A 167435-nucleotide genomic window follows, 5' to 3' on the forward strand; every position below is an offset into this window, starting at 1 on the left:
CCCGCGGTGGGTTTCCGGCGCGCTGCCCCCCACGCGCCGCCCCCGGGGGGGGGGGGGGGGGGGGGGGGGGGCCGGGGGGGGGGGGGGGCCCCCCGGGGGGGGGGGGGGGGGGGCGGCCCCCCCCCCCCACCCCTCCCAACCAATCGGAACTAGGCCTGGTAGGCGCCGAGCTTCTTGGCCTGTCGGTAAGCCTTCTTCCGGGTGAAGTACTCGCCGGACGGCTTCATGTACAGCAGGACGACGGCGGCCAAGGTGGCCACCAGGCTCACCAGCGTCAGGACGCCAACCACCGGCCCGGTGGTAAAAAGGCCGATCAAGCCGATCAGGGAGAGCACCGCTAGGATCGTCAGGACGATTCGTGCCCAGTTGAAGCCGGCACGGACCAGCAGGGCAAGCCCAACCCTTACGGCTGTCCCGAGGATCACGCCCAACACCGTGGAAATCGTGCTGCCTGCCACGCTGTCGGCGAGTGCCTGCGAATCAACCTGTAGGCCCAGATCCCGCGAAACGGTCTCCAAGTACTCGAGGTACTCCGGCGAGTTCATGTAGGAAATGGTGAAGGGCAGCGAGATCAACCCGAGGACCGCGGTGCCAATCAGGAGCCAGAACGCCATGTTCACCTGTTGGGGACGGGCCGGGTCCTCGGCGGGTGGCGTCTGTCCGTAGGGATTTCCCGGGTACGCGTAGCCGCCCTGCGCCGGCGAGGCCTGCCCCGGATAGTTGTAGCCGCCGGGGGCACCGGGGTTGGGCTGCCCGCCCTGGTGCGGCCCCTGCTGCCCCGGCTGGCCTTGCTGCCCGGAATTCCACGGCCCGGGATTGGATCCTGATTGGTTGTTTGGCTGCGTCGGTTCACTCACGCGTTATTCCCCCTGTAGATATGTCGCCGTGACGGCGCTTGCGGTGTGCCGCCCTAAAACGGGCGTATCGGTACTTCAGCGCCAGCCTAGCCGCGATCGATGCAGGAGTGGAGGAACCCCGGGGCATGGTGCTCCACTTTTTTACTTGAGACTGCCAAGCGAGAGCCCGCTCTGCCAGGACTGGTGTAGCCGAAAAGCAGCAGCACCGTTACAACCGTGGGACGCATCGGTAGTAGCAGATAGGGCGTGGGCGGGACCTTGGGAGGGCGGAGTGTTCGGGCAGGGTTGGCCTGGCTGCTACTCCGAATTCACCGCGGATTAACCTCGGCTGGGTGAACTCTAAGAGTCCTACCAAGCACGACCCAGAGGTTCCATGAATACCGATTTGCCCTCCAGTCCGCAGGTGCCCGCAGACGTTCCGCCCTCAGCTGGCGGATTGTTCAATTTCCGTGACGCGGCAGCAGGAACCGGAACTCCGGGACTGCGCCGGGGACTGCTGTTCCGGTCCGGAGCCCTGAACGGCCTTGACGCTGCCGGTCTCGCTGAACTGGCTGCACACCGGATCACCATGGTGGTGGACCTGCGCGAACCGGCTGAGGCTGCCGCGGCTCCTGATCATGTTCCCGCTGGGACGCAGGTGCTGAATGTTCCCCTTTACCGCGGAAGCATCCCCGTCTCCGAGCCGATCGAATCCGTTTACCGGCATCTGTTGCAGAACTGCGCCCCGGCGCTCACCAGCGCCGTGAGCGAGGTGATCCGGAACCTTGACGGCCGGGTCCTGGTGCACTGCGCGGCGGGGAAAGACCGCACCGGGCTGGTGATCGCGCTGGTGCTTGACGCCGCGGGGTCCTCCCGCCGTGCCATTGTGGAGGACTACGCGCGCACCGAGGAGGCCCTTCCCCGTTCCTTCCGGCAGGCGGTGCTGGCCAGGCTTGGCGGCCTAGTCACTGATTCTGCGGAAATGGCCACCGCTGTCCGACTGCACCTGGCCAGTCCGCCCGAGGTCCTGGACGGCGCACTGCAGGAGCTGGCTGCGGAGTCCTTCGACGGCGAGACAGGTTCCGCCGCCTATCTGCTGCGGCACGGTTTGGGCCGGGATCTGCTGGCCCGGGCCCGCGTCCTGCTGCACGGCACCGGAATTCCCGCTGCATGAACGGGCACGGGTACACCCTGATCCACCTCACGGACACACATTTGCGTCACCCGGGTGAGCTGCTCTTTGGTGCCCTGGACACCTGGGCACGCACCGCCGAGGCCCTGCGCGCTGCCGCCCGCTACCGGCCCGACGCCGTGGTGGTGACCGGTGACATCGCGGATTGCGGCCGGGACATCTACGCCGGTGCCGCAGGGCTTTTCGCCCGGGCCGGCCGGGAGCTGGGCTGCCCGGTGATCGTGCTGCCCGGTAACCATGATGTTCCCGGCACCCGGGCGTGGACGGCAGAAGAGTTCACGGGTTCGCGGACCGACACGGGGCCCGGGCCGGGCGACGATGTGCATTTTGTGGGGGGTCTGCGCCTCATCACGCTGGATTCGGACGACCCCGGCCAGCCCGCAGGCCGGCTCACGGGAGAACAGCTGCACTGGCTGGACACTGTCCTGGCCGAGCCTGCACCCGACGGCACCGTCCTGGCCCTGCATCATCCACCCGTCGATTCTCTGCTGCCGCAGCTGGCCGGCCGCGGGCTGGCCCGGCCAGCAGAACTCGCCGGGGTGCTGGCCGGCACGGACGTCCGCGCCGTCCTGTGCGGGCACTATCACCATGCGGTGTCCGGCCGGCTGGGCGCTGTTCCGGTCTGGGCCGGCCCGGCGGTGTCCTACGGCCAGGATCTTTTGGCCCCGCCGGGAACCGTGCAGGGCGTGGACAGCAGCTGGCTCTCGGTCATCCGGCTGGGCGAAGGCAGTTTCAGTGCCGTACCGGTGCCGCTGCAGCCCGCCGGAGCCGTGGTGTTCAGCAGGAACGCCGTTCACCCACAAACCACAGCGCACCCCGGGGCCGTCCCGGCCGCTGGCACGATCCGTTCCGACCGTCCCCTCCCGGAGCCCATACGGGCACCGGGCCACCCTTACCGGCAGCAGCCGCTGCTGCCGGTCGCCGAAGGAGAACCCGTTGCTGCACCGTAAGTACCCCGCCCTCGCCGTCGTCTCTGTTGCTTCGCTTGCTCTCCTGACCGCCTGCGGCGGCAGCGCCGACGGCGCCGAGAACTCGCCGGCAGCCGGAGCGTCAGGCGCCGCTTCCGGCGCCGCCGGCACGCTCACGGTGTACACCTCCGAGCCGCAGGCCAAGATCGATGAGGTGGTCGCCGCCTACAACGAGGTCAATCCGGAGGTTCGCGTTGAGGTCTTCCGCGCCGGCACCGGCGAGCTGAAGACCCGGATCGCCACCGAGAAGGAGACCGGAGGCATCCAGGCCGACGTGATCCTCGCCGCCGACGTCCCCACGTTCGAGGCCTACGCCGCCGAGGGCGACCTGCAGGTCCTGGACATCGACAACGCCGGAGAACTGAGCCATGACCTCTTTGACGACCTGGTCGACGCCGAGGGCTACTACGTGGGCACCCGCATCATTCCCACCGTCATCGCCTACAACACCACGCTGGTGGACAGCGCCCCGGATTCCTGGGCCGAACTGACCGACGAAGAATACAAGGGCATGATCGCCATGCCGAACCCGGACGTCTCCGGTGCCGCTGCCTTCAACACCACGGTCTGGCTCGAAACCCCGGACCTGGGGGAGGACTGGCTGAAGAACCTGATCAAGAACGAACCCACCGTGCTGGAAAGCAACGGTCCGGTGGGTCAGGCCGTGGCCGCCGGCACCTCGGGGATCGGGATTGTGGTGGACTACGTGGCCCGCGAATTGGCGGCGAAGGGCTCGCCCATCGCCCTGTCCTACCCGACCGACGGCGTTCCGTACGTCTCCCAGCCGGCCGGCGTCTTCGCTGATGCGAAGAATCCGGACGCCGCCAATCAGTTCGTTCAGTTCCTGGTTTCGAAGGAAGGCCAGGAACTGGCCGTGGCGCAGTCCTACCTCCCGGTGCGGAACGACGCCGGTGTCCCGGAGGGTGCGCCTGCCCTCGCCGACCTTGAGCTGCTGAACCCGGACCTCACGGTGATTGCCGAGAAGCAGGCCGGCGCCGTCGCGAAGTTCAATGATCTCCTCAAGTAATACCGTGTCCCTGCCGGCGGGGCGGGTCAGCCCCACCGCCCGGGGATCCCGGGGTGACGGATCCCGTGGCGATGGACTGCACTGGCTTCGGCTGGCCGTTTGGGCGGTGCTGGCGCTGCTGGTGCTCCTGCCACTGGGCGTCATTGTGTTCCGCGGGGCCCAGCCGGCCAACGCCGACGTGCTCACGGACCCGGCCGTGCTGGCGGCGGCGTGGAACTCGGTTTCCTCGGCCGCCGGATCAGCCGCGCTGGCCACCGCGTGTGGTGCGCTGCTCGCCGTCGTCCTGGACCGGACCGATCTGCCGGGCCGGACGGTGCTGCGCTGGATCTTCCTGCTGCCGTTCCTGATTCCGCCGTTCATTGGGGCGATGTCCTGGATGGCGCTGCTCGCTCCGGCCGGCACCGTGAACAAGGCGCTGATGGCGCTGACCGGATCCGCGGGCCCGGTTCTGGATATTTACGGCGGCAATGGTGTGGTGTTCCTGCTCGCCGTGCACTCCTATCCGCTGGCCTACCTGGTGATCAGTGCAGCGCTGCGCCGGGTTCCCGGCAGCCTCGAAGAAGCCGCCCGGATCAGCGGTGCGGGCGGGCTGCGCACGTTCTGCCAGGTGACCCTGCCGCTGGTGCGCCCGGCCGTGGTGGCCGCGTTTGTGCTCACGCTGGTGGCTAACCTCTCCGACTTCGGCATTCCAGCACTGATTGGCCTGCCCGAGCGGTACACCACGCTCACCACCCTGGTGTACCGCTATCTGGCCTCCGGCACGGTGACCAATCCGCTGCCCGCCGTGGCCGCGATCGGCGTCGTGCTGCTGGTCCTGGGCCTGGCCGCCGTACTGCTGCAGCGCCGACTGCCCGCCGGCAGCGAACTGGGAGGCTCCGGAGCGGCCGCACTGCCGCTGCAGCTGGGGTCCGCCCGCTGGCTGGTGACGGCGCTGCTGTGGTGCACCGCCGCCGTCGTCTGCGTCCTGCCGCTGCTGGCGCTGACCGAGCAGGCGCTGCTGCCCGCGCCCGGAGTGCCGCTGACCTGGGAGAACCTGACCCTGGCGAACATTACCCGCGCTGTCACCAGCGGCGGAGCGCTGACCGGCATCGCCAACTCGGTGCTGCTCGCGCTCGGTGCCGCGCTGGCGTGCGGTGTGCTGGGACTCGGTGTTGGTGCGCTCCTGACCCGGACCAAACACCGCTCCAACGCCGCGCTGGACGTCACCGCCATGCTGCCGCAGGCGCTGCCGGGCCTGGTCCTGGCCGTCGCGTGGCTGCTGATTGCTCCGGCGCTGGGCATCTTCAACACGCCGTGGGTGATCCTTGGCGCCTACGTCATGGCGTTCCTGGCCCTGGTGGTCCAATCCGTGCGGGCACCGCTGGAATCCGTGCCGGTGTCCCTGGACGAGGCCGCGCGGATCTCCGGTGCAGGCCCGCTGCGGGCCCTGGGCGACGTTGCGCTGCGGCTGAGCGTGCCCGCGGCGGTGAGCGGCGCCGTCGTCGTGGCGCTGACCGCCGTGCGCGAACTGACCATTTCCATCCTCCTGGTGGCGCCCGGCTCCCAGACGCTGGGCGTGGTCATCTTCAACCTTCAGCAGGCCGGAGACTATAACTCGGCGTCCGCCTTGGCGCTGCTGGTCACGATTGTCGGCGTCGCGGGGCTCTCCGCGACCGCCGCCCTGGGTGCCCGCCGCACAGCGCGCACCCGCTTCCGGAAGGGAAAGTAAATGTCTTCGATCAGCCTTCAAGGCCTGCGCCACGTCTATGCCAACGGCCATGTTGGCCTCGCGAATGTGGACCTGGAGGTGCACGACGGCGAGTTCCTGGCTTTGCTGGGCCCGTCGGGTTCCGGCAAGACCACGCTGCTGCGCAGCATCGCCGGGTTTGTTCAACCGGAGGGCGGCACCCTGCGCCTCGGTGGCACGCCGGTGGCGGGGCCGGGCGCCTGGGTGCCGCCGGAGAAGCGGAACCTGGGCATGGTGTTCCAGGATCACGCGATCTGGCCGCACTGGTCAGTGGCCCGGAACGTGGGGTATCCGCTGCGCCTGGCGGGGGTGCCCCGCAAAGCTGCGGATGCCCGGGTGCGCAGTGTGCTGGGGCTGGTGGGGCTGGACGGGCTGGGGGAGCGGCCGCCCGCTGCACTCTCCGGCGGGCAGCGGCAGCGCGTGGCCCTGGCGCGGGCGATCGTTGGCGCTCCGCAGGCCCTGCTCCTGGACGAAGCGTTGTCTTCCCTGGACGAACCGCTGCGGGCTCGGCTCCGGCTGGACTTGAAGGCGCTGACGAGCGAGCAGGGACTGACCTCGGTGCACGTCACGCACGACCGTGCGGAGGCCCTGGCCCTGGCCGACCGGGTGGCGGTGCTGCGGGCCGGGCGGATTGAGCAGATCGGCACCCCGGAGGAGCTGGTAAGGAAGCCGGCGTCGGCGTTTGTGGCGTCTTTCGTCAGCGATGCCGTGCTGCTGGACGGGACTTGGGCAGAGGGACAGCTTCAGGTCGCGGAGGGCATCAGCATCCCCGGCGCACGGCTCGACGCCGGACCGTGCCTGGGCGCAGCCGGTCTGGGGCACGGTGCGCTGGCGGTGACCGCCGCGGTGTCTCCGCTGGACCTGGTGCTGCACCCGGTGCAGCCGCCCCTGCACCCGGTGCAGCCGCCCCTGCAGCCGAACCTTGTCGGGGACGAAGGCTGGGACACCGGTTGGGACGTTGGCCGGGCACGGACCGGTGTGGTGACCTCCGCGCTTTACGGGCCGCACGGGTTTGACGTCTCCGCGGATTGGCAGGGCAAGACGCTGCGGGCGCATGTCACCGGATGGGTACCCAAGCCGGGGGACCGGGTGTTGCCGGAGGTGCTGAGGGCTCATGTGTTCGCTTCCGAGGCTGCACGCCAGCAGTCGGAAGCAGCTCCCCGCACACTGGTGCCGGCGTGAGCGCGGCCCGGAGGCCAACTCAGCGGCTGGTCCTGGTCCGGCACGGCGAAACGGACTGGAACCAGGAGCGACGGCTGCAGGGCCGCACCGATAATCCGCTGAACGGCGTGGGCCGGGCCCAGGCGCGCAAAGCCGGGCGGCTGCTCGCCGCCGATCCGTGGAATGTGGTGGTGTCATCGCCGCTGCTGCGTGCCGTGCAGACGGCTCACCTTATTGCTGACGCGGCCGGACTGCAGCCGGCCGGCACCGTCCCGGAGCTGATTGAGAGGGACTATGGGCCCGCAGAAGGGCTGCCCCTGAACGGGCTGACCGAACCGCAGCTCACAGCTGCCCTTGGCGTCGGCGAACCGGAACAAGCAGTGGCGCGTCGCGGGCTCGCTGCCCTGCGCGATTTGGCCCTGCAGTTCCCCGGCCAGCGGATCATCGCCGTGGCGCACGGCACCCTGATCCGGCTCACCCTCTCTGAGTTCACCGGCCAGCCGTATCCCCGGGTGCTGAACGGCGAGGTGGTGGAGGTTCCGCTGGCCGCGCTGCTCGCGGAGTCTGCGGTGTGAGCCGGGTAGTCGGGTCGGGTAGACCGCTGGGCTGGACGCAGTTTTCCTCCGATTTGGGATTTTCCTGCCGTTGTGGAATTTCCCTCCGCTGTGCTGTGGCAGGGAAATCCCAAACCGGTCGATTTCACCCAGAACGGAGGGGTTTCCCGACCGGCCCCGGGCACCTGACGAGCGACACCTCGCTCAAGTCGGCATCCAGCGCCACATTTCACTCAACTCCGTCAGGGCCGCTGTAGGATTGTAGACAAGTTATCCGCGTCAAGCGGACTTCTACACGGCCCGGATTCAGCACCCGGAGCCCCGACCGGAATGTGGTTCCTGATGGCAATATTTGATCCCCTGGAGCGCGAGTCAACGCCGTCGATCATCGCCGGGAAACTACGTACCGCCATTGGCTACGGACAGATCGCGCCGGGCAGCCAGCTGGTCGAGACCGAGTTGGCCAAGGAACTGGGTGTGAGCCGCGGTCCCCTGCGCGAGGCCATGCAGCGCCTCACCCAGGAAGGCCTGCTGATCAGCATCCGAAACCGTGGGCTGTTTGTCATCACCATGACCGACGCAGAGGTGCGGGACATGTACGTGGCGCGCACCGCCGTCGAGCGGGCCGCCTCCGAACTCATCCTGCAGCGGGGCGGCCAGGACGTTGCGGCCAAGCTGCTGCAGACTGTGCAGTCCATGAAACAGGCTGCCGACAAGGGAGACATGGACGCGATGTCCGAAGCAGACATGGAATACCACTCCACCCTTGTCACCGCCGCGGAAAGCCCCCGGCTCACGCGCATGCACAACACTCTGCTCACCGAGACCCGGATGTGTCTCACCGCGTTGGAACGCCGTTATCCGGATCCGCATGCACGGGTGGGTGAGCATCAGGCCATCGCAGAAGCCCTGGCCGCGGGGGACGAGGACCTCGTCGGCCGGCTCCTGATCACCCACATGGACGATGCCCTGGAGCGGCTCACCGGCGGCGGAAACGTAGAAGCGGCAACGGCGTAACGCCTGGACGGCCCGCGGCGGCAGGACAGCGCGCAGTTTCCCACTGCTCGTTACTGGAGTGACCGGTGGGGTCACACTAGTAGACAGCTCTAACAGAGGCTGGGAATCCGTGCGCGGGCCCGCTCACCGATGACTCCCTTAACCGACGACGACGGCGGACGCCTGGGTCCCAGCGCAGCCCAACCCCGCTACGCCACGTGGCGCAGACACATCAGGGCATAGGCCCCCGACGCCGCGATCAGCTCGGCGATACTGACCGACTCATTGACCTGATGTGCCTGGTCGTTGAGCCCGCCGGGGCCCATCACGATCACCGGCAGGCCGAGATCCCGGGAAATGAAGCCGCCGTCGCACGCCGCGGACCAGGCATTCACAACGCTGGCCACGCCGACGTCGGCAAGCGCCTTCACTGCGTTCGTTACCAAGGGATGCGACGGCGGGGTGCGGAAGCCAGGCATCTCCATGGTTACGGAGGCCTCCACCGAGATACCGTCGGAATCGATTCCGGCCTTGTGAATCCGGGCCAGTAACTTCTCCAGGATCAGTTGGGGGTCCTCATCGGGCAGCAGCCGCCGATCCAACGACACTGTGCACTCCGCTGCCACCATGGAAATGCCGGTGCCGCCGCGGATGAGCCCGATATTCCAGGTCCCCGAGCCCAGTAGGTCATCCGCCTCGGACTGCAGATGGGCGTGGTCTGCGCGGACCAGATCCAGGATTTTCGCCGCAGCGTCGATGGCGTTGCGGCCATCCGCGGGCCGGCCGGAGTGCGCCGACTTCCCGGTGACGGTCAGCTCCAGGTAACTGTCCCCGCGGCAGGCGATAACCGTCTCCAGATCGGTGGGCTCAGCCACCACGCACGCCGAATAGGGGAAGGCCGGGGCGAGCGGGGAAACCGGAACAGCTGCCAGCGCGGCAGCGGTGTACGCGCGGATACCAATGCCCAGATCCTCCTCATCCACAGTGCAGACCAAGGCGGCGCTGCCTGACAGTTCGACGCCGGCAGCTCGGAGCGCCTTAAACGCAATAAGCACCGCCGCCAGTCCACCCTTCATGTCCGTGGCACCCCGGCCAAACAGCCGGCCGTTCCGGACGGTGGGCTCAAACGGCGGACGGTCCCAGCCGACCCCGGCGGGCACGACGTCGGAGTGCCCCAGAAAGAGCAGACCCGGCTGGGTGCCACCCGGCAGAACGGCGGTGAGGTTTGGTCGGCCTGGGTTCACCAGCTCTGTGGATACCTCCAGGCCCGAGCCGCGGCAGAAATCCGCCAGAACATCCACGGTGGCCTCCTCGGTCCCGCCAGGATTCTCACCCCCGGCGGCGACCAGCGCGGAGGTCAGCTCAACGAGGTCCGCCTCGCTGATCAGGCTCAGCACCTTGGCCTCCAGGTCGTTGACTTCCTGATGCCCGGCGCGTCCTACCAAGCTGGACTGGGCACTCACCGCGTCCCGCCTCCGCGCATTCCGCCACCCAGCCCGCCGTCATCCAATGCCGCCAGCTCCCGGTCCATCGCCCGGCGCAGCCGGATAATGCCTTCCTCGGCCCGCTCCGGAGTGGTGGAGGCGAAGCAGAGCCGCAGGGCGTCGTCGAACTTTCCGCTCGCCGACAGTGCGGGGCCGGGGATAAAAGCGACCCCTTCGGCGAGAGCCGTCTCGAACAGTTTCTGCGTGGAGATGTGCGCGTCCTCGCCCTGCAGGGTGAGCCAGAGGAAGAAGCCGCCCTCGGGGTCGGTGGTGGTGATCCGGTTGCCCATGTGCCGGTGCAGGCTCTCCTGCATGGCGTCCTTGCGGTGCTTGTATTCGGTGCGCAGGCCGGCCAGGTGCTGGTCCAGGCCGCCGCGGCGGATGAACTCGGCCACGATGTGCTGGGCGGGCACGTTGGTGCAGGTGTCCATGGCCTGCTTGGCGTTGATGACCAGCTGGCGCACGGCGGGATCGGTGTCCACCCAGCCCACCCGCAGACCGGGGGCCAGGATCTTAGAGAAGGTGCGGACGGAGAAGAGCAGCGGATCGTTCGGGCTCAGGGTCTGCAGGGAGGGCAGGTCCTCGCCTTCGAAGCGCAGCAGCCCGTACGGATCGTCGTCGATGATCACGGCGTTCCACTCGTGCGCGAGTTCCAGCAGCCGCTGCCGGCGCGGCAGGGAGAGCGTGACGCCGGACGGGTTCTGGAAGTTGGGAATGGTGTAGATGGCCTTGGGAATGCGGCCGGTGGCTGCGACCAGCTCCGGCAGGGCCTCCACGATCAGGCCGTCCTCGTCCACCGGGGCCTCCAACAAATCCGCGCCGTAGCTCAGGGCGGTGGCGCTGCCATTGGTGTAGGTGGGGCTTTCGACGATCACCAGGTCACCGGGGTTGATGAAGATCTTGCAGGCCAGGTCCAGGCCCTGCATGCCCCCGGCGGTGATGGTGATACGGTCGGGATCCGCGGGCTCCGAGGTGCCGGCCAAGTAGCCCACCAGGGCCTCGAGCAGCCCGGGTTCACCCTCGGTGGCGCCGTAGGTCATGGAGCTGTGGTCCAGGACCTTGGCAGCGATGTCGCGGAATTCCTCCACCGGCACCGCTTCGTCGGCGGGGGAGCCCATGGCGAAGCGGACAATGTCATGGGTCTGCGAGGCCAGCAGCGAGGTGCTGGAATCGATCACGGAACCGACCAGGCCGGCGGCACGGTCCGCCAGTGGGAGAGCGGTCCGGACGTCAGTGGTCCGAGGCTGGGCGGCAAAGGAGTTCACGGTCATGGGCTAGCTGCCTTTCTGGAGCAGTTCCCGCGGGAAGCTGGTGAGGGGTTCCACGCCGTCGGGGCCGACGCGGATTGATTCGGAGAGTTCGTAGCCGTAGTTATCCATCCACATACCGCCGATCAGATGGAAGGTCATGTTTTCCGCCAGGACGGTTTCGTCCTCGGAGCGGAGCGAGATGGTGCGTTCGCCCCAGTCCGGCGGATAGCCGATGCCGATCGAGTACCCGATCCGGGAGGGCTTTTCCAGACCGTACTTGGCCAGCGTCCGGTTCCAGGTGCGGGCGAGCTCGTGCACCGGCACGCCCGGCTGGACTTCGGTAAGGACCGCGTCCAGCCCGTCGGCGACGGCGTCGGCCAGTTTCGCGAGCCGGTCCGACGGCGGCCCCAGCACCACCGTGCGGGCCAGCGGCGCGTGATAGCGGTGGTACGCACCGGCGAGTTCCACCACCACGGCCTGCCCGGCCTCAAATCGGTCCTCGCTCCAGGTCAGGTGCGGGGTGTCCGCCGCCTCGCCGGTGGGCAGCATCGGCACGATCGCCGGGTAGTCCCCGCCGATGCCGTCCACCCCGGCAATCTGCGCGGAGCTGATGGCGGCGGCGGCGTCGCACTGGCGGACGCCGACGGCGATGCTGGCGACGGCGGCTTCCATGGCCCCGGTGCAGATCCGTGCCGCCTTGCGCATCAGCTCAAGCTCGGCGGGGGATTTGACCGCACGGACCCAATTCACCAGTTCGAAGCAGTCCACCAGCGTCCATTCCGGCACGGCGTTGACCAGGGAGCGGTAGGCCTTGGGGGAGAAGAAATGCGAGTCCATTTCCAGGCCCACACAGCCCGCAGCCGCCGGGGCGATCAGGTGGCGCTCGCGGAGGGCGAAAGACACCCAATCGAAGGGGTGCAGGTGCGGGCGGTGGACATACCGCTCCGGGTAGCCCACAACATTTTCCGGAGGAAGCCACGTGGTGCGGGTCGCGCCGCCGGCGTCCATGGCCCTGGTGAACAGCAGCATCGGCCCGTCCGCGGGAACAAAGAGCACCTGGGGTGTGTAGAAGGACCAGGCGTTGTATCCGGTGAGGTAGTAGAGATTCGCGGGGTCGGTCACCAGCAGGGCGGAAAGCCCCTGCCGCGCCATCCGCGCGCGGACCCCGGCGAGCCGGGCATCGTATTCCTCTTGGCTGAACAGCAAGCGGGCACCTCCATATATCGGGTTGATGTGGGGTTGGAGCTTGAAACGCGGTTAGGGCAAGGAGCTCACGTAGCCGCGCTGCTTGTCCACCACGTTGGCCAGGTCCGCGCCGGCCGTCCAGCGTTCCAAGTTGTCCTGGAACTGCCGGGCGAGCGCGTCGCGCCAGCCGACGACGTCGCCGCACATGTGCGCGGACAGGTGGACGTTTTCCAGGCCCCAGAACGGATGGGAAACCGGCAGCGGCTCTTCGCGGAACACATCCAGTGACGCGGCGGCGAGCTGTCCCCGGCGCAGCGCCTGGAGCAGAGCATCTTCGTCCACCAGAGCGCCGCGGCCGACGTTAATAAGGTGCGCGCTGGGCTGCATAGCGGCCAGGACGACGTCGTCCACCAGATCGCGGGTCTGTTCGGTCAGCGGGGCGGCCAGGACCACGTGGTCTGCCCAGCCCGCGTGCGCGGCGAGCTCCGTGCTGGCGACCACCGTGCCGAAATTCGGATCCTGCTCCCGCGGGGTCCGGCCGACGCCGCGCACCTCCAGGCCCACGGCCCGCAGAAGCCGTGCCGTGGCGCGGCCGATTCCACCGGTGCCCACCACCAGCGCCCGGGACCCTGCGGTGCGGGTCAGCTCGCGGTGCTTCCAGACCGAGTCCTGCTGCAGCCGTTTGCTCAGGTGCAGCTGCTTGTTGTGCGCGAGGATTGAGGCCAGCACAAACTCGGCGATCGGCTGGTCGAACGTGCCGTGCGCGTTGGTGACCACTACGCCGGAGGTCCGCAGCTCCTCGAACAGCATGGCGTCCACGCCGGCCGCCGCCACGTGCACCCATTTCAGGGCGTCGGCATGCGGCCAGGCGTCGCGGAGTGCGGAGGAGAAGAAGTCCCAGAGGAACAGGACATCAGCGCCGGCAACTGCCCCAGGGAGTCCCTCGGCGTCGGTCACGGTCACGTCCGCCAAAGCCTCGAGGGCGTCCAGATTGAAGGGAAGGGCCACGCCCTGGGCGGAAAGTAGAACCACCCGCGGTTTGCTCACAGTGTTACTCACGCCACAACCGTATCCCTATTGCAGGATTGTTGACAATAGACAGATGTGACCTGCATCATAACGGCATGACTTCCCTCAGCCCCGCCCTCAAGCAAGCAACCCCGGTGATGGTGGACCATGCCCTTGGCAGCTGGATCCACGGGACCGACGGCAAGGCCTACCTGGACTTCACCACCGGGATCGGTGTCACCAGCACCGGGCACTGCCACCCGAAGGTAGTGGCCGCCGCCCGCGAGCAGGTCGGCAAGATCATCCACGCGCAGTACACCACGGTGATGCACAAGCCGCTGCTGGAACTGACCGAGAAGCTGGGCGAGGTGCTTCCGGCCGGCCTCGATTCCGTTTTCTACGCCAATTCCGGCTCCGAAGCCGTCGAGGCCGCTGTCCGGCTGGCACGGATGGCCACCGGCCGGCCGAACATCGTGGTGTTCCAGGGCGGCTTCCACGGCCGCACCGTCGCCGCCGCCTCGCTGACCACGGCCGGCACCAAGTTTTCCGCCGGCTTCGCGCCGCTGATGGCCGGCGTGCACATGTCCGCCTTCCCCTACGCCTACCGCTATGGCTGGGACGAGGACACCGCCGTCGTTTTTGCGCTGCAGGAACTCGACTACCTGCTCCAGACCCGCACCGATCCCAAGGACACCGCAGCCTTCCTCATCGAGCCCGCCCTGGGCGACGGCGGCTATCTGCCCACCCCGCCCGCGTTTATGGAGGGCCTGCGGGAGCGTGCGGATAAATACGGTATCCAGCTGATTTTCGACGAGGTCCAGGCCGGGGTGGGACGCACCGGAAAGTTCTGGGGCCATCAGTACTCCAGTGCCACGCCGGACATCATCATCACGGCTAAGGGCATCGCCTCCGGCTTCCCGATTTCCGCCATCGCGGCGTCCACCGAGACCATGTCCAAGGCCTGGCCCGGTTCCCAGGGCGGCACCTACGGCGGCAACGCCGTGTCCGCTGCCGCCGGCGTCGCCACCCTGGAAGTGGTGCAGGAGGAGGCCCTGGTGGAGAATTCCCGCGTCCGCGGCGAGCAGCTCCAGGCGGGCCTGCGGGACATCCGGGAACGCTTCCCGGTGATCGGCGACGTCCGCGGCCGCGGCCTGATGCAGGGCATCGAGTTCACCGCCGACGACGGCACCCCGGACGCCGGGACCGCCGCAGCCGTGCAGCAGGCCACCACTGAACAGGGCCTGCTGACCCTGACCTGCGGTCCCGCCGGCAACGTGGTCCGGCTGATCCCGGCGCTGGTGGTCACCTCCGAGGAAATCGCCACGGGACTAGAGCGTTTCGAGGCCGCCCTGGCCACCGTCACTGATGCCGTTCCGGCCGGCGTGGCGGGCTGAGCTTCCGATGACTGATACGGACGTCGCTGCCGAAAATGGCGGCCGATCCAGCCGCAGCCCGGCCGACGGCCGGCGCGACGGCGCGAGGAGCGGCGCGGGCCCCAGCACAGAGGATGCGGCCCAGCGCCGCGTTCTGGCGGCGCTGGCGGCGGCAGGCGTCCCGGCCGATTCGTCACCGCGCCGGCTGGCCGAGTACTCCTACGATGCGTCCAACTACCGGGTCCCGCCGCTGGCCGTGGTGTTCCCGCGGTCGGTGGACGACGTCGTCGCCGTCTTGGCCGTGTGCCGGGACACCGGTACGCCGTTGGTGAGCCGGGGCGGTGGCACCTCAATGGCCGGTAACGCGATCGGTCCCGGCGTCATCCTGGACTTCTCCCGGCACCTGAACCGTATCCAGGCCATCGATGAGGCCACCGGCACCGTGGCCGTGGACCCCGGCGTCGTCCTCGCTGTCCTGTCCCGCGAGGTGGAGCAGGCCACCGGCAACCGGTTCACGTTCGCCCCGGATCCGTCGTCGAAGAACCGCGCCACTGTGGGCGGTGCCCTGGGCAACGACGCCTGCGGGAACCACTCCGTGCGCTACGGCCGCACCTCGGATCATGTGGCGGAGATCGACGTCGTCACGGCCGACGGCGCCCGGCTCACCGCCACGGCCACCGGCCTGCACGCGACCCATCCGGCGGACACCTTTTCTGAACGGCGCGCCGCCGCCCTATCTGCGGGCCTGCGGGAACTCACGCAGGCCAACCTGGCGGACTTCAGGGTGGCACTGGGCCGGATCCAGCGGCAGGTCTCCGGCTATCATCTGGCCAACCTGCTGCCCGAACACGGCTTCAACGTGGCCCGCGCCCTTGTGGGCTCCGAAGGCACTTGCGTCGTGATCGTGGGCGCGCGGATGAAGCTGGTGCCCAAACCGGCCAGCGCGCTGCTGGTCTGCCTGGGCTACCCGGACGTGGTGGAGGCCGCCCGGGACATCGAAACCATCCTCGAATTCTCCCCGGCCGCGGTGGAGGGGATCGACGAAGCCATTGTGGACACCATGCGCTTTCGCCGAGGCGCCGGGTCGGTGACAGGCCTGCCCGCGGGCAAGGCCTGGTTGTACGTGGACCTCGACGGCGACGACCCCGCCTCCGTACAGGCCGACGCTGACCGGCTGCTGGCCCGGCTGACGGAAAACGGCCGGCTGATCGAAGGCCGCCCGGTGCCCGACGCCGTTGAGCGGGCCTCGTTGTGGCGCGTCCGGGAAGACGGCGCCGGACTATCTTCTCGTTTGTCCACCGGCGGTGAGTCCTGGCCCGGGTGGGAGGATTCCGCCGTCGCACCGGAAAAACTGGCCGACTACCTGGCCGATTTCCGCGACCTGCTGCACCACTACGGGCTGCAGGGTGTGATGTACGGGCACTTCGGGGCCGGCTGTATGCACATCCGCATCACCTACGATCTGCGGACCGTGGCCGGACGGGAGGTGTTCCGTGCGTTCTCCGCCGACGCCGCCCGGCTGGTGGTGCAGCACGGCGGCTCGCTCTCCGGGGAACACGGCGACGGTCGGGCCCGGTCCGAGCTGCTGCCGTTGATGTATTCGCCGCGTCTGCTCGCGGCCTTCGCTGCCTACCGCAAGCTGTGGGACCCGGCCGGCATCCTGAACCCGGGATCGCTGACCGATCCGGATCCGATCGACGCGCATCTGGCACTGGACGGGGTGCCCGCGCGGGAATGGCGCACCAGCTTCGACCTGCGGCCGCTGCACGCAGGCGGCGGGTCGTCGGTGGAGACTGACGATGCGGCTTCTTCTGCTGCCGGATCTGGCGCGGGAAGCGGCGGGGGACACAGTATTGACCCGTTCGTCCATGCGGTGCAGAGCTGCATCGGGGTGGGCCGCTGCCGCACCGATGCCGGCGGGGTGATGTGCCCCAGCTACCGGGCCACCCGGGATGAGAAGGACTCCACCCGGGGCCGGGCGCGCGTGCTGCAGGACATGGTCCGCGGCGCCCGCACCGTGCAGGAGGGCTGGAAATCCGAGGAGGTCCGCGAGGCCCTGGACCTCTGCTTGTCCTGCAAGGCCTGCTCCAGCGACTGTCCCACCGGCGTGGACATGGCGACGTACAAGTCGGAGTTTTTCGACCACTATTACCGCGGCCGGCTACGCCCGCTCTCGCACTTCTCCCTGGGCTGGCTGCCGCGCTGGCTGAAGCTCACCGGCAGGGTGGCGCCGCTGGTCAACGCCGTCCTGGCAACGCCGCTCGGCAAGCTGGCCGCGAAGCTGGGCGGGCTCACGACCGAACGCTCCCTGCCCCGGTTCGCCGGCGCGGGGGAGTGGCGGGCAGAGCTGGCGGCTGCCGGGGTGCAGATGCCGGGTAGTGTAGCCGGGCAAAAAACCGGCGTGGTGCTCTTCGTCGACACCTTCACCCGCGGTTTCCGCCCCGAAGTCGCCGGTGCCGCCGCCCGCGTGCTGACCGGCGCGGGGGAGCGGACCGAATGCTCCGCGGACGCCTGCTGCGGCCTGACCTGGATCTCCACCGGCCAGCTCGACACTGCCAAGAAGCTCCTGGCCAACGCCGCTGAGGTGCTGGATGACGGGACCGAGAGGCCCATCGTCGTCGTCGAGCCCAGCTGTGCCGCCGCCCTGCGGAAGGACCTGCCGGAGCTGGTCCCCACCGAGCAGGCCCGCCGGGTCGCCGCCCGGGTCCGCAGCTTCGCCGCACACGTGGGCGAGCTGTCCGCGGCGGGCTGGACGCCGTCGCCCGCGGTGCCGCTGCCGGAGCAGGTGGTGCTGCAGACGCACTGCCATGAATACGCCGTGTTTGGGGCGGGCACGCAGAAGGCCCTGCTGGCCGCCGTCGGGGTTCCCTGCGTGGTGGACGCCACCGGCTGCTGCGGTGTGGCCGGGAACTTCGGCTTTGAAAAAGAGCACTACGAGGTGAGTATGCAGGTGGCCGAACAGGCCCTGGCCCCGGCGCTGCGCGGCACCACCCCGGACGCCGTGGTCCTCACCGATGGGTTCTCCTGCGCCATGCAGGTGAACCAGCTGGACCCCGGGCGGCCCGCAACCCACCTGGCCCAGATTCTCGACCCGGGGCCGGCCACAGACAGAACGTCCACAGACAGAGAAAGAGAAACCGCATGACAATCCAAACGAGCACCCGCACCTCGCAGCAGGCCCGCGATGCCATCGCCACGGTCAGCACCGGCCTGTTCATCGACGGGCAGTGGGCCGACGCCGCCTCCGGAGCCCGGTTTGACGTCGTGAATCCCGCCACCGAAGAGGTCATCGCCACGGTGGCCGACGGCGGTCCGGAGGACGCCCGGCGGGCGATCGAAACGGCCGGCCGGGTGCAGAAGGAATGGGCTGCCACCGCGCCCCGGGAGCGCAGCGAGATCCTGCGCCGCGCCTATGACCTGATCATGGCCCGGCAGGACGAGCTGGCGCTGATCATGACCACCGAAATGGGGAAACCACTCGCCGAGGCCAAGGGCGAGGTGGCGTACGCCGCCGAGTTCTTCCGCTGGTTCTCCGAGGAAGCCGTGCGCATCGGCGGGGACGCCACCACCACCGGCGACGGCAAGACCCGGATCATCGTCTCGAAGGAACCGGTGGGACCGTGTGTGCTGGTCACGCCGTGGAACTTCCCGCTGGCGATGGGCACCCGCAAGATCGGCCCGGCCATCGCCGCCGGCTGCACCATGGTGTTCAAGCCCGCCAACCTGACCCCGCTGTCCTCGCTGGCGCTGGTGGACATTCTGGTGGAGGCCGGGCTGCCCGCCGGGGTGCTGAACGTGGTGCCCACGTCGAAGGCCTCGGCGGTCGTGTCGCCGTGGATGTCCAGCGGCATCGCCCGCAAGGTCAGCTTCACCGGCTCCACTGAGGTGGGGGTACGGCTGCTGGAACAGGCTGCACAGCACGTAATGCGCTCCTCGATGGAACTGGGCGGGAACGCGCCGTTCATCGTGTTTGAGGATGCCGACCTGGACCGCGCCGTGGACGGGGCCGTCGCCGCGAAGATGCGCAACATGGGCGAGGCCTGCACCGCCGCGAACCGGATGTTTGTGCAGCGGCCGGTGGCGGACGATTTCGCCCGCCGGCTCGCCGCCCGCCTGAGCACACTATCGGTGGGCAACGGCGCGGAGCCGGGCACCGACGTCGGGCCCCTGGTGGAGGAGAAGGCACTCACCAAGGTGCAGGAACTGGTGGACGACGCCGTCGCCAAGGGCGCCGAAGTGGTCTGCGGCGGTTCGCGGCCGGACCGGCCCGGCTACTTCTACACTCCCACCGTGCTCTCCGGGGTGAGCCCCGACTCGGATTTGATGAGCCAGGAAATCTTCGGTCCGGTGGCCCCCGTGGTCCCGTTCGACACCGAGGAGGAAGTCACCCGGCTGGCCAATGACACCCCGTGGGGGCTGGTCGGCTACCTGTTCACGCAGGACGTGGACCGCGGCTTCCGGATGGGCGACGCACTGGAGGTCGGCATGGTGGGGCTCAACACCGGCATCGTCTCCAATCCGGCGGCACCGTTCGGCGGGATCAAGGCCTCCGGGCTGGGCCGTGAAGGAGGGCGCGTGGGGATCGAGGAGTTCCTTGAAACAAAGTACCTGGCCGTGCCCCGGTAGCCCGGTTTCCCGGGCTGCTGTTGCGGGACTGATTTGAGCGTGATGGGGAGCGGCACACCGGCCGGATTCCCGAACTTGGCACCACCCTTGCTAGCCAAACCACTCACTAAAGGACAAACCGATGACCACCAGTTCACAGCCCACGCAAGGCAGGCACCCGGAACCGCAGACAGTGCCGGGCTCCGAGCCCCGCACCGCCGAAGGCAAACGCTCGCTCCACCGGTCCATCCTGGGTGCGGCGCTGGGCAACGCCGTCGAGTGGTTCGACTACGGCGTCTATGGATATTTGACGATCTACATGGCGGTGAATTTCTTCGGCTCCACGGAGGGCGACGGCGGTCTGGGGGTCACGCTGACACTCGCCACCCTGGCGCTGTCCTTCCTGGTCCGGCCGCTGGGCGGCCTGATCCTCGGGCCGCTGGGGGACCGGGTGGGCCGGCAAAAGGTTATGGTGCTCACCGTGACCATGATGACGCTGGCCACCGGTGCGATCGGGCTGCTGCCTACGCTGGAGACCGTGGGCCTGCTGGCTCCGGTGCTGCTGCTGATCTGCCGCCTGGTGCAGGGCTTCTCCGCCGGCGGCGAGTACGGCGGAGCTGCGGTGTATATGGCGGAGTCCGCGCCGGATAAGCGCCGTGGTTTCTTCGGTTCGTTCCTGGAGTTCGGCACCACCGTTGGGTTTATCCTGGCCGCGATTGTCTGCACCACGCTGATTGCCATTGTGGGGGACGCCGGGATGGAGGCCGGCTGGTGGCGGCTGCCGTTTCTGCTGACCATTCCGCTGGGCCTGACCGCCCTGTGGATCAGGACCCGGCTGACCGAGGCTGCTGTCTACACAGAGGCTTCGGCGCACAAGGAGACCACAAAGTCCCCGCTGCGGCATGTGCTGGCGAATAACTGGCGGCAGATGCTGATCCTCGCCGGGTTTGTGGTGCTCCTGAACGTCGCGTTCTACCTGATCCTCGGGTACATGCCGACCTACCTGAGCGGCCAGCTGGGCCACAGCACCGCGCAGGGCAACTGGATGCTGGTGGCCGTGATGGCCCTGATGCTGGTGGCTATTCCTCCGGTCGGCGCATTGTCCGATCGGATTGGCCGCAAGCCGCTGCTGCTCGCTGCTGCGATCGGTTACACCGTGCTCTCCGTTCCCGCGATTGCGCTGCTGGGCATGGAGAACCTGGTCCTGCAGTTCATTGGACTGGGTGTGCTGGGCTTCCTGCTGGTGATCCTGGTGTCTTCGGTGTCCTCGACCCTTCCGGCACTGTTCCCGACCGCGGTCCGCTACACGGGCTTCGCCATCGCCTACAACTTCTCCACCGCGTTCTTCGCCGGGCCGTCGCAGACGATCGCCAACCAGCTGATCGAGACCACAGGCAACCAGCTGGTGCCCGGCTGGTACATGGCGATTGCCGGTGTGATCGGTCTGATCAGCGTCCTGTGCATGCGGGAGACGGCCCAGGCCACGCTGCGCGGCGAGGAGCTTCCCGGTGTTCCGGCGTCTGTGGGGCTGCCGAAGCGCGAGTATGTGGAGCTGAACCGGGAGAATGCTGAGGAGCGGCGGGTTTCGTTCTAGGGACGGCCTGTTCGGCCCTATAGCCAGCGTGCCGTCGTCGTGTGGCGGCATGCTGGCTAGCAGCTTTTAGGAACATCTGAACATTCAGTCGACAGGGAACATCGATTTCGCGGTTTTGCCGATAAATCCGGTCATGGTTCCATCCACGGCGCCGCCGACCACACCGCCGACAAGGGGAATTCCCTTTGCCAGGGTAACGACGGAACGCTTTGTGCCGTATTTGGCAAGAAGCATAAATCCGGCTTTTTTATTGATCTCGCGAATGACCACAATCGGGATTTTCTTAATCGCCTGCATCGCGACTTTCTCACCGACTTTGATCCCGATGGCCTTAGCGATCTGTTGTGTGTTCGATCCCACGGCGACGAGTGTGGCCACCGTGCGGACGTGAGGATCCTGAGGGTCGTACCCACGCAGGTAGGCGATCGCTCCAGCTAGACGTGCGTTGATCACCAGGGCGCCCGCCATATTCGCGGGCACCGTTACTGGCATCGCGATAAACCCGCCAAGCTCTGTGGCGAATCCGTTGACGCTGGCGGCTTCAACAGACTCGACGATGAGTCGCTTGATGGCCTTATCAATATCGTCCTGTTCGTACGGTCGGACTTTCCTGATCGGGTCGGTATTCGGCTCGTAGCGGGGTCCCTGGACGCGGGCCAGCCTATCCTCAGCCCAGGTGACCGAGCCCGTGAGTGGACCGACTCCCGTGTCGATCACTTTTCCCACCAGCTTTAAGAGCTGCCCGGATGCTTTCTCTGCGGTGGTTGTCGGAGCCTCGTCGGTTTCGGGCGCTGTCGGGTCGGACATGGATACCTCTCTGAGTTCTTGTGTGAGTGATCCGCAGGGAAAGTGCGGTGGACGTGCGGGGTGATGACTGTCGAAGTCGCAAATGAGACCGATGGAATTCGCTGGCGTCGGACTTGAGGAACAGTATTCCAACATCAGCCTGCAATTCCCGGTTCACATGCCGGGTGAGCAGGTGCAAGCTCCGACGAGAGCTCCCAAGCTCTTCCAAAACCACATCCTGTGAGGAACGAACCACGGTCGTTGCAACACCCAAAGTGAGGGGGTTGCAACGACCGTGAGGGGCCGCCGGTCAGCGCCCTTTAGCGTCCCTGTTCTAGCAGGGCCGCCAGGTCTTACCGCCGGGCGCATAGCACCGTGGCCCCGTGTAGCCCGAGGGGTTGCCCTGGGCAGGCGGAGCGTACTGCTGCTGGGGCGGAGCGACGTACTGCTGCTGTTGAGCCCGGCGGTTCGCCTCGGCCTGCGCAGCGGCGATACGCTCTGCCTCTGCCTCTGCCTCTGCCTTTGCTGCTGCGATCCTGTCGGCTTCAGCCTGGGCGGCTTCAGCAACCTTCCGGGCTTCCTCCTCAGCTGCCACCCTTTCGGCCTCGGCTTTGGCTTCCGCTTCCAGACGCTTGGCCTCGTCCTCGGCGGCCTGCCGCTCCTCCTGGAGGCTGGTGAGTTCGCCATGACGCTCGGCGATGGTGCCCTTGGCGGTTGCCGCCCGGGCCAGTAGGGCTGACCGGTCGGCTTCGGACAACACCTTCCAGATCAGTGAGTTGCCGGCTTTCGCCCCGGCCTCCAGCGCATCAAAGCCCTCGTTGACGACTTTGGCTGCGGCGAAGACGGCTGCCGCCGCGGCAGCCGCCGATGCTGCCGACGTCCCCGTACCTTGTGCGGCTGCTTCCTGAGCCGCGGACTCCAGTGCGGCGACCGTGCACTCGACGTCGTCGTCGAACAGTCCATTCTTCTGTTCTTCGGCCTCTTGGTAGGCCGCATCAACCGGGGGCCGGAACTTCGAGTTCTTGCCGTAGGTGACGGGAATGCCAAAACCCTGGCGGGCTACTTCGGCATTGATCAGACGGTCCTGGGCGTCATAGACGGCCGCTAGTGTGCGGCCGTAGCGGTCTTCCAATTCGACGTCGAAGGCCAGCGTGACCTTGCTGCCCTGGGGCAGTGCCTCTTTCAGGAAATCGGTGGCCTCAGGTCCGAGGCATTCAACAGGTTCGTTTGGGTCTTTAGTTTCCGGTGTATCCACATTCAGAAGCCGGACGGTTAGTTCCTCATTCTTGAAGTCCACGACGAGCGTGTCTCCGTCGATGACGCGGACCACCCTGGCTTTGTCGGAATTAACCGCGGTTGCGACCCCGACCGATGTGACGGTGATGGCCACGGCTGCTGTGGCAGCGATGGCTACCTTTTTCGCGAGGATCATGCCGCGGACTCCGGGAACCGGCTGACGGAACGAAAACTGATGCTTCTCGGAGCGATTTCAGGCGCGGAGCAGTGAACTCCACTTGTAGTGCGGTGCAAGGATTCCCCCAGATTGTTGAATTAACAGGGATGAGAATATCCGGCAGCCGGGACTTATCAGGAAACCGTGTGGGTGGGTGCGCCGTTTACTCTCGATTGTTATCTTGTGCCTTAACGGAAATGGTTCGTATTTTAGATGTCACGTTCGAAGGCCCAGATGGCGTGATCGAGTTCCGTCGGGGTTGATTCAAGCACGGTTGCTGCTTCTACTAGCAGAGCCCTGGCTTCTGAAGCCGTTACGTCACGTCGGAGAGCCCGCCCCACGAATCGGACTATCCACCGGTCTGCCTTGATGCCGGGCTTGCCGAGCAACATCCCGAAGTACTCCCACGTCACCCACCCGAGTCCATGCACCGATGTGTAGGCCTTCTTGTGTTCCGGGTTATGCGGATCCAGGTCAGCAGCAGACTTGACCCCCGCAGCCAGCAGATTTCCGGCGGCTTCGACGACAGCCGACGCCTTGGTGCGTCCGCTAACCATCTGGTCGTTGAGGACTGTCTGCAGCTGCGCAGGATCTTGGTTGGCGAGCCGCGCCAGGTCATCCGGGCGCTCAGATCCCACGGCCGTCCGATAGCGAGTGACCGCGCCCCGGACCCCGTTGCCTTCGGAGCCGTACTTCGCGCTGATACTCATGACTGCATCGATGAGCGCTGCTTCGACCTGTTCCGGCCATCCGCCCGGCCAAGCCGTCCAAGTGTCGCGGGGAAGCTCGGTGTTGATGAAGGCAACAAGCCGTTGGAGATCGGTCTGAGTAGTCATCGCTGTCTTTCGATAGGAGAAATAGAATCTGAAACGTATCAGGCAAAGGGAACGGAATAGCTACCGGCGTAGATTTGCGAAAGGAAGCATAGAATGCGCCTGGAAGAACTCTTCAAGTAGCTCTGATTCGACATCCGTTGCTGACTTGCCGATAACTGGAAGCCAGGCGATACGCAGGTCCTGGGAGTTCGACAACTGCCAGATATAACGCCCGCCCCAGTGGCCGACGGGTTCTCCGTTGCCGAACCTCACGAATTCGCCGATCCGTTTGCGGAGTCCACGAGTGCCACGGCTACCAGCGTCTGCCTTCCCCAGGTACAGGGTCGCGGCGTCACAAGTGAGAAGTGACCGCAGGATTGACGGGTCACCGGTCGGGGTCTTTTGCTTGAACCACCCGCCGACGCTCGAATCCAGTACCCCGTGGAAGCTATTGCTGTCGCGAAACACGGCATAGACCCCGGGACTGCGCGGAACTTCTGAGAGGTCTAGTTCGGCGAAACGTCTAAAGCCCTCGAAGCCACGGCCTTTCAAATCTGCCTCGCTGAAGAGATCAGGCACTGTCTGCTCCCAAATGTTGCGGCCGTGGTATCAACTCTGGCCATGGATGGATATCTATCGACTTATTTCGGTCTTTGTTTCTCATCGGCTCACTGCGCAGAGCCCTATGAATGCACCTAGTTCTTCCAGCGTCCCAGGCCGTGACGACATATATTGCGTCAGATGTCGCGAACGGACAACAACCGCCCTGCATTGCCCGCGCGAAAGAGCGACGTTGATGCGGTTGCGGTTTAGAAGGAATCCCATGCCGCGCGGAGCTTCGGCCGGGGCAGAACAGGCCATGGAAACAATAACGACGGCGGCTTCCTGATCTTAGAACGGGTCCACTGTCGAGCTTTCGCAGGATCTGGAACTCGCACGTCGCTGCTGTGACGAGGTCGCTGGCTGAGTACACCCAGGTCCCTAGGTGTGGAGGGTTCATTCGCGTCGATCAAAAACATGTTTCCCCCATGCTTATATCTGACCTCAAAGCAGCAGTGCCCTGTGGCAGATTTGATGTGGTGCAGCACCTGTCGACAACACTAAGTGTTAGGTGTGACATTGCCCGTGTGTTGCTCGGCTGAGCCCTTCGGGATGATGCATGGCGGAACCAGAGCTACTCGCCGCGACTGTAGACGAAAGTTAATGTGTGAGCCGGTTCCGGTCCGGCGGGCTTCGGCGATGAAGGCTGGATCTCCTTTCCAGTCCCAAAAGGAATCGAGACCTTGACGGGTTGTAGAGGGTTTATTCGGACAGCAGGATGCTGGATTTCCTCCGCCAGGTTTGTCCGCTGCTCGCAATTGAAATGGACCTCGTCTGAGCTCCGATAATTTGGTGCAGAGGCCGGTGGAGTCTTTGGGCGGTGCTGATCGAGGAATGTCAGGACTGCACCCAAAGTCTGAAGGACCGGCGTCCTGCTGCAGCTGGGTGGCCGCCAGTGGAGTTCCCTAAAACATTGGAACAACGGGGCACACTCTGATTTCATGAAAGCAACGACCGACGATCCCACTACTTTGATCGGATACTTATTATGACACCTACAGAATATGAGTCTCTCATTGCTGCCCATTTTGCCGGGCTCGGGTACCTCACCCGGCAAACAGCCATGTCTGGTGACTATGGCGTAGATGTTTTTGCCGAAAATTCTGATGAACGATTGGCCATCCAGATTAAGATGTACGGGCACACCACCCGACGAGTGAACCGGCAAATGATGATGGAGCTTCACGGCGCCAAAGACTATTTCGACTGTCACAAGGCAGTCTTAGTCACTGACGGGGAATTCCTTCCGGATGCTCTCGAAGTCGCTGAAAAGCTCGGCATTCAGGTCCTATCGATACCAGCTGTCGCCATGTCAGACTGTTCGGCAGCTGAAACAAATTATTTCAGCATCGGAACCGGGCCTGCCGAACCTGTCTCGGTGACTACCAGCCTGAACAGCGACGAAGTACGCTCTTTTGATCAAATATGGGCAGATCATGTGATGCCCCTAACGGGACAGGTTCTTCGAGGTAAAGGAGCCAGAGAGAACACCATTGAGAAGGTCGATTGGGCAGGCGTGCAGCGAACAACTTCCACTGGAGGGAGGAGTCGAATTGACATAGAAATTTTCCGACTTGCTATTAACCACATATTGAGGAACGGAAGCATCACGCGCGACGAGATCAACCAGAACTACGCAAAACGTGCCTCGTCCGGTGTTGTCCTCATTCTCGCGCAGGTGCCACTATTCGAGCTCACGGATCGGCCGCTCACTCTCCACCTCCGGTCCAATGATTTGCCTTGACCCCCGGAGGATGGACACCTCACAAGAGGGAAGGTTCACTTCCGCAAGAGTAGATCGGGAGTTCGGTCCTGAATAGAAGACCGAGGCAGTGAAACTAGCTGTATTGACCACCAGAGACATTGGGCCGTGTGACGTAACCTGAATGGGTGAAACACATGGGGGATAACAGCGGCGTTGCACCGGGGCTGTACGAGGAGTTGCATACTGGACGCCTCACGAGGCAACTAGAGAATTACCCGGAGCTAAATCCGGTATTCGAGTCAATCCCTTCCCATGAATCTCCGGATGTCCTCGCAGCACACATCGCAGAAAAAGTTCGTGATGTCTTGACCAGCACTGACCCAAAGGACCGGGTCGAAGTAGCGAACAGAATCCTTGCGGGCTTCTCAGCAGAGAAGATCGAACCTGGCCCTGCCCACTTGCTGTCTTTGTTTCCGTCTGAGTCCCTTCGACGCCGCCAGCTCCGCCGACCCACAACACCGCTCAGCAAGCCAGCGCTCCTGACCAACGGCAAAGACGATCCCAACCTGGCCGCCGAACTCCGTGCCGAAATGGGATCGGCCAACAGCGTTGATCTGCTCTGTGCTTTCATCCGCTGGACCGGCCTCCGGCTCCTTGAACCGGCCTTGGAAGACCTCCGCGACCGAGGCATCCGAATCAGGGTCATTACCAGCACCTACATGGGAGCCACCGAGCGGCGGGCCATCGACGAACTGGTGCTCAAATACGGCGCCGAAGTCCGGATCAACTACGAAACTCACGCCACCCGGCTCCACGCGAAGGCATGGCTTTTCCGCCGCGACACCGGGTTCGACACGGCCTACGTCGGCAGCTCGAACCTCAGCGCACCGGCCATGCTGGACGGACTCGAATGGAACGTGAAGCTCTCCTCCGTGGGAACCCCGGATCTGCTGCGCAAGTTTGAGGTCACCTTCGACAGCTACTGGGAACAACCAGCCTTCCAGCCCTACAACCCGGAGACCGACGGCGACCGGCTGGACGCGGCACTGGCCCGCAATGGCGGCCGCACTACTGCCCGCCCGGACAGCACCACAGGACTGGAGATCCAGCCGTACCTGCACCAGCAGGAAATGCTGGAGAACCTCGAAGCGGCACGCACGGTCAATGATCAGCACCGGAACCTGCTCGTGGCTGCAACCGGGACCGGCAAGACCGTCATCGCGGCGCTGGATTACAAACGGCTCTGCGAACGCGAAGGCCGCGACCTGACACTGCTCTTCGTTGCCCACCGCCAGGAAATCCTTAAGCAGTCGCTGCGGACCTATCGGGATGTTCTGCAGAAGGGCTCTTTCGGCGAACTGTGGGTTGGCGCCCACAAACCCGCCCAGTTCAAACACGTCTTTGCGAGCGTTCAGTCACTCTCGGCGCTGGGAATGGAGAATATCGCGCCGGACCAGTTCGACGTCGTCGTCATTGACGAGTTCCACCATGCCGAAGCCCAGACCTATCGCAGGCTCCTGGATCGGCTGCGTCCCCAGGAACTGCTGGGCCTGACGGCCACCCCTGAGCGCGGCGACGGTGTGAACGTTGCCGACCAGTTCTTCGACGGCCGTATCGCCGGTGAGCTGCGGCTGTGGGACGCGCTCGACGCCGATCTGCTGGTGCCGTTCCACTACTTTGGCGTGGCTGACAACGTCGATCTGAGTCAGGTCGAATGGAAGCGCGGCGCCTATGACACCACCCAGCTGGACGCGCTTTACACCGGCAACGACGTCCGTGCCGCCAAGGTCATCAGCGAACTCCGGGACAAGGTCACGTCTACCAGTGACATGCGTGCCCTGGGCTTCTGCGTCTCCGTGCAGCACGCCCGCTACATGTCGGAGGTTTTCAACCGTGCCGGCATCGCTTCCCAAGCGGTCTCCGGTGACACACTTGAGGCGGAGCGTGCGGAGGCGCTGCAGCGGCTGCGCGCCCGCGAGCTGAACTGCCTGTTCGCCGTCGACCTCTTTAACGAGGGCCTGGACCTGCCCGAGATCGACACGATTATGCTGCTGCGGCCCACGCAGAGCGCGACGGTGTTCCTGCAGCAGCTCGGCCGGGGACTCCTGCGGGCGAAGGACAAGGCTGTGCTGACGGTGCTGGACTACATTGGCCAGCAGCGCCGCGAGTTCCGGTTCGATGCCAAGCTGCGGGCGCTGACCGGTCTGCGCCGGAAGGCACTGGAGAAAGCGGTAGAGGAGGGCTTCCCGTTCCTGCCTTCGGGGTCGCAGATCATTCTGGACCGGGTGGCGCAGCAGACCGTGCTGGAGAACATCCGTGAGCAGCTGCGGGTCAACCGGAAGCAGCTGGTGGCTGAGGTCCGGTCCTACGGAGAGTCGGTGCTGGAGGACTATCTCCGTGAGTCCGGGCGGGATCTGCCGGATGTGTACCGGCGGACGGGGGATTCGTGGACGTCCCTAATCCGGGAGGCCGGGCTGGTGGATATCGGCTATACCGACGACGCCGTGTTGGCATCTGACCGGGGTGAGTCGCCGGTGGAGGAGGATCTGCTGCGGCGGATGACGGCGATGCTCTGCATCGATGATCCTGAACGCGCGGAGACCTACTCGCGGCTCGTGTCCGACGGCGCGCCACGGTATAAAGAGCTCAGCGGCCGCGAGCAGACTCTCGCGCGGATGCTGTTCTTCGCGCTTTGGCCCAGCGGGGGAGGGCTCGCGTCGTACGACGAGGGACTGGATATTCTGCGGAGCTATCCGCTGGTCTGCGCCGAGATCCGGCAGCTGGCTGCTCTGGGGGTGCAGCGCTCACGCTACGCACCGAAGGGTCTTGGTCTGGGGCTGCAGCAGGTTCCCTTGTACTCGCACGCCACGTACCGGCGGGAGGAAGTTCTGGCTGCGCTCGGGTACTTCCAGCTGGGCGGGAAGACGAGCCACCGCGAAGGCGTCGCGTGGTGTGAGGAGACCAGGACGGACGCGTTCTTCGTGACTCTGGAGAAGGATGAGAAGGAACGCGCGGCGTCCATCATGTACAAGGACTACGCGATGAGCCCGGAGGTCTTCCACTGGGAATCCCAGAACGCGACGTCTCCGGAGAACACGACCGGCCAGCGGTACATCAACCACAGATCTCTGGGATCGAAGGTGCTGCTCTTCACTCGGCCGCGGCAGCGGGATGAGAACGGGATGACCATGCCGTACACCTGCCTTGGACAGCTGGAATATATGTCGCACTCCGGGTCGAAGCCTGTGGCCATCGTGTGGAAGCTACACCGGGCGATGCCTGCGGATGTTTATGTTGAGGCTAGTGCTGTGGCGCAGTGAGAACCGATCCTGCTACTCGTTCCGGCGGTGCTAAAGGACCAACGTTTGACCACGGCGTGGGATCCAAGACCACCTAACGCTTTTGGCGCGTGTGTGGCTGGTGTGTGGGAACAGGGGCTTTGGGCCAAGTTTGACCGTTGCCATCGGCTTGCTGAGTTGAAAGGTCCAAGAAATTCGGCAGCGTTATCGATTCCAGGCTCGGCCAATCCGTCTAACCGGCGGGTTCTCCGCTTAGACGCTAGGATTGCCGAATGTCGTTTCAGACCCCGCAGTACAGCCTCGAAGATTTGCTGACGAAGACTCGGACGGGCGCTCTGCAGCTGCCTGATTTCCAGCGCCCCTATCGGTGGAATGATGAGCGAATTCGTTCGCTGATCGTGACTATCCTGCGTGGACACCCCATGGGCGTGCTGATGACGTTAAGGACCGGCGGCACGGAAGTCCGCTTCAAGCCACGCCCCGTAGAAGGATCGCCAGCAACTGGGGTGGAGCCAGATCTCCTTCTGCTCGATGGGCAGCAACGAACGACTTCTATGTTCCAGGCTTTGACCGGGACGGGAGTGGTGGATACAGAGGACGACCGCCACAAGCGGATGCGCCGAAGGTACTTTGTAGATGTGCGCCAAGCCCTTGGCAGTCCGCGGGAACAGGACGCCGCGGTTCGCTCCCTGTCCGAGGACGGGATCGTGCGAAGCGATTTCGGGCGCAAGGTCGACATGGATGTCTCGACGGAAGCCGGGCAGGTTGCCCACGGTTTGATGCCTGTGTCTACTCTCTTTAACCGGGATGCTGCGATGCAATGGCTTTTCGCTTACATGAGCGCAGACCCGAACGAGCATGCCGCCCGAATGCAGGTGTTCAAGGACTTCACCACAAAGGTACTCTCGCCAGTGTCCAACTACGCTGTCCCAGCCATCGAGCTGGGCAACGACACCACACGCGAGGCTGTGGCGACTGTCTTCGAGAAGGTCAACGTCGGCGGCATGCCCCTTGACGTATTTGAACTGCTCACGGCTACTTTTGCCGGTGACAACCACTACTACGAGGAACGAGGGGAAGATTTCCGGCTGGGTGAAGACTGGAAGAGAACGCAGGACATCATCGCCGCGCATCCCGTGCTGAAAGACTTCAGAACAACCGACTTTTTGATGGGCGTCTCCGTGCTAGTCACCTTGGAATATCGCGATGCCGCGCTGAGGCGACAGGATCCAAAGCCGCCGGCAACCAGCGCTCGGCGGGAGGACATACTCTCGATGAGTCTTGCCGACTACCTCCGGTGGGCAGAGAGGCTTCGAAAAGCGCTGCCCTCCGTGGCCAGGCACCTGCATTCTCTGCACATCCATACGGCCAACGACATCCCGTACAAAAGCCAGGTTGTATCCCTAGCGATCATTCACGTCCTGCTTGGTACTGAAGCCGAGGAGTATGGCGTCCGTGCTCGCATCAATCAATGGTTCTGGTGCGGTGTTCTGGGAGAGCAATACGGTTCGACCATCGAAGGCAAGCTTGCCCGCGACGCCGAACAGGTGCCCGGCTGGGCCAAGAGCGGCCCCTTGGGTGAGCGACTGGCCCAGCCTGACATTGTGGCTAGAGCACAGTTTGCTGAGACCCGTCTTGGGTCACTTCGGACACGAAACGCCGCGGCCTATAAAGGCATCTATGCGCTGCTCATGGCCCAAGACGTTCCATGTCGGGACTGGAAGATGGATCAGATCATCGATCACAGCAGCTATCAGGACCTGAAAATCGACATTCACCATGTTTTTCCAAAACAATGGTGTATCGAAAACGAGATACCTGTTCCGTGGCGGGAAAGCATCATAAATAAAACCCCTTTGTCACGGAGAACGAACATTCAGATAGGCGGCGTCTCACCAGCAACGTACATGCAGAAGCTGGAAGCGGGACTGCCTCCGGGGCATCTCGATGCCTTGGTTCGCACTCATGCCATAGACCCCAACACTCTCCGCTACGGCGACTTCGACAGATTCTTCCTTGCCCGGATGAAATCCCTGGTCGCTCTGATTGAAAAGGCAACTGGTAAGGCTGTGAACCGGGATTGGAACGACGAGGCCGAAGCAGAGATCTCCCAGTTCGACGACCTTGAAGGGGCCAACCTTGAAGGGACCGAGGCCGAAGACCTGGATGAGGTAGCTACGTAGGAGCACCGCCCAGCTGCTTCTCGCTGGACCAACGGCGGGCTGACTCTGAACCCGCTGCACTGGCCGGCCCTCCACGATGAGGCCCTGCTGATGCAGACCTTCGACCGCTTCCATCCGGACTACGCCAGCTCGAAGATCTGGTTGGGCACGCCAAACTGGACTGGGGCGGTTTAACTCCTGACCAACAAACCGCTCGGTTTCACGAACCTCGAGCCCGAGCGGGAACCTGTGGCAGAGAATGTCAACGCATTGCCGATCCGTCTCTGAACGTGGATGACCATACGTGGCTGGAGGAGAGCCGGCCGAGGCAGCTGATCGTGGGGCGGTGATCTAACCGGCATCCGACGCTCTCGATTTCCTGGTTCGCGGCGCGGACGACACCACGGCGGCCGGCGGGAGGCCGGCTATGAACCTTGTGATCACATCGATACGACCCGCCAGACGATGAAGGCAATCTGCCTCAAAAAAATGGGGAAAGATGGTTACATGGTCTCTTCTTCGTTTGGTCAGGTCTTGGATCAGCTGTACTTCTCCGCCACTGATGAGCGGGATAAGGGCACTAAGTTTGAACGGCTGATGAAGCGGTATCTGGAGCTGGAGCCAAAGTACTCCGATCAGTTCTCCGAAGTTTGGCTGTGGAGCGACTGGCCGGAACGTGGCAAGCAGGTAGACACCGGGATCGATCTGGTGGCACGGGACCGTTACACCGGGGAGCTGACTGCGATCCAGTGCAAGTTCTACGACCCGCAGCGCCGGTTGGAGAAGAAGCAGATCGATTCGTTCTTCACTGCCATGGGCAAGACAGACTTCTCCTACGGGATGGTGGTTTCCACCACCGATAACTGGTCCAAACACGCTGAGGAAGCCCTGGAAGGCCAGTCCAAGCCCACCACCAGGCTGCGTCTGCAGGACCTGGCGGCTTCCACCATTGATTGGGAACAGTTCGATCTCTCCCAGCCTGACCAGATGGTGCGTTCCAATCTGAAGGAACCGCGCAAATACCAGCGCGAGGCGATCAACGATGTGATCACCGGTTTCCAGGGCTCTGACCGGGGCAAACTGATCATGGCCTGCGGAACGGGCAAGACCTACACATCGCTGAAGATCGTCGAAGAACTGGTCCCGGCTGGCGGCAGTGCCCTGTTCATGGTTCCCTCCATCGCCTTGCTGCAGCAGACCCTGAATGAATTTACCGCCCAGGCCACGGTTAACCTGCGTCCTCTGGCGGTGTGCTCGGATGCGAAAGTGGGCCGCCGCGAGGATGAGGACGTTTCCGTCCATGACCTGGCGTTTCCGGCGACGACGGATCCGCAGAAGCTTTTCTACCGGGCGAGGATCAGCACGGGTCAGGACGCTGTAACCGTGGTGTTCTCCACCTACCAGTCCATCGACGTCATCGCACAGGCACAGGCCCTGGGCCTGCCGGACTTTGACCTGATTCTGTGCGACGAAGCCCACCGCACCACCGGCATCACTGAACCCGACCATGACGATTCAGCGTTCGTCCGGGTCCATGACCAGCAGTATCTGCGCGCCGCTAAACGCCTGTATATGACGGCTACCCCGCGGATCTACGTGCAGGAGTCCAAGACCAAGGCCGCGGAGAACGAGGTAGCTGTCTACTCCATGGACGATCAGGACATATTCGGGCCCGAGTTCCACCACCTCGGGTTCGGCAAGGCCGTGGAAATGGGCCACCTTTCCGATTACAAGGTCTTGGTCCTGGCTGTGAACGAGGACGCTGTGTCCCGGTCCTTCCAAGGCTTGTTTGAGGAGAACGGGGACCTGTCCCTGGATGATGCTGCCCGTATCGTGGGCTGCTGGAACGGGCTCTCCAAACGCGGGGTCAACGGTGAGCGTCTGTCCATCGGGGACACGGCACCGATGAACCGGGCGGTGGCGTTCGCCCGGAATATCAAGGAATCCAAGAAACTGGCCGAGCAGTTTGAGCTCATCAGCAGGCAACTGCAGGTCGACGATGAAGAGGCCTTGAAGCTGGAGGCTGGGCACGTGGACGGTACGTTCAACGTCCTGGAACGCTCAGCGAAACTGGAATGGCTGCAGGATACAGACCGAAAGGGCAATGTCTGCCGAATCCTGTCCAATGCTAAATGCCTCACTGAGGGCGTGGATGTTCCTTCCCTGGATGCGGTGCTGTTCCTGAATCCGCGTAATTCCCAGGTCGATGTGGTGCAGGCGGTTGGACGTGTCATGCGTAAATCCGAGGGCAAAGAGTACGGGTACATCATCCTGCCCATTGCTGTGCCCTCAACCTCGGACCCGGAAACCGCGTTGAACGATAACAAGAAGTACAAAGTCGTCTGGGACGTGCTGCAGGCATTGCGTGCCCACGACGACCGGTTCGAAGCGATGATAAACAAGTTGGATTTGAACGGGAACTCCAACGATAAGATCGACGTCATTACCGTCGCCGGTCCCTTCATCAACGACGACAGCAAACCCGGGAATAATGAGAAGCCCGGGGCGCAGGTCCCTGAAGCACTGTTCCACATGGCAAAGGCGGATGAATGGCGAAACGCGATTTTCGCCCGCATGGTCCGCAAGGTTGGGGACCGCCGCTATTGGGAGCAGTGGGCCGAAGACGTCAAGGGCATCGCTGACCGGCACATCATTCGTATCCGGGCCATCCTGGATGGACCTGATACCCGGGTCCGGGACGAGTTCGCCGTCTTCCTCGAAGGACTCCGCGGAAACCTCAACGCGTCAATCTCGGAGAATGACGCGATCGACATGCTCTCCCAGCACTTGATCACCAAGCCCGTGTTCGAAGCTTTGTTCCAGGACTATTCCTTCGCCGCCCATAACCCTGTCTCCCGGGTCATGGACTCCATGGTCCAGGTCCTCGAGCAGTACAACCTTGAATCCGAGGTGCAGAACCTTGAAGAGTTCTACCGGTCGGTGCGGATCCGGGCCGAAGGCGTTGAGACCGCCGAAGGCAAACAGAAGATCATTACCGAACTCTACGAACGATTCTTCAAACTCGCGTTCCCCCGCACCGCTGAATCCCTCGGCATCGTCTACACCCCGGTGGAGGTCGTGGACTTCATCCTGCGTGCGGTGAACGACGTCCTGCACAAGGAATTCGGCGTCTCGATCTCCGACGAAGGCGTGCACGTCTTGGATCCCTTCACCGGAACCGGAACATTCATTGTGCGGTTGTTGCAATCCGGGCTCATCAAACCCGAGGACCTGCTGCGCAAATACACGCAGGAATTGCACGCCAACGAGCTCCTGCTCATGGCGTACTACATTGCCGCGATCAACATCGAAGCAACCGTCCACGGACTCCTGCGCGATCAAGCGACCGTGGCAGGGACAAGTTCTGACGCTGTCGGCTACGAGCCCTTCGATGGAATCGTCCTGACAGATACGTTCCAGATGACCGAGGACGGCGACACCCTCGATGAGCACGTGTTCACAACCAACAACGACCGGGTGATCAAGCAGAACGCCCTGGATATCCGTGTGATCATCGGCAACCCGCCTTATTCCGTGGGCCAGACCAGCGGCAACGACAACAATGCGAACCTAAAATACCCGACCTTGGATGAATCCATCCGGCGAACGTATGTGAAACGCTCCACAGCGACGAACAAGAACTCGCTTTACGACTCCTACATCCGTGCCATCCGCTGGGCCTCGAACCGGGTTCTGAACTCGGAGAACGGGGGAGTGGTCTGCTACGTCTCCAACGGCGGATACATCGATGGCAACACCGCGGACGGGCTCCGCAAAACCCTCACCGAAGAATTCCACGAAATCTACGTCTACAACCTGCGCGGAAATCAGCGCACAGCGGGGGAGCAAAGCCGCAAGGAGGGAGGGAAGATTTTCGATGCCGGAAGCCGGGCCACTGTTGCTGTGCTGCTCCTTGTGAAGCGCCCCGGACCTGTGATCGAATGCCGGCTGAACTACCGGGATATCGGGGACTACCTCGACCGCAAGCAAAAGCTCGCGATCATCGACGATTCCACCGTCGAGAACGTTCCCTGGCAGCAGATCCTCCCCAACGTTGATGGGGACTGGATCAACCAGCGCAACGACCTCTTTGAGACCTTCACACCGCTCGGATCAAAGGAACTAGCCAAGCCAGGAATCTTCCGAATCCATTCGCGTGGACTGGCAACAGCCCGCGATGCTTGGGTCTACAACACATCGGAGACGAAGCTGCGGTCCAATGTGGAGTCGATGGTGAACTTTTACAACAGTGAAGTTGACCGCTACGTCCGTGAGGGCAGCGGCCAACAGATGGATACGTTCATCAACTCTGATCCAACGAAAATGAGTTGGAACCGGGCCGATAAAGTTCAAATAAAGAGGGGCAGAAAATACACGGCCGCTGAGGAAGGTTACCGAACCTCCCTATATCGCCCCTTCAACCGGCAACATGTCCAGTTCAACCGAAAACTCAATGACATGGTGTACAAGTTGCAGGAGATATTCCCGACCGCGGAAACGGAGAACTTCGGCTTCTACGTCGTCGGTGGAGGCAACGACAAACCCTTCTCGTCTCTGATGGTCTCCGAACTCCCTGACCTGTCCTTCTGGGGCTCCGGGCAGGGGCAGTTTTTCGCCCGCTACACCTATGTCACTCCGGTGCCGGGTGACGACTTGTTCGCTGAACTAGCCACCAGCCCAAAGGACTCAGGGCCTCAGCGCATCGATAACATCACCAACGAGGCCCTCGCCGACTACAGCGAGGCCTACGGTCCGGCGGTCACCAAGGACGATATTTTTTACTACGTCTACGGGGTGTTGCACTCACCCGAATATCGGGAACAGTTTGCCTCCGACCTCAAGAAGATGCTCCCGCGCGTCCCCAAGGTGCCGGACACAGACCGCTTCCGCTCCTTCGTGGAAGCCGGTCGGGGGCTGGCTGACCTTCACCTTGGGTACGAAGACCTGGCGCCCTATTCGCTCACCGAGCGTGAGCCCTCCCTGGTTGGTGCCAATGATGAGTATGCCAAGTACGCCGTCACGAAGATGAAGTACGGCGGCAAGACGGGTGCCTGGGACAAGACCCGGATCATTTACAACAGCTTCGTCATTGTTGAGGGAATTCCCATCGAAGCGCATGAGTACATGCTCGGTTCTCGCTCTGCCATTGACTGGATCCTGGAGCGATACCAGATCAAGACCGATAAAGCTTCGGGCATCGTCAACGACCCGAACGATTGGTCACGGGAACATCGGCAGCCTCGCTACATCATCGATTTGCTGGGAAGAATCGTGACACTGAGCCTGGGAACCATGCGGATTGTGAAGGATTTGCCGGATTTGGGTATTTAGTTCGTCTGTGCGGACCTAAGCCTGGAACCACTGCTGGACACCAAGCCAGGCAATCTATGCATCTGAGGTCCCGGCCAGCCACATAATCTCTATGCCGCCTTCATTCGCCTAGAGCCACAGCCAGTAAACCTAACGGCACAACAGCACCGGCCGGCGTGCCTCACTGCACCACGGCTGGCAGCACGCTAATCCATCAATACCTTTGTCACCGTTCCGTGCTGCGCGGCCTCTTCGCATGGTTCTTTGTTGGGTTGCGCGGCTGCGTCAGCGATTTTGCATTGGTACGGCACACCTCGCCGGCCGGCGATCCGCACGAGGGGCAGTCATGGGAAAGATCCATTGTCGCCAGCAGGTCGCGCTCGTGCCCTTCGTAGAATTCATCCGGTGCGATCGCCATCGCACGTTCAATAGCAGCCTCTACCTGTGCGCGGTTCTTAACCAGTGCCCGGTGAAATTTAGTGGCATCTCCGATGGCACTCATCACCTGCGGAGCTTCGTCCCACAGGATCAGCTGAAATGTCGGGAATGGTCGTGGGCCGCCGAAGTCGCCGTTGAGAAGAACCGATCCGGCAGCGCGTGCCTCCGCTATCTGAAGCATCTCCAGATAATGTAGTTCCAGTTCGCTCGTTGCGGTCGCCACCACGCTCTTTCTGAGGCTTCCCGGACCATTCTGGGCGAGGGCTTCTATAACGTTGACCCCGCTGCCGTAGTAACTGCTCACGTGTTCTGTGTCCAGGCGGGTGCTCTGCCCAATATACAACCAGCCGTCTTTATCGTTTTCGGTCCGGAAGATATAGCCGACCGGGCCCGGTTCAATAGAAGCCTTTTTATTCATTGGTTTCCCCATTCCCGCAGTGCCAGAAACTCCCATTCTACGGAAAAGGCACCAACCTGCCTAAGTCATGTCGCACGGCAGTCCAGCCGTTGTAAGCATCCGGCCCGTACTCCACCCAAAAAACATATATTCAAGATGGGCCCACAGGCTCCGTCCACCGTGCCAAAACCGTTTGTGGACGCTGGGTCGGTCGCAGCAGCCAGTGTCCGGCTTCGTACACTGCCTTCCTCAGAGCCATGATTTCTGACCTGCGCTGCGAGATCTGCCCGTCCTGCCAACGAGCGATACGAGAACCCCCATATCGCAATATGTTGCTCGGATCAGGTGCCGCACTCTCGTAGGCTTCTGGCATAGAAGCCAAGAGGCTGTGAAGTGCAGCTTCGAAGGCAAACAAGTCAATAAATTCACTGCCAAAATAGAGCACTCCCAACTCTGGTGCGAACTGTCGCATGGTTACGTGACGAAGGCCCTCTCCGTTCTCTGAGGGCTGGGGTCCTGGAACATCGAGGAACTGTCCCCCAAGCGCAATGTGAAAGTCACTCACGGAGGCAACGTCTCCTGATAGAACGAGAGAGTCGATTCGTTCGTCAAAGTGTTCGAGTGCATCTCGTACTCGACGTATTTGAAGCAACGCAGAATTTTCATCTACGTTGAGCAGCTCACGAAGTTTTTGTGCTCGTCCCTGGGCGTATACCCGCTTTTTTTCCTGTTGGGCACGCTGTCCCGAGCTAGCTTTGGAACTTATATTGGGCAAATGTGGGTCAAACATCCGAGCGAGAGTAATTCCTGCGAACAGCGCTCCTTGAAGATGGGACCATACCTGTTGCTCATCAACTCCACTATCCCGTTTCCAGACGCCTATATCAGGAGGATCGCCCTCCAATTCCCATACCGCCAAGAGTTGCCTCAGGGAAATCTGAGCTTGTTCACCTACAACCGTTAGATAAAAGATCCAGGGAACAGAGGAGTCCGTACCTCCATGGGTACTTGATATTGAAGTCATGGGAAGTGTGATTGAGGTTTGGTGCTCTGCTTGTTGATCCACAGTGACTAGTGAAGCAGAAAATGGTGGACATTTAACAGAATGGTTCGCAGGAGGAGACGAGCTGTCCTGCATCCCATGGGACAAGAGGCATACCGGCGAGACGGCTGGCGCCCCCTGATTTCCGGAGGGATGAGCGTCTTGCCACCATGTCTTTCAACCCGCTGCCTAGGCTGCTGACATACAAATTGGTTGTGAGTGTTTTCTGGCTTTTGTTGAAAGAGCGATCGAATACGCTCGGGTATCGATCTAAGGCAAGATGCTAACTGTCAGCTCAAACATTTGCTAGCCAGTGAGCATCTGCTGCGGCGACAGGGTTCACTGCCCGCAGAGGCCCCCGGATCATGGGTGACTGGTGGCAAAAACCATGCCGGAACCGGCCGGCCACACACTCATATCCTGGATCAGGAACGGGATGTGAAAAAGGTATCGAGGGCTTCCCTACCGGGAATCGACCATCTTCTGGCAGTCGTGCATGGGGGATCACCCTCACAGTTTCCATCACTGTGGGCCGGTCGGGCCCCGTAAAGCATGGACCGATCAACGGGCCTCTGTCCTGCGGGTGGTTTGCTGGACGTGGGTGACCTCCGGCGTCACAGCTGGGCGGGTGCGGACAGCCAGAGGTGGCTTCCGAGTCGAAGGCGATGTTCTGGCGATGTCGTTTTGCCTTCATTGAAGCCTGCCACCGCTGTCGCCCAGGCCGGCGCGGCGTATGTGCAGATACCAGTACCTCCTCGCAAGGCAGCTGTGATCGACTTCGTCACAGCGCAGCACGACGACTCTTGTATCCCTGAGATATATCTGTAGCATCTCTGTAATGCAGGTCACATCATGACGCCAGTCGACAATGTCCTTCCACTGCCCACAGGCTGCACCGGCACTACCAAAGACGCAGCCACCCAGTCCCAACCCGAACGGATCCGCGGAATGATCCGGCGGCAGATCATCCGCGCCGAACTGCGGCCGGGGCAGATCTTTACTGAGCCCGACCTCGCCCGCGAGTATGGGGTCTCCAAGACCCCGGTCCGCGAAGCGCTGCAGATGCTCACCGTTGAGGGCCTGGTCAACGTGCTGCCGCGCAAGGGCTACATGGTGCGCAGCCTCAGCTTCCACGACGTCCGCGAAGTCATGGACCTGCGCCTGGTCCTCGAACCCCCGCTGGCCGCGGCAGCCGCCCGCAACGTCACCGCCGACCTCGTCACCGACCTGCGCACCCAGATCGAGAACCAGTTCCGCGACGGCAACACTCTGGAAGACCGGCTCGCCGCCGCCCGCGACTTCCACGTCACCTGCTCCCAGGCCTCCCGCAACACTAGGGCCGCAGCCGTGGACCGCAGCCTGACCGACGAGGTCATGCGGTTCTACCACCTCATGCCGACCGCCCGCGACCACTTCGCCTCCGCAGAAGAACAAGCCGCACACGAAGCCATCTTCGACGCCGTCGCCACCGGCAACGCCGAAGCCGCGCAGGAACTCATGCATGACCACCTGCTCGAATCCAACGCCGCCATGATCCGCACCTTCTACAACGCCGGACCGCTCTAACCCGCCGCTCCCAAACAGCACCGAAACCCGAAAGGCAACGCAATGAAGCGTCCACTCAAAACCCTCGGTACCGCCACGCTGCTCACCTCCGCTCTGTTCCTCGCCGGCTGCGGCGGCGAAGGAGGGGCCAACGACGGCGGCGCCGGGGGAGACGGACCGATCAAGGTCGGCATCTCCCAGCTCATGGACATTGACGCCCTCAACGCCACCCGCGAAGGTTTCATCAAGGGCATGACCGAAAACGGGTACGTCGAGGGCGAGGACATCGAGTACGACTACCAGAACGCGCAGGGCGACCAGGCCACCGCCACCCAGATCGCCGCTGGCTTCGCGACGTCGGACTTTGACCTCGTCTTCGCTATCGCCACCCCGGCCGCCCAGACCGTGGCCCAGGCCGTCGGCAACATTCCGGTAGTCTTCTCCGCCGTCACCGAACCCGTGGAAGCCGGCATCGTGGAGTCCTGGGACGCCCCCGGCGCCAATGTCACCGGCACCAGCAACCTCGGCCCGGTGGAGGACCAGATTGGGCTGATCAAGGAACTCGCGCCCGACGCCAAGACCATCGGCGTCGTTTACTCCTCCGGCGAGGTCAACTCCCAGGTGCAGGTGGACCTGGCCCGCGAGGCCGCGGAAAAGCTCGGTATGGAGGTGAAGGAAGCCTCCGTCGCCAGCACCGCAGAGGTGCAGCAGGCCGCCCAGTCCCTCGATGTCGACGCGTTCTACGTCCCCACCGACTCACACGTGGTCTCCGCGATCGACAGCGTGGTGGAAGCCGCCGAATCCCAGCAGGTGCCACTCGTCGTCGGCGACAGCGCCACAGTGAAAGCCGGCGGGGCCGCCACCTATGGCCTGGATTACGAACAGCTCGGGTACCAGACCGCCGCGCTGATGGCGATCAAGATCCTCGAGGGCGAAGATCCGGCCACCATGCCGGTGGAAAAGCAGACCGAATCGCTGCTGGTCGGGTCTGCCCAAGAGCATTTATGAAGCGCCGACTTCCCCAGTACTCCGAACTCCGCGAACTTGTGCAGTTCAAAGCCTTCGACCCGGACCGGCGCCGCGCCCGGCTGGCCAAAGCCAACACCGTCTGGGACCTGCGGGATATCGCCAGACGGCGGATCCCGACGGCCGCCTTCGAGTCTGTGGACGGCGGCAGCTTTTTCGAGCACTCGCTGCGGCGGAACCGGGCGGCGTTCGACGACGTCGAATTCAACCCCCGCGTGCTCCGCGACGTCTCCACGGTGGACCTGCGCGCCAAGATCGCCGGCGTGGACGCCGCCCTGCCGGTGGGCATCGCGCCCACCGGTCTGACCCGGCTGATGCACTCCGAGGGTGAGGTGACCGGCGCACAGGCCGCCGCCTTCGGCATTCCGTGCCTCAAGCGTGGCGCAGATGCTCCGGCCCCAGCTCCGCCAGGCTGGTCACACCGATCAGCTGCATCAACAGGGTCATCTCGGTCCGCAGGATCTCCAGCGCACGGTCGACGCCCTGCCGGCCGCCGGCCATCATCCCGTACAGGTAGGTCCGGCCGATTAGGGTGAAGTCCGCACCGGCCGCAATCGCCGCGACAATGTCTCCCCCGGACATAATCCCGGAGTCCAGGATGAGCTCGGCTTCCAGTCCGACGGCTGCCCGGATTTCGGGCAGCACCTTCATCGGAACCGGGGCGCGGTCCAGCTGCCGGCCGCCGTGGTTGGAGACCACAAGGGTGCCCGCGCCGCGGGCCAGGACGTCAATCTGCCGGCCCGCAGTCCCCACGTCCCGTCGCTACCGCGCCGTGAGTAGGAGAACCCCACCCGCAACACTGGCCAAGGCACGCGCGGAGTTCGCGGCGCCCCACTGGCGGCGGTACACGGACCACGACGCATCGAGGGTCCCAGCAGCCAGCTTGCGGTTCAGCGGGACATTCACGGCGAGGGTGAGAGCGAACGCTGCCAGGCTGAGCCCCACCCCAGCCCACACCTGGCTGGGACGCGGCAGCTGTCCGGCCAGTACGGCGGTCCCCGCTGCTACCACAGCTGATCCGAAGAAGAGCAGTAGGAACGGCGGGCGCTCCGCGGCGTCGTTAATGCTGCGCATAGCCTCCGCCGCCCGGCCCGGCCCCAGGCGTTCCAGCCGGTCCAGCGCCGGAAGGACCATCACCGGGAACGCCGCATAGATGCCCCCGGTGACCAGTGCACCCGCACCCGCCAGCGCACTGAGCAGAACGGCGGGCTCGAGTGCAGTGGCCAGTTCGGCGAAGTCGGCCGCGCCGGTCATGACACACCCGCCGCCGAATTGCCCGCCACCTGTGCTTGCGGCTGCGACGCCCGCGGTGTCAGCTCATCCCAGATGCCTTGGGCTGCCGTCCGGACAATGTACTCCCGGATCGGCCGGGCAGGCCTGCCCAGCAAACGCTCCAAGTCACCGGTGGTGTGGCTGGCAGATCCGTCCATCGCCTCCGCAAACAGCCAAGCGATGCCCTCCGCTTCCTCGGGGCTCATCCCGGAATCCGCGGCTCCGGCAATAAAGTCCTCCGGCGTCGTCGGCACGTGTTCGACGGTTCGGCCAAGGACTGCGGAAAGAGCCGAGGCAACCTCGCCAAACGTCACCGAATCCGGCCCGGTGAACTCAAGAATTCCCGCCGCCGCCGCCTGATAGGCCTCCGCATCGGTCAGCAGGCACGCCAGGGCCTCGACCGAGTCTTCAAGGTCCACAAACGGTTCGAAAACTCCAGTCACGGGGACCCGCAGCTGGCCCCCGACCACCTGCGGGTAGAGGAAATGCTCGGAGAAGTCCTGCTGGAACCACGCAGAGCGGGCGACGACGGCGGCAGGGAAGTTCGCCAGCACCGCCTCCTCGCTGGGGTGGGCGGCTGTGCCGCCGCGACCGGACAAGAGGATCAGCCGACTGAGCCCGTGGTGGCTGGCAGCGGAAGCGAACTCGCTGAGGATTTCCGGTGCGCCGGGGTCGGCGACGTCGGGGGCGTAGCAAAGGAAGGCGGCATCAGCTCCGGACAGCTGGGCCTGCCAGGTGTCCGGCTGGCCCCATGCGAAGGACGGGTCGCCCTGCCGGGAAGCCGTCCGCACGGAAAGCCCGGCGACGCCGGAGAGTGCAGAAACGAGCCGGCGGCCGGTACGGCCTGTGGCTCCGGTAATCAGGATGGTGTGTGTTGTTTTCATGTCTTTCATCTCAGCGGCGATTGGCTGGATGCTCCATAATGAATCCACCGCAGATGTTTCGAATTCGTCCAGCAGGCAGGGTTCAGCATTCAGGGACCAGCAGGCAGAGTTCGGCTTTTCAGATCCCAGCGTCGGGAGACCCCACATGGCTAATTTGGAAGCGCTCGTAGAAGGGCCGCGGGCCCGGGGAGCGTTTGTGTTGCGCCTGGAACTGGACGGGGACTGGGCGATCAAGGTGGCCGACGAATCCATGCTCACCGTTATGGCGGTCCTCGCAGGGGACTGCGTGGTGACCACAGCGTCCGGCGAGGCCACGGCGCAGCAGGGGAACGTCGTCGTCGTCCGCGGTCCCGGACCATTCTCCGTGGCTTCGGAGCCTGGCCGGCCGCCGGACTTCATCATTCCGCCCGACCAGACGTGCGTGGACGTAAACGGCAACCGGCTGGTCGAGTCCATGAGCCGCGGCATCCGCACCTGGGGGACCACAGCGCGGGGTGAAGACCGGATCCTGGTCGGGACCTATGCGAACCCACTGGAAGTCGGCCGTCTCTCCGCCCAGCTGTTGCCGGAGCTGATGGTCGAACGCACTGATGCGACCACCCAAGCCTTCGCAGAGCTGCTCGCCGACCAGGCAGCCACGGATGCTCTGGGACAGGCCGTGGTCCTGGACCGACTGCTGGACGTGCTGCTCGTCGCGGCCGTTCGCGCTGCCGAAGACAAACCTGCCCGACGTGCTGATCCGCCGATCGACCGGATCCTCGACCGCCTGCACAAAAACCCACAGTCCCCGCTGTCGGTCGAAGCCATGGCCCACATGGAGGCGATGTCACGGGCAGCCTTCTCGCAGCGATTCAGCCAGCGGACTGGAATGGGACCCGGCGCCTACCTGCGGCGCCTGCGCTTGGCCTGGGCCGCCGACGCGCTGCTGGCAGGAACCCGGACCGTCGCGGCGATTGCCGAGCAGGCTGGCTACGGGAGCCCGGCCTCCTTTTCCACCGCCTTCAAGCAGGAGTACGGGCAGAGCCCCCGCGACTGGCGGCTACAGCGGGGAGGCAAGACGTGAAACAGCTGGGGCCGCTGGACGTGGTGGACGTCTTCGCTTACACCTGGTGCTGGGCTTGTTCGTGCAGTTCTTTCCCGCGGTGATCACCGAGTCATTCCTGATCATCCTTCTGACGGCGGCCCTGCTCAAGCTGGTGCTCGAAGGAGTTGTCTTGAACGGCGTGGCGAAAATCCTGGTCCCGAACATCGCCGAATCCCGCAGGGAAGCCGGCCGCTGGGAAGCCCACGCCGCCCACGCCGGCGGCTTCGAGGAGGCGGCGACGACAACCATCCCAACTTCCTCTACGGACTGTCCGCGTTCTGGATCATTGGAGCCGGCGCGGGAGCATATTCAGCCACCGCGCACGACGACTACAGCCGAACCCAGTACACGTCGGAACTGGACTGGCAGCTGGGCAGCCCGCTCGCTGAGCTGCAGGGGAGCGGGCACACCTGGTGACAGGAATTCGACGGCGGTTTCGCGGCAGTGAACCTCAACAGTGATGGAAGGCGCCGCCGCGCCGCGGAGTCCTCTCTGCTCACTGGTGACTGCTACTCCTTGACCTGCCGGATTCGGACGCCGTCCCACCTTCTGCCAAGATGTTTATAAGGCTACTTATAAAGGAGGATCCCATGCAGGAAGAAATGCAGGAACATCCCGCTGACAAGAACGCACCGTCCATCCGGCGGACGGTCCCGCTGATGAACATTCCAGCGGCAGACATCGTGAGTGGCGGAGCATCAGCCGCCAAGCCGAGGGACGTGGACCCCACGGAGGTGGCCATCCTCGGGGAAGCGGAGGATCCCGGAACCTCCCACCTGCGGCTGCAGGAACTGGCCACAGACCAGCCGATGGCGCGTCCCGCCGTCGCTGCAAACCCGGCTGCCGGGCCCGAGCTGCTCACCTGGCTGCGTGCCTTGGCCGATCCCGCCGTTAACGAAGCGCTCCGCCTCCGCGCACAGGCTGAGCGCGCACACTAGGTTCACGACACAAGGAGAATCCCATGCTTTCCTCGACCGCCACCGGCAAGGCCGCGTCCTACGGGGTCCACTCGGAGGTCGGCAAGCTGCGCAAGGTCCTGGTCTGCGCTCCGGGCCTGGCCCACGAACGCCTCACGCCCACCAACCGCGAAGACCTGCTGTTCGACGACGTGATGTGGGTGGAGAACGCCCAGCGCGACCATGCCGACTTCGTCGCAAAGATGACCAGCCGGGGCGTCGACGTCGTCGAACTGCACGACCTGCTGGGCTCCACCATGGACCTCCCCGAGGCCCGCGCCTGGCTGCTGGACCGCAAGATTATCGCTAACCGCGTCGGCCTGGGCCTGGTCGCCGGCACCCGTGCCTTCCTGGACTCGCTGAGTGGCGCGGAACTGGCGCGGATCCTCATCGGCGGGCTCACGACGTCGGACCTTCCGGACGACTATCTCTCGGGATACGTCGGCCTGGTCCGGGAATCGACGGGCCGGCCCGAGTATCTGCTGCCGCCGCTGCCCAACACTCTCTACACCCGGGACACCACCTGCTGGATCGGCGGCGGGCTGACCCTGAACCCGCTGTACTGGCCGGCCCGGCACGATGAAACCCTGCTGATGCAGGCCATCTACCGGTTCCATCCGGACTACACCGGCTCGAAGATCTGGTGGGGCGACGCGGAGAACGACTGGAGCCAGGCCTACCTGGAGGGCGGCGACGTCATGCCCGTGGGCAACGGCACCGTGCTGCTGGGCATGGGGGAGCGCACCTCGCGGCAGGCCATCACCCAGCTGGCGCAGGCGCTGTTTCAGGCCGAATCCGCGGAGCGGATTGTGGTGGCCGGCATGCCCAAACTGCGCTCCGCCATGCATTTGGACACCGTGTTCACCTTCGCGGACCGGGACCTGGCCACCATCCATCCGGCCATCGTGGACGGCATCCACCCGTTCACCATCCATCCCTCGGACAAACCCCTCGGCTTCGAGGTGCGGGACCATCGCGACCGGCGCTTCGTGGACATGGTCGCCGAAGCCATGGGCCACAAGAAGCTGCGCCTGGTCGAGACCGCCGGGGACTACCACGCCACCGAACGCCAGCAGTGGGACAGCGCGAACAACGCCGTCGCCCTGGAACCGGGCGTGGTGTTCACCTATGACCGGAACACGCAGACCAACGCGGCGCTGCGCAACGCCGGCGTGGAAGTGATCCCGATTGTTGGGGCCGAGCTGGGCCGCGGACGCGGCGGCGGGCACTGCATGACCTGCCCGATCATCCGCGACGGCATCGACTAACGGCGACGGCAAGGACACCTTCGGCAACGGCCGCGAGGCGCCGGCCGCCGATTCGGACCCCGCCGTCTCCTTCTGAGACGATAGTGCCGAGGCTTTTGACAGAGGAAGATCCCAGACAGGAAGCGGTCCGCCCCTCCACTGTTGTCTAACCCGTGTTGCCTCAGCGGCCGCCACACCCGATTGGAAAAGAACCATGTCTGCTCCTGCTTCCGGGGAGAAGGCTCCAGCGGCCAAGCTCTCCCTGCTGACCCTCACCACTGTGGTGGTCGGTTCCATGGTCGGGGCCGGGGTGTTTTCCCTGCCCCAGCGCTTCGCCCAGGAAACCGGGGTGTTGGGTGCGCTGGTCGCCTGGCTGATTGCGGGTTCGGGCATGCTGATGCTGGCCTTCGTCTTCCAGCGGCTGTCCATGCGAAAGCCAGCGCTTGATGCGGGGATCTTCGCCTACGCCAAGGCCGGCTTCGGAAATTATGTGGGGTTCTTCTCCGCAGCGGGGTACTGGGCCAGTGCCTGCGTTGGCAACGTCACCTACTGGGTGCTCACCATGTCCACGCTGGGAGCCCTGTTTCCGCAGCTGGGCGCAGGGGACACCCTCCCCGCCGTCGTGCTCTCCTCGGCCGGGCTGTGGGGATTCTTCTTCCTGATCAGACGCGGCATCAGGGAAGCCACGGCCATTAACCGGATAGTCACGATCGCCAAGGTTGTTCCCATCCTGGTCTTCGTGCTGTTTGCTGTCTTCCTGTTCGACCCCGCGGTCTTCGCCGGAAACCTCACCGGGGCGGGCTATACGGGGCCGCTGTTCGAGCAGGTCAGCAACACGATGCTGGTGACCGTCTTCGTTTTTCTCGGGGTTGAAGGTGCCAGCGTGTATTCGCGCCATGCCCGACGACGGGAGGACGTTGGCAGGGCGACCATCCTCGGCTTTCTGAGCGTCTTTGCCATCTTTGCCTCGGTCACGATCGTTTCCTACGGGGTACTGCCGATGGAACAGCTCGCCGAGCTGCGCCAACCGTCCATGGCGGGTGTCCTAGAAGCGGGAGTGGGGACCTGGGGACTGGTGTTCGTCAGCGCAGGCCTGATCATTTCGGTGATGGGGGCTTACCTGGCCTGGAGCCTGATGGCAGCGGAGGTCCTGTACGTGGCCGCCACGGAGAAGGACATGCCGCGGTTCCTGTCCCGGGTCAGTGATGACGATGTCCCGGTCAACGCCCTGCTGCTGAGCACCGTGCTCAGCCAGCTGGTCATGGTCATCACCTACTTCTCCGAGGACGCCTTCGACTTCGCTCTGGACATGACCGCGGTCCTGACGTTGTTTTCGCTCCTTTTCGCGGCCCTCTACGCCCTCAAGCTCGGCTGGAGCGGCGAAACGTATGAAAGAGCCCCGAGCCGCATCCGGCGGGGTGACCTGACCATTGCCGTCATTGCCACCATTTACTCAGTGTTCCTGGTCTACGCCGCCGGTCTGCCTCTGGTGCTGATTTCGATGATCTTCTACGCCCCCGCCACCGTCCTGTTTGTGATCGCGCGCCGTGAACAAGGGCAGCGCGTCTTCCGGGGAGTGGAGCTGTTCCTTTTCTTCATCACGCTGGCAGGAGCCGTTGCAGGTGTGCTCGCCCTGACCCGGGGCTGGATAGAGCTCTGAGCAGGGGCCGAAGGCTGGCCGCGTCCTGCGGCGTGCACTCGGAGGTGGGCCGGCTGCGTAATGTCCTGGTCTGAGACCCGGGCCTGGCCAGGGCCGCGATTGGCTCACGCCCAACCGTGAAGATCTGCTGTTCGACATCCGGGACGGGATCGAGTAACCGACGACGACGACGGCGGGCCGGGGCCGGCGGGGCCTGCTCGGCACGCGCTCAATGGCGTCGCCCCTGACGTTACCCGGCCGGCGCGCCCATCGCGGTACCGGGAGCGCGGGCAACATGCGTTCTCCCCGCCGTCTTCCGGGCCGAGATGTTCCGCCAGTGAAGGAATACCGCAACAACGATGAGCGGGACGTGGATGGCAGGGAGATTCCTGGCGAGCCATTGCGGGAGATAGATGTCGGTGACAGACCCGGTACTGTCTCCGAGCTCTCGTGCCACCGCGGTCAGCGGGCAGTGGAAGCCGTTGCCGGCGAAGACCAGGGTTTCCGCGGTGACCACCGCGGCCGCGATCCCTACCCTCCGGTCAGACCGCTTCCGGATGCCAGCGTATAGAACATAAAGCATGCACCCCTCGATGGTGACCCATGCGAATGTGTGAAAGGCCTTCACCGCTCTAAGTAGCCCGCCGCGTTCATCCATGCTTCATTGTCGTGCTCGCTGTCGGGAAAGTGTTCCTGATTCCCTCCTTTGACGAAATGCTTCGGACGTCCGTTCAAATGTGAGTTCCGTAGACACAGCTCCCAACAAACGCCTTGCTAGTCGCTTGGACCAAAGAAAATGGGTGCGGGAGTGCTTACTTACCTTCCGCTTGCCGCTCGTATGGGCCTAGCTTGTTAGATAAGGGCATCGTCTGTTGGGGACGCCGGTCCAGCTTCCTCGTCAATGGAAAACACGCCTCGCAGAGGGAAGCGAAGGTCGACTTCGCCGGAGAAACCGGCAGCAATGCTTCATCGGGGTCGGGCCGCCTGCCGCGGCAGGCGGCCGGGCCAGTCCCAGTGAGGTAAAAACCATGGCGCACGAACCCGACTCTCTACATCCCCATCCTTCTGATCCCGATCCCAAGCAACCAAGATCAACATGGATCGTCCTCGCAGCCGCAGCGCTTTTTCTGGTGATTTTCGCCGTCACTGGTTTACCTGGTGTAGCGGTGTGGCTCGTATTGGCCGGGATTGTGGTACTTCTGACGGCCGCCTACGCACTGATCCGTCGGCGGCAAACATGGGCTCGCGCGTCAGATGCCAAGAAACGACGCCAACTACTGGCAGTGGGCGGAGGCCTCCTCGTTGTGGGCTTCGTGGCTGCCGCCGTGGCAGGTCCACCCGATCAGGGGCAGAGGCCTGCCGATGACCAGTCATCTGGCCCCAGTCCGGCTTCCTCTCCTGCTTCGCCGACTCCCACGGAAGAGCCGCTGGCTAATCAAGAGTGCGCTGCGGAAGCCGATACGAGGTCGCAGGGGACTGTTCAGTACGTGTGCACTCCGAACGGCAACGGCAAACTCGTCTGGATGGACAAGGAGTCCTCGGAAAAGCTGACGGAGGCACGAAAGCAGGCGGAGGAGACACAACGCCAGGTGGAAGAAGCTGCAGCTGCTGAAGAGGCGCAGCGTCAAGCGGAGGCCGCCCGGAAGCAGGCTGAGGAGGCCCAGCGTCAGGCAGACGAAGCTGCAGCTGCTGCAGAGGCACAACAACGAGCGGAGGAGGCTGCGGCTGCTGAAGAGGCCCAGCGACAGGCGGACGAGGCTGCGGCAGCTGAAGCGCAACGTTTGGCGGACGAACAGGCTCGCGAAAGGCAGCGACAAGAAGAGCAACCGCCGGCGGATAACTTCACCTACGCGAACTGTACTGCTGTACAGGAAGCCGGGGCCGCGCCTATTCATCGCGGTGATTACGGTTGGCAAGAAGGGCTGGACCGAGATAAAGACGGGGTGGCCTGCGCCGGAAACTGATGCCTAGTTTCCACCTGCACCGAGATGACGACGGTGACGCAGCTGCGTGGCGTCACCTGCATCGCGGAACGCCTCGGAACACGTGCGCACCGTTCAGGGCAGCCGGGGTCCGGCCGCGAACTGGACGCGAACACGGCCGGACTTCATGAGCCGGGAATCGCACGGGCGTCAAGGCGGTCCTCGCCTGGGTAGGCCGCCCGTAGCAGCGGCGCCGTCTTGGCACCGGAGTCGCGGCCGGGTGGTCCCCTTCGCTCACATCGGCACTAAGTAGTAGCGGATGTACGCGATTAAGCGGGTGTTTTTTGTCATTCCCAGCCCTGTGAACCCCCTTCTAGACTCCGGTTACGCACATTCACACTCGCAACCGTTGGGCAATCACCGTAAACCTCAGCACAAGTGGCTTAGGCCTACTGCGGTGTTTGCACTTCCCTCGTTTCGGCATGGCACCACTGCGGCCGGCGCGCTTTAACCCTGCATACGGTGATGCGCGAATGGACTCGCACCGCCGAAGAACTGAGGAGCTTGTATGTTCACACTCAAACGGCGCTTGGCGCGCCGGTACGGATTGATGGCCTTTTTGGGGCTATTTGCCGCGACCGGATTCCTTCCCTCGGCGGTGGGTGCCGGCGACGTGACACCGCTGCAGGCGAATCCCGCCTATACGGTTCAACCGCCGCCCTTTAGCGATATTGCGGGGGATCCGTTTGAGGCGGAAATCCTGTTTATTGCCGCCAACGGAATCACCACCGGTTATCCTGACGGCACGTTCCGTCCGCTGGCACCTGTGGCCCGCGATGCTATGGCGGCGTTTATTTACCGGCTGGCAGGACAGCCCTACTTTGAACCCCCGGCCACCTCTCCTTTCACGGATATCACCCCCGGCACGCAGTTCTACAAAGAGATCACTTGGCTTGCCTCCACGGATATCACCACCGGTTACCCCGACGGGACCTTCCGTCCGCTGGTCCCGGTTGCCAGGGACGCCATGGCTGCGTTCATGAACCGGTTCAGCGGCACCTACTGCGGGATTGAGGCGGCAGCAGATTTCCCGGCGCCGACCGCCGCTCCGTTTACCGATGTTCCGGTAAATCTGCAGTTCTCCCGGGATATTGCCTGGATGAAGGACTCTGGCATCAGCACCGGCTGGCCGGACGGGACGTATCGTCCGTTCCTGCCAGTGGCACGTGATGCCATGTCCGCTTTTATGAAGCGGCTGGATTCCTACAACGGACGTCAAGGTGGCTGCACTCCGCCGGTTCCGGCCGGCAATCCCTGGCTGGGCAGCGACGAGGATCCGCTGACGCGTGCGTATTGGGCTACTGCCGCTATGAATCTGGACCAGAAGGTCACCTACCTCATCCAGTCCGGAGGGCCCGGGCTTCCCGATTTCGGGTTGCCGCCCATCCGAGGCAAGGACGGCTGCTGCGGCCTGGCGCTGGAGACCAGCCCATCCACCGGCCTGCCGGTGGGTGTTAGCTTGGCCTCGACATTCGACTCCACCCTCGCCCGCGCCTACGGTTCCGTCAGCGGAGAGGAAGCACGAGCCACCGGGTTCAACGCGATCGCAGGGCCCACCAAGGACCTGGTGAGGACTCCCTACAACGGACGCATGTGGGAGGACCTGGGGGAGGACCCGATGCTCGCCGGCGAAACAGGAGCCGCCCAGGTGATCGGTGAGCAGGGAGCGTCCATTTCCTCGCTGGTCAAGCACTATAACCTGAACAACTTCGAGTCCCGCCGCGGCAACGTCAACGTGATCGTCGGTGAACGCCCGCTCTTGGAGACGTACACCCGCAGTTGGGAGAAAGTGGTGCAGGACGGGGAGGCCGGATCGATCATGTGCGCCTTCAACCAGGTGAACACCGAATACTCGTGCGGCAATGAGCTGCTCCTGAACCAGATCCTGAAGGGCAGGCTCGGCTTTCAGGGTTACGTCAGTTCGGACTTCAACGCTGCCCACGCTTTTTCCGACTATGCGAACGGTTTGGACGTGTCCGGCCCGGGCACAGAGTTCTCCGGACCGGCGCTCACCCAGGCCGTGCTGAATAACGAAGTCTCCGAGCTGAGGCTTACTGACGCCGCCCGCCGTGTGGCCTTCACGATGTTTGACAAGGGCATTGTTGACGACCCGCCGGAGGGGTCCTTTGTGAACCCGCAGCCGAATCTTACCCTCCCGCAAAACATGCTGGCGGCCCACGATGCCATTGCGGAGCAAGTGGCGGAGGACGGGATCGTCCTGTTGAAAAACAGCAATGGAACTCTGCCGCTGGTCAATAACTCCGGAACGTCATCTGTGGCGGTCATCGGGTCCGATGCCGACTGGTACATTGACGGCGGCGGCTCCGGGGCCATCCAGAATCCGGCTCAGCTGACCACCGTCCTGGACGGATTGACAGCCCGCGCCACAGGCGCCACCGTTACCTCCTCCGCCGGGACCGACCCGGTGTCCCTCGCGGACACCATACCCGGCCCGTTCCCCATGCCGAGTGACGTGCTCACCGGAGTGAGCGCCGAATACCGTCTCGGGGTGAACAACTTCGCGGGTGCCACCACGCTGGCCCGTTCGGAGCGGCAGATCAATCTGCGCACCGGCATCTCAGCTGACGTAATCAACACCTCCCAGGTTCCCGGCGTCGGCGGCCAACTTGCCACGGCGCCCATGTCCGCGGTGTGGACGGGAACCATCGTGCCGCCGTCCACGGGAACGTACACCTTGTCACTGACGCATCTGGGGACGGCCAGGCTGTTCGTGAACGGAACCCAGCTCATCAACGAACCCGCCAATACCCTGGCCACGCAGGAGGTTCAGGTGAGCCTGACGGAGGGCGCTTCGGTTCCGGTGCGGGTGGAGTACACCACCGACGCGCCGGATCAGTTCAATGGCGGGCTCAACGATCAGCCTGGCGCTGTGGCCCGTCTGGGCTGGACTCCGCCCGAAGGTGTGGTGGCACCGAGCATTACGGCGGCGGCGCAGGCAGCGGCGGCAGCGGATGTCGCCGTCGTTGTGGCACGGGATTACACCGGTGAGGGCGCCGACCGCGGTTCGCTGGTGCTGCCGCAGAACCAGGATGCGCTGATCAGCGCCGTGGTCGCAGCCAACCCCAAAACAGTTGTGGTGCTGGCCACCAGCGGTCCGGTGACCATGCCGTGGATCGATGCTGTGCCGTCGGTCCTGCAGGCCTGGTACGCAGGGCAGGCCCAGGGCCGGGCCGTGGCCTCGGTGCTTTACGGGGATGTGAATCCTTCAGGGAAGCTCCCGGTGACGTTCCCGGTCAGTGATCTGCAGGCCGTCACGGTGGGCCCACCGAACCCGTTCAATTTCTTCGACGTGGTCAGTCCCACCGTGGAGCTTACCGACTCGGTGTTTGTGGGGTACAAGAGCTACGTGTCCCGGGGCGCGGTTCCGCTGTTCCCCTTCGGGCACGGGCTCTCCTACACCACCTTCGGATACTCGAACCTTTCCTTGCCCACGGTGATCGATGCCGCTGATCCCACGGAAACGGTGTCGGTGCAGGTGTCCAACCTCGGCACCCGCACAGGCGAGGAAACCGTGCAGGTGTATGTGGGTGGCCTGCCCGGCAGTGTTCCCACCCCGGCCCGGCAGCTGGCCGGGTACAGCAGCATCACCCTCCCACCGGGCGGGGAGGGAACCGTGACCATTGATCTGGATCCGCGGTCGCTGCAGTACTGGGACGACGAAGCGGATGAGTTTGTCACCCCCACCGGACCGCTGTCCATCTTTGTGGGCAGCTCCGTTTCCGACACCCGCCTGGTGGGACAGGTGACCGTGCAGTAGCGGGCTGTTAGAGCGCTGCTCAGTGGAGTCCGGGGTTCGCCCCGGGCTCCACTATGTGCCTGTCGAAGTGACCCGCCGCCGCGGCAGCGTCGCCACTGCAACTCCCGCCAGAGCCAGCGCCCCGCCGAACAGCGCCGCAACGGGCGGCACTTCCTGGAGCAGCAGCCAGGACAGCAGCACCACCACGGCCGGTACCGCATAGGTGGTGGCGGCCGTGCGGCCGGCGCTGAACCGTGCCAGGACGTAACCCCAGGTGGTGAACGCGATCGCCGTGGGGAAGACCCCGAGGTACACCACGGCCAGCGTGGAGGACAGCGGTGCGGCGGACACCTCGCGGAGCAGTTCGGGAAGGAACGGCAGGCAGGCCACGGCGGCCGCCAGGCACCCGATCCACGTCATGGTCGCGGCGTCCACGTACTGAAGCAGCCGCTTCTGCAGGGTGGCCGCACCGCCGTAGAGCACGGCGGCGGCCAGGCCGAGGCCCACGCCCACTGGATCGACGGTCCCGGTGGAGGTGGCTGCCGCGATGACGGCGACGCCGGAAAAGGCCACCAGCATGCCGATGATCAGCCGCCGCGGAAAGCCCTCGCCCAGCAGCAGTCCGGCGAGCACCGCCACAATCATGGGCGCCAGGTTCACCAGCAGCGCTGCGGTGCCGGCATCCAGATGCCGTTCGGCGGCATTCAGCACCAGGTTGTACACCCCGAACCAGGCCAGTCCCCAGATGATCACAAGGGCGAGGATCCGGCCCGGGAGCCGTCCTCGCGCGGGTGCACCGCCCGGCCTGCCCGGCCCTTCCGCCTCGCCTGCGTCCGCCTCGCCTGCGTCCGCCGCGCCTGCGTCCGCCGCGCCTCCGGACGCCGCCACATCCGCGGCAGCCACCCGCCGCCGTCGTCGTCCGGCCACCGCGGCAATGGCCATCAGCGCCACCGCGCCCACCGCAATCCGGCCCAGTGTCAGCGCGCCGGGGGAGTAGTCCGCACCGGCGGAGCGGATACCCACAAAGGCCGAAGCCCAGAGCACCACGGTCACGGCCATGGCGGCCCACAGTCGCGGAGTGTTGCCGCCGGAAACTTGGACGGCGCGGGAGGCTGTAGAAGTCATGCTTGAATTCTTACCCACTCCGGGATTTAGCACCAGTTCCGATTCTTGATCCACACTTCAGTGCAGCTGTAGAGTCAACGGCATGCTAGATGTGCACCGGCTTCGGATCTTTTCCGCCGTGGTGGCCAGCGGCTCCGTCGCCGCCGCCGCGGCCAACCTCGGCTATACCCCCTCGGCGGTCAGCCAGCACCTCACCATCCTGCAGCGGGAAACCGGCCTCGCCCTCCTGGAGCGCGCCGGCCGCGGCCTGCGCCCGACGACGGCGGGGCTGGCTGTGGCGGCGCAGGCGGAGGAGATCCTGGCCCGGCTCAGCGACGCCGAAGCCGTGCTTGCCGATCTCCGGACCGGCCGGAACGGCAGGCTCTCCATTGGCTACTTCGCGTCAGTGGGCTCGGCGTGGATGCCCGCAGTGGCCCGCCGGGTCACCGACGAGCTGCCCGGAGTACGCCTGGAGCTGCAGCTGCGCGACGACGTGGCAGCGGCTCCCGAGGACCGTCCGGACATCCAGCTGGTGGTCGGCCGGAAGGGAACCATCAACCCGGGCAGCGGCTTTGACGCGCACCACCTGATCCATGACGCCTACGTTGCCGTCCTGCCGGATACCCACCCCTTCGCCGGCCGGGACGAGGTGGAGCTGGCGGACCTGGTGGGGGAGCGCTGGGTGGACAACGACTTTGCCTACGGACTGTGCCGGCAGAACCTGCTGGACACCTGCGCCGCCGCCGGCTTCACCCCCACGTTCCATGTGGAGGCCCACGACTACGCCACGGCCATCGCCTTTGTCAGCGCCGGCATCGGCATCACCGTGCTCCCCGGCCTTAGCGCCCGGCAGCTGCCGGCCAATGTCCGCAAGGTCGCCGTCGTCCGCCCGGCTCCGGTCCGCTCCATCTACGCCGTGGTGCGCCGCAGCATGGCCGAAACGGAACCGGTGCAGCTGGTGCTGGATACCCTGTTCGAGCGGAGCCACCCGGAGCCCGCAGCCGCGGGGCAGCGCCGGCGCTGATGCGCTCTGCCGTCGACGACGGTGCGCACGCCATGGTCCTGGCCGGGTATACCTAGCCGGGTGCGCCGTCCTGCAGTTAGTGACCTGCCAACACGCTGCGGGCGTGCTCGTACTTTTCGGCCAGCCGCTGCCGGGTGGCGGGATCAAGCTGGGCCGTCCGGGCCGGGTCGGTGTTGTCATCCAGGTCCGCCTGCTTGACCGCCCGGGCGATCCGGTTGGCGCCCACCCGCAGATAGTAGGCATCCGGATCCTCGTCTGCCCGCTTTGTCATGGCATCGACGGCGGCAACTACCTCGGACGGGAACTGCCGGGCCAAATCTGCGAGGGTTACCGGGGTGTCCTCGACAACGTCATGCAGCCATGCCACCGCCTGCGCCGCTTCTAGATCTTCAGGAGCGGCATGACGGGGAACATGGCCGGCCACCCGTCCGGGATGCCCGATGTAAGGGGATCCGTTTTTGTCCACCTGTCCCTGATGGGCTGCAGCGGCAACTTCCTGAGCCTCGGTCACTAAGTCACGCATCAATTGTCTCGCTTTCTGCCGCGGATGTCGCAGCGTTGCGGATTTCCTAAGGCTGACGGTAACGCATACCCCTGACATAGCGGTTTGCCGCGCTTGTCATCGGCTATTGGTCCGGCGTCGTCGGCGTGGGACTACTGCACCCACCGCTCTTTGGCCGCCCGAAATAAAACCCCAACAATTCGCGGCCGCCGCCGGTACCGTGCCACGCTGGCACTTTGCGGAGATGAGGAGCAGCAGCCATGAAACGCAGGATCCCGCAGTACAAAGAACTCCGCGACCTGGTCCAGTTCAAGACCTTTGACCTGGATCGCCGCCGGGCACGGCTGGCTAAGGCCACCAATGCGTGGGAGCTGCGGGACATCGCCAAGCGGCGGATTCCCGCGGCGGCCTTCGACTACGTGGACGGCGGGTCCTTTGCCGAGCACTCGCTGCAGCGCAACCGGGCCGCGTTCAACGACGTCGAATTTGTTCCGCACGTGCTGCGCGACGTCACCACCGTGGACCTGAACACCAAGATTGCCGGCACCGAGGCGGCCATGCCCGTGGGCATCGGGCCCACCGGACTGACCCGGCTGATGCACTCCGAGGGCGAGATTGGCGGAGCGCAGGCCGCCGCCGCGTTCGGCGTGCCCTTTGCGCTGTCCACCATGGGCACGGTCTCCCTTGAGGAGCTCGCCACTGAAGTGCCCGACGCCGCCGCCTGGTTCCAGCTGTACCTCTGGAAGGACCGGGGCAGGTCCAAGGAGCTGGTGGACCGCGCCGCTGCCGCGGGCTACGGCGCGCTGATCGTCACCGTGGACACTCCCGTGGCCGGGGCCCGACTGCGGGACACCCGCAACGGCATGACCATGCCGCCCACACTGACGCCCAAAACCATCCTGGACGCCTCCTACCGGCCCGAATGGTGGTTCAACTTCCTCACCACCAAACCGCTGGGATTCGCCAACTTCGAGGGGGAGCGGGTGTCCCTGGCCGAGACCGTGAACACCATGTTTGAACCGTCGCTGAACATGGCGGACCTGGACTGGCTGCGGGAGACCTGGCCGGGGAAGCTGATCGTCAAGGGCATCCAGTCCCCGCAGGACGCGGTGGAGGTACTGGCCCGCGGCGCCGACGCGATTGTGGTGTCCAACCACGGCGGCCGGCAGCTGGACCGGGCTCCGGTGCCGCTGCGGATCCTGCCCTCCATCCGCTCCGCAGTGGGACCCGAAGCGGAAATCATCCTGGACTCGGGCATCATGTCCGGCGGCGACATTGTGGCCGCGATTGCCGCCGGGGCCGACTTCACGCTGATTGGCCGGGCGTATCTCTACGGGCTGATGGCCGGCGGACGGCAGGGGGCCGAACGGACGCTGGACCTGCTGCGCTCCGAGATGACGACGGTGATGCAGCTGCTGGGCGTTACCCGCCTCGCCGATCTGACGCCGGAGCACGTGCGCACCATCTAAAACACGCAAAGACTGTATTTAACCGAGAGGGTCTGTGGCCGGCGGCGGTGAAGCCGCCGGCCACAGGCACCAGAGGGATCAGCCCGCGCGGAGCACCCGCTCGGCGATGAGCCGCGAGTACCAGAGGGCGCTGTCCTTGGGGGTGCGCTCCAGCGTGTCATAGTCCACGCGCACAATGCCGAAGCGCTTGGAGTATCCGTAGCCCCACTCGAAGTTATCCATCAGCGACCACACCTGGTAGCCGCGCAGGTCCACGCCGCGCTGCATGGCGCGGTGCGCGGCAGCGAAGTGGCGGTGCAGGTAGTCGGTGCGTTCGACGTCGTGCACGGCAGGTGCGCCGTCCGCACCGGTGACCACTTCATCAGCAAACGCGGCACCGTTCTCGGTGACCATCAGCGGCAGGTCCGGCCAGCGCTCGTGCACCGAGACCAGCAGGTCCTCCAGTCCGGCGGGGTCAATGTTCCAGCCCATCTCCGTGTACGGGCCCGGCTGGGGGAGGAACTCCACCATGCCGGCCCCGGGCCAGGCGGTGCCGGGGGCAGGCTTATGCCCGTCCGCGTTGGTCCGTTCTCCCTTGCCGTCCCAGATCCGCACCCGGTTGGTGGAGTAGTAATTGATGCCCAGGAAATCCAGCGGCTGGCAGATCAGCTGGGTGTCGCCGTCGTGGATGAAGGACCAGGCGGTGATCCCGGCGGTGTCCGCCAGGACGTCCGCCGGGTAGGTGCCGTTCAGCATCGGTTCCAGGAACAGCCGGTTGGCCAGCCCGTCCACCCGGCGCAAGGCCTCGGGGCCGGTCTCGCCTTCGGGCCGGAAGACGTGCAGGTTCAGGGTCACGGCAATCTCCGCATCGGCGGAAACCACGGCGCGCAGTTCCTTCACGGCCAGGCCATGGGCCAGGTTCAGGTGATGGACGGCGGTGAGGGCTTCGACGTCGTTGGTCCGCCCCGGGGCGTGGGCGCCGGAGCCGTAGCCCAGGTACGCGGAGCACCACGGCTCGTTCAGCGTGATCCAGCCGGCAATCCGGTTCCCGAGCCGCTCGCCCATCAGCCGGGCGTAGTCGGCAAAGGCGTAGGCGGTGTCGCGGCTGGTCCAGCCGCCCTCATCCTCCAGAGCCTGCGGCAGGTCCCAGTGATACAGGGTGGCCAGCGGCTTGATGCCGCGGGCAATCAGCCCGTCCACGAGCCGTTCGTAGAAGGCCATGCCGGTCTCGTTGACCGGTCCGCGGCCGGTGGGCTGGATCCGGGACCAGGAAATGGAGAAGCGGTAGGCCTCCAGGCCCAGCTTCTGCATCAGGTCCAGGTCCTCCTCCAGCCGGTGGTAGTGGTCGCAGGCCACATCTCCGGTGTCTCCGTTCCAGACCTTGCCGGGAGTCTTGCTGAAGGTGTCCCAGATGGAGGGGCCGCGGCCGTCAGCGTTGAAGGCCCCCTCAATCTGGTACGACGCGGTGGCCGAGCCGAACACAAAGTCCGGCCCAAAGACCAGGCCCTCATCCCGGTAGTCGAAGCTCAGGGCCGGGGAAGCGGTGGAAGAAGTTGTCACTGGAGTACTGCCTTTCCTTGGTCTGCATTAACAATGTCGCCGGAGGCCAGACGGGCACGGAACGCGCCGCCGTCGGACCGGGTCAGGATGGTTTCACGAGCGCCGATACGCGCGGTGAAGGTCACCTCAGCACCGCCGGGATTGGTGATCCGCACGGTTTTTTCGACGACGACGGCGGCGGGTTCCGTGCCGCCGTCGGGCCCGGGCCCGACGTCGTTGAGCGCGGGGTAGACGGTGACCAGCGGATTGTCCGTGTAGTCATAGTCCGGCCGGTCCTCGCGGGAGCCGGTGACCAGCACGGTGTTGCCGCGCACCCACAGCGGCAGGCTGTCAAAGGCGTGCTGCTCGGTGCGCCAGGCGCCCCCTGGGACCGTCTCGCCGGTGAAGTAGTTGGTCCAGGTCCCGGCGGGAAGATAGTAGGTGACGTCACCGGCGGCGCTGAACACGGGAGCCACCAGCAGGCTCTCGCCGATCAGATACTGCCGGTCCAGATAATCCACGGCCGGATCGCCGGGGAACTCCAGCTGCAGCGGCCGCATAAACGGCAGCCCCTGCTCGTGCGCCTGCCGGCCCACCTCATAGAAGTAGGGCATCAGGGACATCTTCAGTCGGGCGAACTTCCGGGTGACATCCACGGCGCTGAGCCCGGCCGGTTCCTCGCCGGTGTCAAAGGCCCACGGCACCCGGTAGCTGGTGGAGCCGTGCAGCCGGGAGTGGCTGGAGAGCAGGCCAAAGGCCACCCAGCGCTTGAAGACCGCCGGATCCGGATTGCCCTCGAAGCCGCCAATGTCATGGCTCCAGAAGCCAAAGCCGCTCAGCGCCAGGGACAGTCCGCCGCGCAGGGTTTCGGCCATGGACCGGAAGCTGGAGGAGTTGTCCCCGCCCCAGTGCACCGGCATCTGCTGGCCGCCGGCCGTGGCGGACCGGGCAAAGAGCACGGCGTTGCCGGCCCCGTGCTGTTCCTCCAGGACCTGGAACACGGCCTTGTTGTAGAGCTGGGTGTACCAGTTGTGCATGGCCTCGGGCTGCGCGCCGTTGTGCCACACCACGCCGGTGGGGATGCGCTCGCCAAAGTCGGTCTTGAGCGAGTCCACGCCCTGCCCGATGAGGTGGCGCAGCTTGTCCTGGTACCAGGCGGTGGCGGCGGGGTTGGTGAAGTCCACCAGCCCCATGCCGGCCTGCCACATGTCCCACTGCCACACCTCGCCGTCGGCCTTCTTCACCAGGTAGCCGGCGTTGGCGGCCTCATCGAAGAGCGGGGAGCGCTGGGCAATGTAGGGGTTGATCCAGGCGCTGACCTTCAGCCCCTTCTCATGCAGGCGCTTGAGCATCTTTTCCGGCTCCGGGAAAACCCGCGGATCCCACTCGAAGTCCGTCCAGTTGAACTCGCGCATCCAGAAGCAATCAAAGTGGAACACGCTCAGCGGCAGGCCGCGCTCGGCCATGCCGTCCACGAAGTGGTTCACGGTGGCTTCGTCATAGTCGGTGGTGAAGCTGGTGGACAGCCACAGCCCGTAGGACCAGGCAGGCACCCGGGCCGGACGGCCGGTGAGGGCGGTGTAGCGGCGCAGGATCTCCGCCATGGAGGGACCGTAAATAACAAAGTACTCCAGGGATTCCCCGGCCACGGAGAAGGCGACTTCCTCCACGGATTCGGTGCCCACCTCAAACGAGACATGCTCCGGATGGTTGACGAAGACGCCGTAGCCCTTGTTGGTCAGGTAGAACGGAATGCTCTTGTAGGACTGTTCGCTGGCCGTGCCGCCGTCCGCGTTCCAGACATCCACGGTCTGCCCGTTCTTGACCAGCGGGCCAAACCGCTCCCCGAGTCCGTACACCAGTTCGCCCACGTCCAGAGAGAGCTTGGCCTGCAGATAGGTCGTCGCCGGCGGGCGGCCGGTGAAGCTAACCCCGGTGGGGCCCACGGGTTCGACGGCGACGGCGGCGTCCGCGGCCAGCGTCAGGTAGCCCACCGCTTTGGGCCCGCTGGTGGTCAGCGTGCGTCCGGCGGCCTCGAAGGACAGGTTCCAGGGATGCCCGTGCGTGATGCGGGCCCGCAGCGGCCCTGCGTCGAGCACCCCGCCGTGCTCGTCCACGCTGGCGGCGGCGTCCGGGTTTCCGGTGCCGAGGAGGTCAAAGCCACCGGAACCGGCCGCGCCGCGGTGATGGCTGATGCGCACCCCCACCACACCCTCCAGCGGGCTGGTGAGGTCAACGGTCAGCAGGGTCCGGTTCAGGGTGTCGCCGCGGCGGGTGATCACCTTGGTGGGGGCGGAGATGGTCAGGCCCTCCGCTGTGGGCTCGACGTCGTACGCCTCCTGGGCGTACAGGGCGTGGACGCCGGGGCGGGTCTCCCAAAATCCGTCACTGAATTTCACATGGTCTCCTGCTGGTCTGATGGTTCGGTCAAGTGGTGTGGAGGCAGATCGGAGGTGCTGGGCAGATCTGGGGTGCTGGGGAGCGGGAGCCGGAGCGAGAGGCTGCGCCCGGGCTCAAGGCGGATGATCTGGCGGCTGCCGTCCACCTCGACCTCGTGGGTTCCGGCGGCGTCCCCGGTCCGCGGCGTCAGGGTGGCGGCGGTCAGGCGGCCGTCCTCCCAGCTCAGGTCCACGGTGATGCCCGGCCGGGCAACGAGCCCGCGGACCCGGCCGGAGGCCAGGTCCGGCGGCAGCGCCGGCAGCAGCCGGATCACCCCGGCGTGGCTTTGCAGCAGCGCCTCGGACAGGGCGGCAACATAGCCAAGGTTCGCGTCCAGCTGGAACGGCGGATGCGCCGTGAAGAGGTTCGGATACAGGCCGCCGGCATGCACTCCGGTAGTGGCGGTGCCGTGGGCCGTGCCTGCTTCACGGAACAGCAGGCGGAGCAGGTCGCCGACTTTATCCGCCTGTCCCAGCCGGGCCCGGAGGCAGGTCTTCCAGACCAGCGACCATCCGGTGGAGTCGTCGCCGCGTCCGTCCAGGCTCAGCCGTGCGGCGGCTGCCAGCTGCGGATCCGCGGTTCCGTTGCCCGGATACACAAAGGTGAGATGCGAGAGGTGCCGGTGCCGGGGATCGGTGGCGGTGTCCGCCGGACCCCATTCCAGGATTTCTCCCGTGCCGCCGATGGCCGGAGGTGCAATCCGCGGCCGGGCACGGCGTACCTCGGCAACCACGGGATGCTCCTGTTCCCCGACCAGCGGGGCCAGGGCGAGGACCACGTTGAACAGTTCCGTTATCAGGGTGCGGTCCATGGCCGAGGAAGTGGCTAGCGCCGCGGTTCCCTGTGCGCTGTGGTAGGTGTTCTCCGGAGAGGTGGAGGGCCGGGTCTGCAGCCAGGGACCGCCGTCGTCGATCAGCCAGTCGCACAGAAACTGGGCGCAGCCCACGGCCAGGTTCCAGATCCGGGACAGTTCGGTGGGGGCGGCGGTGCCGAAGCGGCGGCGTTCGTCCAATTGGCGCACCAGCCAGGGCCCGGCCATGGGCCACTGCGACCAGCTGGCGTGTCCGGCGGTGGGGGAGGTGAAGGCCCAGGCATCGGTGTTGTGGTGGGCCACCCAGCCGCGCGCTCCGTACAGGGTGGCGGCGGTGGACCGGCCGCGGTCCGCCAGAGCCTCGACCAGCTGCAGCAGGGGCTCGGTGCACTCGGGCAGGCCCGCCGGATCGGCGCCCCAGTAGTTCATCTGCGCGTTGATGTTCAGGGTGTAGTTCGAGGACCAGGGCGGGCGCATCTCCTCGTTCCAGATGCCCTGCAGGGTGGCGGGGAGGCTGCCGGCCTGGGTGCTGGAACCGGCGGCGGGGCGGGAGCTGCAGATCAGCAGGTAGCGACCGTAGGCGAAGAGCAGGACGGCCAGCTCCGGATCGGCGGCGAGGACGCCCGCGGGGGAGGCGTTGGCCTCCCGGATCCGGACGTCGGTGGGGACGGCGGACCGGTCCGGCAGGGCCTGCGGGCCGGGGAGAAGGGTGAGTTCCGTCCGGTCAAACAGGAGCCTGTGTGCGTGGACATGGCGACGGAGCAGGTCGTCAAACCCCTGCTCGAGCGCGGCGGCGGCCTGCCTGCCGGCGGACACGCGGCACTCCGCGGCGGTGCCGGAGGGGAGCTGGCCGGGGGCAGTGAAGGTGGTGGCGGTGGCGAGGACCAGCACCAGCTCCGTGACGCCGGTGAGGACCAGATCCGCCGGAGACGCATCCGACGCCGGGGCGTTGTGTCCGGGTGTTCCGTTGTGTCCGGGTGTTCCATTGTGGCGCAGCGTCCCGTTGTGGCTTAGCGCCAGGCAGAGTGCCCCCTCCACCGGCCGCACGCCGTCGACCTCCCAGCGCAGCGGAGGTTCTTCCGGTGCGTGGCCGGGGGCGACGTCCGCCGGCAGCCGCAGCTCCAGGCCCGCAGTGTCCGCGGCCGTGCGGCGGCCCAGTTCCCGCAGCGGAGAAGTGAGCCGGATCCGCACATCAACCGGAGCATCGGCGGTCAGCCGGTGCACCAGCACGCCGTCGGCCGCACTGATGAAGGTGACCTGGCGGGATTCGCCGCCGGGGAACTCTCCCTCGGCGGTGTGCACAGCGTTATCCAGGCGAAGTTCCCGGCGCGTGTTCCCGCCGTCCGCCAACGTCGGTTTATCCGTCGACGTCGGTTCAGCCGCCGTCGCCGGTTCGCCCGCTGTCGCCGGTTCGCCCGCTGTCGCCGGTTCGCCCGCTGTCGCCGGTTCGCCCGCTGTCGCCGGTTCGCCCGCTGTCGCCGGTTCGCCCGCCGTCGTAGACAACAGGACATCGGCGAACGGAAGGTATGCCTGCGAATAGCGCGACTGCAGCGGTTGAAGCAGGGCTTCCGCCTCCACGGGGCGCCCCTCGACCAGGGCTGCGCGGGCCCGGGCGAGTGCAAGAGCGGCGGTGTCCGGTGAAACCCGGCCCAGCCGGTGCTCGCTGTCCGGGCTGCCGGACCAGGCGGTGGCGTCATTGATCTGCAGCCGCACGCCGTCGGGCCCGGGCAGCACCATGGCGCCGAGCCGGCCGTTGCCCAGGGGCAGCCCGTCGAGCCACTGCTGCGCGGGGCGGAGGTGGAACAGCGTGGTGGCGGTCATTAGAAGCGCACACCGCCGGCGGCCAGGCCCGAGCGCCAGAAGCGCTGGAGCGAAACGAAGACCACCACAATGGGGATGATCGAGACCAGGGCGCCAATGACCACCAGGGTCTGGAGTCCCGGAATGGTGATGGCGGCCTGGCTCCAGCCGCTCAGGCCCACGGTCACCGGCATCAGGCGGGCGTCGCTGATCACCAGCAGCGGCAGCATGAAGTTGTTCCAGCTGCCAATGAAGGCAAAGAGCATGATGGTGACGCCGCCGGGGCTGAGCAGTTTCAGGGCGATGGAGAAGAACGCTCGCCATTCGCTGGCGCCGTCCAGCCGTGCTGCCTCCAGCAGTTCCTGTGGAACGGCGGACTGCGCGTAGACAAACGCGAGCAGCACCCCGAACGGGTACGCCAGGCTGGGAACCAGCACGCCCCAGATGGTGTTGTTCAGCCCGATGTTCACCAGGAACAGGTAGGTGGGCTGCGCCAGGACGGTCTGCGGAATGAGCATGCTGCCCAGCACGGCGGCCAGCACAACGCTGCGGCCCCGGAACCGGTACATGGCCAGTGCATAGCCGGATATGAGGCAGATGAACGTCATAAGCACCGAACCGACGCCGGAATAAATCAGCGAGTTACCCATCCAGCGCCAGAAGATGCCGTCATTGTAGGAGCTCAGATCGGACAGGTTCTGGAAGAAGTTCATCTTGGAGAACAGGAACCCCGGCGTCGAAAACAGGTCCGAGGTGCTCTTGGTGGACGCCACCACCAGCCAGTACACCGGCACCAGGAAGTACAGCGTGGTTGCTGCCATGACAATCCAGGCCAGGATCCGGGCGGCGCGGCTGGGGCGTTCGCCCTCGCCGTGCACTGCCGGCTTGCGGCCCTGCCGGGCCTGCTGCGCCTTTCGGGCGGCGTCTTTGGGGGCCTCAGGTGCGGTCAGCACGGGGAACTGGGTCATTTCGCGCTTCCTTTTTTCCTGTTGGACACGGCGGAGATGGACACCGAAAGCACAAAAGTGACCAGTCCAATGATGATGGCCATGGCGGAACCGATATTGATGTCCCCGCCAAGGGTGGTGGAGGAGAAGACGGCCATGTTGGGGGTGTAGCTGCCGGAGATGTTGGAGGTCACGGACCGCATGGTCATGGGTTCGTTGAACAGCTGCAGCGTGCCGATGATGGAGAACAGGGTGGTCAGGACCAGGGCCGGAAGGATCATGGGAACCTTGATCTGCAGCGCCATCCGGAACTCGCCGGCGCCGTCGATCCTGGCTGCCTCATACATCTCGCGCGGAACCGTCTGCAGGGAGGAGAACAGGATGATCATGTTCACGCCCACCACCGACCATACGGAGATGTTCGCCAGTGACCACAGCACGTTGTCGGGGGAGAGGAAGTCCACCGAAATGCCAATGCTCGCCAGGCCCTCCACAATGGGGCTGACCTTGGGCTGGTACAGGAACCCCCAAATCAGGGCCGCCACCACCGAGGGCACCGCGTAGGGCAGGAACACGCTCAGCTGGAAGAACCGCTTCCACCGCACCACGGCGGAATCGAACAACAGGGCCAGGACCAGGGAAATGAGGAGCATCACCGGAACCTGGACCACGCCGAACAGCAGCACCCGGCCAAAGCTCTCAACAAATGCGGAGTCCGCGAAGGCCTGGGCGTAGTTGGCGAACCAGACAAACTGCTTGTCATTGGCCCCGCCGAAGCCCAGGCCGCTGCGTTGGGTCTGGAAGAAACTCGTGTAAAGCGCCAGGACAATCGGCAGCAGGATGAAGACGAGGAACAGGATGATGAAGGGCGCCAGGAAGACGTAGGGGGCCACCCGGATCCCGCCGCCGCCGCCGCGCGGTCGGCGGGATCCGCGGGCAGCTGCGGGCTTTACCGGCGCGGCTGCTGGGCTGCTCATTCGACGCTCAGCCCCATGTCCTTGAGGTCCTTCACAGCCGATTCCTGCACTGCGGCCAGGGCCTCGGCGAAAGTCATCTGCTTGTTGCCCACGCGGGCAAAGGCATCCTTCAACGCGTCCTGCGTCAGGTCGTAGCCCGGACCGTCAACCCAGGCGCTGGGAACCTTCTTGGCGGCGTCGGCGAACACCTCGTTGATGACCTGGCCGCCGAAGTATTCCTCCGGTGCCAGCAGATCTTCGTTCTCCAGGCCCGCCAGCGCGGAGGGGAACAGTCCGCCGTCGTTAATCAGGATGTCCAGGGCTTCGTCGGAGCTGTTGAGCCAGGTGGTGAAGTCCACGGCCTGCTCCACGTGTTCCGTGCCTTCCGGGATGACGTCCACGCTGCCGCCGGTTTCACCGGCGGTGTCCTTGCCCGTGTAATTCGGCGACGGCGCCACGGACCACTTGCCGGCCAGGCTGCCGGCGCTTTCCTCCAGCAGGGCCGGGAACCAGGCGGCGTAGTTGATGGTGGCGATGTTGCCGGCGTTGACTTCGGCCCAGTATTCGGGGGTCCACATGTCCACCACCTTGACGAGGTCCTCATCCAGCAGGGTCTGCCACACCTTGGCGACTTCCTGGCTGGCCTGGTTGTCCACCTGGACGGACCAGGCGTCATTGCCGGTGTCGTACCAGGTGCCCTCGTTCTGCCAGACGGTTTCCACCCACAGCCCGGTCTCATTCGGTGAGAACTGCGCCAGGTACAGGTCAGGATCCGCGGCTTTCAACTTCCGGCCGGCCTCAATGTACTCGTCCCAGGTGGTGGGTACCTTGATGCCGTACTGCGCAAACAGGTCCGAGCGGTACATCAGGCCGGTGGGGCCGGAGTCCTGCGGAATGGCGTAGACGGCGTCGTTGAAGGACACCCCGCCCCAGGAGCTGTTCGTGAACTTCTCGTCCAGACCCTCGGTGTATTCGGTGATGTCCGCCAGCCGGTTGTTGATGATGTGGCCGGGCAGGGAGTGGACGGACATCTGCACCACGTCGGGGGCGGTGCCGGCGTCGATCGCGGCCGGTACCTTGGCGCCGTCGTCGCCGGTCATGCGGAAGAACTCCACCTGGGTGTCCGGGTTCGCCTCATTCCAGGTGTCCACGGCCCGTTCCAGGCCCGGCGCCCAGCCCCAAAACTGCAGGGTAACGGGTCCGTCATCCGCGGCTTGACCGGAGGAACAGGCGGTGAAGAGCAGGGCGGAGGCAGCGGTCAGCGCCAGGGCCGAGAGGGCTTTCCGGTGTGTGGAGGTGCGTGCCATCGTTGGCATCCTTTCCTAGGTTTTTCAGTGTTCGGTGATGTTGGCGGGCTCGCGAAGGATCAGCGCGCCGCCGGGGTCCAGGGTGGCGGTGCCGTCCAGATCCGTGTCGGTCAGCAGATCATGGCCGCGGGCCTCCACAACGACTGCGTCCGGGCCGTGATTGAGCAGGAACAGGTAGGTGCCGGCGCCGGCGTGCCGGCGGACGGCTTCGAGCCCGTTCCCGGCGGCGGGGTGGTCCTTGCCCACTCCGGCCTCGCCGAGGATCCGGTGCAGGTGCGCTTCCAGCGCCTCCGCTTGGAGCCGGGTACCGATGTAGTGGGCAGTTCCGTCGCCGACGGCGGTGCGGGTGACGGCGGGGCTGCCGGCCAGCGGATCGTGGGTGAACTCCGCGACGGATTGGGCGCCCTTGAGCTCGATGGTTTCGGCCCAACAGTCCGCGGCGGACCCGTCACTGAGGGTCAGGGCGGTGGCGGCGAGCTGGGGGTGGTGTTCCTCCACCCGGATGCCCAGCAGATCGGCGAAGGCTCCGGTGAAGCTGCCGGGGCGGACGTTGAGGTTTTCATCGGTGCTGCCGGCGAAGTACCAGAGGACCGCATGCCCGCCTGCGGTGACAAAGGCGCGCAGGGCCTCCGCTTCGGCGTCGGATGCGGCAAGCTTGCTGGGCACCAGCACCAGCCGGTACCGGCTCAGGTCCGCTCCCAGCTGCACAAAGTCGGCGTTGACGCCCAGCCGCCACAGCGCCCGGTGGACGGAGCGGACGGCCGGAAGGAACGCCAGGTCATTGGAGGGCAGGGCACGGGTGTCCGCCGACCACCAGGCGGCGGCATCCCAGACGATGGCAACCCGGGCGTCAGTGACCCGCTGCCCTTCGGCCGGCGCTTCGGCCAGTTCCGCCAGGCGCTCCAGGGTGGTTCCCAGTTCCACGATCTCCCGGAAGGTGCGGGAGTCCTCGCCGACGTGCGGAACCATGGGGGAGTGGAAGAACTCGGCTCCAGCACGCGGAGAGCGCCACTGGAAGAACAAGGATCCGGTGGCTCCGCGGGCCAGGTACTGAAGGGTGTTGAACTTCAATGCTCCCGGCGGCCGGGCGAGGATGCGGCCCTGAGCGTAGTCGTAGACCATGGTGGTGGCCTGCTCCATCAGCACCCAGGGGCGCCCCGCATTGAAGGAACGGGCAAGGTCGCTGCCGAAGGCCACCTGCACATCGCCCTCGATGCCGGGAGTGTCCGGGTAATGGTCCACCGAGACGTCATCGATTTCCGCGGCCAGGTCCCACTGGTCGTAGTGGTTCCAGCTGGGGAGCATGAAGTTGGTGGTCACGGGAACTTCGGGCCGGTGGCTGCGGACCACGCCCACCTGCTCCCGCAGGCAGTCCCGGAGCAGGTCCGCGCTGAAGCGCTTGAAATCCAGCACCTGCGAGGGATTGGGCAGGTACTGGGTGGCCTGCGGGGCCAGGATCTGGTCCCACTCGCTGTAGCCCTGGGACCAGAATGCGGTGTTCCAGGTGGAGTTCAGGGCGTCCAGGTTTCCGCATTTGTCCTGCAGCCAGGTCCTGAAGGCACGGTCCGTTTCCGGACCGTAGGACACCGTTCCGTATTCATTGTGGAGGTGCCACATGCGCAGGGCCGGGTGGAAGGCATACCGGACCGCGAGGGCCTCCGCGACGCGTTTGGCCGCTTCCCGATAGGCCGGGGCGGCCGGGTTGTAGGTGTCGCGGCTGCCGTGGACCAGCCGGACGCCGTTGGCCGTCACCGGCAGTGCCTCGGGGTGAGCGGCGGTGAACCACGGCGGCGGTGACGCGGTGGGGGTGGCCAGAATGACGCCAATCCCGTTCTCCGCCATGAGATCCATGACCCGGTCCAGCCAGCCAAAACGGTACTCGCCTTCGCGGGGTTCAATCGAGGACCAGGAGAAGACGCCTACGGTCACCCGGTTGACGCGGGCTTTGCGCATGAGCCGGATGTCCTCTTCCCAGACTTCCTCCGGCCACTGCTCCGGGTTGTAGTCGCCGCCGAAGACCAGATGCGGCGTTTGTCGAAACGTTTCGATTGAAGGCAAGGTCTGCGTTTCCTTTGATCAGTACGGGTTTCGGAAGGGGTGTAAGTCAGGACTAAGGGGCTGGTGCGGGGCGGTTGGCCCCTCGGGGCGGCGCCACCGAGCCGCGCGGGGTGAACCGCGGCGGCACCAGCTCAATCCGGGGTTCAAGGGGGCCGTCCAGGGCCTGCATGACCAGGGCCACTGCACTGTCGCAGGAGTCCGCGGCCACCAGGGGAATGACGTCAAGGGGCGGAGAGAAGGAGGAGGTGTCAAAGCTCGAACAGGCGGAGAGCACCGAAAGGTCGTCGGGAATGCTCCTGCCCGCCTCGGCGAACCGGGACAATGCGCGGATCTGGAGGGATTCTTCGCAGTGCATGGCAACCGCGGTCACGCCGGCGGCAGGGTTCAGCAGTTCGTCGACGGCGTCTTCCACCCCCTGCGGCCCCGTTCGGGGCATCTCGAATGTAGCCTCCAAGCCCCGCTCTTGGGCGTGCTCCATGAAGGCGCTCCGGAACCGGTGCGGGAAATTGGAGCCGCGTTCGTAGACTGCGGGGGGATGGCCCAGCAGCCCCACCGCGCGGTGCCCGGCGTCCGCAAAGGTATCCACGCAGAGTCGCGCGGCCGCCTCGAAATCAAGGTCCACACAGATCAGGCCGGTTGGATCGCCGGGGATTCCCACCAGGACGGTGGGGGTGGAGAGGTTGCGGACCACATCGATCCGTTCGTCGTCGATAGCCACGTCGAGCACAATGATGCCGTCCACCAGCCGGCTGGACGTGACCCGCTGGAGGCCCAGGGTGGCCTCATCTTCGGTGAGCAGCAGGATGTCATAGTCAAAGCGCCGGGCGGCCGTTGCGACGGCGAGGACAAAAGCCATGTGCGCCGGAGCGTAGGTGTCCGCACGGAGGGGGGCGGTGAGCGCAAGAATGTGGGTGCGGGCTCCGGCCAGCATGCGGCCCGCCGCGTTGGGGAGATAGCCCAGTTCCTGCACGGCGCTGTCAATGCGGCTGCGGGTCTTTTCACTGATGCTGCGCTTGCCGCTGAGGGCGTAGGAGACCGTGCTGATGGAAACACCGGCGACGCGTGCCACGTCGTGGATGTTGGCCATTCGGACTCCAATGTCAGGGGTGCTGAAGTTCTTTGCTGATTGTCTAAGCGCTTCGATTTATCTAAGCGTTTCGATTCTGGTTTGTAACGTACGTCATATCTGTTGTCTGCGCAATAGCTGGGCTTCTTCTTGGATGTAAACAGCCGGGGTTCCTCCGCTTTTGCCCGTCACCCGACCGAGGCGTGAAGGGCCCGAAGTGTCAGGTCCAGCCGGTGGACGGACCCGGCCTCCGGCAGGGGAGAGCGGACCTGCCTCAGATCCGCCAGGATCAGCCGGGCCAGGGCATCGCTCTCCCGGAAGGGCGCCGCGTTGCTGTCCGGCCTGGCAAAGGCGCCGGACCCCCACGAAGAAACAGCAGCCCCCACGCCGTACAGCCCGCCGGTTGCCCGTCCGTCCCGGCCCACGATCCGCCCGCCGGCATCCACCAGGAGCTTTCCGGTTCCTGACTTCGGCGCTGGTCCCGTTCCTACCGATCCGCCGGCCCGGCCATCGGGACGTTCCTCCGCAGAACGTCCCACTGCGGAATGTCCCTCCGCGGATCTTTCCTCGCAGCCCAGCCCGGAATCCACCAGGGAGAGGAGGACCGGATTCAGGGATCCGGTCACCGACGGTGCCGGAAGCCGGGCCTCGATCAGGGCCCGGGCGCTCACGCTGCCGCCGGACTGCGGCGAGACGGCAGTGAACACACCGCGCTCTTCGTCTCCGGCCACGTCCAGGCCGGGCCCCAGGAAGTGCAGCAGGCCGGCGTCGTGCAGTGCCAGCAGCTCCCGCAGCCGGTGAGCCGGCGGGCCGGAATCCACATGGCTGAAGAAACCGTGCCACCAGCCGCCCACCACCTCCCGGGAACCCGGGGAGAGCAGCTCCGGCGGCACCAGCCGGCCCAGCGCGGCATAAACGTTGAGCAGTCCCAGGAACAGGCCGAGCGTTTCGGAGTGGGCACCGCCGTCGCGCAGCCGCAGATCCTCGCGGATATGCGCGGCAACGGTGTCCTGCACCTCCGCAAGCCCCGCAAAGCGGCGGCCGGCCAGCGGCTGGTCCAGGTCCTCGAACTCCAGCCGGTCCGCCGGATCGGGAACCGCTGACGCCACCAGGCTGCGGCGTGCGTCCGAGTACCAGGGGAGGGCATCGAAGGCCCGCTCAAACCGGGTCCAGGGCAGGTCCACCCGCTCCGGATGTCCGGTGAACAGCTCCCGGTAATAGGCCAGGGCGGCGTCCTTGGCGGCCAGCGGCCACAGGTGTTCGTAAAACTCCAGCGCGCCGTGCTTCCTGGCCAGGGTGTCCACGGCGTCGGCGGTCAGGTAGCGCGGCGGACCCGCCGGTTCCCCCTGCAGCGGGGCGGTGATTTTTGACCGGCAGGGGACGCCGCGGCGGGAGCCGGCCCAGAGCCGCGGTTCCCGGCCGGAGGCGTGATACTCCAGCTTGCCGCCGGGCAGCTCGCTGAAGCGTCCGCCGCGGCCCTCCATCAGCAACACCACCAGGTCGATGAATGCCAGTCCCATCCCGGTGACCACGGCGTCCTGGCCCGGGGCGAGGGCGGAAAAATCGACGTCGTTGGTGTAGGCGAGCGGGACATGGAACAGCTGGTGCCGGGCGGCGAAATCGGCCAGCCCGCGCGAGCGGTTCGACGGCGCGGAATCGGTGTGCCCCACGGCCGCCACCACGGCGTCGGCCCGCAGCTCCGTGCCCGAATCCAGTGCCACGGCGTACGCGCCGTCCTCCGCGCGGACGCCCACCGCCGTCTGCCGGTGATGGACCACTGAAACCTGCGGTCCAAGCTCTGCCGCCGTCCGCCGGAAAAACCACTCCAGGTACAGGCTGTGCAGCCTGCGGGAAGGGAACGACGTCGGCGCCAGGGTGTGCACCTGATCTGCCAGGTCCGCGTCCGGCAGGTCGACGTCGGTGATGGTTCCCGCCATGACGCCCCGGCACCACTGGAGCAGGCCCGGCCCCGGGCGGGCCGGCCCGGAGCACTCCACTGACTCATCGGTGAACATGGTGATGTCCGCCGCCATGGAGTTCAGCAGCAGCTGCGGATTCTGGTTCCGCCGCCAGATCCGGCCCGAACCGGGGCTGAAGGGCTCCACCACATGAATCTGCAGGGGGCTCGGGAACTGCCCGGCCGAGATGTTGGCTGCCAGGCGCTCCAGAATGAGGGCCGCCCGGGGACCTCCGCCGATAAACACGATGGAGGCGGCAGGGGCCGGGGAAGACACGTTCCGGGGCGCGGAGCCTGCACGGTTCACGGGCGACTTCCCTTCAACTGGCGGGGTGCAGGTCAACTGCGGGGCGCAGGACAACTGCTGTGGCGGGTCGGAAATACCGGTGGAGTCCGCCCATGCTAGGCCCGCCGGCGGAGTTTCCGGGCCCGCCGGTTCACCTGCGGTCACGGCCCGAAATTCGGCGTCACCAACCGTCACAAGCTGTCCGTCAAAGACATCTGGACCCGATTATTTCCTCCGCGGACCCTGCGCGAAGTGATCCTTTGGGATGTCCGGCCGGCACCCTAGATTGCTGGTCAGGAGCCGCAGCGACCGACGCTCCGGACCGGACGCGGACAGGTGCCGCGGCGGGACTCTGCGAGGAAAGGGACGAGCCCCATGAGTGCATCGGGGATCCATACCGTGGAAACGGAGACAGCGCCCGCCCGGGCCGGGCTTGACGGCCGGACCGAGGAATATCACGGGTACCGCACGGTTCCGGCACGCCGCCCGTGGCGTTGGGTCGGCACCTTCCTGGTGGCCTGCGGCGTCGCCGCCGTGCTGTGGTCGCTGTTCACCAATCCGCGGTGGGAATGGGGAGTTGTTGCGCAGTGGTTTACGGCGGAATCGGTGATCCGCGGTCTGGGCGAAACCCTGAAACTGACAGTCATCACCGGCAGCCTGGGCTTTGTGCTGGGATTCCTCCTGGCCCTGATGCGGCTTTCCGCCTCGCCGCTGCTGGTGGCGGTGTCCTGGACCTTCTCCTGGATTTTCCGTTCCACTCCGCTGCTGGTCCAACTGCTCCTTTGGTACAACCTGGGATACCTGTACGAGAAGATTTCGCTGGGCATCCCCTTCACCGATGTGCGCTTCTTTGAGGCGCAGACCACCACGTTGATCAGCCAGTTTGCCGCTGCCGTGCTGGGGCTGACCCTGAACCAGGCGGCCTACTCGGCGGAAATTATCCGCGGCGGAATCCTGGCCGTGGACCAGGGGCAGCTGGAAGCCGCAGCCGCCCTGGGCATCCCGGCCTGGCGCAGCTCCACCAGGATCGTGCTGCCGCAGGCCATGCGGTCGATCCTGCCCACCGCGTTCAACGAGATTATCGGGCTGGTCAAGGGCACCTCGATTGTTTATGTGCTGGCCTACTCCGACCTCTTCTACACCGTCCAGGTCATTTACAACCGCACGCAGCAGGTCCTGCCGCTGCTGCTGGTGGCCACGCTCTGGTACATCACCATCACCTCGGTGCTCAGCGTTTTCCAGTACTACATCGAGCGGCACTACTCCAAGGGCGCCCTGCGGACGCTTCCGCCCACGCCGCTGCAGCGGGTCCGCCGCTTCCTGGGCACCCACGCCGGCAGCCCGGCAACGGGCAGCCCGGCAACGGTTGACCCGGCGCCGGCCGATACGGGAAGCACCAGTGCCGTGACCAAGAAGAGGAGCAACTCATGACCCGTCTGGTTCCGGGCCGGCGCCGCCGGACCACGCAGCAGCCAGCCCCCGAACAGTCACCAGCCCCCGAACAGCCGCAAACTCCGGAACAGCCGCAAATTCCCGCCCATTCACAAACTCCCGCACAGCAGGGTCGGGTGCAGATCTCCCACGTGAACAAGAGCTTCGGGCCCGCCCAGGTCCTGAAGGACATCACCCTGACCGTGCAGCCCGGTGAGGTCACGGTAATCCTGGGCCCCTCCGGCTCGGGGAAATCCACCCTGCTGCGCACCATCAACCATCTGGAAAAGGTGGACTCCGGGCTGATCAGCATTGACGGCGAACTGGTGGGCTACGTTCCCCGCGGCGGCAAACTGCACGAGCAGAAGGAAAAAGCCATCCTGAAACAGCGCACCGGGATTGGCATGGTGTTCCAGTCCTTCAACCTGTTTCCGCACCTGAGCGCACTGCAGAACGTGATGGAAGCTCCGGTGTACGCCCAGCACCGGGACCGGGACCAGATGGAAGCGGAGGCCCGCACCCTGCTGGCCCGCGTGGGCCTCGGAGACCGGGCCGACTCCTATCCCCGCCAACTCTCCGGCGGCCAGCAGCAGCGGGTGGCCATTGCCCGGGCCCTGGCCCTGAAGCCCAAGATCCTGCTGTTCGACGAGCCCACGTCCGCCCTGGACCCCGAGCTGGTGGGCGAGGTGCTGGACGTAATCAAGGACCTGTCCCGTTCGGGAACCACCCTGATGGTGGTCACGCATGAGATGGGCTTTGCCCGGGACGTCGCGGACACCGTGGTGTTCATGGACGCCGGCCGCATTGTCGAAACCGGACCGCCGGATCTCATCTTCAGCCAGCCGGTCCAGGACCGCACCAAGGCCTTCTTCTCCAAATTCATCCAACCCGCTTTCCACCTCTGACCCGTAAGGAAAGACCCCCATGACCCCAACAGCCTCCCGCCTGCTGCGCCTCAGCGCGGCCGCGGGCCTTCTTACGCTCTTCCTGTCCGGCTGCTCCGACCCCGGGGCATCAGCGAACGACGGCGGCGGAGACGGCGGCGCCACGGCGTCGCCCACCGCTGCCGAGAACGGGATTGTCTACAACAGCAGCCCGGACCAGGACCGGATCCGCAGCCAGGAGGACGCGGCGCTCGCCGCCAAGGTGCCCGCGGCCATTGCCGCCGACGGCAAGCTGACGGTCGCCACCACGGCAGCGTCGGTGCCGCTGACGTTCCATGCCACGGACAACACCACGGTGATCGGCAGCGAAATTGACCTGGCCCAGCTGGTGGCGGACAAACTGGGCCTGGAACTGGACCTGCAGGTCACCTCCTGGGAGAACTGGCCGCTGAAGACCGAATCCGGAAACTATGAAGCGGTGTTCTCCAATGTGGGCATTAACGACGAGCGCCTGAAGAAGTTTGACTTTGCCAGTTACCGGGCCGCCTACATGGGCTTTGAAGCCCGGAAGGACTCGGACCTCACGGTCAGCTCATCCGAGGATATTGCCGGAAAAACCATCGCCGTGGGCTCCGGCACCAACCAGGAGAAGATCCTGCTGGCCTGGAACAAGGAGCTCGAAACTGCGGGCAAGGCGCCCGCTCTGCTGCAGTACTACGGGTCCGACGCCGATACCATCCTGGCGCTGTCCTCCGGCCGGCTGGATCTGAACCTGGCGCCCTATCCCAGCGCGGCCTACCGCGAGAACACCCGGGATGACCTCAAAGTGGTGGGCAAGGTCAATGCCGGCTGGCCCAACGAAACCCTGGTGGCCGCCACCACCCAGCGCGGTAACCAGCTGGCACCGGTGATCTCCGAGGCGGTCAACGCTCTGATCCAGGACGGCGCCTACGGCGAGGTCCTGGACCGCTGGGGCCTCGCCGAAGAGGCACTGCCGGAATCGGAACTGTTCACGGCGGACCAGAAATGAAATTCCAGGTCCTGGACATCATTGCGCATCAGCGAGATCCGCTCACCGGGCACCGAGTCTCCGCCGCCGAACGCCTGGAACAGGTGATCAGGACGGCCCAGCGGGCCGAAGAACTCGGCTTCGACTCCTTCTCCGTGGGAGAACGCCACGCGGGCGAGTTCCTGTCCTCCTCACCGGCCACGGTGCTGGCGGCCATCGCCACCGTCACCTCGAGAATCCGGCTGCAGACCGGAGTGAGCGTGCTGTCGGTACTGGATCCGGTCCGCGTGGCCGAAGACTACGCCACCATTGACCAGCTCAGCCGCGGCCGGCTGGAGCTGGTGATCGGCAAGGGCAACGAGGTGCTCCAGTACCCGCTCTTTGGCGTGGACCTTGCCGACCAGTGGAACCTGCTGGACGAGAAGTACGCGCTGCTGCGCAGGCTCTGGCGCGAGGAAGGCGTGACCTGGCAGGGGCGGTTCCGCAGTCCGCTGACCGAACCCACCACCACCACGCCGCGGCCCTTCGCCGGACCCCTGCGGGTGTGGCACGGTTCGGCCACCTCGCTGCGTTCGGCCGAACTGGCAGCCCGCTGGGGCGATCCGCTGTTCACCGCCAACGCCATCCAGCCGCGTGAAAACTACCAGCGGCTCATCAACCACTACAACGAGCAGTACCTTGCCGCCGGCCATGACCCGGCCCAGCGCTACATTGCCTCCGGCAGCGGTGCGGGCGGAGTCTTCCTGGCAGACAGCACCGCAGCGGCCAAGCGGGACTTCGGCCCGGTCTACGAGGGGCTGACCGCCGGGCGGAATGTGCCGGGCAACAATACGCCGTTCCGCGATATTGACCATGCCGTTGCCGAAGGCCCGGCGCTGGTGGGAAGTCCGGAGGAGGTTGCGGTCAAGATCCTCGATTACCACGCGGCCTACGGACACTCGCTGCAGTCCATTTCCCTGCCCACCACGCTGCCGTTCGCGCAGCAGCTGGAGATCCTGGAACGCTTTGCGAAGGAAGTGATTCCCGTGGTCCGGAAGGCCGCACCGGACACCCTTTGGGAAGCTAAGGATCCCTGGGCGGCCCGCCCGCAGGGGATCGCCGGGGTTGACCCGGCACCCGCCGCCACCGGCCGCCCACACGCTGGCGCCGCCGTCGTCGGCCTGGCTGACGCTGCGGCGGGGAGCACCCGATGACCGGGCGCGGAATCATCGCCCTGGAGGTTGACGGCGCCGGCGCGCATCCCGCCGCCTGGCGTGCGGCCGGCCTGGCCCCGGATAATCTCCTGGCACCGGAGCGGATCCGGCGCACCGTACTGGCCGCGGAAAGCGCCGGCATTCATGCGGCAACGTTCGACGACGGGCGGCTGGCTCCGGCGCGCGGGCCGCGGGGCCGGCTGGATGCGGTGCACCGGGCCGCGTTCGCCGCCCCGGTGAGCCACCGGATAGCGCTGCTGCCGGTGGTCGACGTCGTTTATACGGAGCCGTTCCACGTTGCCACCCAGCTCGCCAGCCTGGATTATGTCTCCGGCGGTCGGGCCGGCTGGATTGTTTCGGCCTCCGGGACGGCGGCGGAAGCGGCCGCCGTGGGACGCGGCCCGGTATCCGGTGACGCCCTGCGGCGGGAAGCGGCTGACGCGGTACAGGTCAACCGGCTGCTCTGGGACAGCTGGGAGGATGACGCCGTGATCCGCGACGTGGCCTCCGGCCGCTACCTGGATGCCGGAAAGGTGCACTACGCCAATTTCCGCGGGGACAGCTTCTCCGTCAAGGGCCCCTCCATCATTCCGCGCCCGCTGCAGGGTCAGCTCCCGGTACTGGCACCGGCGGGGCTGGTGGCCCCGGGCACCGACTCGGGTGCCGACGTCGTCCTGGTCTCGGCTCCCACTCCCGAACTGCTGCTCGCCGAAGCGGCCCGGCACTCCGGGCAGCCGGCGGTGATCGCGGAACTGGAGCTAGTGCTCGACGCGCGGGGACGGCGGGCCGCAGACCGGCTGGCCGAGCTGGACCACTGGGAACCCCGGCCCGCGGACACCTCCGGTCCCGCCCGGCTGGTGGGCACCGCGGAAGAAGTGGCTGACTATCTGGCCCAGCTGCTTGCCGTGGCCCGCGGGGTGCGGATCCATCCGGCCGTGCTGGACATCGAGCTGGAGGAACTGGACCGCGCGGTGCTGCCGCGGCTGCGCTCGGCGGGGCTGCTGGCTGCCTCGGCCCCGGACACCACGGCCCGCGCCCTCCTGGGCCTGGGCCGCCCTAACAACAGGTTCACCCCGGCCCGCTAACTCCCGCCACACCAACTCCAAGCACGCCAATTCCGCCCGAAAGGACAACCATGTCTTCATCAGTACGCCACCTGCAGTTCGGCGTTTTCTTTCAGGGCGTCAATTCCGGCACCGTCTGGAAGGTGCCCCAGTCCGGCTCGCAAACCGACTTTGACTCCTTCCGCCGGCTGGCACAGACCGCCGAACGCGGCCTCTTTTCCGCCTTCTTCCTGGGCGAGGGGCTGCGGCTGCGCGAACATCTGGGCAGGATCCACGAACTGGATGTGGCCGGCCGTCCGGACGGCCAGACCATGCTGGCGGCGCTCGCCGCGGTCACCAGCCGCATTGGACTGGTGGCCACCCAAAACACCACGTACAACGACCCCGCGGACCTGGCCCACCGGCTGGCCTCGCTGGACCTAATCTCCGACGGGCGGGCCGGCTGGAACGTGGTGACCACGGACAACGCATGGACCGGGGCCAACTTCCGGCGCGGCGGCTATCTGGACCACGCGGATCGATACACCCACGCTGCGGCGTTTGTCCGCACCGCAAAGGAGATCTGGGCGTCCTGGCCCGGCGGCGCGAACCGGCCCGACCGGCCGGTTCATCATGAGGGTGCGCATTACACCGTGGATTACACGGCCAGGCTGCCGCAGAGCCGGCAGCACCGGCCGGTGCTGTTCCAGGCCGGCGATTCCGCTGAAGGCCGGGACTTCGCCGCGCGCGAGGCAGACGTGATTTTCTCCGCGCATCCCGGGTTCGACGCCGCCCTGGCCTTCCGGGCCGACATCACCGAGCGCGTGCTGGGCGCCGGCCGGCCCGAAGACGCGGTGAAGATCATGCCGGCCAGCGAGTTCATCCTCGGAGCCACCCGGGCCGAGGCTGAAGAGAAACGGCAGTGGGTCCGCTCGCTCCAGATCGGCCCGCAGCAGGCCATCGCCTATCTGGAACAGTTCTGGGGGCGCCCGCTGGAGGGATATGACCCGGACGGGCCGCTGCCGGATGCCGCTCCGGTGGTCGCGTCCTCCTCCGAGACGCGCGGCAGCGGCTTCCACGGCGCCAAAACGGAGGAGCTGGCCCGCCGGTGGCGGCAGGAAGCGGCGGAGCAGGACTTGAGCATCCTGGAGTTTGTCCGCGCCCGGGCCGGCAGGACCGACGGGGCGTTTGTGGGTTCCTACACGGAGGTGGCCGATCAGCTGGCCGAATACGCCCGGGCCGGAGCCGTGGACGGCTTCAACATTTCCCCCTGGCTGATTCCCAGCGGGCTGGATGACATTGTGAACCACCTGGTGCCCGAACTGCAGGAACGCGGGGTCTATCCCACGCAGTACCGGGGGGACACCCTGCGCGAGCACCTCGGGCTCAGCCTGCCCGACGGCACCGCGGGGGAGCCGGTTGCTGCCGGCGGCAGCACCCAGCTTCTTATACCGAGCTGAGCCAGGACCGGGCGCCCGCCGCGGCAACAGCCGACGCCGCGGTATTCAATGCCGCCGCCCGGGCTGCGGCCAGGCCGATGTTCAGATCCGCGCGGAGATCCGGCAGATCCTCCACCCCCACGGACAGGCGGACCAGGTCCGTCGGCACCGCCAGGGCCGTGCCGCGGACCGAGGCATGGGTCATCTCCGAGCAGTAACAGACCAGGGACTCCACTCCGCCCAAACTGACGGAGAGGGCAAACAAGCGGGTGGATTCCGCAAAGGCTCTGGCCGCTGCGTCGCCGCCGGTGAAGCGCAGCGAGACAATGCCGCCGAACCCGCTCATCTGGCGTGCCGCCAGCGCATGCCCCGGGTGCTCCGGCAGCCCCGGATACAGGACGGATTCAATGCCGGGCTGCCCGAGCAGCCATTCGGCTATGGCCTGCGCGTTGCTGCAGTGCCGTTCCATCCGCAGCCCCAGGGTCTTCAATCCGCGTGCGGCCAGGTAACAGTCCTGGGGTCCGGCCACGGCACCGCCGGCGAACTGCTGGTAGCCGATTGCCTCGGACAGCCCGCGGCCGCGGAAACTGCGGGCCGAGGTAACAACGGCCCCGCCCAGCACATCCGAATGGCCGCCGATGTACTTGGTGGTGGAGTGCACCACCAGGTCCGCGCCCAGATCCAGCGGCCGCTGCAGGTACGGAGAGGCAAAGGTGTTGTCCACCACCAGGAGGGCACCGGCGTCGTGCGCCGCCGCCGCCCAGGCCGCTATGTCGGCAATCTGGAGCAGGGGGTTCGACGGCGTCTCCAGCCACAGCAACGCCGTCTCGCCGGGCCGGACCGCGGCCCGTATGGACGCGGAACTGGTGATGTCCACGGCCGTGTGGGACACGCCCCACGGGCCCAGCAGCTGGCTGATCAGCCGGTTGGTGCCGCCGTACCCGTCTCCGCCCAGGACTATATGGTCCCCGGGACGGAGCAGCGCGCGGAGCAGGGCGTCTTCGGCGGCCAGCCCGGAGGCGAAGGCAAATCCGGCGTCGCCGTGTTCCAACGCGGCAAGCTGGACTTCAAAGCCGTTGCGGGTGGGGTTGGAGCCGCGGCTGTATTCATGCCCGGCGCGCAGCACGTTGATGCCGTCCTGCTTAAAGGTGGACGTTTGGTAGATCGGCGGGATCACCGCTCCCGTCAGGGGGTCCGGCTCCTGGCCGGCGTGGACGGCAGTGGTATTGAAGCCGGCTCCGCGGAGGCTCTCGGATGCCATGTCAGCGGCTCGCTTTCTGGAGGTGGGCGGAAGGATCCGGTACGGCCGAATGCTGCGGTGCCAGCGCCTGGTTCAGATCCGCAATCAGGTCCGCCGCCGATTCCAGCCCGATCGAGAGCCGGATGGTGGTGTCCCGGATCCCGGCGTCGGCCCGCTGCTGCGGGGACAACCGGCAATGCGTCATGGCCGCCGGGTGCGCCACCAGGGATCGGGTATCCCCAACGTTGGCCACCAGCTTGAACAGGGTCAGCCGGTCGATGAAGGCGCCCACGTCCGCCGGATCCGCGGCGAGGTCGAAGGAGAGCACGCTTCCGGTGCCGCGCGGAAAGTCGCGGGCGGCGAGCTGTGCCTGCGGATGCCCCGGAACGGAGGGGTGGTGGACGGCGGCGACGGCGGGGTGGGCGGCCAGGAATCGGACCACGTCCCGGGTGTTCTCCGCGTGCCGGGCCACCCGGATGTCCAGGGTCTCCAGCCCCTGCAGGATCTGCGCCGCATTAAACGGGGAGAGCGAGGGGCCCAGATCATGCAGATATTTGCTGCGGGCCAGGGCCAGATACGCGCCGTGGCCGTGCCGCTCCCAGAGTGTGTCGCCGCCGTAGCGCTGTTTGGGCCGGGTGAGCTGCGGCCACTTGTCCGGGTAGGCGGAGAAGTCAAAGCGGCCGCCGTCCACCACCACGCCGGCCAGGGAGGTGCCGTGCCCGCCCAGGAACTTGGTGGCCGAATGGACCACTATGTCAGCGCCGAGTTCCAGTGGGCGGCACAGCACCGGTGTGGCCAGGGTGTTATCCACCACCAGGGGCACCCCGACGCCGCGGGCCAGCCCGGCCAGGGCGGGCAGGTCATGCAGGTGCCCCAGCGGGTTTCCGATGGTTTCGGTGAAGAAGGCCCGGGTTTCCGGGCGCACCGCGGCGGCCCAGGCGCCGACGTCGTCCGGATCCGCGAAGGTGACCTCAATGCCAAAGTCCGCAAAGGTGTCAGTGAGCAGGTCCACCGTTCCGCCGTACAGCCTGGAGGACGCCACCAGATGCTGGCCGCCGCGCACCAGAGCCAGCAGGGCCACGGCGACGGCGGACTGGCCGGTGGCGGTGGCCAGGGCGGCCACGCCTCCCTCCAGGGCTGCCACCCTGCGCTCCAGCACGGCAACGGTGGGATTTCCGGTTCGGGAGTAGGTGAAACCCGTTTCCTTCAGGGCGAACATCCGGCGCGCCGATTCGTAGTCCGGGAACTCGTACGCGGCGCTTTGATAAAGGGGAACGGCAACCGTCCGGAACGGTGCCTGGGGCTCGTAGCCGGCGTGGATCTGTGCGGTGGCAATGCCGCTGTGCTCGGAGATGGTCATGGCAGCTGCGTCCTTTGCTACGCGTTGACGGCCAGCGCGGCACGGGCGGCCTCGGTGGCTGCCACCACGTGGCGCAGTGATTGGACGGTTTCCTCGTAGCCGCGGGTCTTGAGCCCGCAGTCCGGGTTGATCCACAGCTGGGATACCGGGATGCCGGTAAGAGCCGTGTTGATCAGCGCAGCGATTTCCGCCTGCGACGGTACCCGGGGGGAGTGGATGTCATAAACCCCGGGGCCGATTCCGCGCCGGAAGCCGAACCCGGCCAGGTCCGCCACCACTTCCAGGCGGGAGCGTGCGGCCTCGATGCTGGTCACGTCCGCATCCAGTCCGTCGATCGCCCCGATGATCTCGCCGAACTCCGAATAACACAGGTGGGTGTGGATCTGGGTCCGGTCCTGCACCCCGGAGGTGGCAAGCCGGAAGGAGCGCACCGACCAGTTCAGGTAGGCGGCCTGATCATTGCTGCGCAGCGGCAGCAGTTCGCGCAGCGCCGGCTCATCCACCTGGATGATTCCGGTGCCGGCCGCTTCCAGATCAGCTATTTCATCCCGCAGGGCCAAGGCCACCTGCTGCGCGGTGTCTCCCAGCGGCTGGTCATCGCGGACAAAGGACCAGGCCAGGATGGTGACCGGACCGGTGAGCATGCCCTTGAGTGGACGGTCCGTCAGCGACTGCGCGTAGATGGTCCAGGGAACGGTGATGGCGGCCGGGCGGACCACGTCTCCCCAGAGGATGGACGGGCGGGTGCACCGTGATCCGTAAGACTGGACCCAGCCCTGCGACGTGGCGGCGAAGCCGTCCAGGTGTTCGGCGAAATACTGGACCATGTCGTTGCGCTCGGGTTCGCCGTGCACCAGGACGTCCAGGCCCAGCTCCTCCTGCAGGGTCACCACGCGGGCAATTTCATCCTTCAGGAACTGTTCGTAGTCCGCGTCGCTGATGCTTCCGCTGCGGACGGCGGCACGGGCACGGCGCACCTCGCCGGTCTGCGGGAAGGAGCCGATGGTGGTGGTGGGAAGGACGGGCAGCTGCAGGTGTTCCTGCTGCAGGGCGGCGCGCCGATCCGCCGGGCCGCGGACAAAATCATCCTCGGCCAGGCCCTGGAGGCGGGTGCGCACGGAGGGCACCACCACGCCGTGGAACGTTGAACGTTCGCGCAGGGCATCCTCGGCCTCCTTGAGCTCGGCGGCGACCGCGGACCGTCCGCCGGCCAGGCCGCGGGCCAGCACGACCACTTCGGAGACCTTCTGGTCAGCGAAGGCCAGCCACTGCGGCAGGTGCGCCGGCAGCGCATCTTCGGCGCCGACGTCGTGCGGCACATGCTGCAGCGAGGTGGCCGTACCCACCGACACAGCGGTTCCGGACCGGGCCTGCAGCTCCTGCAGCACCTCCAGCGACGCGGAGAGGCTGTTGCGCCACACGTTGCGGCCATCCACAATCCCGGCGAGGAATGTAGTGCTGCCCAAATCGGCCAGCACCGAGGCGGACGGGAGCCGGCCGCGGATCAGGTCAGCATGCACCGCTTCCACGCCGGCCGCGGCCAGCACGGCCAGGGCTTCGCCGGGAGCCTCCGGATTTCCGGCGGTTCCGTAGCCGGTGGTGACCAGCAGGGCAGGCCGGCCGTTGCCGCGGTTCCCGCCGTTCTCTCCGTCTCCGCCCGGGGTGGCCCGCGGAGCGTCGGCCAGTTTCCGGTAGACCCGTTCCACCAACCCGCCCGGGGCTGCCAGCGCGCCGCCCCTGTCCGTGACCAGGCCCGGCTCGTCCAGCTGCACCCAGTCGGCGCCGGCGTCGCCCAGCTGCGTGAGGATGCCGGCGTAGGCGGCAACGGCGTCGTCGATCCGGTCCAGCGGATCAAAACCCTCGGGCGCGTGGTCCTCGGCCTTGGCCAGCAGCAGGTACGTCACCGGTCCCACCAGGACCGGGCGGAGCACCGCACCGTTTTCCCGGTGCCGGCGGATGGTGTCCGCGAGCTGATGCGCGACAGCGGTAAAGGGGGTTTCCGGACCGATTTCCGGTACCAGGTAGTGGTAGTTGGTGTCGAACCATTTGGTCAGTTCCAGCGGCGGGCGTTCACCGTGGCCGCGGGCGAGGATGAAGGAGGCGGCCGTGCCCACGCTGCCGTCGGCGTCGGCCAGGTCCGCGAACCGGGCCGGCAGGGCACCTAGCGCCGCGGTGGTGTCCAGGACCTGGTCGTAGAGCGCAAAGTCAGCGGGGATGGAGGAATCGGCGGCGTTCAGGCCGAGTTCCACGAGGCGGCTGACTGTCCGGTCCTGGAGTTTCCGGGCGTCCGCGAGGAGCTGCTGTTCACTGATCGCGCCGCTCCAGTGGGCGTCGAGGGCCTTCTTGAGTTCACGGTGGGGGCCGATCCGCGGGTAGCCGAGGATGGTGGCGGCGGGGAAGGTGCTGGGGTTGGTCATGATGTCTCCTGGTATTTGGGGTTGAGCGGGGTCGGTTAAAGGGAGAGCGGGCAGGGCCTCAGGCGGAGATGGCGGGGTGCGGTACGGGCGGCAGCGCACGCGATGCCGGAAGGTTGAGGGCTTCCACGATTTCCACGCAGGCGCGCGCTTCGTTGAACGTGTACAGGTGCAGGCCCGGCGCTCCGGCGTCGAACGCGGCCCGGGCCAGCGCCACGGCGGCGTCGACTCCGATCCGGCGGCGTTCGGCGTCGGAGCCTGCGATTTCCAGCCGGTGCAGCAGGGCGGGGTCCGGATGGACACCGGTCATCAGGGCTAACCGCTGCAGCCGGTTCTGGCTGGACATGGGGATGATCCCGGGAATGATCGGGATGGTGACTCCCGCTGCCCGCGCGGCGGTCACCAGCTGCACGTAATCGGCGGGGTTGAAATACACCTGGCTGATCGCGAAGTTGGCGCCGGAGCGCTCCTTGGAGACGAGCACCTCAATGTCATGCTGGAAGGACGGCGATTCCGGATGCCGGTTGGGATAGGCAGCCACTCCCACGGCCATCCGGCCGCCGGCCAGAGCTGCTGAATGCTGGTCCTCGATCTCCCTGATCAGTTCCACCAGGTACCGGGCGAACGGCAGCTCGCCCCGAAACGCGCCGGGGTCTGCGGGCAGATCACCGCGCATGGCCAGCACGCCGCGGACGCCCAGGCCCACCAGCAGGTTCACCAGCCGGTACAGGCTCTCCCGGGTTTCACCCACACAGGTCAGATGTCCCAGCGGCCGCAGCCGGGTGGCGTGCACCAGATGCTCAAGCAGGCGGACGGACGCCTGGCGCCGTTCCGGGGTGCCGCTGTACGTCACCGAAACGTAGTCCGGATGTGTGCCGGCCAGCTCGTCGATCACCTGCAGCACGGCCTTTTCGGTCCGGGCGTTTGTGGGCGGATACAGCTCGTAGGACAGCGCCGGCGGGACGGCGGTATGCGCTGCTGGGGTCATTGTGGCTCCTCGGTGGGTGCCGAGGGAGTGCCACCAGCGCTGCTGAACAATCCAGCTGGCCGCGCAGGGGGCAGGTTATTGCGCTGACGGGTGTCACAGGCAAGTCTCCATCGGTCCTGGCGGTAGCACCGTTCATTTCAGCCTCCTGTGGAGGGAAACGATGGTTGCTGCGGCGTCAACGAGCCAGATCTCTCAGCCGCTCTGGATGGGTGGTGGGACCAATCTAGACGCGGCGGCAGTTGGGTGCAATGCCCGTACCGGTTGCGTCAAAGTGTTGCTTCATATCACTCGTTGCCGCGTCATGAAGTGAAACACGAGTCATATAGCGTCATGGACGCCATGTGGCGGCGGCGCCGCCACCGAATGCCCAGGTGACCAAGTGGGTGTGCGCACTTTCCTTCGATAATGATGAAATCGCGTCATATCTTTGGCCGGGGTGACAACCATCGAGCTTCCCCACGAGCAGATGAGGGAGCTCGCCATTCGACTGCTTTGAACCAGGACCAAGAGGGGGAGTAGCTGGTCAACAGGCCCGCCATTATTCGGTCCTCAATTAGGCCGGTATGACGCCGGACGAATAGCTCTAGTGCTGCCCGTACACGTTTTGGTAGCGGTTATACAGGGAATCGATCTGCTCCTGCCCGATCTGCAGCGGTGCCCCGAGCTGCCGGGAGATATGCACCGTACGGGCCACTTCCTCGCATAGCACGGCAGCCTTGACCGCAGCACGCGCATCGCGGCCCACCGTGAACGGGCCGTGGTTCTGCATCAGCACGGCGGGGGAGCGGGAGTCGGACAGGGTCTGCACAATGCCCTGCCCAATCGAATCGTCGCCGATCAGCGCAAACGGACCAACCGGAATGTCGCCGCCGAATTCGTCCGCCATCATGGTCAGGACGCAGGGAATGGCTTCCCCGCGGGCAGCCCACGCGCTGGCATAGGTGGAATGGGTGTGCACCACGCCGCCGATGTGGTCCATGTGCCGGTACACATAGGCATGGGCGGCGGTGTCCGACGACGGCGCGAATGAGCCTTCCACCAGCGTCCCGAACAGGTCGGTCACCACCATGTTCTCCGCGGTCAGGTCCGCGTAGGCGACGCCGGAGGGCTTGATCACCATCAGGTCCGCGCCGGGCACTCGGGCGGAGACGTTGCCGGCCGTCCATGCCACCAGCTCGTTGGCGGTCAGCTCCCCGTGCAGGGCCGCCACCTCCGCCTTGAGCCGGTCGACGTCGTCCCGCAGGTGTGCGGGAATGCAGGCCGCGGACGCTGACCCGGGCGCGGCACCGGGAGTGGAAACGTGCTGTGTCATGACGAAACTCCAATCGGGGAAATGGTGCGGCCGGCAACGGCGGAGCGGCGCATGGCCTTCAGCCGGTGCATCACGTTGTTGCCGCCGCGGCCAAAGTAATCGTGCAGGGTACGGTATTCCTCAAAGAGCTGCTGGTAGGCGCGGGCGCGCTCCGGGTCCGGCAGGTACGCATCACGGACCACGTTGCCCATGGCCTCCGCCGCGGTGCGGATGTCCGGATAGGCGCCGGCGGCCACCGCGGCGTGGATGGCCGAGCCCAGCGCCGGACCTTGGCCTGAGCCGATGACGGAAATGGGCATGTTCAGCACATCGCAGTAGATCTGCATCAGGAGCCGGTTCTTCAGCAGACCGCCGGCGACGGTGAGCTCGCGGACCGGAACGCCGCTGTCCCTAAAGGCCTCCACAATCACACGGGTGCCAAAAGCGGTGGCTTCCAGCAGTGCCCGGTACATGTCCTCCGGCTTGGTGGCCAGCGTCTGCCCCACAAACACGCCGGACAGCTCATGGTCCACCAGTACGGAACGGTTGCCGCTGTGCCAGTCCAGGGCCAGCAGCCCGTGCTCGCCGATGGCCTGCCGCGCGGCCAGCTCGGTGAGATATTCATGCACGCCAATGCCGCGGCCGGCGGCCGCGGCGACGTACGACGGCGGCACACAGGTGCGCACAAACCAGCCGAAGATGTCCCCGACGCCGCTCTGGCCGGCTTCGTAGCCCCAGAGTCCCTCCACAATGCCGCCGTCCACCGCGCCGCACATGCCCGGCACATCGGCCGGGCCTTCGGCGCTCATCACGTGGCAGGTGGAGGTGCCCATGATGGCCACCATCTGGCCCGGTTCCACGGCCTTGGCTGCCGGGGCGGTGACGTGGGCGTCCACGTTGCCGACGGCGACGGCGATGCCGGCGGGCAGCCCGGTCCACGCCGCTGCCTCCGCGGAGAGCGAGCCGGCCCGCTCGGACAGCTGCCCAATCCGGTGCTCCAGTTTTTCCGCCACGAAACCGGCAAAGTCCGGATTCAGGCCAGCCAGAAATTCCTGCGACGGATAGGCCCCGCCCTGGTAGATGCCCTTGTATCCGGCCGTGCAGGCGTTGCGCACGTAGGAACCGGTGAGCTGCCAGACTATCCAGTCAGCGGCCTCCACCCAGTGGTCCATGGCGGCGTAGACTTCCGGATCCTCTTCGAGCAGCTGCAGGCCCTTGGCGAATTCCCATTCGGAGGAGATCAGCCCGCCGTAGCGCGGCAGCCACGTCTCGCCCCGGGCGGCGGCGAGCTGGTTGATGCGGTCAGCCTGGCCCTGCGCCGCATGGTGGCGCCAGAGCTTGACGTACGCGTGCGGGCGGTCCTCGAACCCGGGCTGCTCACACAGCGGTACGCCGTCGGCCGTCACCGGCACCATGGTGCAAGCGGTGAAGTCGGTGGCCAGTCCCACTACCTGCGCCGGATCGATACCGGCCCGGCGCACGGCCTCGGGGACCGCGTTCTGCAGCACCTGCACGTAGTCGCGCGGCACCTGCAGCGCCCACTCCGGCGGCAGGAGGGGGCCGCCGTCGGGCAGCGAATCGGTGAGCACGGCGTGCGGATAGTCGAAGGCGGCGTCGGCGAGCTCGGCGCCGTCGGACACCCGGACCACCACGGCCCGGCCGGAGAGAGTGCCGTAATCGACACCGATGACGTAACTGTCTGCAAGATTCATGGATTGTCCCGGAGGTGAAGGAAGCGGAAAAGAAGCAGAAATAGCACTCGGGCCCGCCCCCTGCCGGAACAGGGGACAGGCCCGCAGGTGCAGGAACAGCAGGTTAGGCGCGCTTGAAGTTCTTCAGCCCGTCGATGCCCACGGCGAGGACAATCACCACGCCCTTGACCACCAGCTGGTAGAAGAACGGCACGTTCATCAGCACCAGGCCGTTACTGAGTACACCGATGATCAGCGCACCGATGAGGGTGCCAACAATCCGGCCGCGGCCGCCGGCCAGCGCGGTGCCGCCGAGGACGACGGCGGCAATGGCGTCCAGCTCATAGCCTTCGCCGGCCTTGGGCTGGCCGCTTTCCACGCGGGCGGCGAAGATAACGCCGGCCAGGCCGGCGCACGCGCCCATGATCAGGTAGACGCGGACCAGGGTCCACTTGACCTTGATGCCGGCCAGGCGTGCGGCTTCGGGATTGCCGCCGATGGCGTAAATGTGCCGGCCAAAGGTGGTGCGTTCGAGCACAAACCAGAGGATGGCGTAGACCGCGAGCATCAGGATCACCGGTGTTGGAATGCCGGCGATGCCGCCGTTGCCCAGAGCGCGGAAGCCGAGGTCGCTGGCGATCAGCGGCTGTGCATCGGTCAGCGAGTAGGAGAACCCGCGGATGTAGGTCAGGGCGCCGAGCGTGATGATGAACGCCGGCAAGCCAAGGTAAGCAATCAGGCTGCCGTTGATCAGGCCGGTTGCGGCGCCCACCAGGATGCCGCCAAGGACCGCCACAATGGCGGGCGCGCCGGCCGTCCAAAGGAGGATGGAGCTGACACCGGTCAGGGCCACCACGGAGCCTACGGAGAGGTCAATGCCGCCGGTAAGGATCACCAGGGTCATGCCGGCCGCCAGGATGGCGTTGATGGAGACCGCGCGGGCCACGTTCAGGCCGTTGTCGACGCTGAGGAAGTTCGGCGCGAACACGCTCATCATCACCACAAGGATGACCAGCACGGCCAGGATGCCGTAGCGGTCCCAGAGCCAGGGCAGGTCCGGGCCCTTCTTGGCGGTGGGTGCGGAGGAGGACGGGTTTTTTGTAAGTGTGGACATATTACTTTTCCCCCAGGAGCTGGGATTCGGCGGATCCTTCGGTGGCAACGCCGGTGGCGTACATCATGACGGAGTGTTCGGTTGCTTCTGCACGGCTGAATTCCTTCACCAGCTGACCGTCGCGGACAGCAAAAACGCGGTCACTGATCCCCAGGGCTTCAGGCAGATCGGAGGAAATCACCAGCACCGCCACGCCCCGGGACACCAGGTCGTTGATGATGCGGTAGATCTCCTGCTTGGCGCCGATGTCGACGCCGCGGGTGGGCTCATCGAGGATGAGCACCTTGGGTTCGAGCATCAGCCAGCGGGAGAGCACCACCTTCTGCTGGTTGCCGCCGGAGAGGCCGCCCACCAGCTGGTCGATGGAGGTGCTGCGCACGCGCAGGGATGCCACCTCGCCCTTGACGGCGTCGCGGATGCTGCGCCGCTTGATGACTCCGGCGGAGCTGAAGCGCCCAAAGGTGCTCATGGCGGCGTTGTCGCGGATGGACATGTCCAGGAACAGGGCCTGTTCCTTGCGGCTCTCGGGCAGCAGACCCATCCGCTGGGCAATGGCATCGCCGGGGCTGCTGATCTGCACCTTGGTGCCGTCCAGGGAGATGGTGCCGCCGGTCTTGGGATCGGCGCCGAAGATCATCCGGGCCAGTTCGGTGCGGCCGGCACCGACCAGGCCCACCAGGCCCACCACTTCGCCGGCACGGATGTCCAGGTCCACGGGCCCGATGCCCTTGCCGTTGGTCAGTCCGCGGACGGAGAGGACGGTGTTGCCGGGCTGACGGTCCTGGTGGACATAGAGGTTGTCCACATCGCGGCCCACCATCCGGTTCACGATGTCCGCGGGGGTGGCTTCGCTGCGGCTGGTGGTGGAGACCCAGCGGCCGTCGCGCAGCACGGTGATGCGGTCCGAGAGTTTCCAGACCTCTTCCATGCGGTGGCTGATGTAAGCCAAGGCCATGCCGCGGCCGCGCATGTCCTCCACCAGTTTAAAGAGCCGGTCCGCCTCGGCCTGTGAGAGGGAGGCCGTGGGTTCGTCCAGAACCAGGATCTTGGCGTTTTCCGCCACGGCGCGGGCAATTTCCACCATCTGCTGCATGCCCACGGAGAGGCGGCCGATGGGCAGGTCCACCGGTACGTCGGCGCCGATTCGGTCCAGTTTTTCCTTCGCCGAGCGGCGCAGCTCCCTGCGGTTGAGGATGCCGCCGCGGTTGGGTTCGCTGCCCAGTGACAGGTTTTCCGCCACGGTCATGTCCGGAACGGTGTTCAGCTCCTGGTGGATGATGGCGATCCCCTTGGCCAGGGCATCACGCGGGTTGGAGATGGAGATTGGCTCGCCGTTGAGTTCAATGGTTCCGCTGTCCGGCGTGTAGACGCCGGAGAGGATCTTCATGAGCGTGGACTTGCCGGCTCCGTTTTCCCCCATCAGCGCGTGAACTTCGCCCGCGTGCAGCTCCAAATGGACGTTGTCCAGGGCTACGGCGCCGCCGAATTTCTTGCTGACTCCGCTCATGCGCAGTAAAGGATTAGTCATAACAATGCAGCCTTTGTGTGGTGCGGCGGGAACGACGGCGGCCGGTTCCGGCCGCCGTCGTCGGAGTTACTTCCAGCCCTTGTAGGAGGCGAGGCTAGCGGTGTCCACCAGGGAGCTGGGCACCAGCACGGTGTCCTCCTCCAGGCTTTCGCCGGCGCGCAGCTTCACGGCCATTTCCAGTGCTGTGGATCCAAGCAGGTTCGGATCCTGGGCGGCGGTGCCGGTGAACATGGAGGTGCCCTTGCCCATCTCGGCCACGGCCTCGGGGGAGCCGTCCACGCCGGTGATGATCAGATCCGTTTTGCCGGCCTGCTGAGCGGCCAGGTTGGCGCCCAGAGCGGTGGGGTCATTGACGCCGAAGATGCCCGCAATGTTCGGGGACGCGGTGAGCATATCGGTGGTCAGCGTCAGGGCCTTTTCGCGCCCGTTGTCGCCGTTCTGCTGGCCAACTACCTTGACGTCCGGTGCCGCGGCGAGGGCTTCCTCGCAGCCGGTGACGCGGTCCTGGATGGAGGTGGTGGGAGTGCCGTCCACAATCAGGATTTCGCCCTTGCCGCCGATCTGCTCGATGAGGCTTTCGCAGGCCAGCCGGCCGGCCTGCACGTTGTCCGTGGTGACGGTGGCTTCGGCGTTCTTGGCTCCTACGTCAACGGCAACCACGGTGATGCCGGCGTCGCGTGCGCGCTGAACGGCGGGGCCAACACCCTCGGAATCCACCGCGTTGATCAGCAGTACGTCGATGCCCTGCTGGATGAAGGCATCAATCTGGTCATTCTGCGCGGCGAGGTCCTGGCGACCGTCCTGCGCGGAGAAGGTGGCGCCCATTTCCTTGGCGGCTTCCTCCACACCGTTCTTCATGGAGTTGAAGAACGGGTTGCCCAGGTCCTGGACCATCAGGCCCACGGCCTTGACCTCGGTGCTCTGCTCGCCGCCGGCTGAGGCGCTCATGTCCTCGGTGCAGGCGGAGAGGGAGAGGGCGCTCAGTGCCAAGGCTCCGAGCAGTGCGGCGCTCTTGAGTGCCTTCATGTAGATACTCCTTTGTAGTCTCATCTGACGTGTCCGGACGACGGCGGATTCCTACTCCGGCGGCGTCCGCATCTTCGCGGAAACCGGTGCCGGGTGAGTGACGCACGCCATTCAGACAACGTTGTCCCGTCATGCTATACAGTTGGGACAACGTTGTCTACACCACATGTTCGAATCGGTCACGTCACACCATTGGGGGGGTCACACATGGTCACCGACAGTCACAGCCCGAGCCGCCGGCCCACCATGACGGACGTGGCCCAGCGCGCCGGCGTCAGCCTGAAAACGGTGTCCCGAGTGGTCAACGGCGTGCAGACCGTGGACCCCGAGATGGCCGGCCGCGTGCAGGAGGCCGCCGATGAACTGGGCTACCGGCCCAACTTCGCCGCCGCCGTGCTCCGCTCGGGAGCCCGCACCGCCACCATCGGACTGCTCATCAAGGATCTGCGCAACGAGTTCTACGCCACCATCGCCGCCGCGGTGGCGGATGTGGCCCGCGCCAACGGCTTCCAGCTGATCACCTCCTATTCGGGCGAAAACGCCGACGACGAACTCGAGGCCGTGCAGGACCTGTGCCGCCGCCGGGTGGACGGGCTGTTGATTGTGCCCACCTCCGGAGACCATGCCGGTCTGCAAAAGGAAAGGGACCTGGGCACTCCCATGGTGTTTCTGGACCGCCGGCCCGAGGGGCTGGACGCGGACGCGGTGGTGCTGGATAACTTCGCCGGAGCCCGCGCCGGCACGGGGATGCTCCTGGACGAGGGACACACCCGCATTGGAATCCTGATCGACACCTTGAGGATGCCCACCATGGGTGAACGGCTCAACGGCGTCCGGCAGGCCTACACGGACCGCGGCCTGTCCTTCGACGAGTCACTGGTGGTCCACAACGTGGCCACCCCGGACAAAGCCGCGAAGCGGATGGAGACCATTCTGGCCGCCGAACAGGCACCCACGGCCTTCTTCTGCGGCAACAACCGCTCCGGCGTGGGAGCACTGCGCACCCTCTGGGCGCACGGCCGCACCGAACCGCTGGTCTGCTTTGACGACTTCCACCTCTCCGATCTCATGCCCCGGCCGGTGACGGTGATCGGCTATGACAACTACGCCCTGGGCGCGCTGGGAGCGGAGTTGCTCTTCCGGCGCATCCGCGGCGAGGATTTCGAGTCCCAAACCGTGGTGCTCCCAACCCGGCTGATCCGCCGCGGTACCACCACCGACGCCCCTCATCCCACCAGCCCCGTGAACCAGCCAACCGAAGGAATCCAGTGACTGCCCCGATCTTCATTTCCAGCAACCAGCCGGCGGACCGGTTCTACCGCGGCGGCGAAAAGATCCGCGCCTTCCGCGGCACCGGCGCAGCCGGTGAACGGGTTCCGGAAGACTGGGTGGGATCCACCACCACGCTCTTCGGTGAATCCGCCCTGGGCCTGAGCGAACTGGGACCGGGCCGCCTGCTGCGCGATGAAATCAGCACCGATCCCGGCTCCTGGCTGGGTCCGGAACACCTGGCGCGCTACGGCGCGGACACCATGCTGCTGGTCAAACTGCTCGACGCCGGCCAGCGGCTGCCGGTGCATCTGCATCCCGAGCAGGCCTTCGCCGCCGAGCATTTGGACCGCCGGCACGGCAAGGCCGAGGCCTGGTACATCCTGGAGGGCGGCTCAGTGCACCTGGGGTTCACCCGCGACATCAGCGCCGAAGAACTGCGCAGCTGGGTGGACGGCCAGGACGTGGAGGCCATGCTGGCCGCCATGCACCGCGTGGATGTGAACCCCGGTGACAGCGTGTACGTTCCGCCGGGCTGCCCGCATGCCATTGGCAGCGGGATATTCCTGGTGGAGGTCCAGGAACCGGAAGATCTTTCCATCCTGCTGGAATGGAAGGACTTCGCGATTGAGGGCACCATCCAGGGACATCTGGGACTGGGCTTTGATACAGCGCTACAGGCCACCGACACCGGCGCCGTGAGCGCCGCTGACCTCGACGCGCTGGTGATGCGCGGGGGCACGGGCGAAGGCACCCTCGCGGACGCTGCCCGCAGCTATTTCCGCGCCGAACGCACCGACGTCGCCGGCTCCGCCGTGCTGGAACCCGGATTCAGCGTCCTGGTGGTACTGGACGGCAGCGGAACACTGACCACAGCGGACGGGACCTGGCCGCTGGCCGCTGGGAACACCGTGCTGCTGCCGTTCTCCGCCGGTGAGCTGCAGATTGACGGCGCTCTGTCGCTGATGCGGTGCCGGCCGCCGAAGCCGTAGCCAGCACCAGCCTCCTTTTCCTTTTCTGCCTTCCCTGAAAGGTCCCGTCATGCCCCTGGTCGCCGGAGTGGACAGCTCCACGCAGTCCTGCAAGATCGTCATCCGTGACGCCGACACGGGAGCCGTGCTGCGACGCGGCACCGCCCGGCACGCTCCCGGCACCGAAGTGGATCCCGAATCCTGGTGGACCGCCCTGCAGACCGCAGTTGCGGACGCCGGCGGGATCGAGGACGTGTCCGCCCTTGCCGTGTCCGGCCAGCAGCACGGCATGGTGTGCCTGGATGCGGACGGCGCGGTGGTCCGCCCGGCCCTGCTGTGGAATGACACCCGCTCCGCCACCGCGGCCCGCGCCATGATTGACGACGCCGGAGCCACCTCCGGGACGGACGGTGCCGCCTACTGGGCCCGGGCCACCGGCACCGTTCCGGTGGCATCCATTACCGCCGCAAAACTGCGCTGGCTGGCGGAAAACGAGCCCGAAAATGCGGCCCGCACCGCCGCTGTCTGCCTGCCGCACGACTGGCTGAGCTGGCGGCTGGCCGGCTACGGTCCGGGTTCCGGTGCTGCCGGTCTGGCGGCCCTGTGCACCGACCGGTCCGATGCGTCGGGTACCGGCTACTGGTCTCCGGCTACGGGGGAGTATCTGCCGGCGGTGCTGGAGCAGACCCTCGGCCACGTTCCGGTGCTGCCGCGCGTGCTGGAGCCGTTGGAAACGGGTTTGCGTACTCCGGCCGGGCAGCTGATCGCCGCGGGCAGCGGGGACAATGCCGGAGCGGCGCTGGGCGTGGGCGCGGAAGTGGGCGACGTGGTTGTCTCCGTGGGCACCTCCGGAACGGTGTTTGCGGTGTCCGCCGCCCCGACGTCGGACGCCACCGGCGTGGTGGCCGGCTTTGCCGATGCCACCGGCCACTACCTGCCGCTGGTCTGCACCCTGAACGGATCCCGGGTGCTCGATGCCACCGCCGCACTGTTGTCCGTGGATCTGCCTGCACTGACCGAGCTGGCGCTGACGGCCGGCGACGGCGCCGGCGGGCTGTCGATGGTGCCCTACTTTGAAGGAGAACGCACGCCCAACCTGCCCGACGCCACCGGGTCACTGCACGGCATGACCCTGCAGAACTACACCCCGGCGAACCTGGCCCGCGCCGCCGTGGAAGCCATCGCCTGCTCGCTGGCCGACGGACTGGCGGCGCTGACCGCCGTCGGCCCCGAGGTTAACAGGGTCATCCTCGTGGGTGGCGCCGCCCGTTCCGCCGCACTGCAGCACGCCGTCTCCGCTGTCTTCGGGCTGCCCGTGACCGTGCCGGAACCGGACGAGTACGTGGCCAACGGCGCCGCCCGGCAGGCCGCCGGCGCGCTCTCGGGGAGCTGGCCGCAGTGGACGCAGGCCGGCACCAGTTCGGTGGAGGCCTCCCCGGCGCCGGAGATTCTGCAGCGCTACCGCGCGGCCGCCGGCACCGTCCGCTAGCTTGTGAACTCACTCGAGGCAGCTTCCCTAGTGAGCCGGGCGGGGCGGGTGGTGGTGATAATTGGCCCTAAATCACCATGCGGCGGCCGCCATTAGAATCGACTGATGCCCCAAACACAACAACTCCCCGCCACACCTGTGTCCGCCGCAGCGCGCATCGTCACCGAAACCACCGCCCCGGCCGTCCTTGTGGGGATTCTCCTGCTGCTGCAGCCACTGCTCAGCCCCGGAGTGTCCTGGCTGCAGGGCATCGTGGCCGCCGGCTTCACCGTAGGCCTGCCCTTTTGCCTGATTCTTTGGTTGAAGAAACGCGGTGCCGTCACCGATCACCATGTAGGTGTGCGCTCCCAGCGGGGGCCGATTCTGGCCGCCTCGGCGGTATCCATAGGTGTGGGCGCCCTGGTGCTTATCCTGCTGAAGGCCCCGCCGGTTCTCTTTGGCGAAATAGGCGGAGTATTCATTGGCCTGATGCTGTGCATGGCGGCGAATTTGGTGTGGAAACTATCTGTGCATTCCGCGGTGGCGGCCTATGTTGGTCTGTGTCTCCTGGCCCCTCTTCCGGTCTTTGGGCCGGCGCTGGCCCTGATGCTGGCATCAGTAACCGGGTGGTCTCGGGTGAAACTCGGAGACCACACGCCCACGCAGGTCCTGGCCGGGCATATGGCCGGGTGCGTGGCTTTTGCCGCAGCCCTGCTGCTGCCCTGACGCGTCCTTGCACCGTTCCGAACGCGGGGATGTGAGATAAAGTCCCTATGTTCGGTCTCTTTGCGCACCTTATTCAAAAGTGTGTGTGAAACAACGATGGGGAAGTAATGGCAGTGCGTTTTAGGAGGTCCGCCGGCGGGGGACGCGAGCGGGCGGCCTCGGAAGCGGCCGTAGCGGCACTGAACCTGGGTGGAAACGTCACTTTCGATGAACTGCTGGCCGTGGTGACAAAAAAACACGGAAAACCAATTGAACTGAGGGACATTGACCATTCACTGATTCCAGCCGTCACCGGGCTGTGGATTGAAAAGGACAAGAAGTCGATTATCCTGCTTCCCGCCGGTGACAACAGGCTGCACCGCACCCACGCAGCGTGCCACGAGTTTGGGCACATCCTCCTGCGCCATCATGGGTGCGGCGGGGTGGAGACGGCAATGCCGGCCGTGTTCCAGCACATTGGCAGCCGCAAGGGCATCAAGCGGATGCTGGCGCGGTCCCTGGATTGGAACGCCACGGAACGGGCCGCCGAGCACGTTGCCTACCTGCTCTCGCTGGCGCTGCTGCCCAAGGAACCCGAGAGTTCCAACACCTTTGAGCGGACGTTCCTATGATCACCTTGCAGATGCTGCCGGCCGCCGCCCTCTGGTTGGTTGTCGCAATCCGGCTGATCGGCCTGCGCCTCGGCTGGAAACCGGGTATTCTGCCCGGCATGGCGGCGGTGGCCGTGGGAGCAACTCTGAACATCGACCAGGTGTATCTCTTTGTCGACGGCCTGCTGGGAGAGAGGAACCTGCTCAATCTGATCGTCCATCTGTTCATGGGCGCCGGAATGACCGAACTGAGCCGGCTGCTGCTGAAAGCCACCGGCCGCGGCGGGGAGCACGGGCATCATGTCAAGGCCCTGATCGGCATGGGAATTGTCCTGGCCGTCATTCAGACGGTGCTCCTGCTGGTGTCCGACACCGACGGCTCAGCCACCAATTTCACCGATACCTTCGCCTCCATCCCCACGATTGCTCCCTACCAGGCGAGTTTCTTCGCCTGGATAGGAGTTGTTCTTGGTTATACCGGCGTGGAATGTTTGCGCCGTGACAAGACCGGTGAATCTCGGGAATTCGGCATTGGCCTGAATATTGTCAGCGCCGGGTGCCTGGCCGGGGTAGCCGCTGTACTGGTGAAAATGCTGCTGATCGGCATGAAAGTTGCCGGAGTGGACGCAGCTTTCAGCCTCTATATCGGATACCGCATATTCATTGCCCTGACCCTGCTCTGTTTCGCTGTGGGGTTCATGATCCCGTCCTACAGCCGAATCCGGACAGCCCTCGCCGCCCGTCGCCAGCGCGCAGCAGATCTGAACGCACTGCGGCCGATGGTGCGCCGTCTGGCACTGACCCCCGAAGGTGCGCGGGCGCTGGAAGCCGCCCATGTTTCCGTGGACGCCCGCACCTCCAAGATCCAGCTCTACCGCTGGTTCATCCTCATTGGCGACGTCCGGGTGCTGCACCCGGAGCAGCTGTCCCTGCAGGAAACCCACATCATTGACGAGATAGGCAGAAGAATTGAAGACAACGGATCACCGGCCCGGCGCGCAGCTGCAGGCCTCTAGCTGGTTCTCCAAACTCCTGCCGCCGGCACTGATCCTGACCGCCGTCGTGCTTGCCGCCGGGATCAAGGCGGGGCTGGGACCGGTGGGAGTAGTCCTGCTTTTTGTAGGCATCGTGGGCGTTCCCGGAGCGACCTACAAAGGAACGAAGTCCGCGTTTCGTCGCCGGGGCCTTCCTGACCGCTGGCGGACCAATCTGGTCGCTGTCCTGATGCTGGCGGGCACCGTTGTCTGCTACCTCATCCCCTTGGATTCGCCGGTTCCCGTCACGGTGGGAGCACTGTTCCTGGGGAACGCCGGGCTGGTGTTTTTCCGCCGCTGGCTCGATGTGTCGGCCCATGTGTCGGTTATTACCTTCGCAGTGCTGTGGGCCGTGGCAATATTCGGGGAAGCTTGGGTGTGGCTGTTGATATTATCGCCGTTGATGATGTTCAGCCGGGTGTCCCTGCATGAACACACCCGGCGGGAGGCGCTGTCAGGCGCAGCACTGGGAGTGGCAACTTTCTGCTGTTTTCTCGTAGCAATGACTTGGAGCTGAACTAAGTGAACGATTTTGATCTTTCCCCGGAACGAGCCGCCGGCCTGCGCCGTGCCGAGACGCTCGCCCGGAAGATCAATCTCCTTTTGGACGTCATCATGTCTGAATCGGGCAAGTCGTATGAGTACCCCGCCATCAGGGACGGCGCTCAAAAGGCCGGTTACTACCTGTCCCGCACCCGCTGGTCACTGCTGAAATCGGGCAAGGAACAGGTGGTTCCGGACGAGGCTCTGCGCGCGATCGCAGCCGTCTTTGATGTGGACCCCGAATATCTGCTTCAAGAGGGCGGAAAGCTGCCCGAGAGAGTCGAAGCCGAGCTGGAACTGCTCCGCAGCATGCGCCGGGCCGAGGTGCGTAACTTCGCCGCCCGCGCCCTGGGCCCCGTGGACCCCGAAGCACTGCGGGCCATCGCGAAAATCCTGGACGAAGACGACTAGCCTCCTTTTTGGTATCGGGGACTGATCCCTTAACTTTGACCCTCCGCACCGCCGCTGTTAGGGTTCAAACATGTCTCACACATGTGTGAGACATGTTTATGGCCAATAAGCTGCGGGCGGGGGCTGATGGTGAACTGGTGAAGAGCCGTCGGGCAGCTGTGACTGGGGGGTCACGTTCGAGGGTTTCACCAAGGTTCACTGCCGACGCCGCCGTCAGCGCTTATGGCGGGTTCGCAGAGCGCGGGAAGCTTGGCGGACCACTCCAGATGTAACGTCCGCTGCCTGTGGGGGGTCAGCGTGAAGTTACGAGGGAAGCCGGTGGAATTCTTCCGCCGGCTTCCCTCGTATCTGCAGGTTTTGGTGTGCGCTGCAGCCTACCCAGGAGGCGCAGCGGCGGGCGGAAGAGCGGACCCGTGAACAACTGCACCAGCAGGAACAGGTGCAGCTGCGGTGTTTTGCGTCGAAGGCTGCGCCGGAAACTAGCGCTCACGCGAGCTGTCCGGGACGTTAGGTGCTCCCCGCCAGCACAGGTTCCCACCCTTTGTTCCCTGCTGGGGCTGGTGTTGCCTCAGCAGTAACACCAGCCCCAAAGGGTGGGAACGCGTGCGCGCTCCGGTCGGTGTGCTGAAGAACCTGCCCCCGAGCCCGAGCCCGAGCCCGAGCCCGAGCCCGAGCCCCGAACCCGAATCGAGCCCCGAGCCCAGCCCCTGTGTCCGCACCCCCGGCGATCCGCTCCTGCCCGTCGTCAATGTCAGCGGGACGGACGGGGCGACGGCGGGCGGCCGGGCTGCGGAGTCGACCGCTCGCCCGGTGCCAGAAAACGTACCCGACGCCGGCCGTCGCTGAGCAGGCGCACGCCGTCGACCATGGTGTCGCGCAGATCCATCAGCGCGAACTGGTACTGCTCCGGCGCCCGGGTTGCTTCGCGCAGGTACAGGGTGCAGGCGGCGGACAGGCGCATCAGGACCCCGGTGTTGGGGGAGCCGCTGCGCAAGTAGGCCAGGGTTTCGAGGATCCTGTCGCGCGCATCCAGCACTGTGCTGCGCAGCCGGGCCTCGTCGTCGGGCCCGGGGACGAGGCGGGGCTCAATCTCTGCCAGGGAGCGCTTCATATGCAGGTCCATGATGAGAGCGTTCAGGGCGGCCGACTCGTCGCGGCGGTCGATGCCGGCGCGGGTGCTCCAACCTGCGCCTATTCCCACAATGAGGCCCAGGACGGGCGCCGTGATTGCCAACCATTCCATGGGAGACCTCCCGGAAGAAGCGTCTCTTGACGGTACCCTCCGGCCCGGACGCGGACCAGCGTTCGGAGCACATCCCGCACCCGGCGGGTGAAGTTCAGCCGCGTCACGGGTCAACGGCCGGGAATCTGTGCGGGGTGGGTCCCGTGTGAAAACTGTGCACGAGGTGTGGGCAGGTTGCGGACCCAACCTGTCCGCAGGCCCCCTGCATCCCCACATGCTGCGTGCCTAGCGTGAAGAGCCGGGGGAGGAGGAAGGACCAATGGGACTCATGGAAATAGAGATGGCCACAATAGTGCAGCGGGAACGCCTGGCTGAAGCACAACAATGGCGGCGGCGAAGGGACCTCAAAGACAGGGCACGGCAGCGGCGGGAGGAAAGACGCACTGCGGCGGGCACCCGAGTGCGGGCACCGAAGGCGGACTGGCCGGTGTTCTCCCTGCGGATCGGCGGTTTCGCGCTGGTGGCATTCCGGACCGTGAAGATTGGGCCGCGGAGCCACCTCTCGTAGCGGCGGAAGCTATTCCTTGACGGCACCCTCGAGCATGCCCTTGATGAAGTGCCGCTGCAGGATGAAGTAGAGGACCACCACCGGCAGGGCCACCAGCACCGCGCCGGCCGCCAAAAGTGCGGTGCCCTGGGTGTACTGGCCCTGGAAAAACGCCAGGCCCAGCGGAGCCGTACGGAACGCACCGGTGGGGGACATGACCAGCGGAATCAGAAACTCGTTCCAGGTCCACATGAACACCAGCACCACCATGGTGGTGATCGCCGGGCGGCCCATGGGCATCAGGATGGACCACAGAATGCGTCCGGGGGAGGCGCCGTCCATCCGGGCGGCATCCACGATCGCCGGGCTGACCCCGCGGAAATAGGTGCGCATCCAGTAGGTGCCGAACGCCACCGACTGCGCCACCTGCGGCATGGCCACCGCCCACACGGTGTCCGTCAGGCCCAGGGCGCGCAGGTCGAAGAACAGCGGCACCACAATGGCTTCAGCCGGCACCATGATGCCCAGCAGAAACAGGTAGAACAGGGCCTGGCTGCCGCGGAACGTCATGGTGCCGAAGGCGTAGCCCGCCAGTACTGAGAGCACCACGGTCAGGGACACCACAATGACGGCCACCAGCACCGACGTGCCCATGTACTGCCCGAAGCGGCCCTCCTCCCAGGCGGCCAGGAAATTGCCGGGGTGGAAGATGCCCTCCCGGCCGGCAGCGGCATCCCGCGGGCCGAAGGCTTCCGTGAGGATGGTCAGCATGGGCGCCAGGACCAGCAGGGAAAAGACGATCAGGACGGCGTAGTTGAGGAACCGTTCAGTGCTGCTGACCTTCACGGGTTCCGCTCTCCGATCCGGTTTACAACCGCGGTAATGAGAAAAATCAGAAGGGTCAGGGTCACACCCACGGCCGCGGCGGACCCCACCTGGCCCAGTTCGAACGCCCGCCGGTACACCTCGTAGCTGGGGACGGTGGTGGAGCTGCCGGGCCCGCCGCTGGTGGTCACATAGATCAGGTCAAAGGTCTTGAGCGAGGCAACAATGGTCAGCGTCAGCGCCACGGTGATCTCGGCGCGGACCGACGGCACAATGATGGCGAAAAATTCCCGCACCGCACCGGCACCGTCCAGGCGCGCGGATTCAAACTGTTCCACCGGAATCCGGGCCATCCCGGCCAGCAGCAGCACCGTCACTAGACCGGTGGAAACCCAGGTGCCAATGAGGCCGACGGCGGGAAGTGAGAACGTGTAATCGCCCAGCCAGGCGCGGGTCAGGAAGTCCAGGCCCACGGCCCGCAGCAGGGTGTTCAGGGTGCCGTCCGGAGCGTAGATCTGCCGCCAGGCAACGGCCACCACCACCATGGCAATGACCTGGGGCAGGAACACAATGGTGCGGAACACTGACAGGCCGTGCACCTTGGCCCGGGTCAGAACGGCCGCGAGGACCAGGCCCAGACAGACCGGCAGGACGGCGTAGAAGAACACAAACACCAGTGCGTGGCCGAAGGCGGCGCGCAGCCGGTCATCGGCAAGGATGTCCGTGTAATTGTCCAGGCCCACAAAGGTGGCCAGGCTCAGCCCGTCCCAGTCGAACAGGGACAGATGAGCGGCCCGGCCCAGCGGATACAGCATGAACGCCGCGTACACGAGGAACGCGGGAAGGATGAATAGGTACGGGACGTACCAGCGCCCGCCGCGGCCGCCCCGGCTGGTCCGCCCGCCGCGCCCGTCCCGGCCCGCCGCCGTCGTCGTCGTATCAGCCTGCGTCTGTGAACTCGGCATAGTCAGCTTCCAGCGCTTCGGTGAACTCCTGCGGGGATGTCCGGCCGTCGAGGACTCCCTGCAGCGCCTCGCCCATGGTGTCGGCCATCGTGGGGGTGGCGTAATCCAGGTAGGGGAGCAGCGCGCCGTCGGCGCTGACGGAGCCGAACTCGGAATACACGTCCTGCAGCACGCCCGATTCCGGGGCGTACTTCTGGGTGTCGACCACGGGGAGGTTTCCGGTGTCCGCCAGGATGGCCATCGCCTCGTCGCTGGTGATGAAGTCGATGTAGGCCGCGGCCAGGTCCGGGTTCTCGGATTCGCTGGTGATGGTGAACGGCAGGCCCGTGCCGCCGGTGGTCTTGGGCGCTTCACCGGCAGCGGCGGCGGGAACAAAGAACCCGGCATCCTCGCCCATGGCGTCCTGCAGATCGGCCGCCAGCCAGGAGCCGCCCATCAGGAACACACCGTCACCGGCGGCCAGCTGCTGCCACGCGGCGTCGTAATCGGTGCCGTTCACGCCGTCGTTGAAGTATCCCTTGGACTGCCAGTCGATGAGTTTTTGGGCGGCGGCCTCATTCTCCGGCGTGGTCCACGACGCGCCGGCGTTGCCGAAGCCCAGCTTCTGTACTTCCTCGGTGGACACCAGGGACCCCTGGACGGGTCCGAACACGTGCAGCGCCGGCCACTTCTCAATGTTGCCCAGCAGCAGCGGAGTCTGGCCGGCGTCCTTGGCGGTGTTCAGAGCCGACTCGAAGGCCGCCCAATCCGCAGGCACATCCAGGCCCAGGTCCTTCAGCTTGGACTTGCTGTAGAAGACGCCCACCACCTCGCCCACCTGCGGAAGCCCGTACAGGTTGCCGCTGCCAAAGGTCGTGCCGTCCTCGCTGTACTGCGAGTACTGCAGCACGCTCTGCGGATAGCGGTCCGCCCAGCCGTATTCCTCGGCCCACGGATCCAGCGGCAGCAGCTGCCCGGCGGCCACAAAGTTCCCCATGGCGTTGCGGCCGTTGTTGGCCTCGACCACATCCGGGGCGTCATCGCCGCTGAGAGCCAGCCGCAGAGTGGTGGCCAGGTCCTCGAAGGACTGCGAATTCCGTTCAATGGTGATGTTGGGATACTTGGCCATGAAGGCCTCGTTGAGCTGCGTCATCTGCTCGTTCTGCCCGCCGCGCACCTCCTGGTCCCAAACCGTGAGGGTCTTTTCCCCCATGGCGCCGATGTCCGTTTGGACGGCGGCGTCCGGGTCCCGTTCGGCGGGAGCATCCCCGGCGGAACCGGGGGTGCAGGCGGTGAGGGCCAGGGCGGCGGCGGAGAGGGCTGCAGCCAGCACCACGCTGGAACGACGACGGCGGGAACTGGGCATGGCTTTATCCTTCAACTGTGCGGCGGATCGGATCTGGGTGTGCTGCTTCTCCCGCGAGATGGCAGAAAGTGCTCTTCCCAGCGCTGGGAAGAGCACTTTGTGGCATCTCGCGGGGTGGTGGGGGTTCATGAAAAGGCCTCCACTTCGGTCAGGAGCCCAAAGGTGGCCTCGGCGCGGCGGACGGCGTTGCGTGCCCTGTCGGGGAGGACATCGTCAAGGAAGCCGTAGCGGCGGGCGACGTCGGCGTCTTCGGCACTGCGGGAAGCGGTGGCCTTGGCTGCGGTCCACCAGTCCACAATGTCGCCCCACCCCGGCGCGGCCAGGGAACCGCCAAAGTGCTGTACGGCCAGGGCGGAGGACAATGAGGCGAAGAGCAGACGCTGTTCCAGCGGCCACTGCTCCAGGGTTCCCACCACCATGGCGGCGGCGAAAACGTCGCCCGCTCCGGTGGAATCCAGGGCGTTTACCCGCAGCCCGGGAACGGATGCGGTTTCGCCGGTGGAGGCATCGGCGGCGATTGCGCCGTCCGGGCCCCTGGTGACGACGGCGAGTGGTACCTGGTCCGAGAGACGGCGCAGCGCGGCGTTGGCGCTGTCCGTGCGGGTGTAGGCCATGGCCTCAACGTGGTTAGGCAGGAAGGCGTGGCAGAGATGCAGATCGGAGAGTACCGCGGGGTCCCACACTTCACTGGGATCCCAGCCGACGTCCGCGAAGACCAGGGTGTCCCCGGCGCCGTAGTCCTTCCACCAGGGTTCCTCGCCGTCCGGCCGGACCAGTTCGCCAAAGACCGCACGGGCCGCCGGGGGTGAACCGATCAGCTCCCGCTGGCTGACCGGAATGGGATGGCCGTGGGTGATCAGGCTCCGGTCTCCCAGCCAGGACAGGGACACGGTGACCGCAGAGTGCCAGTTGCGGAACCTCCGGGAGCGGCCGAGGTTGATGTTCTCCTGCTCCGCCAGCAGGGACCAGGCCCAGGCGCCGTAGGCGTCGTCCCCGAATCCGGCGGCAAGCCCGGTGTTCAGGCCCAGCCGCGAGGCCGCCACCGCCAGGTTGGCGATCCCGCCGGGGAGCGAGCCCATGCCGTCGGCCCAAATCTCGGTTCCGGGCTTTGGAGCGGACGGCAGACCGGTGAAGACGATGTCGAAAAACAGGGGTCCGGTGAGGAACAGGTCCAACCGGGTTTCGGTTCCCACACTGCTGCTCACCTGGTTCCTCTTCCGTTGTTCGGCATCCGTGGGTCTGCACCGTTTGCGGCCGGAGGGGCGTACGGGTGCAGTGGGACGGATGTGACGATGTGACTGGACGCTAGCACGCAGAATTGAGCAGAACAAGCAGCAATGAATGCTTGAAGCTGGCTGATTCTGACTGCTACTGTCAGCCCATGCTCACAGACAGCAGGCGGTCCGCGATCCTGCACCGGGTGCAGGAAACCGGCAGCGCCTCCGTCTCGGATCTGGCGCGCCTGGTGCAGGTCAGCGAATCCACCATCCGCAGGGACCTCAATAGGCTCAGCGGCCAGGGCCTGCTCCGGCGGGTGCGCGGGGGCGGCACCGGAGTTGGCGCGGAGTTTGCGGCCGCTGCCGGTCCTGAACCGGATGACGTCCCCTTCATTGAAGTCGCGGCCCGCTCCGTATCGTCCAAGCAGCGCATCGCTGCCCGCGCGGCCGCGCTGGTAGGCGAGGGCGACGTCGTCGTACTGGACATTGGCACCACCACCGCCCTGATCGCCCGGGAGCTGCGGGGCCGCTCCATCACCGTCATCACCGCCAGCCTGGCCGTTCTGGATGAGCTGCGAGAGGACCCGTCCACCGAACTGATCCTGCTGGGCGGCGTGCTGCGCCGGTCCTATCACTCGTTGGTGGGAACCCTGACCGAGGAGGCACTGCACCGGCTGCGGGCGACCATCTGCTTCCTAGGCACCTCGGGTGTGCAGCCCGACGGCACAGTCATGGACACCACCGGAACCGAGGTGCCGGTGAAGCGGGCCATCCTGGGGGCGGCACCGCGCGCCGTCCTGGTGGCCGACGAAACCAAATTTCCGGGCACCGGCATCCTGCCGGTCTGCCCGGCGCGGGACATCTCCACCCTGGTCACCTCGGCCTCCTCAGAAGCGCGGACGCTGGACCTGTTCCGGCACACAGGAAGCGACGTCATTACCGTATGAAACTGACTCTGATTGGCGGCGGCGGCTTCCGCGTACCGCAGATTTTTGAAGCCCTGGCGGCCAAAGATGCCAGCGCCCGCGTCACCGAGCTGTGCCTGTATGACCTTGGACCGGAACGGCTGGAGGTAATGCGGTCGGTGCTCTTGCAGCTGGCCGGATCCACGCCGCGTCCGCCGCGGATCACCGTCGAAACTGACCTGGACACCGCGCTGCGCGGCGCATCCTTTGTCTTCTCCGCAATGCGGGTGGGGGGCGCGGCCGGTCGGATTGCCGATGAGCGGGTAGCTCTGGACCTGGGCGTGCTCGGCCAGGAAACGGTGGGCCCGGGGGGCCTGGCCTATGCGCTGCGGACCCTGCCCGCCGCCCGGCGGCTGGCCGAACGGGTGGCGGCAGTGGCGCCGGAGGCCTGGGTCATCAACTTCACCAACCCGGCCGGCATGGTGACCGAAGCGATGCGCGCTGCCCTGGGAGACCGCGTGATTGGCATCTGCGACACACCGATCGGGCTGATGCGCCGGGCGGTGCACGCCGTCGGATCCACCCCGGAGGCCGTGGACTTCGATTATGTGGGGCTGAACCATCTGGGGTGGCTGCGCCGGATTTCCGTGGACGGGCAGGACCGGCTGCCGGCCCTGCTTGCCGACAATACCGCGCTGGGGCAAATGGAGGAGGCCCGCCTGATGGGCTTTGACTGGGTCCGCGCTTTGGGCGCGGTACCCAACGAGTACCTCTACTACTACTACTTTCAGCGCGAGGCGACCGAGCGCATCCGGGCCTCGGCGGAAACCCGCGGCGAATTCCTCCAGCGCCAGCAGGCCGGCTTCTACGAGCAGGCCCATCTGTATCCCAACAGTGCGCTGGAGCTGTGGCAGCAGACCAAACACGACCGCGAAGCCAGCTACATGGCGGAGAGCCGCCCCGAAGAGGAGCATAACGGCCGGCAGGAAAGCGACGTCGACGGCGGCGGCTACCAGGGTGTGGCCCTGGACCTGATGGGCGGGCTGACCCACGGAACCTCAGCGACGATGATCCTGAACGTGGCCAACCGGGGGACGGTGCCGGAACTTCCCGACGACGCCGTGATAGAGGTGGCCTGCGACGTCCGGGCGGGCGGGGTTCAGGCACGGAAGGTGGCACCCGTGCGCGCCGATATGCTCGGACTGCTCCAGCAGGTCAAGGCCGTGGAACAGATGACCATCGCTGCGTCCCTGCACCGCGACCCCGTTCTGGCCTGGCGCGCCCTCGCCGCACATCCGCTGGTGGATTCAGTGACGGTGGCGCAAAAACTGCTGGACACCTACCGGCAGGTGATACCGGGCGTGGCCGCGGCGTTTGACTGACCGGGCAGTTCTTTGCGGAGGGCGCATTCCAGCTGCACCGGAGGATTCCTGCTAGGCTCCTCGCTGAAATAGTTTTGTGCTTTTGGGGGAAAGTATCTTGACGCCCTGCGTGTCATGCCGCGCCCTGCCGAGTCTTACTTTGCGCCCTCCAACCATCACACAAGGGAAGTGCAATGAAATTCTGCAGTGAATGCGGTCAGCAGCTGCTCCCGGAAGCCCGTTTCTGCGTGAGTTGCGGAACTGCGGCGCACTCGTCGTCGTCCTCGACGGCGCCGGCCGCCACATCCGCGAGCGGAGCGGTTCCGGAACATCAGCGTCAGCCCGAATACGCAACAGCCGGAGCCCCTGCAGCCGGGAGCTTCGCCTCGGGACAGAGGTACGCTCCGGCGCAGCAGCCCGCAGCTGCCTCCGCCGAACCCCGGAAATCAACCAGCGCTTTCGCGGGGATCCCGGTCAGCGACTACCTCCGCGACGGCGCAGCTGCCCTGGCCCTGATCATGTCCCTGTTCATGGCGTGGAGCTACGGCAGCGAGGGAACGTCCACGGCTGCCACGCGGGTGGACGTTGTTCTCATCACCCTGGTCAGCCTGCTTTCCCTGGGTCTGAGCTATGTCTGGCGAGCCGGTGTTTTTGGGCCCGGGATGGGCTACCGCAGGATCCAGGACCTCAAACTGCTGGCCAATGCACCGTACGTCCTTCTGGTGCTGGTCTACACGGCCCTCAGCCTGATGACGGCTAACCGATTTGACCCGGGTGCGGTCGCAGCCCTCGGCCCGGCAGTGGCCTTCGGCCTTGCCGGGGCCCTGCTGGCGGCGCAGCCGAGGCGCGCCGAAATTGCTCCCGGCGCTGTGGACGAACCCCGTAACCGGCGCTGGATCTACGGTGTCCTGGGTGTTGCCGGACTGGCCGCCGTGGTGGCACTGGTCCAGATCATCCGCTACTGGGTGGCGTATGGCGGTTCAGGCGCTGCGGGCTGGGGAATCGTTGCCACGCTCCTGGCGCTGGCAAGCCCGGCCGTCCTGGTTTTCGTTGCCCTCCAGGTCAACCGGTGTTCCGACCGCTGGCGGCGGGCCGGCGTCGCCCTGGCACTGGGGGCCGGCTTCCTATCGCTGCTGGCACTGTTCGAGGACCTGAGCCTGCTCCAGCTGTCCCTGTCCGCCTTTGTCCCCGGCTTCTCCCTGCTGTTCTGGATGGCGTTCGGCGCAGCGGTTTCGGCTCCGTCTGTGGCACGCCTGACCGAAGCCTCAGCGGTTGCTCCCACTGACACCCGCAACGCTGCGCAGCCACTGCTGTTCCTGGCGGCAGGTCTGAGCGCCGTCCTTGTCCTCGGAGCGGCCATCACGCTGATCACCCTTGCCGTGCAGGGCTACTCGGACGGACTCGCGCCGCAGGTTGTTGCCCTGTTCTTCGGGCTGCTGCTCACCGCCGGAGCAATTCTTACTTTGCGTTTCATGGGCAAGGATCCCCGCTCTGCCTACATTGTGCCCAGCGGCTACGCCGGGATGCTGGTGGTTCTGGGCCTGGTGCTCCTGATCATTTGGTCTGTGCAGGACGAGGACTTCCAGCTTGGCCCGGTCATCATGCTGCTCACCTTTGTGCTGCCGGCCGCCCTTCTTGCCGCCCTGTGGCTGCCGACCGCTTCCCGGGAGCAGTTCCGATCGCTGCCCGCGGCCAACGGATCAGGAACGTCAGGTTTCAACTTCGCCGGTGAACCCAGAACCCCTGCCGGGCAGCAGGGTCCGGTAGGCGGGGAGACGGCAGCATCCGCAGCATCAGCTGCCTCAGCCACGTCCGTCTCAGCCGCGTCCGTCACTGCTTCGGAGAGCGCTGCCGGGAAGGGCAAGCCGGTCCCGGACGCCGGCGCGGAATCGGTGCCAACCGCCGCCGCGGATCCTGCAGAGAGATCTGAAGCTGACCCTGCGGCCGCTGCCTCAACCGCCGACAGCCCCGATGTCCTGGCCGAAGCCGCGAACCCGGAAACACCGCTGGCACGGCTGCAGGAACTGGCGGCGAACCACCCGCAGGCCCGCCCGGCGGTGGCAGCCAACCCGTCCACCTATCCGAGCCTGCTGATCTGGCTTGGGCAGCTGGGAGATCCGGCCGTGGATCAAGCGCTCCGTCAGCGCGCCTGATGAAGCGGCTGGCGGCCGGTGCGCTGTCGCTGGCCGTCATGGTACTGGCGGGTTGCGCGCCTGATCCTGCCCAGAGCAGCGGTCTGCCCACCGCAGGCAGTACAGTTTCGGATTCGGCCGCCGCCCGCACCTCCGCCCCGTCAGCCCCGTCAGCCCCGGCTGACCCGACTACCGAGGCTGGTAGCCCAGGTCTGCCTGCTGCCGGGCCGCGGCTGGCCGCCCTGCTGGGGAATTCCGGCGGCCCAGCGGACGTGGTCCTGCTTGGCGACTCCTTTGCCGCGGGCGAAGGCGCCGGTTCGTATCAGCCGGTGGGCGGTGTGGCCGAGAGCCTGTGCCATCGCAGTGCGGCTGCACTGTTCGCTGATGCAGCCGGCAGCACGGTAGTCCATAATTTCGCCTGCTCGCGGGCGCGGGTGTCCTCGCTGGGAGCGGCGCAGCCAATGCCGGGGCACGGACCGGCGGGTATTCCGGCGCAGCTGGAGCAGCTGGGCGGGCTCCGGCCGGACCTGGTGGTGCTGTACATCGGCGGGAACGACGTGGGCTTCGCCGGGCTGCTGCAGGCCTGCATCGCGGAAACTGAACCCTGCGGCGGGGATCCCACACTCCTGCAGTCGACCGAACGGACGCTGCGGGAGCTGAGGGCACCGCTGGCCCGGTTGTACACCGCGGTGGGAACGGCTGTGCAGGCCCCGGTGCTGGTCCTGCCGTATCCGCAGCTCTTCGACACGGCCCAGGGGGCCTGCGGGCGGCTTTCGCCGAACGAGCAGTCCCTGGGGCTGGAAGTAACCGACGCCCTGAACAGCACCATCGAGCAGTCGGTGGAGGCGGCGGGCCAGCCGAATGTGAGGTATGTGGACGCGTTGGAGGACTCTTTCGCCTTGCGCGGAGCGTGTGGTGACGATCCGCTGGTAGTCACCGCCCGTCTTGGTCCGCTCCTGAATGCGGCGGCGTCCGAATCCGCTGCCCAGGAGGTCCTGCACCCCACTCAGGAGGGGTATCGGGTTCTGACCGGTGACCTGCTGCGGTGGATGGAAGAACACCCCGGCTAGATGCAGCGCCGGGGTCATCCGCAAGCCGAATCTTGAGGATATCTACGGGCATGAAACGGAATTTTCGGATACGCCGGGAGCCTCTGTTAGGCTCCCAAACATTGCACTGTAATTTCCGGGGGGCTATCACTGTGCATGCCCCGGAACTGATCATGGGGGAAGAATAAAAGTGAATTTCTGTATGTCCTGCGGCACTAAACTGCAGCCGGAATGGCGTTTCTGCGCCAATTGCCGTCGACCCGTCGAAGACGGCGGGCCACCTCAGGACAGCAGGGAAGATCCCGCGGCAGACGAGCCGGGAGCCTCGGTTCCAGCAGCGGCCCTGCCGGGTGCAGCTGCCCCCGTGGGCGGTGAACCGTCTGCTGATGGTGCCACTCCCATTATCGAGACGGGCACGCCGGACCACGCGTCCCCTACGCCGCCGCGCGGCGAAGGATTCACGGTGCCGCCGGGGTCCGGCAGCGGGACTGGCGGTGGTGACGGATCCGGGCCGGACGGCCCGGCCGGCGGCGACGCCCCGAATCCCGAAAAGAAGACCAACCGCAAGGCAATCATCCTGGGTGCCGTCGCCGTCGTCGTGCTGGCACTGGGCGTGGGCGCTTTCCTGTTCATCCAGAACATGGTGCGCGGCGGCGCGGGTTCTCCGGAGCAGGTCGCGGAAAAGCTGATGGAATCCATCGAAACCAAGGACGGTATTGGCCTGGTCACCATGGTGGCCCCGGCGGAACGTGAATCCCTGGATAAATTCCGTGAGGGTGTCACCGAAAAGATCGAGGACTTCGGGATTATCGAGGCCGCCAACAAGGTGGGGGAGAACACGCAGGAGGCCGACAGTGAGATCAACTTCGACGGCATCACTGTCACGTTCGAAAACGTGGCTCCGGAGGTCACCGAGGTTGATGACCAGCTGGCCATCCTGAAGTTCACCTCGGGAACCGTCCGGCTGCAGGTGGACCCCGAGCAGACCAAGGGCGCCGTCCGCTCCGGTCTGGAAGCCGCTGACGAAATGGACGCGATCGACGAGACCAAGGACCTCTCGGAGCTGGGCGTGGACGGCGAGGGCCTGCTGCTGGCCGCTGTGAAGGATGACGGCCGCTGGTATGTGAGCCCGCTCTACAGCGGACTGGAAATGGTCACCCAGTACACCGATTCCGAACGCGGCAGTCTGCCCGAGGGCACCGACGGCAGCGACTCACCGGCGGAGGCTGCGCAGGCCCTCATCGGAGCGGTTCCCGGGATCCTGGAAAGCGGCAGGTTCACGGACCTGGGCAATTACCTCACCAGCTATGAAGGCAACGCCGTTCACTACTACGGCGGCGCCGTGGATAAAGCCATGGACGGCGGAACCGGCTTTGGCATGGAGCTGAAGTCCAATACCTTCAAGGACGCGGAGAAGGACGGTGACCGCGGCCGGGCCGTGGTGGAAGACCTGGAAATGGAAGCTCAAGGCGAAACGGTGCGCCTGACCACCGACTGCATTGAAGTCAGCGGTTCCGAGGAAATCTGCCGCGGCAAGTCCGGCTATGTCATGACCAACGGCAGCTTCCAGCAAGACGCCATTGTGCGTGCCCTGCCGCCGCTGAGCCTGTCCAGCATCAAGGAAGACGGTACGTGGAAAGTCAGTCTGATGGACACCACCACCGACTGGGCCCTGCAATGGATGGATTCCCTCACCCGCGAACAGGCCCTGGCCATGCTGGACCTGGCCCGCAGCGAGGATCCGGCCGGAACCCTGACATTTGGCGAAAAGACGGACCTCACGTTCAACTCCGCCGGTTATGCGGTCAAGACGCTGAAGCTGGACGAAGACACCACGCTCCAGGGCGCGGCGGACGGGAGGGACTACAGCAGCTTCACCGTCTACTCGCAGGATGGCCGCGAGGAAATCACCTCCTCCAGCAGCTACTCCCCGGTTGAAACCCCCGCCGGGGAATACAAGGTTGTCATCTTCGCCGGCTCGGAATGGGCCGATGAGTTCGCGGAGAAGGGCAACGATGTGCAGTACTCCGGTTCCATGGTGCTGGAGGAATTCACGGCACCGCCGATGATCGACGGGTATGAGAACGAGCAGTACAACTACCTCACCCTCGATGATTACCCCGGTCCCACAAAGACCCATGTCCTGGATGTTCCCAAGGGCGGCGAGGTGGAACTGCTGGTGACTTCCGAGGGCTACGGCTCGGCCTGGGACAAGCCCGGAACGCTGGCGCTGACCCTGGACGGAAAGACCTACAAGGTGCCCGTGACGAATGACCTGGAGGACCTGACCGTTCCGGTGACGGAAGGCATGGGCCAGGAGCTGACGGTTGAACTGCAGAAGGGTGCCGGCGGCGGCGACGAGGTCGACTACACCCTGGAGCTTGTTGCCAAGTAGGAAGTCTGCCTGAGGAAGGAAGTCTGCCTGAGTGAAGAAACCGGTCGGTGCGCGCGTTGCACCGGCCGGTTTCTGCTTCTGCTGACCGTAGGCTGGGACACATGCAGCCTCAGCCCGTGATCACTGTCCTTGCCGGAAATAAGCCTGTGACGGGGCTTTGTGAGCTCCAGCGGGAGGCAGAGGTCAGGGTTACCGATGCGGCCGGCCTGCCCCATGCCCTGGCCGGTGCGGACATCCTCTACCTCTGGGACTTCTTTGCCGACGGCGTCCGCCGCGCCTGGCCCGCCGCCGGCTCGCTGCAGTGGATCCATGTGCCGGCCGCCGGAGTGGACAAACTGATGTTTCCCGAGCTGGTGGCTTCCGACGTCGTTCTGACTAACGCCCGGGGCGTCTTCGACCGGCCCATGGCCGAGCATGTGCTGGCGGCCCTGCTGCACTTCGCCAAGAACTTTGGCCGCGCGTTAGCCCAGCAGCAGCAAAAGCAGTGGAACCGCTACGCCACTTCCGATCTGGCCGGGGCTTCGGTGCTGGTGGCCGGAACCGGAAGCATCGGCCGCTGCACCGCGAGGCTGCTTACCGCCGTCGGGATGCAGGTACAGGGGCTGGGGCGCACCGCACGCACCGGCGATCCGGACTTCGGTACCGTCCACGCCAGCGCCGACTTCGCCGCCGTCGCCGGGAACTTTGACTATGTGGTGCTGGCGGCGCCGCTGACACCGGCATCGCGGGGCATGCTGGGGCGGGAGGTCCTGGCAGCTCTGAAGCCGACGGCGGTGGTTATCAACGTGGGCCGCGGAGCCCTCGCGGATGAGGCGGCGCTGGAGGAAGCCCTGCGGACCGGGCAGCTGGCCGGTGCGGCGCTGGATGTCTTCGAGACCGAGCCGCTGCCGGAATCCAGCGGACTCTGGGCGCTGGAGAATGTGCTCATCACGCCCCATCTCTCCGGTGATGCGACCCATCAACTGCCGCTGCTGGCACAGCAGTTTGCGGACAACCTCGCCGCGTGGAAATCCGGCCGGCCGATGATGAACGTCGTTGACAAGAAGCTGGGATTCGTCGCGTCGTAGTGCTCGGCGTCGGCTGCCGTTAGGCGGCGTCGAGTGTCGCGACGATGCGGCTTTCGCGGCGTGCGAGTGGCATCGTCTCTACACTCGACGGGGGAGAGTGGCATCCTCACGACACTCGACGGCGATGGCGGGGAGGCGGGGAAAGCTGAGCCGCCCTTGGCCCTAAACCCAGCCCCAATCCTCAGCCCCCGAAACCCTGGGCCCGGAAACCTTGGATCCCGAAACCCTCGGATCGAGTGTCGCGGTGGTGCCGTTTTGCTGCGTCGAGTGTAGCGAGGATGCGGCTTTCGCGGCGTGGGAGTGGCATCGTCTCTACACTCGGCGGGGGAGAGTGGCATGTTCTCGACACTCGGCATGGGCGACGGCGGGAAAGGAGCCGGCCGCAGGCTCCCGTATTCCGTTGCGATCCACTTACCCGTTGACCCTGCGTCGACCCCGGATAAGACTGGGGGATCGACTGCTGACGGAATTCAACGAAGAAGGAAGTGCGGCGTGAAAGCTGTCCGCGTGCACCGCTACGGCGAGGATCCACACATTGACGAAGTGCCCGAACCGAAGATCACCGGCCCCTGGGATGTGATTGTGGACGTGGGGGCTGCCGGTCTGTGCCGGACGGACCTGCACGTCATCGAGGGCCAGTGGGACGCGATCCAGCATCCCCGGCTGCCCTATATATTGGGCCACGAAAACGCCGGCTGGGTCCGCGAGGTTGGCTCCGCAGTCTCCAATGTGGCCCCCGGGGACACCGTGATCATGCATCCGCTGGTGACCTGCGGCCTGTGCGCGGCCTGCCGGGAAGGTGTTGACTCGCACTGCGAGAACGCCCTGTTCCCGGGACTGAACACCGACGGCGGCATGGCCGAACAGCTCAAAACCAACGCCCGCGCAGTGGTGAAGCTGGACCCCTCGCTGCAGCCCGCGGACATTGCGGCACTGGCCGATGCCGGCCTGACCGCCTACCACGCGGTCCGCAAGGCTGCGCCGCTGCTGTATCCCGGCACCCAGGCCGTGGTGATCGGCGCCGGCGGGCTGGGACACATCGGCGTGCAGTCGCTCAAAGCGCTCACCGCCGCCACCATCACCGTCATTGATACCTCCGAGGCAGCCCTGGAACTCGCCGCAACGCTGGGAGCGGACACCGTGCTGCGCAGCCCGGACACGGCAGCAGTCCTGGAAGCCACCGACGGGGGAGCACACGTGGTCTTCGACTTTGTGGGCGAACACGGCACCGAGGCGCAGGGTCTGGAGATGCTCCGTAACCGGGGCAGCTACTATGCGATCGGCTACGGCGGGGAGGTGCGGATTCCCACCATTGAGCTGATCTCCCGGGAGATTTCCGTGGTGGGGAACCTGGTGGGCACCTATCAGGACCTGGTGGAGCTGATGACGCTCACCGCCCAGGGCAACATCACCCTGCACACCACCGCCTATGACCTGGACGATGCAATCCAGGCCATACACGACCTCGACGCCGGAAAACTCACCGGCCGCGGCATCCTCATCCCGCCAGCAGGAGGAAGAACCCCATGACGTATCCGGCCAAATATCCCACCCTCAACGAAACCACCCTCACGCCAGAAGCCCGCGCCATCCTCAAGCGCATCATCAAAACGGCCTTTCCGCATCCCGGTTTTCCGGAGGAAGCCTACGAGCGGATGACCAGCAGGATTGTCACCGAAGCCGATGCCTCCACATGGTTCCGGGTGGTCCTGACCCAGGGGCTCATTGCCCTGGGCGCCCAGTCGGAGGAACCCTTCCTGGAACTCTCCGACGAACGGGCGCTTGCTGTGCTGCGCCGGGTCGCCGATCTGGAGTTCTTCGGCTTCATCCGCCGCACCACCGTATTGAACCTCTACGATGATCCGCAGGTCTGGGACGTGCTGGGGTACGAGGGTCCCTCCTTTGACAAGGGCGGGTACCTGCACCGCGGCTTCGACGACTTGGACTGGCTGCCGACGCCGCGCGTGGACGGCCCGGAGATTTCCGTACCGGACTCCGGGCCGCTGCCCTATCCGGTCACCCAGGCCGGCCAGTCGCCCCAGTCACCCCAGTCAGCGCCGGACCGCGACGCCGCGGCCGGATCGGCAGCCGCCCGGGCCGCCGGACCCGCCCCGGACTCAGGCACCGGATCCCAGGCACCGAAGCAGCACGGAGGAGGAAGCAAATGAGCGAAGCAATCAGCAGTTTCTCTCCCACCGGCTCCGCAGACCCGCTCGCCGGGTCGGCGCGCTTTGAGCTCGACGACGAGTCCGTCGTCGTCGTCATCGGTTCCGGAGCCGGCGGCGGCACGCTGGCCCACGAACTGGTGGAAAAGGGCGTAAAGGTGGTGCTGCTCGAAGCCGGGCCGTTGCTGACCAACTCGGATTATGTGAACAACGAGTGGGAAGCGTTCAACCAGATGGCCTGGCTGGATCCGCGCACCACCTCCGGTACTTGGCGCATCGCCCGCGACTTTCCCAACCTGCCGGCCTGGATTGTGAAGGCGGTGGGCGGCACCACCACGCACTGGTCCGGCGCCACCCCGAGGTTCAAGGCGCACGAGTTCGCGGCCCGCACCGCGTACGGACGGATCGACGGCGCCAACCTGCTGGACTGGCCGCTGACCCTGGAAGACCTGGAACCCTACTATGACCGCGCCGAGCGGAAGATGGGCTCCACCCACGTCCACGGGCGGCCGCCGCTGCCGGCGAACAACAATTACAAGGTCTTTGCCAACGGTGCCGAGAAGCTGGGCTACCGGCACTTCGCCACCGGCCCCTACGCCACCAACGCCGAGCCCTACGACGGACGGCCCGCTTCCGTGCAGGACGGCTTCAACTTCCAGGGCGACAAATCCGGTGCCAAGTGGTCCACGCTGGTCTCGGAGATTCCCAAATCACTGAAGACGGGCCGGCTGGATCTGCGCCCGGACAGCCAGGCGGTGCAGATCACCTCCACGCCCGAGGGCAAGGTGGACGGCGTGGTGTACGCCGACGGCGGCGGGCAGCTGCACCACCAAAAGGCGAGGGTGGTGGCGGTGGCCGGCAACGCGATCGAAACGCCGCGGCTGCTGCTGCTCTCGGGCTCGCCGCTGTTTCCGGACGGGCTGGCCAATTCCTCGGGCCAGGTGGGGCGGAACTACATGCGCCACACCACCGGCTCGGTGTATGCGCAGTTCGAGGCGCCGGTGCACATGTACCGCGGGGAAACCATGGCCGGGCTGATCGCCGACGAGTCCCGGCACGATCCGGACCGCGGATTTGCCGGCGGTTACTACATGGAGACCATTTCGCTGGGTCCGGCGTTTCTGGCCTCCTTTGTGGATCCGGGCGCCTGGGGACCGGGCTTCGCGGCGATCCTGGACGGCTACCGGCGCACGGCCGGACTGTGGATCGTGGGGGAGGACTTGCCGCAGGAAACCAACCGGGTCACGCTGAACACCACGGTCACCGATCCGCTGGGACTGCCGGTGCCCAACGTGCACTTTGACGATCATGCCAACGACGCCGCCATGCGCGAACACGCGTACGGCCAGGGCTCCGCGCTGTATGAGGCAGTGGGGTCAACGTCGGTGGTGCGGACGCCGCCCTATCCCTCCACCCACAACCTGGGCACCGCCCGGATGAGTGCCCGCCCCGAGGACGGGGTATGTAACGGGTTTGGCCAGACGCACGACGTGCCGAACCTGTTCATCTCCGACGGCTCGCAGTTCACCACCGGCGCCGCGGCCAACCCCACACTGACGATCGTGGCGCTGGCCATCCGGCAGGCCGAGTACCTGTCGGCGCAGATGGCGTTGGGCGAGATCTGAGCCCGGCGGTGACTTCTCCGCAGGTCGCCGTGCTCGGAGCCGGCATCCTGGGCGTTTCCACCGCCGTGCAGCTGCTGCGCGGCGGCGCCTCGGTCACGCTGGTGACGGAGGCGCACCCGGCCAGCGGGGCGTCGGGGCGGTCCTTTTCCTGGCTGAATTCCGGCGGCGGCTACTCGCCGGACTATCACCGGCTGCGGCTGGCCGGCATGGACCGCTACCGGACCCTGCTCGCGGAGAACCCGGACATCGACTGGCTGCGTTTCGACGGCGGACTGTACTGGGAGATGACGGCGCCCGACGGCGGTGCCTCCCAGACTGCGGCCAACCCGGCGCTCGCTGCGAGATGTGAGGCGCAGCAGGACCAGGGGTACGATGCGCGGCTGGTTCCGGCGGACGAGATCCCCCGTGTGGTCTCCGGTCTGGATCCCGCGGCCCTGCCGCCCACACTGCTGTTCAACCCGGGCGAGGGCTGGGTGAGTTTGCCGCACCTGATCCGGCACCTGCTGCGGGAGTTCGAACTTCGCGGCGGCACGCTGGTGACGGCTGCGGGTCCGGTCTCCGTCGCGCTGGAGGCAGGGGCCGCCGTCGGGCTCCGCAGCGGGGGCGGGGAACTGTACCCGGCCGACGCCGTTGTGGTGGCAGCCGGCGCCGGCACACCGGAGGTCCTGGGGAGGCTGGGGGTCGGGCTGCCGGACAGTTCGGAGCCGGCGATGCTGGTGGTGACCGCGCCCAAGGTGCACGGCCTGCGGGCGGTGTTGAATACTCCGCGGGCGTCCGTGCGTCCGCATCCGGGTTCGAGGCTGGCGATGGATTCCACCTGGTATCTGGACTCGATCACCCGCAACGAGAACGGCGGCTGGTCAGTTGATCCTCAGATGGTGCTGGATCTGGTGGACGAAGCGTCGGCCCTGCTGGCCGGGCATCCGCGGCTGGTGGCGCAGAGCTGGCGGATCGGACTGAAGCCGGTGCCCGGCGACGGCCTACCCGTGCTGGGGGAGCTGGCCGGGGTACCCGGCTGCTACGCCGCGTTTACGCATTCCGGGGCGACCCTGGGACTGATCGCCGGAGAGCTGCTGGCCCGGGAGATCATGACCGGACGGCGGCATCCGCTGCTGGCTCCGTTCCGCCCGGAGCGGCTGGCCCCTGATGCTGCAGTGCCCGGCGGCTAAGCTTCCTGCGGGGAAAGAACGGCTGCGGCCCGCTCCAGGGCGCCGGGAATGATGGAGTAATAGGCCCAGACACCGCGTTTTTCGCGGTGCAGGATGCCCGCGTCCACCAGGATCTTCAGATGATGGGAAATGGTGGGCTGACCCAGCCCAAACGGTTCCGTCAGGTCACAGACACAGGCTTCCTGATTCTCCTGTGCCGCGATCAGGGAGACCAGCCGCAGCCGAGTGGGCTCGGCAACCGCCTTCAGCAACCGGGCAAACTGTACGGCCTCCTCGGCGCCCAGTACCTCCCGGGTCAGCGGGGTGCAGCAGGCGGCGGCAACCGGATCAGCGGCTGTGGGTGTGGTGTTCACGCTTCCATTATGCACAGATTGACATCCGTCGATGTCTGCGGAGATACTCAAGAACCACATATCGATAGATTTCGATGCTTGCCCTGGCAGGCTTTCAGAGGAGTTACGTGAGCACCCCCGCCGCACCACCCCACACCGGTCAGGTCACCGCCCGGCTCTCAACCCTGGACCGGTTCCTGCCCGTGTGGATCATTGCCGCCATGGCCGCCGGACTGCTGCTGGGCCGGCTGGTGCCCGGCATTGGATCCGCGCTGGATTCGCTCAAGGTGGCCAACGTGTCGCTGCCCATCGCCGTCGGGCTGCTGGTGATGATGTATCCGGTGCTGGCCAAGGTCCGCTACAACGAAACCCGCGCAGTGGTGGCGGACCGGAAGCTGATGATCACTTCGCTGGTGCTGAACTGGGTGGCCGCACCGGCGTTTATGTTCGCCCTGGCGTGGATCTTTCTCCCGGATCTGCCCGAATACCGCACCGGACTGATCATTGTGGGTCTGGCCCGCTGTATTGCCATGGTGATGATCTGGAATGACCTGGCGTGTGGGGACCGTGAAGCCGCGGCCGTGCTCGTGGCCATCAATTCCGTCTTCCAGGTGCTCGCGTTCGGCGCACTGGGCTGGTTCTATCTGCAGGTCCTGCCCGGCTGGCTCGGCCTGGAAACCACCAGCACGGGATTCTCCTTCTGGGCCATCACACTCAGCGTCCTGATTTTCCTGGGGATTCCGCTGCTCGCCGGCTTTCTGACCCGCACCCTCGGTGAAAAAGCTAAGGGCCGTCACTGGTATGAGGGTACGTTCCTGCCGAAGCTGGGCCCCTGGGCACTCTACGGACTGCTGTTCACCATTGTGCTGCTGTTTGCCCTGCAGGGGGACGAAGTCACGTCCCGCCCCCTCGACGTCGCCCGGATCGCACTGCCGCTGCTGGTCTATTTTGTGGTGGTGTTCGGCGCCGGCATGCTGCTGGGCAAGCTCCTGAACCTGGGCTATCCCCGCACCACCACGCTGGCCTTCACTGCGGCGGGCAACAACTTTGAACTCGCCATCGCGGTGGCGATCGGCACCTACGGCGTGACGTCCGGGCAGGCGCTGGCCGGCGTCGTCGGCCCGCTGATTGAGGTCCCCGTGCTGGTGGCCCTGGTCTACGTTGCCCTCTGGGCGCAGAAGAAATACTGGCCCGCAAACGAAGCCGCCCGCTCCGCCGTACCCGCACCCGCAGGAAAGATCAACCCATGACCACCACGCCCAACGCCGCCAAGCCCTCCGTTCTGTTTGTCTGCGTGCACAACGCCGGCCGGTCCCAGATGGCCGCGGCCTACCTGCGTACCCTCGGCGAAGGGCGGATCGAGGTCCGGTCCGCCGGCTCCGCGCCGGCGGACTCCGTCAACCCCGCCGCCGTGGAGGCCATGGCCGAGGACGGCATCGACATGTCCGCCGAACTGCCCAAGGTCCTGACCACCGAGGCGGTGCAGGAATCCGACGTCGTCATCACCATGGGCTGCGGCGATGCCTGCCCGATCTTCCCCGGCAAACGCTACGAGGACTGGGCGCTCGAGGACCCCGCCGGACAGGGCGTGGCCGCCGTCCGGCCCATCCGCGATGACATCAAGGCCCGGATCCAGGATCTGATCGCCGACCTGCTGCCGACACTTCCCGTTGCCGTGATCGGTGCCGGGCCCGTGGGCCTGGCCGCAGCCGCGCAGCTGCTGGAACGCGGCCTGACGCCGATCATCTTTGAGGCCGGCGAAACACCGGCCGCCGCGGTGGCGGACTGGGGACACATCCGTCTGTTCTCGCCCTGGCAGTACGACGTCGATCCCGCCGCCCGCCGCCTGCTCACCGCCGCCGGGTGGCAGGAACCCGCCACCGAGACGCTGCCCACCGGTGCCGATCTGTGGGAGCAGTACCTGCAGCCGCTGGCGGCAATTCCGGCGATCGCCGGGGCGCTGCACACCTCCAGCCGGGTTCTGGCAGTCAGCCGCGACGGCCTGGATAAAACCCGCGCCGGCGGCCGGGAAAACACCCCGTTCCTGATCCGTGTTCAGGACGCCGAGGGAGCGATCACCGACTACCGGGCCTGCGCCGTCATCGACGCCTCCGGAACCTGGCACACGCAGAACCCGCTGGGCCGGTCCGGACTTGCCGCACCGGGGGAGGCCGAAGCCTCTGCGGCGGGGCTCATCACCGGACCGCTGCCGGACGTTCTTGGTCGGGACCGGGCCCGGTTTGCCGGCCAGCACGTCCTGGTGGTCGGAGCCGGACATTCGGCCGCAAACACCCTGCTGGCTCTGGGCGAGCTGGCAGAGCAGGAGCCCGGCATCCGGATCAGCTGGGCCATCCGCAGCGCCTCGGCCGCCGGCGTTTACGGCGGCGGCGACCTCGACGAGCTGCCCGCCCGAGGGGCACTGGGCAGCCGGCTGCGCGCCCTGGTGCAGGAGGGGCGAATCGAGCTGTATCCCTCCTTCACCATCACCGGCTTCAAGGCCGCGGACAGCCTGGTCGTGCAGGGCAGCACGCCCCACGGCGAAAAGCAGCTGGACGTGGACCTGCTGGTTCCGGCCACCGGCTTCCGTCCGGACCTGGACCTGCTGCGTGAAATCCGGCTGGACCTGGACCCCGTGGTGGAAGCACCGCGGGACCTCGGCCCGCTGATCGACCCCGAATTCCACAGCTGCGGAACGGTGACGCCGCACGGCGCCAGGCTCCTGTCCCATCCGGAAAAGGACTTCTACATTGTTGGCATGAAGTCCTATGGCCGGGCGCCCACGTTCCTGATGGCCACCGGCTACGAGCAGGTCCGCTCCATTGCCGCGGCCCTGGCCGGAGACCAGCAGGCCGCCGACGACGTGCAGCTGGTGCTGCCCGAAACCGGTGTCTGCTCCACTGACCTTGGCGGCAGCTGCGACGCTCCGGCAGCTGAGCCCGCGCCGACGTCGTGCTGCAGTGCGCCGGAGCCGGCGTTCCTGGGCATTCCCACCGGCCTGGCCCACGGGAGGTCCGCCGAACGGTGAGTGCGCCGCGGGTGCCCGGCCCGCACTGAGAATCTCGCAGGTATTTGCGTGTTCTGCGCGGAAGCCGCCGCTCTGCGCTAGGCTCCCCGCATGGGGAATCAACAGCGCACGCCGGAAGAGGAATACCGCCACTACGCCCGGCCCGAACCAGGACGCACCGGAAACTGGGTCGAAGTGCTCGACGACGGCAGCGGCCGCGGAGCACAGGCGGACGCAGAACCGGTTGCCGGCCAGTCTTCCGGCTCTGATGAACGTCCGGACTCCACCGGCGCGGACAACGGCAGCGTGCCCGGGCAGGTGCCGGCGGGCCCTCCGGCGGTGCAGCGCCGGAATCTGAGCCTGTGGGCAGCGTGGGCGCTGGTGGCATTGACGCTAATTGCCGGGCTGGGATGGCTTTTTGGGGTCTTCGAGCCGAATTGGGATACCTACGCGGTGGACACCGCCGGCCCCGGCGCCTCCGATGTGACTGCTGAGACCACGTTGCTGAGCCCGGAGCTGGAGTCCAACCTGTACTCGCTTGGGCCCTTCGCGATGGTCTTCGGAATGCTGGGCGCCGTGATCCTGCTGACGGTGCAGGCACTCCTGTTCCGCCGGGCCTACCCGGCAGCCTGAATCCCGTTCATCAGTTCAGGACGGGCTGCGGCAGCGCACCCACCGACGCCGGATCGGCCAGCAGCCCGGCGAACACCAGTTCCGCCGCGCCCACCAGCAGCAGTTCGGTGCCAAGGGCGGCACGGCTGATAGTCACGCCGCTGCCCAGCCCGCCGATGGCGCCGTCCGCCACCGCGGCCTCCAGCCGGCCGGGGGCAAGAGAGTGCAGGACGCCCAGGAAACCGCCCAGGACGATCGTGCCCGGATTGAAGATGTTCACGAAGTTGGTCAGTGCCACCGCGAGGAGGTCCAGCTGCCGGTGGGTCTCGGCGCTCAGTGCGGGGGAGCTGTCCCGGACGATGGCGGCTTCGAGCTGGTCCTGATCGGCATGTTCCAAGCCCAGAATGGCCAGCAACCTGCCCAGGCTGACCTCCGTTTCCAGGCAACCGCTGCGGCCGCAGTGGCAGGGTGTGCCGCCGGGGGTCACCACGGTATGGCCCAGTTCCCCGGCATATCCGCTGGCTCCGCGCAGCGGCACACCGCCCACCATCGCGCCGCCGCCGATGCCGCTGGCGCTGCCGTTGAGGTAGACGACGTCGGACGCTCCCACGGCGGCGCCGAAGAGGCTCTCGGCCAGCGAACCGAGATTGGCGTCATTCGCGGCACGGGCAGGCAGTCCCAGCCCGGCGCTGAGTGCGGCGGCGAGCGGCTCATCGAACCATTTGAGATGCGGTGCCAGGAGGACCGTGCCGATGGTGCTGTTGACCAGTCCGGGCACGGCGGCCCCCACCCCCGCCACGCGGGTCATCCCGGCCAGCTCGGTCTGCATGCCTTCCACCACGGCCCTGGAGATGTTGACGGTCTCGGCAACCGTGGGCAGGGATCCGGCGTCGTACCGCACCCGGCGGTGAACCGTACCGCCCAGCCCGATCAGGCCCACGGTGACGGCGTCGACGTCGGGATGCACTGCAATGGCCGCAACCCGTTCGTTTGCGTGGACCAGCGGGCTGGGCCGTCCCACCCGCTTGAGGGCCGGCGGATCAGTCTCATAGGCCAGCCCCAGTTCGCCCAGCTCGGCCACGAGGGCCCCCACGGTGGAGCGGTTGAAGCCGCAGAGCCGGGTCAGCTCGGCGCGGGAGAGCGGCCCTCGGCGGTGCACCAGCGTCAGGATCCGCGAGAGGTTCTGGGCGCGGATGCTCTCCGTGCCGGAGGAAGTGCCGGTGCTCATGCTGCTGCCGTTTCTGCTGGAGGTGGTGTCCGGACCCGCGCTGGCTGCTGTGGCAGCGACGCGGACCGTTTCTCACCCTAACCCCCACCGCCGTGCTTTGCCTGCTTTTGTTGTCGCAGATGAGTATTCCCGCGGATCTGGCCCTGTATACCGATGCGGTCTTGAAAAAACCATTGACACTGGAGGTATTACCGCCATAAGTTGTTGTTCCCAACTAATATCGGCTCTTGGAGTGAATAGTGACAACGACGCCCTCACCATCCGACCGTTTTACCTTTGGCCTCTGGACAGTGGGCTGGACCGGCAACGATCCGTTCGGTGTTCCCACCCGTGCAGATCTGGACCCGGTGGAGGCCGTGCACCGGCTGGCCGATCTGGGGGCCTACGGCATCACGTTCCACGACAATGACCTGATTCCGTTCGACGCCACAGCGTCCGAGCGCGAGCGGACCCTGAAGAACTTCCAGGCAGCCCTGGCCGAGACCGGCCTGAAGGTCCCTATGGTGACCACCAACCTGTTCAGCCATCCGGTGTTCAAGGACGGTGGATTCACCTCCAATGACCGCTCCATCCGCCGCTTCGCGCTGCGCAAGGTCATGGCCAACATGGACCTGGCCGCTGAAATGGGTGCCGAAACCTTCGTCATGTGGGGCGGGCGTGAAGGCGCCGAATATGACGGCTCCAAGGATTTTGCCGCCGCCTACGACCGCATGAAAGAAGGCGTGGACACCGTTGCCGGCTATGTCAAGGAGAAGGGCTACAACCTGCGCCTTGCGCTGGAGCCCAAGCCGAATGAACCCCGCGGCGACATTTTCCTGCCCACTATCGGCCACGCCCTGGCCTTCATCAACGAGCTGGAGCACGGCGACATTGTGGGCCTGAACCCGGAGACCGGCCACGAGCAGATGGCCGGGCTGAACTTCAACCACGGCATCGCCCAGGCTCTCTGGGCAGGCAAGCTCTTCCACATTGACCTCAACGGCCAAAAGTCCATCAAGTTCGATCAGGATCTGGTGTTCGGCCACGGCGACCTCACCAGTGCGTTCTTCACGGTGGACCTGCTTGAAAACGGATTCCCCAACGGCGGCCCCACCTATGAGGGTCCGCGGCACTTCGACTACAAGCCCTCCCGCACCGAGGGCTACGACGGCGTCTGGGAATCCGCCAAGGCCAACATGTCCATGTACCTGCTGCTCAAGGAACGCGCCGTCGCTTTCCGCGCCGATCCCGAGGTGCAGGAAGCGCTGGCCACCTCCGGGGTGTTCGAGCTGGCCGAGTCAACCCTGGACGCCGGCGAAAGCACGGCGGAGTTCCTGGCGGACACGTCCTCCTTCGACGATTTCGACGCCGACAAGGCCTCGGAGCGCTCCTTCGGATTTGTCCGGCTGAACCAGCTCGCGCTGGAACACCTCATGGGCGCCCGCTAGAACGCTTCCGCCCTGCCGCCGGGTCCGTTGTTACGGGCCCGGCGTTGCGGTGTCTGACGAGAACGACGACGAACAAGGAAAGGTACCGCCATGGCATTGGTCGCCGGAGTGGACAGCTCCACTCAATCCTGCAAAGTGGTCATCCGGGACTCCGCCACCGGCGCCCTGATCCGCTCCGGAACCGCACGGCACGCGGACGGCACCGAAATTGATCCGGAAGTCTGGTGGCGCGCGCTGCAGGAGGCGGTGGACGCCGCCGGCGGATTAAACGACGTCGAAGCCGTGGCGGTCTCCGGCCAGCAGCACGGCATGGTGTGCCTGGACGAGGACGGCGCGGTGGTCCGCCCGGCCCTGCTGTGGAATGACGTCAGGTCGGCGGCGGCTGCCGAGAAAATGGTCGCCGACGCCGGGCCCGACGGCGCCCGCTACTGGGCGGGGGAGACCGGCACCGTTCCGGTGGCCTCCCTTACCGCCGCCAAGCTGCGCTGGCTGGCGGAAAATGAACCCGAGAATGCAGCGCGGACCGCCGCGGTGTGCCTGCCGCACGACTGGCTGAGCTGGCGGCTGGCCGGCTTCGGCCCGGGCAGCGGCCGCGCCGGACTTCAGGCGCTGCGCACTGACCGCTCGGATGCTTCCGGGACCGGGTACTGGTCCCCGGCCACGGGTGAATATCTGCCCGCTGTCCTGGAAGAGACGCTGGGACATGTGCCGTTGCTGCCGCGCGTACTGGGGCCGCTGGAAGCGGATCAGCGGACGCCGTCGGGCGCTGTCATTGCACCGGGCACCGGAGACAACGCCGGTGCCGCCCTGGGCGTAGGAGCCGGGGTGGGTGACGTCGTCGTCTCCGTGGGTACTTCGGGTACCGTTTTCGCGGTGACGCAGGATCCGTCCGCCGACGCGACGGGGCTGGTGGCCGGTTTCGCCGACGCCACCGGCCACTTCCTGCCGCTGGCCTGCACACTCAACGCGTCAAGGGTCCTGGATGCCACCGCGGCGCTGCTGTCCGCGGACCTTTCGGAGCTGACCCGGCTGGCGCTGGCCGCATCGGACGGGGCGGGCGGGTTGAGCCTGGTGCCGTACTTTGAGGGCGAGCGGACCCCGAACCTTCCCGAGGCGACCGGTTCGCTGCATGGAATGACGCTGGCGAACTTCACGCCGGAGAACCTGGCCCGGGCCGCCGTCGAAGGCATTGCCTGTTCCCTGGCGGATGGGCTGCAGGCGCTGCAGGACCTGGGCATTGAGGTGCAGCGCGTGATCCTGGTGGGTGGCGCGGCCCGCTCGGAGGCGCTGCAGCATGCTGTTTCCGCGGTCTTCGGGCTGCCCGTGAGCGTTCCTGCACCCGGGGAATATGTGGCCGACGGCGCTGCCCAGCAGGCTGCGGCCGTGCTGGCCGGTGCATGGCCCGAGTGGACAGCGGCGAGTGAGTCGGTGGTGAAGGCTGCTCCCGCGCCGCAGATCCTGGCGCGCTACCGGCAGGCTGCGGCCACGGCACGGTAGGTTTGGCCTTCTCTGCTTTCTCGGCCAGTGTGGGCTTCTCGGCCGGGCTAAGCGGCACGGGCGCCGAGTGTCGAGTTAGTGGCCCTTCGCCGCGTCCATTGTCGCGGCGATGTTGGAATGCGCGCGAGAAAGCGGCATGATCGCGACACTCGTTGGGCGAAAGCGGCACGACGTCGACACTCGGCGGTCAGTCGCTAGCCGACAGCCACGGCGCCAGCCGTTGCAGCCTCGGACGACGCCCCGGCGGCGGTCATTTCCCGCAGGAAGTGCACGGCGGCGACGTCGTCCTCGGCACCTCCGCCTTCGTGTCCGTTGAACGGCCACGCCGTGATCTGCTTCGGTCCGGCGTAGGCATTGTAGGCGGCGTAGACGGTGGACGGGGGAGTGACAGCATCCATGAGTCCGGCTGTGAACAAAGCCGGAACCGTGGCCTGGGCAGCGAAGTTCACGCCGTCGAAGTAGCGCAGCGTCTCCTGTGCCCGATCGGCCTCGGTGCGGTGGACGGACAGGAAGTCGCGCACTTCGCGGTACGGATAGGCGTCCGTGATCTGCAGGGCGCGCGGGAAATCGGAGAGGAACGGAACCCGTACCACGGCCCCGCGCAGACCGGGGCAGAGCGCCGTGGCGGCCAGAGCGACGGCGCCGCCCTGGCTGATGCCGGTCACTGCCACCCGGTCCGGATTCACGACGGCCAGCTCGCGGGCCGCTTGGACGGCCCGGACCGCGTCGGTGAACAGCCGGCGGTAATAATAGGTCTGCGGATCCAGGATGCCGCGAGTCATGACGCCGGGAACCTGCGGCCCGCCGCTTCCGGCACCGTCCGGCGTCGCGCCCTTGCTCCAGGAGGCGCCCTGGCCGCGGGTGTCCATGTGGAGGTGCGCAAAGCCGGCACCGGCCCACAACAGATTTTCGTGCGGTTCACCGCGCCCGCCGCCGTAGCCAACGAATTCCACCACGCACGGAAGGGCTTCCGCGGCGCCGTGCGGCAGCCGCAGCCAGGCGCGCACCGGCTCGCCGTTCCAGCCGGCAAACTCCACGTCATACACATCGATTGTTTCCAACACCGTGGGCTCCGCAGTGACCGTCAGGTTCAGGGGGTGGGACCGTGCCTCATCCAGGGTTTCGGACCAGAACTCGGCGAAATCGGCCGGGCGGGTCTGGGAGCTGGTGTAGGCCCGAAGCTGGTCGGCGGGCAGGTCGGAATACATGGCGGGGAAGTCCTGTCTGTCAGGGGATGCGGCAGTGCAGCGGTGAGAGCCACGACACAGTGTATCCGCCGGACGGGCGCCGGTTCCCATCGGTGCCACACTCCGGACGCCCTGCCTCTCGAAGTCACGCTCCGGGACCGCTCAGCCCAGCTCGTGGATGGAAAAGGCCGCGAGAAAACCCAGCGCGGCAATCAATCCAGTGAACATGTGGCTTTCCTCGAAGGCCTCCGGAATCATTGTGTCCGCCAGCATGGCCAGAATTGCTCCGGCGGCAATGGCCGTAATGAAAGCAATGAGTTCAGCGGGGGCGTCCTGCAGGGCCATAAAGCCAACCATCGAGGCTAGCCCGCAGATCACCGCAATGCCGCCCCAAACACCGAAGACGTACTTGGCGCTGCGCCCGGATACCTTCATGCCCGCGGTGCTGGAGAGACCTTCGGGGACATTGGATATGAACACTGCCGCCAGCATGGCCGGGCTGACCGCCGAAGCCGTCACCAGTCCGAGCCCGAGCACCACGGATTCGGGAATTCCGTCCAGCAATGCACCGATGGCAAGGGCGCTGCCGCTGCCGGACTGATCCGCTTCGCGCGGCTGCTGGGAACCGGAACGCTTGCGGTGCCGTGCGCCGGCCCGGGCCAGCAGAAGGTTGGCGCCAACGTAGGCCACGGCGCCGGCCATGAAACCGGCAACCGTGGGCTGGAGCCCGCCGCCCCGGACTGCCTCGTCAACAAGTTCGAACGCCAGCGCCGAAATGAGCACCCCGGAGCCGAAGGCCATGATCGAGGAAACAACCTTGGGGTGGATCTGCCATCTCCAGGCGATTCCGGAGCCTACCACCAGTGCCGAACCGGCAACCGTTCCCCACAACAGTGCCGCAAACCACGAACCCAAAGCGTGTCCTTCTCCAGAAATACCGATATTCGGTACTCAGGATACTTACTTTTTGCGGGCTATTTTTCCCTAACTTCGGCGGCGGCTACGGTATCAGGGTGCACGACGGCGGCCTCCAGCCTGGCCACCCCGCCCCGCCGGTACGCCGGTGTGGCCACGGCAAGGATGAGGGTCATCAGCACGCAGCAGCCGATGATGACGCCGGACATGGCCAGCGCACCGCCGCCGAAGACTCCCACCAACGGACTGACGACGCCGGCGATTCCCACCTGCAGGGCTCCGATCAGGGCCGCTGCGGAACCGGCCATGTGACCGTAGTTGCCCAGTGCACTGACGGTGGCGTTGGCGGCGATCAGCCCGTGCATGCCCAGCACCAGCCACAGGCCGGCGGCCAGGCCAAAGACGCCGCCCAGCCCGGTGAGGATGATGACCGGCAGCAGCAGTGACAGCCCCAGCAGGACCGGAATGGTGATGCGCATGATGCGTGTGGGGGAGGAGCGGTGCACCAAGGCGGCGTTGACCTGCGCGGAGAGCACCATGCCGGCCCCGTTGACGGCGAAGACCAGGGCGTACTGCCCGGGGGTCAGGCCGTATTCGTCCTGGAAAACGAACGGAGAGCCCACCACATAGCTCATGATGACGGCCATGCCCAGCCCGGGAATCAGGGCCAGGGCGAGAAAGTGCCGGTCCCGCAGCAGCACCCGGTAGCCGCGGAAGGCGCTGGGGCCTCCGCGGGTTCGCCGCCGTTCAGCGGGCAGTGTTTCGGGCATGAACCGCCAGACAATCAGCACCAGCACCAGGCCGATCAGGGCCAGGGCCACGAACACTGCCCGCCACTGCCAAATGCTTGCTACCGCCTGGCCGATCGTGGGGGCCAGCAGCGGCGCCAGCCCAATGACGAGCATCAGCCGGGACAGCAGCCGTGCGGCGTCCGAGCCGGAAAAGCGGTCCCGGATGACGGCGATTGCCACCACACCCGCGGCAGCATTGAAGAATCCCTGCAGAACCCGCAGCCCAATGAGCGTGCCGATGTCCGGCGCTACGGCGCAGAGCAGGGAGACAACGATGTGCAGGCTAATGCCGATCAGCAGCGGAAGCCGCCGGCCGACCCGGTCCGAAAAAGGGCCGATGACCAGCTGCCCGACGGCGGCGCCAATGAGGGTTCCCGACATGGTGAACTGCGCAGCGGCCTGGCTGGTGTTCAGCTCCGAGGCGACGGTTGGCAGCGACGGCAGGTACATGTCCGTGGTGACGGCCGGAAGCGCCGCCAGGGCGCCCAGCATCAGGATGTACTTAATCCCTGGACGGTAGTTCGGGCGGACGCCCTGGGTCCTGGGGGGAAAGCTCAACGGGGCTCCTGTTTCAGATGCGGGTGAGGTAAGGCTCAGAGGAAGTGAAGGGAAGGAACGCCGGCGGCGGCCCCGTCCAGCCTAGGGGTGCCCCGGTGAGGGGAACAAGGGTGCAGGGCAGTGGCGTGCGCCACTGTGAGTCCCGAAACCGGCCCGGTCGTAACTAGGACCGGTCGGCCGGCGCCCGAACGGCGTCCAGAAAGGTTTCCGCCATCAGCCCATGGTCCAGGCGCAGGGCCACCTCGATGACCGGCACGGGACCGGCGTCGCCGTGGTGCTCGCTTTCCCCGGGCTGCAGCCGGCGGTCCACCAGGGTTTGTCCGCGGCTGTACCCGGACAGTTCCACCCGTACCGGATAACGCAGCAGCTCCACCGTTTCCGGAACCGCGATCAGGCAGGCGGCGCCGGCATCACCGATGGTCACCGGCTGCGGCTCCGCAGCCCCACCCCGGAGCCCGCTGACGGTGAGGATCTCCCCGACCAGCCGGGCGCCGTCGTCGTCCGCGTCCGCCAGCGGAAGGTACTGGCCGGGTTCCAGCGTGGCCTGCATGAAAACATCCAGCCCGTACATGAGGGTGGGGATGCCGCTGTGGATCACCATGGCCAGCGCTTCGGGGTCGTGCCAGGCGTTGAACTCGGCGTGCGACGTCGCGTTCCCGACGCCGGCCGAACCGCCCATGAACACGATGCGCTCCAGCTTGCGTGCGGTGGCCGGATAGGCCCGCAGGAACACGGCCACATTGGTCAGCGGGCCCAGCGCCAGCAGGGTCACCGGAACCGGCGAGTCCTCGATGGTGCGGTGCATCAGCTCGACGGCGGCCAGGGTGCTGGGGGAGTGCGGGCTGCGCGGCAGCTCCAGGCCGCCCAATCCGTTGGCGCCGTGGAAGGCATGGGCGTTCCGGGGCTCGTTGATCAGGGGCCGCTCCGCGCCGCGGGCCACGGGCACGCCGCCGGCACCGGCTGCGTGCAGCACGTCCAGGGTATTGCGGAGAACCTGGTCGACGTCGGTGTTGCCGGCCACGCAGGTCACGGCCAGGAGATTGATCCGCGGATCCCGGGCCAGGAACACCAGCGCCAGCGCATCGTCCATGCCGGTATCGACGTCGGCCAGGACGGCGGCGGCTACGGGGGCGGGCCGGGCATCCGGCGAAAGAACAGGCGCAGGATCGGCCACAGGGCTTGGTGCAGGGGTGTTCGCAGCTGCGGATGCAGGGCTGGGGGTGCTCATTGGGACTCCGTCAGTTTTGGGATTCCAGTCTAGCGAGCACGCTGACTCTCGTTGACCGTGAAACAGGCACGTTTCACACTGGGAGGAGCCCGGCGACGCAGTATCGGCCGCGGGTTCCCGCCACCGTGAAGAGGCGAATTCCATGGATCAGAGATTCAGAAACTACACCGACTGGCAGGACACCGCCGACACTCTGCACCTGTTCCTGCAGATGGCGGGCAAAGTGAAACTGGCCCGCAGCTACAAACGTCCGGAGTGGGCGCATGTTCGGCTGGACACCACCATCCAGGGCATCGGTACGGGAATTATCCCCGCCGAGGGCTGCAACTTTGAGATTTACTTCAACCTGGCCCAGCACCATGTGGACGTGCAGAACAGCCTGGGTGTGCGGGTTCGAATTCCGCTGCTGGACGGACTCAGTGTTGCTGATTTCCACCGGGAACTGATGGCGTCGCTGGACATGATCGGCACTCCCACGCCGATCAACACCACGCCGCAGGAGTTCCACGATCCCACACCCTTTGACCGGGACACCAAGCACCGCTCCTATGACCGGGACGCGGTGGAGCTGTTCCTGGCGAACCTGCAGTTTGCCTATCGGTCGCTGTCGGGTTTTCTGGCGCCGATGCGCGGAAAAGTGGATATGCCCGCGTTCTGGTTCGGCACCATGGACCTTTCCGGCAACGTGTACAGCGGGCAGCCCGCACCGTACTCGGGGACGGACCCGATCGGCAGGAACGGCTTCGACGAGAAGTTCTTCGAAGTTGGTTTCTGGCCCGGCGACACCAAGATGACAGCGCCGTCGTTTTACGCCCTGCCGTATCCGTTCCTGGCGGACATCGGCAGTTACGGGTCGCTGCTGGCACCAACGGCGGCGCAGTTCCTGGCTCAGGAGAGCGAGTTTGTCTTCCGGCTGGAGGATGCCTTTGCCGCGCCCGATCCGCAGCAGGCTGTGGAGGAGTTCTGCCGGTCCAGCTTCGGGATCCTGCAGCGGGTGGACCGGTGGAAGGACCTGGACTGGATCACCGAACCGCTGACCTACGGCAGCTAGCTGCCGCGAAACCCGGCGGGTACGGACCTAGCGGGTGTAAGGGCGCAGCGGCTGCGGGCCGGGTCCATCAAAGGGTTGATCTTCCTCGCATCGATGCTTCCGGGAGCCCGGCCGGAACGGCTGCCGCGATACGATACTGACAAGACGTTGGTAACGTCGCGTTTGCCGCAAGCATCCACCCCGACCGAGAGAGCCTGATGACTCCCCGCACTTTGTTCCGCAGCCTGGCCTTTGCCGAGGCCGTCACCTGGACCCTGCTTCTGGCCGCCATGTTCACCAAATACGTTTTGGACAACGAGGCCTTTATGCCGATCGCCGGCGGCATCCACGGGTTTGTGTTCCTTTCCTACGCCGCCAGCACCGTCTTTGTGGGCGTCAACCAGAAATGGTCTGTTGGCACCATCTTTCTGGGCCTGGTGACGGCGGTCATTCCCTACACCACCATTCCTTTTGAACGCACCATGGACCGGCGGGGAAAGCTCGACGGCGGCTGGCGGCTTGCCCCCGGCGGTGAGGCCCCCGCCGGTGCCGCGGAGAAGATCCAGGCTGTGGTGCTCCGCCGTCCGGCCGTGTCCGTGATCGTGGCCCTGGCGGCCATCGCCGTCGTCTTCACCGTGCTGCTCATCCTGGGCCCGCCCGTTTCGGTGAGCTAACCTCTCTACTATCGGCCGGCGCCCGGGAGCAGCGAATAGCGGCGTTCGGGCCGGCCGGCACCGTAGCGCAACCGCACTTCGACGCTTCCTGAGTTCGTCAGATACTCCAGATATCGCCGGGTGCTAACGCGGGACATGCCCAGCGCTTCAGCTGTTTCAGTGGCTGAAAGGTCACCCTTGGCGACAGTGAGCGCTGCCGCCACAAGCCGGAGGGTTTCCACGCTGCACCCTTTGGGTAAAGGTAGCTTGGCGGGGCGGTCACAGCCGAACACATGATCGATGTCCGTTTGCGTTGCACTTTCCGTACCCGAGACCAGCGGACGGTACGTCAGCCGATAGTGCTTCAGCCGCTCTCTGAGATCAGCTCCTGTAAACGGTTTCATCAGATAATGGACTATGCCGCCGCGAAGCGCACGCCGGACGGTGGCTGTTTCCCGGGCTGCACTAATAACAATGACGTCCAGTTCGGGGGCAACTTCCCTGAGCTGCGCCAGGAGGTCAAGCCCGTTGATGTCTGGAAGGTGGATATCAAGGAGCGCAAGATCCGGCTCCAGACGCAGAGTTTCCTTCAAGGCAGTGGCGCCTGTGTGGGCCGCGCCGACCACTTGGAAGCCTTCTGCCTGACTGACGAATCCGGCGTGGACCCGGGCCACCATGAAATCATCATCGATGATGAGTACTTTGATCATTTGCTGGTCCCCTCTCTGACCGGTTGTTCCACAGGTGCCGGAAGTCGTGCCGCGAAGACAGCTCCGCCGTCATTCCACACCTTGACGTCTCCGCCCCGGCGCATGCAGGTGAGCCGGGTAAGGGCGAGCCCAAAGCCGCGGCCGCCCGCGCCCTTGGCGTCCTTGGTGCTGAATCCCTGACGGAAGATGTTCCTGCTCATCTCGGTACTGACCCCGGGGCCCGTATCCCGGACGAGGATGTTCAAACCGGCGGTATCTTCGGTGATGGTGACGTGGACTTGGGCTTCGGTCCCGCCGGCCGCAGCGTCTATGGCATTGTCTACCAGGTTTCCTACAACGGTGGTGAGATCGAGGGTGAGGTTCTCATCAGCCCGTCCCATCCTGGATTCGCTGTTTAGTTGCAGGGAGACTCCTCGCTCGGCCGCCAAACTCGTTTTGGCGATAAGCAGCGCTGCCAGCGTGGGGTCCCCGATGCAGGAGGTAATTCCCTGGTGCAGGCTGCTGCGGCTGCTGCTCACGCCATTGACATACGTCACCACATCGTCGAATTCCCGCAGCTGAATCAGTCCGGAGATTGTGTGGAGCTGGTTCGCGAACTCGTGGGTCTGGGCCCGCAGCGTCTCAGTGATTGTCCTAGTGATACCCAGTTCCGCCTCCAAGTAGGAGAGCTCGGTGCGGTCGCGCATGGTGGTGACAGATCCCAGCTGGCTGCCGCGGGAACTGAGCGGCTTGCGGTTGAAGACCAAAACCCGATCGTTGACCAGGACAAGCCGATCTGTGCCCACCTGCTCGCGGGTAAGGACGTCCTGCAGGATTGGCTCAATTTCCATATCCGCCAACGTGCGGCCCACTGACCCCGGCGGCAGGCTCAGCATCCGGTAGGCGCCGTCGTTGGCCAGAGTAATGCGGTTCTGCATGTCCAGCGCGAGTACGCCCTCTTTAACGCCGTGCAGCATGGCCTCCCTGTGCTCCACCAAGGAGGTGATCTCCTGGGGCTCCAGACCCAGGGTTTGGCGTTTGACCCGCGCCGCCAAGAGCAGCGAGCCCACCGTTCCCAGTACACCGGCCACGGCGAGGTAGATCAACAAGGTAGGCGTTGCAATGCTCAGCCGTTCCACCACGGACGGGTACTCCATACTGACAGCGGAAATTCCCACTATTTCACCGTCGTCACCCAGTATTGGAACATGCGCAGAAACAAAAGTGCGCCCAGCGGTTTCCGTCAGGCCGGTCCAGGACCGTCCGGAGAGTACATCGCTGGAACCGAGATCCAAGACAGTATCAATCTCGGCGGGGTCGGGGGAGGTGAGGATCCGCCGGTTCGGAGAAGCCAGGATCGCTGAGCGTGCCCCGGATACTGAGCGAACTGATTCAGCGACGGAGGGCAGAGCTGCCCCTACTCTGGGATGGGCGTTCGGTAGAAGGGTTCGCACAGCAGGCATCGATGCCATGCTCTCCGCGGCTGAAAGGGCTTTGCGGGATTCCGTCCGCAAGGTGGATGCTGCGGACTGCGTGATGGATAGGGCCAGCACTGCTACAAAGACAGCAAACACAATCAGGGACTGCAGTCCCAGATACTGGGAAGCCAGGGACAATCGCCAGCGCGGCTTCTTTGCCGCACCGTAGTGCTTTTTCAGCACAGGATTCTTCCTCCGGTCAACGCGCCGTCTCGGGCAAATGGATTGTCCGGACACCCGGATGGCAAGAGACTATACCGTTCATTGGATTCCAATTCCCGTCAAGGTGAACACAATGAACACAACGTACACAGTGACCACAACAGTGACGTGCGTCACAAGCAAATCCTAGGGTGAGGAGGCTTGCACGTCACTACAAGAAAAGGTTGTTCAAATGCGCCCAATGAAGGGTCTGCGGCTGGCTGCAGTTGTTACCGGGATTGTGCTCTCCGCTTCCGCCTGCGGAGTGACTGGAGGAGCGGAAGCTGAGGAGGGCGATGGATCATCAGCCGGGGTTTTGTCCGGCCTCCGGATTCTGGTTCCCAACACTCCGGGCGGAGGTTATGACACTACCGCCCGCGTCGCAGCGAAAGTCATGGATCAAACCGATATCGCTTCAGGCACCGAGGTTTTCAACCTTGCCGGAGCGGGCGGCACCGTCGGTTTGGCGCGGATTGTCAACGAAGAGGGCAATGGTGACCTGACGATGCTTATGGGGCTGGGGGTTGTGGGCGCCAGCTACACCAATGACTCTGAAGCAAAACTCACGGAGACCACACCGCTGGCCCGTCTCATCGAAGAGCCGGGCGCCATTATGGTGTCGAAGGATTCTCCGTACCAAACAATGGATGACCTGGTCCAGGCCTGGAAGAAAGACCCGTCGGCCATCTCAGTAGGCGGTGGCTCCTCCCCGGGAGGCCCCGACCACCTTCTCCCCATGCAGCTGGCTGACACGCTGGGCATCAATCCGGCGGATGTGAACTTTGTATCCTACGACGGCGGCGGTGACCTCCTGCCGGCCATCCTCGGAAATAAGCTCGGGTTCGCTGCCTCAGGTGCCGGGGAATACATCGACCAAATCAAGACCGGCGAAATCCGTGTGCTGGCGACCAGCGGGGAAGATCGGCTTGAGGGTGTAGACGCACCTACGCTCACAGAGTCGGACATTGACCTTGTCTTCACTAATTGGCGCGGCATCGTTGCCCCTCCCGGAATCGACGACGACGATCGGGAGAAGTTGGTTGCCGCGCTGGAGAAGATGCAGGGCACCGATGAATGGCAAGAAGCCCTGGCCACGAACGGCTGGACGGACGCCTTCATCACCGGTGAGGAGTTCTCCGCCTTCCTCACGGAGCAGGACCAGCGGGTCTCCGACGTCCTGTCCAAGCTCGGGCTGGCATGAGCCAAACAGTTAGTCCGCTCAAAGGCCGCTCCGAGCTGGGGATGGCTCTCCTGCTCGGAGCGGTGGGAATCATCGTTATCTGGGACGCAACAACCCTGAAGGTTGCATATTCCAACTCGGACCCGGTGGGACCGAAGACGCTTCCCTACATTGTGGGCGGGCTCCTCCTGGTGTGTGCGGCCCTGCTGGCGAGGGAAGTCATGAAGGGCGGGCACGGCGAAGTCGAAGGAGGCGAGGATATTGATCTCAGCCACGGAACAGACTGGCGCACAGTAGTCCCTCTGGTGGCCGCGTTCATCGCCAACATACTTCTCATCGACATTCTTGGCTGGGTTGTTTCGGGCGCGATCCTTTATTGGGGCAGTGTTTGGGCTCTCGGCAGCCGGCACTATGTCCGGGACGCAATTGTTTCCGTGGTGCTTTCACTGATCACGTTTTACGGTTTTTACCTGGGCCTGGGCATCAAACTGCCTGCAGGTGTCCTGGACGGAGTGCTCTGATGAACAGCTTGAATCTCCTGATGGATGGCTTCGCCACTGCCGCGACGCCGATGAATCTGCTGTACGCGTTCGTGGGCGTGCTGCTGGGAACCGCTGTTGGAGTGCTGCCCGGCATTGGCCCTGCCATGGCAGTGGCCCTCCTGCTGCCCGTTACCTACGGCATGGAACCGACAAGTGCCTTCATCATGTTTGCCGGAATTTACTACGGCGGCATGTACGGCGGTTCCACCACATCCATCCTGCTTAACACGCCGGGTGAATCCTCCACTGTCATTACTGCCATCGAGGGCCACAAGATGGCCAAGAGCGGCCGTGCCGCGCAGGCTTTGGCGACCGCAGCCATCGGATCCTTCGTGGCCGGAACCATCGGCACCGCGCTGTTGGTGGCGTTCGCGCCTCTTGTGGTAAAGTTTGCCGTGAGCCTGGGTGCTCCCAGTTATCTGGCCATCATGGTGCTGGCGCTTCTCGCCGTTACAGCGGTACTGGGGACCTCCAAACTGCGTGGTTTCGCATCCCTTGGACTTGGGCTGGCCATTGGCCTGGTGGGAATGGATCCTGTTACCGGCCAGCAGCGGTTGATTTTCGGTATGCCTCTGCTCGTCGACGGGCTGGATATCGTAGTGGTTGCGGTGGCCATCTTTGCCGTCGGGGAAGCACTATGGATTGCAGCGCATCTGCGCCGGACGGCCTTGAGCATTATTCCGGTTGGGCGGCCATGGATGGGCAAAAACGATTGGAAACGATCGTGGAAACCCTGGCTTCGGGGCACAGCATTTGGTTTTCCTTTCGGGGCCTTGCCTGCCGGCGGTGCTGAGATACCCACGTTCCTTTCCTACGTCACCGAAAAGAAGCTCTCCAAACATCCGGAGGAGTTCGGGCACGGGGCCATTGAAGGTGTAGCCGGTCCGGAAGCTGCTAATAATGCCGCCGCTGCGGGAACGCTGACACCAATGCTGGCTTTGGGCCTGCCAACAAATGCCACGGCCGCCGTCATGTTGGCTGCCTTTGTGCAATATGGCATCCAACCCGGGCCATTGCTGTTTGAAAGCGAACCTGAACTGGTCTGGGCCCTGATTGCCAGCCTGTTTATCGGCAACACCCTCCTGCTGCTGATCAATCTGCCGCTGGCACCGATGTGGGCCAAATTGCTCCGGCTGCCCCGTCCATATCTGTACGCCGGCATCTTGTTCTTTGCCACATTGGGGGCCTATGCAGTGAACCTGCAGGTGTTTGACCTTGCGATCCTGCTGGTGCTGGGCATCCTGGGCTTTGCGATGCGGCGTTTTGGCTTCCCGATCCTGCCGCTGGTGATCGGGCTGATCCTCGGACCACGGGCTGAAGGGCAGCTGCGGAAAGCGCTGCAGCTTTCCGCGGGAGACATTTCGGGATTGTGGAGCGAACCAATCGCCGTTGCGGTGTATGTCATTGCCGCAATTGTCCTGGCCTGGCCGTTGTTCATGAAGCTGTGGCGCAGGAGTCATCCGAAGCCGGCAGCCTCGATGGAACGTGCGCCGGCCCTTCCCACGGATCCGGACGAGGCAGCGTTGGACGCGCAGTCGGAAACGGTCGGCGGACAAAGCGGCTCACCGGCAGATACCGAAATTTCCGGAACAGAGACACAGGGAGCCGAAAAGCCATGAGCATATTGGTGGGATACATCAACACGGCCGAAGGGCTGGCTGCCTTGGACCGGGCCGTGGAGGAAAGCACACTGCGCAAGACGTCACTGGTGGTCATCAACACTTCCCGCGGAGACGCCCTGGTTGACGAGAGGTACCTGCAGGCAGATGACATCCAGTGGCTCCGGACAAAAATGGATGACACGGACACAGACTATGAACTGGTCCAGGCAGTGCGCGGACAGGACGCTGCGGAGGAAATCCTGACCGTAGCCGAGGAACGAGGGGTTGAACTCATCGTTATCGGCCTGCGGCGTCGAACTCCGGTGGGCAAGCTGATCATGGGCAGCACTGCGCAGAGAATCCTGTTGCAGGCGCACTGCCCGGTGCTTGCCGTAAAGAGTTAACCCTCCCCCGCGAACATACAGAAAGTGCACGTCTCAACGCTGAGACGTGCACTTTCTGTATGTTCGGGGGAAAAGGGGGCCGGGGAGGGCCGAAATGACCCGGTGGGATGGAATTCGGAACCCCTGCAAGAACGGAATCCAAAAGTTCACCTGCGGTTTCCTTGCTTTCGTTTAATCGCCGTGGGTACTGTGGCGCCATCACTGCACGCCGATGGAGCAACTTTGCCCTCCGGATGGGAATGACTGAATGAGGGATTTCGGCAGGGCGGAAAGATGAGCGCCCCGGGAGGCACGGCAGCGGAAACCGCTCCTCAACGGAGACAGATACCTCCTCCGTCGGAGCGCACGGCGGACCGCGGAAGCATCAGGGCCTGGTGGTATTTGGTCCCGGCGCTGCTGGTCTTTGCAGCGTTTCTGTTTTATCCGCTGGGACGGTCGGTGTTTTTATCCTTTCAGGGAAGTGACCTTTTTGGCCGTCCCTCCGGCTTTGTGGGTCTGGACCACTATGTCCGGATGTTCTCCGATTCCGGGTTCCGGACGGTCATGCTGGTAACGCTGGGATTTACCGTCCTGACAGTGATTCCGTCCATTGCACTGGCCCTGGTGCTCGCCTTACTGCTGCACCAGAAAATTAAAGGCGTGCGGTTTTTCCGGACCGCCTTTGCCCTGCCCTTTGCCTATTCGGTGGCCACGGCATCGGTGATCTTCGGGGTGATGTTCAATCAGGCCACAGGGGTGCTCAACGGCATGCTCGCGTTCTTTGGCGTGGACCGGGTTGGGTGGCTGACGGATCCTGCCTGGGCACTGCTGTCGGTTTCCCTGGCCACGGTCTGGATGCAGCTGGGCTACAACCTGCTGGTGCTGTCCGCCGGACTCGGAGCAGTGTCCGAGGACGTGGTGGAGGCGGCGCGGCTTGACGGCGCACACGGGTGGCGCATGCAGCGCTCGATCATTGTGCCGCTGCTGACCCCGCAACTGTTTTTCCTGCTGGTCACCGGAACCATCCATGCCCTGCAGAGCTTCGGCCAGATCCATATCCTCACCAAGGGCGGCCCGCAGGACAGCACCACCACGCTGGTCTACTCAATCTACGAACAGGCCTTTGCGAACAACAACTCCAACTTTGGTTATGCCTCGGCGCAGGCCGTGGTGCTGCTGATCATTGTGGTGGTGGTGTCCGTGGTCCAATTCGGCATCCTGGAGCGGAAGGTGTTTTACCGGTGAGCCGCACAGTAACCGCGGCCGCTGCCCGAGGCGGCTCCCGAGCCGGTGCCGGAACCGGCTCCCCGCGGGGGCTTGCCCGCACCCCGCGGCGGGTCCGCCGTCCCTTGACCGTGGGCCGTGTCCTCACGTATCTGGCGCTTACTGCCGGCGCCGTCGTCGTGCTCTTTCCGGTGTATTTCGGTTTTGTGGGCTCCTTCATGGGCCCGGGAGACATCAATTCCTATCCGGCGTCACTGTGGCCGTTTGACGGGTTCCGGGCGGAGAACTTCACCGGAGCCCTGAACAGCATTCCGCTGGGCAGGCAGTACGTGAACTCGGTGGTGATGGCCGGCCTGATCACGCTGGGCCAACTGGTCACCTCCATGCTGGCCGCCTACGCCCTGGTGTTCCTGAAGGTCCGCTGGCGCTCGTTCTGGTTTGCGTTGTTCCTGTGCAGCATGATGGTGCCCTCCGAGGCCATCATCATCCCGAACTATCTGACGATGAGCTCCCTGGGCCTGATCAACAGCACTCCCGCCCTGGTGCTGCCGTTCCTGGCCCACGGATTTGGCATTTTCCTACTGCGCCAGGCGTTCCTGTCCTTCCCCGTGGAGCTGTGGGAAGCGGCGCGGATCGACGGCGCCGGGCACTTCCGCTTCCTGGTCTCCGTGCTGGTGCCGCTGTCCAAACCGACGCTGGCTGCACTGGGCATCTGGTCCTTCCTGTCCGCCTGGAACATGTATTTCTGGCCGCTGCTGGTGACCCAGACTCCGGAGATGCAGACTATCCAGATTGGCATCACGCAGCTGCGTTCCGCGGATAACTTCAACGCCGGGCTGGTCCTGGCGGGAACCGTACTGGCCATTATTCCCACCCTCCTGCTGGTGATCTTCGGCCAGAGGTTTATTGTCCGCGGCCTTACCGCCGGTTCCATCAAATGACCGCCCGACCATATCGACCTGTGAACCACCGATGAAGGGGAACTACATGCGCACCACACGACGACGTCGAATCCTGCCGCTGGCGGCCGGAACTGCGGCCCTGGCTCTGGCGCTGTCCGCCTGCGGCGGCGGGGGTGATGATGCGGCCGACGGCGGCGCGGCGCCGGCCGCCGATGTCCTGGAACAGACCGACGGCGTCACCGAGGTTAATTTTTGGCATTCGATGGACGGCACCAACGGTGAGACGCTCGACGCGCTGATTACTGAATTCAATGCTGCCAATGAGGGCAAGATTGAGGTCAAGGGCGTCTACCAGGGCGACTATGACACCACGATCACCAAATACAAGGCGGCGGTGCAGTCCGAGAGCACTCCCACCATGGTGCAGATTTATGACATCGGCACCCAGTTCATGATCGATTCCGGGGCGGTGCTGCCCACCCAGGCCTTCATCGACCGGGACGAGTACGACGTGTCGGATCTGCAGCCCAACATCGCCGGATACTACTCGATCAACGATGAGCTGTGGTCCATGCCGTTCAACACCTCCATGCCGGTGCTCTATTACAACAAGACCCTGTTCGAGGCCGCCGGGCTGGATCCGGAAACTGCTCCGCTCACCCTGGACGAGGTGGGCGCAGCCGCGGATACGCTGTCCAAGGTCAACGGCGGGCCGGCGGAATTCGGCTTCAACGCAGCCATCTACGGATGGCTGCTGGAACAGGAGATTGCTGCCAACGGCGAGCTCTACTGCAGTCCGGACAACGGCCGGTCCGGCGAGCGGGCCACGGAGTACACGCTGAACAATGATTCCGCCGTGGAGTTTGTGGACTGGTGGAAGGACCTGGTGTCTACAGGCGTTGCAGGGAACACGGGCCGCGCCACGGCGGATGCGCAGAACGCGTTCAAGAGCGGCACCATTGGGATGACGCTGGAATCAACGGGCGCCCTGCGCGGAATGCAGAAGGCTGCCGAGGAGCAGGGCTTTGAACTGGGTGTGGGGTTCTATCCGAAGATTGAGGAGAACGACTCCGGACCGATCATCGGCGGAGCCTCGCTCTGGATTTCCGGAGAGGGACACTCCGATGCCGAGAAGGAAGCCTCATGGCAGTTCATGCAGTTCCTGGCCGAGCCTGCCACCCAGGCCACCTGGCACACCGGCACCGGCTATTTTCCCATCTCCCGGGCTGCCCTGGATGAGCCCAAAGACGTGGCCTGGCGCGAGCAGTACCCGCAGTTTGATGTAGCCGTGCAGCAGCTCGAAGACACGCAGCTGACGTCGGCAACACAGGGCTGCTCCGCCGGATCCATGCCGCAGGCCCGCAAAGCTGCAGAGGATGCCCTTGAAGGTGCCCTGCTGGGAGGAGACAGCAAAACCGAACTCACGGATGCCGTCACTGAACTCCAGCGGGAAGTGGAGAACTACAACAACTCAGTGAAGTAGCCTCCTGCTGTACCCGGGCCCGGCGGCAGGCGTCCGCTGGCCCGGGCCGCCCACTCAACGGCTGATGGAAGACATGGCAGTGACAAATACCCGGATGCAGGCAGGCGGCCGTTCGCCGCTGATAGTGGGACACCGCGGCAACAGCGGGCCGGCCCCCGAAAACACGGCGGCCGCCTTCGCCCAGGCACGGGCGGCCGGTGCCGATTTGGTGGAAACCGATGTCCGGCTTTCCGCGGACGGGGAGCTGTTTCTCTTCCATGACTCCACGGGGACACGGACAACGAACATAGCGCAGGTGTATCCGGACCGTGCCGGGCATCCCATCACCTCATTCACCGCGCATGAGCTACGTGCCCTGGACGCCGGGTCCTCTTTTGGAGGCCAATATGCCGGCGAAAGGATTGTGTTTCTCTCCGAACTTCCCGCCGCCGTGGGCTTTGCCCTGGGCATCAATCTGGAGATCAAGGCGCCCGGCGAATCTCCGGGGATGGAGGTTGCTCTTGCCGCCGCCCTTAAGGCTCCGGACTGGAAACGGCTCATGGAACAGCATCCGGTGGTTGTCAGCTCCTTTGACCCGGGCTCCGTTGACGCCTTCTCGCAGGCGGCACCGCACGTGCCGGTGTGGCAGCTGGTCGAGGCCGTCCCGGATGCCCGGCTCCTGGCACTGGCGGCAAACAGGGTGGAGGGTATCGTGGCCGACCACCATTTCCTGACAGCGGAAAGCGCAGCGGACGTCAGGGCAGCAGGCCTGGGGCTGTGGACCTATACGGTCAACTCCGAGCAGGAGACCACCGCCATGCTGGTCCTTGGCGTGGACGCCATCATTACGGATTACCCCGGTGCGCTGGCGGAGAGGCTGAACAAGGCCTCCGGATAAACCCGACAGCGGGGTGTCCTTTGCGGGAATTGGTATATTTTGCGGGTTAGCTCTCATTCACCGGCACGATTCTTTGGGGGGAAACCATGCCACCCAACACACCCGCCTGATCCCCTGCCTGTCCTGGCGCTGACCGTTACCGTGCTGCTCGGCGGCTGCAGAGGGAGCAGCGCTGGCTCCGGCAACGGCAGCGCTGACAGCAACCCGAACTCCGGGGCCACGGGAAAGGCCGAAGCGGTCAATTTTGAGCACATCAGCATTTTTGGCGGTGACGCCGAGGTTCCGGCGGACACGGAAAGAGTTCCGCTGGAGCAGTCAGGATACGCGCAGGAGGAGATTGCGGCACACGAAGGAATGCTGTTCTCCTATGACAACGGAGCCCTGTTTGTCAGCGATTACACCACCGGAAAGGTGCCCGCCGGTTTTCCGGCCGAGGACGAGCCGGGGCGCAACACGTTGTACAACGGATACACCACCATCGACCAGACCACACTGCCCGTCGCCGCGGACGGCTACCTCTACTTTGCCAACCGGTATGTGGAAGGGGGGCCTGCCGGAGGTCCTGGCCACCACCACGGAATGCCCGCAGATCACGGTGCAGGACGGCGTGCTCGTCTATCTTGCGGACGGGCTCCTCACGGCCCTGGACACCGACACCGGCAAGCAGGTGTGGCAGGTGGACTGCGATGTCGAGGCCATGATCGACGTCGTCATAGCGGTCAGTGAGAACGCCGTGGGGGTGATGCACACCAACACCTTTGATGCCTTTGACCTCGACGACGGCACCCGGATAGCGGACCGCAGCGCAGATACCTGGTTCCTGGGGCTGGCCGCCGGGCCGGAGGGTTTTTACCTCGCGGGGAGCCGGGAGGTAAGCGGGTCGCCCCGGTCCGTTGCCGCGGACCTGCACCGCATTAGTGGCACCACGGGGGACACCGAAACCATTGGCGGTACGGCCGCAACGGACGATCCCGACCTGGGCATTTTCCAGATGGCAGTTCAGGACGGGACCATCTTGATCAAGAGCGATTTCGAAATCCAGGCCCTTGACGAGGCCACGGGTGAAATGCGCTGGCTGGCCACCGTTCGGGACGAACCGTACAACAGCGAAGAGGAACCGGACCGGCCGTTCATGGAACTGCACGCGAGTTTCGACGGCGACACGGTCTACGCCTACGCCACCGGGGAGGACGCCGACGAGGAGACGCAGAACCGCTTGCTCGCGCTGGACACCGGGACCGGCGAAATCCTTGCCAGCTACGATCTGGACGCCGGCGACTCCTCCACCGGACCGCGGCTGGACGGCGACAACCTGGTGTTTCTGCTGAACAGCCACACGGATCCGGAGCATGAGGCGCTGGTCCTCCCGAAAATCCGCTAAGGGTGGCGGGTGCCCTGCCCGGCGAGCACCGCCCGGTAGCCCTGGCGGTAGGTGGGATAGGCGAACTCAAAACCGGTGCCGCGCAGCTTGGCATTGGAGAGTTTGCGGTCTCCGCCGCGACTGGCGGGCCCGGCGGTGTCCGCCGGGAGGTCCCGTCCCAGCTCGGCGGCCAGGAACCGAAGCACCTCGGCCAGATCCACGGGTTCATCATCAACGCCCACATAGAGCGGTTCCGGCGCCGGATCCTGCGTCATCAGATGCACTATTGCGGCGGCGGCGTCGTCGCGGTGGATGCGGTTGGTTAGCTGCGGCTGCGCGGGAACCCGTCCGGTGCCGGCGGTGACTGAATCGATCAGCCTGGTGCGTCCCGGACCGTAGATCCCGGAAAGCCGGAGCACCACGGCGTCCGGCCGGCGGGCGTGCAGCAGTTCCTCGGCCTCCAGGATCACCGCACCGGTGGCGGAGGCCGGTGCGGGCGGCGTTGCTTCGTCCACCCAGTCACCGCCGGCGTCGCCGTACACCGCTGTAGAGGAGACAAACAGGATCCGCCGCGGATGCACGCCGTCGCGTTCCAGCGCATCCAGGACATTCGCCGTTCCGTCCACGTAGGCGGCACGGTAGGCCTCTTCGCTGCGCTGGCCGGCGGCCACGGAAATGACGACGACGTCGGTGTCCGCAGGAATGCGCGGCAAGTCACCGCTGGAGCCGGTCAGGTCAGCGGCCTGGCCGCTCAGCGGGGCGGGAATGTTCTCGGGGGAGCGGCGCCATCCGAGCACGGAAAAGCCGGCCGCGGCGAACCGCAGGCCGGCTTCCGTGCCCAGATCACCGCAGCCGGCAATCAGGACAGTCACTGGACTCTACTCGGCCAGAGCGGCGAGAACGGCGTTGGCCACGTCCTCGCTGGACTGGGGATTCTGGCCGGAGATCAGGTTCCGGTCACGGACCACAAAGCTGGTCCAGGCCGGACCGGATTCCACAATGGCGCCCTTGTTGCGCAGTACGTCCTCGCAGAACCAGGGGGTGTTTTCCCCGGTGCCGCCATTGAGCTCTTCTTCATCGGTGAAGACGGTCAGCTTGCGGCCGGCAAAGACAAAGTCGCCGTTTTCCGTCTCGGCGCTCAGCAAAGCGGCCGGGCCGTGACAGAACGGAGCGATGATCTTTTCATCCTTGTCGGCTGCAATGAGGATCCGGCCCAGGTCCTTGTCGAAGGCCAGATCAGTCATGGGGCCGTGTCCGCCCGGCATGACCACGGCGTCATACTCGGTGATCTCCACGTCCGTCAGGGGAAGGGGAGAGGAGAGTTCGGCGTCGATGAAGGAGAGGTAATTGGTGAAGGCGGTTGCCCGCTCTTCGCCGCCGGCCTGCTGCGGATCAAGACTGACCGCATCCACCGTGGGCTTCACGCCGCCCGGGGTGGCAATTCGGACGGTGTGGCCGGCTTCGCGCAGGACGCGGTGCGACTCGGCGAGTTCCTCGGCCCAGAAGCCGGTGGGGTGCTCGGTGCCGTCGCGCATGGTGAGGGAATTGGCTGCTGAAACGACCATGAGGATATTAGCCATGGGGTGTACTCCTTCGGTGGGGAAAATAGTGGTTGTTCTGCGGGCTGTACCGCTTACTTGCTGGCGGCGTCGAGCTCTTCAAACGTGGCGTCATCAAGGGCCAGATCAGCCGCGGCGAGGTTCTCCTCAAGGTGCTTCACGGAGCCGGTGCCCGGGATCGGCATGATGACGGGGGAGCGGCGCAGCAGCCAGGCCAGCGCCACCTGCGAGTCGGTGGCGTTCAGGCGCTTCGCGGCTTCGGCCACGGGGCCGCCGGGCTGAGCCAGCTCGCCGGCGGAAATGGGGGCCCACGGGATGAAGCCGATGCCGTTGGCCTCGGCATAGTTCAGTACGTCCTCGGAGGAACGGTCGGTGAGGTTGTAGCGGTTCTGCACGGTGGAGACGGTGAAGAACTTTCCGGCGGCTTCCAGCTCGGCAACGGAGACCTGGGAGAGACCGAGGGCCTTCACCTTGCCTTCCTGCTGCAGATCGCGCAGCACGGCAAACTGCTCCTCGGCGTCGACCTTGGGATCGATGCGGTGTAGCTGCAGCAGATCCAGGGACTCAACCTTGAGCTTCCGCAGGCTCAGCTCCACCTGCTGGCGAAGGTACTCCGGACGGCCCACCGGTACCCAGACATCCGGGCCGGTGCGGACAAAGCCCACCTTGGTGGCAATCCGCACCCCGTCCGGGTAGGGATATAGCGCTTCAGCAATGATCTCTTCGCTAATGTTCGGGCCGTAGGAGTCGGCGGTGTCAATGAAATCGACACCCAGCTCCACGGCGCGGCGCACCACGTCAATGGCTGTGCCGCGGCTTTCCGGCTCGCCCCAGACGCCTGGTCCCACAATCCGCATGGCGCCGAAACCAAGGCGGTGTACGGTGCCGAGGTCCAACAGATCGATGGTGGGGGACAGGGCGGGTGAAGTTTCCGTCGTATCAGTCATGTAGGCGTCAACAGGGCCCGACACCGGGTTTATTCCTCAGCATCCTTATGACGCTGCTCCGGCTATCTTTAAACCGTGGGGATTCCCGGTGAGAACAAAGAGCTGAACAAGCCGAACAACCTGCTGATGATGGTGGAGCGGGCAGGCCCGCGGTTCTTTTACGCCGTGTTGATCGCCTTGATGCTGGCGCTGTACTTCTGGGGCTTCCACCGGGTGCTGCCCGTGGCATCGGTTTTTCTTGCACTCGGGATCGCCTACGGTGTTCTCCTCTTTCGTGTGGTGTCCCTGTCAGGACGCGCTTCCATGGCGATGAGCCTGGCATGGATTTTGATTTACTACTCCATGTTCTCCGTCCAGAATGCTCTGGCGATTCCGGCAGCGGGCCCGTGGTTCATCGGGTTCCTCGTAGGCGGGATAGCAGGCGGCCACGTCTGGTCCGGCCCGCGCGCAGGGACGGTCTTCAAACGGAAACACCAACGCCGCCGAAATGCCGACGGCAGCTTCCCCGGCGGGTGGCGATTAGCACTGGCTAACGGTTGCTGCGCGCTTTTGCTGCTCGGACTGGGCGCCGGCCATTTCCTCCTCCAATCACCCACCATGCCCGTAGGTATCCTCCTGGCGTGCTCTTCTCTCTCCGGTTGGGCCCTGTTCCGTTTCGGTAAGACCACGCTGTGGACCTTTGTGCCGCTGTGGGCGTCTCCCTTGCTTTTCCTCGTGCTGCTCCTGCTGGGCGGTGCCACCGGTCAGCTGGCTCTGGGAATGGTTTTTGCCTACGGTCTGACGGCGGGCATCCTGATCGGTGGACGGTACTGGGCGGGGGACCGGTTCGGTGAACCTCGCCCGCCGTTCGCAGGGCAGGGCCCGCGGCGTCGGCGCAAGCGCAGGTCAAAGCAGATCATGAAGAAGAAGAAGACGGGCCGCGGACACATCCTGTCCGCCAGTGGGGTTCCAACGCCCTAGCCTGCGGCCTATCTTTTCGGCATGGACTGGAAAATCGAACTTGTGCCCGTGCCGGTGTCTGACGTCGACGCCTCCAAAACCTTCTATGTGGACCAGCTCGGGTTCAATGCGGACTTTGATGAACGGGTGAATCCGGAGCTTCGCTTTGTGCAGCTCACGCCGCCCGGATCGGCCTGTTCCGTGGTGATCGGCCCGGGCACCACGGACATGGTTCCCGGCAGCCAGCGGATCCAAGTAGTGGTGCCCAGCGCCGCGGATGCCCGGCAGCACCTGGCGGATCACGGGGTGGCCGCCAGCGAGATCACCCCGTTGGATTGGGGGACCTTCGTGTATTTCAGCGACCCGGACGGCAATCAGTGGTCGTTGCAGGAGCTGCCCGCAATTCCGCCCACGCTGCCGTCGGAGGCCTCCTGACAGCCCGCAGTAGCTGACGGAAGAGACAAGGAGCTGACCACCGGCCGGCGCGGAGGAAACAGGACCGATTACCGCGTGGCTTCGGCCAGGTACTCCAGCACGTGCCGGTAGGTGTGCCCGGTGGCCTTGGACATGCCGATTTCGCAGGTCCGGTTCACGGAGGCGTAGGCGGCGAACTCCCGCTCGTTGATTTCCGCCGCCTGCGTGTCAGTGGCCGAGGCCGTCAGCTCCGGATGCAGCAGTCCACGGTCACCGGCAAAGGCGCAGCAGCCCCAGCTCGGCGGCACAAACACTTCCTCCGCCGTGGCCTGGGCAATGGCGTGCAGGGCGTCGTTGGCGCCCAGCTGGGTGGAGGAGCAGGTGGGATGCAGTGCCATCGAGGGCAGCTTCCGGGTCACGGTCAGCTGCGGCAGGACGGTGTCACGGACAAAGTCGACCGAATCGATGAACTGCAGCCCGGGATAGTCCGGGCTTTCACCGGCCAGCCGCTTCATGGTGTCCAGGCCCTCGGTGCAGGACGCGGCGTCGCAGACCACGGGCAGCGCGCCGCCGCCGGTGGCTTCCCACAGGTTGGCCAGCACCCGGTCGGTCATCACCGCATAGCCCTTGGCGAAGCCCTTGGACTTCCAGGGCGTGCCGCAGCACAGGTCCCCGATGCCCGCCGGAATCCGCACGCCGATTTCCGCGCGGCCGCACAGTTCCAGGAAAGCCGCGGAAACGCCTTCGCCGCCGTCGGCCGGGCCAAACATGGTGCCGATGCAGGCCGGGAAGTACACGGCCACCGCGTTCGGATCCTCCCGCGGCGTCCGCTTAAACCCGCCGGCGGGCAGCACGGTTTCATAGGCCGGAACATTCTCCGCACCTGCCACGGCGCGGGCGACGGCGGTGGCCGCCTTGGGCAGCAGCGCCGGCATGGCGTTGGCCAGGCTCAGCGCCTTGCCGCCGGCCACCGTGACGGTGGACCAGTGCTCGGCGGCGGTCTTCCAGCCTGTGTCCGCCACCACGCCGGCGTTTTCCTTGCGGAGCCGGCGCACCAGGTCTCCGGTATTAATCAGGACAGGGCAGGCCGTGACGCACATGCCGTCGGCCGCGCAGCTCTGGACGCCGTCGTACTCATAGTCCTTGCGCAGTTCCCTGGCCAGGGCGGCGTCTCCGCGGGCCTCGGCGGCGGCGATCTCCCGGCGCAGGACAATACGCTGGCGCGGGGTGGTGGTGAGGTCCTTGCTGGGGCAGACCGGTTCGCAGTAGCCGCACTCCACACAGCGGTCCACCTCTGATTCGACGGTGGGCGCCACCTTGAGGTCCGCAATGTAGGACGCCGGGTCATCGTTGATGATGACGCCGGGGTTGAGCAGGTTCGGCGGATCTACCAGCGCCTTCAACTCGCACATGACCTCATACAGTTCGTCGCCGTACTGCCTGCGGACAAAAGGTGCCATGATCCGGCCGGTGCCATGCTCGGCCTTGAGCGATCCGCCGTTGTCCAGCACCAGGTCCACCATCTCCTCGGTGAAGGTCTGGTAGCGTGCCAGCTCCACCGGATCGTCAAAGCGCTCGTTGAGCATGAAGTGGATGTTGCCGTCCTTGGCATGGCCAAAAATGACCGAGTCCTGGTAGTGGTGATCGCCGAAGAGCCGGGAGAGCTCCTTGCAGGTTCCGGCCAGGGACGGCACCGGAACCACAATGTCTTCGAGGAGCGCGTTGGTGCCCGAGGGGCGGGCGCCGGCCACCGTGGTGTACAGGCCCTTGCGCAGGTGCCACATGGCGGCGCGGTCCTTGGCGTTGTCAGTCATGGCGAAGGGGACGGTCAGGGCCAGCGATTCAAAGAGCTCCCGGGAGCCGGCGCGCTTGTCTGCGAGTTCCTGGGCCGTGCGCCCCTGGTGTTCCACCAGCAGTGCGGCATGGGACACGATGTCCAGGCCGCGGAGCTCAGGCGGAGCAGCGGGGTCCGCGGCGGCAACCCGCAGCGACGTCGAGTCCATCAGTTCGATGGTGGCCAGCCCGGTGGCCACCAGCTCCGGAAGAGCGGTGGCGGCACGGTCCAGGGAGTCGAAGAACATGAGGCCGGTGGCAACCTTGGGCAGGGCCGGCACGGTGCGGAACGTTGCTTCGGCCACGAAGCCCAGAGTTCCCTCGCTGCCCACCATGAGGTGGGTCAGGATGTCCACCGGGCTTTCATAGTCCAGGAACGAGTTGAGGCCGTAGCCCATGGTGTTCTTCATGGCGAACAACCGCTCGATGGTGGCCACGGAGTGCGGGTTGGCCACAATCCGGCCGCGCAGCCGCAGCAGGCCGTCGAACAGTTCCGGTTCCAGGGTCCGCAGTTTGGTCTCGGCATCGGCGGCGGCAGTATCAATCACCGTGCCGGAGGCAAGGATCAGCACCATCGATTCGATGGTCTGGTAGGTGTTGAACTCGGTGCCGCAGGCCATGCCGGAGGAATTATTGGCCACCACGCCGCCGATGGTGCAGGCGATTTCCGAGGCCGGGTCGGGGCCCAGCTTGTAGCCGTGCGCGGCCAGCCGCGAGTTCACGGCCCGCACCGTGGCGCCGGGCTGCACCCGGACCCGGGCGCCGCCGTCGAGCACCTCGATGCCGCGGAAGTGCTGGCGGGTGTCGATCAGGAGGCTGCTGCTCTGGCTTTGGCCGGACAGGGAGGTGCCGCCGGAACGGAAGGTGGCCGGGATGCCGAGTTCGCGGCTGCGCCGCAGCAGCGCACCGACCTCCTCGGCAGTGCGCGGGGTTGCCACGGCCTCGGGGATCATCAGGTAGTGGGAGGCATCGTGCGCCATTTTGCGCCGGTCGATCTCCCGCGTGCTGATGTTGTCCGTTCCGAGGTCAGCGATTGAGGCGGCTGAGGGGGCGGGGGCTTCCGTGTGCAGGCTCATGTTTTGTTCCAACCGTTCCAGGGAGCTGCGGTGCTCCGCCTCTAAATGTAGGCCGGTTCACGCCTGGACGAAAGTTGGTCAGACCACACCCCGCTCGCCCGCAGACTACTTGCCGGCCGTTCCTGCTGGATCCTCGGGGGGAATCTGAGCGTAGAACCACTCGATGTGCTCGCGCAGCAGGCGGGCGGCGTCCTCGCCCCGGCCGGAGGCTACGGCGTCATAGATGCCGTGGTGCTGGTGCTGCAGGTGCTTCATGACCGCCGGCCAATCCTCCATGACGTCCACGGCGTTTTTGACATAGCCGCTGATGGCTCCGCTCAGGGAGGCCATCATGGTTTCAATGACCGCATTGCCCGCCAGGGAGCTGAGCTCCACATGGAACTGGGCATCCAGATGGTGGAAGGCCTCCCGCTGGATATCCGGTGCGTCCATGGCTTCCAGCAGTGCTGCGGCGCGGCCCAGTGCCTCATCCGCTGCCTTCGACGGTGGCCGGGCCGCGGCAGTGGCAGCCGCCCAGGTCTCCAGCAGGACCCGCGTCTGGACGATGTCCGCCACCGGCAGCCGGCTGCTGGCCATGTGCAGGCGCAGGGCGGAGGAGAGTCCTGCCGAGGGCTCGGAGATGATGATCGCGCCGGATTTCGGTCCGGAACCCGAGGAGGAACGCAGCACGCCCATGGCGTCCAGGATGCGGATGCCCTCCCGGACCGAGGCCCGGGAAATGCCATAAGTTTCAGCGAGCGTCCGCTCTCCGGGGAGCTGGTCGCCCAGGGAGATGGCGCCGGAACGGAGATCGGCTTCAATGTTTTCCAGCAGCAGATCGTAGCTGCGGCGAGGTTGGTCGGTCACCGCTCCATCCTGCCATGTGCCGGAGCCTGGAGACGGTCCCCGCCGCGGGGGATCCGCTACGGCAGCATCCAGCCCAGAATCGGGGTGGACTGCAGATAGACCAGGGTGCAGAGCACCAGCAGCAGGCCCACGCTCCAGCCCACCACCTTGCGCAGCAGCACCGATTCCTGGCCGTCCAGCTTTACCGCGGTGACGGCGATGGCCAGGTTCTGCGGGCTGATGAGCTTGCCCACCACTCCGCCGGTGGTATTGGCGGCCACCAGCAGGTTCGGATCGATGCCCGCCTCAATGCCGGCGGTCTGCTGCAGCCGGGCGAACAGGGCGTTGGCGGAGGTGTCCGAGCCGGTGACAGCGGTGCCCACCCAGCCCAGAACGGGGGAGAGGAAGGCGAAGAACGCGCCGGTGCCGGCCAGCCAGGTGCCAATGGACACGGTCTGCCCGGAGAAGTTCATGACATAAGCCAGGGACAGGACGGAGAGAATGGTCAGGCCCGCCCAGCGCATGTTCCAGATGGTCCGGAAAATGTCCGCCACACCGTTGCCCACCGTCATCGCGTACCGGCCGCCGTCGTCGTACTTGGCGTACACCGCGCACACGATCAGTCCGGTGATCAGTAGCAGTGTGCCGGGGCTGGAGAGCCAGTTAAAGGTGTAGATGGTGGAGGAGACGGGCTCGCCGGCGTCGTTGAGCAGCCTCTCATGCAGCCAGGGCCAGGGAACCTTGATATCGGTGGCGGCCAGCAGTGCCGGGATGTCCGCGCCCCACTTCCACAGCTTGGCGATACCGAAGATGAGGATCACGAGGAAGTAGGGGAACAGGGCGAGCAAGGTACGGGAGCGGGTCAGCGAGTCGCCATCCTTCATGTCTGCGGAACTGCGGCCGCGGCCGCGCGCGCCGGAACCGGCGGTGGTGAGGGAACCGGCTGTGGAGAGGGAGCCGGCGGCGGCCATGGCGGTCAGGCCCATGCGCTCGCGGGCGGCCTCCAGGCCGCGGGGCTGCCAGAACTTGAGGAAGACGACGGCGGCACCCAGGCCTGCCAGTGCCGCAACAATATCGGTGAGTTCGTAGGAGAAGAAGGTGGAGCACAGTACCTGCGCCAAGGCGAAGGCAACGCCGGTGATGACAGCGGCCGGCCAAGTGTCCTTCACGCCGCGGCGGCCGTCGAGGATGAAAACCAGGATCAGTGGAACGAAAACGGCCAGCAGAGGTGCCTGGCGGCCCACCACCATGCCGATGTGTCCGGCATCCAGGCCGGTCAGGGACGCGGCGGTGGTGATCGGGATAGCCATGGCACCAAAGGCGACCGGCGCCGTGTTGGCCACCAGCACGGCCGCGGCGGCCTTGAGCGGTTTGATGCCCAGGGCCACGAGCATGGTGGCGGTAATGGCCACCGGAGCGCCGAAGCCGGCCAGCGCTTCCAGCAGCCCGCCGAAGCAGAAGGCCACCAGGATGGCCTGGACGCGCACGTCCCCGCCGCCGATCACGTCGAACACCCGGCGCAGGTCTTCGAACCGGCCGCTGAGCACGGTGATCTGGTAGAGCCAGATGGCCATGATGACAATCCACAGCACCGGGAAGGCACCGAAAACGGCACCCTGGGTGGCGGAGAGCACCGCCAGGCCCGCCGGCATCGAAAACGCGAAGACGGCGACGGCGAGAGCCACCAGCAGAGCGATCCCGCCCGCCACGTGCGCCTTGACCTTGACATAGGCAAGCAGCACAAAGAAGGTCAGCAGCGGCACCAGAGCCACCAGCGCCGAAACGGCAACACTATTGAGCACTGGATCGGTGCTGGGAATGAACGACTCCACAGGGTCCTCCGCGTAGTTCTGGGCAAGAAGATGGTCAGACCATAGTGGTCTGACCACGGAAGAGTCTAGCGCAAGTCACGGATCTCTGTGATGGTAGTCACCAGCGTGTTGGGCTTGGACGTGACCGGCCCATCATGTTCTACTATGGTCAGACCACACGTTCGGGGTGCGCCCCGCTGAAAGGCAAGCCATGAGAATCGCTCTATTCGCCACCTGCATCGTGGATGCGATGTATCCGCGCACCGCCAGGGCAACCGTGGCCATCCTGGAGCGGCTGGGACACGAAGTGGTGTTCCCCGCCGGCCAGGCCTGCTGCGGCCAGATGCATGTGAACTCCGGCTACCTGCCCGAAGCCGTTCCCGTGGTCCGCAACCACGTGGAGGCCTTCGAATCGCAGGAGTACGACGTCGCCGTGGCACCTTCGGGTTCCTGTGTTGCCTCCGTGAAGCATCAGCATCCCATGGTGGCGCGCTCCTGCGGCGATGCCGGGCTGGAGGCCCGCGCCGAGGCAGTGGGGGCCAAAACCTATGAGCTGTCCGCGCTCCTGACCGATGTGCTGGGCGTGACGGACGCCGCCGCACAGCTGGGCTCCTTCTTCCCGCACAATGTCACCTACCACCCCAGCTGCCACGGCATGCGCCTGCTGCGGCTGGGCGACCGGCAGCTTAACCTGCTCCAGAGCGTGGAGGGCATCTCGGTGGCGCCGCTGCCGCAGGCGGACCAGTGCTGCGGGTTCGGCGGGACGTTCTCGATGAAAAACGCTGACGTCTCCAGTGCGATGCTGGAGGATAAAGCCGCCAACATCACGGCCACCGGCGCGGAACTGTGCTCCGGCGGCGATGCCTCCTGCCTCATGCACATCGGCGGGGGACTGTCCCGGCAGGGCAGCGATGTTTCCACCCTTCACTTCGCTGAAATCCTCGCCAGCACCAAGGAGAACCCGGTCTCCGTCACCGGAGAAATCCTGGTCAGCGGAAAGGCCTCCCGATGAGCAGCACTTACCTGGGCATGCCCACTCTTCCGGTTTTCGGACAGGGGAACATCAACGCCACCGAACCCTTTCCCACCGCCGCGAAGCGCGAACTGGGCAACACCCAGCTGCGTGCCAACCTGGGCCATGCCACGCACACCATCCGGGACAAGCGGCTGCGCGTGGTGGGCGAACTGCCGGACTGGGAAGACCTGCGCGACGCCGGCAGCGCCACCAAGGAAGCGGTCATGGCGCAGTTGCCCGAACTGCTGGAGCAGTTTGAGGAGAACTTCACCGCCCGCGGCGGCATCATCCACTGGGCCCGCGATGCGGACGAGGCCAACGAAATTGTCCGGGACCTGATCCGCGAGCAGGGCGTGGACGAGGTGGTCAAGGTCAAATCCATGGCCACCCAGGAGATCGGCCTGAACGAATACCTCGAAGAGCAGGGCATCGCGGCCTATGAGACAGACCTTGCTGAGCTGATCGTCCAGCTGGACCATGACAAGCCCAGCCACATCCTGGTGCCCGCCATCCACAAGAACCGTACCCAGGTGCGGGAGATCTTCCTGCGTGAAATGCCCGGTGTGGATCCGGACCTCACCGACAACCCGGCGAAGCTGGCCGAGGCCGCGCGCACCCACCTGCGCCGCAAGTTCCTCTCCGCCAAGGTGGCCATCTCGGGTGCAAACTTTGCGATCGCGGACGCCGGCACCCTCGCCGTCGTCGAATCCGAGGGCAACGGACGGATGTGCCTCACCCTGCCCGAAACCCTGATTACCGTGATGGGCGTGGAGAAGCTGCTGCCGTCCTGGCAGGACCTTGAAGTGTTCATGCAGCTGCTGCCGCGCTCCTCCACCGGGGAGCGGATGAACCCGTACACCTCGCTGTGGACCGGAGTCACCGAAGGTGACGGGCCGCAGAATGTGCACCTGGTGCTGCTGGACAACGGCCGCAGCGCCGCCCTGGCCGATGAAATGGGACGCTCCGCGCTGCACTGCATCCGCTGTTCGGCCTGCATGAATGTGTGTCCGGTGTATGAACGCACCGGCGGCCACGCCTACGGCTCCACCTACCCCGGACCGATCGGCGCCATCCTTTCACCGCTGATGACCGGCATTGTTTCCGAAGAGAATAATTCGCTGCCGTACGCCTCCTCGCTCTGCGGTGCCTGCTACGACGCCTGTCCCGTGAAGATCAATATTCCGGACATCCTGGTGCACCTGCGCGCGGAGGATGTGGACAGCAAACGCGGCAAGAAGAAGCTGCCCTCCCAAATGGACCTGATGATGAAGGGCGCTTCCTGGGCGTTCTCCTCCGGCAAGCACCTGGGACTCTTGGAAAAGGGCCTGCCGCTGGGCCGGATCGCCGCCGGGCGCAAAAAGAAGATCACCAAGCTGCCCGGCATCGCCGCCGGCTGGACCCAGAGCCGAGACATTCCGGCTCCGCCCGCTGAGTCCTTCCGGGACTGGTGGGCGAAGGACCACAAGGATCCGGCCTCCGCCGGCACCGATACCACCACTACGGGAGAACAGGCATGAGCGCGCGGGAAGACATCCTGGACCGGCTGCGCTCGGCACTGCGTGACAAACCCGCGGTGCCGGAAATCCCGCGGAGCTACCGTGCGGACTCCGGAATGAGTGCAGAAGAGCGCATCGAAATGCTCGTGGACCGGCTCGTGGACTACAAGGCCGGTGTCACCGTTGTTGATGAACCAGGGTTGGCCCCGCGGATCGCTGAGCTGCTTCTTGAAGCCGGCAGCTACGTGGTTCCCGCGGGGATCGACGGTGCCTGGCTGGCGGACGCTGAAGCCCTGGCTCCCGGTCGGCGCCGGGTCGACGCCGCGGGCGCGCCGCTGAGCGTGGCGGAACTGGATGCGGTGGACGCCGTGGTCACCGGCAGCGCCGTATCCGTGGCGGAAACCGGCACAATCATCCTGGACGGGAGTCCCAACCAGGGGCGCCGTGCCATTTCCCTGGTTCCGGACCACCACATCTGCGTGGTGCGTGAAGAGGATGTCGCCGGCATCCTCCCCGAAGCCCTGCGCCGGCTGGACGGAACCCGGCCGCTGACCTGGATCAGTGGCCCCAGCGCCACCTCTGACATTGAGCTGGAGCGTGTCGAAGGCGTGCACGGCCCGCGGAACCTGGACGTGATCATCGTCCGGTCTTAGCAGCTGCAGGTTAGGCCGCGAGCCGGTCCCCGGCGCGGACAATATCCTCCCGGAGTTCCTCATCCAGGGGAACGATCTTCTCGAGCGGGACCCCAGGCAGGGCGGTTACGCCGGTGACATCCGCGAGGAACCCCACGGTCTGCTGAAGGGATTCCATCGCCTCGGGACGGTGCAGCTGGAACTGGTACTCGTGCCCCAGGGCCGGTTTGTAGTCCTTCGGCCAGAACCTGCGGACCAGGGGCACACCAAGCTCCTCCAGCCGGTCCGCCAGGGGCAGGGACTGCGTGAGGGTCAGGTCGTCACCGTTTCCGCTGGAAATGTAGGTGGGCGGAAAGCGGTGATCCACGTGCTGCAGGATGGACATGTGCCTGGCGGCATCGGTGGCGGCCCAGTTCCTGGACCCGGTGTAGGACCAGAGTGCCTTCCTGAGTCCCCAGCCTATGGGACCGGCCAGCCGGGCAACGGACGGGAAATCGAAGACGCCGCAGTTCAGCAGGATTCCGCGCAGCTGGCTGGGGGCGGCAGCCGGGACAACGCCGGTGTCCCGGGCGTACTCCGGGTTGGTGATGGCCAGCGCCAGTTGTGCGGCTAGTTGCGCACCGGCGGAGTCGCCGGCCAGGACAATCCGGTCAGCGTCCAGCCCATAGCGGTCCGCATGGTCGCGGATGAAGCCCAGTGCGGCATTCAGCTCTTTGACGGCGGTGGGATAGACCGCTTCGGGTGAGATTGAATATCCGACGCCCGCCACGGCGTAGCCGTGCCCGGCGAGAACCTTCAGGTAGGGCGCCACGTCTTCCTTGGAACCGGAAATCCATGCGCCGCCGTGGATCCACACCACCACCGGAAGCGGTTTCCGGGCAGTGGCCGGCAGGAACAGGTCCAGGGACGGGTTGCCTTCGGGCCCGAGGTAGCGCAGCCCGCGGTGCCGGGTCACGCTGAACCCGGGAATGGAGGGATGGACTTTCTTCTGGAATTTGCCCGCACCGGAAAACACTCCGCGAATGAGCATCGCCGACGGACGGGGATGCCACTGCAGGGACGCGGCGGCGGCGAGTCCAACAGCGGCAACCGCTCCGCTCAGGAGCCCCACCGCAGTAAGCGAGGAGATCTTCATCCTTTTAAGTTAAGAGCCGGTTCTGGGAGGCCTTTGGCGGATTCCCCGCCAGCCAGCGGCTTCCGCCTGACCGGTGCGAGCAATCTCATGGCCGCTGGTGGTCGGCGGCACGCTGTGGGGATCAGGTGAGTCGTCTTTTTGCGAAAATCACTCTGGCGGACCGCCCGCGGTGTTCGTACTGTGCCCCTTCAACGGCGGAACTAATACCGCCGCCTGACTGGGGGAGGGATGGGTATGTGGGTTTTTCTCGGAGGAAGCCTGGCCGGCGTGGTCCTGGGCTCGCTGGCATCCGTGGCGGTACTGCGCTGGCTGCGGGGCGCACGCGAGAAGCGTGCGCTGCAGGCACTGATCATGCAGGTGCATCTGAAGCGGGTGTTCGCGGAAAACGGACCCGGCGCCTTGGAACCGGAGTTTGACCGGGCGCGGTGCCGCTCCGCCGTCGCCGATATCCGGGCGCAGGTGCGGGACACCCTGAGGGAGGTTCGCCCCGGATCGTCCTCGCCGCAGTCCACCCTGTTGGAGATGCACCGGGCCTGTGAGGCATATCTGTACGAGACGGAGCGCGGCGGCAGAAACTATGAGGCGTGCCTGCAGGAGCTGAGGCTGATCCTGCATCAGGGGGCCCGGCGGCTGAGCGGTGTGCGCCACGTCCAGTATCTGGCCCCGGGGCAACGCTCGGCCGTGCGCCGGGAAATGCTGCTGGCCGGCGCCAGGGCACGGACCGCAACACGGCACCGCGCGCCTGCAGTCGGCGCACGGCACGGGGCGTCGCGGGTTGGTGCACAGCCGGTGCCGGCCGGTCCCGGGCATGCGGTCAGGGCCCGGCAGCCGGTGGAGCATCCCTCGGGCCAGCCTCTCCGGAACCGGTAGCTGCTCAGGTGCTGTTTCCGGAGGTCCGCAGTAACGGGCCTTCCGGAAGCATGGCCTCAGGCCAGTTCCGGGGTGCCGTCCACCAGCCGGTTCAGCTTCCACGGATTTTCCTGCTGCAGCGGGGCCGGCAGGAGGGCATCCGGGATGTTCTGGTAGGCCACCGGGCGGAGGAAGCGGTCGATGGCCAGCGTGCCAACCGACGTAGTGCGGCTGTCGGAGGTGGCCGGGAACGGACCGCCGTGCACCATGGCGTGTCCTACTTCCACGCCCGTCGGCCAGCCGTTGACGAGGATGCGGCCCACCCGGCCCTCGAGCACGGGAAGCAGCCCGCGGGCCGCCGGGTAATCGCCCTCGGCCAGATGCAGGGTTGCGGTGAGCTGCCCCTCCATGGAGCGTACGGCCTTGGCGAGTTCATCAACGCAGGTGTAGCGGATCACCAGTGACGCTGCGCCGAAGATCTCCGCCTGCAGCGCATCATTGGCCAGGAACGTTGCCACGTCGGTGGAAAAAATGCTGGGCGCGGGTGCGTTGAGGGTGTCGCCCTCGCTGCCTGACGCCAGCAGTTCAACGCCTGGCTGGCCGCCCAGCGCTCCAACGCCGTCCTGCCAGGAGGCGGCAATGCCCTTAGTCAGCATGGTCTGGCCGGCCGCGGCTGTCACGGCCTGGCCGACGGCGGCAACAAAGCGGTCTCCCGCCTCCCCGGCGGGGGCAAACAGCAGGCCCGGCGCTGTGCACAGCTGTCCGGAGGAGCCGGTGACGGAGGTGACGTAGGCACTGCCGAGGGCCTCGGCGTCGTTCTCCAATGCGCCCTCAAAGACAAAGACCGGATTGATGGAGCTCATCTCGGCGTACACGGGGATGGGTTCACGACGGTTGGCAGCAGCGTTGACCAGGGCCATCCCGCCGGACCGGGAGCCGGTGAAGCCCACGGCCTTGATAGCCGGATCGGTGGCCAGAGCCTGGCCGATCACGGCGCCGGGTCCATAGACCAGGGAGAACACTCCCGGATGCAGGCCCAGGTCCCGGACAGCGTCACTGATGGCCCGGCCGGTGATTTCCCCGGTGCCCGGGTGGGCATTGTGGGCTTTGACGATCACCGGGCACCCCGCGGCAAGCGCGGAAGCGGTGTCGCCGCCGGCCGTGGAGAAGGCCAGCGGGAAATTGCTGGCGCCGAAGACAGCCACAGGCCCCAGGGGAAGCTTGCGCTGGCGGATGTCCGCACGGGGCAGGGGGGTGCGGTCGGGCTGGGCGGGGTCCACGCGGACACCGCGGAAATCGCCCTGCCGGATGACGGCCGCAAAGAGGCGCAGCTGGCCGGTGGTACGGCCGCGTTCGCCGGTGATCCGGGCTTCGGGGAGCCCGGTTTCCGCCATGGCCCGCTCAATCAGCGCCGGTCCGGCGGCTTCAATGTTGTCCGCAATGCGCTCCAGGAACGCGGCGTGGGTTTCCGGATCCAAGGAGCTGAAGGAGGCGGAGGCGGCTTCGGCGGCTGCCGTTGCTTCGGAGAGCTGCGCGGTGTCCAGCAGCGAGTACTCCGGCGTCAGTTTATCTCCGGTGGCCGGATTGACACCGGCGGAGGTGCCGCCACGGCCGGTGACGGAGTGTCCGGCGATGATGGAATGGCCGGTGAGGTTCTGGTCGGCAGTCATAGTGTTCCTAATCGTCGATTTTGTATCAGGCGCGGGCTGCGGCAACGGCGGTGGAGGGGCTGACGCCTGCCCGGGAGATGAGGTCAGTCAGGTCCGCGAGGTCCTGTTCCGTGAGATCCTGCAGCGGGGGACGGACGGATCCGGCGTCGCGTCCCACGGCCTTCAGCCCGCCCTTGACGATGGAAACGCCGTAGCCTTTCACCCGGTCACGGATCTCAATGTAGGGCAGGACAAAGCGGTTGAGTTTCTCCGTCACGGCGTTCCGGTCCTGGTTGCGGACATCGCGGTAGAACTCGAGGGCGAACTCGGGAACAAAGTTGTACATGGCGGAGGAGTAAGTGCTCATGCCCAGCTGGAGCAGGGGCAGGGCGAAGGTTTCCGCTGTGGGCAGGCCGCCGAGGTAGAAGAGCCGGTCGCCGTTGGTGGCGTACACCTTGGTGAGGTGCTCGATATCTCCCACGCCGTCCTTGAATCCGATGAAGTTGCCGTGGCGCTCGGCCAGTCCGGCCACCGTGTGCGCGTCGTAGCGTGCGTTGGCCCGGTTGTAGACAATGACGCCGATGCCCACGGCGCTGGTGACCGCATCCACGTGGGCGGCCAGCCCGGCCTGGTCGCATTCGGTGAGATAGGGCGGAAGCAGCAACAGCCCTTCGGCTCCGGCGGCTTCGGCTGCGCGGGCAGCAGCCACTGCCTGGGCGGTGGAGCCGCCCACTGAGGCGAGTACCGGGACGATTGATCCGGCTTCTTCAACGGCAATCCTGACGGTCCGGTCCAGCTCGGAGGGCGTCAGGCTGAAGCCTTCTCCGGTGCCGCCGGCGGCGAAGAGGCCGGCAACGCCGAAGCTGGCCTGCCAGGCCAGGTGCTCACGGTACTTTGCTTCGTCAAGCTGCAGATCGGCGTCGAACGCCGTCACCGGGAAGGAGAGAAGACCGTCTTTGAGGGTGGTGGCTAGTTCGGAGGGCGTGTACTGCGCCATGATGCATCGTTCCTTAGCAGAGGTGCCGTTTCGGCGGATACGGGAGTGTGCCCAGCCTAGGAAGTTCTTTCATGCCTGTCTAAGCCCTCTTTTATATGATTCGATGCCCTAAAGGTATTGCTATGGTTAAGTCCGGCACTTCAGAGGTGTTCGATCAGCTGAGCCAACGCGGGGTTCGCGGAATCGTGGTTCCAGATCGCGTGCAGTTCCACGGCGTCCGAGGCGACCTCGTCCAGCCGCAGGTAGGAGACACCCTCCAGCTGCAGGGTGCGGGCTGACTCGGGGACTATGGCGACGCCGCGGCCGGCTGCCACCAGAGACACCATGGTCAGAATTTGGCTGACGGTGTGGATGACGTTGCGGTGCTCGATGGGCATCAGGCGCACGGACAGGTCATAGAAGTAGCGGGCTTTAGTGGGCGAATGCATGATCAGCGGTGTGTCGCGCAGGTCCGCGGAGGTGACGGGACGGTCCGGGATATCCAGCGGGTGGCCGGCCGGAACGGCCAGCATCAGATCTTCGGACAGCAGCAGGCGGGACCTGAACCGTTCGGTGTCGAACGGAGGCCTGGCCAGGCCCAGATCCAGGTCACCGGTGGCCAGGGCGTGGATCTGTTCACTGGTTACGAGTTCCTGCAGTTCCACGTCAACGCCCGGCAGGGACTCGGCGATCACTTTCAGGACCGGACCCAGCAGGCTGAAGCCGGACGCCGCGGTGAAGCCGATCCGAAGGATGCCGGCGCTGCCTTGGGCAATCAGCCGTGCCGTATGGGGAGCCCGCTCAGCTGCTGCCACCAGTTTTCGGGCTTCGGTGAGGAAGGCACTGCCAGCCGGGGTCAGGACCACCTTGCGCTTGTCGCGTGCCAGCAGTTCCACGCGGACTTCCCGTTCCAGTTTTTGAATCTGCCGGCTTAGCGGAGGCTGCGTCATGTTGAGCCGGACTGCGGCGCGTCCAAAGTGCAGTTCTTCGGCCACTGCAATGAAGCTCCGCGCCTGATCCAAAGTGAACATGATGCCTTTCGTGGTTTTTCCTCAGTTGTCCGAGCTTGGACTTCACCAGCGGTCAGTGCAGCTAGTTCCGGGTTCCCGCAACGGCCTCGAGCCGGTGCCGGGACCCGGCGAAGTGCATGCGCATGGCTGCCGCGGCGGCAAGGGCGTCGCCAGCTGCGACGGCGTCAAGGACGGCCCGGTGTTCCAAGGACACCGGGCCGATGCTTGTTCCCGGGGCCGCCGTCTGCAGCCGCTCCCTGGGCATGGAGATCAAGGCCGGCCCCAGATTCTGCAGGGCGTCGGTGAGGTAGGAATTTCCGGAGGCTTCGGCCACACCGTGATGGAAGGCTCCACCCGCTCCTGCAGCCGGGCGACCGCCTGCCGCACCACGGTTCTCGACACCCCGTGCCGGGAAATCAGGGTGCTTTCACTGGGGAGACGGTCGCCTGGGGCGATCCGCCCTTCAACGATCTCTGCCCGCAGTACGCCGGCAAGATCAGAGGTCAGGTGGGGACACATCCACTTATCGTCGCATGGGCTTAGGCCAGCCCGAACTGCACGCTGTCCAGGCCCGGGACTGTTCGCTGAGGCTGAGGCTGACGCCGAGCCCGGGACGGTTGGGTACCAGCATGCGTCCGCCCTTCGTCTCCAGGCGTTCGTTGAACAGCGGGTCCAGCCAGTCGAAGTGCTCCACCCACGCTTCGCGCGGGTACGCGGCGCCTGGGTGGCCACGCCGGAGCGGCCCACTGAAGCTCCAGCCCAGAGCAGTTTGGTGTAGATCCTGCCGTTGTCATTGGGGTCCTCGCCCAGCATTCCCTCGGCAACTTCCTTGGCGTGGGCGTACTGGGCCGGACCGCCCGCGCGTTTGGAATAGCGAACCCCAGGCCCTGATGGCCCTGTTCCGTGGTGATTTCCGCAAACAGAAAGACAACCTCTGTCATCGGCTTTTCATGCAGGCAGGGGAAGGGCTAGAACCGCCCGGAGCTGCCCGCTCCTGAAAAGCTGCCGCCCGAGCTGCCGTAACCCGTGGAACTTGACGCTGAAGTGCGCGCTTCCTCCACGCTGTGGGTGCCCTGTTGGATACCGGTGTTGAAGCTGCCCACGGTGTAGTAGAAGTACGCAGGGAAGGCCGTGTCCACGATTCCCGGCCGGTAATCGCCCCGTCCCCTGCGGAGCGGTTTTTCAACGACCTTTTCCAGCTCCTTCTCCATGAGCCGGCGCTCGCTGTCGGTCTTCGCCCGGGCCGAAATGACGGTGTCCGCGTGGTTTTTCAGCAGGTCCGACAGCTCTGAGCGGGCAGCCCGGATCTGGTCCAGCGCCTGCTCGGGGGTCATGCGGTTTTCAGCCAGATCCGCGGAAGCGCCGGCAAGGTTTTCTCGGGTGTGCTGCCGGAACGACAGCAGCGCCTGGGCCGTCGCGGAGCCCTTGGCCACGGCCTCCTTGCCGTCCAGCAGATCGTCAAGGCGGTCAAGATCTTCGTAGAGCGGCCCGGCCTGGCGGTCCCACGCCCGTTCCCAGCCCGGAGCTTTGTTGAGCAGCGCATTGGTGTCCGCTATGACGTCATCGAGGCCGTCCAGTTCCCCGGCGGCGTCAGCGTACTCCTCAATCACGGCGGTGCTGCTGCTCTTCATCAGGTCCTTCTCGGAGAGGGCATGGGCGGCGTTGTTGAGTTCGGTGGCCTTGTTATAGCGGGTCATGAACGTGCGGTACTCCTCCAACACCCGTGACCCGTAGGAGGAATCGTCCGGAATGGAGTTGGCGTTGACCTCGGTGGCATCCAGGTCCCGGGTCACGCTGGAATAGCTGGCGTCCGCCTCAGTGAGGAGCTTCCGGTTTTTGTTGCGCCGGTTCCGGCGCACCACAACGTAGGAAATGACCGAGCCGGCGGCGGCAATCGCGGCGACAATAAAGATCAGGATGGCGCCGGGGGAGAGATACCAGGGCCGGTTGATCAGCTTGGCTGCTTCCTCGACGGAGGTAATGGTCCCGTCAGTCCACTGCGCCGCACGGAACAAGTCCCCCGCCTGTTCCCGGATGTCCTCCTGCCGGTCCAGGGAGATTTTGCGGTCCTCGCCAAAGTATGTGCCCGTCCACCGGCCGGTGGGGTCCAAGGCAAAGATAAACAGGCCGTCGGCCCATTTCTGGCCGTCTTCACTGAGCCACTCCGGGTGCTCGTCGCGGGCGAACCGCAGGACTTCTGCGTTGATGACGGTTCCGTCCTCATTGCCCGCCGGCCCGTTGTAGGTGTAAACGGCAACTGTGGTGGGCTCCCGGAACTCGACGCTCTCCAACGCGGGCACCAGCTTGTTGGTGTCCAGGACGCCTGCTGTGTCTTCTATGATCACCTCGTCCGGAGTGACGGCGGCGGCAGTACCGGCGCCTCCCGTCAGTGCGATCAGGATGAGCAGCAAAGTGGTCAGTATCCGGCGCATGGTTCCCCCAGTGTCGGTTGTGGCTTTAGGGCCGAGCTTAGCGGGGTTCGGCCCGAGAGCCCGTCCGCTGCGGTTCGTCGAGTGATGGGCTGGTACGGCTTTGACCCGTCGAGTGTCGCGGTCGTGTCGATTTAGCGCGGGCTAAGTCAACCGGTTAGTGCAACACGGGGTTCAGGCTGCTGCGGGTTGCAGCAGCTCAGCAAGTTTCTGAGCCGGGGTCGCCATGCCCAGGGTTGGTCG

134 protein-coding genes, 4 pseudogenes and 1 riboswitch are annotated in these 167435 nt (G+C 65.6%); of the genes and pseudogenes, 75 read left to right on the forward strand and 63 right to left on the reverse strand.

The features are described from left to right. Positions 1-149: 149 nt before the first annotated feature. On the reverse strand, positions 150-857 hold the full coding sequence (locus tag ABIB35_RS08305) for a hypothetical protein (protein ID WP_354180480.1): 708 nt from the start codon (positions 855-857) through the stop codon (positions 150-152). A gap of 373 nt (positions 858-1230) precedes the next feature. Here ABIB35_RS08305 and ABIB35_RS08310 point away from each other — a divergent pair, with 373 nt between their 5' ends. The 7 genes from ABIB35_RS08310 to ABIB35_RS08340 all read left to right on the forward strand — a co-directional run bounded on the left by ABIB35_RS08310 (position 1231) and on the right by ABIB35_RS08340 (position 8481). Beyond that, positions 1231-2010: a tyrosine-protein phosphatase gene (locus ABIB35_RS08310; protein ID WP_354180482.1), complete on the forward strand. Its 780-nt coding sequence runs from the start codon at positions 1231-1233 to the stop codon at positions 2008-2010. Further along, positions 2007-2978 carry a metallophosphoesterase gene (locus ABIB35_RS08315; protein ID WP_354180484.1) on the forward strand — a complete coding sequence of 324 codons (972 nt, stop codon included), beginning with the start codon at positions 2007-2009 and terminating at the stop codon, positions 2976-2978. Before ABIB35_RS08310 ends, ABIB35_RS08315 begins: the two co-directional genes overlap by 4 nt. Further along, a complete protein-coding gene (locus ABIB35_RS08320; RefSeq protein ID WP_502915760.1) occupies positions 2968-4023 on the forward strand; it encodes an ABC transporter substrate-binding protein in 1056 nt (351 codons plus the stop codon). Before ABIB35_RS08315 ends, ABIB35_RS08320 begins: the two co-directional genes overlap by 11 nt. Then, positions 4007-5731 (forward strand): ABC transporter permease, encoded by a 1725-nt coding sequence (locus tag ABIB35_RS08325; RefSeq protein ID WP_354180488.1) that lies wholly within the window; start codon positions 4007-4009, stop codon positions 5729-5731. The genes ABIB35_RS08320 and ABIB35_RS08325 overlap by 17 nt, the downstream gene beginning before the upstream one ends. Beyond that, positions 5732-6931: an ABC transporter ATP-binding protein gene (locus ABIB35_RS08330; protein ID WP_354180489.1), complete on the forward strand. Its 1200-nt coding sequence runs from the start codon at positions 5732-5734 to the stop codon at positions 6929-6931. Next, positions 6928-7485 (forward strand): histidine phosphatase family protein, encoded by a 558-nt coding sequence (locus ABIB35_RS08335; RefSeq protein ID WP_354180491.1) that lies wholly within the window; start codon positions 6928-6930, stop codon positions 7483-7485. Before ABIB35_RS08330 ends, ABIB35_RS08335 begins: the two co-directional genes overlap by 4 nt. Positions 7486-7806: 321 nt before the next feature. Beyond that, positions 7807-8481, forward strand: coding sequence for a GntR family transcriptional regulator (locus ABIB35_RS08340; RefSeq protein ID WP_354180492.1), 675 nt, complete (start codon positions 7807-7809; stop codon positions 8479-8481). A gap of 188 nt (positions 8482-8669) precedes the next feature. On the opposite strand, the gene ABIB35_RS08345 is transcribed toward ABIB35_RS08340, so the two are convergent. From ABIB35_RS08345 to ABIB35_RS08360, 4 genes are read right to left on the reverse strand one after another with little or no spacing between them, the layout of a single operon-like run. Then, on the reverse strand, positions 8670-9923 hold the full coding sequence (locus ABIB35_RS08345; RefSeq protein WP_354180493.1) for a M20 family metallopeptidase: 1254 nt from the start codon (positions 9921-9923) through the stop codon (positions 8670-8672). Beyond that, the gene (locus ABIB35_RS08350) at positions 9920-11215 is read right to left on the reverse strand and encodes an aminotransferase-like domain-containing protein (protein WP_354180495.1); all 1296 of its coding nucleotides are present in this window, start codon (positions 11213-11215) and stop codon (positions 9920-9922) included. Before ABIB35_RS08350 ends, ABIB35_RS08345 begins: the two co-directional genes overlap by 4 nt. 3 nt (positions 11216-11218) lie before the next feature. Then, a complete protein-coding gene (locus ABIB35_RS08355; RefSeq protein WP_354180496.1) occupies positions 11219-12400 on the reverse strand; it encodes a M24 family metallopeptidase in 1182 nt (393 codons plus the stop codon). A gap of 51 nt (positions 12401-12451) precedes the next feature. Beyond that, positions 12452-13438: a D-2-hydroxyacid dehydrogenase gene (locus ABIB35_RS08360; RefSeq protein ID WP_354180497.1), complete on the reverse strand. Its 987-nt coding sequence runs from the start codon at positions 13436-13438 to the stop codon at positions 12452-12454. Positions 13439-13503: 65 nt separating this feature from the next. On the opposite strand from ABIB35_RS08360, the gene ABIB35_RS08365 reads away from it, so the two are divergent. The 4 genes from ABIB35_RS08365 (at position 13504) to ABIB35_RS08380 (ending at position 20959) form a co-directional block, all read left to right on the forward strand. Further along, positions 13504-14781, forward strand: coding sequence for an aspartate aminotransferase family protein (locus tag ABIB35_RS08365; RefSeq protein WP_354180499.1), 1278 nt, complete (start codon positions 13504-13506; stop codon positions 14779-14781). 7 nt (positions 14782-14788) lie between these two features. Then, a complete protein-coding gene (locus ABIB35_RS08370) occupies positions 14789-17905 on the forward strand; it encodes an FAD-binding and (Fe-S)-binding domain-containing protein (RefSeq protein WP_354180501.1) in 3117 nt (1038 codons plus the stop codon). Further along, positions 17902-19386 (forward strand): NAD-dependent succinate-semialdehyde dehydrogenase, encoded by a 1485-nt coding sequence (locus ABIB35_RS08375; RefSeq protein WP_354180503.1) that lies wholly within the window; start codon positions 17902-17904, stop codon positions 19384-19386. The genes ABIB35_RS08370 and ABIB35_RS08375 overlap by 4 nt, the downstream gene beginning before the upstream one ends. Positions 19387-19507: 121 nt before the next feature. Beyond that, complete coding sequence (locus ABIB35_RS08380) at positions 19508-20959, forward strand: MFS transporter (RefSeq protein WP_354180505.1); 1452 nt, start codon at positions 19508-19510, stop codon at positions 20957-20959. Positions 20960-21043: 84 nt separating this feature from the next. On the opposite strand, the gene ABIB35_RS08385 is transcribed toward ABIB35_RS08380, so the two are convergent. The 5 genes and pseudogenes from ABIB35_RS08385 to ABIB35_RS08405 all read right to left on the reverse strand — a co-directional run. Further along, positions 21044-21766: an EcsC family protein gene (locus tag ABIB35_RS08385; RefSeq protein WP_354180506.1), complete on the reverse strand. Its 723-nt coding sequence runs from the start codon at positions 21764-21766 to the stop codon at positions 21044-21046. A 313-nt stretch (positions 21767-22079) separates the two neighbouring features. Continuing rightward, positions 22080-23177, reverse strand: coding sequence for a thermonuclease family protein (locus tag ABIB35_RS08390; protein ID WP_354180508.1), 1098 nt, complete (start codon positions 23175-23177; stop codon positions 22080-22082). A gap of 230 nt (positions 23178-23407) precedes the next feature. Continuing rightward, positions 23408-24034, reverse strand: coding sequence for a DUF8548 family protein (locus ABIB35_RS08395; RefSeq protein ID WP_354180510.1), 627 nt, complete (start codon positions 24032-24034; stop codon positions 23408-23410). Positions 24035-24094: 60 nt separating this feature from the next. Beyond that, positions 24095-24592 (reverse strand): hypothetical protein, encoded by a 498-nt coding sequence (locus ABIB35_RS08400; RefSeq protein ID WP_354180512.1) that lies wholly within the window; start codon positions 24590-24592, stop codon positions 24095-24097. A gap of 81 nt (positions 24593-24673) precedes the next feature. Continuing rightward, positions 24674-24901 (reverse strand): annotated as a pseudogene (locus ABIB35_RS08405) (hypothetical protein); the annotation flags it as partial. A gap of 700 nt (positions 24902-25601) precedes the next feature. Between ABIB35_RS08405 and ABIB35_RS08410 the strand changes: the two are divergent. From ABIB35_RS08410 to ABIB35_RS08430, 5 genes and pseudogenes are all read left to right on the forward strand, one after another. Beyond that, complete coding sequence (locus ABIB35_RS08410) at positions 25602-26357, forward strand: restriction endonuclease (RefSeq protein ID WP_354180514.1); 756 nt, start codon at positions 25602-25604, stop codon at positions 26355-26357. 155 nt (positions 26358-26512) lie between these two features. Continuing rightward, positions 26513-29638 carry a DEAD/DEAH box helicase gene (locus ABIB35_RS08415; protein WP_354180516.1) on the forward strand — a complete coding sequence of 1042 codons (3126 nt, stop codon included), beginning with the start codon at positions 26513-26515 and terminating at the stop codon, positions 29636-29638. Positions 29639-29889: 251 nt separating this feature from the next. Next, positions 29890-31800, forward strand: a complete 1911-nt coding sequence (locus ABIB35_RS08420) for a GmrSD restriction endonuclease domain-containing protein (RefSeq protein WP_354180517.1) — start codon at positions 29890-29892, stop codon at positions 31798-31800. A 33-nt stretch (positions 31801-31833) separates the two neighbouring features. Continuing rightward, positions 31834-31974, forward strand: a pseudogene (locus ABIB35_RS08425) (arginine deiminase family protein); the annotation flags it as partial. Positions 31975-32286: 312 nt separating this feature from the next. Next, the gene (locus ABIB35_RS08430; protein ID WP_354180519.1) at positions 32287-37110 is read left to right on the forward strand and encodes a DEAD/DEAH box helicase; all 4824 of its coding nucleotides are present in this window, start codon (positions 32287-32289) and stop codon (positions 37108-37110) included. Positions 37111-37315: 205 nt separating this feature from the next. Here the strand turns inward: ABIB35_RS08430 and ABIB35_RS08435 are convergent, their stop codons facing one another. Beyond that, positions 37316-37945 carry a zinc finger domain-containing protein gene (locus ABIB35_RS08435; protein ID WP_354180521.1) on the reverse strand — a complete coding sequence of 210 codons (630 nt, stop codon included), beginning with the start codon at positions 37943-37945 and terminating at the stop codon, positions 37316-37318. A gap of 1873 nt (positions 37946-39818) precedes the next feature. Between ABIB35_RS08435 and ABIB35_RS08440 the strand changes: the two genes are divergently transcribed. The 3 genes and pseudogenes from ABIB35_RS08440 to ABIB35_RS08450 form a co-directional block, all read left to right on the forward strand. Next, on the forward strand, positions 39819-40532 hold the full coding sequence (locus tag ABIB35_RS08440) for a GntR family transcriptional regulator (protein ID WP_354180523.1): 714 nt from the start codon (positions 39819-39821) through the stop codon (positions 40530-40532). A gap of 42 nt (positions 40533-40574) precedes the next feature. Then, complete coding sequence (locus tag ABIB35_RS08445; protein ID WP_354180525.1) at positions 40575-41519, forward strand: ABC transporter substrate-binding protein; 945 nt, start codon at positions 40575-40577, stop codon at positions 41517-41519. Continuing rightward, positions 41516-41884: pseudogene (locus tag ABIB35_RS08450) on the forward strand (alpha-hydroxy-acid oxidizing protein); the annotation flags it as partial. The gene ABIB35_RS08445 and the pseudogene ABIB35_RS08450, both read left to right, overlap by 4 nt. A 25-nt stretch (positions 41885-41909) precedes the next feature. Here the strand turns inward: ABIB35_RS08450 and ABIB35_RS08455 are convergent. The 3 genes from ABIB35_RS08455 to ABIB35_RS08465 are packed head-to-tail and all read right to left on the reverse strand — an operon-like array spanning position 41910 to position 43693. Next, the gene (locus ABIB35_RS08455) at positions 41910-42290 is read right to left on the reverse strand and encodes an alpha-hydroxy acid oxidase (protein WP_502915756.1); all 381 of its coding nucleotides are present in this window, start codon (positions 42288-42290) and stop codon (positions 41910-41912) included. 9 nt (positions 42291-42299) lie between these two features. Next, positions 42300-42791 carry an anthrone oxygenase family protein gene (locus tag ABIB35_RS08460; RefSeq protein ID WP_354180527.1) on the reverse strand — a complete coding sequence of 164 codons (492 nt, stop codon included), beginning with the start codon at positions 42789-42791 and terminating at the stop codon, positions 42300-42302. Further along, positions 42788-43693 (reverse strand): Rossmann-fold NAD(P)-binding domain-containing protein, encoded by a 906-nt coding sequence (locus ABIB35_RS08465; protein ID WP_354180529.1) that lies wholly within the window; start codon positions 43691-43693, stop codon positions 42788-42790. The genes ABIB35_RS08460 and ABIB35_RS08465 overlap by 4 nt, the downstream gene beginning before the upstream one ends. 145 nt (positions 43694-43838) lie before the next feature. Between ABIB35_RS08465 and ABIB35_RS08470 the strand changes: the two genes are divergently transcribed. From ABIB35_RS08470 to ABIB35_RS08490, 5 genes are all read left to right on the forward strand, one after another. Beyond that, a complete protein-coding gene (locus ABIB35_RS08470) occupies positions 43839-44756 on the forward strand; it encodes an AraC family transcriptional regulator (protein ID WP_354180531.1) in 918 nt (305 codons plus the stop codon). Positions 44757-44811: 55 nt separating this feature from the next. Then, on the forward strand, positions 44812-45225 hold the full coding sequence (locus ABIB35_RS08475) for a hypothetical protein (protein WP_354180532.1): 414 nt from the start codon (positions 44812-44814) through the stop codon (positions 45223-45225). Between the two features lie 142 nt (positions 45226-45367). After that, a complete protein-coding gene (locus ABIB35_RS08480; protein WP_354180534.1) occupies positions 45368-45715 on the forward strand; it encodes a variant leucine-rich repeat-containing protein in 348 nt (115 codons plus the stop codon). Positions 45716-45738: 23 nt separating this feature from the next. After that, positions 45739-47001, forward strand: a complete 1263-nt coding sequence (locus ABIB35_RS08485; RefSeq protein WP_354180536.1) for an arginine deiminase — start codon at positions 45739-45741, stop codon at positions 46999-47001. 193 nt (positions 47002-47194) lie between these two features. Beyond that, positions 47195-48640, forward strand: coding sequence for a basic amino acid/polyamine antiporter (locus ABIB35_RS08490; protein ID WP_354180538.1), 1446 nt, complete (start codon positions 47195-47197; stop codon positions 48638-48640). Positions 48641-48869: 229 nt separating this feature from the next. Here ABIB35_RS08490 and ABIB35_RS08495 read toward each other — a convergent pair whose 3' ends face one another. Then, positions 48870-49277, reverse strand: a complete 408-nt coding sequence (locus ABIB35_RS08495; RefSeq protein ID WP_354180540.1) for a hypothetical protein — start codon at positions 49275-49277, stop codon at positions 48870-48872. Positions 49278-49647: 370 nt separating this feature from the next. On the opposite strand from ABIB35_RS08495, the gene ABIB35_RS08500 reads away from it, so the two are divergent. Beyond that, positions 49648-50583 (forward strand): excalibur calcium-binding domain-containing protein, encoded by a 936-nt coding sequence (locus tag ABIB35_RS08500; protein WP_354180542.1) that lies wholly within the window; start codon positions 49648-49650, stop codon positions 50581-50583. Positions 50584-51109: 526 nt separating this feature from the next. After that, positions 51110-54379: a glycoside hydrolase family 3 C-terminal domain-containing protein gene (locus tag ABIB35_RS08505; protein ID WP_354180544.1), complete on the forward strand. Its 3270-nt coding sequence runs from the start codon at positions 51110-51112 to the stop codon at positions 54377-54379. 51 nt (positions 54380-54430) lie between these two features. Here ABIB35_RS08505 and ABIB35_RS08510 read toward each other — a convergent pair whose 3' ends face one another. Continuing rightward, complete coding sequence (locus tag ABIB35_RS08510; RefSeq protein ID WP_354180546.1) at positions 54431-55483, reverse strand: DMT family transporter; 1053 nt, start codon at positions 55481-55483, stop codon at positions 54431-54433. Positions 55484-55565: 82 nt separating this feature from the next. On the opposite strand from ABIB35_RS08510, the gene ABIB35_RS08515 reads away from it, so the two are divergent. Further along, positions 55566-56486, forward strand: coding sequence for a LysR substrate-binding domain-containing protein (locus ABIB35_RS08515; protein ID WP_354180548.1), 921 nt, complete (start codon positions 55566-55568; stop codon positions 56484-56486). Positions 56487-56562: 76 nt separating this feature from the next. On the opposite strand, the gene ABIB35_RS08520 is transcribed toward ABIB35_RS08515, so the two are convergent. After that, a complete protein-coding gene (locus ABIB35_RS08520) occupies positions 56563-57009 on the reverse strand; it encodes an HD domain-containing protein (RefSeq protein WP_354180550.1) in 447 nt (148 codons plus the stop codon). A 239-nt stretch (positions 57010-57248) separates the two neighbouring features. Here ABIB35_RS08520 and ABIB35_RS08525 point away from each other — a divergent pair, with 239 nt between their 5' ends. Continuing rightward, the gene (locus ABIB35_RS08525) at positions 57249-58457 is read left to right on the forward strand and encodes an alpha-hydroxy acid oxidase (protein ID WP_354180551.1); all 1209 of its coding nucleotides are present in this window, start codon (positions 57249-57251) and stop codon (positions 58455-58457) included. A gap of 78 nt (positions 58458-58535) precedes the next feature. On the opposite strand, the gene ABIB35_RS08530 is transcribed toward ABIB35_RS08525, so the two are convergent. From ABIB35_RS08530 to ABIB35_RS08570, 9 genes are all read right to left on the reverse strand, one after another. After that, complete coding sequence (locus ABIB35_RS08530; RefSeq protein ID WP_354180552.1) at positions 58536-59996, reverse strand: GH1 family beta-glucosidase; 1461 nt, start codon at positions 59994-59996, stop codon at positions 58536-58538. After that, positions 59993-62374: an alpha-xylosidase gene (gene yicI, locus ABIB35_RS08535; protein ID WP_354180554.1), complete on the reverse strand. Its 2382-nt coding sequence runs from the start codon at positions 62372-62374 to the stop codon at positions 59993-59995. Before yicI ends, ABIB35_RS08530 begins: the two co-directional genes overlap by 4 nt. Continuing rightward, positions 62371-65046 carry a glycosyl hydrolase family 95 catalytic domain-containing protein gene (locus tag ABIB35_RS08540; protein ID WP_354180555.1) on the reverse strand — a complete coding sequence of 892 codons (2676 nt, stop codon included), beginning with the start codon at positions 65044-65046 and terminating at the stop codon, positions 62371-62373. The genes yicI and ABIB35_RS08540 overlap by 4 nt, the downstream gene beginning before the upstream one ends. Next, positions 65046-65993 (reverse strand): carbohydrate ABC transporter permease, encoded by a 948-nt coding sequence (locus ABIB35_RS08545; protein ID WP_354180557.1) that lies wholly within the window; start codon positions 65991-65993, stop codon positions 65046-65048. The genes ABIB35_RS08540 and ABIB35_RS08545 overlap by 1 nt, the downstream gene beginning before the upstream one ends. Further along, positions 65990-66949 carry a carbohydrate ABC transporter permease gene (locus ABIB35_RS08550; protein WP_354180558.1) on the reverse strand — a complete coding sequence of 320 codons (960 nt, stop codon included), beginning with the start codon at positions 66947-66949 and terminating at the stop codon, positions 65990-65992. Before ABIB35_RS08550 ends, ABIB35_RS08545 begins: the two co-directional genes overlap by 4 nt. Beyond that, entirely contained in the window at positions 66946-68235 is a 1290-nt protein-coding gene (locus ABIB35_RS08555; protein ID WP_354180559.1) for an ABC transporter substrate-binding protein, read from the reverse strand. The genes ABIB35_RS08550 and ABIB35_RS08555 overlap by 4 nt, the downstream gene beginning before the upstream one ends. A 24-nt stretch (positions 68236-68259) precedes the next feature. Next, positions 68260-70293, reverse strand: coding sequence for a beta-galactosidase (locus tag ABIB35_RS08560; protein ID WP_354180560.1), 2034 nt, complete (start codon positions 70291-70293; stop codon positions 68260-68262). A gap of 52 nt (positions 70294-70345) precedes the next feature. Continuing rightward, entirely contained in the window at positions 70346-71380 is a 1035-nt protein-coding gene (locus tag ABIB35_RS08565; protein ID WP_354180561.1) for a LacI family DNA-binding transcriptional regulator, read from the reverse strand. Positions 71381-71547: 167 nt separating this feature from the next. Next, the gene (locus ABIB35_RS08570) at positions 71548-73623 is read right to left on the reverse strand and encodes an FAD/NAD(P)-binding protein (protein WP_354180563.1); all 2076 of its coding nucleotides are present in this window, start codon (positions 73621-73623) and stop codon (positions 71548-71550) included. A gap of 354 nt (positions 73624-73977) precedes the next feature. On the opposite strand from ABIB35_RS08570, the gene ABIB35_RS08575 reads away from it, so the two are divergent. Genes ABIB35_RS08575 through ABIB35_RS08600 form a run of 6 tightly spaced genes read left to right on the forward strand, consistent with a single transcriptional unit; the run spans position 73978 to position 80622 of the window. Then, entirely contained in the window at positions 73978-75033 is a 1056-nt protein-coding gene (locus ABIB35_RS08575; RefSeq protein WP_354180565.1) for an amino acid ABC transporter permease, read from the forward strand. Next, positions 75030-75938 (forward strand): amino acid ABC transporter ATP-binding protein, encoded by a 909-nt coding sequence (locus tag ABIB35_RS08580; RefSeq protein WP_354180567.1) that lies wholly within the window; start codon positions 75030-75032, stop codon positions 75936-75938. The genes ABIB35_RS08575 and ABIB35_RS08580 overlap by 4 nt, the downstream gene beginning before the upstream one ends. A gap of 19 nt (positions 75939-75957) precedes the next feature. After that, positions 75958-76947 carry an ABC transporter substrate-binding protein gene (locus ABIB35_RS08585; RefSeq protein ID WP_354180569.1) on the forward strand — a complete coding sequence of 330 codons (990 nt, stop codon included), beginning with the start codon at positions 75958-75960 and terminating at the stop codon, positions 76945-76947. Continuing rightward, on the forward strand, positions 76944-78119 hold the full coding sequence (locus tag ABIB35_RS08590) for an LLM class flavin-dependent oxidoreductase (RefSeq protein ID WP_354180571.1): 1176 nt from the start codon (positions 76944-76946) through the stop codon (positions 78117-78119). The genes ABIB35_RS08585 and ABIB35_RS08590 overlap by 4 nt, the downstream gene beginning before the upstream one ends. Next, positions 78116-79204 carry an LLM class flavin-dependent oxidoreductase gene (locus tag ABIB35_RS08595; RefSeq protein WP_354180573.1) on the forward strand — a complete coding sequence of 363 codons (1089 nt, stop codon included), beginning with the start codon at positions 78116-78118 and terminating at the stop codon, positions 79202-79204. Before ABIB35_RS08590 ends, ABIB35_RS08595 begins: the two co-directional genes overlap by 4 nt. Before the next feature lie 50 nt (positions 79205-79254). Further along, positions 79255-80622, forward strand: a complete 1368-nt coding sequence (locus ABIB35_RS08600; RefSeq protein ID WP_354180575.1) for an NtaA/DmoA family FMN-dependent monooxygenase — start codon at positions 79255-79257, stop codon at positions 80620-80622. Here the strand turns inward: ABIB35_RS08600 and ABIB35_RS08605 are convergent. The 9 genes from ABIB35_RS08605 to ABIB35_RS08645 all read right to left on the reverse strand — a co-directional run bounded on the left by ABIB35_RS08605 (position 80609) and on the right by ABIB35_RS08645 (position 93253). Continuing rightward, a complete protein-coding gene (locus ABIB35_RS08605; protein ID WP_354180577.1) occupies positions 80609-81862 on the reverse strand; it encodes a cystathionine gamma-synthase in 1254 nt (417 codons plus the stop codon). The genes ABIB35_RS08600 and ABIB35_RS08605 overlap by 14 nt on opposite strands. A gap of 1 nt (position 81863) precedes the next feature. Further along, positions 81864-83201: an O-acetylhomoserine aminocarboxypropyltransferase/cysteine synthase family protein gene (locus ABIB35_RS08610; RefSeq protein ID WP_354180578.1), complete on the reverse strand. Its 1338-nt coding sequence runs from the start codon at positions 83199-83201 to the stop codon at positions 81864-81866. A 17-nt stretch (positions 83202-83218) separates the two neighbouring features. Further along, a complete protein-coding gene (gene metE, locus ABIB35_RS08615; RefSeq protein WP_354180580.1) occupies positions 83219-85618 on the reverse strand; it encodes a 5-methyltetrahydropteroyltriglutamate--homocysteine S-methyltransferase in 2400 nt (799 codons plus the stop codon). 58 nt (positions 85619-85676) lie between these two features. Further along, positions 85677-86603 (reverse strand): methylenetetrahydrofolate reductase, encoded by a 927-nt coding sequence (locus tag ABIB35_RS08620; RefSeq protein ID WP_354180582.1) that lies wholly within the window; start codon positions 86601-86603, stop codon positions 85677-85679. 104 nt (positions 86604-86707) lie between these two features. Next, a riboswitch (SAM riboswitch) is annotated at positions 86708-86815 on the reverse strand. A 371-nt stretch (positions 86816-87186) separates the two neighbouring features. After that, positions 87187-87915 carry an L-ribulose-5-phosphate 4-epimerase gene (locus tag ABIB35_RS08625; protein ID WP_354180584.1) on the reverse strand — a complete coding sequence of 243 codons (729 nt, stop codon included), beginning with the start codon at positions 87913-87915 and terminating at the stop codon, positions 87187-87189. Further along, positions 87912-89606 carry a ribulokinase gene (gene araB, locus ABIB35_RS08630; protein ID WP_354180586.1) on the reverse strand — a complete coding sequence of 565 codons (1695 nt, stop codon included), beginning with the start codon at positions 89604-89606 and terminating at the stop codon, positions 87912-87914. Before araB ends, ABIB35_RS08625 begins: the two co-directional genes overlap by 4 nt. Before the next feature lie 103 nt (positions 89607-89709). Further along, complete coding sequence (locus ABIB35_RS08635) at positions 89710-90699, reverse strand: ABC transporter permease subunit (protein ID WP_354180588.1); 990 nt, start codon at positions 90697-90699, stop codon at positions 89710-89712. 1 nt (position 90700) lies between these two features. After that, positions 90701-92227, reverse strand: coding sequence for a sugar ABC transporter ATP-binding protein (locus tag ABIB35_RS08640; protein WP_354180590.1), 1527 nt, complete (start codon positions 92225-92227; stop codon positions 90701-90703). A 66-nt stretch (positions 92228-92293) separates the two neighbouring features. After that, the gene (locus ABIB35_RS08645; RefSeq protein WP_354180592.1) at positions 92294-93253 is read right to left on the reverse strand and encodes an ABC transporter substrate-binding protein; all 960 of its coding nucleotides are present in this window, start codon (positions 93251-93253) and stop codon (positions 92294-92296) included. 207 nt (positions 93254-93460) lie between these two features. Here ABIB35_RS08645 and ABIB35_RS08650 point away from each other — a divergent pair, with 207 nt between their 5' ends. From ABIB35_RS08650 to ABIB35_RS08685, 8 genes are all read left to right on the forward strand, one after another. After that, positions 93461-94525: a LacI family DNA-binding transcriptional regulator gene (locus ABIB35_RS08650; RefSeq protein ID WP_354180594.1), complete on the forward strand. Its 1065-nt coding sequence runs from the start codon at positions 93461-93463 to the stop codon at positions 94523-94525. After that, positions 94522-95514: a class I mannose-6-phosphate isomerase gene (locus tag ABIB35_RS08655; protein ID WP_354180596.1), complete on the forward strand. Its 993-nt coding sequence runs from the start codon at positions 94522-94524 to the stop codon at positions 95512-95514. Before ABIB35_RS08650 ends, ABIB35_RS08655 begins: the two co-directional genes overlap by 4 nt. 49 nt (positions 95515-95563) lie before the next feature. Next, positions 95564-96982 (forward strand): xylulokinase, encoded by a 1419-nt coding sequence (locus ABIB35_RS08660; protein ID WP_354180598.1) that lies wholly within the window; start codon positions 95564-95566, stop codon positions 96980-96982. Between the two features lie 105 nt (positions 96983-97087). Then, entirely contained in the window at positions 97088-97687 is a 600-nt protein-coding gene (locus ABIB35_RS08665; protein WP_354180599.1) for a phosphatase PAP2 family protein, read from the forward strand. 107 nt (positions 97688-97794) lie between these two features. Next, positions 97795-98298, forward strand: coding sequence for a hypothetical protein (locus ABIB35_RS08670; protein WP_354180601.1), 504 nt, complete (start codon positions 97795-97797; stop codon positions 98296-98298). Beyond that, positions 98295-99293: a hypothetical protein gene (locus tag ABIB35_RS08675; RefSeq protein ID WP_354180602.1), complete on the forward strand. Its 999-nt coding sequence runs from the start codon at positions 98295-98297 to the stop codon at positions 99291-99293. The genes ABIB35_RS08670 and ABIB35_RS08675 overlap by 4 nt, the downstream gene beginning before the upstream one ends. Then, on the forward strand, positions 99247-99828 hold the full coding sequence (locus tag ABIB35_RS08680) for a hypothetical protein (RefSeq protein ID WP_354180604.1): 582 nt from the start codon (positions 99247-99249) through the stop codon (positions 99826-99828). Before ABIB35_RS08675 ends, ABIB35_RS08680 begins: the two co-directional genes overlap by 47 nt. Positions 99829-99833: 5 nt before the next feature. Beyond that, positions 99834-100265 (forward strand): hypothetical protein, encoded by a 432-nt coding sequence (locus ABIB35_RS08685; protein ID WP_354180605.1) that lies wholly within the window; start codon positions 99834-99836, stop codon positions 100263-100265. A gap of 751 nt (positions 100266-101016) precedes the next feature. On the opposite strand, the gene ABIB35_RS08690 is transcribed toward ABIB35_RS08685, so the two are convergent. After that, positions 101017-101508 carry a hypothetical protein gene (locus ABIB35_RS08690; RefSeq protein WP_354180607.1) on the reverse strand — a complete coding sequence of 164 codons (492 nt, stop codon included), beginning with the start codon at positions 101506-101508 and terminating at the stop codon, positions 101017-101019. Positions 101509-101767: 259 nt separating this feature from the next. Here ABIB35_RS08690 and ABIB35_RS08695 point away from each other — a divergent pair, with 259 nt between their 5' ends. Continuing rightward, entirely contained in the window at positions 101768-102016 is a 249-nt protein-coding gene (locus tag ABIB35_RS08695) for a hypothetical protein (protein WP_354180609.1), read from the forward strand. Positions 102017-102025: 9 nt separating this feature from the next. On the opposite strand, the gene ABIB35_RS08700 is transcribed toward ABIB35_RS08695, so the two are convergent. The 4 genes from ABIB35_RS08700 to ABIB35_RS08715 form a co-directional block, all read right to left on the reverse strand. Then, positions 102026-102841: a carbohydrate ABC transporter permease gene (locus ABIB35_RS08700; protein WP_354180611.1), complete on the reverse strand. Its 816-nt coding sequence runs from the start codon at positions 102839-102841 to the stop codon at positions 102026-102028. After that, positions 102838-103785: a carbohydrate ABC transporter permease gene (locus ABIB35_RS08705; RefSeq protein WP_354180613.1), complete on the reverse strand. Its 948-nt coding sequence runs from the start codon at positions 103783-103785 to the stop codon at positions 102838-102840. Before ABIB35_RS08705 ends, ABIB35_RS08700 begins: the two co-directional genes overlap by 4 nt. After that, on the reverse strand, positions 103760-105130 hold the full coding sequence (locus tag ABIB35_RS08710; protein WP_354180614.1) for an ABC transporter substrate-binding protein: 1371 nt from the start codon (positions 105128-105130) through the stop codon (positions 103760-103762). Before ABIB35_RS08710 ends, ABIB35_RS08705 begins: the two co-directional genes overlap by 26 nt. Positions 105131-105255: 125 nt before the next feature. Further along, a complete protein-coding gene (locus ABIB35_RS08715; protein ID WP_354180616.1) occupies positions 105256-106335 on the reverse strand; it encodes a PfkB family carbohydrate kinase in 1080 nt (359 codons plus the stop codon). Positions 106336-106511: 176 nt separating this feature from the next. Here ABIB35_RS08715 and ABIB35_RS08720 point away from each other — a divergent pair, with 176 nt between their 5' ends. The 10 genes from ABIB35_RS08720 to ABIB35_RS08765 all read left to right on the forward strand — a co-directional run bounded on the left by ABIB35_RS08720 (position 106512) and on the right by ABIB35_RS08765 (position 120215). Then, entirely contained in the window at positions 106512-107294 is a 783-nt protein-coding gene (locus ABIB35_RS08720) for a DeoR/GlpR family DNA-binding transcription regulator (RefSeq protein ID WP_354180618.1), read from the forward strand. Next, entirely contained in the window at positions 107291-108634 is a 1344-nt protein-coding gene (locus ABIB35_RS08725; RefSeq protein ID WP_354180620.1) for a 6-phospho-beta-glucosidase, read from the forward strand. Before ABIB35_RS08720 ends, ABIB35_RS08725 begins: the two co-directional genes overlap by 4 nt. 173 nt (positions 108635-108807) lie before the next feature. Beyond that, a complete protein-coding gene (locus tag ABIB35_RS08730) occupies positions 108808-110766 on the forward strand; it encodes a DUF7937 domain-containing protein (RefSeq protein ID WP_354180621.1) in 1959 nt (652 codons plus the stop codon). Beyond that, positions 110766-111815: an SGNH/GDSL hydrolase family protein gene (locus ABIB35_RS08735; protein WP_354180622.1), complete on the forward strand. Its 1050-nt coding sequence runs from the start codon at positions 110766-110768 to the stop codon at positions 111813-111815. The genes ABIB35_RS08730 and ABIB35_RS08735 overlap by 1 nt, the downstream gene beginning before the upstream one ends. A 181-nt stretch (positions 111816-111996) precedes the next feature. Next, complete coding sequence (locus ABIB35_RS08740; protein WP_354180624.1) at positions 111997-114189, forward strand: hypothetical protein; 2193 nt, start codon at positions 111997-111999, stop codon at positions 114187-114189. 101 nt (positions 114190-114290) lie between these two features. Then, positions 114291-115256: a D-2-hydroxyacid dehydrogenase gene (locus tag ABIB35_RS08745; protein WP_354180626.1), complete on the forward strand. Its 966-nt coding sequence runs from the start codon at positions 114291-114293 to the stop codon at positions 115254-115256. Between the two features lie 492 nt (positions 115257-115748). Next, positions 115749-116786, forward strand: coding sequence for an NAD(P)-dependent alcohol dehydrogenase (locus ABIB35_RS08750; protein WP_354180627.1), 1038 nt, complete (start codon positions 115749-115751; stop codon positions 116784-116786). Continuing rightward, positions 116783-117424: a hypothetical protein gene (locus ABIB35_RS08755; RefSeq protein ID WP_354180629.1), complete on the forward strand. Its 642-nt coding sequence runs from the start codon at positions 116783-116785 to the stop codon at positions 117422-117424. The genes ABIB35_RS08750 and ABIB35_RS08755 overlap by 4 nt, the downstream gene beginning before the upstream one ends. Beyond that, a complete protein-coding gene (locus tag ABIB35_RS08760; RefSeq protein WP_354180631.1) occupies positions 117421-119046 on the forward strand; it encodes a GMC family oxidoreductase in 1626 nt (541 codons plus the stop codon). The genes ABIB35_RS08755 and ABIB35_RS08760 overlap by 4 nt, the downstream gene beginning before the upstream one ends. Positions 119047-119054: 8 nt before the next feature. Continuing rightward, positions 119055-120215 (forward strand): NAD(P)/FAD-dependent oxidoreductase, encoded by a 1161-nt coding sequence (locus tag ABIB35_RS08765; protein ID WP_354180633.1) that lies wholly within the window; start codon positions 119055-119057, stop codon positions 120213-120215. Here the strand turns inward: ABIB35_RS08765 and ABIB35_RS08770 are convergent. Continuing rightward, on the reverse strand, positions 120212-120568 hold the full coding sequence (locus tag ABIB35_RS08770) for an ArsR/SmtB family transcription factor (protein ID WP_354180635.1): 357 nt from the start codon (positions 120566-120568) through the stop codon (positions 120212-120214). The two genes, ABIB35_RS08765 and ABIB35_RS08770, sit on opposite strands and share 4 nt — an antisense overlap. 107 nt (positions 120569-120675) lie before the next feature. Here ABIB35_RS08770 and arsB point away from each other — a divergent pair, with 107 nt between their 5' ends. The 3 genes from arsB (at position 120676) to ABIB35_RS08790 (ending at position 124184) form a co-directional block, all read left to right on the forward strand. Beyond that, positions 120676-121797, forward strand: coding sequence for an ACR3 family arsenite efflux transporter (gene arsB, locus ABIB35_RS08775; RefSeq protein WP_354180637.1), 1122 nt, complete (start codon positions 120676-120678; stop codon positions 121795-121797). Continuing rightward, the gene (locus tag ABIB35_RS08785; protein WP_502915757.1) at positions 121794-123572 is read left to right on the forward strand and encodes an arsenate reductase/protein-tyrosine-phosphatase family protein; all 1779 of its coding nucleotides are present in this window, start codon (positions 121794-121796) and stop codon (positions 123570-123572) included. Before arsB ends, ABIB35_RS08785 begins: the two co-directional genes overlap by 4 nt. A gap of 90 nt (positions 123573-123662) precedes the next feature. After that, positions 123663-124184 (forward strand): hypothetical protein, encoded by a 522-nt coding sequence (locus tag ABIB35_RS08790; protein WP_354180638.1) that lies wholly within the window; start codon positions 123663-123665, stop codon positions 124182-124184. Positions 124185-124194: 10 nt separating this feature from the next. Here the strand turns inward: ABIB35_RS08790 and ABIB35_RS08795 are convergent, their stop codons facing one another. Continuing rightward, complete coding sequence (locus tag ABIB35_RS08795; protein ID WP_354180640.1) at positions 124195-125391, reverse strand: ROK family transcriptional regulator; 1197 nt, start codon at positions 125389-125391, stop codon at positions 124195-124197. Between the two features lie 239 nt (positions 125392-125630). Between ABIB35_RS08795 and xylA the strand changes: the two genes are divergently transcribed. Continuing rightward, positions 125631-126818, forward strand: coding sequence for a xylose isomerase (gene xylA / locus ABIB35_RS08800; protein WP_354180642.1), 1188 nt, complete (start codon positions 125631-125633; stop codon positions 126816-126818). Positions 126819-126908: 90 nt separating this feature from the next. After that, complete coding sequence (locus tag ABIB35_RS08805) at positions 126909-128315, forward strand: xylulokinase (protein ID WP_354180644.1); 1407 nt, start codon at positions 126909-126911, stop codon at positions 128313-128315. A 194-nt stretch (positions 128316-128509) separates the two neighbouring features. On the opposite strand, the gene ABIB35_RS08810 is transcribed toward ABIB35_RS08805, so the two are convergent. The 4 genes from ABIB35_RS08810 to ABIB35_RS08825 form a co-directional block, all read right to left on the reverse strand. Beyond that, the gene (locus ABIB35_RS08810; RefSeq protein ID WP_354180646.1) at positions 128510-129523 is read right to left on the reverse strand and encodes an acetylxylan esterase; all 1014 of its coding nucleotides are present in this window, start codon (positions 129521-129523) and stop codon (positions 128510-128512) included. 141 nt (positions 129524-129664) lie between these two features. After that, positions 129665-130417 carry a ZIP family metal transporter gene (locus ABIB35_RS08815; RefSeq protein WP_354180648.1) on the reverse strand — a complete coding sequence of 251 codons (753 nt, stop codon included), beginning with the start codon at positions 130415-130417 and terminating at the stop codon, positions 129665-129667. A gap of 59 nt (positions 130418-130476) precedes the next feature. Beyond that, positions 130477-131766: a multidrug effflux MFS transporter gene (locus ABIB35_RS08820; protein WP_354180650.1), complete on the reverse strand. Its 1290-nt coding sequence runs from the start codon at positions 131764-131766 to the stop codon at positions 130477-130479. Positions 131767-131929: 163 nt separating this feature from the next. Beyond that, a complete protein-coding gene (locus ABIB35_RS08825; RefSeq protein WP_354180652.1) occupies positions 131930-132994 on the reverse strand; it encodes a nucleoside hydrolase in 1065 nt (354 codons plus the stop codon). A gap of 142 nt (positions 132995-133136) precedes the next feature. On the opposite strand from ABIB35_RS08825, the gene ABIB35_RS08830 reads away from it, so the two are divergent. Together ABIB35_RS08830 and ABIB35_RS08835 are read left to right on the forward strand one after the other, a co-directional pair. After that, positions 133137-134045 carry a DUF5996 family protein gene (locus ABIB35_RS08830; RefSeq protein WP_354180653.1) on the forward strand — a complete coding sequence of 303 codons (909 nt, stop codon included), beginning with the start codon at positions 133137-133139 and terminating at the stop codon, positions 134043-134045. Between the two features lie 197 nt (positions 134046-134242). Further along, positions 134243-134698, forward strand: a complete 456-nt coding sequence (locus ABIB35_RS08835; RefSeq protein ID WP_354180654.1) for a DUF3817 domain-containing protein — start codon at positions 134243-134245, stop codon at positions 134696-134698. Between the two features lie 8 nt (positions 134699-134706). On the opposite strand, the gene ABIB35_RS08840 is transcribed toward ABIB35_RS08835, so the two are convergent. Together ABIB35_RS08840 and ABIB35_RS08845 are read right to left on the reverse strand one after the other, a co-directional pair. Continuing rightward, positions 134707-135387, reverse strand: coding sequence for a response regulator (locus ABIB35_RS08840; RefSeq protein ID WP_354180656.1), 681 nt, complete (start codon positions 135385-135387; stop codon positions 134707-134709). Continuing rightward, a complete protein-coding gene (locus ABIB35_RS08845) occupies positions 135384-137027 on the reverse strand; it encodes a sensor histidine kinase (RefSeq protein ID WP_502915758.1) in 1644 nt (547 codons plus the stop codon). The genes ABIB35_RS08840 and ABIB35_RS08845 overlap by 4 nt, the downstream gene beginning before the upstream one ends. A 211-nt stretch (positions 137028-137238) precedes the next feature. On the opposite strand from ABIB35_RS08845, the gene ABIB35_RS08850 reads away from it, so the two are divergent. The 9 genes from ABIB35_RS08850 to ABIB35_RS08890 all read left to right on the forward strand — a co-directional run bounded on the left by ABIB35_RS08850 (position 137239) and on the right by ABIB35_RS08890 (position 146618). Continuing rightward, entirely contained in the window at positions 137239-138246 is a 1008-nt protein-coding gene (locus ABIB35_RS08850; protein ID WP_354180658.1) for a Bug family tripartite tricarboxylate transporter substrate binding protein, read from the forward strand. Then, positions 138243-138746 carry a tripartite tricarboxylate transporter TctB family protein gene (locus ABIB35_RS08855; RefSeq protein WP_354180660.1) on the forward strand — a complete coding sequence of 168 codons (504 nt, stop codon included), beginning with the start codon at positions 138243-138245 and terminating at the stop codon, positions 138744-138746. Before ABIB35_RS08850 ends, ABIB35_RS08855 begins: the two co-directional genes overlap by 4 nt. Beyond that, entirely contained in the window at positions 138746-140386 is a 1641-nt protein-coding gene (locus ABIB35_RS08860; RefSeq protein WP_354180662.1) for a tripartite tricarboxylate transporter permease, read from the forward strand. Before ABIB35_RS08855 ends, ABIB35_RS08860 begins: the two co-directional genes overlap by 1 nt. Next, entirely contained in the window at positions 140383-140772 is a 390-nt protein-coding gene (locus ABIB35_RS08865) for a universal stress protein (protein WP_354180663.1), read from the forward strand. The genes ABIB35_RS08860 and ABIB35_RS08865 overlap by 4 nt, the downstream gene beginning before the upstream one ends. 438 nt (positions 140773-141210) lie before the next feature. Continuing rightward, positions 141211-141996 (forward strand): carbohydrate ABC transporter permease, encoded by a 786-nt coding sequence (locus ABIB35_RS08870; protein ID WP_354180665.1) that lies wholly within the window; start codon positions 141211-141213, stop codon positions 141994-141996. Beyond that, positions 141993-142916, forward strand: a complete 924-nt coding sequence (locus ABIB35_RS08875) for a carbohydrate ABC transporter permease (protein WP_354180667.1) — start codon at positions 141993-141995, stop codon at positions 142914-142916. The genes ABIB35_RS08870 and ABIB35_RS08875 overlap by 4 nt, the downstream gene beginning before the upstream one ends. Positions 142917-142962: 46 nt before the next feature. Beyond that, positions 142963-144360: an ABC transporter substrate-binding protein gene (locus tag ABIB35_RS08880; protein WP_354180668.1), complete on the forward strand. Its 1398-nt coding sequence runs from the start codon at positions 142963-142965 to the stop codon at positions 144358-144360. 73 nt (positions 144361-144433) lie between these two features. Further along, entirely contained in the window at positions 144434-145237 is an 804-nt protein-coding gene (locus ABIB35_RS08885; RefSeq protein WP_354180670.1) for a glycerophosphodiester phosphodiesterase, read from the forward strand. 535 nt (positions 145238-145772) lie between these two features. After that, positions 145773-146618, forward strand: a complete 846-nt coding sequence (locus ABIB35_RS08890) for an outer membrane protein assembly factor BamB family protein (RefSeq protein ID WP_354180672.1) — start codon at positions 145773-145775, stop codon at positions 146616-146618. Here the strand turns inward: ABIB35_RS08890 and ABIB35_RS08895 are convergent. The 3 genes from ABIB35_RS08895 to ABIB35_RS08905 are packed head-to-tail and all read right to left on the reverse strand — an operon-like array spanning position 146615 to position 149103. After that, positions 146615-147469 (reverse strand): SDR family oxidoreductase, encoded by an 855-nt coding sequence (locus tag ABIB35_RS08895; protein WP_354180674.1) that lies wholly within the window; start codon positions 147467-147469, stop codon positions 146615-146617. The genes ABIB35_RS08890 and ABIB35_RS08895 overlap by 4 nt on opposite strands. 6 nt (positions 147470-147475) lie before the next feature. Beyond that, complete coding sequence (locus tag ABIB35_RS08900; RefSeq protein WP_354180676.1) at positions 147476-148177, reverse strand: type 1 glutamine amidotransferase domain-containing protein; 702 nt, start codon at positions 148175-148177, stop codon at positions 147476-147478. Positions 148178-148230: 53 nt separating this feature from the next. Then, positions 148231-149103: an aldo/keto reductase gene (locus ABIB35_RS08905; RefSeq protein WP_354180708.1), complete on the reverse strand. Its 873-nt coding sequence runs from the start codon at positions 149101-149103 to the stop codon at positions 148231-148233. A gap of 75 nt (positions 149104-149178) precedes the next feature. Between ABIB35_RS08905 and ABIB35_RS08910 the strand changes: the two genes are divergently transcribed. Continuing rightward, complete coding sequence (locus tag ABIB35_RS08910; RefSeq protein WP_354180677.1) at positions 149179-150063, forward strand: hypothetical protein; 885 nt, start codon at positions 149179-149181, stop codon at positions 150061-150063. Positions 150064-150084: 21 nt separating this feature from the next. Further along, positions 150085-150477 (forward strand): VOC family protein, encoded by a 393-nt coding sequence (locus ABIB35_RS08915; protein ID WP_354180679.1) that lies wholly within the window; start codon positions 150085-150087, stop codon positions 150475-150477. A 68-nt stretch (positions 150478-150545) separates the two neighbouring features. Here ABIB35_RS08915 and ABIB35_RS08920 read toward each other — a convergent pair whose 3' ends face one another. From ABIB35_RS08920 to ABIB35_RS08930, 3 genes are all read right to left on the reverse strand, one after another. Further along, entirely contained in the window at positions 150546-153365 is a 2820-nt protein-coding gene (locus ABIB35_RS08920) for an FAD-binding and (Fe-S)-binding domain-containing protein (RefSeq protein WP_354180681.1), read from the reverse strand. A gap of 105 nt (positions 153366-153470) precedes the next feature. Then, positions 153471-154211 (reverse strand): FadR/GntR family transcriptional regulator, encoded by a 741-nt coding sequence (locus tag ABIB35_RS08925; RefSeq protein ID WP_354180683.1) that lies wholly within the window; start codon positions 154209-154211, stop codon positions 153471-153473. A 56-nt stretch (positions 154212-154267) separates the two neighbouring features. After that, positions 154268-156022 (reverse strand): L-lactate permease, encoded by a 1755-nt coding sequence (locus ABIB35_RS08930; protein WP_354180685.1) that lies wholly within the window; start codon positions 156020-156022, stop codon positions 154268-154270. A gap of 190 nt (positions 156023-156212) precedes the next feature. On the opposite strand from ABIB35_RS08930, the gene ABIB35_RS08935 reads away from it, so the two are divergent. From ABIB35_RS08935 to ABIB35_RS08945, 3 genes are read left to right on the forward strand one after another with little or no spacing between them, the layout of a single operon-like run. Then, complete coding sequence (locus ABIB35_RS08935; RefSeq protein WP_354180686.1) at positions 156213-157013, forward strand: (Fe-S)-binding protein; 801 nt, start codon at positions 156213-156215, stop codon at positions 157011-157013. Further along, a complete protein-coding gene (locus ABIB35_RS08940; protein WP_354180688.1) occupies positions 157010-158533 on the forward strand; it encodes a LutB/LldF family L-lactate oxidation iron-sulfur protein in 1524 nt (507 codons plus the stop codon). Before ABIB35_RS08935 ends, ABIB35_RS08940 begins: the two co-directional genes overlap by 4 nt. Further along, positions 158530-159165, forward strand: a complete 636-nt coding sequence (locus ABIB35_RS08945) for a LutC/YkgG family protein (RefSeq protein ID WP_354180690.1) — start codon at positions 158530-158532, stop codon at positions 159163-159165. The genes ABIB35_RS08940 and ABIB35_RS08945 overlap by 4 nt, the downstream gene beginning before the upstream one ends. 10 nt (positions 159166-159175) lie before the next feature. Here ABIB35_RS08945 and ABIB35_RS08950 read toward each other — a convergent pair whose 3' ends face one another. Then, the gene (locus ABIB35_RS08950) at positions 159176-160279 is read right to left on the reverse strand and encodes an alpha/beta hydrolase (protein WP_354180691.1); all 1104 of its coding nucleotides are present in this window, start codon (positions 160277-160279) and stop codon (positions 159176-159178) included. A 234-nt stretch (positions 160280-160513) separates the two neighbouring features. Between ABIB35_RS08950 and ABIB35_RS08955 the strand changes: the two genes are divergently transcribed. After that, entirely contained in the window at positions 160514-161149 is a 636-nt protein-coding gene (locus ABIB35_RS08955; protein WP_354180692.1) for a DUF6650 family protein, read from the forward strand. Positions 161150-161205: 56 nt separating this feature from the next. Here ABIB35_RS08955 and ABIB35_RS08960 read toward each other — a convergent pair whose 3' ends face one another. The 8 genes and pseudogenes from ABIB35_RS08960 to ABIB35_RS08990 form a co-directional block, all read right to left on the reverse strand. Next, a complete protein-coding gene (locus ABIB35_RS08960) occupies positions 161206-162798 on the reverse strand; it encodes an aldehyde dehydrogenase (NADP(+)) (RefSeq protein WP_354180694.1) in 1593 nt (530 codons plus the stop codon). A 25-nt stretch (positions 162799-162823) separates the two neighbouring features. Beyond that, positions 162824-163774 carry a 5-dehydro-4-deoxyglucarate dehydratase gene (kdgD, locus tag ABIB35_RS08965; protein WP_354180695.1) on the reverse strand — a complete coding sequence of 317 codons (951 nt, stop codon included), beginning with the start codon at positions 163772-163774 and terminating at the stop codon, positions 162824-162826. A 140-nt stretch (positions 163775-163914) separates the two neighbouring features. Beyond that, positions 163915-164784 carry a LysR substrate-binding domain-containing protein gene (locus tag ABIB35_RS08970; RefSeq protein ID WP_354180697.1) on the reverse strand — a complete coding sequence of 290 codons (870 nt, stop codon included), beginning with the start codon at positions 164782-164784 and terminating at the stop codon, positions 163915-163917. 61 nt (positions 164785-164845) lie between these two features. Further along, positions 164846-165097: an FCD domain-containing protein gene (locus ABIB35_RS08975; protein WP_354180699.1), complete on the reverse strand. Its 252-nt coding sequence runs from the start codon at positions 165095-165097 to the stop codon at positions 164846-164848. Beyond that, positions 165034-165282 (reverse strand): FadR/GntR family transcriptional regulator, encoded by a 249-nt coding sequence (locus ABIB35_RS08980; protein WP_354180700.1) that lies wholly within the window; start codon positions 165280-165282, stop codon positions 165034-165036. Before ABIB35_RS08980 ends, ABIB35_RS08975 begins: the two co-directional genes overlap by 64 nt. 4 nt (positions 165283-165286) lie before the next feature. Then, entirely contained in the window at positions 165287-165457 is a 171-nt protein-coding gene (locus ABIB35_RS18745) for a hypothetical protein (RefSeq protein WP_502915759.1), read from the reverse strand. 23 nt (positions 165458-165480) lie between these two features. Continuing rightward, positions 165481-165713 (reverse strand): annotated as a pseudogene (locus tag ABIB35_RS18750) (L-talarate/galactarate dehydratase); the annotation flags it as partial. Between the two features lie 18 nt (positions 165714-165731). Then, positions 165732-167195 carry a DUF5129 domain-containing protein gene (locus tag ABIB35_RS08990; RefSeq protein WP_354180702.1) on the reverse strand — a complete coding sequence of 488 codons (1464 nt, stop codon included), beginning with the start codon at positions 167193-167195 and terminating at the stop codon, positions 165732-165734. Between the last annotated feature and the right edge of the window lie 240 nt (positions 167196-167435).

The sequence above is a fragment of the Arthrobacter sp. UYP6 genome, from assembly GCF_040547315.1.
Classification (GTDB): Bacteria; Actinomycetota; Actinomycetes; order Actinomycetales; family Micrococcaceae; genus Arthrobacter_B.

What these genes read in the sequence shown, in the direction of transcription:
- ABIB35_RS08760 (WP_354180631.1), top strand. Translation starts at nt 117,421, where the DNA reads ATGAGCGAAGCAATCAGCAGTTTCTCTCCCACCGGCTCCGCAGACCCG.
- ABIB35_RS08840 (WP_354180656.1), bottom strand. Translation starts at nt 135,387, where the DNA reads ATGATCAAAGTACTCATCATCGATGATGATTTCATGGTGGCCCGGGTC.
- ABIB35_RS08470 (WP_354180531.1), top strand. Translation starts at nt 43,839, where the DNA reads ATGGCTAATTTGGAAGCGCTCGTAGAAGGGCCGCGGGCCCGGGGAGCG.
- ABIB35_RS08920 (WP_354180681.1), bottom strand. Translation starts at nt 153,365, where the DNA reads ATGAGCCTGCACACGGAAGCCCCCGCCCCCTCAGCCGCCTCAATCGCT.
- ABIB35_RS08880 (WP_354180668.1), top strand. Translation starts at nt 142,963, where the DNA reads ATGCGCACCACACGACGACGTCGAATCCTGCCGCTGGCGGCCGGAACT.
- ABIB35_RS08365 (WP_354180499.1), top strand. Translation starts at nt 13,504, where the DNA reads ATGACTTCCCTCAGCCCCGCCCTCAAGCAAGCAACCCCGGTGATGGTG.
- ABIB35_RS08670 (WP_354180601.1), top strand. Translation starts at nt 97,795, where the DNA reads ATGGCAGTGCGTTTTAGGAGGTCCGCCGGCGGGGGACGCGAGCGGGCG.
- ABIB35_RS08555 (WP_354180559.1), bottom strand. Translation starts at nt 68,235, where the DNA reads ATGGCACGCACCTCCACACACCGGAAAGCCCTCTCGGCCCTGGCGCTG.
- ABIB35_RS08595 (WP_354180573.1), top strand. Translation starts at nt 78,116, where the DNA reads ATGACCGGGCGCGGAATCATCGCCCTGGAGGTTGACGGCGCCGGCGCG.
- ABIB35_RS08940 (WP_354180688.1), top strand. Translation starts at nt 157,010, where the DNA reads ATGAGCAGCACTTACCTGGGCATGCCCACTCTTCCGGTTTTCGGACAG.
- ABIB35_RS08620 (WP_354180582.1), bottom strand. Translation starts at nt 86,603, where the DNA reads ATGACCCCAGCAGCGCATACCGCCGTCCCGCCGGCGCTGTCCTACGAG.
- ABIB35_RS08660 (WP_354180598.1), top strand. Translation starts at nt 95,564, where the DNA reads ATGCCCCTGGTCGCCGGAGTGGACAGCTCCACGCAGTCCTGCAAGATC.
- ABIB35_RS08330 (WP_354180489.1), top strand. Translation starts at nt 5,732, where the DNA reads ATGTCTTCGATCAGCCTTCAAGGCCTGCGCCACGTCTATGCCAACGGC.
- ABIB35_RS08540 (WP_354180555.1), bottom strand. Translation starts at nt 65,046, where the DNA reads ATGACCGCCACCACGCTGTTCCACCTCCGCCCCGCGCAGCAGTGGCTC.
- ABIB35_RS08665 (WP_354180599.1), top strand. Translation starts at nt 97,088, where the DNA reads ATGCCCCAAACACAACAACTCCCCGCCACACCTGTGTCCGCCGCAGCG.
- ABIB35_RS08955 (WP_354180692.1), top strand. Translation starts at nt 160,514, where the DNA reads ATGTGGGTTTTTCTCGGAGGAAGCCTGGCCGGCGTGGTCCTGGGCTCG.
- ABIB35_RS08480 (WP_354180534.1), top strand. Translation starts at nt 45,368, where the DNA reads ATGCAGGAAGAAATGCAGGAACATCCCGCTGACAAGAACGCACCGTCC.
- ABIB35_RS08465 (WP_354180529.1), bottom strand. Translation starts at nt 43,693, where the DNA reads ATGAAAACAACACACACCATCCTGATTACCGGAGCCACAGGCCGTACC.
- ABIB35_RS08835 (WP_354180654.1), top strand. Translation starts at nt 134,243, where the DNA reads ATGACTCCCCGCACTTTGTTCCGCAGCCTGGCCTTTGCCGAGGCCGTC.
- metE (WP_354180580.1), bottom strand. Translation starts at nt 85,618, where the DNA reads ATGACCAACCCCAGCACCTTCCCCGCCGCCACCATCCTCGGCTACCCG.
- ABIB35_RS08785 (WP_502915757.1), top strand. Translation starts at nt 121,794, where the DNA reads ATGACCACCACGCCCAACGCCGCCAAGCCCTCCGTTCTGTTTGTCTGC.
- ABIB35_RS08890 (WP_354180672.1), top strand. Translation starts at nt 145,773, where the DNA reads ATGTGGAAGGGGGGCCTGCCGGAGGTCCTGGCCACCACCACGGAATGC.
- ABIB35_RS08590 (WP_354180571.1), top strand. Translation starts at nt 76,944, where the DNA reads ATGAAATTCCAGGTCCTGGACATCATTGCGCATCAGCGAGATCCGCTC.
- ABIB35_RS08745 (WP_354180626.1), top strand. Translation starts at nt 114,291, where the DNA reads ATGCAGCCTCAGCCCGTGATCACTGTCCTTGCCGGAAATAAGCCTGTG.
- ABIB35_RS08385 (WP_354180506.1), bottom strand. Translation starts at nt 21,766, where the DNA reads ATGTCCGACCCGACAGCGCCCGAAACCGACGAGGCTCCGACAACCACC.
- ABIB35_RS08605 (WP_354180577.1), bottom strand. Translation starts at nt 81,862, where the DNA reads ATGGCATCCGAGAGCCTCCGCGGAGCCGGCTTCAATACCACTGCCGTC.
- ABIB35_RS08865 (WP_354180663.1), top strand. Translation starts at nt 140,383, where the DNA reads ATGAGCATATTGGTGGGATACATCAACACGGCCGAAGGGCTGGCTGCC.
- ABIB35_RS08635 (WP_354180588.1), bottom strand. Translation starts at nt 90,699, where the DNA reads ATGTCCACACTTACAAAAAACCCGTCCTCCTCCGCACCCACCGCCAAG.
- ABIB35_RS08490 (WP_354180538.1), top strand. Translation starts at nt 47,195, where the DNA reads ATGTCTGCTCCTGCTTCCGGGGAGAAGGCTCCAGCGGCCAAGCTCTCC.
- ABIB35_RS08325 (WP_354180488.1), top strand. Translation starts at nt 4,007, where the DNA reads ATGATCTCCTCAAGTAATACCGTGTCCCTGCCGGCGGGGCGGGTCAGC.
- ABIB35_RS08430 (WP_354180519.1), top strand. Translation starts at nt 32,287, where the DNA reads ATGGTCTCTTCTTCGTTTGGTCAGGTCTTGGATCAGCTGTACTTCTCC.
- ABIB35_RS08725 (WP_354180620.1), top strand. Translation starts at nt 107,291, where the DNA reads ATGAAACTGACTCTGATTGGCGGCGGCGGCTTCCGCGTACCGCAGATT.
- ABIB35_RS08550 (WP_354180558.1), bottom strand. Translation starts at nt 66,949, where the DNA reads ATGAGCAGCCCAGCAGCCGCGCCGGTAAAGCCCGCAGCTGCCCGCGGA.
- ABIB35_RS08905 (WP_354180708.1), bottom strand. Translation starts at nt 149,103, where the DNA reads ATGACTGATACGACGGAAACTTCACCCGCCCTGTCCCCCACCATCGAT.
- ABIB35_RS08370 (WP_354180501.1), top strand. Translation starts at nt 14,789, where the DNA reads ATGACTGATACGGACGTCGCTGCCGAAAATGGCGGCCGATCCAGCCGC.
- ABIB35_RS08645 (WP_354180592.1), bottom strand. Translation starts at nt 93,253, where the DNA reads ATGAAGGCACTCAAGAGCGCCGCACTGCTCGGAGCCTTGGCACTGAGC.
- ABIB35_RS08545 (WP_354180557.1), bottom strand. Translation starts at nt 65,993, where the DNA reads ATGACCCAGTTCCCCGTGCTGACCGCACCTGAGGCCCCCAAAGACGCC.
- ABIB35_RS08420 (WP_354180517.1), top strand. Translation starts at nt 29,890, where the DNA reads ATGTCGTTTCAGACCCCGCAGTACAGCCTCGAAGATTTGCTGACGAAG.
- ABIB35_RS08885 (WP_354180670.1), top strand. Translation starts at nt 144,434, where the DNA reads ATGGCAGTGACAAATACCCGGATGCAGGCAGGCGGCCGTTCGCCGCTG.
- ABIB35_RS08935 (WP_354180686.1), top strand. Translation starts at nt 156,213, where the DNA reads ATGAGAATCGCTCTATTCGCCACCTGCATCGTGGATGCGATGTATCCG.
- ABIB35_RS08675 (WP_354180602.1), top strand. Translation starts at nt 98,295, where the DNA reads ATGATCACCTTGCAGATGCTGCCGGCCGCCGCCCTCTGGTTGGTTGTC.
- ABIB35_RS08350 (WP_354180495.1), bottom strand. Translation starts at nt 11,215, where the DNA reads ATGACCGTGAACTCCTTTGCCGCCCAGCCTCGGACCACTGACGTCCGG.
- ABIB35_RS08640 (WP_354180590.1), bottom strand. Translation starts at nt 92,227, where the DNA reads ATGACTAATCCTTTACTGCGCATGAGCGGAGTCAGCAAGAAATTCGGC.
- ABIB35_RS08600 (WP_354180575.1), top strand. Translation starts at nt 79,255, where the DNA reads ATGTCTTCATCAGTACGCCACCTGCAGTTCGGCGTTTTCTTTCAGGGC.
- ABIB35_RS08375 (WP_354180503.1), top strand. Translation starts at nt 17,902, where the DNA reads ATGACAATCCAAACGAGCACCCGCACCTCGCAGCAGGCCCGCGATGCC.
- ABIB35_RS08720 (WP_354180618.1), top strand. Translation starts at nt 106,512, where the DNA reads ATGCTCACAGACAGCAGGCGGTCCGCGATCCTGCACCGGGTGCAGGAA.
- ABIB35_RS08970 (WP_354180697.1), bottom strand. Translation starts at nt 164,784, where the DNA reads ATGTTCACTTTGGATCAGGCGCGGAGCTTCATTGCAGTGGCCGAAGAA.
- ABIB35_RS08900 (WP_354180676.1), bottom strand. Translation starts at nt 148,177, where the DNA reads ATGGCTAATATCCTCATGGTCGTTTCAGCAGCCAATTCCCTCACCATG.
- ABIB35_RS08460 (WP_354180527.1), bottom strand. Translation starts at nt 42,791, where the DNA reads ATGACCGGCGCGGCCGACTTCGCCGAACTGGCCACTGCACTCGAGCCC.
- ABIB35_RS08580 (WP_354180567.1), top strand. Translation starts at nt 75,030, where the DNA reads ATGACCCGTCTGGTTCCGGGCCGGCGCCGCCGGACCACGCAGCAGCCA.
- ABIB35_RS08415 (WP_354180516.1), top strand. Translation starts at nt 26,513, where the DNA reads ATGGGGGATAACAGCGGCGTTGCACCGGGGCTGTACGAGGAGTTGCAT.
- ABIB35_RS08440 (WP_354180523.1), top strand. Translation starts at nt 39,819, where the DNA reads ATGACGCCAGTCGACAATGTCCTTCCACTGCCCACAGGCTGCACCGGC.
- ABIB35_RS08915 (WP_354180679.1), top strand. Translation starts at nt 150,085, where the DNA reads ATGGACTGGAAAATCGAACTTGTGCCCGTGCCGGTGTCTGACGTCGAC.
- ABIB35_RS08855 (WP_354180660.1), top strand. Translation starts at nt 138,243, where the DNA reads ATGAGCCAAACAGTTAGTCCGCTCAAAGGCCGCTCCGAGCTGGGGATG.
- kdgD (WP_354180695.1), bottom strand. Translation starts at nt 163,774, where the DNA reads ATGGCGCAGTACACGCCCTCCGAACTAGCCACCACCCTCAAAGACGGT.
- ABIB35_RS08390 (WP_354180508.1), bottom strand. Translation starts at nt 23,177, where the DNA reads ATGATCCTCGCGAAAAAGGTAGCCATCGCTGCCACAGCAGCCGTGGCC.
- ABIB35_RS08315 (WP_354180484.1), top strand. Translation starts at nt 2,007, where the DNA reads ATGAACGGGCACGGGTACACCCTGATCCACCTCACGGACACACATTTG.
- ABIB35_RS08445 (WP_354180525.1), top strand. Translation starts at nt 40,575, where the DNA reads ATGAAGCGTCCACTCAAAACCCTCGGTACCGCCACGCTGCTCACCTCC.
- ABIB35_RS08990 (WP_354180702.1), bottom strand. Translation starts at nt 167,195, where the DNA reads ATGCGCCGGATACTGACCACTTTGCTGCTCATCCTGATCGCACTGACG.
- ABIB35_RS08740 (WP_354180624.1), top strand. Translation starts at nt 111,997, where the DNA reads ATGTCCTGCGGCACTAAACTGCAGCCGGAATGGCGTTTCTGCGCCAAT.
- ABIB35_RS08735 (WP_354180622.1), top strand. Translation starts at nt 110,766, where the DNA reads ATGAAGCGGCTGGCGGCCGGTGCGCTGTCGCTGGCCGTCATGGTACTG.
- ABIB35_RS08790 (WP_354180638.1), top strand. Translation starts at nt 123,663, where the DNA reads ATGGGGAATCAACAGCGCACGCCGGAAGAGGAATACCGCCACTACGCC.
- ABIB35_RS08705 (WP_354180613.1), bottom strand. Translation starts at nt 103,785, where the DNA reads ATGCCGAGTTCACAGACGCAGGCTGATACGACGACGACGGCGGCGGGC.
- ABIB35_RS08525 (WP_354180551.1), top strand. Translation starts at nt 57,249, where the DNA reads ATGAAACGCAGGATCCCGCAGTACAAAGAACTCCGCGACCTGGTCCAG.
- ABIB35_RS08485 (WP_354180536.1), top strand. Translation starts at nt 45,739, where the DNA reads ATGCTTTCCTCGACCGCCACCGGCAAGGCCGCGTCCTACGGGGTCCAC.
- ABIB35_RS08945 (WP_354180690.1), top strand. Translation starts at nt 158,530, where the DNA reads ATGAGCGCGCGGGAAGACATCCTGGACCGGCTGCGCTCGGCACTGCGT.
- ABIB35_RS08980 (WP_354180700.1), bottom strand. Translation starts at nt 165,282, where the DNA reads ATGTGTCCCCACCTGACCTCTGATCTTGCCGGCGTACTGCGGGCAGAG.
- ABIB35_RS08575 (WP_354180565.1), top strand. Translation starts at nt 73,978, where the DNA reads ATGAGTGCATCGGGGATCCATACCGTGGAAACGGAGACAGCGCCCGCC.
- ABIB35_RS08340 (WP_354180492.1), top strand. Translation starts at nt 7,807, where the DNA reads ATGGCAATATTTGATCCCCTGGAGCGCGAGTCAACGCCGTCGATCATC.
- ABIB35_RS08950 (WP_354180691.1), bottom strand. Translation starts at nt 160,279, where the DNA reads ATGAAGATCTCCTCGCTTACTGCGGTGGGGCTCCTGAGCGGAGCGGTT.
- ABIB35_RS08860 (WP_354180662.1), top strand. Translation starts at nt 138,746, where the DNA reads ATGAACAGCTTGAATCTCCTGATGGATGGCTTCGCCACTGCCGCGACG.
- ABIB35_RS08850 (WP_354180658.1), top strand. Translation starts at nt 137,239, where the DNA reads ATGCGCCCAATGAAGGGTCTGCGGCTGGCTGCAGTTGTTACCGGGATT.
- ABIB35_RS08565 (WP_354180561.1), bottom strand. Translation starts at nt 71,380, where the DNA reads ATGGCCAACATCCACGACGTGGCACGCGTCGCCGGTGTTTCCATCAGC.
- ABIB35_RS08695 (WP_354180609.1), top strand. Translation starts at nt 101,768, where the DNA reads ATGGGACTCATGGAAATAGAGATGGCCACAATAGTGCAGCGGGAACGC.
- ABIB35_RS08395 (WP_354180510.1), bottom strand. Translation starts at nt 24,034, where the DNA reads ATGACTACTCAGACCGATCTCCAACGGCTTGTTGCCTTCATCAACACC.
- ABIB35_RS08515 (WP_354180548.1), top strand. Translation starts at nt 55,566, where the DNA reads ATGCTAGATGTGCACCGGCTTCGGATCTTTTCCGCCGTGGTGGCCAGC.
- ABIB35_RS08310 (WP_354180482.1), top strand. Translation starts at nt 1,231, where the DNA reads ATGAATACCGATTTGCCCTCCAGTCCGCAGGTGCCCGCAGACGTTCCG.
- ABIB35_RS08960 (WP_354180694.1), bottom strand. Translation starts at nt 162,798, where the DNA reads ATGACTGCCGACCAGAACCTCACCGGCCATTCCATCATCGCCGGACAC.
- ABIB35_RS08495 (WP_354180540.1), bottom strand. Translation starts at nt 49,277, where the DNA reads ATGGATGAACGCGGCGGGCTACTTAGAGCGGTGAAGGCCTTTCACACA.
- ABIB35_RS08795 (WP_354180640.1), bottom strand. Translation starts at nt 125,391, where the DNA reads ATGAGCACCGGCACTTCCTCCGGCACGGAGAGCATCCGCGCCCAGAAC.
- ABIB35_RS08830 (WP_354180653.1), top strand. Translation starts at nt 133,137, where the DNA reads ATGGATCAGAGATTCAGAAACTACACCGACTGGCAGGACACCGCCGAC.
- ABIB35_RS08380 (WP_354180505.1), top strand. Translation starts at nt 19,508, where the DNA reads ATGACCACCAGTTCACAGCCCACGCAAGGCAGGCACCCGGAACCGCAG.
- ABIB35_RS08500 (WP_354180542.1), top strand. Translation starts at nt 49,648, where the DNA reads ATGGCGCACGAACCCGACTCTCTACATCCCCATCCTTCTGATCCCGAT.
- ABIB35_RS08755 (WP_354180629.1), top strand. Translation starts at nt 116,783, where the DNA reads ATGACGTATCCGGCCAAATATCCCACCCTCAACGAAACCACCCTCACG.
- ABIB35_RS08650 (WP_354180594.1), top strand. Translation starts at nt 93,461, where the DNA reads ATGGTCACCGACAGTCACAGCCCGAGCCGCCGGCCCACCATGACGGAC.
- ABIB35_RS08810 (WP_354180646.1), bottom strand. Translation starts at nt 129,523, where the DNA reads ATGTATTCCGACCTGCCCGCCGACCAGCTTCGGGCCTACACCAGCTCC.
- ABIB35_RS08585 (WP_354180569.1), top strand. Translation starts at nt 75,958, where the DNA reads ATGACCCCAACAGCCTCCCGCCTGCTGCGCCTCAGCGCGGCCGCGGGC.
- ABIB35_RS08410 (WP_354180514.1), top strand. Translation starts at nt 25,602, where the DNA reads ATGACACCTACAGAATATGAGTCTCTCATTGCTGCCCATTTTGCCGGG.
- ABIB35_RS08625 (WP_354180584.1), bottom strand. Translation starts at nt 87,915, where the DNA reads ATGACACAGCACGTTTCCACTCCCGGTGCCGCGCCCGGGTCAGCGTCC.
- ABIB35_RS08610 (WP_354180578.1), bottom strand. Translation starts at nt 83,201, where the DNA reads ATGACCATCTCCGAGCACAGCGGCATTGCCACCGCACAGATCCACGCC.
- ABIB35_RS08505 (WP_354180544.1), top strand. Translation starts at nt 51,110, where the DNA reads ATGTTCACACTCAAACGGCGCTTGGCGCGCCGGTACGGATTGATGGCC.
- ABIB35_RS08690 (WP_354180607.1), bottom strand. Translation starts at nt 101,508, where the DNA reads ATGGAATGGTTGGCAATCACGGCGCCCGTCCTGGGCCTCATTGTGGGA.
- araB (WP_354180586.1), bottom strand. Translation starts at nt 89,606, where the DNA reads ATGAATCTTGCAGACAGTTACGTCATCGGTGTCGATTACGGCACTCTC.
- ABIB35_RS08710 (WP_354180614.1), bottom strand. Translation starts at nt 105,130, where the DNA reads ATGCCCAGTTCCCGCCGTCGTCGTTCCAGCGTGGTGCTGGCTGCAGCC.
- ABIB35_RS08510 (WP_354180546.1), bottom strand. Translation starts at nt 55,483, where the DNA reads ATGACTTCTACAGCCTCCCGCGCCGTCCAAGTTTCCGGCGGCAACACT.
- ABIB35_RS08730 (WP_354180621.1), top strand. Translation starts at nt 108,808, where the DNA reads ATGAAATTCTGCAGTGAATGCGGTCAGCAGCTGCTCCCGGAAGCCCGT.
- ABIB35_RS08435 (WP_354180521.1), bottom strand. Translation starts at nt 37,945, where the DNA reads ATGAATAAAAAGGCTTCTATTGAACCGGGCCCGGTCGGCTATATCTTC.
- ABIB35_RS08825 (WP_354180652.1), bottom strand. Translation starts at nt 132,994, where the DNA reads ATGAGCACCCCCAGCCCTGCATCCGCAGCTGCGAACACCCCTGCACCA.
- ABIB35_RS08520 (WP_354180550.1), bottom strand. Translation starts at nt 57,009, where the DNA reads ATGCGTGACTTAGTGACCGAGGCTCAGGAAGTTGCCGCTGCAGCCCAT.
- ABIB35_RS08805 (WP_354180644.1), top strand. Translation starts at nt 126,909, where the DNA reads ATGGCATTGGTCGCCGGAGTGGACAGCTCCACTCAATCCTGCAAAGTG.